The 227,124-nt window shown below is 73.7% G+C and carries 205 protein-coding genes and 1 riboswitch (1 of these 206 cut by a window edge); of the genes, 74 read left to right on the top strand and 131 right to left on the bottom strand.

Annotated elements, in window-relative coordinates:
- Positions 1-120: 120 nt before the first annotated feature.
- From ACGFI1_RS22665 to ACGFI1_RS22695, 7 genes are all read right to left on the bottom strand, one after another.
- Positions 121-1,359 (bottom strand): nitrate/nitrite transporter, encoded by a 1,239-nt coding sequence (locus ACGFI1_RS22665; RefSeq protein ID WP_392787570.1) that lies wholly within the window; start codon positions 1,357-1,359, stop codon positions 121-123.
- A gap of 231 nt (positions 1,360-1,590) precedes the next feature.
- On the bottom strand, positions 1,591-2,139 hold the full coding sequence (locus tag ACGFI1_RS22670) for a hypothetical protein (RefSeq protein WP_392787572.1): 549 nt from the start codon (positions 2,137-2,139) through the stop codon (positions 1,591-1,593).
- Positions 2,136-2,609 (bottom strand): hypothetical protein, encoded by a 474-nt coding sequence (locus tag ACGFI1_RS22675; protein WP_387078310.1) that lies wholly within the window; start codon positions 2,607-2,609, stop codon positions 2,136-2,138. The genes ACGFI1_RS22670 and ACGFI1_RS22675 overlap by 4 nt, the downstream gene beginning before the upstream one ends.
- A 61-nt stretch (positions 2,610-2,670) precedes the next feature.
- The gene (locus tag ACGFI1_RS22680; protein WP_386876271.1) at positions 2,671-3,465 is read right to left on the bottom strand and encodes a hypothetical protein; all 795 of its coding nucleotides are present in this window, start codon (positions 3,463-3,465) and stop codon (positions 2,671-2,673) included.
- 22 nt (positions 3,466-3,487) lie between these two features.
- A complete protein-coding gene (locus tag ACGFI1_RS22685; protein WP_138636184.1) occupies positions 3,488-3,919 on the bottom strand; it encodes a hypothetical protein in 432 nt (143 codons plus the stop codon).
- Between the two features lie 29 nt (positions 3,920-3,948).
- Positions 3,949-5,493 (bottom strand): hypothetical protein, encoded by a 1,545-nt coding sequence (locus ACGFI1_RS22690; RefSeq protein WP_392787575.1) that lies wholly within the window; start codon positions 5,491-5,493, stop codon positions 3,949-3,951.
- Between the two features lie 16 nt (positions 5,494-5,509).
- On the bottom strand, positions 5,510-7,003 hold the full coding sequence (locus tag ACGFI1_RS22695; protein ID WP_392787578.1) for a pyridoxal phosphate-dependent decarboxylase family protein: 1,494 nt from the start codon (positions 7,001-7,003) through the stop codon (positions 5,510-5,512).
- 252 nt (positions 7,004-7,255) lie between these two features.
- Between ACGFI1_RS22695 and ACGFI1_RS22700 the strand changes: the two genes are divergently transcribed.
- Positions 7,256-10,123, top strand: coding sequence for an FAD-binding and (Fe-S)-binding domain-containing protein (locus tag ACGFI1_RS22700; RefSeq protein WP_392787581.1), 2,868 nt, complete (start codon positions 7,256-7,258; stop codon positions 10,121-10,123).
- On the opposite strand, the gene ACGFI1_RS22705 is transcribed toward ACGFI1_RS22700, so the two are convergent.
- Entirely contained in the window at positions 10,097-10,870 is a 774-nt protein-coding gene (locus ACGFI1_RS22705) for an IclR family transcriptional regulator (protein ID WP_386876281.1), read from the bottom strand. The two genes, ACGFI1_RS22700 and ACGFI1_RS22705, sit on opposite strands and share 27 nt — an antisense overlap.
- Before the next feature lie 107 nt (positions 10,871-10,977).
- Between ACGFI1_RS22705 and ACGFI1_RS22710 the strand changes: the two genes are divergently transcribed.
- The 3 genes from ACGFI1_RS22710 to dmpG are packed head-to-tail and all read left to right on the top strand — an operon-like array spanning position 10,978 to position 13,759.
- Positions 10,978-11,772 carry a 2-keto-4-pentenoate hydratase gene (locus ACGFI1_RS22710; protein ID WP_392735873.1) on the top strand — a complete coding sequence of 265 codons (795 nt, stop codon included), beginning with the start codon at positions 10,978-10,980 and terminating at the stop codon, positions 11,770-11,772.
- Between the two features lie 50 nt (positions 11,773-11,822).
- Positions 11,823-12,719, top strand: coding sequence for an acetaldehyde dehydrogenase (acetylating) (locus tag ACGFI1_RS22715; RefSeq protein WP_392787585.1), 897 nt, complete (start codon positions 11,823-11,825; stop codon positions 12,717-12,719).
- Complete coding sequence (dmpG, locus tag ACGFI1_RS22720) at positions 12,716-13,759, top strand: 4-hydroxy-2-oxovalerate aldolase (protein ID WP_392787587.1); 1,044 nt, start codon at positions 12,716-12,718, stop codon at positions 13,757-13,759. Before ACGFI1_RS22715 ends, dmpG begins: the two co-directional genes overlap by 4 nt.
- A gap of 68 nt (positions 13,760-13,827) precedes the next feature.
- Here dmpG and ACGFI1_RS22725 read toward each other — a convergent pair whose 3' ends face one another.
- On the bottom strand, positions 13,828-14,196 hold the full coding sequence (locus ACGFI1_RS22725) for an STAS domain-containing protein (protein ID WP_392787590.1): 369 nt from the start codon (positions 14,194-14,196) through the stop codon (positions 13,828-13,830).
- 132 nt (positions 14,197-14,328) lie between these two features.
- Between ACGFI1_RS22725 and ACGFI1_RS22730 the strand changes: the two genes are divergently transcribed.
- Positions 14,329-14,931 (top strand): TetR/AcrR family transcriptional regulator, encoded by a 603-nt coding sequence (locus tag ACGFI1_RS22730; RefSeq protein WP_392787593.1) that lies wholly within the window; start codon positions 14,329-14,331, stop codon positions 14,929-14,931.
- Positions 14,932-14,943: 12 nt separating this feature from the next.
- Here ACGFI1_RS22730 and ACGFI1_RS22735 read toward each other — a convergent pair whose 3' ends face one another.
- The 6 genes from ACGFI1_RS22735 to ACGFI1_RS22760 form a co-directional block, all read right to left on the bottom strand.
- Positions 14,944-15,849 (bottom strand): universal stress protein, encoded by a 906-nt coding sequence (locus ACGFI1_RS22735; RefSeq protein WP_392787596.1) that lies wholly within the window; start codon positions 15,847-15,849, stop codon positions 14,944-14,946.
- 120 nt (positions 15,850-15,969) lie between these two features.
- A complete protein-coding gene (locus tag ACGFI1_RS22740) occupies positions 15,970-16,527 on the bottom strand; it encodes a GNAT family N-acetyltransferase (protein WP_392735880.1) in 558 nt (185 codons plus the stop codon).
- A gap of 16 nt (positions 16,528-16,543) precedes the next feature.
- Complete coding sequence (locus ACGFI1_RS22745; protein ID WP_392787599.1) at positions 16,544-17,545, bottom strand: phosphotransferase; 1,002 nt, start codon at positions 17,543-17,545, stop codon at positions 16,544-16,546.
- On the bottom strand, positions 17,542-18,627 hold the full coding sequence (locus ACGFI1_RS22750) for a TIGR03857 family LLM class F420-dependent oxidoreductase (protein WP_392787601.1): 1,086 nt from the start codon (positions 18,625-18,627) through the stop codon (positions 17,542-17,544). The genes ACGFI1_RS22745 and ACGFI1_RS22750 overlap by 4 nt, the downstream gene beginning before the upstream one ends.
- 46 nt (positions 18,628-18,673) lie before the next feature.
- Complete coding sequence (locus ACGFI1_RS22755) at positions 18,674-20,149, bottom strand: DEAD/DEAH box helicase (protein WP_387078285.1); 1,476 nt, start codon at positions 20,147-20,149, stop codon at positions 18,674-18,676.
- Positions 20,150-20,363: 214 nt separating this feature from the next.
- Positions 20,364-20,567, bottom strand: a complete 204-nt coding sequence (locus ACGFI1_RS22760; RefSeq protein WP_067460243.1) for a cold-shock protein — start codon at positions 20,565-20,567, stop codon at positions 20,364-20,366.
- A gap of 262 nt (positions 20,568-20,829) precedes the next feature.
- On the opposite strand from ACGFI1_RS22760, the gene ACGFI1_RS22765 reads away from it, so the two are divergent.
- Entirely contained in the window at positions 20,830-21,057 is a 228-nt protein-coding gene (locus ACGFI1_RS22765; RefSeq protein WP_138640314.1) for a hypothetical protein, read from the top strand.
- 205 nt (positions 21,058-21,262) lie between these two features.
- Here ACGFI1_RS22765 and ACGFI1_RS22770 read toward each other — a convergent pair whose 3' ends face one another.
- Positions 21,263-21,979 (bottom strand): TetR/AcrR family transcriptional regulator, encoded by a 717-nt coding sequence (locus ACGFI1_RS22770; protein ID WP_387078283.1) that lies wholly within the window; start codon positions 21,977-21,979, stop codon positions 21,263-21,265.
- Between the two features lie 49 nt (positions 21,980-22,028).
- On the opposite strand from ACGFI1_RS22770, the gene ACGFI1_RS22775 reads away from it, so the two are divergent.
- On the top strand, positions 22,029-22,979 hold the full coding sequence (locus tag ACGFI1_RS22775; protein ID WP_392787605.1) for an NADP-dependent oxidoreductase: 951 nt from the start codon (positions 22,029-22,031) through the stop codon (positions 22,977-22,979).
- A gap of 3 nt (positions 22,980-22,982) precedes the next feature.
- Here the strand turns inward: ACGFI1_RS22775 and ACGFI1_RS22780 are convergent, their stop codons facing one another.
- Positions 22,983-23,450, bottom strand: a complete 468-nt coding sequence (locus ACGFI1_RS22780; protein WP_392787607.1) for a PPOX class F420-dependent oxidoreductase — start codon at positions 23,448-23,450, stop codon at positions 22,983-22,985.
- A gap of 122 nt (positions 23,451-23,572) precedes the next feature.
- Between ACGFI1_RS22780 and ACGFI1_RS22785 the strand changes: the two genes are divergently transcribed.
- The gene (locus ACGFI1_RS22785; protein WP_392787609.1) at positions 23,573-24,100 is read left to right on the top strand and encodes a dihydrofolate reductase family protein; all 528 of its coding nucleotides are present in this window, start codon (positions 23,573-23,575) and stop codon (positions 24,098-24,100) included.
- Between the two features lie 13 nt (positions 24,101-24,113).
- On the opposite strand, the gene ACGFI1_RS22790 is transcribed toward ACGFI1_RS22785, so the two are convergent.
- Positions 24,114-24,674 (bottom strand): TetR/AcrR family transcriptional regulator, encoded by a 561-nt coding sequence (locus ACGFI1_RS22790; RefSeq protein ID WP_392787611.1) that lies wholly within the window; start codon positions 24,672-24,674, stop codon positions 24,114-24,116.
- 86 nt (positions 24,675-24,760) lie between these two features.
- Between ACGFI1_RS22790 and ACGFI1_RS22795 the strand changes: the two genes are divergently transcribed.
- The gene (locus ACGFI1_RS22795; protein ID WP_392787614.1) at positions 24,761-25,573 is read left to right on the top strand and encodes an SDR family NAD(P)-dependent oxidoreductase; all 813 of its coding nucleotides are present in this window, start codon (positions 24,761-24,763) and stop codon (positions 25,571-25,573) included.
- Positions 25,574-25,866: 293 nt separating this feature from the next.
- Entirely contained in the window at positions 25,867-26,133 is a 267-nt protein-coding gene (locus tag ACGFI1_RS22800; RefSeq protein ID WP_392787616.1) for a hypothetical protein, read from the top strand.
- Positions 26,134-26,232: 99 nt separating this feature from the next.
- On the opposite strand, the gene ACGFI1_RS22805 is transcribed toward ACGFI1_RS22800, so the two are convergent.
- The gene (locus ACGFI1_RS22805) at positions 26,233-26,502 is read right to left on the bottom strand and encodes a helix-turn-helix transcriptional regulator (RefSeq protein ID WP_301176202.1); all 270 of its coding nucleotides are present in this window, start codon (positions 26,500-26,502) and stop codon (positions 26,233-26,235) included.
- A gap of 90 nt (positions 26,503-26,592) precedes the next feature.
- On the opposite strand from ACGFI1_RS22805, the gene map reads away from it, so the two are divergent.
- Positions 26,593-27,396, top strand: a complete 804-nt coding sequence (map, locus tag ACGFI1_RS22810; protein ID WP_387078268.1) for a type I methionyl aminopeptidase — start codon at positions 26,593-26,595, stop codon at positions 27,394-27,396.
- Between the two features lie 152 nt (positions 27,397-27,548).
- Here the strand turns inward: map and ACGFI1_RS22815 are convergent, their stop codons facing one another.
- On the bottom strand, positions 27,549-28,400 hold the full coding sequence (locus ACGFI1_RS22815; RefSeq protein WP_392735902.1) for an SAM-dependent methyltransferase: 852 nt from the start codon (positions 28,398-28,400) through the stop codon (positions 27,549-27,551).
- 53 nt (positions 28,401-28,453) lie between these two features.
- A complete protein-coding gene (locus ACGFI1_RS22820; protein WP_392787619.1) occupies positions 28,454-29,044 on the bottom strand; it encodes a LysR substrate-binding domain-containing protein in 591 nt (196 codons plus the stop codon).
- Between the two features lie 54 nt (positions 29,045-29,098).
- Between ACGFI1_RS22820 and ACGFI1_RS22825 the strand changes: the two genes are divergently transcribed.
- From ACGFI1_RS22825 to ACGFI1_RS22840, 4 genes are all read left to right on the top strand, one after another.
- Positions 29,099-29,380, top strand: a complete 282-nt coding sequence (locus tag ACGFI1_RS22825) for a VOC family protein (RefSeq protein WP_392787622.1) — start codon at positions 29,099-29,101, stop codon at positions 29,378-29,380.
- 41 nt (positions 29,381-29,421) lie between these two features.
- A complete protein-coding gene (locus ACGFI1_RS22830) occupies positions 29,422-29,748 on the top strand; it encodes a fumarylacetoacetate hydrolase family protein (protein WP_392787625.1) in 327 nt (108 codons plus the stop codon).
- 260 nt (positions 29,749-30,008) lie between these two features.
- Positions 30,009-31,133, top strand: a complete 1,125-nt coding sequence (locus tag ACGFI1_RS22835) for an NAD(P)/FAD-dependent oxidoreductase (protein ID WP_392787627.1) — start codon at positions 30,009-30,011, stop codon at positions 31,131-31,133.
- 149 nt (positions 31,134-31,282) lie between these two features.
- Positions 31,283-31,693 carry a cold-shock protein gene (locus tag ACGFI1_RS22840; protein ID WP_205719178.1) on the top strand — a complete coding sequence of 137 codons (411 nt, stop codon included), beginning with the start codon at positions 31,283-31,285 and terminating at the stop codon, positions 31,691-31,693.
- Positions 31,694-31,708: 15 nt separating this feature from the next.
- Here ACGFI1_RS22840 and ACGFI1_RS22845 read toward each other — a convergent pair whose 3' ends face one another.
- The 8 genes from ACGFI1_RS22845 to ACGFI1_RS22880 form a co-directional block, all read right to left on the bottom strand.
- On the bottom strand, positions 31,709-32,926 hold the full coding sequence (locus tag ACGFI1_RS22845) for a low temperature requirement protein A (RefSeq protein ID WP_392787630.1): 1,218 nt from the start codon (positions 32,924-32,926) through the stop codon (positions 31,709-31,711).
- On the bottom strand, positions 32,923-34,668 hold the full coding sequence (locus ACGFI1_RS22850) for a ferritin-like domain-containing protein (RefSeq protein ID WP_392787632.1): 1,746 nt from the start codon (positions 34,666-34,668) through the stop codon (positions 32,923-32,925). Before ACGFI1_RS22850 ends, ACGFI1_RS22845 begins: the two co-directional genes overlap by 4 nt.
- Positions 34,665-34,874, bottom strand: a complete 210-nt coding sequence (locus ACGFI1_RS22855; protein WP_386876314.1) for a hypothetical protein — start codon at positions 34,872-34,874, stop codon at positions 34,665-34,667. Before ACGFI1_RS22855 ends, ACGFI1_RS22850 begins: the two co-directional genes overlap by 4 nt.
- The gene (locus ACGFI1_RS22860; protein WP_301176194.1) at positions 34,871-35,656 is read right to left on the bottom strand and encodes a class I SAM-dependent methyltransferase; all 786 of its coding nucleotides are present in this window, start codon (positions 35,654-35,656) and stop codon (positions 34,871-34,873) included. The genes ACGFI1_RS22855 and ACGFI1_RS22860 overlap by 4 nt, the downstream gene beginning before the upstream one ends.
- Before the next feature lie 27 nt (positions 35,657-35,683).
- Positions 35,684-36,439, bottom strand: a complete 756-nt coding sequence (locus ACGFI1_RS22865) for an SDR family oxidoreductase (RefSeq protein ID WP_386876316.1) — start codon at positions 36,437-36,439, stop codon at positions 35,684-35,686.
- 251 nt (positions 36,440-36,690) lie between these two features.
- The gene (locus tag ACGFI1_RS22870) at positions 36,691-37,215 is read right to left on the bottom strand and encodes a DUF488 domain-containing protein (RefSeq protein WP_301176193.1); all 525 of its coding nucleotides are present in this window, start codon (positions 37,213-37,215) and stop codon (positions 36,691-36,693) included.
- 117 nt (positions 37,216-37,332) lie between these two features.
- Complete coding sequence (locus tag ACGFI1_RS22875) at positions 37,333-39,795, bottom strand: M4 family metallopeptidase (protein WP_392787634.1); 2,463 nt, start codon at positions 39,793-39,795, stop codon at positions 37,333-37,335.
- A 166-nt stretch (positions 39,796-39,961) separates the two neighbouring features.
- The gene (locus ACGFI1_RS22880; RefSeq protein WP_392787637.1) at positions 39,962-42,778 is read right to left on the bottom strand and encodes a LuxR C-terminal-related transcriptional regulator; all 2,817 of its coding nucleotides are present in this window, start codon (positions 42,776-42,778) and stop codon (positions 39,962-39,964) included.
- Positions 42,779-42,920: 142 nt separating this feature from the next.
- On the opposite strand from ACGFI1_RS22880, the gene ACGFI1_RS22885 reads away from it, so the two are divergent.
- Both ACGFI1_RS22885 and ACGFI1_RS22890 read left to right on the top strand, forming a co-directional pair.
- Positions 42,921-44,957 carry a SpoIIE family protein phosphatase gene (locus ACGFI1_RS22885; protein WP_392787640.1) on the top strand — a complete coding sequence of 679 codons (2,037 nt, stop codon included), beginning with the start codon at positions 42,921-42,923 and terminating at the stop codon, positions 44,955-44,957.
- Positions 44,958-45,116: 159 nt separating this feature from the next.
- The gene (locus ACGFI1_RS22890; protein WP_392787643.1) at positions 45,117-50,573 is read left to right on the top strand and encodes an ATP-binding protein; all 5,457 of its coding nucleotides are present in this window, start codon (positions 45,117-45,119) and stop codon (positions 50,571-50,573) included.
- 25 nt (positions 50,574-50,598) lie between these two features.
- Here ACGFI1_RS22890 and ACGFI1_RS22895 read toward each other — a convergent pair whose 3' ends face one another.
- Genes ACGFI1_RS22895 through ACGFI1_RS22910 form a run of 4 tightly spaced genes read right to left on the bottom strand, consistent with a single transcriptional unit; the run spans position 50,599 to position 56,403 of the window.
- Positions 50,599-52,548 (bottom strand): aldehyde dehydrogenase family protein, encoded by a 1,950-nt coding sequence (locus tag ACGFI1_RS22895; protein ID WP_392787645.1) that lies wholly within the window; start codon positions 52,546-52,548, stop codon positions 50,599-50,601.
- Positions 52,545-54,452, bottom strand: coding sequence for a DUF6807 family protein (locus tag ACGFI1_RS22900; RefSeq protein ID WP_392787648.1), 1,908 nt, complete (start codon positions 54,450-54,452; stop codon positions 52,545-52,547). The genes ACGFI1_RS22895 and ACGFI1_RS22900 overlap by 4 nt, the downstream gene beginning before the upstream one ends.
- Entirely contained in the window at positions 54,449-55,504 is a 1,056-nt protein-coding gene (locus tag ACGFI1_RS22905; protein ID WP_392787650.1) for a mandelate racemase/muconate lactonizing enzyme family protein, read from the bottom strand. The genes ACGFI1_RS22900 and ACGFI1_RS22905 overlap by 4 nt, the downstream gene beginning before the upstream one ends.
- Positions 55,505-55,515: 11 nt before the next feature.
- Entirely contained in the window at positions 55,516-56,403 is an 888-nt protein-coding gene (locus ACGFI1_RS22910) for an NAD-dependent epimerase/dehydratase family protein (RefSeq protein WP_386876332.1), read from the bottom strand.
- Positions 56,404-56,550: 147 nt separating this feature from the next.
- Here ACGFI1_RS22910 and ACGFI1_RS22915 point away from each other — a divergent pair, with 147 nt between their 5' ends.
- From ACGFI1_RS22915 to ACGFI1_RS22955, 9 genes are all read left to right on the top strand, one after another.
- A complete protein-coding gene (locus tag ACGFI1_RS22915) occupies positions 56,551-57,513 on the top strand; it encodes a LacI family DNA-binding transcriptional regulator (RefSeq protein ID WP_386876334.1) in 963 nt (320 codons plus the stop codon).
- Positions 57,510-58,499 carry an aldose epimerase family protein gene (locus tag ACGFI1_RS22920; protein ID WP_387073236.1) on the top strand — a complete coding sequence of 330 codons (990 nt, stop codon included), beginning with the start codon at positions 57,510-57,512 and terminating at the stop codon, positions 58,497-58,499. Before ACGFI1_RS22915 ends, ACGFI1_RS22920 begins: the two co-directional genes overlap by 4 nt.
- A gap of 204 nt (positions 58,500-58,703) precedes the next feature.
- Entirely contained in the window at positions 58,704-59,702 is a 999-nt protein-coding gene (locus tag ACGFI1_RS22925; protein WP_392787655.1) for a carbohydrate ABC transporter permease, read from the top strand.
- Complete coding sequence (locus tag ACGFI1_RS22930; protein WP_392787657.1) at positions 59,686-60,561, top strand: carbohydrate ABC transporter permease; 876 nt, start codon at positions 59,686-59,688, stop codon at positions 60,559-60,561. Before ACGFI1_RS22925 ends, ACGFI1_RS22930 begins: the two co-directional genes overlap by 17 nt.
- A gap of 38 nt (positions 60,562-60,599) precedes the next feature.
- The gene (locus ACGFI1_RS22935; RefSeq protein WP_392735942.1) at positions 60,600-61,859 is read left to right on the top strand and encodes an ABC transporter substrate-binding protein; all 1,260 of its coding nucleotides are present in this window, start codon (positions 60,600-60,602) and stop codon (positions 61,857-61,859) included.
- 123 nt (positions 61,860-61,982) lie between these two features.
- Positions 61,983-63,266, top strand: coding sequence for a Gfo/Idh/MocA family protein (locus tag ACGFI1_RS22940; RefSeq protein WP_392787660.1), 1,284 nt, complete (start codon positions 61,983-61,985; stop codon positions 63,264-63,266).
- Positions 63,266-64,342, top strand: coding sequence for a hypothetical protein (locus ACGFI1_RS22945; protein WP_392787663.1), 1,077 nt, complete (start codon positions 63,266-63,268; stop codon positions 64,340-64,342). Before ACGFI1_RS22940 ends, ACGFI1_RS22945 begins: the two co-directional genes overlap by 1 nt.
- A gap of 121 nt (positions 64,343-64,463) precedes the next feature.
- Positions 64,464-66,065 carry a carbohydrate-binding protein gene (locus tag ACGFI1_RS22950; protein ID WP_392787665.1) on the top strand — a complete coding sequence of 534 codons (1,602 nt, stop codon included), beginning with the start codon at positions 64,464-64,466 and terminating at the stop codon, positions 66,063-66,065.
- Positions 66,066-66,108: 43 nt separating this feature from the next.
- Entirely contained in the window at positions 66,109-67,656 is a 1,548-nt protein-coding gene (locus tag ACGFI1_RS22955) for a pectate lyase family protein (protein WP_392787666.1), read from the top strand.
- A 79-nt stretch (positions 67,657-67,735) separates the two neighbouring features.
- On the opposite strand, the gene ACGFI1_RS22960 is transcribed toward ACGFI1_RS22955, so the two are convergent.
- From ACGFI1_RS22960 to ACGFI1_RS23005, 10 genes are read right to left on the bottom strand one after another with little or no spacing between them, the layout of a single operon-like run.
- On the bottom strand, positions 67,736-68,107 hold the full coding sequence (locus ACGFI1_RS22960; protein ID WP_386873568.1) for a fluoride efflux transporter FluC: 372 nt from the start codon (positions 68,105-68,107) through the stop codon (positions 67,736-67,738).
- Positions 68,104-68,598, bottom strand: coding sequence for a fluoride efflux transporter FluC (locus tag ACGFI1_RS22965; RefSeq protein WP_386873567.1), 495 nt, complete (start codon positions 68,596-68,598; stop codon positions 68,104-68,106). Before ACGFI1_RS22965 ends, ACGFI1_RS22960 begins: the two co-directional genes overlap by 4 nt.
- On the bottom strand, positions 68,595-69,557 hold the full coding sequence (locus ACGFI1_RS22970) for an urease accessory protein UreD (RefSeq protein WP_392787668.1): 963 nt from the start codon (positions 69,555-69,557) through the stop codon (positions 68,595-68,597). Before ACGFI1_RS22970 ends, ACGFI1_RS22965 begins: the two co-directional genes overlap by 4 nt.
- Entirely contained in the window at positions 69,554-70,186 is a 633-nt protein-coding gene (ureG, locus tag ACGFI1_RS22975; protein WP_138633038.1) for an urease accessory protein UreG, read from the bottom strand. Before ureG ends, ACGFI1_RS22970 begins: the two co-directional genes overlap by 4 nt.
- 20 nt (positions 70,187-70,206) lie before the next feature.
- The gene (locus ACGFI1_RS22980) at positions 70,207-70,929 is read right to left on the bottom strand and encodes an urease accessory protein UreF (RefSeq protein WP_392787671.1); all 723 of its coding nucleotides are present in this window, start codon (positions 70,927-70,929) and stop codon (positions 70,207-70,209) included.
- Positions 70,926-72,653, bottom strand: coding sequence for an urease subunit alpha (gene ureC, locus ACGFI1_RS22985; protein WP_301177006.1), 1,728 nt, complete (start codon positions 72,651-72,653; stop codon positions 70,926-70,928). Before ureC ends, ACGFI1_RS22980 begins: the two co-directional genes overlap by 4 nt.
- Before the next feature lie 2 nt (positions 72,654-72,655).
- Entirely contained in the window at positions 72,656-73,120 is a 465-nt protein-coding gene (gene ureB, locus ACGFI1_RS22990; RefSeq protein ID WP_138633029.1) for an urease subunit beta, read from the bottom strand.
- The gene (locus ACGFI1_RS22995) at positions 73,113-73,874 is read right to left on the bottom strand and encodes a sirohydrochlorin chelatase (protein WP_387073255.1); all 762 of its coding nucleotides are present in this window, start codon (positions 73,872-73,874) and stop codon (positions 73,113-73,115) included. Before ACGFI1_RS22995 ends, ureB begins: the two co-directional genes overlap by 8 nt.
- Complete coding sequence (locus tag ACGFI1_RS23000) at positions 73,871-74,182, bottom strand: urease subunit gamma (protein ID WP_138633023.1); 312 nt, start codon at positions 74,180-74,182, stop codon at positions 73,871-73,873. The genes ACGFI1_RS22995 and ACGFI1_RS23000 overlap by 4 nt, the downstream gene beginning before the upstream one ends.
- A 52-nt stretch (positions 74,183-74,234) precedes the next feature.
- Positions 74,235-75,227, bottom strand: a complete 993-nt coding sequence (locus ACGFI1_RS23005; RefSeq protein WP_392787674.1) for an urea transporter — start codon at positions 75,225-75,227, stop codon at positions 74,235-74,237.
- Positions 75,228-75,498: 271 nt separating this feature from the next.
- Here ACGFI1_RS23005 and ACGFI1_RS23010 point away from each other — a divergent pair, with 271 nt between their 5' ends.
- On the top strand, positions 75,499-76,671 hold the full coding sequence (locus ACGFI1_RS23010) for an ammonium transporter (RefSeq protein ID WP_392787676.1): 1,173 nt from the start codon (positions 75,499-75,501) through the stop codon (positions 76,669-76,671).
- Positions 76,664-78,517 carry an APC family permease gene (locus tag ACGFI1_RS23015; protein WP_392787679.1) on the top strand — a complete coding sequence of 618 codons (1,854 nt, stop codon included), beginning with the start codon at positions 76,664-76,666 and terminating at the stop codon, positions 78,515-78,517. The genes ACGFI1_RS23010 and ACGFI1_RS23015 overlap by 8 nt, the downstream gene beginning before the upstream one ends.
- A gap of 12 nt (positions 78,518-78,529) precedes the next feature.
- Here ACGFI1_RS23015 and ACGFI1_RS23020 read toward each other — a convergent pair whose 3' ends face one another.
- The 11 genes from ACGFI1_RS23020 to ACGFI1_RS23070 are packed head-to-tail and all read right to left on the bottom strand — an operon-like array spanning position 78,530 to position 88,043.
- Positions 78,530-79,351 carry an HpcH/HpaI aldolase/citrate lyase family protein gene (locus ACGFI1_RS23020; protein ID WP_138633011.1) on the bottom strand — a complete coding sequence of 274 codons (822 nt, stop codon included), beginning with the start codon at positions 79,349-79,351 and terminating at the stop codon, positions 78,530-78,532.
- Positions 79,348-80,502 (bottom strand): acyl-CoA dehydrogenase family protein, encoded by a 1,155-nt coding sequence (locus ACGFI1_RS23025; protein ID WP_138633008.1) that lies wholly within the window; start codon positions 80,500-80,502, stop codon positions 79,348-79,350. Before ACGFI1_RS23025 ends, ACGFI1_RS23020 begins: the two co-directional genes overlap by 4 nt.
- Positions 80,502-80,861 carry a Zn-ribbon domain-containing OB-fold protein gene (locus tag ACGFI1_RS23030; protein WP_138633005.1) on the bottom strand — a complete coding sequence of 120 codons (360 nt, stop codon included), beginning with the start codon at positions 80,859-80,861 and terminating at the stop codon, positions 80,502-80,504. Before ACGFI1_RS23030 ends, ACGFI1_RS23025 begins: the two co-directional genes overlap by 1 nt.
- Positions 80,858-82,000, bottom strand: a complete 1,143-nt coding sequence (locus ACGFI1_RS23035; protein ID WP_138633002.1) for an acetyl-CoA acetyltransferase — start codon at positions 81,998-82,000, stop codon at positions 80,858-80,860. The genes ACGFI1_RS23030 and ACGFI1_RS23035 overlap by 4 nt, the downstream gene beginning before the upstream one ends.
- Positions 81,997-82,416, bottom strand: a complete 420-nt coding sequence (locus ACGFI1_RS23040; protein WP_392787683.1) for a MaoC/PaaZ C-terminal domain-containing protein — start codon at positions 82,414-82,416, stop codon at positions 81,997-81,999. The genes ACGFI1_RS23035 and ACGFI1_RS23040 overlap by 4 nt, the downstream gene beginning before the upstream one ends.
- A complete protein-coding gene (locus ACGFI1_RS23045) occupies positions 82,413-82,904 on the bottom strand; it encodes an FAS1-like dehydratase domain-containing protein (protein WP_392787686.1) in 492 nt (163 codons plus the stop codon). The genes ACGFI1_RS23040 and ACGFI1_RS23045 overlap by 4 nt, the downstream gene beginning before the upstream one ends.
- A gap of 52 nt (positions 82,905-82,956) precedes the next feature.
- A complete protein-coding gene (locus ACGFI1_RS23050) occupies positions 82,957-83,991 on the bottom strand; it encodes a RidA family protein (protein WP_392787689.1) in 1,035 nt (344 codons plus the stop codon).
- Positions 83,988-85,319: an MmgE/PrpD family protein gene (locus tag ACGFI1_RS23055; RefSeq protein WP_392787692.1), complete on the bottom strand. Its 1,332-nt coding sequence runs from the start codon at positions 85,317-85,319 to the stop codon at positions 83,988-83,990. The genes ACGFI1_RS23050 and ACGFI1_RS23055 overlap by 4 nt, the downstream gene beginning before the upstream one ends.
- Positions 85,316-86,548 carry a CaiB/BaiF CoA transferase family protein gene (locus tag ACGFI1_RS23060; RefSeq protein ID WP_387073281.1) on the bottom strand — a complete coding sequence of 411 codons (1,233 nt, stop codon included), beginning with the start codon at positions 86,546-86,548 and terminating at the stop codon, positions 85,316-85,318. The genes ACGFI1_RS23055 and ACGFI1_RS23060 overlap by 4 nt, the downstream gene beginning before the upstream one ends.
- Positions 86,545-87,528, bottom strand: a complete 984-nt coding sequence (locus tag ACGFI1_RS23065; RefSeq protein WP_392787695.1) for an LLM class flavin-dependent oxidoreductase — start codon at positions 87,526-87,528, stop codon at positions 86,545-86,547. Before ACGFI1_RS23065 ends, ACGFI1_RS23060 begins: the two co-directional genes overlap by 4 nt.
- On the bottom strand, positions 87,525-88,043 hold the full coding sequence (locus ACGFI1_RS23070; protein ID WP_138632988.1) for a MaoC family dehydratase: 519 nt from the start codon (positions 88,041-88,043) through the stop codon (positions 87,525-87,527). Before ACGFI1_RS23070 ends, ACGFI1_RS23065 begins: the two co-directional genes overlap by 4 nt.
- A 155-nt stretch (positions 88,044-88,198) precedes the next feature.
- Here ACGFI1_RS23070 and ACGFI1_RS23075 point away from each other — a divergent pair, with 155 nt between their 5' ends.
- On the top strand, positions 88,199-89,701 hold the full coding sequence (locus ACGFI1_RS23075) for a nitrilase-related carbon-nitrogen hydrolase (protein ID WP_392787698.1): 1,503 nt from the start codon (positions 88,199-88,201) through the stop codon (positions 89,699-89,701).
- 18 nt (positions 89,702-89,719) lie between these two features.
- On the opposite strand, the gene ACGFI1_RS23080 is transcribed toward ACGFI1_RS23075, so the two are convergent.
- Positions 89,720-90,460 carry a FadR/GntR family transcriptional regulator gene (locus ACGFI1_RS23080; RefSeq protein WP_392787700.1) on the bottom strand — a complete coding sequence of 247 codons (741 nt, stop codon included), beginning with the start codon at positions 90,458-90,460 and terminating at the stop codon, positions 89,720-89,722.
- A gap of 129 nt (positions 90,461-90,589) precedes the next feature.
- Between ACGFI1_RS23080 and ACGFI1_RS23085 the strand changes: the two genes are divergently transcribed.
- Together ACGFI1_RS23085 and ACGFI1_RS23090 are read left to right on the top strand one after the other, a co-directional pair.
- Entirely contained in the window at positions 90,590-92,083 is a 1,494-nt protein-coding gene (locus ACGFI1_RS23085; RefSeq protein ID WP_392787702.1) for a class I adenylate-forming enzyme family protein, read from the top strand.
- 86 nt (positions 92,084-92,169) lie between these two features.
- Positions 92,170-93,414 carry a DUF4437 domain-containing protein gene (locus ACGFI1_RS23090; protein WP_392787705.1) on the top strand — a complete coding sequence of 415 codons (1,245 nt, stop codon included), beginning with the start codon at positions 92,170-92,172 and terminating at the stop codon, positions 93,412-93,414.
- Positions 93,415-93,478: 64 nt separating this feature from the next.
- On the opposite strand, the gene ACGFI1_RS23095 is transcribed toward ACGFI1_RS23090, so the two are convergent.
- The 7 genes from ACGFI1_RS23095 to ACGFI1_RS23125 all read right to left on the bottom strand — a co-directional run bounded on the left by ACGFI1_RS23095 (position 93,479) and on the right by ACGFI1_RS23125 (position 100,128).
- Positions 93,479-94,213, bottom strand: a complete 735-nt coding sequence (locus tag ACGFI1_RS23095) for an ABC transporter ATP-binding protein (RefSeq protein ID WP_392787708.1) — start codon at positions 94,211-94,213, stop codon at positions 93,479-93,481.
- The gene (locus tag ACGFI1_RS23100; protein WP_138632970.1) at positions 94,210-96,012 is read right to left on the bottom strand and encodes a branched-chain amino acid ABC transporter ATP-binding protein/permease; all 1,803 of its coding nucleotides are present in this window, start codon (positions 96,010-96,012) and stop codon (positions 94,210-94,212) included. The genes ACGFI1_RS23095 and ACGFI1_RS23100 overlap by 4 nt, the downstream gene beginning before the upstream one ends.
- Positions 96,012-96,881: a branched-chain amino acid ABC transporter permease gene (locus ACGFI1_RS23105; protein WP_171068805.1), complete on the bottom strand. Its 870-nt coding sequence runs from the start codon at positions 96,879-96,881 to the stop codon at positions 96,012-96,014. Before ACGFI1_RS23105 ends, ACGFI1_RS23100 begins: the two co-directional genes overlap by 1 nt.
- Positions 96,878-98,068, bottom strand: a complete 1,191-nt coding sequence (locus ACGFI1_RS23110) for an ABC transporter substrate-binding protein (RefSeq protein ID WP_386873526.1) — start codon at positions 98,066-98,068, stop codon at positions 96,878-96,880. Before ACGFI1_RS23110 ends, ACGFI1_RS23105 begins: the two co-directional genes overlap by 4 nt.
- 199 nt (positions 98,069-98,267) lie before the next feature.
- Positions 98,268-99,071 carry an IclR family transcriptional regulator gene (locus tag ACGFI1_RS23115; RefSeq protein WP_138632961.1) on the bottom strand — a complete coding sequence of 268 codons (804 nt, stop codon included), beginning with the start codon at positions 99,069-99,071 and terminating at the stop codon, positions 98,268-98,270.
- 14 nt (positions 99,072-99,085) lie between these two features.
- Entirely contained in the window at positions 99,086-99,430 is a 345-nt protein-coding gene (locus tag ACGFI1_RS23120; RefSeq protein WP_205719055.1) for a hypothetical protein, read from the bottom strand.
- 77 nt (positions 99,431-99,507) lie between these two features.
- A complete protein-coding gene (locus tag ACGFI1_RS23125; protein ID WP_392787713.1) occupies positions 99,508-100,128 on the bottom strand; it encodes a hypothetical protein in 621 nt (206 codons plus the stop codon).
- Positions 100,129-100,215: 87 nt separating this feature from the next.
- Between ACGFI1_RS23125 and ACGFI1_RS23130 the strand changes: the two genes are divergently transcribed.
- Positions 100,216-101,082, top strand: coding sequence for a hypothetical protein (locus ACGFI1_RS23130; protein ID WP_392787715.1), 867 nt, complete (start codon positions 100,216-100,218; stop codon positions 101,080-101,082).
- 46 nt (positions 101,083-101,128) lie between these two features.
- Here the strand turns inward: ACGFI1_RS23130 and ACGFI1_RS23135 are convergent, their stop codons facing one another.
- Positions 101,129-102,100, bottom strand: coding sequence for a hypothetical protein (locus ACGFI1_RS23135; RefSeq protein WP_138632949.1), 972 nt, complete (start codon positions 102,098-102,100; stop codon positions 101,129-101,131).
- Between the two features lie 133 nt (positions 102,101-102,233).
- On the opposite strand from ACGFI1_RS23135, the gene ACGFI1_RS23140 reads away from it, so the two are divergent.
- The gene (locus ACGFI1_RS23140; RefSeq protein WP_138632946.1) at positions 102,234-102,680 is read left to right on the top strand and encodes a DUF3598 domain-containing protein; all 447 of its coding nucleotides are present in this window, start codon (positions 102,234-102,236) and stop codon (positions 102,678-102,680) included.
- Between the two features lie 53 nt (positions 102,681-102,733).
- Here the strand turns inward: ACGFI1_RS23140 and ACGFI1_RS23145 are convergent, their stop codons facing one another.
- Positions 102,734-103,183, bottom strand: a complete 450-nt coding sequence (locus ACGFI1_RS23145) for a YybH family protein (RefSeq protein WP_138632943.1) — start codon at positions 103,181-103,183, stop codon at positions 102,734-102,736.
- A gap of 180 nt (positions 103,184-103,363) precedes the next feature.
- Here ACGFI1_RS23145 and ACGFI1_RS23150 point away from each other — a divergent pair, with 180 nt between their 5' ends.
- On the top strand, positions 103,364-104,185 hold the full coding sequence (locus ACGFI1_RS23150) for an IclR family transcriptional regulator (RefSeq protein WP_392787719.1): 822 nt from the start codon (positions 103,364-103,366) through the stop codon (positions 104,183-104,185).
- Between the two features lie 42 nt (positions 104,186-104,227).
- Here ACGFI1_RS23150 and ACGFI1_RS23155 read toward each other — a convergent pair whose 3' ends face one another.
- The gene (locus tag ACGFI1_RS23155) at positions 104,228-104,941 is read right to left on the bottom strand and encodes a hypothetical protein (protein ID WP_392787722.1); all 714 of its coding nucleotides are present in this window, start codon (positions 104,939-104,941) and stop codon (positions 104,228-104,230) included.
- Between the two features lie 102 nt (positions 104,942-105,043).
- Here ACGFI1_RS23155 and ACGFI1_RS23160 point away from each other — a divergent pair, with 102 nt between their 5' ends.
- The gene (locus ACGFI1_RS23160) at positions 105,044-106,465 is read left to right on the top strand and encodes an aldehyde dehydrogenase family protein (protein WP_392787724.1); all 1,422 of its coding nucleotides are present in this window, start codon (positions 105,044-105,046) and stop codon (positions 106,463-106,465) included.
- 92 nt (positions 106,466-106,557) lie between these two features.
- Here the strand turns inward: ACGFI1_RS23160 and ACGFI1_RS23165 are convergent, their stop codons facing one another.
- Complete coding sequence (locus tag ACGFI1_RS23165) at positions 106,558-107,370, bottom strand: VOC family protein (RefSeq protein ID WP_392787726.1); 813 nt, start codon at positions 107,368-107,370, stop codon at positions 106,558-106,560.
- 125 nt (positions 107,371-107,495) lie between these two features.
- Here ACGFI1_RS23165 and ACGFI1_RS23170 point away from each other — a divergent pair, with 125 nt between their 5' ends.
- Complete coding sequence (locus tag ACGFI1_RS23170) at positions 107,496-108,899, top strand: FAD-dependent oxidoreductase (protein ID WP_392787729.1); 1,404 nt, start codon at positions 107,496-107,498, stop codon at positions 108,897-108,899.
- Between the two features lie 33 nt (positions 108,900-108,932).
- Here the strand turns inward: ACGFI1_RS23170 and ACGFI1_RS23175 are convergent, their stop codons facing one another.
- The 6 genes from ACGFI1_RS23175 to ACGFI1_RS23200 all read right to left on the bottom strand — a co-directional run bounded on the left by ACGFI1_RS23175 (position 108,933) and on the right by ACGFI1_RS23200 (position 113,761).
- A complete protein-coding gene (locus tag ACGFI1_RS23175; protein ID WP_392787732.1) occupies positions 108,933-109,505 on the bottom strand; it encodes a TIGR03086 family metal-binding protein in 573 nt (190 codons plus the stop codon).
- Positions 109,492-109,968, bottom strand: a complete 477-nt coding sequence (locus ACGFI1_RS23180) for an SRPBCC family protein (RefSeq protein ID WP_301176482.1) — start codon at positions 109,966-109,968, stop codon at positions 109,492-109,494. Before ACGFI1_RS23180 ends, ACGFI1_RS23175 begins: the two co-directional genes overlap by 14 nt.
- Positions 109,907-110,296, bottom strand: a complete 390-nt coding sequence (locus tag ACGFI1_RS23185; protein WP_138632922.1) for an ArsR/SmtB family transcription factor — start codon at positions 110,294-110,296, stop codon at positions 109,907-109,909. Before ACGFI1_RS23185 ends, ACGFI1_RS23180 begins: the two co-directional genes overlap by 62 nt.
- 112 nt (positions 110,297-110,408) lie before the next feature.
- A complete protein-coding gene (locus ACGFI1_RS23190; protein WP_392787735.1) occupies positions 110,409-111,896 on the bottom strand; it encodes an FAD-binding protein in 1,488 nt (495 codons plus the stop codon).
- A 15-nt stretch (positions 111,897-111,911) separates the two neighbouring features.
- Positions 111,912-112,649, bottom strand: coding sequence for a glucose 1-dehydrogenase (locus ACGFI1_RS23195; RefSeq protein WP_301176480.1), 738 nt, complete (start codon positions 112,647-112,649; stop codon positions 111,912-111,914).
- A 26-nt stretch (positions 112,650-112,675) separates the two neighbouring features.
- Positions 112,676-113,761, bottom strand: a complete 1,086-nt coding sequence (locus ACGFI1_RS23200; RefSeq protein ID WP_392787738.1) for an NAD(P)H-dependent amine dehydrogenase family protein — start codon at positions 113,759-113,761, stop codon at positions 112,676-112,678.
- 158 nt (positions 113,762-113,919) lie between these two features.
- Here ACGFI1_RS23200 and ACGFI1_RS23205 point away from each other — a divergent pair, with 158 nt between their 5' ends.
- Both ACGFI1_RS23205 and ACGFI1_RS23210 read left to right on the top strand, forming a co-directional pair.
- Entirely contained in the window at positions 113,920-114,771 is an 852-nt protein-coding gene (locus ACGFI1_RS23205) for an LLM class F420-dependent oxidoreductase (RefSeq protein WP_392787740.1), read from the top strand.
- 41 nt (positions 114,772-114,812) lie between these two features.
- A complete protein-coding gene (locus ACGFI1_RS23210; protein WP_392787743.1) occupies positions 114,813-116,066 on the top strand; it encodes a hypothetical protein in 1,254 nt (417 codons plus the stop codon).
- Positions 116,067-116,094: 28 nt separating this feature from the next.
- On the opposite strand, the gene ACGFI1_RS23215 is transcribed toward ACGFI1_RS23210, so the two are convergent.
- Positions 116,095-117,585 carry an aldehyde dehydrogenase family protein gene (locus ACGFI1_RS23215; RefSeq protein ID WP_301176476.1) on the bottom strand — a complete coding sequence of 497 codons (1,491 nt, stop codon included), beginning with the start codon at positions 117,583-117,585 and terminating at the stop codon, positions 116,095-116,097.
- A gap of 114 nt (positions 117,586-117,699) precedes the next feature.
- Between ACGFI1_RS23215 and ACGFI1_RS23220 the strand changes: the two genes are divergently transcribed.
- From ACGFI1_RS23220 to ACGFI1_RS23260, 9 genes are all read left to right on the top strand, one after another.
- Positions 117,700-118,548, top strand: a complete 849-nt coding sequence (locus tag ACGFI1_RS23220; protein WP_392787745.1) for an IclR family transcriptional regulator — start codon at positions 117,700-117,702, stop codon at positions 118,546-118,548.
- Between the two features lie 205 nt (positions 118,549-118,753).
- Positions 118,754-120,049: an ABC transporter substrate-binding protein gene (locus tag ACGFI1_RS23225; RefSeq protein ID WP_392787747.1), complete on the top strand. Its 1,296-nt coding sequence runs from the start codon at positions 118,754-118,756 to the stop codon at positions 120,047-120,049.
- A 13-nt stretch (positions 120,050-120,062) separates the two neighbouring features.
- The gene (locus tag ACGFI1_RS23230) at positions 120,063-120,824 is read left to right on the top strand and encodes an ABC transporter ATP-binding protein (protein WP_387073328.1); all 762 of its coding nucleotides are present in this window, start codon (positions 120,063-120,065) and stop codon (positions 120,822-120,824) included.
- Positions 120,821-121,570 carry an ABC transporter ATP-binding protein gene (locus tag ACGFI1_RS23235; protein ID WP_387073330.1) on the top strand — a complete coding sequence of 250 codons (750 nt, stop codon included), beginning with the start codon at positions 120,821-120,823 and terminating at the stop codon, positions 121,568-121,570. The genes ACGFI1_RS23230 and ACGFI1_RS23235 overlap by 4 nt, the downstream gene beginning before the upstream one ends.
- A gap of 1 nt (position 121,571) precedes the next feature.
- Positions 121,572-122,438 carry a branched-chain amino acid ABC transporter permease gene (locus ACGFI1_RS23240; protein ID WP_387073332.1) on the top strand — a complete coding sequence of 289 codons (867 nt, stop codon included), beginning with the start codon at positions 121,572-121,574 and terminating at the stop codon, positions 122,436-122,438.
- Entirely contained in the window at positions 122,435-123,466 is a 1,032-nt protein-coding gene (locus ACGFI1_RS23245; protein ID WP_387073334.1) for a branched-chain amino acid ABC transporter permease, read from the top strand. The genes ACGFI1_RS23240 and ACGFI1_RS23245 overlap by 4 nt, the downstream gene beginning before the upstream one ends.
- Positions 123,467-123,470: 4 nt before the next feature.
- Entirely contained in the window at positions 123,471-124,802 is a 1,332-nt protein-coding gene (locus ACGFI1_RS23250; RefSeq protein WP_392787750.1) for an amidase, read from the top strand.
- Positions 124,799-125,914 carry an NAD(P)-dependent alcohol dehydrogenase gene (locus ACGFI1_RS23255; RefSeq protein WP_392736035.1) on the top strand — a complete coding sequence of 372 codons (1,116 nt, stop codon included), beginning with the start codon at positions 124,799-124,801 and terminating at the stop codon, positions 125,912-125,914. The genes ACGFI1_RS23250 and ACGFI1_RS23255 overlap by 4 nt, the downstream gene beginning before the upstream one ends.
- A gap of 31 nt (positions 125,915-125,945) precedes the next feature.
- Positions 125,946-127,409, top strand: a complete 1,464-nt coding sequence (locus ACGFI1_RS23260) for an aldehyde dehydrogenase family protein (protein ID WP_386873480.1) — start codon at positions 125,946-125,948, stop codon at positions 127,407-127,409.
- Positions 127,410-127,461: 52 nt separating this feature from the next.
- Here ACGFI1_RS23260 and ACGFI1_RS23265 read toward each other — a convergent pair whose 3' ends face one another.
- On the bottom strand, positions 127,462-128,661 hold the full coding sequence (locus ACGFI1_RS23265; protein ID WP_392787752.1) for an FAD-dependent monooxygenase: 1,200 nt from the start codon (positions 128,659-128,661) through the stop codon (positions 127,462-127,464).
- Between the two features lie 65 nt (positions 128,662-128,726).
- Here ACGFI1_RS23265 and ACGFI1_RS23270 point away from each other — a divergent pair, with 65 nt between their 5' ends.
- Positions 128,727-129,209, top strand: coding sequence for a MarR family winged helix-turn-helix transcriptional regulator (locus ACGFI1_RS23270; protein ID WP_392787754.1), 483 nt, complete (start codon positions 128,727-128,729; stop codon positions 129,207-129,209).
- Positions 129,210-129,218: 9 nt separating this feature from the next.
- Here ACGFI1_RS23270 and ACGFI1_RS23275 read toward each other — a convergent pair whose 3' ends face one another.
- From ACGFI1_RS23275 to ACGFI1_RS23285, 3 genes are read right to left on the bottom strand one after another with little or no spacing between them, the layout of a single operon-like run.
- Positions 129,219-129,833 carry a TetR/AcrR family transcriptional regulator gene (locus ACGFI1_RS23275; protein WP_387073342.1) on the bottom strand — a complete coding sequence of 205 codons (615 nt, stop codon included), beginning with the start codon at positions 129,831-129,833 and terminating at the stop codon, positions 129,219-129,221.
- Between the two features lie 4 nt (positions 129,834-129,837).
- On the bottom strand, positions 129,838-130,968 hold the full coding sequence (locus ACGFI1_RS23280) for a hypothetical protein (protein ID WP_392787755.1): 1,131 nt from the start codon (positions 130,966-130,968) through the stop codon (positions 129,838-129,840).
- Between the two features lie 14 nt (positions 130,969-130,982).
- On the bottom strand, positions 130,983-132,515 hold the full coding sequence (locus ACGFI1_RS23285; RefSeq protein ID WP_392787757.1) for an FAD-dependent oxidoreductase: 1,533 nt from the start codon (positions 132,513-132,515) through the stop codon (positions 130,983-130,985).
- A gap of 156 nt (positions 132,516-132,671) precedes the next feature.
- Between ACGFI1_RS23285 and ACGFI1_RS23290 the strand changes: the two genes are divergently transcribed.
- Positions 132,672-133,844, top strand: coding sequence for a PP2C family protein-serine/threonine phosphatase (locus ACGFI1_RS23290; RefSeq protein WP_392787760.1), 1,173 nt, complete (start codon positions 132,672-132,674; stop codon positions 133,842-133,844).
- Here the strand turns inward: ACGFI1_RS23290 and ACGFI1_RS23295 are convergent.
- On the bottom strand, positions 133,804-134,082 hold the full coding sequence (locus ACGFI1_RS23295; protein ID WP_392787762.1) for a hypothetical protein: 279 nt from the start codon (positions 134,080-134,082) through the stop codon (positions 133,804-133,806). The genes ACGFI1_RS23290 and ACGFI1_RS23295 overlap by 41 nt on opposite strands.
- A gap of 304 nt (positions 134,083-134,386) precedes the next feature.
- Between ACGFI1_RS23295 and ACGFI1_RS23300 the strand changes: the two genes are divergently transcribed.
- Positions 134,387-136,714, top strand: coding sequence for an ATP-binding protein (locus tag ACGFI1_RS23300; protein ID WP_392787764.1), 2,328 nt, complete (start codon positions 134,387-134,389; stop codon positions 136,712-136,714).
- On the opposite strand, the gene ACGFI1_RS23305 is transcribed toward ACGFI1_RS23300, so the two are convergent.
- A complete protein-coding gene (locus tag ACGFI1_RS23305) occupies positions 136,693-138,195 on the bottom strand; it encodes a serine hydrolase domain-containing protein (RefSeq protein WP_392787766.1) in 1,503 nt (500 codons plus the stop codon). The two genes, ACGFI1_RS23300 and ACGFI1_RS23305, sit on opposite strands and share 22 nt — an antisense overlap.
- A gap of 73 nt (positions 138,196-138,268) precedes the next feature.
- On the opposite strand from ACGFI1_RS23305, the gene ACGFI1_RS23310 reads away from it, so the two are divergent.
- Positions 138,269-138,913 (top strand): TetR/AcrR family transcriptional regulator, encoded by a 645-nt coding sequence (locus tag ACGFI1_RS23310; protein WP_386873466.1) that lies wholly within the window; start codon positions 138,269-138,271, stop codon positions 138,911-138,913.
- 16 nt (positions 138,914-138,929) lie between these two features.
- Here ACGFI1_RS23310 and ACGFI1_RS23315 read toward each other — a convergent pair whose 3' ends face one another.
- On the bottom strand, positions 138,930-141,719 hold the full coding sequence (locus ACGFI1_RS23315; protein WP_392787767.1) for an ATP-binding protein: 2,790 nt from the start codon (positions 141,717-141,719) through the stop codon (positions 138,930-138,932).
- Positions 141,720-141,842: 123 nt separating this feature from the next.
- Here ACGFI1_RS23315 and ACGFI1_RS23320 point away from each other — a divergent pair, with 123 nt between their 5' ends.
- Positions 141,843-142,199, top strand: a complete 357-nt coding sequence (locus ACGFI1_RS23320; RefSeq protein ID WP_387073359.1) for a VOC family protein — start codon at positions 141,843-141,845, stop codon at positions 142,197-142,199.
- A gap of 50 nt (positions 142,200-142,249) precedes the next feature.
- Positions 142,250-142,873: a glyoxalase gene (locus ACGFI1_RS23325; protein WP_392787770.1), complete on the top strand. Its 624-nt coding sequence runs from the start codon at positions 142,250-142,252 to the stop codon at positions 142,871-142,873.
- A gap of 14 nt (positions 142,874-142,887) precedes the next feature.
- On the opposite strand, the gene ACGFI1_RS23330 is transcribed toward ACGFI1_RS23325, so the two are convergent.
- The 6 genes from ACGFI1_RS23330 to ACGFI1_RS23355 form a co-directional block, all read right to left on the bottom strand.
- Positions 142,888-144,144 carry an NAD(P)/FAD-dependent oxidoreductase gene (locus ACGFI1_RS23330; protein WP_392787772.1) on the bottom strand — a complete coding sequence of 419 codons (1,257 nt, stop codon included), beginning with the start codon at positions 144,142-144,144 and terminating at the stop codon, positions 142,888-142,890.
- The gene (locus ACGFI1_RS23335) at positions 144,141-145,580 is read right to left on the bottom strand and encodes an NAD(P)/FAD-dependent oxidoreductase (RefSeq protein WP_392787773.1); all 1,440 of its coding nucleotides are present in this window, start codon (positions 145,578-145,580) and stop codon (positions 144,141-144,143) included. Before ACGFI1_RS23335 ends, ACGFI1_RS23330 begins: the two co-directional genes overlap by 4 nt.
- A complete protein-coding gene (locus tag ACGFI1_RS23340; protein WP_392787776.1) occupies positions 145,577-147,013 on the bottom strand; it encodes an FGGY family carbohydrate kinase in 1,437 nt (478 codons plus the stop codon). The genes ACGFI1_RS23335 and ACGFI1_RS23340 overlap by 4 nt, the downstream gene beginning before the upstream one ends.
- Positions 147,010-148,566, bottom strand: coding sequence for an amino acid permease (locus tag ACGFI1_RS23345; protein WP_240808018.1), 1,557 nt, complete (start codon positions 148,564-148,566; stop codon positions 147,010-147,012). Before ACGFI1_RS23345 ends, ACGFI1_RS23340 begins: the two co-directional genes overlap by 4 nt.
- Before the next feature lie 79 nt (positions 148,567-148,645).
- Positions 148,646-149,422: a DeoR/GlpR family DNA-binding transcription regulator gene (locus tag ACGFI1_RS23350; protein ID WP_392787779.1), complete on the bottom strand. Its 777-nt coding sequence runs from the start codon at positions 149,420-149,422 to the stop codon at positions 148,646-148,648.
- Between the two features lie 182 nt (positions 149,423-149,604).
- Positions 149,605-150,768 (bottom strand): NADH:flavin oxidoreductase, encoded by a 1,164-nt coding sequence (locus tag ACGFI1_RS23355; RefSeq protein ID WP_392787781.1) that lies wholly within the window; start codon positions 150,766-150,768, stop codon positions 149,605-149,607.
- Between the two features lie 166 nt (positions 150,769-150,934).
- On the opposite strand from ACGFI1_RS23355, the gene ACGFI1_RS23360 reads away from it, so the two are divergent.
- Complete coding sequence (locus tag ACGFI1_RS23360) at positions 150,935-151,528, top strand: TetR/AcrR family transcriptional regulator (RefSeq protein ID WP_392787784.1); 594 nt, start codon at positions 150,935-150,937, stop codon at positions 151,526-151,528.
- A 45-nt stretch (positions 151,529-151,573) separates the two neighbouring features.
- The gene (locus tag ACGFI1_RS23365; RefSeq protein WP_392787787.1) at positions 151,574-153,487 is read left to right on the top strand and encodes a sensor histidine kinase; all 1,914 of its coding nucleotides are present in this window, start codon (positions 151,574-151,576) and stop codon (positions 153,485-153,487) included.
- Here the strand turns inward: ACGFI1_RS23365 and ACGFI1_RS23370 are convergent.
- On the bottom strand, positions 153,377-153,982 hold the full coding sequence (locus ACGFI1_RS23370) for a response regulator transcription factor (protein WP_392787790.1): 606 nt from the start codon (positions 153,980-153,982) through the stop codon (positions 153,377-153,379). The genes ACGFI1_RS23365 and ACGFI1_RS23370 overlap by 111 nt on opposite strands.
- Before the next feature lie 105 nt (positions 153,983-154,087).
- Between ACGFI1_RS23370 and ACGFI1_RS23375 the strand changes: the two genes are divergently transcribed.
- Entirely contained in the window at positions 154,088-154,636 is a 549-nt protein-coding gene (locus tag ACGFI1_RS23375) for a dihydrofolate reductase family protein (RefSeq protein ID WP_392787792.1), read from the top strand.
- A 154-nt stretch (positions 154,637-154,790) separates the two neighbouring features.
- On the opposite strand, the gene ligA is transcribed toward ACGFI1_RS23375, so the two are convergent.
- The 3 genes from ligA to ACGFI1_RS23390 are packed head-to-tail and all read right to left on the bottom strand — an operon-like array spanning position 154,791 to position 159,630.
- Positions 154,791-156,818: an NAD-dependent DNA ligase LigA gene (ligA, locus tag ACGFI1_RS23380; RefSeq protein ID WP_392787795.1), complete on the bottom strand. Its 2,028-nt coding sequence runs from the start codon at positions 156,816-156,818 to the stop codon at positions 154,791-154,793.
- A gap of 41 nt (positions 156,819-156,859) precedes the next feature.
- Positions 156,860-157,507, bottom strand: a complete 648-nt coding sequence (locus ACGFI1_RS23385; RefSeq protein ID WP_205719397.1) for a response regulator transcription factor — start codon at positions 157,505-157,507, stop codon at positions 156,860-156,862.
- Complete coding sequence (locus ACGFI1_RS23390; RefSeq protein WP_392787797.1) at positions 157,504-159,630, bottom strand: sensor histidine kinase; 2,127 nt, start codon at positions 159,628-159,630, stop codon at positions 157,504-157,506. Before ACGFI1_RS23390 ends, ACGFI1_RS23385 begins: the two co-directional genes overlap by 4 nt.
- Before the next feature lie 205 nt (positions 159,631-159,835).
- On the opposite strand from ACGFI1_RS23390, the gene ACGFI1_RS23395 reads away from it, so the two are divergent.
- The gene (locus ACGFI1_RS23395) at positions 159,836-160,465 is read left to right on the top strand and encodes a hypothetical protein (protein WP_392787800.1); all 630 of its coding nucleotides are present in this window, start codon (positions 159,836-159,838) and stop codon (positions 160,463-160,465) included.
- Between the two features lie 184 nt (positions 160,466-160,649).
- Complete coding sequence (lexA, locus tag ACGFI1_RS23400; RefSeq protein WP_392787802.1) at positions 160,650-161,312, top strand: transcriptional repressor LexA; 663 nt, start codon at positions 160,650-160,652, stop codon at positions 161,310-161,312.
- Positions 161,313-161,376: 64 nt separating this feature from the next.
- Here lexA and ACGFI1_RS23405 read toward each other — a convergent pair whose 3' ends face one another.
- From ACGFI1_RS23405 to ACGFI1_RS23425, 5 genes are all read right to left on the bottom strand, one after another.
- Entirely contained in the window at positions 161,377-162,177 is an 801-nt protein-coding gene (locus ACGFI1_RS23405; RefSeq protein ID WP_392787805.1) for an enoyl-CoA hydratase/isomerase family protein, read from the bottom strand.
- Entirely contained in the window at positions 162,174-163,796 is a 1,623-nt protein-coding gene (locus tag ACGFI1_RS23410) for a GMC family oxidoreductase (RefSeq protein WP_392787808.1), read from the bottom strand. The genes ACGFI1_RS23405 and ACGFI1_RS23410 overlap by 4 nt, the downstream gene beginning before the upstream one ends.
- Positions 163,797-163,970: 174 nt before the next feature.
- Positions 163,971-164,414, bottom strand: coding sequence for an SRPBCC family protein (locus tag ACGFI1_RS23415; RefSeq protein ID WP_392787810.1), 444 nt, complete (start codon positions 164,412-164,414; stop codon positions 163,971-163,973).
- A gap of 11 nt (positions 164,415-164,425) precedes the next feature.
- Positions 164,426-164,785 carry an ArsR/SmtB family transcription factor gene (locus ACGFI1_RS23420; protein WP_392787813.1) on the bottom strand — a complete coding sequence of 120 codons (360 nt, stop codon included), beginning with the start codon at positions 164,783-164,785 and terminating at the stop codon, positions 164,426-164,428.
- A complete protein-coding gene (locus tag ACGFI1_RS23425; protein ID WP_392787815.1) occupies positions 164,782-165,243 on the bottom strand; it encodes an SRPBCC domain-containing protein in 462 nt (153 codons plus the stop codon). Before ACGFI1_RS23425 ends, ACGFI1_RS23420 begins: the two co-directional genes overlap by 4 nt.
- Before the next feature lie 223 nt (positions 165,244-165,466).
- On the opposite strand from ACGFI1_RS23425, the gene ACGFI1_RS23430 reads away from it, so the two are divergent.
- Entirely contained in the window at positions 165,467-166,186 is a 720-nt protein-coding gene (locus ACGFI1_RS23430; protein WP_392736083.1) for a DUF4386 domain-containing protein, read from the top strand.
- Positions 166,187-166,213: 27 nt separating this feature from the next.
- Here ACGFI1_RS23430 and ACGFI1_RS23435 read toward each other — a convergent pair whose 3' ends face one another.
- The gene (locus tag ACGFI1_RS23435; protein WP_392787818.1) at positions 166,214-166,993 is read right to left on the bottom strand and encodes a DUF6597 domain-containing transcriptional factor; all 780 of its coding nucleotides are present in this window, start codon (positions 166,991-166,993) and stop codon (positions 166,214-166,216) included.
- A gap of 67 nt (positions 166,994-167,060) precedes the next feature.
- Here ACGFI1_RS23435 and ACGFI1_RS23440 point away from each other — a divergent pair, with 67 nt between their 5' ends.
- Both ACGFI1_RS23440 and ACGFI1_RS23445 read left to right on the top strand, forming a co-directional pair.
- Positions 167,061-167,645 (top strand): TIGR03086 family metal-binding protein, encoded by a 585-nt coding sequence (locus tag ACGFI1_RS23440; RefSeq protein WP_138638339.1) that lies wholly within the window; start codon positions 167,061-167,063, stop codon positions 167,643-167,645.
- A 114-nt stretch (positions 167,646-167,759) separates the two neighbouring features.
- Positions 167,760-169,037 (top strand): glycoside hydrolase family 6 protein, encoded by a 1,278-nt coding sequence (locus tag ACGFI1_RS23445; RefSeq protein ID WP_386873426.1) that lies wholly within the window; start codon positions 167,760-167,762, stop codon positions 169,035-169,037.
- Positions 169,038-169,119: 82 nt separating this feature from the next.
- On the opposite strand, the gene ACGFI1_RS23450 is transcribed toward ACGFI1_RS23445, so the two are convergent.
- Positions 169,120-169,809, bottom strand: coding sequence for a TetR/AcrR family transcriptional regulator (locus ACGFI1_RS23450; protein ID WP_392787821.1), 690 nt, complete (start codon positions 169,807-169,809; stop codon positions 169,120-169,122).
- 114 nt (positions 169,810-169,923) lie between these two features.
- Between ACGFI1_RS23450 and ACGFI1_RS23455 the strand changes: the two genes are divergently transcribed.
- Entirely contained in the window at positions 169,924-170,589 is a 666-nt protein-coding gene (locus tag ACGFI1_RS23455; RefSeq protein WP_392787823.1) for a PaaI family thioesterase, read from the top strand.
- 63 nt (positions 170,590-170,652) lie between these two features.
- Here ACGFI1_RS23455 and ACGFI1_RS23460 read toward each other — a convergent pair whose 3' ends face one another.
- The 5 genes from ACGFI1_RS23460 to ACGFI1_RS23480 all read right to left on the bottom strand — a co-directional run bounded on the left by ACGFI1_RS23460 (position 170,653) and on the right by ACGFI1_RS23480 (position 174,246).
- Positions 170,653-171,450 (bottom strand): ABC transporter permease, encoded by a 798-nt coding sequence (locus ACGFI1_RS23460; protein WP_392787826.1) that lies wholly within the window; start codon positions 171,448-171,450, stop codon positions 170,653-170,655.
- Positions 171,450-172,349, bottom strand: a complete 900-nt coding sequence (locus tag ACGFI1_RS23465) for an ABC transporter ATP-binding protein (protein ID WP_392787829.1) — start codon at positions 172,347-172,349, stop codon at positions 171,450-171,452. The genes ACGFI1_RS23460 and ACGFI1_RS23465 overlap by 1 nt, the downstream gene beginning before the upstream one ends.
- Positions 172,346-172,717, bottom strand: coding sequence for a hypothetical protein (locus ACGFI1_RS23470; RefSeq protein WP_138638343.1), 372 nt, complete (start codon positions 172,715-172,717; stop codon positions 172,346-172,348). The genes ACGFI1_RS23465 and ACGFI1_RS23470 overlap by 4 nt, the downstream gene beginning before the upstream one ends.
- Positions 172,718-172,745: 28 nt before the next feature.
- Complete coding sequence (locus ACGFI1_RS23475; RefSeq protein ID WP_301176620.1) at positions 172,746-173,336, bottom strand: helix-turn-helix domain-containing protein; 591 nt, start codon at positions 173,334-173,336, stop codon at positions 172,746-172,748.
- A gap of 85 nt (positions 173,337-173,421) precedes the next feature.
- Positions 173,422-174,246 carry an MOSC domain-containing protein gene (locus tag ACGFI1_RS23480; protein ID WP_392788295.1) on the bottom strand — a complete coding sequence of 275 codons (825 nt, stop codon included), beginning with the start codon at positions 174,244-174,246 and terminating at the stop codon, positions 173,422-173,424.
- Positions 174,247-174,495: 249 nt separating this feature from the next.
- Between ACGFI1_RS23480 and ACGFI1_RS23485 the strand changes: the two genes are divergently transcribed.
- Both ACGFI1_RS23485 and ACGFI1_RS23490 read left to right on the top strand, forming a co-directional pair.
- Positions 174,496-175,110: a hypothetical protein gene (locus ACGFI1_RS23485; protein ID WP_392787832.1), complete on the top strand. Its 615-nt coding sequence runs from the start codon at positions 174,496-174,498 to the stop codon at positions 175,108-175,110.
- 78 nt (positions 175,111-175,188) lie between these two features.
- Complete coding sequence (locus ACGFI1_RS23490) at positions 175,189-176,160, top strand: helix-turn-helix domain-containing protein (RefSeq protein WP_392787835.1); 972 nt, start codon at positions 175,189-175,191, stop codon at positions 176,158-176,160.
- Between the two features lie 16 nt (positions 176,161-176,176).
- On the opposite strand, the gene ACGFI1_RS23495 is transcribed toward ACGFI1_RS23490, so the two are convergent.
- Positions 176,177-177,199 carry a TIGR03617 family F420-dependent LLM class oxidoreductase gene (locus ACGFI1_RS23495; RefSeq protein WP_386873409.1) on the bottom strand — a complete coding sequence of 341 codons (1,023 nt, stop codon included), beginning with the start codon at positions 177,197-177,199 and terminating at the stop codon, positions 176,177-176,179.
- A 114-nt stretch (positions 177,200-177,313) separates the two neighbouring features.
- Here ACGFI1_RS23495 and ACGFI1_RS23500 point away from each other — a divergent pair, with 114 nt between their 5' ends.
- The 3 genes from ACGFI1_RS23500 (at position 177,314) to ACGFI1_RS23510 (ending at position 180,350) form a co-directional block, all read left to right on the top strand.
- The gene (locus ACGFI1_RS23500; protein WP_392787837.1) at positions 177,314-178,072 is read left to right on the top strand and encodes a MerR family transcriptional regulator; all 759 of its coding nucleotides are present in this window, start codon (positions 177,314-177,316) and stop codon (positions 178,070-178,072) included.
- Positions 178,069-178,632, top strand: coding sequence for a GyrI-like domain-containing protein (locus tag ACGFI1_RS23505; RefSeq protein WP_392787840.1), 564 nt, complete (start codon positions 178,069-178,071; stop codon positions 178,630-178,632). The genes ACGFI1_RS23500 and ACGFI1_RS23505 overlap by 4 nt, the downstream gene beginning before the upstream one ends.
- Before the next feature lie 260 nt (positions 178,633-178,892).
- Entirely contained in the window at positions 178,893-180,350 is a 1,458-nt protein-coding gene (locus tag ACGFI1_RS23510) for a bifunctional aminoglycoside phosphotransferase/ATP-binding protein (protein WP_392787843.1), read from the top strand.
- A gap of 104 nt (positions 180,351-180,454) precedes the next feature.
- Here the strand turns inward: ACGFI1_RS23510 and ACGFI1_RS23515 are convergent, their stop codons facing one another.
- From ACGFI1_RS23515 to ACGFI1_RS23550, 8 genes are all read right to left on the bottom strand, one after another.
- A complete protein-coding gene (locus tag ACGFI1_RS23515) occupies positions 180,455-181,018 on the bottom strand; it encodes a hypothetical protein (RefSeq protein ID WP_392787846.1) in 564 nt (187 codons plus the stop codon).
- A 161-nt stretch (positions 181,019-181,179) separates the two neighbouring features.
- A complete protein-coding gene (locus tag ACGFI1_RS23520) occupies positions 181,180-182,898 on the bottom strand; it encodes a GAF domain-containing sensor histidine kinase (RefSeq protein WP_392787849.1) in 1,719 nt (572 codons plus the stop codon).
- Positions 182,899-182,961: 63 nt separating this feature from the next.
- Positions 182,962-183,972, bottom strand: coding sequence for an Acg family FMN-binding oxidoreductase (locus ACGFI1_RS23525; RefSeq protein WP_392787852.1), 1,011 nt, complete (start codon positions 183,970-183,972; stop codon positions 182,962-182,964).
- A gap of 135 nt (positions 183,973-184,107) precedes the next feature.
- On the bottom strand, positions 184,108-184,440 hold the full coding sequence (locus ACGFI1_RS23530) for a bleomycin resistance protein (RefSeq protein ID WP_392787854.1): 333 nt from the start codon (positions 184,438-184,440) through the stop codon (positions 184,108-184,110).
- Between the two features lie 82 nt (positions 184,441-184,522).
- On the bottom strand, positions 184,523-185,269 hold the full coding sequence (locus ACGFI1_RS23535; RefSeq protein ID WP_301176643.1) for a class I SAM-dependent methyltransferase: 747 nt from the start codon (positions 185,267-185,269) through the stop codon (positions 184,523-184,525).
- A gap of 5 nt (positions 185,270-185,274) precedes the next feature.
- Positions 185,275-186,270 (bottom strand): ABC transporter substrate-binding protein, encoded by a 996-nt coding sequence (locus ACGFI1_RS23540; RefSeq protein ID WP_392787856.1) that lies wholly within the window; start codon positions 186,268-186,270, stop codon positions 185,275-185,277.
- 31 nt (positions 186,271-186,301) lie between these two features.
- The gene (locus tag ACGFI1_RS23545) at positions 186,302-187,093 is read right to left on the bottom strand and encodes an ABC transporter ATP-binding protein (protein WP_392736127.1); all 792 of its coding nucleotides are present in this window, start codon (positions 187,091-187,093) and stop codon (positions 186,302-186,304) included.
- Between the two features lie 7 nt (positions 187,094-187,100).
- Positions 187,101-188,207, bottom strand: coding sequence for a FecCD family ABC transporter permease (locus ACGFI1_RS23550; protein ID WP_392787858.1), 1,107 nt, complete (start codon positions 188,205-188,207; stop codon positions 187,101-187,103).
- Positions 188,208-188,371: 164 nt separating this feature from the next.
- Positions 188,372-188,551: riboswitch (cobalamin riboswitch) on the top strand.
- Between the two features lie 40 nt (positions 188,552-188,591).
- Between ACGFI1_RS23550 and ACGFI1_RS23555 the strand changes: the two genes are divergently transcribed.
- The 4 genes from ACGFI1_RS23555 (at position 188,592) to ACGFI1_RS23570 (ending at position 192,086) form a co-directional block, all read left to right on the top strand.
- Positions 188,592-189,638 (top strand): ABC transporter substrate-binding protein, encoded by a 1,047-nt coding sequence (locus tag ACGFI1_RS23555; protein ID WP_392787861.1) that lies wholly within the window; start codon positions 188,592-188,594, stop codon positions 189,636-189,638.
- Positions 189,635-190,723: a FecCD family ABC transporter permease gene (locus ACGFI1_RS23560; RefSeq protein ID WP_449202373.1), complete on the top strand. Its 1,089-nt coding sequence runs from the start codon at positions 189,635-189,637 to the stop codon at positions 190,721-190,723. Before ACGFI1_RS23555 ends, ACGFI1_RS23560 begins: the two co-directional genes overlap by 4 nt.
- Complete coding sequence (locus tag ACGFI1_RS23565; RefSeq protein ID WP_392787862.1) at positions 190,720-191,568, top strand: ABC transporter ATP-binding protein; 849 nt, start codon at positions 190,720-190,722, stop codon at positions 191,566-191,568. The genes ACGFI1_RS23560 and ACGFI1_RS23565 overlap by 4 nt, the downstream gene beginning before the upstream one ends.
- Positions 191,569-191,786: 218 nt before the next feature.
- Entirely contained in the window at positions 191,787-192,086 is a 300-nt protein-coding gene (locus ACGFI1_RS23570; protein ID WP_392787864.1) for a hypothetical protein, read from the top strand.
- Positions 192,087-192,345: 259 nt separating this feature from the next.
- Here ACGFI1_RS23570 and dnaE read toward each other — a convergent pair whose 3' ends face one another.
- Positions 192,346-195,894: a DNA polymerase III subunit alpha gene (gene dnaE, locus ACGFI1_RS23575; protein ID WP_392787867.1), complete on the bottom strand. Its 3,549-nt coding sequence runs from the start codon at positions 195,892-195,894 to the stop codon at positions 192,346-192,348.
- 100 nt (positions 195,895-195,994) lie between these two features.
- On the opposite strand from dnaE, the gene ACGFI1_RS23580 reads away from it, so the two are divergent.
- Positions 195,995-196,954 (top strand): LysR family transcriptional regulator, encoded by a 960-nt coding sequence (locus ACGFI1_RS23580; protein ID WP_392787869.1) that lies wholly within the window; start codon positions 195,995-195,997, stop codon positions 196,952-196,954.
- Between the two features lie 107 nt (positions 196,955-197,061).
- Positions 197,062-197,934: a 3-methyl-2-oxobutanoate hydroxymethyltransferase gene (gene panB / locus ACGFI1_RS23585; protein WP_392787872.1), complete on the top strand. Its 873-nt coding sequence runs from the start codon at positions 197,062-197,064 to the stop codon at positions 197,932-197,934.
- A 5-nt stretch (positions 197,935-197,939) separates the two neighbouring features.
- Here panB and ACGFI1_RS23590 read toward each other — a convergent pair whose 3' ends face one another.
- From ACGFI1_RS23590 to ACGFI1_RS23655, 14 genes are all read right to left on the bottom strand, one after another.
- Positions 197,940-199,187: a metal-dependent hydrolase family protein gene (locus ACGFI1_RS23590; protein WP_392787875.1), complete on the bottom strand. Its 1,248-nt coding sequence runs from the start codon at positions 199,185-199,187 to the stop codon at positions 197,940-197,942.
- A gap of 234 nt (positions 199,188-199,421) precedes the next feature.
- Positions 199,422-200,120 carry a GntR family transcriptional regulator gene (locus ACGFI1_RS23595; RefSeq protein WP_205719117.1) on the bottom strand — a complete coding sequence of 233 codons (699 nt, stop codon included), beginning with the start codon at positions 200,118-200,120 and terminating at the stop codon, positions 199,422-199,424.
- The gene (locus tag ACGFI1_RS23600) at positions 200,117-200,932 is read right to left on the bottom strand and encodes an ABC transporter permease (protein ID WP_138635083.1); all 816 of its coding nucleotides are present in this window, start codon (positions 200,930-200,932) and stop codon (positions 200,117-200,119) included. The genes ACGFI1_RS23595 and ACGFI1_RS23600 overlap by 4 nt, the downstream gene beginning before the upstream one ends.
- Entirely contained in the window at positions 200,929-201,708 is a 780-nt protein-coding gene (locus tag ACGFI1_RS23605) for an ABC transporter ATP-binding protein (protein WP_392787878.1), read from the bottom strand. Before ACGFI1_RS23605 ends, ACGFI1_RS23600 begins: the two co-directional genes overlap by 4 nt.
- A 9-nt stretch (positions 201,709-201,717) precedes the next feature.
- Positions 201,718-202,722 (bottom strand): ABC transporter substrate-binding protein, encoded by a 1,005-nt coding sequence (locus ACGFI1_RS23610; RefSeq protein WP_386873373.1) that lies wholly within the window; start codon positions 202,720-202,722, stop codon positions 201,718-201,720.
- 77 nt (positions 202,723-202,799) lie between these two features.
- Entirely contained in the window at positions 202,800-203,774 is a 975-nt protein-coding gene (locus ACGFI1_RS23615) for an amidohydrolase family protein (protein ID WP_392787880.1), read from the bottom strand.
- A gap of 54 nt (positions 203,775-203,828) precedes the next feature.
- Positions 203,829-204,713 (bottom strand): fumarylacetoacetate hydrolase family protein, encoded by an 885-nt coding sequence (locus ACGFI1_RS23620; RefSeq protein WP_387073460.1) that lies wholly within the window; start codon positions 204,711-204,713, stop codon positions 203,829-203,831.
- A 1-nt stretch (position 204,714) separates the two neighbouring features.
- The gene (locus ACGFI1_RS23625) at positions 204,715-205,122 is read right to left on the bottom strand and encodes a RidA family protein (protein ID WP_138635098.1); all 408 of its coding nucleotides are present in this window, start codon (positions 205,120-205,122) and stop codon (positions 204,715-204,717) included.
- A 68-nt stretch (positions 205,123-205,190) separates the two neighbouring features.
- Positions 205,191-205,706, bottom strand: a complete 516-nt coding sequence (locus tag ACGFI1_RS23630; RefSeq protein ID WP_387073462.1) for a cupin domain-containing protein — start codon at positions 205,704-205,706, stop codon at positions 205,191-205,193.
- On the bottom strand, positions 205,699-206,052 hold the full coding sequence (locus ACGFI1_RS23635; protein WP_138635101.1) for a hypothetical protein: 354 nt from the start codon (positions 206,050-206,052) through the stop codon (positions 205,699-205,701). The genes ACGFI1_RS23630 and ACGFI1_RS23635 overlap by 8 nt, the downstream gene beginning before the upstream one ends.
- A 3-nt stretch (positions 206,053-206,055) precedes the next feature.
- Complete coding sequence (locus ACGFI1_RS23640; RefSeq protein WP_392736151.1) at positions 206,056-207,672, bottom strand: FAD-dependent monooxygenase; 1,617 nt, start codon at positions 207,670-207,672, stop codon at positions 206,056-206,058.
- A gap of 7 nt (positions 207,673-207,679) precedes the next feature.
- Positions 207,680-208,408, bottom strand: a complete 729-nt coding sequence (locus ACGFI1_RS23645) for an SDR family NAD(P)-dependent oxidoreductase (RefSeq protein WP_387073468.1) — start codon at positions 208,406-208,408, stop codon at positions 207,680-207,682.
- On the bottom strand, positions 208,405-209,538 hold the full coding sequence (locus tag ACGFI1_RS23650; protein ID WP_386873362.1) for an Ldh family oxidoreductase: 1,134 nt from the start codon (positions 209,536-209,538) through the stop codon (positions 208,405-208,407). The genes ACGFI1_RS23645 and ACGFI1_RS23650 overlap by 4 nt, the downstream gene beginning before the upstream one ends.
- A 791-nt stretch (positions 209,539-210,329) precedes the next feature.
- Positions 210,330-210,686 carry a hypothetical protein gene (locus ACGFI1_RS23655; protein WP_138635115.1) on the bottom strand — a complete coding sequence of 119 codons (357 nt, stop codon included), beginning with the start codon at positions 210,684-210,686 and terminating at the stop codon, positions 210,330-210,332.
- Positions 210,687-211,097: 411 nt separating this feature from the next.
- Here ACGFI1_RS23655 and ACGFI1_RS23660 point away from each other — a divergent pair, with 411 nt between their 5' ends.
- Entirely contained in the window at positions 211,098-212,582 is a 1,485-nt protein-coding gene (locus ACGFI1_RS23660; protein ID WP_392787883.1) for an FAD-dependent monooxygenase, read from the top strand.
- A 14-nt stretch (positions 212,583-212,596) separates the two neighbouring features.
- Here ACGFI1_RS23660 and ACGFI1_RS23665 read toward each other — a convergent pair whose 3' ends face one another.
- From ACGFI1_RS23665 to ACGFI1_RS23685, 5 genes are all read right to left on the bottom strand, one after another.
- Entirely contained in the window at positions 212,597-213,358 is a 762-nt protein-coding gene (locus tag ACGFI1_RS23665; RefSeq protein WP_392787886.1) for a thioesterase II family protein, read from the bottom strand.
- Positions 213,312-214,652, bottom strand: a complete 1,341-nt coding sequence (locus tag ACGFI1_RS23670; RefSeq protein WP_392787888.1) for a lysine N(6)-hydroxylase/L-ornithine N(5)-oxygenase family protein — start codon at positions 214,650-214,652, stop codon at positions 213,312-213,314. Before ACGFI1_RS23670 ends, ACGFI1_RS23665 begins: the two co-directional genes overlap by 47 nt.
- A gap of 43 nt (positions 214,653-214,695) precedes the next feature.
- Positions 214,696-217,926 (bottom strand): non-ribosomal peptide synthetase, encoded by a 3,231-nt coding sequence (locus ACGFI1_RS23675; RefSeq protein ID WP_392787891.1) that lies wholly within the window; start codon positions 217,924-217,926, stop codon positions 214,696-214,698.
- Between the two features lie 84 nt (positions 217,927-218,010).
- Complete coding sequence (locus ACGFI1_RS23680) at positions 218,011-221,139, bottom strand: type I polyketide synthase (protein ID WP_392787894.1); 3,129 nt, start codon at positions 221,137-221,139, stop codon at positions 218,011-218,013.
- Between the two features lies 1 nt (position 221,140).
- Positions 221,141-227,124: the 3' portion of an SDR family NAD(P)-dependent oxidoreductase gene (locus tag ACGFI1_RS23685; RefSeq protein WP_392787897.1), read on the bottom strand. The gene runs 493 nt beyond the window's last position; the window shows 5,984 of its 6,477 coding nt (coding positions 494-6,477); its start codon lies off the right edge, out of view; it ends in the stop codon at positions 221,141-221,143.

Below are 227,124 nucleotides of genomic sequence, written 5' to 3' on the forward strand. Positions count from 1 at the left end.
CCGACATTTCGGGCCCGCCGGTCGGTGTAGCAAAACTCGTACCCCCTTCTGCGAATCAACCGGGCAAAACCGCCCTGGGAGTGCGCCGCCCCGCCGGGGCCCCGGCGGGACGGCGCGGTGTCAGCCTTCCGCGCGCGCCGCCACGGCGCGCCGGACGGTCGTGGCGGTGAACAGCCCGGCCGCCCCCGCCACGAGGGCGAGCAGCAGCAGGCCGATCCGGTACTCCCCGAGGCTGCCCCAGAGCGCTCCCATCACCAGCGGGGGGACGAACCCGCCGAGCCCGCCGGCGGCGCCGACCACACCCGTGACCGCGCCGACCTTGTTCGCCGGGGCGAGCCGGGCGACCAGCGCGAACGTCGCGCCGCTTCCGGCGCCGAGCGCGGCGGCCATGGCCAGGAACGCGATGGTCCCGACCGGCATGAGCGCGGGCGCGAACGACTGCGCGACGGCGCCGGCCACGGTCACCGCGAGCGCCGCGGTCATCACGCGCACCGCGCCGATCCGGTCCGACAGCCAGCCGCCGACCGGCCGCATCACCACGGCCAGCAGCACGAAGCCCGCCATCCGGTTCGCGGCGTCCGCCTGCGACAGCCCGTACTCGGCCTTCAGGTAGGTGGGCAGGTACACCGAGAACGCGACGTAGCCGCCGAAGGCGACCGCGTACAGGGCCGACATCTGCCAGGTGACGCTCAGCCGGACGGTCGCCGCCAGCCGCTTCGCCAGCGGCTCGGTGGGGGCGGTGCGGCCGGGGGCCTCCCGCAGCACCAGCCACGCGACGACCGCGTACACCGCGAGCAGGGCCGCCATCACCTCGAACGGGAACTCCATCCCGTACCTGTCGACCTCTTTGACGGTCGTCAGCGCGCTGATGGCGGTGCCGCCCATCCCGGCGCCGAAGATCCCGATCGCCAGCCCGCGCCGCTCCGGCGGGAACCACGCGTTGACGAACGGCACCCCGATCGCGAACGCCGTCCCGCCGATGCCGAGGAAGAAGCCGCCGACCAGCAGCGCCGGCAGCGACGAGTGCCCGGCCAGCCCGAGGTACAGCACGGGCACGATCGTGATCAGCGACACCGCGGGGAACATCACCCGCCCGCCGAACCGGTCGGTCAGCGCCCCCACCGGGATCCGCCCGAGCGACCCCACCACCACCGGCACCGCCACGAGCAGCGACTGCTCGAACGACGTCAGGTCCAGCGAGTCCTTGAACCTCGGGCCGAGCGGGCTGAGCAGGGCCCACGCCCAGAAGTTGACCGCGAACCCCAGTGTGGCCATCGCCAGCATGACCATGGGCCGCCAGGCCCCCGGCGGCCCGGGCTTGCTCTCGTCTCGCTCGGCCACCCCACGCACCGCTTCCATCGCTCCCCGCCAGGTTCCCGTGATCGTTCCCGGACCTCCGGCGGATAACCATGATCGGTACCCGCCGGGTCCGATCTCACCCTCGCGGAGAGCGGCGGCGCGCTGAAGGGACCTTCGTCCCGCCGACGGTCCCGTCAGGCCGATGGTCTCGTCAGGACGCGCCCGGCGACGACGGCGCGCCGACCGGGCCGGTGCGGCGGGCCCGGTCGGCGCGGTGGGCGCGACCCTCGGTCAGACCTCCAGGACCCGCAGCGCCGCGTGGCGCTTGGGGCTCAGGTAGACCTTCTGCTTGGAGCCGTCCTGCTCCAGTTCGAGCACGAACCGGTAGTGGTACAGGCCGGGCCGCGCGGTGCTCTGGACGGCCCCCGCCCAGTAGTAGTAGACGGGCGTGTACGGCGACCGCATGAGGTCGGGCGCCCCGTAGATCTTCAGCTCGGTGGTGATGCGGCGCTCGGCGACGTCCTCCTCGTCGCCCTTCTCGGTGTCCAGGAACACCAGGTTGCTGATCTTCGGCATCGGGGGCCAGGTGCCGTCCGGCCGCTTCTCCATCTCCACCGGCCGGATGATCCAGTTGATGACCTGCCCCTGCTTGCAGATCGTCTCCAGGTGGTCGGTGCCCTGCCCGGTGCCGCCGAGGCTGTTGTCCATCATGAACAGGGCGCCGTCGAGCGAGCCGGTCGAGGTCGCGCGCTCCATGTTCACCAGCGTCACGATGTTGAGCTGGACCGAGTTCAGCTGGCCGCGCTCGTCCGGGCGCTCGGCGCTCCGCGGGGTGCTCATGACCGCTCCTTCACCGCGCCGGGCCGGCCGGCGGCGGGGGCCGGGCCGGCCAGCGCCGGCGTCGACAGGGCGAACGGCTCGGTGAGGGTGCCGAGCCGGAACTTCAGCCGGTAGGCCACCGGCTCGGTGACGGCCTTCTTCACCGTGCCGGTCCAGTAGACGATGTCGGTGCCCGGGAACACCCTGCGCTCGGGCTCGCAGACCTTCGCGTCGATCACGATGTCGTCGAGGGAGGCGTAGGTCTCGCACTCCAGCACGACGACGTTCCAGATGAGCCGGTCGCCGGCCCGCACCGTCGTGCGCAGCCGCTCGGTGCCGAAGCCGGTCGACCCGGCGGACTTGTTGGTGTCGTACAGGTAGACGTTGTGGTCCAGCGAGCCGGACGCGATGATCGCGACCGGGTCCACCACGGCGACGATCGTGACGGGACGCGCGGGCTTGGCGTCGGCGGGTCTTGTCCTCGGGGGCATGGGGCTCCTCCGTTTTCGGGTGCGGTGCGCGGTGCGCGGGCCGGGGGCCGGGGGCCGCGGGCTACGACGGCGGGACGGCCGGCATGGGCAGGTGGCCGAGCCCCGCCCCGGTGAACGCGTTGCGCTTCGGCTCGGCCGTGACCCGGATGGCCGACCGCCAGGTCATGTCGACCGACTCCCAGACGGGCTCCCCGTTGCGGTACACCAGCTCGTGGAGCTGGATGTGCATCGTGTAGGAGTAGGTCCCCGGACGGGCGGTATCGACCGTCGCCGACCAGTACCAGCCGTCGGACACCATGTCCGGGGAGCCGTACTGCGCCGGGTAGATGATCTTCTCGTCCACCGCCTCGCCGGTGAGGTCGGTGATGATCGGCGGGGGGTAGTTGTAGGCGGCGTCCTCGCCGGTGACGGCGTTGCCGGTCACGTCGAGGACCTTGGCGCCGGCCAGGCCGCGGCTGCCGCGCGGCCGGCGGGCGTGCGTGCCGACGCGGCGGCGCAGGTGCTCCAGGTCGGCGGTGGTGTCGACGGACGGGTCCGGGGCCCGGTCGGCGACGGCGCCGATCTCCGCCAGCGCCTCCCGGTCGATGGCCTCCGCCCGGTCGGCGTGGTAGCTGCGCGGCACGGTCGGCGGGATGGAGCCGAGGCTGGCGAGCGCCCAGTTCAGCACCTGCTCGGTGCCCTGCGACCCGTCGCTCCAGTACGTGCCGGGGATCGCGGTGACGAGGTCCTCGGTCCCGTCGCCGGTGGAGCCGAGGAACTTCATGTTGTCGAAGAGGTAGATGTTGCCCTTGAGGTTCCGGTCCTGGAGCGCGCCGGCGATGTCGACCATCACGATGATGGCTTGCTGCTGTGCCATGGGTCCGCCTTCGGGTCGGGGGTCACGCGCACATGAGCGCGGCGGTCTCGAGGCCCAGCACGCTGTTCCGGCCCTCGTGCATCTGGAGTTCGAGCCGGTACCCGTAGCGCGCGCCGGGCACGAGGTGGGCGGGGACGATCCCGGACCAGACCAGGACGTCCGGGGTCTTGGTCTCGGCCTCCCCCGCCTGCCCGCCGCCTCCGGCGGGCGGCGGGCCCGGGGCGCCGAGGAACGAGATGCTCCGGATCTCGACCGGTGTCTGCACGTCCACGGCGACGGCGCTCCACTGGACGACCTGGCCCGGTGCGACGACGGTGCACAGGTCCGTGGTGCCCTGCCCGGCGCTGTCGAACTGCCCGTCGTCGATCAGCGAGAGGTTCCCGTTGTGGAGGGTCCCGTCCGACAGCGCTCCGACGACGTCCACGAGGACGACGATGTTGACGTTCGGTTTCATTTCTCCGCTCCTGTCCTGACCATTGCCCGTCACCCCCGGTCGCGTACGAGGGGGACCTTGCCGACGGCCGTCCGCTCTATCTCGGGGGACGACCGGTGCACGAAGGAGACCCGGAACCCGTATCCGGACCGCTCCACCGCCGCCCGGGTGGCCTCCCGGTCGTTGAACAGCGACAGCGACCGGGGCATCGCACCGGTGAACAGCCGCTGGAGACCGGCGTGGCCGAGCGCCGAGCCGACCTCGCGGCCGAGCCCGTCGGGGTCGTCGACCGCCGCGAGCAGCGTGATCGTCCTGGCCTCGCGGTGGTTGACGAACTGGATCTCGTGCGCGGCCTCGTCCAGGTCGATGCCGGTGGCCGTGCACAGGTCGTCGCGCAGGGCCTCGTAGGCCAGCGCGGCCGAGTACTGGCTGTCGTTGAGGTGCAGCACGTCGCCGGTGCGGCCGGCGAACTCGAACCGGCGGGTCTTCAGCCCGGGGCCGTCCAGGGACGGGCGGCGGATCATCCGGTCGCCGAGCTTGAGCCGCAGCAGCGGCGCCTCGTGGGCGTGCAGCCGGGTGACGACGAGCTCGCCCTCCTCGCCCTCGGCGACCGCGCGGCCCGCCTCGTCCACGATCTCGACCAGGTGCAGGCCGGGCACCGCCGCCAGGCAGGGCGAGTCGTCGCGGAGCTGGAGGCCGATGGTCTCGGCCTGGGTCGCGGCGAAGTAGCTGAGGATCGCGACGTTCGGGTACAGCGCGCGCAGCTCGGCCCGCTTGCGGTGCGGCAGGACGCCGCTGCCGTAGAGGGCGACGCGGAAGTTCTCCCGCGCCTCGCGGCTGAGCCCGGCGCCGAGGTCGGCGAGGACGGCGACGCCCGCGGAGATGCCCATCATCGCCTTCGGCCCCGGATAGGAGAACATGTGCTCCAGGACGGGCCCGGTGACGGGGCCGGCGCCGATGTAGTTGACGCCCGGCACCTGCTGGAGCACGCCGCCGACCATCGTGCCGCTGCTCCACATCTGGTAGTCGGCGAGGTTGGTGAACAGCCATTTCGGGTCGCCGCCGCGCAGGTGGCCGCGGAGCTGGTAGGTGCCCATGAACGCGCCGGCGACCCGGTAGGTGTCGCGCAGCTCCCGCAGCGAGTAGACGATCTCCAGCGGGAGCCCGTCGCCGGTGCCGCCGCTGGCGACGACCTCGAAGCCGCCGCGGCTGAGTGGCACGACCACGCCGGGCCGCGCGCCCATCACCATGTCGCGCTGGACGGCCTTGTCCGACAGCGGGATCTGCTCCCACTCGGCGTAGGTGGGGGGCGGGCCGGTGATCCCGGCGGCGCTGAGCCGCTCCTTCCACAGCGGGTTGAGCAGCACCGTGTTGACCATCTGCTGCAGGCGGCGCAGGACGAGGGCGTCCTGCACCTCGTGGGGCGTCTCGCTGTACGGGACGCCGCACAGCCGCTCGCACGCCCGCATCTTGCCCGCGAACGACGGCAGGTCGGGGACGGTGTCGACCGACCACGGCTGCATCTCCTCGTCGGGGATCAGCCGGGCGGCGAGCTCGGCGGCGTCGGCCGCCCGGTCCAGTCGCACAACGCTCATCGCGCACTCCTGTTCGTCACGGGTTCCCGTCGCGGAGCACCCGCTCGCCGGTGTCCCTGATCTCGGCGAGCAGCATCCGGACGTGCTCGGTGCCGGCCTGGTGGTTCATCATCACGACGCGCAGCGCGGCGGTGCCCCGCACGTCGACCTTGGAGATGAAGAAGCGCCCCGACCGCCGGACCCGGTCGCGGATCTGCAGTTGGAGGCGGTGCACCCGGCCGGCGGCGACGCCCGGCGGGCGGTAGCGGAAGCAGAGGATGTTCGCCTCCGGCAGGTGCAGCGTCTCGAAATCGGGTTCGCTCCGCAGAATGCCGTGCGCGTCCCGGGTGAGCCGGCACAGGTACTCGATCTTCTCGGCGAACAGGGCGCGGCCGTAGACGGCCCACAGCGTCCACAACGGCATGATCATCGGCCGTTTCGTGCATTCGAAGTTCTTGTCGCCGCTGTCGAATTCGCAGAATGGATCGGGTTCCTCGTCGAATACGTAGCTGGCGCGCTGCCGGAAGGCGCCGAGTGCGGCCTGGGCGTTCCGGTAGAAGAGCAGGGTGCAGGGCGCGGGGACGAACATCATCTTGTGCGCGTCCCAGGTCAGCGAGTCGGCCTTCTCGATGCCGCGCAGCCGGTGCCGCAGCCGGTCCGACACCAGCAGGCTGGCGCCGTGCGCGCCGTCGACGTGCAGCCAGATGCCGCGCTCGGCGGCGATGGCGGCGAGCCGGTCGATCGGGTCGAACGCGCCGAGCGCCGTGGTGCCGGCGGAGGCCACCAGGCAGAACACCGCGAGGCCCCGCCGCTCGGCCGCGGCGAGCACGGCCGGCACCCGCTCGGCGATGATCTGCCCGCGCCGGTTCACCGGCAGCCGGACCAGCCGCGCCTCCCCGACGCCGAGCACGCCGGCGGCCCGGGTCACGCTGTAGTGGACGTCCTCGCTGACCGCGACCGCCGGGGCCGGGCCGCCGCCGTGCCGGCCGCGCGCCCAGATGCCGGGGAAGGCGCGGTTGCGGGCGGCCAGCAGCGCGGTGAGGTTGGCCAGCGAACCGCCCGAGGTGGTGACCATCGCGAAGCGGCCCGGCTCCCAGCCGATGAACCGGTTGAGCTCGTCGGCCATGATGCGCTCGGCCGTGAGCGGGAGCTGCCCCGCCTCGTAGAAGGAGGACGGCTGGCCGACGACGGCGCTGACGAAGTCGATCACGCCGGCCAGCGGGACGGCCCCGGAGAACTGGCGGCCCATGTAGCCGGGCGAGTGGACCTGGATGCCGGTCCGGACGTAGAGGTCGATGATGCCGGCCAGGCGCTTCTCGTCGAACGCGGCGACGCCCTCGTGCCCGGTCGCCATCAGCGACCGCGCGGCCCGCGCCAGCACCGCCGGGTCGGTGAGGTCCAGGCCGCGGACCGACAGGTCCGCCAGATAGGTCTCCAGCCGCCGGGCGGCCAGTTCGGAATTCCTGCGGAAAAGATGCGGATCGAATGCGGCGGCCAGCGATTCCCCGGCCGGCTGCCGCGGTCGCGGCACGGGTGGATGACATTTCCCTGGCGAGTCCGCCACTGCGCGTTCCCCCGATTTTCATGACCGTTTATGTATTGGCCCTGACAGCGTTGAGTCTAGGCAGGCCCGCGAGCGGCCAACAAGGGCAGTCATTCCTAACCGAGGCGCCACCGGCGACATTTGTCGATCATTTATTGATCCGCGATGCCGTCCGCCCTGTCGGCATTTATGTGGACGAAAGGCGCATCGCGGCGGGCGGCACGGCGCGGCGCGGGCCTGATGTCCTACCGTGGTGGCGTGACCGAGCATCCTGGGCAGGGCGAACTGGCGGCGGCGCTGCGGGCCGCCGGGGTCGGCGGCGTGGACGACTCCGCGCTCGCGCGGGCCATGTACTCCTCCGACGCCTCGCTCTACCGGGTGCCGCCCGCGGTCGTCGTGACGCCCCGGGAGACCGCGGAGCTGCCCGCGGTGCTGGAGGTGTGCCGCCGGCTCGGGGTGCCGCTGACGATGCGCGGCGCCGGGACGTCCATCGCGGGCAACGCAGTCGGGCCGGGCGTCGTCGTGGACGCGAGCCGCCACCTGAACCGGGTGCTGGAGATCGACCCCGAGGCGGGGACGGCGCTGGTCGAGCCCGGGATCGTGCAGGCGCGGCTGCACGAGCTGGCGGCCGGGCACGGGCTGCGGTTCGGGCCCGATCCGTCCACCCGGACGCGGGCGACGCTGGGCGGCATGATCGGCAACAACGCGTGCGGGTCGCGGGCGCTCGGCTACGGCCGGACGAGCGACAACGTCCTCGGCCTCGACGTGGTGACCGGCTCCGGCGAGCGGCTCCGGCTCGGCGACGTCCCCGGCGGCCCGGCCGAGAGCCCCCTCCTGGAGGGCCTCCGCGGGCTGGTGGGCGAGAACCTGGCGCTGATCCGCACGGAGTTCGGCCGGTTCGGGCGGCAGGTGTCGGGCTACTCGCTGGAGCACCTGCTGCCGGAGCGGGGCTTCGACGTCGCGCGGGCGCTGGTCGGGAGCGAGGGGACGCTCGCGCTGACCCTGGCCGCGCGGCTGCGGATGGTGCGCGAGCCCGCCTGCCGGGTACTGGTCGTGCTCGGCTACGGGTCGATGGCGGAGGCCGCCGACGCCGTCCCGGCGATCCTGCCGCACGGGCCGGTGGCCTGCGAGGGGCTCGACTCGCGGATCACGGGCGTGGTGCGGGAGCGGCGGGGCGCCGCCGCGGTGCCGCCGCTGCCGGACGGGTCCGGATGGCTGCTGGTGGAGCTGGCCGGGGCCGAGATCGGGGCGCTGCGCGGCATCGCCCGCAAGGTCGTCGGCGACTCCGGCTGCCGCGGCTCCATGGTCGTGGAGGACATGGCGCTCGCGGACGCGCTGTGGCGGATCCGCGAGGACGGGTCCGGGCTCGTCGCGCGGACGCCGGACGGCGAGCAGGCCCACGCCGGCTGGGAGGACGCGGCCGTCCCGCCCGAGCGGCTCGGCGCCTACCTGCGGGAGTTCGAGGCGCTGCTGGCGGAGTACCGGCTGTTCGGCGTCCCGTACGGGCACTTCGGCGACGGCTGCGTCCACGTGCGGATCGACTTCCCGTTCGGCCGGGCGAAGGGCGCGCGGGTCTTCCGCGACTTCCTGAACGAGGCGGCCGCGCTGGCGGCGCGGCACGGCGGCACCATGTCGGGCGAGCACGGCGACGGCCGCGCCCGCAGCGAGCTGCTGCCGCACATGTACTCGCCGGAGGCGCTGGCGCTGTGCTCCGCCGTCAAGGACGTGTTCGACCCCGGGGACGTGCTGAACCCGGGGGTGATCGTCCGCCCGGCGCCGGTGGACGACGACCTGCGCGCGGTGCAGCTCGTCCCGCTGAACCGCGGGCTCGGTCTCGCCTACCGGGACGACCGCGGCGACCTGTCGCGCGCCGTGCACCGGTGCACCGGCGTCGGCAAGTGCCGCGCCGACAACACGGCGGCGGGCGGCGTGATGTGCCCGTCCTACCTCGCGACCCGCGAGGAGAAGGACTCCACGCGCGGGCGGGCGCGCGTCCTGCAGGAGGTCGTCAGCGGCAAGCTGGGCCCGGACGGCTGGAAGTCCGACGCGCTGCACGACGTCCTCGACCTGTGCCTGTCCTGCAAGGGCTGCGCGTCCGACTGCCCGACCGGGGTCGACATGGCGTCCTACAAGGCGGAGGCGCTGCACCGGCGGTACCGGAGGAAGGTCCGGCCCCGCTCCCACTACGCGCTCGGCTGGCTCCCGCGCTGGACGCGCCTCGCGGCGAAGGCGCCCGCGTCGGTCAGGGCGGTGAACGCGGTGATGCGGTCGCGCGCGCTGAGGCCGCTGCTCGCGTGGGGCGCGGGGATCGACCGGCGGCGCTCGCTGCCCGAGTTCGCCCCGGTGACGTTCCGGCGCTGGTTCACCTCACACCGCAGCCCCGAGGGGCGGCACGGCGACGTCGTGCTGTTCGTGGACACCTTCACCGACGCGTTCTCCCCCGAGGTCGGCATGGCGACGGTGAAGGTGCTGGAGCACGCCGGCTACCGGGTGATCGTGACCGAGCGCCCGGTGTGCTGCGGCATCACGTGGATCTCCACCGGCCAGCTCGACGGGGCGCGCGCGCAGGCCCGGCAGACCGTCCGCGCGCTGCTCCCCCACGTCCGGCGCGGGGCGAGGGTCGTCGGGGTGGAGCCGTCCTGCACGGGCGTGCTGCGCTCGGACGCGGCGGAGCTGCTGCGCGGCGTGGACGCCGCCGCCGCGCGGGAGGTGGCCGCCGCGACCCGCACCCTCGCCGAGCTGCTCGCCGAGACCCCCGGCTGGACGCCGCCCGACCTGTCCGGCGTGGCGGGCGTCGCGCAGCCGCACTGCCACCACCACGCCGTCATGGGCTGGACGGCCGACGCGGCCCTGCTGGCGGAGGCGGGCGCGGACGTCGGCAGGGTCGGCGGCTGCTGCGGCCTCGCCGGGAACTTCGGCGTCGAGAAGGGCCACCACGACGTCTCGGTGGCGGTCGCCGAGACGTCGCTCCTCCCGGCCGTCCGGAAGGCGGGCGAGGGCGAGGTCGTCCTCGCCGACGGGTTCAGCTGCCGCACCCAGCTCGCCGACCTGGCGGGCCGCGACGGCGAGCACCTGGCCCAGCTACTGGCCCGCCACCTTCCCCGCTGACGTCGCCTTTCCCGCCGATAGGGTGCGGGAGAGGGTGAGCGCGGCGGTGTGGACGGCCGGGGCCACCGCGGCGAGGCGCATCTTCGTCGCCCAGCCCGACACCGACAGCGCGCCGAGCGCCTGGCCGTCGGCGCCGAGGACGGGGCTGGCCGCGCACACGATCCCGGCGCCGGACTCCTCCCGGTCGTAGGCGACGCCCTCGCGGCGGATCCGCGTCAGCTCCTTGGCCAGCAGCCCCGGCGCGGTGACGCTGCGCCCGCTCCGCTTGGCCAGCCCGGCGTCCAGCACGGCCTGCACCGCCTCCGGCGGGGAGAACGCCAGGATCGCCTTGCCGACCCCGGTGACGTGCGCGGGCAGCCGCCCGCCGACCTGGGACGGCAGCCGCGGCCCGCCGGACGAGCCGAGGATCTCGACGTAGACGACCTCGGCCCCCTCCAGCACCGCGAGGTGGACGGTCTGCCGGGTCGCCTCCCGCAGGTCCGACATGTAGGGGGCGGCGGCGTCCCGCAGCACGCGCTGGCGCGGCACCCGCTGCCCGATCTCGAACAGCTTCAGCCCGAGCCGCACCCGCGTGCCGTCGCGCTCCAGCAGGCCCGCCTCGGCGAGGTCGAGCGCGATCCGGTGCGCGGTGGACTTGGGCAGGCCGCTGCGGCGGGCCAGCTCGGCGGCGCCGAGGCCGTCGTCGTCGGCCCGGAACGCGGTCAGCACGGCGACGGCGCGGCGCAGGAACGTGTCGTCGGGCGGCATGCCCGCCACTGTAGAAGATGTGTCCCACCACGCGGGACGCGCGGATTGCCCGCCGCGACCGGGACGGGGGAGGCTCGGCCTCGGCAGACAACGAAAGGACGGCCCCAATGGACCCGGGTTCCGTGGAGAAGGCCGCGGCGGCGCTACTGGACGCGTACGCCACCGGCACTCCCATCTCGCCGCTGACGAAGGACCATCCGGAGATGTCGGTGGCCGACGCCTACGCGGTCCAGCTCGCCCAGGTCGAGGCGTGGACCGCCGCCGGGGCGCGGATCAAGGGGCACAAGGTCGGGCTGACCTCGGCCGCGATGCAGCGCCAGATGGGCGTCGACCAGCCGGACTTCGGCGTCCTGCTGGACACGATGTTCCTGCAGGAGAGCGCCCCGATCGACGCCGGCCGGTTCCTGCAGCCCCGGATCGAGCCGGAGATCGCGTTCGTGCTCGGCCGCCCGCTCGCCGGGCCCGGCGCGACCGCGGCGGACGCCGTCGCCGCCGTCGAGTACGTGCTGCCGGCGCTGGAGGTCATCGACTCCCGCATCGCGGACTGGAAGATCACCCTGCCGGACACGATCGCCGACAACGCCTCCAGCGGCGGCGTGGTGCTCGGCACCCGCCCGGTCCGGCTGGACGACCTGGACCTGTCGCTGATGGGCTGCCTGCTGCGCCGCGACGGCGACCTGATCGACACCGGCGCCGGCGGCGCGGTGCTGGGCTCGCCGATCAACGCGCTGGTGTGGCTGGCGAACGTGCTCGGCGAGCGCGGCGTGTCCCTGGAGGCGGGGCACGTGGTGCTGCCCGGCTCGATCACCGCGGCCGTCCCGGTGGCGCCCGGCGAGACCCTGACGGCGACGTTCGCCGGGATCGGTTCTGTGACCGCCCGGTTCGGGAAGGAGCAGAAATGAGCGAAGCGAGCCGGGGGGCGCGGGGGGTCGCCCCCTCGCAGGGACAAGGCATGAGCAAGCTGACGGCGGCCATCGTCGGGCCGGGCAACATCGGCACCGACCTGCTGGTCAAGCTGATGCGCAGCGAGCTGATCGACGTCCACTCGATGATCGGGGTGGTGCCGGAGTCGGACGGGCTGGAGCGCGCCCGCAAGCTCGGCGTCCCGGCGTCTGCGGAGGGCGTGGACTGGCTGCTGAAGCAGCCGACGCTGCCCGACCTCGTGTTCGAGGCGACGTCGGCGAAGGCGCACCTGGCGAACGCGCCCCGCTACGAGGAGGCGGGGATCACGGCGATCGACCTGACGCCCGCCGCGGCGGGCCCGCTCGTGTGCCCGCCGGTGAACCTGGACACGCTGTCGGACGCCCCGAACCTCAACATGATCACCTGCGGCGGGCAGGCGACGATCCCGATCGTGCACGCGGTGTCGTCGGTCGTCCCGGTGCCGTACGCGGAGATCGTCGCGTCCATCGCGTCGCGGTCGGCCGGGCCCGGCACGCGCGCGAACATCGACGAGTTCACCCAGACCACGGCCCGCGCGATCGAGAAGGTCGGCGGCGCCGGGCGGGGCAAGGCGATCATCATCCTGAACCCGGTGGACCCGCCGATGATCATGCGGGACACGGTGTTCTGCGCGATCCCGTCGGATGCCGACACCAAGGCGATCCAGGACTCGATCGAGAAGATGGTGGCCGAGGTCGCGGTGTACGTGCCCGGCTACACGCTGCGCGCCGAGCCGCAGTTCGACGAGCCCCGCGACATCTGGAACGGGATGGCCCGCGTCGCGGTGTTCCTGGAGGTCCGCGGGAACGGCGACTACCTGCCGCCGTGGGCCGGCAACCTCGACATCATGACCGCGGCCGCGGCCCGGGTGGGCGAGCAGATCGCGCGTAGGAAGGTGGCATCATGAGCGCCGCGCAGGATACCCCGGCGAAGATCCGGATCACCGACTCGACGCTGCGGGACGGCAGCCACGCGATGGCGCACCGCTTCACCGAGGAGCAGGTCCGCGGGGTCGTGCACGCGCTGGACGCGGCCGGCGTGGAGGTCATCGAGGTCACGCACGGCGACGGCCTCGGCGGCTCGTCGTTCAACTACGGCTTCTCGCTGGAGGACGACGTCAAGCTCGTCGCCGCCGCGGTGGACGAGGCGACCCGCGCGAAGATCGCGGTGCTGATGCTGCCGGGCGTCGGCACGGTCGAGGACCTGAAGCTGGCGCACGACGCGGGCGCGTCGGTCGCCCGCATCGCGACGCACTGCACCGAGGCGGACGTCTCGCTGCAGCATTTCGCCGCCGCCCGCGGCCTCGGCATGGAGACCGTCGGGTTCCTGATGATGTCGCACCGGGTGCGGCCGGACGTGCTGGCGCAGCAGGCCCGGATCATGGTGGACGGCGGCGCGCAGTGCGTGTACGTCGTCGACTCGGCGGGCGCGCTCGTGCTCGGCGAGGCGCAGGAGCGCATCAGCGCGGTCGTCAAGGAGATCGGGCACGAGGCGCAGGTCGGCTTCCACGGCCACCAGAACCTGTCGCTGGGCGTCGCGAACTCGGTGCTGGCGCAGCAGAACGGCGCGCTGCAGATCGACGGGGCGCTGTGCGCGCTCGGCGCGGGGGCGGGCAACTCCCCCACCGAGGTGCTGGTGCCGACGTTCGAGCGGCTCGGCGTCCCGACGGGCGTGGACGTGCAGGGCGTGATGGCCGCCGCGGACGACGTGGTGAAGCCGTTCCTGCACCGGCTGCCGTTCGCCGACCGGGGCGCGATCACGCAGGGGTACGCGGGCGTGTACTCCAGCTTCCTGCTGCACGCCGAGCGGGCCGGGAAGCGGTACGAGGTCCCGGTGCACGAGATCCTGCAGAAGGTCGGCGAGGCCGGCTACGTCGGCGGCCAGGAGGACATGATCATCGACGTGGCGCTCCAGCTGCGCGCGGAGCGCGAGCGCGCGGAGTCCTGACCGTACGGGCGCGGGGGCGCGGTGGCCGGTCGCACCGGCCGCCGCGCCCTTCCGCGTCGCGGTGGGGGTCAGCCGTGCCGGTCGCGGAGCTCGTCGATGGCGTCGTGGACGGTGGGGCGCGTCTCCAGGGCGGCGCGGGCGCGGTGGGCCGCGCAGGCGTCGGGGTAGTGCGCGGCGATGAGGAGGCCGCCGGCCCGGCGGATGCGGCCCGCGCCGTCGACGAGCGCGTCGACGCCGACGGAGTCGCAGCCGACGACGCCCTGCAGGTCCATGGCGACGAGGACGCCGTCCTCCAGCCGCCCGATGCGGTCGAGCCAGCGGCTCAGCCGGGGCACGTTGTCGGTGACGAGGTGGCCGCCCAGCCGCAGCACGATGCAGCGGCGCTCGACGGTGATGTCGATGGACAGCGGCCGGACGGGGGCGGTGTATCCGGTCACGTCCTGCCTCCGAGCGACCACGGCGCCTCGTCCTGGGGGGCTCATCCTTGCACAGTGCAAGGAAGCCGGGGAAGGGCGTTCCCGCCGGTGATGATCTTTGCACGGTGCAAGGGTTGGGATAGCTTGGGCGGCATGACCCACGAGGACCCTTCCGGCGCGGGGGAAGCGTCGACTCCTCGCGGGCGGGCGCGCAGGGACCAGCTGGTGGGAATCGGCCTCGACCTGCTCGCCGAGGGCGGCTGGCCGGCGGTGACGGCGCGCGCCGTGACCGACCGCGCGCGGACCCGGCCGGGGCTGCTGCACCACTACTTCAACGGGCTGCCGGGCCTGCACATCGCGGTGGCGCAGCGCGCCAGCGAGATGATCATCGATCCGGTGGTGGACGCGCTGATCGCCGCGCCCGACACCCCGGCGGCGCTGCGCACGCTGCGCGATCTCGTGCCGCGCATGGCGGCCGGCGAGCGCAACCTGCGGCTCGCGGCCGAGCTGCTGGTCAGGGCGCTGCGCGATCCGCGGATGGGCGCCGAGCGGCGGGACTGGTCGCGCACCGTCCGGGCCCGGATCACGGCGCGGCTGGCGCACCTGTGCCCGGACTGGCCGGCCGAGCGGCACGAGGGCACCGCGATGCTGTTCACCGCCATGCTGGACGGCCTGCTGCTCCAGCTGATCCTCGACCCCGACCTGCCGACGGGCCCGGCGCTGCACGCCACCGAGGCCCTGGTCACCGACCCCTGACGGGCGCGCCCGCTAGGCGTGCCGGGCGGGGACGCGGGGGCCGGGGCCGTGCGCGCGCGTTTCGGCCGCCCGCCCGGCCGGGACGATCGCGAGGGTGCGGCTGTCGCGGCGCAGCATGCCGGTGGCGATCGCGCCGAGGCCGGGGCCGGCGCTCCGCTCCCCGAGCACCACGAGGCCGGCGCCGTCCGCGGCCTCCCGCAGGGCGTCGAGGGGGCGCTCCAGCAGCGGCGACGCCTCGACGCGCAGTTCCGGGTAGCGGCGGCGCACCGGCTCCACGACCTCCGCCAGCTCCGCCGCGCGGGTCCTCGCGAGCAGCTCGCGGTCGTGGAACAGGGGGAGTTCGGACTCGGCGACGGCGCCGGGCTCCCAGCAGCCGTAGACGACGTGCAGGTCCCAGCCGCGCAGCGCCGCCTCCTCGGCGGCGAAGCCGAGGGCGGCGCGGCAGCCCGCCGACCCGTCGGTGCCGACGACGACCCGGCGCGGCGGGGGGCCGCCGCCGTCCCGGACCGCGATCACCGGGCGCGGGGAGCGGGCGGGCAGCTCCAGCGCCATCGCGACGCCCACCGGGTCGCCGGCCGCGCCGATCACGACCAGTTCGGCGCCGGCGGCGCCGCGCAGCAGCGCCTCCAGGGCCGGGCCGCGCCGCAGCCGCTTGCGGACGGCGCCGGGCACGCCCAGCTCGTAGGCCCGGCGCACGCCGCTGTCGAGCAGGTTCTCCCCCGCCCGCTTCATGATCGTCTCGATCTCGGGGTCGGTGTGGCCGGCCGGGTAGGGCCAGTGCCAGCAGTGGCACATCAGCAGCCCGATGCCGCGGAGCCGGGCCTCCTCGACCGCCCAGCGCAGGGCCGCGTCGTTCTCCGCCGTCCCGTCGTATCCGAACAGGACGTGCGGCCAGTGTTTCCTCTCCTCGCCGTTCATGCCTGCCTCCCTCCTGCCAGTCTGCGCGCGGCCCGGCGCCAGCAGAAGAGGACGAAGGTCCCCCGGCCCCGATTCTTGGGAGCAGGCGGATATTTTGCCCGGCAATGACCGGTAGGGCCGTTACGCTCCGGCGGGGAGGTCCGCCGCCGTGACGCGGTACAGGACATGGCGCTTCAGCCGGTGCCCGTCCGGCACGAGCGGGTGGTCGAAGTCGCCGGACGCGTCCCTGGTCATGCCGATGCGCTCCATGACCGCCTGGGACCGGACGTTGGCGGTGGCGGTGAACGACACCACCTCGTCCAGCCCCAGGTCGTCGAAGGCGAACCGCAGCGCGCGGCGGGCGGCCTCGGACGCGTAGCCGCGGCCCCAGGCGGATCGGGCGAGCCGCCAGCCGATCTCCACCGCCGGGGTGAAGTGGGCCTCGAAGCGCGGCACCGACAGGCCGGTGAAGCCGACGAACTCGCCCGTCCCGGCGGTCTCCAGCGCCCAGAACCCGAAGCCGCGCTCCTCGATGGCCGCGTCGACGCGGTCGATCATCGCGTCGCTCTCCGCGCGCGTGAGGGGCGCCGGGAAGTGCTCCATGACGGCCGGGTCGGCGTTCAGCTCGGCGAACGGCCCGCGGTCGCTCTCCCTCCAGCGGCGCAGGACGAGGCGGTCCGTGCGGAGTTCGGGGGTCACCGGGCGACCCTACCCGTCACGCGCCGGCCGCGTGGTCCCGGATCGCGGCGCAGGCGCGGGCCGCCATGGCGAGGAACATCGCGTCGCCGCGCTCGGTGGGCGTCCCGTAGGCGCAGCCCAGCACGATGATGAGCGGGGCCTGCGGGAGGGCGAAGCGGTAGTCGTCCCAGCACAGGTCGAGGGGGTAGTCGCGCACGCCGTGGCCGAGGAGCGCCTCGTGGTAGCGGGCGACGAGGTCGCGTTCATGGGCGCGGCGGTCGGCGGCGCCGAGGCTGGTGGCCAGGAAGTAGGACAGGTCGCGTGCGGGCAGCCCGACCGTGAGGGTCTGCCAGTCGACGGTGACGGGCGCGCCCGCGCCGTCCGGCGGGAAGAGCAGGTTGTCCAGCCGGTAGTCGCCGTGGACGAGCCCGAACCGCTCGGGGCGGGCGACCAGCCACGGGCCGATGCCCTCGACCGTGCCGCGCAGCGTGTCCTTGTCCGCGGCGCTGAGCCGGTCGGGGAAGCGGTCGATGAACGTCTCGACGGCCGGGGCGTACACCTCGGCGAGGGCGTCGGCGTCCGCCTCGGTCGGGCGGGCGGGCCCTCCGGCGTCCAGCAGCGACGCGTCGCACCAGCGGGGGCCGTGCAGCCCGGCGAGCCCCGCGACGCATTCGCGCGCGAGCCGCGGCGGGCAGCCGGCGAGCTGGTCGCCCTGCACGGCCGGGTCGAGGTCCTCCAGCAGCAGGACGAACTCGAAGGTGTCCGGGTCGATCTCGGCGTGGTGGCAGTGCGGGGTGCGGATGGCGACGGTGCCGGCGATGTCGCGGTAGAACAGCACCTCGGTGCGGTAGGTGCCGCCGAGCAGGGCGCGGGCCGCCGGGTCCGCCGGCGGCAGCTTCGCCACCAGCCGGGGCGGGACGCCGTCGCCGGCCAGCCGCAGCCGGTGCACCGAGCCGATCTGCCCGGTGCCGATCGCCTCCATCGCGACGTCGTCGACCCGCCCGCCCAGCACCTCGCCGAGCCAGGACGCGGTGATCACCGGCTGCGGCCCGGGTTGCGGGGCAGCCCGTCGAACCCGTCCGGCCGGACGGCGCGGTAGGCGTCCAGCACGGGCGCGAGCTCGGCGGGGGTGGCGCCGTGCAGGATCACGCCGTCGGCGCCCGCGGCGAACTGGTCGAGGACGCGGGCCGCGCACGCCGCGGGCGACCCGGTGGCGGACGCGGCGAGCCACTCGTCCGGGAGGAGCCCGGCGACGTGCCGGAGCTGGTCGGGCGTGCCGATCGCGTCGAACGCGCCGGGGTAGCCGGAGACGAGGTCGTCGGCGCGGAAGCGGGCCAGCGCCGCCGGGTCCCAGCCGTTGACCCGGACCAGCAGGTCGCCGTAGCCCTGCAGGTAGGTGGCGAGGCGGCCGACGAGCTTGCGCAGCCGCGCCTCCTCGTCCAGGTGGTCGCCGACCGTGGCCAGCACCGACCACACGCGGACGGACGCGGGGTCGCGCCCGGCCTGGTCGGCGCCGCGCCGCACCGCCGCGACGGCCTCGGCGAGGGTCTCGTCGGTGAAGAAGGTGTGCAGGACGACGCCGTCGGCGACCCGCCCGGCGAACTCCAGCGTCCGCTCCCCCATCGCGGTGAGGATGACCGGGACGTCCTCGTCGAAGGACGGGTCCTGGCTGAGGTAGGGGAAGGTCCCGGCGGGCCCGTCGTGCCCGGCGACGGCCTCGCCGTGCCAGAGGCGGCGCAGGATGCCGATGACGTCCTCGAGCTGGGCCATGGTGACCCGGGGCAGGCCCATGACGTCGAAGAGCATGTCGAAGCCGCGGCCGAGGCCGAGCGCGAACCGCCCGTCCGACAGCCGGTGCATGGTCGTCGCGAAGGTCGCGGTCAGCAGGGGGTGCCGGGTGTTGTGGTTGGTGGCGGCGGTGGCGATGCCGATCCGCTCGCTCACGGCCGCGGCGGCGCCGGCGAGCGCGGCGGCCTCCTTGGTCGCGAAGCGCTCGGACAGGAACACCGAGCCGAGGCCCAGCCGCTCCCCCTCGGCCACCTCGGCGAGCAGGTCGCGGGGGCTCGCCGAGTGGCCGGCGAGCCCGTAGAAGCCCAGTTCGGGAAGATCGGCGCGCTGCACGCCCCGGAATCTAGTCTGGACAGCTGTCCACAATCAAGGGCGGCGGTCAGGACGCGCGGCGGCGGGGCCTGCGACCCTGGCCGCGTCCCTGGCCCTGACCGTGCTCCTGCCGCTGACCGCGTCCCTGGCCGCGCGCCTGGCTCTGGCCGGTGGCCCGGGCGGTGCCGTTCTGGGCGCGGTCGCGCGGCTTGCGCGCGGGCGCCGCCGCCGGTGCGGGGGCGGGCGCCGGGGTGCGCGCGCCGGTGATCCGGGACAGTTCGGAGTCGCCGGGCCGGACGCTGGTCGTCACCGGGGTGATGCCGGCCTTGGCCATCAGGGCGTCCATCTCGCGCCGCTGGTCGGGCAGGACGAGCGTGACCACCGTGCCGGTGCGCCCGGCGCGGGCGGTGCGTCCGCCCCGGTGCAGGTAGTCCTTGTGGTCGGCGGGCGGGTCGACGTTCACGACGAGGTCGAGGTCGTCGATGTGGATGCCGCGGGCGGCGACGTTGGTGGCCACGAGCACGGTGACGTCCGAGGCGTGGAAGGCGTCCAGCGCCCGGTTGCGCTGCGACTGCGTCTTGCCGCCGTGCAGGGCGGCGGCGCGGACGCCGCGGGTGGTCAGCTTGCGGACGAGCCGGTCGGCGACGTGCTTCTTGCCCACGAACATGATCACGCGTTCGGCGCGGGAGGCGATGTGCGCGGTCGTCTCGTGCTTGTCGGTGTCGGCGACGTGCAGCAGGTGGTGCTCCATCGCGGTGACCGCGGCGGCGGACGGGTCGACCGAGTGGGTCACCGGGTCGGCGAGGAACCGGCGGACGAGCCGGTCCACGTCGCCGTCGAGCGTCGCGGAGAACAGCATCCGCTGGCCGCCGGGCGGGGTCTGCTCCAGCAGCCGCGTGACCTGCGGCAGGAACCCCATGTCGGTCATCTGGTCGGCCTCGTCCAGCACGGTCGCCGCCACCTCGCCGAGCCGGCAGTCGCCGCGCTCGATCAGGTCGGCGAGCCGTCCGGGCGTGGCGATCAGGACGTCCACGCCGGCGGCGAGGGCCTGCGCCTGGCGGGTGATCCCGAGACCTCCCACGACGGTCGCGAGCCGCAGCCCCACGGCGTCGGCGTACGGGGTGAGCGCGGCGGTGACCTGCTGCGCGAGTTCCCGCGTGGGGACCAGGACCAGGGCGAGCGGCGCGCGCGGCCGGGCGCGGTGCCCGGCGGTGCGGGCGAGCACGGCCAGCCCGAACGCGAGGGTCTTGCCGGAGCCGGTGCGGCCCCGGCCGAGGACGTCCCGTCCGGCGAGGGCGTTCGGCAGGCTCGCGGCCTGGATGGGGAACGGCGCCGTCACTCCCTGGCGCGCCAGCTCCGCCAGGAGCGGCGCCGGGAGCGGAAGGTCGGCGAACGACTCGACCGCGGGAAGCGGCGGAGTCGAGGGCTTCGGCGCGGGCGCGGTCTTCGGCGCGGGCGCGGCGTCCTGCCGCTGGGCCGGACGGCGCCGGCCGCCGCCGCGGCGGGGCCGGGAGGCGGAGCGTTCTCGGGGCGCGGGTGACATGGGAGGGCCTTCCTCGAAGACGGTGCGTGTCGAGGAAGTCCTCCGCCGCGCGGAAGCGCGGCCAGGGGCCGGACGAACAGCTCTCAAGACGAACCTGGTGGAACCCGCGGTGCCGCGGGCGGGACCGGAGGGAGCCCCTCCGGGGTGGCGCCCCCGAAGGGGCGCCTCGCGCGGCGGACGGGCCCCGGGAGGCCGTCCGCCGCGCGGCCGGCGGTCAGGCCGGGACGATGTTCTCGGCCTGCAGGCCCTTCTGGCCCTGCGTGACGTCGAAGGACACCTTCTGGCCCTCCTGCAGCTCACGGAAGCCCTGGGCCGCGATGTTGGAGTAGTGGGCGAAGACGTCGGCGCCGCCGCCGTCCTGCTCGATGAAGCCGAAGCCCTTTTCCGCGTTGAACCACTTGACGGTACCGGTGGCCATGTCGATCTCCTCTGCTCGGTCCCGCTCGCGCACCGTGCGCGAGCGGGGCGTCGCGATGGCCCATCCGGAAGATCCAGAACAACAAAAAATGCGCCTGCTGAAGTTGATCCGCAGGCGCATGCACATGTCTTGGGAACCGCAACTACACCGACCGTACCACATGCCCGGAGGGCGTCTCCTGAATCAAGGATTCACTGTGATTTCGATATCAGCTTACGAACAGCCCCCCGTCATCGTCCTGGCGAGCGCATAATTGCAGGTGATGAAACCCACCGAACCAGCCAGACGGCGACACCTGCCCACCAGTCCCTTCAAGCCCCCGCCCGCCGCGCCGCCCGCGAAGGTCTTCGCTCCTGACGACCGGGTGACGCACGACAAGTACGGCCTCGGCACCATCCTGGAAGTCCACGACGGCCGCTCGGTCCTCGTCGACTTCGGGACGCAGAAGGTGAAGATCCTGGCTCCCTTCGCCAAGCTCTTCAAGCTCTGACCCGTCCTCCGGACGGGCCTCACGACAGCCCCGGGTCAGCGCGGCCCCGGAGCCGCTCAAGGCCGTCCCGCACCGCCGGCGTCGCCCGGAACGGAGCCGCAGCCGCCGGTACGACCGGAGGCGCCCCGCGGACGCGGCCGTCGACGGGTCGCACGAGGAGCCGCGCGGGCACCTCGACACGGCGGCGGCCCCGGCACCGCGGACCTCAAGCTTCTCCCGCTCGTGGACGGCGGCCGTGGTCCTCGGTGTGCGCCCCCTGGGTCGTCCGCTGCCGGCGGCCTCCGGCCGCGGCGCCAGAGTGGACCTGAGCTGTGAGGGGGAGGCGGACGGCCGGGGGCAGCGGGGACGAGGCCGGGCTCGCGCGGAAGGAGTCGAGCATCAGGGCGGCGAGGCGGCGGGAGGCCGCCGCCCGCATCTCGGGCGACTCGGCGCGGATGCCGTCGCTCGCCATCAGCGCGAGGGCGATGTCCTCCACCACGATGTCGGGGCGCAGGTCGCCGGACTCCTTCGCGCGCCGGACGAGTTCGAGCAGCAGGCGCAGCGCGCGGTCGCGGTCTGCGGTGAGCGGGGACGTCCGGGGCAGCCGCGCGATGTAGGAGCGGAACTCCCGGTCGCGGGCGTGCGCCTCCAGCAGCCTCTCGATCACCAGGCGGAAGCCGCGCCACGGGTCGGGCGCCGCCAGGCCCTCGGCCACGACCGCCGAGCAGAGTTCCGTCTGCTCGGCGAACGCCGCGGTGAGCAGCGCCTCCTTGGACGGGAAGTGCCGGTAGAGGGTCGCGACGCCCACCTCGGCGCGCCGGGCGATCTCGCGGATCGGCACGTCGGCGCCGCCGGCGGCGAAGGCCGTGCGGGCGGCCAGGACGATGCGCGCGCGGTTGTCTCGGGCGTCCGACCGGCGACTCGTTCCCACTTCGGCCGTCACCGTTCTCACTTTAGCCAGCCGGAACCGGTCGCCCTTTACGGTCCACGGCATGAGAGCTGTTCAATTCACCGAGTACGGGCCGCCGGGCGTCGTCCACGTCACCGAGGCCGACGCGCCGCACGCCGGGCCGGGGGAGATCCGCGTCGCCGTGCGCGCGTCCGGTGTCTCGGCGGGAGAGGTCCTCGTCCGCTCCGGCCGGATGCGCGACATCGTGCCCGCCGCGCTCCCCTACCGGACGGGACTCGAGGCCGCGGGCGTCGTCGACGAGGTCGGCGCCGGGGTCACGGGCGTCAGCGCCGGTGACGAGGTGTTCGGCATGACCACCATGACCGCGCGCGGCGCCAACGCCGACCATGCCGTCCTGGCCGTCTGGGCGCCCAAACCGGCGGCGTGGAGCTGGGAGGAGGCGGGCGGCGCCGGTGGCGCCGCCGAGACGTCCACCCGGGTGCTCGACCGGCTGGGGGCCGGCGCCGGGCACACGGTACTGGTGCAGGGCGCGGCCGGGGCCGTCGGCACGGTCGCGGTGCAGATGGCGGCCGCACGCGGCGCCCGCGTGATCGGGACCGCCGGCGAGCACAACCACGGGTTCCTGCGCTCCCTCGGCGCGGAGCCGACGACGTATGGGACGGGCCTGGTCGAACGCGTCCGCGCGCTTGCGCCGGACGGGGTGGACGCGGTGTTCGACTGCGCCGGAGGAGCCCTGCCCGACCTGATCGCCATTGCCGGGGACGCGGCGCGCGTGGTGACGATCGCCGATTTCGACGCGGCGGCGCACGGGGTGCACATGTCCCACGGCGTACCGGCCGCCGAGACGCACGCGGCGCTGGGCGCCTCGGCGGATCCGATGGCGGTGCACGGCCTGCGGATCGCGGTCGCGCTCGCCGGCGAGGGGCGGCTGCGGATTCCGGTCGCGGCGGCGTTCCCGCTCGCCGAGGCCGCGGCCGCGCATGCGCTGAGCGAGACCCGCCACGCCCGCGGCAAGATCGTCCTGGTGCACTGACGTTCACGGGCGGCGGTCGCCGGGCGTGAACTCCAGGTAGGCGGTCTCGCCGGGACGCACGCCGATGACCCGCCGGTAGAGGCGACGTGCCATGCCGAACCGTCCGGCGAGGATCCGCTCGGCGCGCTCGGCGTCGCCGCCCTCCAGGATCCGCGCGGCCGCCGCCACGGCCGGGCCGACGGGCCTGCCGCGCACGGTCGCCGGTGCCAGGAGGGCGCGGGGGTCGCGGCGGATCCGCTTGACCTTCCCGGAGTCGGGCGCGGTGCTCGCCAGCAGGCGCCCGTCCTCCATGACGCACGACAGCGGGGTGGGCACCGCGGTCCCGTCGCGGCGGAACGTCACGACCAGGACGGTCCCGTGCCCGCGCAGCCCCGCGAAGCGGGACGCCTGCGCCACGTCCACCCGTCGCGCCGAGGAGTGCCGGACGCGGTCGAGTGCCCAGTACACGGGCGTCCAGCGCCGCACCGCCACAGCGGCCCCCGTTCCCGCACCGCCCCTCGCACGGCGCGCCGTCGCGCCGACGGTGTCCTGATCCCGATGATTCCCGGGTTCGGGGAAAGTCTCCTCTCCAGGACGCGACGGAAGGAAGAGCTGTGGCCAAGCTGCTGTACTCGGCGACGATGTCGCTCGACGGCTTCATCGCCGGGCCGGGCGGGGACATGTCCTGGCTGACCGAGCACTTGGGCGAACCGAACCCGACCGCCGAGCGCCTGCTCGAGCAGATCGGCGCCCTTCTCGTCGGCAACCGCACGTTCGGCGGCGACGACCCGAACAAGGGCACCGACAAGGAAGGCGCGTTCGGCGGCCAGTACGAGGGGCCGGTGGTCGTCCTGACGCACCGGCCGCCTGCCCAGCCCGTGCCGGGGGTCACGTTCGCCGGCGACCTCGGGACGGCGGTCGCGGAGGCCAAGGCCGCCGCCGGGGACCGCTACGTCAACGTCCTGGGCGCGGACGTCGCCAGGCAGTGCATCGAGGCGAAGGTGCTGGACGAGGTGCTCGTCTTCGTCGCCCCGGTGCTCCTCGGGGACGGGGTGCCGCTGTTCGACAACCCCGGCGGCGAGCAGGTGCGGCTGGAGCCGCTCGCGGGCGAGTCCGCGCACTGGTACCGCGTCGCGTACTGACGTCCCGGCGCCCCTACCGCGCCGCGAGGCCGCGCAGCGCGAGTTCCACGTGATGCCCGACCGCGTCGGGTTCGGAGTCGGGGATCAGCGGCGCGATGCGGACGAGCCCGAGCAGTTGGTAGGCGATGTCGCGGGCGGTCACGTCGGGGGCGAGGGTGTGATCGGTGCGGGAGCGGTCGACGGCCTCCTGACCGACCCTGGTGAGGTGCTCGATGCACCGCCGGAGCTCCTCGTCCGCCGGCGACCCGGCGGTGAGCAGGTCGAGCATCGCCTGGTTGCCGGTGAGCCGGGCCATCACCGCGGTGAAGAACGCGCGGAGCGCGGCGATCGCGGGCATGCCCGCGGGGAGGGACGCCTCGGCGAGGTCGGCGAGATCGGTGCCCGTCACGGCGTGGACGAGGTGCTCGCGGGTGGGGAAATGCCGGTAGAGGGTGCCGACGCCGACCCCGGCCGCCGCCGCGACGGCGCGCATGTCCACGGCCATGCCGCGCTCCCGGAAGGCGTGCTCCGCCGCCGCCAGGATCCGCTCCCTGTTCTCGACGGCGTCCCGCCGCCGCCTCCGATCCGCTGCCACCCCCACACCCTAGCGATCCGGAACACGTGTTCTGGTTAGTGCTAGCCTATTCCGGAACACGTGTTCCGGAACAGTGGAGGCGGGCAGTGCGGACGATCGTGATCACGGGCGGCACCGACGGCATGGGAGCGGCCCTGGCGCGCCACTACCTGGAGGCGGGCGACCGCGTCGTGGTGGTCGGGCAGAGCCGCGCCAAGTTCGACGCGCTGGTCACCGGCGCGGCGGGCGGCGACCTCGCGGCGCGGGCGGAGTTCGTCGCGGCCGACCTGTCGTCGGTCGCCGAGAGTCGCCGCGTGGTCGAGCACCTGCGGGCCGGTTACGAGCGGATCGACGCGCTGGTCCTCGCGGCCTCGTTCGTCCAGCGCCGGCACACCACGGCCGAGGGGCGCGAGGCGTCGTGGGCGCTGTTCTTCGTGTCCAAGTTCGTGTTCGTGACCGGTCTCGCCGCGCAGCTCGGCGCGGCCGACCGTCCGGTCATCGTGAACACCGCCGTGCCCGGCGCGCGGGCGGACGCCATCGACTTCGACGACCTTGAGATGACGGAGGGGTTCACGTTCGCGCGGTCCAACGCGCAGCAGCGCCGGGCCAACGAACTGCTCGGCATCCTCGCGACCGACGCGAACCCGGACCTGGCCTACGTGACGTGGGGTCCCGCGCGGATCGTCCGGTCCAGCTTCGCGGGCGACGTCGGGACGGCCATGAAGGTCGGCGCCGCGGTCCTCGGGAAGCTGCTCGGCCAGCGCCCCGATGCCGCCGTCCGCCCGATCATCGGCATCATCGACGCCCCGTCCCCGGGAAGGGCCGCCTTCCGCGGTGCGAAGAGGCGCCCGCTCACCATGGGCGACCACGACGACAAGGACGCCGCACACCTGGCGGCGGCGGTCGAGGACGGCCTCTGACCCGACCGTCGAGTGCCGCGTCGGCAAAGCCGTCGCGGCGCGCAGGCCCGACGACTTCACGCTGGTCAATGATCTAGAAAAGCGAGCGAGCCCGTGCGGAGGTCTCACGCACGAAGCCCCCGGCCCGTGACTTCCAGTCGGGCCGAGGGCTCAGGCTCTTTCGGGGCTCAGGGTGCGCCCTCCGAAGACTTCGCCAACGACTGCGGGTACCGGTCGAGCGCGGGCGAGGACCTTGCCCGCACACCAGGCCGGTCCACGCGGCCGAGCAGATCACCCGGATCCTCACCCCGTACGTGGCCGCCGTCCTCGCGGCCAAGACCCACCGGCGTGAGACCACCGGCGAGCAGCGCCCCCTCCCCCTCCCCCGCCCCCACCCGGACCAACCTCCCGCGAAGACCATCGCGGACCTGCAAGACCGCTCCGGCGTCATCTGCTGGTGGGGCTCTCACACGGAGGAGTGGTGGGCGCTCGTCCCCGGCGGGACGCAATGGCAGATCGTCAGCGCCCCTGACCCCGAATCCCTCATCGAGACCATCGCCATCGCCCGCGCCCGTCGCTGACCCCCAAGCCGCCGCGCGGCGGTGGAGGTTCCTCCCGTCCCTCCCCCGCCGCGCGGCTTCCGCATGTTCACGGGCTCGGCGCACGGGGGAATCAGGCGGCTAGGAGACGGCTTCCAGGGGGAGGTCGGTGCCGCGCCAGGTGGCGGCCAGGTCCTGCACCGGGATGTCGAGGGCCTCGCCGAGGCGGACGATCGTGCCGAAGCCGGGGGTGGGCAGGCGGCCGGTCTCGATCTTGCGCAGGGTCTCCGGCGAGATGCCGGCCGCGAGCGCGACGTCGGTGAGGTCGCGTCCGGCCCGCGCCTTGCGCAGCAGGGCGCCGAGGCGCCTGCCTGCTTCGATCTGTTCGGGCGTGAGCGGTTGGCGGACCATGGCCCCAGGATAGGAGTGGTATTTCTATACCGTCAAGCGCTACAGTCGCGCGGTATAGTAATACCGGAACTCCCTGGACGTGAGGTACTCGTGATCGAACTGAAGACGCCCGCGGAGATCGAGCGCATGCACGTGACCGGCCGCTTCGTCGCCGAGGTGCTCTCGGAGGTCAGCCGGCTCGCCGCGGTGGACGTCAACCTGCTGGACCTGGAGCACCACGCGCGCGCCATGATCAAGCAGCGCGGCGCCGAGTCGTGCTACTGGGACTACGCGCCCTCCTTCGGCAACGGCCCGTTCCGCAACGTCATCTGCCTGTCGGTCAACGACGCCGTCCTGCACGGCCTCCCCCATGACTACACGCTGCGCGACGGGGACGTCCTCAGCGCGGACATCGCGGTCAGCATCGACGGCTGGGTGGCCGACTCGGCGTGCACGGTCATCGTCGGGACCCCCGCCGACGAGGACCTGCGCCTCATCCGCGCCACCGAGGAGGCCCTGGAGGCGGCGATCGAGACCGCGCGGCCGGGCAACCGCCTGGGCGACATCTCGGCGGCGATCTCGGCGGTGGCCGGCGCCTACGGCTACCCGGTGAACGACGAGTTCGGCGGCCACGGCCTCGGCCGGACGATGCACGAGGGCCCGCACGTGTCGAACAAGGGCAAGGCCGGTCGCGGCCTCACGCTCCGGCCGGGCCTGACCCTGGCGCTCGAACCGTGGTTCGCCCGCACCACCGACCGGATCGTCTACGACCCCGACGGCTGGACCATCCGGTCGGCCGACGGCTCGCGCACGGCCCACTCCGAGCACACGGTGGCCATCACCGAGGACGGCCCCCTCGTCCTCACCCGGCGCGAGTCGGAGCGCCCCGCGCGCAAAGCAGACCTCCCCGGCTGACGCTTCGACGGCGAGCAGGGCGCTGACCGCCGATCGCGGACGTCGCGCGGGCGGCGAAGATCTCGCCCGCCTACCCGGCCGTGAAAAAGCGGCCTGGTGCACCCTCGCGGTGCACCGGGCCGCTTCCATGCCCGAGGTGAGGACGGGTGCGGTCAGGCGGGTTTGACGGCCACGCCGCCGAAGGCGCCGGCCTGGGCCTGGGTCAGGGCCGCGTCGTGGGGGTTGCCGTCGGGGCGCCAGTCGGTGACGGGGACGACGCCCGGGTCGAGAAGGTCCCAGCCGGTGAAGAACTCGGTGACGCGGTCGCGGGAGCGCGGGGTCAGGTTGACGCCCCCGGCGCGGTAGGTGCGGACCACGGCCGCGGCCTCGTCCGGGTCCTCCACGAGGTCGGTGGTGGAGTGGGAGAAGATCATCACGCTGCCGGGCGGCATTGCGGCCTTGTAGCGCTCCAGGATGTCGCCCGGTCCGTCCTCGTCCGGGATGAAGTGCAGCAGGGCGACGGTGAGCAGGGCCACGGGCTGCGTGAAGTCGATCAGGGCGCGGGTCTCGGCGGCGCCGAGGATCTTCTCGTGGTCGCGGAAGTCGGCGTCCAGGTAGGCGGTGCGGCCCTCGGGGCTGCCGGCGAGCAGGGCGCGCGCGTGGGTCAGGACGATGGGGTCGTTGTCGACGTAGACCACGCGGGAGTCGGGGGCGACGGACTGGGCGACCTCGTGGGTGTTGTCGGACGCCGGGATGCCGGTGCCGATGTCGAGGTACTGGCGGATGCCGAGGTCCGCCGCGAGCCGGACCGCGCGGCCGAGGAAGCGGCGGTTGGCGCGGGCGCCGGTGGCGACGTCGGGGAAGATCTGCAGGACCTTGGCGGCGGCGTCGCGGTCGGCCGCGAAGTTGTCCTTGCCGCCCAGGTAGTAGTCGTACATGCGGGCCGAGTGGGGGACGTCGGTCCGCAGGTCCATGGACGGTGCGCGCTCGCCCGGCCAGTCCGAACGCGGTTCGTTCTCCGCCACCAGAACCCCACCTAATTCACGTGTATCCGACTTAACCGATCTTTGCCGACATGCTAGCCCGCATCACGATCATCCGCCCGGGATACGCCGAGGTCGGCGGCGACGCGGGCGGCGGTCTCCCGGAGCCAGATGTGGGCGGCGTCCTGGGTGTGCACCGGGTGCCACCACAGCGCCTCCTGGACGGGCACCGCCTCGAACGGGCACGGCAGGACGCGGACGTCCGCGACCGGGGCCATCAGTTCGGCGAGGCGGCGCTGGACGAGGGCGACCCGGCGGGTCCCCGCGACGAGGGCGGGCAGGAGGTGGAAGCTCTGGACCGAGACTTCCACTCGGGGTTCCAGGCCGAGCATGGACAGCTGGCGGGCGGCGGGCGCATCGTAGGGGCGCTGGTAGACGGCCCAGGGCAGGCGGGCCAGGTCGTCCATGGTGATGGTCTCGCCGACCTCGGGGTGGCCGTCCGCGATGACGCAGACCCACTCGTCCCGGTACAGCTCGACCGTGGGGAAGCCGCTGATGATGCCGTGCGGCATGAGCAGGCCGTCGACGGCGCTGAGCACGGCCCCGGTGTCGTCGGCGATGCCGGGGCCGACCTGCTCGAAGACCAGGGTGGCGCCGGGCGCCTCGGCGTGCAGGGCGCGGGCCACGCGCGTTCTACGCCGGCGTGTGGGGGGCTCGCCGCGCGGCTCGGGACCGCGGGCGTGCGGATCGTCACCGAGCCCGGCGCCCTCGCCACCCCCGGCGGCGGGTACGGGTTCCGGTTCTTCGACATCGACGGCCGCACGGTCGAGGTGTCGGCCGACGTCGCCGTCCGCCCGCACCGCAGGCTGGAGGAGGGGGAGGCGGTGCCGGTGCGGCTGTCGCACGTCGTGCTCAACTCCCCCGGCCTGGACGCGACCCGGGCCTGGTACGAGCGGCACCTGGGCTTCGCGCTGTCCGACACGCGCGCCGGCGTCCGCATGATCTGGGGGTTGGAGAAGTAGAAGGTCGGTGCGTCGTACCAGGCGGGAAGTAGGAGAAGGTGTTGTCCCCGGCCTTGTGCCGTCCGGGGCCCGTCGGGCGGGACCTGCTGTCCAACATGGGATGGACGTTCGAGGAGCTCGCCGCCTACGCGTCGCGGGGCGCCGAGCTGCGGCCCGGCGACGTCCTCGGCTCCGGGACGTGCGGCAACGGCGGCTGCCTCGCCGAGCTGTGGGGCCGGGCCGGCGCCCAGGACCCGCCGCCGCTCACGCCCGGCGACGTCGTCACCCTCACGGTCGAGGGGATCGGCGCCGTCTCCAACACCGTCGTCCAAGGGCGGCCGCCCGTCCCGCTGCCGCGCGCCCGCAAACGTTCCCGGGAACGTCCGTAAATCGACCGATCAGTAGAAATGCGGACGCGGTCCTCCGGCCGCGCATGCCACACTGCTTACGGAAATGGCGGTTAAGCTTACAAAGCGGTTCAGCGATGTCTTATGCGCCTCCGAAGCAGCAAATGCGTATGGCATGCCGTAGGCGGGACCAATACATCTCCATTGGCGTTTCTGCGGCTTTGTCCCGCCCGCCGGGACACAGGCCGCGGAATGGTCTTCGGGGCCTGGCCGTCCGCGGCGGAGCCTGAGATCCTTGACGCATGCGCATCGTCATCGTCGGCGGCGGGATCATCGGCGCCGCGCTGGCCGACCGGCTGACCCGCGGGGCGGGCGCCGCCGAGGTGACGCTGGTCGAGCGGGACCGGCCCGGCGCGGGCACCTCGGGCGCGAGCTTCGCCTGGCTCAACGCCAACGACCCCGGCGACCCCGCCTACCACTCCCTGCGCGTCGCGGCCCTCGGCGCCTGGCGGCGGCTCGCCGGGGAGTTCGGCGACCCCGACTGGTTCCGCATCGCGGGCAACACCGCCTGGGCCACCGACGACCCCGCCAAGGAGCGGCTGGCCGACCGGGTCGCGCGGCTGGCCGCGCTCGGCTACCCGGCCGCGCCGATCACCGCCGGCCGGCTGCGCGAACTCGAACCGGCCCTGCGCCCGCCCGCCGCCGGCGCGGTCATCGCGCACTACCCCGGCGAGGGCCACGTGCACGGCCCGGACGCGGTGGCGGCCCTCGCCGCCCGCGCCCGCTCCGCCGGCGCGCAGCTGATCACCGGGACGGCCGCCACCCGCCTCAACCTGCGCGGCGACCGGGTCACCGGCGTCCGCCTCGGCACCGGCGACGACCTGGACGCCGATTTCACGGTCTGTGCGGCGGGGCGGCACTCCCCCGCGCTGCTCGCGACCGCCGGCCTCGCCCTCCCCCTGGTCGACGCCGAGGCGCCCGGGTCCGCGGCGCCCGGCCTCACCGCCGTAACCGGCCCCGCCCCCGGCCTGCTCAACGGCGTCGTCCACTCCCCCGGCGTCGACCTGCGCCCCGTCCCCGGCGGCGGGCTGGTGCTGGAGGCCGCCGACCTGGACGACGCCACCGACCTCGGCACCCCCGCGGCCGACCTCGACCGCCGGGCCGCCGAACTCCTCGACCGCGCCCGCGCGCTGATCCCCGCGCTCACCGCCCGCGTGGAGACGGTCCACCGGTGCGTCCGGCCGCTGCCCGCCGACGGGTACCCGCTCGTCGGCCCGCACCTGCCCGGCCTCTACACCGCCGTCACCCACAGCGGCATGACCCTGGGCCCGCACCTCGCCGACCTGATCGCCGCGGACCTGCGCGGCGGCGAACCCGCCCTCGCCCCCTACCGCCCGGACCGCGCCGCCCCGACGGCGGCCCGGTAAGCGCGGGATCGCGCGATTTCGCTTCCGCACGCGGCGGGGGGCGCGTTGGATACCCTGGAGGCGAAGGCCGGGACGACGCGGCGCGATGGAGATCCCTCCGCGCATTTCGGTGGACGATGGTGCAGGTGCGTTCGGTGAAGGATGCTGTCGTGGTGCATGTGGGAAAGATCGCGCGGTTCGATGAGGTTCGCGGCTACGGATTCATCACACCCGACGAGGGCGGTCCCGATGTCTTCGTCCATGTGAATGATCTGAACGACGACAAAACGCTGATCGCCACCGGGACCTCGGTCGAATACGAGCTCATCGACGGCGAGCGGGGGCTGAAGGCGTTCGACGTCAGCGTCATCGGCGACCGCGCGCCCGCGGCCGGCGGCGGCGGGCGGATCGTCCCGTCCGACGACGAGGTCCTCTGCGACGTCCTCACCACGACGGAACTGCGCATCGAGCTGACCGAGCTGATCCTCGACAGCGTGCCCGAGCTGACCGGCGCCCACCTGGTCCGGCTGCGCGAGAGCCTGCTGACCTTCGCCCGCAAGCACGGCTGGAGCGAGGACTGACCCTCCCCTCGCCGGTCAGCGGGACGCGATCGTGACGGCGGTCAGCAGCACGCACAGCACCGCGATCCCGGCGACCACGGCGGCCACGCCGACCTGCGGCGCCGCCAGCGGGAGCAGCAGCACGGCCGCGGCGCACCCCGCCACCGCGCCCGGGTGGGCCAGCGGCGGCGACGCGATCAGCGCGTGCACCAGCCACAGCAGGGCGAGGAACACCCCCACCGGGACGGCGACCGCGTAGCAGATCGCCATCGGCGACGCCGCCACGTGGTGCCCGGTCTGCTCGACCGCGACCTCCAGCCCGGCGCCGAGCGCCGCGAGCGCGGCGAAGATCCCGTAGTGGCCGTAGCCCCACAGGAAGGAGCGGTGCCGCCGGTCGCGCAGCCCCGCGCCCGCCGGGGCGAGGAAGTACAGCCACCACAGGGCGAACAGCACCACCAGGCCGGACACCGCGATCACCAGGAACGGGCTGCTGACCTCCGACTCCGCCAGCGCCCCCGCGACGCCCCGGGTCGCGGCGAGGACGCTCTCCCCCAGCAGGATGATCGTGAAGAGCCCGTAGCGCTCGGCGATGTGGTGCGGATGCCAGGTGGTGGGCGCGGCCCGCTCCGCCCACGCCGGCACGGCCAGCTCCAGCGCGGCCAGCACCAGGAAGACCGGGACGTGCGCGGACGGCGGCAGCGCGCCGGTCTCCGCGGCCGCCTGGCGCACGATCCAGCCCACCTGCAGCGCGATCATGCCGCCCGCGTACCGGAACGCGGTGCGGCGGCCGTCCGGGTCCTCGATCCCGGCCCGCACCCATTGCGTGACGAGCCCGATCCGCATGATGAAGTAGCCGAGCGTGACGCCGCGCCAGTCGTCGTGGTCCGCCGCCGCCGGCACCCCGGCGGCGAGCACCAGCACGCCCGCCATCTGCACCATGGTCAGCAGCCGGTAGGCCACGTCGTCGGTGTCGTAGGACGAGGCGAACCAGGTGAAGTTCATCCACGCCCACCAGATCGCGAAGAAGACCAGGAGGAACGGGACCACCCCGGCGGCGGCGCGCCCCGCCGCGATCTCGTGCGCCAGCTGCGCGGTGACCGCCGCGACCGCGACCACGAACGTCAGGTCGAACAGCAGCTCCAGCGGGCTCGCGGCCCGGTGCGGCTCGTCGATCGGGCGCGCCCGCATCCGCACCCGGATCCGGATCCCGGACTCCGGGTGCGGCGCGGCCGCGTCACGGTGCGGCGGAGTCACGGCGCGTTCTCATCGCGGAAGCCGATCTCCCGGTGGGTGCCGTCGCACAGCGGCTTGTTCTCCGAGTGGCCGCAGCGGCACAGCGTCACCCGGTTGCGGGTCTCCAGCGGCAGGCCGTCCGACCGCATGACCGGCACCCGGCCGGTGACCCACAGCGCGCTCGCCAGGCCGTCCTCCTCGGCGAGGACGGAGACCGCCTGCGGCAGGTCGGCCTCGATCGTCTCGCCGCCGCGCCGCAGGGCGTAGCTGTAGGAGCCGGACGGGCAGTGGTCGATCCGCCCCATGATCTCGGCGCGGACGTCGCTGTCGTCGGTGTCGGCGAGCATCTCGGCGATCGGCCTGGTGCGGCCGATGCAGAACGCCGCGTGGATGCACAGCTCCCCGACCCGCTGCGCCGAGATGCCCACCCCGTCGTGGACGTGCTGCAGCTCCGCGTAGGGGCGGAGGCCGGCGCTCTCGGTCCCGTCGAACCCGGCGAGGGCGTGCGTCCCGTCGCAGAACGGCTTGGACCCCGACCGGCCGCAGCGGCACAGCGCGTACACGTCCTCGGTGGGCAGGTCCTCGCCCGTCTGCCAGGTCAGCGCGGCGCCCTCCGACGAGACGATCTTGCGCTTGCGGCGGAGCGGGATCCCGCCGTACACGACGTACGGGCCGTCGCGGAGCACGACGACGCGCCGCTCCTCCCCTTTGCTCCAGCCACGCGCCTCCTTCGGCACGTACTCGAAGGTGGGGCCGGCGGTGGTGCCGCCCTCGTCCGGCATGCTCATCAGGGCCTCGGCCTGCGCCTTCAGCGCGTACATGGTGCCGACCGCGACCGGCAGCATCCCCGGACTGCCGTCGAAGGCCAGTTCGAGCAGGTGCAGGATGCCGCAGTAGGTGCGGTTGAACTCCTCCTGGGCGGCGCGGATCTCGCTGCCCGGCGGATGGTCGGCCAGGCGCGGATTGCGCCGCATCGGCCGGACGCCGCCGAAGTCCACGGCGACCGGTTCGCCGGTCGGCCCCGACTCGGGGGTGTCGCCGCGCCGGTAGCGCCGGCCCGCCTTCAGCTCCTGGAACCGGTAGTAGTGCGCGACCTCGTCCCGCTCGGGGTGGAAGACGTCCCGGTCGCCGTCCCAGACCTCGCCGCGCGCGGTGCCCTCGCCCTGCTCGACGATCTCCTCCAGCGCGGCCAGCGCCGAGGTCAGGCCGGTGACCGCGAACAGCCGCCCGGCGCTGTTGCGGAAGTGGGCGGACGTCACCTGGCGGGCCGGGTCGCCGGAGAACACCGCGTCCTCGCCGAGTCGGTCGCACAGCCCGCGCAGCCCCTCCTCGACCGCGTCGTAGAACTGCCCGATCGTCTCGTAGGCGTCGTCCTCCGGCGGCGCACCGGGCGGTGCGGGCCTCTCGATCCGCAGGAACGCCTCGATCGCCTCCGGGCCGAACGGCACCAGGGACAGCTGCAGGGAGCGGTCGCCGTGCGGCAGGGGCCGGGGGTGCGGCGGGAGCATCTCCGGGACGTCCAGCCGAGGCCGGCCACCGACCGCGTTGAGCAGGTTCGCCGCGAGCGCCAAGTGGAGCATCTCCTCGGCGAACACGCTCGCCACCACCTGGACGGCCTCGGGGTTGCGCTCCGGGTCGAGCGAGTACAGCGCGCACAGGTACGGCGGCAGCGTCGCGTGCTCCAGCTCGATCGCCCACTGCAGGTGCTCGCGGAGGCTCTCCAGGGTCGCGATCCGCGCCGGGCGGGCGGTCGTCTGGCTCATGAGTCGCCTTCCAACTTCTCCACTGCGCCGAGGAGGTTGCGCAGGCCGACCTCGTCGCGCTCGGCGTCGGCCGGGTCGAACAGCCACTCGCCGACGGGGGCGGCCGCCGCCTCCTCCGGGCGGCTCGACTCGACCAGGGTCAGCTCCTCCTCGATCTCGATCTCCAGTTCGATCTCGAAACTCTTGTCCTCATTCGCTGAGGTCACGTGTCCTCCTTGGGGGGCCGCGCCGCACGGGGCCGGGCGACGGCGTGAACGAGCTGCATGGAGAGCCGCCCGGAGGCGAGCAGGCGGGAGAAGCGCTCGCCCTGGTGGGCGGCCAGCGCGTACGCCCGGTCCTCGCGGTGCCGGGCGGCGACGAGCGCGGCGACCTCCGCGGCGCTGCGCGACCAGGCCAGCGGCGCGTACCCGGGCCGCTCGATCTGCTCGACGAGGTCGAACCCGGCGCCGTCGAGCAGTCCGGCGAGCTCCGGCTGAGTGGGGAAGTGGTTGCCGTCCGGGACCGCGCCGAGCACCGGGCCGCGGGCGACCGTCACCAGCAGCCCCAGCGACGCGCCGGGGGCCAGCACCCGGTGGATCTCGCCGAGCAGCGCGGCCTTGTCCTGGACGGTGCACAGGACGCCCAGGCACCAGGCGGCGTCGGCGGACCCGGTCCGCAGCGGGATCCGCGCCGCGTCGGCGGTCACGACCGGCAGCCCGAACAGCCGGGCCGCCGCCCGGCACGCGGCCGGCATCCGCTCCAGCAGCACCGGCCGGACACCGAACCGCTCGGCCGCCCAGGCCGCCGGGCCGCCCGCGCCGGCGCCGACGTCCAGCAGCGTCGTCCCGGGCGCCAGCTCGCACGCCTCGGCGAGCCAGGCCAGCGCCGCCGGGTTCGCGCTGCCGCGGCAGGCGGCCGGGATCGCGTACCGGTCCCCGAGCAGCTCGACCGCCTCGGCCGTCCATTCCGCCACGTCATCGAACTCGGCGACCATCGCCGCTGCGGTCATGGCACTCCCCCGATCGTCCGGCGGGGCCTACTTCGCCACCGCGTCGCGGCCGGGCCAGTCGGCGTAGCGGATCGAGCCGAGGACGGCGTCGCCGAGCGGGACCAGGCTCCGCTCCTCGACCTCGGCCCCGAAGTAGTGCGCGTGCGGGTCGGCGACGACCTCGCGCGGGTCGTTCCAGTAGGCGAGGGCGTCGCGGATGAACTCGTCCATCCGGAACCGCTCCGGCCCGGCGGTCTCGATCCGGCCGTTCAGCGGGGCGCCCATCGCGACCTCGGCGACGCGCGCGGCGACGTCGTCGCCGGCCATGGGCTGGTACTGCACGGGCGCGATCCGCACGGTGCCGCCGTCGGTGGCGTCGTCGGCGATGCCCCGGGTGAACTCGAAGAACTGCGTGGCGTGCACGATCGAGTACGGGATCGGCGACTTGCGGATCAGGTCCTCCTGGGCCTGCTTCGCGCGGAAGTAGCCGCGGGACGGCTCCCGCTCGGTGCCCACGATCGACAGCCCGACGTGGTGGCCGACGCCCGCGCCCTGCTCGGCGGCCAGCAGGTTGCCGGTCGAGGTCTCGAAGAACTCCAGCACGGCCTTGTCCTCGAACGACGGCGAGTTCGCCACGTCGACCACCACCGACGCCCCGGCCAGCACGTCCGCCAGGCCCTCGCCGGTCAGCGTGTTCACCCCGGTGTTCGGCGCCGCCGCCACCGCCTCGTGCCCCCGCGCGCTCAGCCTCTCCACGACCTTCGACCCGATCAGGCCGGTGCCTCCGATGACCACGATCTTCATGTTGATCCCCTCCAGTTCGCCGGGCGGCGACGGTCGCCGCCCGGCCGCCATCTAGGACAAGGCGGACCCCTCACCCGTGACAGTTCCCGCGAACTTTTTTCCGATGCGGGAGGTCCCGTCCCGTATGACCCGCTGGTCATGCGACCGGCGGGCCGACACCGACAACTGTCATCGCCGCCTCCGGCAGGGGCACCAGGGTGGGACACTGGCCGCCTCACGGGGGTCCCGGGCGCGCGGGGGCCCGGGGCCGGTCATTCCCCGTCGTAGACGAGCCGGCCGTCCTCCCGCAGGCGCGCGCCCGACGTCGGCGGATGCTCGGTGAGGCGGCCGTCGTGGGCCAGGTGCAGGACGGGGCGGCCGCGCGCCAGGACGGCGAAGTCGGCGATGAGCCGGCGGTGGCAGCGCCACCACACCGACTCGCTGCACATGACGGCCGTGCGCGCCTGCCCGGCCTCGCGCAGCAGCTCGTCCATCGCGTCCAGGAACTCGGGGCTGCGGGTGTGCCCGGCGTACCCGCGGAAGGAGTCGTTGCGCCAGAACGTGTCGGGGCTGTCGGGCGCGGCGCGGCGGAAGCCGCCGAGGCGCTTGTCCCAGCGGTAGCCGACGCCCTCGGCGGGCAGCCACTCCGCGAGGGCGTCGCGCTGCACGTCGGGGTTGCGGCGGCTGCCGGGCGCGGTGCGGACGTCCACGACGGACCGCACCCCGGCTCCGCGCAGCAGGGGCGCCAGCTCCGCGCGCCCCGCGGTGCCGTGCCCGAACGTCAGCAGCGGTTCCACGCCATCAGGCTGCCCGATGCGGCCGGCGGGACACCCCCGCCGGCCGCATCGGGGCGTCCGGGCCGCTCTCGATCGCCGCCGGCCCCCTGGTGAGGGCCGGCGGCGGGAACGCGTTCGTCAGCTCGCGTTCACGGCCACGTCGTCGATGACGAAGCTCGTGTACAGGGCGGCGTCCTCCGTGCCGGAGAACGAGAGCGTGACGGTCCGGCCCGCGTAGGCGGACACGTCGATGCTCTTCTGGACGTAGCCCGAGTTGGCGTCGAGGTTGGAGTAGGCGGCGACGGTGGTGCCGCCGACCTTCACCGTGAGGTTGTCATAGGCCGTGACGCCGGTGGTCTCCGCGGTGTCGATGTGCACGTAGTACGTCAGCGTCGCCTTGCACCCGGCCGGGATCGTCACCGACTGCGTCGCCGAGTCGGTGTGGGTGCGGCCGTAGCCGTCGAGCCAGGCGTAGTGCGTGCCGGAGTGGGCGGTCTCACCGTCGCTGTTGGACGACACGACGCCCGAGGTGGTGGTCCAGGGCGACGTCCCGCTCTCGAACCCGCCGTTGGACACCTTGTCGCCCGGCGCGGAGCAGCCTCCGCCGGGCGGGTTGACCGTCCAGGTGAAGGACGCGGTGCCGGTGAGGCCCGAGGTGTTCTTCGCGGTGACCGTGACGGTGCTGGAGCCCGCCGTGGTCGGAGTCCCGGAGATCACGCCGCTGGAGGCGTTGATCGACAGCCCGGCCGGCAGCCCGGTCGCGCTGTAGCTCAGCGTCTCGCCGTTCGGGTCGCTGGCCTGCACGGCGAGGTTGACCGCCGTGCCGACCGTGCCGGTCTGGTTCCCGGGGTTGGTGACCTTCGGGTTGCCGCCCTGGCCGGGGCACTCGCCGGGAACCGGGTCGGAGCCGGTGACGCTGACCGCCGCCCAGGCGGCCATCACGGTGTTGTACTCGGTGCAGTGCGTGCCGTACAGGTCGGCCGCGGCCTTCAGCGAGTCGACGCGGGCGTCGGCGTAGTTCTCGTTGCTGTTGGCGTAGGACGCGAGGGCCTTGAACCAGATCTTGGCGGCCTTGTCGTTGCCGATCCCGGTGACGGTGGAGTTGTTGCACGTCGGGCTGTTGCCGTAGCCGTGGTCGCCGCTGCCCACGGCGGTAAGGAAGAACCAGTGGTTCAGCGGGCCCATGGAGTAGTGCGGGTCGAGCCCGCCGTTGCCGCTGTCCCAGCAGTTCGGCGACTGGCCGTCCAGCGCCGGGTTGTACATGTAGCGCAGCGGGTCGCCGTTGCCGAAGATGTCGATCAGCTCGCCCATGGTGTAGTCGGGCTTGTCCACGGGGTTGTTGGCGTAGAACTCCACCATCGTCCCGAAGATGTCGCTGGTGCCCTCGTTCATCCCGCCGGTCTCGCCGTTCTCGCCCCAGCCGACGATGGCGCCGCTCACGCCGTGGCTCATCTCGTGCCCGGCGACGTCGATCTCGACCAGCGGCCTGGCGTTGCCCTCACCGTCGCCGTAGGTCATCTGGGAGCCGTCCCAGAACGCGTTGACGTAGGCGTTGCCGTAGTGGGTGCGGGACGGGACGCCGCTGCCGTCGCCGAAGATGCCGTTCCGGTCGTGGACGTTCTTGAAGTAGTCGTAGGTCATGGCGGCGCCGTAGTGCGCGTCCACTCCGGCCGACGAGGGGTCGCTGTTGCTGCCGTTGCCGAACTCGCCGGTGGAGTTGCTGAAGACGGTGCCGGTCCCGGACGTGGCGTGGTTCAGGTTGGTGGTGTATCCGTTGCCGTGGGAGGGGTCCCGCATCGTCCAGGTGCTGCCGGACTGTGTCAGGTCGAGGTTGACGGTGCCGACGTAGATGCCGTGGCCCGTGCCCTGGGTCAGGGCTGTGGCGGGGGCGGCGGCCGGGGTGGAGGCGGCCGGGGCGGTCCGCACGCCGGACGGCACGAACGTGGAGACCTCGTCGTCGCTCTGGACGACGCCGCCCTTCTGGGCGTCCACCAGCACGTGCAGCTTGCTGGGCGTGCGGTCGGCGCGGACGCCGGTCACGACGGTCTGCCAGACCAGCGCCGCGGACCGGCCCTCCATCTTGATCGCCAGCTTCGGCTTCGAGACCGCCGAGACCGTGCCCTTGAGCTGCGTGCGGGCGATCCCGGCGGCGGCCGAGGCGCGCACCTTGGGCGTCGTCAGGATCGCGCCGGCGGTGTCGGACGCCGTCTCCAGCGCGCCGTAGGAGCCGTCCGGCCTGAGGTGCACGACGAGGTCCCCGCCGTAGACGGGGAGCCCGCGGTAGGTGCGGTCGAACCGGACGTCGGCCGACCCGTCGCGGTCGACGACGACCGACCGGGCGGTGAACTCGTGCCCGCCGGCGCGGTGCGCGCGGCCGGGGTGCGCCGCGATGGCCTTCCGCGCCCTGGCGATGGCGCGCTTGCGGACGGACGGGGACGGGTTGAGCGTGAAGGGCGCGTCCGCGAACGCGGACGGCCCGGCGGGCTGGTGCGGACGGGGCGGGGCCTGCGGGGTGGCCGCGGCCGGCGAGGCCACGGCGACGCCGGTCAGGGCGACCAGCGCCGCCGCCGACGCGGCGATCGCGATTGTCCGTTGGGACATGGGATGGACGTCCTTTCACCACTGAAGGGAGCCCGTGGTGACGGGGGGTTGACAAGCGCGAGTGTGAGCAGCTTCGTCCGCATTAGTAAGCCTGGCGAAGAATGCATAGGGATATCCCTATGTGCGGGAGCCGGCGGGCCCGCGGCCGGGGATCAGCGGCCGGGGATCAGCGGCCGGAGACGGTGAGCCGCGCGACGTCGACCCGGGAGCGGACGCCGAGCTTGCGGAACGTCCGGGTGAGCGCGGCCTCGACCGTCTTGATGCTGAGGAACAGCCGGGCGGCGATCTCCCGGTTCGTGGCCCCCTCCGCCACCAGGACCGCCACCCTGCGCTCGACGTCGGTGAGCACGCCGAGCGGGTCGTCCCCCGACGCCCGCCGGACCGGCCCGGCGGCGGCGAGCCGCTGCAACTCGGCCTGGGTGCGGGCCAGCCAGGGCCGCGCCTCGGCCTTGGCGAAAACGCCGCGCGCCCGCAGCAGCGCCGCGCGGCCGCGCTCCGGGTCGTCCCGCCGGGTCCGCAGCACGCCCAGCTCCAGCCACGCGCGGCCCTCCTCCAGCCGGTAGGGCAGGGCCTGGAGCAGCTCCGCCGCGTGCTCCAGCCCCTCCTCGGCCGCGCCGAGATCGCCCTGGGCCGCGCGGACGAGCGCCGCGGAACGCTCCAGCACGGCGAGCACGCCGCGCCGTCCCAGCCGGGCGGCCCGCGCCCGCGTCCCGGCGACCAGCTCGGCCGCCTCCCCGGCGCGGCCGGCGGCCACGAGGGCGTCGGCGAGGTCGGCGTGCCAGCGGCGCATCGCGGGGTCGCCGAGCCCCTGCCCGGTCTCCAGCGCGCGGACCTGGTCCAGCACCCGCACCGCCGCGCCCGCGTCGCCGAGCTGCAGCCGGACCAGCCCCTCCGCGTGCAGGGCGCGCGGCAGGAACAGCTGGTCGCCGTCGTCGGCGCTGGGCTGCACCGCCTGCTCCGCCGCCGACAGCGCCCGGCCGAGGTCGCCGCCCGCGGCCTCCGCCAGCGCCAGCGCGTACCAGGACGGCCCCTGGCTCAGCCCGGAGTCCTCGGCGAGGTCCAGGCTCTGCCCGGCTAGGCGGAGCGCCCGGCGGCAGCGCCCCTGGTAGATCTCCACCTGCGTCATGCAGTACAGGCACAGGCACAGGCTCTCCACCACGCCGCGCTGGCGGACGCTGTACATCAGCGCCCGTAACTCCGCGCGAGCCTCGCTGACCCGGTCGTGCATCAGATGGTGGCGGTGCTTGACGTAGACGGGCCCGTTGTGGTGCCACATCACCCGCGGGTCCTGCGGCTCCGCCAGCGCCCTGCGGAGCGTCCGCTCGGCGTCCGGGTGCCCGAGGAACAGCTCGATGCTCGCCTGCTTGGACAGCGCGAACAGCTCCGTCCCGCGGTCCCCCGCCAGGGCGGCCAGCTCGGCCGACCGGCGGGCGTGCACGTGCGCGGCCGTCGCCGAGCCCCGCACCAGCCACGCCCGCCAGCTCAGCCGGTAGTGCAGCGGCGCGAGCAGCAGCGGCTCGCCGCGCGCGTCCTCCATCGCCTTGGGGAAGACCTCCTCCACCTCGGCGAGCGCCTGCCCGGAGGAGTCCAGCACCACGATCCACGCCCGGACCCGCTCGTCCGGCCGGGCCGTCGTCTCCAGGACGCGCCGGGCCAGCCGCCGGGCCAGCGGGTAGTCGCCCGCGGCGACCGCGTCCTCGGCGGCGCCGAGCCGCCGGCCGACCGCGGCGTCCCGCGCCGACTCGGGGGTGCGGTCGGCGGCCAGCTCGCCGAGATGCGCGGCCGTGGACAGCCCGCCGCGGCGGCGCGCCACCGCCGCGGCCTCCGCCAGCGTCGCCGCGATGCGCCGGTTCCGGCCGGACGTGAGCCGGGCCAGGTGCAGGGCGCGCTCCACCGGGTCGTGCACCGCCTGGGACAGCGCCCGGTGCGCCGCCTTCCGCTCGACGGGCTCGGCCTCGGCGTAGATCGCGGCGGACAGCAGCGGATGGGTGAAGCGGATCTGCCCGGCCTCGTCCACCGCCACGATGCCGCGCCGCTCGGCCTCCGCGAGGTCGCCGCGGCCCGTCCGGCGCAGCAGCTCCACCGACGGGCGGCTCGCCGCGCTCGCCACCAGCAGCGCCTCCCGGACGGCCGGGGACAGCGCCGCCAGCCGCTTGCGGATCAGCACCGACAGGCTCTGCGGGATGGGCGGGTCGGCGGCGCTCGGATGCTCCAGCACGCTGCGCGCCAGCTCCACCGCGAAGAACGGGTTGCCGCCGCTCACCTCGTGGATCCGGGCGAGCTGCGCGCGCGGCCAGGACCGGCCGAACCGGCCGCCGAGCAGCACCGCCAGCTCCGCCGCCGACATCGGCGGCACCCGGACCGCCAGCACCGGCGCCGGGCACAGGCCCGCCGCGTCCCGCCACCGGCCGCCCGCCCCCGGCTCGCCGGGCGCGGGCTCCGGCCGGACCGAGGCCGCCATCCGCAGCGGCGGCGCGAGCCGGGCCGCCCGCCGCGCCACGAACGCCAGCAGCTCCCCGGTCGGGCGGTCCAGCCACTGCGCGTCGTCGACCAGCACCAGCCCCGGCCGGTCGGAGCACAGCAGCCGGAAGGCGTGCAGCACCCCGAGCCGCAGGCACAGCAGGTCGCGCTCCCCCGTCGGGACGTCCTGGAGCAGCAGCACCGAGCGCAGGACCCGGCGCTCGGGAGGCGGCAGCCGGTCGATGACCTCGTCCACCACCTGCGCGATCAGGTCGTTCAGGCCGAGGAAGGGCAGCTGGTGCTCGGCCTCGGCCGGGCAGCAGGAGAACACCCGGTGGCCGGCCGCGGCGTGCTCGGCCGCCAGCGTCGCGAACAGGGTGGACTTCCCGATCCCGACCGGGCCCTCCAGCAGGACGCCGCCGCCGGCGGCGAGGTGCGCGCGGACGCCGCCGAGCACGTTCTCCCTGCCGAGCGCCGGAGCGGCGCGGACGCCGGCCCCACCCGTGCTGACCCCATCTGTCATGCGCGCGGCCTCCGGACGCCTGGGCTCGGCGTATGAACCCGCCGCGGACGGTAAACCTCTCCGCAACCGCAGTCAAGATCCCCATATTCGCCCGGTTCCCGGGGTACGGCGATCACGAGGACGGCCGGCCGACGGGGGGACGATGGACGACGCCGGGACGGAACGGCACCGCAAGCTCACGCTGGAGGTCTTCGACCTCGCGCCGGTGGGCGTGGCCGTGACGACCGGTCCCGACCACCGCCTCGTCTACACCAACATCGCCTACCGGGCGAGCTTCGGGGCGCGCCCGATCGGGCGGCCGATCCGCGAGGCGTTCGGCGAGCTCCTCGAACAGGACTACTTCGAACTGTTCGACCGGGTGCTCGCCACCGGGGAGCCCGTCGACGTCGCGGACGCGCCGGTGACCCTGCACTTCGGCTCCGGCCGCGAGCGGCGGTTCTTCTCCTTCAGCCTCTCCCGGTTCGAGGACGGCGAGCCCGGCGTCCTCGCCGTCGCCGCGGACGTCACCGAGCAGGTGACCACGGCCCGGCGCGCGCGGCAGATGGCCGAGACGCGGCGCCGGCTGCTGCACCGGTTCCAGAGCCTGATCCGGGTGAGCGCCGAGATCGTCTGGGTCTCCGGGCCGCACGGCGGGATCATCGAGCCGAGCCCCGGCTGGGAGCGGGTGACGGGGCAGGACTGGGAGGAGTTCCGCGGCGAGGGCTGGCTGCGGGCGCTGCACCCCGACGACCGCCTGCCGACGCTGCGCTCCTGGCACGCGGCGCTGCGCGAGGCGACCCCCTGGCGGCACGTCTACCGGCTGCGGACCGTGGACGGCGAGTACCGGCACTTCGAGGTGCACGCCGCGCCGGTGTACGAGGGCGGCGCCGTCGTGGAGTGGGTGGGCACCTGCGCCGACGTCGAGCAGCGCTGGCAGCGGCAGCGCCGCCAGGAGCTGCTCGGCCGCGCCGCCGTCGCGACCGCCGAGCACGCCGACCTGCACGACATGCTCGGCGCGCTGGCGGACGTCCTCGTCCCGGCGCTCGCCGACGGCTGCGGCGTGCACCTGCTGCCCGAGTTCGCCGAGCGGCCGGCGAGCGCCCCCGTCCTGTCCCGGCGCATCGCCACCGCCGCCCGGGACGGGCTGCCCAGGCGGCTCCCGGCCGGGGAGGAGTGGTTCGCGGCCGACAGCGGGTTCGTCCAGGCGATCCGGCGGCGCCGCCCGGTCCGCCGCAGCTTCCCGCCCGGGGAGCCGCCGGAGGACCTGCTGCCCGCGAGCACCGTGTCGTGGCTCACCGACGCCAAGGCCCACAGCGTGGTGGTGCTGCCGGTGGTCGTGGACGGCGCGGTCGCGGCCGTGGTGACCGCGTCCGCCTGCGGCGACCGCCCCCCGATGGGCGCGGACGACGTCGCGCTGATGGGGCAGATGTTCGACCACGCGCACGACGCGCTGAGCAGCGCCATGCTGTTCCAGCGCACGCAGCGGGTCGCCCTCGCCCTCCAGCACGGCCTCCTCGCGCAGCCGCCCGAGGTCCCCGGCCTGGACATCGTCGCCAGGTACCGGGCGAGCCCCGCCGCCGCCGAGGTGGGCGGCGACTGGTACGACTCGTTCGTGCTCCGCGACGGCGCCACCGCCCTCGTCATCGGCGACGTGGCCGGGCACGACCTCGGCGCCGTCGTCGCGATGAGCCAGCTCCGCAACATGCTGCGGGGGCTCGCGGTCGACCGCGAGGAGCCCCCGGGCGACATCCTGCGCCGGCTGAACATCGCGATGGCCACGCTCGCGCCCGAGGGCACCGCCACCTGCGTGCTGGCCCGGATCGAGGAGTCGCCCGCGGGCGGTCTGCAGCTCAACTACGCGGTCGCCGGCCACCCGCCGCCGCTCCTGGTCACCGCCGGCGGCGACGCCCGGCTGCTGGAGGACGCCGCCAACCCGCTGCTGGGCCTGCTCGTCGACCAGCCCTGCACCAGCGCCGTCGTGCCGCTGCCGCCCCGCTCCACCTTCTTCCTCTACACCGACGGCCTCATCGAGCACCCCGACGAGCACCTCGACCAGGGCCTGGGCCGGCTCCGCCGGCGGGCCGCCGAGCTCTGCGAGGCCCCCCTGCCCGCCTTCTGCGACGGCATCCTCACCGGCCTCCCGACCACCGGCACCGACGACATCGCCGTCATCGCCGCCCGCGTTCCGGACTCTCCGTAAGGCGGCGTCCGGGCCCCGGCTTTGCACGATTCCCACAACTCCAGCCGCTCAGCGTGCGATGTCTGCGACATGGCGCTACGGGCCGGTAGGCGGAAAGGTGGCACCGTCGGGGGCGCCGTCGCGCGGCGTGCGCAGTGGTCTACAGGAGGGCTCGGTCGGGTGTTCAGTCGTGTCGCCATCGTCAACCGCGGAGAGGCCGCCATGCGGCTCATCCACGCCGTCCGGGGCCTCGCCGCCGAGACCGGGGCAAGGATCGAGACGGTCGCCCTGCACACCGACGTCGACCGCGCCGCCACGTTCGTCCGCGAGGCCGACCTCGCCCACGACCTCGGGCCCGCGGCCGCGCGGCCGTACCTGAACCTGGAGGTGCTGGAGCGGGCCCTGGTGGAGACCGGCGCCGACGCCGCGTGGGTCGGCTGGGGCTTCGTCGCGGAGGACCCGGCGTTCGCGGAGCTGTGCGAGCGGATCGGCGTCACCTTCGTCGGCCCGAGCGCCGAGGCGATGCGCCGGCTCGGCGACAAGATCGGCGCGAAGCTGATCGCCGAGGAGGTCGGCGTGCCGGTCGCGCCGTGGAGCCGCGGCGCCGTCGCGACGCTGGACGCGGCGCGCGAGGCCGCGGCCGGGATCGGCTACCCGCTGATGCTGAAGGCGACCGCGGGCGGCGGCGGGCGCGGCATCCGCGTCATCAACGACGAGGCGGAACTGGCCGACGCCTACGAGCGCACCAGCCAGGAGGCCGCGCGCGCGTTCGGCAGCGGAGTGGTGTTCCTGGAGCGGCTGGTCACCGGCGCCCGGCACGTCGAGGTCCAGGTGATCGCCGACGGCGAGACCGCGTGGGCGCTCGGCGTCCGCGACTGCTCGGTGCAGCGCCGCAACCAGAAGGTCATCGAGGAGTCGGCGTCGCCGGTGCTGCGCGCCGAGCAGGCCGCGGAGCTGAAGGCGTCCGCCGAGCGGCTCGCCGTCGCGGTCGGCTACCGGGGCGCGGCGACCGTGGAGTTCCTCTACCACCCCGGCGACGAGCTGTTCGCGTTCCTGGAGGTCAACACCCGGCTGCAGGTCGAGCACCCGATCACCGAGGCCGTCACCGGGTTCGACCTGGTGCGGGCGCAGCTGCACGTCGCCGCCGGGGGCCGGCTGGAGGGCGCGCCGCCGGCGGAGCGCGGGCACGCCGTCGAGGCCCGGCTGAACGCCGAGGACCCCGACCGCGACTTCGCCCCCGCGCCCGGCCGCATCGCGCGGCTCGACCTGCCCGCCGGGCCCGGCGTCCGGGTCGACACCGGCGTCCGGGAGGGCGACACCATCCCCGCCGACTTCGACTCGATGATCGCCAAGATCATCGCCTACGGCCGGGACCGCGACGAGGCGCTCGGCCGGCTGCGCCGGGCGATGGCGCAGACCACCGTGATCATCGAGGGCGGCGCGACGAACAAGAGCTTCGTGCTCGACCTGCTCGACCGGCCCGAGGTCGTCGGCGCGAGCGCCGACACCGGCTGGATCGACCGGGTGCGCGCCGAGGGCGACCTCGTCAGCGGCCGGCACTCCGCGGTCGCGCTCGCCGCCGCCGCCATCGAGGCGTACGAGGAGGACGAGCGCGCCGCGCGCAGCCGGCTGCTGTCCACCGCGTCCGGCGGGCGCCCGCAGGTGCGGCACGAGAGCGGCCGGCCGCTCGACCTCAAGCTGCGCGGCGCCGGCTACCGGGTGCGGGTCGCGCGGGTCGGCGCGGACCGGTTCCGCGTCGCCGTCGAGGCCGGCGACGACGTCCGCACCGCCGACGTCGAACTCGACCGCTTCGACCGGCACACCGCGCAGATCACCGTCAACGGCACCCGGTACCGGCTGCTCACCGGCACGCACGGCCCCGTCCACCTCGTCGAGGTGGACGGCGTGACGCACCGGGTCAGCCGGGACGAGGGCGGCGTCGTCCGCTCCCCCGCGCCCGCGCTGGTCGTCGCGACCCCGCTGGAGCCCGGCGCCGAGGTCGAGGCGGGCGCGCCCGTCCTGGTGCTGGAGAGCATGAAGATGGAGACGGTGCTGCGGGCGCCGTTCAAGGCGCGGCTGAAGGAATGCGTCGTCTCGGTCGGCAGCCAGGTGGAGACCGGCGCGCCGCTGCTGCGGCTGGAGCCGCTCGCCGACGCCGCCGAGGCCGGGGAGGCCGCGGCCACCGCGTCCGCCGAGCTGGACCTGCCCGCCGCGCCCGCCGCGGTGCCGGCCCGCGAGCGCGCCGCCCGCGGCCGGGAGGACCTGCGCAGCCTGCTGCTCGGCTTCGACGTCGACCCGCACGACGAGCGCCGCGCCCTCGCCGACTACCTCGCCGCGCGCCAGGCCGCCGCCGCGGACGGCCACCGGCCGCTGGCCGAGGAGATCGCGCTGCTGGACGTGTTCGCCGACCTCGCCGAGCTGACCCGCGACCGGCCCGCCGGCGGGGACGGCGCGGACGGGCACGTGCACAGCGCCCGCGAGTACTTCCACACCTACCTGCAGAGCCTCGACGTGGAGCGGGCCGGGCTGCCGGCGGCGTTCCAGGAGCGGCTCGCCAAGGCGCTCGGCCACTACGGCGTCACCGACCTGGACCGCACCCCCGACCTCGAGGCGGCGGTGTTCCGGATCTTCCTGTCCCGGCAGCGGGCGTCCGCGGACGCCGCGGTCGTCAGCGCGCTGCTACGCGCCTGGCTGCGCGAGCCGCCGCCGGTGGAGGCGCTGCGCGAGCCCGCCGGTCTCGCGCTGCAGCGGCTGATCACCGCCGCGCAGGTGCGGTTCCCGGTGGTCTACGACCTCGCGTGCGGCGTCGTGTTCGCCTGGTACGCCCAGCCGATGCTGCGCCGCGACCGCGCCCGCGTCTACGCCGACGTCCGCCGGCACCTGCGCCACCTGGACGCCCGCCCGGACGCGCCGGACCGCGCCGACCGCATCGCCGAGATGGTGCGCAGCACCGAGCCGCTGGTGCGGCTGCTCGGCCGCCGGCTCCGCCGCGGCGACCGCGACAACACGGTCATGCTGGAGGTGCTGACCCGGCGCTACTACGGCAACAAGGGCCTGACCGGCGTCCGCACCGCCGAGGCCGGGGGCTGCGCGTTCGTCGTCGCCGAGCGGGCGGGCTCGTGCCTGGTCTCCGCGGCGGTGAGCTTCGACGCCCTCGGCGGCGCGCTGGCCGGCCTCGCCGGTCTCGCGGCCGGCGAGGACGCCGTCGACGCCGACATCTACCTCTCCTGGGAGAACCAGCCGGAGGACTTCGACGCGATGGCGGCCGCGCTGGGCGACGTCCTCGCCGCGCATCCGCTGCCGGACCGCGTCCGCCGCATCACCGCCACCGTCGCGGGCAGCAGCGGCGCGGTCATGCACCACCACTTCACCTTCCGCCCGTCCGGTTCCGGGATGGCCGAGGAGCGGCTGATCCGCGGCCTGCACCCGCACATCGCGCAGCGGATGCGGATGGAGCGGCTGAGCGGGTTCGACCTCACCCGGCTCCCGTCCTCCGACGAGGAGGTCTACCTGTTCCAGTGCGTGGCGCGGGAGAACCCCTCCGACGACCGGCTGGTGGCGTTCGCGCAGGTGCGGGACCTGTCCGGGCTGCGCGACCACGACGGCCGGCTGCTGTCGCTGCCGACCGCCGAGTTCATCATCGCCACCTGCCTCGACTCGATCCGGCGCGCGCAGGAGCGGCGCCCGTCCAAGAAGCGGCTGCCCACCAACCGGATCGTGATCTACGTCTGGCCGCCGAGCGACCTCACCCGCGCCGAGCTGGAGATGCTCGTCGACCGGATGCTGCCGACCGCCGCCGGCGCCGGGCTGGAGGAGATCGAGATCATCGGGCGGCGCCGCGACCCGGAGACCGGCGAGCTGCTCAAGCGGACCGTCCGGATCGCGTTCGACGCCGCCGGCGGCACGACCCTGACCGTGGGCGAGCCGTCCGACGACCCGGTCGTGCCGGTCGACGGCTACCGGCAGAAGGTGCTGCGCGCCCGCAGCCGCAACACCGTGTACCCGTACGAGCTGACCGGGATGCTCGGCGACTTCGCCGAGCACGACCTCGACGACGCGCACGCGCTGGTGCCGGTCGACCGGCCGGCGGGCCGCAACACCGCCGCGATCGTCGCGGGCGTCGTCACCACCCCGACCCCCCGCCACCCGGAGGGCGTCACCCGGGTGGTGCTGCTCGGCGACCCGACGAAGGCGCTCGGCGCCCTGTCGGAGCCGGAGTGCCGCCGCGTGATCGCCGCGCTCGACCTGGCCGAGCGGATGCGGGTGCCGGTGGAGTGGTACGCGCTGTCGGCCGGCGCCCGGATCTCCATGGAGTCGGGCACCGAGAACATGGACTGGGTGGCGGCGGCGCTGAAGCGGATCGTCGAGTTCACCCAGGACGGCGGCGAGATCAACGTCGTCGTCGCGGGCATCAACGTCGGCGCGCAGCCGTACTGGAACGCCGAGGCGACGATGCTCATGCACACCAAGGGCGTCCTCGTGATGACGCCGGAGTCGGCGATGGTGCTGACCGGCAAGCAGGCGCTCGACTTCTCCGGCGGCGTCTCGGCCGAGGACAACTTCGGCATCGGCGGCTACGACCGGGTGATGGGGCCGAACGGGCAGGCGCAGTACTGGGCGCCGAACCTGGTCGCCGCGCGGGACGTGCTGATGGCGCACTACGACCACACCTACGTCGTCCCCGGCGAGGACGCGCCGCGCCGCGCCGCCACCACCGACCCCGCCGACCGCGACGTCTCCGACTTCCCGCACATCGTGGAGGGCAGCGACTTCACCACCGTCGGCGAGATCTTCTCCGCCGCGGCCAACCCGGACCGCAAGAAGCCGTTCGACATCCGGACCGTGATGCGGGCGCTGTCCGACCAGGACCACCCGGTCCTGGAGCGGTGGGCGGGCATGGCCGACGCCGACACCGCCGTCGTGCAGGACGTCCACCTCGGCGGCATCCCGGTGTGCCTGCTCGGCATCGAGTCGCACGCGGTGCCGCGGCGCGGGTTCCCGCCGACCGACGGCCCCGACTCCTACACCGCGGGCACGCTGTTCCCGCAGTCGTCGAAGAAGGCCGCGCGGGCGATCAACGCGGCCAGCGGCAACCGGCCGCTGGTGGTGCTGGCGAACCTGTCGGGCTTCGACGGCTCGCCGGAGTCGCTGCGCAAGCTCCAGCTGGAGTACGGCGCGGAGATCGGCCGCGCGATCGTGAACTTCCGCGGCCCGATCGTGTTCTGCGTGATCTCCCGCTACCACGGGGGCGCGTTCGTGGTGTTCTCCAAGGCGCTGAACCCGAACATGACCGTCCTCGCGCTGGAGGGCTCGTTCGCGTCGGTGCTCGGCGGCGCGCCCGCCGCCGCGGCGGTGTTCTCCCGCGACGTGGACGCCCGCACCGCCGCCGACCCGCGCGTCCGGGAGCTGGAGCCGCGCGTCGCCGCCGCGACCGGCGCCGACCGCGCGGCGCTGATCGCGGAGCTGGACGAGCTGCGCGCGTCGGTCCGGGCGGAGAAGCTCGGCGAGGTCGCCGCGGAGTTCGACCGCGTCCACGACATCCGCCGCGCGGTCGAGGTCGGCTCCGTGGACGCGGTCATCCCGGCCGCCGAGCTGCGTCCGCGCATCATCGAGGCCATCGAGTTCCGGCTGGGCTGACGGCGCGCGCCCTCGTCCTCCCCGCTCAGGTCGCGGGGAGGACGAGGGCGCCGTCGTGGCGGCGGGGCAGGCGCCAGGGGTTGTCGTCGCGGAGCGCCGGCGGGAGCAGGCGCGGCGGGCAGTTCTCGTAGGTGACTGTGCGCAGGAAGCGGCCGAGGGCGGCCGCGTCCGGCGGGGCCGGAGCGGAGTCGAAGGCCAGGTGGCTCGTGCGGTCGCGGGCCAGGGCTGCCAGGCGGGCTGCAAGGTCGGTCTCGTGCGGCTCGCTGTACAGGGTGATCGTGGGCGCGCTCTGGACGGCGGCGAGGGCGTCGGCCAGTTCCTCTTCGCCGGTGTATTCAAGGATGACGGTCAGCGGGCCGTGGTAATCGTCGAGGAGCACGTCGGACGCGCCGAGGAGCGAGGCGGGGCCCGCCATGAGGCGGGCGGTCACGACGGTGTGCAGGCCGTCGATGGCGGCGCGTGCGGCCACGGCCCGGTCGAAAGCCGTGCGGGCGGCGTCGCCGGGGAGGGGCTGCGGGGCGAGGTCCGCGATGTGCGCCGCGATCGCCTCCGGCAGGCCCGCGTCGGCGGGGGCGAGGACCAGGCGCGGTGCTGTGCGGGACCAGACGGCGGCTATCTCGGCGCGCCGGGCCTTCGCGGCGCCGGGCGTCACCACCAGCGGGTCGAGGCCGCCGGGCGGGCTGCCCCGGTCGGCGATCGCCTTCACTCGGCCGTCTCGGCGGAGGGCGGTGCCCGCGTCGGGTCCGTGGACGAGCTGGACGACGTCCTCGGGGAACCCCGCTGCGGCTGCGCCCGCCCCGAGTGCGCCGAAGGTCAGGGCCGCTGTCTCCGGATGGAGTTCGTGGGCCTTGACGACCACGGTGCATCCGGCGGCGAGCGCGTCGGCGGTGTCGCCGGACGCCAGCGGGGCGTCCGGCGGGGTGAACACGGCCGCGACGCCGCGCGGGACGTTCATGCTGCGCACGTCCGCGTGGGCGGCGGAGTCGATGCGGGCGTCGAGGAAGGAGCCCTCGCGGAGCACCTCGGCCAGCAACCGGAACCGCTCGGCCGCGCGGGCCGCCGCTGGCGTCAGCCGCGCCTCGCCCAGAGCCGTCTCGGCGTCGGCCGCGGCGACTAGGGCGGGCGTCCGGGCGGCGAGGGCGTCGGCCATCGCCTCCAGCAGGGCGGCGCGCCCGCGCGGCCCGGCCTCGTCGAGGACGGGCAGCAGGTCGGCGGCGCGGCGGCAGGCCGCGCCCGCCTCCTGCGGGGTGGCCGCGGCGTACTCCGCGCGGAGGCGGCCCGAGCGCGCGTCGATGCTCCGGACCGGCATCGGGGATCTCCAGGTCAGGTCGGCGGGGGTGCGGGCGGCGGGCGGCAGCAGCGGCCCGGCCTCCGCCAGCAGCAGCCGGGCGGCCTCGATCGCCCCGGCGGCCGTGAAGTGGGTGTCGTCGGCGCTGCCGCGCGGGTAGTTGGGGTGCGGGCCGAGCCACAGGAACAGCTCCCTGGTGGCGTCGGCGCCGAGCTCCCGCCAGCGGCGCGCGCTGGCGGCCTGGAGGTCGACCAGCGGGACGCGCTCCCGGGCGGCCAGCGCCTTCATCGCCGCCGGGTACTCGCCGTGGGTGAGCGAGCCGTCGGGGGTGCGGCGCTCGACCGAGGTGACCAGCACCGGGCGGGCGCCCCGGGACCGCGCGCTCTCGATGTAGCGGAGCAGGAAGGCCGTGTACGCGCCGTAAGGGGCGCCGAACCTGCCCTGGTCGTGCCTGCCGTCGTTGTGGCCGAAGCAGATCAGCAGCACGTCGCCCGGCCCGATCTCGGCCATGACGCGGTCGTGCATGCCGAGCCGCTCGACCGAGCTGCGGGCGCTCGCACCGGGGTAGGCGGCGTTGACGACCGGGACGTCCAGCAGTGCCGCGAGCGCCTGCCCCCAGCCCGCCTGCGGCGCCTGCCCCGACGGGTAGTCCGCGGCGGTGGAGTCTCCGGCGATGAACACCCTCACCGGGCCGTCCCCTCGGCGGCGAGGTCGCGGGCCTGGCCGGGGGTGAGCCGTCCGTCGGCGACCACCACGGTGACCGCCCGGTCGAGCCGGTCCGGGACGGTCAGCGGTGCGGCCCAGGCCAGGGCCGGGCCGACGCCGGGGTATTCGGCGACGCGCACGAACCAGGGGTCGAGCCCCGTGGTCTGGACGAACACCAGGCTCCACGCGTCCGAGGTCAGCGCCAGCCAGGGGGTGACGCTGCCGTGCACGGCCTCCTCCCCCGACGCCTCGCCGGTGAAGACGGCGATGCCGGCGGAGTCCTTGGGGGCGCGCCAGAAGAACCCGCCGTAGCCGGCGCCCGTCCGGCCCTTGCAGGCGGAGCTCTGCAGGACGAGCGGCTTCCCCGTCCGGCCGGTCAGCGTGAACGCGACGTCCAGCGCCCACGCGCCCGAGACGCGGCGGGCGGTGAGGGTGCGCTCCTCGGCGGCCAGGACGGTGCCGTCCGGGCCGACCCAGTCGAGGCTCTCCGCGTAGCCGCCGTCGACCGGCCGGAGCGTGCGGCGCCGCTGCCGCCCGTGGTTGGGCAGCATCCGCGGGCCCTCGCCTGGCACGTAGGTGGAGCCGCCCCAGAAGTTGGCCCCGTCGACGTCGGAGACCGCGATGCCCGCCCCGAAGTGGTGGACGTGGTCGTCCGGCCGGGTCTCGGTGACGACCGTCCCGCCGAGGGTGCGGACGGGGTGCAGATGGGGCCGGGGTGCGTCGGTGGCCTGCAGGTCGCCGCGCTGGACGTAGTCGGCGACGTCCTTCCCGCCCGCCCGCAGCCGCGGCCGCGGCCACGGCGCCTCGACCGCGCCGAGGCTGCCGGGGAAGCCCAGCTCGGACAGGGTGGCGAGGTCCTCGGCCGCGCGCACGGCGAGGTCCTCGATGCCGGGCAGGACCAGCCGGGACGGCTCGCGGCGGACGAACCGCGCGTCGACCGGCCGCGGGTCGGGGGCGCGCCGGATCTCGTCGAGCAGCCGGGTGAAGCCGCCGGTGCGCGCGAGCGGGACGAGCAGCTCGGCGCCGTCCCGGATGTGCGCGATGAGGTTGCCGAGCAGGTCCGTGCGGCCGTATCCGGTGCGGGCCCCGCCGGACTCGATCTCGTCGAGGGTGTAGAAGAAGCGCGCCGACCGGTGCTCGCCGTGCAGGTGCAGGTAGGGCTCGGTGCGCCCGCCGGAGCACAGCGAGACGGTGATCGCGATGACGGTGCCGTCGGCGAGCCGCAGCCGGGCGCTGGAGGTGTCGTCGGACTCGATGGCGTTGGCGCGGTGCAGCTCCAGCTCGATCCCGGCGACGGAGCCGAGCGTGTCGGCCCCGGCGACGGCGAGGGCGGACGCGACGGCGTGGGCGAAGGGGTTGGTGAGCGCCCCGTCCATGACGTCGACGCCGTCCAGCCGGCGGCGGCCCGCCCACGGCGACCGGGTGTAGTAGCCGAACGGCCGCGTCCACGCCCCGGCCACCCCGATCGCGCGGACCGGCTCGCCGAGCGCGTCCCGCGCCGCCGGGACCGCCGCCGAGCCGAGCGACTGGAACCCGACCTGGCAGCCGAGCCCCGTCTCGGCCACCGCGGCGGAGATCGCCTCGAACTCGGCGACCGAGGGCGCGGGCGGCTTCTCCAGCAGCACGTGCGCTCCGGCGCGGAGCGCGGCCACCGCCAGCGGGGCGTGGGTGTGGATCGGGGTGGCGATCACCGCCGCCTCCGCCCCGGTCTCCCGGATCAGCGCCGGAAGGTCGGCCGAGACGGGCACGCCGAGGCCGGACGGCGGCCGGACGTCGCACACCCCGGCCAGCTCGGCCCGGCCCGCGGCGGACAGCCGCCGGACGTTCTCCAGGTGGTGGCGGCCGTAGCCGTTGACCCCGGCCACGACGACCCGCACCGGCCTCATCGCGCCGCCTCCGCCGTCCACCGCGTGGGCGCGCCCGTCGCACGCAGCTTGCTGCCGGTGATCTCCACCGGGGGCGGGTCTGCGAGCAGCCCCAGGTCGGTGAGCGTGGCGTCCTCCGGCAGCTCCACCATCGCGGGGTGGTGCAGGGCGAGCGCCAGCTGCCCGGACAGCTCGGTGAGCAGGTGCGGGTAGACCGGCACGTCGAAGACGCGGGCGAGGTCGGCGATGCGCAGGAACGGGGTGATGCCGCCGACCCGGACCGCGTTCGGCTGGACGACGTCGCAGGCGCCGGCGGTCAGCAGGTCGCGGAAGCCGTGCGCGGTGGCGATGTTCTCGCCCACCGCGATCGGCGTGCCCACACTGCGGCGCAGCTCCACATGGGCGGCGAGGTCGTCGGCGGGCAGCGGCTCCTCGACCCAGATCAGGTCGAACCGCTCCAGCGCGCGCAGCGCCGTCCTGGCCCGGTGCAGGTCCCAGCGCTGGTTCGCGTCGATCATCAGCGCGGTGTCCGGGCCGATGACCTCGCGGACGGCGGCGACCCGCGCGACGTCGTCGGCGAGCGCGGGCAGCCCGACCTTGATCTTGACGGCGGGGTGCCCGGCGGCGGCCCACCGGGCGGCCTGCGCGGTCAGCTCGTCCAGCGAATAGTGGCGGTTGATGCCGCTGCCGTACACCGGGACGGTCTCGCGGCGCGGCCCGAGGACGTCCGCGAGGGAGCGGTCCCCGCACTCCAGGTCCCACAGCGCGAGGTCGACCCCGGCGAGGGCGATGGGGACGATCCCCGACCGCCCCGCCTCGCCGAGGCGGGCCGACAGCCGGTCCCACACGAGGCCCGGATGCGGCGGGAGCCCGATCACCGCGTCGCGGACGTCGTGCTCCAGCAGCGCCTTGACCGCGTGCGCCCCGATCTGCGGGGTCCAGGAGATCCCGGTCCCCGAGCGGCCGTCGTCCAGCGTGAGCGTGACGAAGAGGACGTGGTTGCTCGGGACGTCCGCGCCCCACGGCCGGGCCAGCGGCACCGTCCGCAGCTCGACGGCCAGATCCTTGATCATGCCGGTCCCTCTCAGACGAGTTCGGTGCGCCAGCTGCGCTTGGCGGACCAGCCGAGCAGCCGCTCGGCCTTGGCGGCGGAGAAGGCCGGGGACGTGCCGGTGAGCGCGCCCGCGGCCTCCTTGGTCTCCGGGTGGAGGCGGGGCAGCAGCTCGGCGAGCGGTTCGCGGGCGAGCGCGTCGCCGGCGCCCGCGAAGAACACCTCGCCGTTGCGCTCCAGGTGGGGCAGCCGGTCGAGGAGGACGCCGATGAACTCGCCGGCGTCGCGGGCGTCGAGGTAGTTGAACAGCGAGACGCCGCCGATCTCGGGCCGGTCGAGCCGCTCGCGGAGCGTGTGCCCGGACTGGGTCGGCGCGCCCTCCCACTCCTCGGGCGCGATGACGAAGCAGGGGCGGAACGCGGCCATCCGCGTGCCGGTGCCGGAGCGCGCGAACGTCCGCATGGTCTGCTCGGCGACGAGCTTGGACAGGCTGTAGACGTTCCAGGGCCGCGCCGGGTGCTCCTCGTCGAGCGGCAGGTAGTCGGGGGTCCAGCCGCCGGGCGCGCCGTAGCCCATCACGGTCGGGCTGCTCGCGACGGCGAGCCGCGCCACGCCGAGCGCCACCGACGCCGCGCAGACGTTGAACGCGAGCTGGGTGTTGACGCGGAACGTGGTGGCGTCGGTCCGGCCGAAGGGGACGGCGATCGCGGCGAGGTGGACGACCGCGTCCGGCCGGAACCGGGCGATCACCGAGTGGGCCTCGCCGAGGTCGGTGAGGTCGGCCGGTAGTGTCTCGGCGGCGTCCCGGGGCGTGCCGGGGGCGGTGTCGACGCCGATCACCTCGTGGCCGGCCGCCGCCAGCGTGGTGACGACGCTGCGGCCCAGTCGGCCCGCGCTTCCGGTGACGAGCACTCTGCTCACCGCATGGACTCCTTCGGAGGGTCTGCAACCAGTTGCAGTAACGATCGCGCCAACACCGCCGAGCCGTCAAGCGCCCATCGTGCGACCAGCGCAAACGACACTATTGATCATCGCCTCCTTGCAAACGGTTGCGTTAGAGTGGGCGCCATGGCAGTGACTATCCGGGACGTCGCCCGCGCATGCGGCGTACACGTGTCGACGGTGTCGCGGACCTTCTCCGCGCCGCACATGGTGAACGCCGAGACGCGGACGCGCGTCCTCTCGGCGGCGGAGGAGCTGGGCTACCGGCCGAACCGGGCGGCGCGGTCGCTCACCACGGGTCGGACCGGCAACCTCGGGCTGATCGTGGCCGACCTGGCGAACCCGTTCTTCCCCCCGCTCATCAAGGCCGCGCAGGCCGCCGCCCGCGCCCGGGACTACCACCTGTTCGTCGCCGACACCGACGAGGACCCCGCCAAGGAGGAGGAGCTCGTCCTGGCCTTCTCCAAGCAGGTCGACGGCGTCGTGCTGTGCAGCCCCCGCGCGTCGAACAAGGCCCTGGAGAAGCTGGTCGGGACGATCCCGTCCGTGCTGGTCAACCGGAGGCTGCGCGGCGTGACGACCGTCCTCATGGACGTCGCCCGCGGCGCCCGCACCGCCATGGAGCACCTCGCGGAGCTCGGCCACCGGCGCGTCGCCCTGGTCGCGGGGCCGGCCGGCTCGTGGACCAGCGGCGAGATCCGCAAGGCGGTCGCGGACGTGCCCGGCCTCGACACCGTCGTCATCGGCCCCAACGCGCCCACCGAGGAGGGCGGCACCGCCGTCGCCGCCCAGGTCGCGGCGGCGGGGGTGACGGGCGTGCTCGCCTACAACGACCTCGTCGCGATCGGCCTCATCGAGGGGCTCGACGAGCTGGGTGTGAGCGTGCCCGGCGACGTCAGCGTGATCGGCATCGACGACAGCATCACCGGCCGCCTGTACCGGCCCAAGCTCACCACGGTCGCCATGCCCACGGCCGACGCCGGGCGCATGGCCGTCGACCTGCTCATCACCTCGATGAGCGCCGCGACCCTCCTGGAGACCCATCTCGTGGTCCGCGAGACCACCGCTCCCCCGAAAGGAATCTCGTGAGATCCAACGACGCCGCCCCCGCCCCCGCCGCCGCCGCCGAGTGCTTCGGCACGACCCCGGACGGCGAGCGGGTCGACCGGTACGTGCTGGACAACGGGCGGCTGCGCGTCGCGGTCCTCACCTACGGCGCGATCGTGCAGCGGCTCCAGGTGGCGGACGGCACCGACGTCGTGCTCGGCCTCGACACGCTGGAGGACTACCTCCACCGCAGCCGCTACTTCGGCGCGGTCGTCGGCCGGTACGGCAACCGCATCGCCCGCGCGCGGTTCACCCTCGACGGCAGGGAGTACCGGCTCGCGGCCAACAACGGCGCGCACAGCCTGCACGGCGGCGTCCGCGGCTTCGACAAGCGGGTGTGGCGGGCCGAGTCGGCGGGGCCCGCGGAACTGGTGCTCTCCCTGGTGAGCCCCGACGGCGAGGAGGGGTACCCGGGCGAGCTCACGGCCCGCGTCCGGTACGTCCTGGACGGCGACGCGCTGCGCCTGGAGTACCGGGCCACGACCGACGCCCCCACGGTGGTGAACCTGACCAACCACTCCTACTTCAACCTGGCGGGGTCGGGCGACGTGCGGGGGCACGTCGTGGCGATGGAGGCCGACCGGTACCTGCCGGTGGACGAGGGCAAGATCCCGACCGGCGAGCAGGCCCCGGTGGCGGGGACGCCGTTCGACTTCACCGCGCCCACCCGGGTGGACGCGCGGCGCGGCGGCCGCTACGACCACTGCTACGTCCTCCAGGGCCGGATCGCGGTCACCGACCCGGTGAGCGGCCGGTCGATGGAGGTCGCCACGACCGAGCCGGGCGTCCAGTTCTACACCGGCCACATGCTGGACGGCGACGCCACCCCGTACGGCCCGTTCGCGGGCCTGTGCCTGGAGACCCAGCGCTTCCCGGACGCGCCGAACCGGCCGGCGTTCCCCTCCGCCGTGCTGCGGCCCGGCGAGGAGCGCGCGTCGACCACGACCTACCGGTTCCACGCGCCGTGAGACTGCAAACGGTTGTAGCAACAAGCGCAGAACTTCTAGCAGCCGCGCATGTGGCGCGACAGTGGATATGCCTCTGAACTGGGCTTATCTAAAAGCGGTCGCGATCACGCGTGAGGAAGGTCACTGCAAAGGGTTGACGTCATCTCCGGCCACGCGCTAAGAAAGCGCTATCTCAACCACTTCCGACTCACCGAAGGGCCAGTGATGACGCTGAGGCCCGCTGCGGCCGCCAAGGCGCCGGGGACGGCCGAGCCCGCGGTCGCGCCCGCCGCGCCGGCGGGCCCGCGCCGCCCCCGGACCCGCCGCCGCAAGAGCTCCCGCGCCCGCTCGCAGGCATGGGCCGCCTACCTGTTCCTGGCGCCCTGGTTCCTCGGGCTGTTCGCGATCACGCTCGGCCCGATGATCGCCTCGCTGTACCTGTCCTTCACCGACTACAGCCTGCTGAGCCAGGCCCACTGGGTCGGCCTGGACAACTACGACAAGATGTTCACGGCCGACGACCGCTACATCAACTCCCTCAAGGTCACGACCACCTACGTCGTCGTGTCCGTCCCGCTCCAGCTCGCCTTCGCCCTCGGGCTGGCGATGGCGCTGGACAAGGGGCTGCGCGGGCTGTCGTTCTACCGGTCGGTCTTCTACCTGCCGTCGCTGCTCGGCGGCAGCGTGGCGATCTCGATCCTGTGGCGGAAGATCTTCGGCACGGACGGGATCGTCAACACCTTCCTCGGCTGGTTCGGCTACCACGGCCAGGGCTGGGTCACGAGCCCGGACACCGCGCTCTGGACGCTGATCATCCTGCACGTCTGGACGTTCGGCGCCCCGATGGTCATCTTCCTCGCCGGGCTGCGGCAGATCCCGCAGAACCTCTACGAGGCCGCCCGCGTCGACGGCGCCGGCCGGGTCCGGCAGTTCCGCTCGATCACGCTGCCGCTGCTCACGCCGATCATCTTCTTCAACGCCGTGCTCGAAGTGATCAAGTCGTTCCAGTCGTTCACGCAGTCGTTCGTCGTCAGCGGCGGCAACGGCGGGCCGGTCGACTCGACCCTCTTCTACACGCTCTACCTCTACATCAAGGGCTTCAAGAACTACGAGATGGGCTACGCGGCGGCCATGGCCTGGGTGCTGCTGCTCATCATCGGGGCCCTGACCGCCGTCAACTTCCTCATGTCTCGATTCTGGGTCTTCTATGGCGACGACAAGTAAGCGCGCGCCGGGCGCCCGCACGCCGGTGCTGTTCCGGCCCGCCTCTCGGCTGACCAAGCACCTGCTGCTGATCGTGTTCGGGCTGTTCATGCTCTACCCGCTGCTCTGGATGATCTCCAGCTCGGTCAAGCCCGAGGAGCTGATCTTCCGGGAGCCCGGACTGGTCCCCACCGAGGTCACCGGCGAGAACTACGCCGGCGGCTGGGACGCGCTGAAGCACTCCTTCGGCTACTACCTGTGGAACTCGGCGGTCATCACCGGCCTCGCGGTGGTCGGCAACCTGCTCGCCTGCTCGCTGGCGGCCTACGCGTTCGCCCGGCTGGAGTTCCCGCTCAAGAGGCTGTGGTTCGCGATCATGCTGGTCTCGATCATGCTGCCGCACCACGTCACGGTCGTGCCGCAGTACATCGTGTTCAGCAAGATCGACTGGATCAATACGATCTGGCCGATCGTGGTGCCCAAGTTCCTCGCCACCGACGCGTTCTTCATCTTCCTGATGGTGCAGTTCATCCGCACCCTCCCCCGGGAGCTGGACGAGGCGGCGGCGATCGACGGCGCCGGGCACTTCCGCACGTTCCTGCAGGTGGTGATGCCGCTGTGCGTGCCCGCGCTGGCCACCACGGCGATCTTCACCTTCATCTGGACGTGGAACGACTTCTTCACCCAGAACCTCTACCTGACCAACTCCGACAACCTCACGGCCCCGGTGGCGCTGCGCCAGTTCCTGGACTCCAGCGGCGACTCCTCGTGGGGGCCGATGTTCGCGATGTCGATCGTCTCGCTCGGGCCGATCTTCGGCTTCTTCCTGGCCGGCCAGAAGTACCTCGTCCGAGGCATGGCCACCACAGGGCTCAAATAGCCCTCCCTCCCTTCCGTCCCCCCGGAGGTACACGAGAAATGAAACGCATCCTGGCGGCCGCCGCCGTCGCCGCCGTCGCGATATCGGCCACCGCCTGCGGCAGCGGCGATGACGGGTCGAGCGGCAGGACGAAGGTCGTCTTCTCCTACTGGGGAAGCGACTCCCGGCAGAAGCTGACCGAGGCGGCCATCGCCGAGTTCGAGAAGAAGAACCCGGCGATCGACGTCGAGGGCGACTTCTCCGACTGGGACAGCTACTACGAGAAGCTGGCCACCAAGACCGCGGCCGGCGACGCCCCCGACGTGATGTCGATCGAGATCCGCGGCCTGGCGGAGTACGCGGGCCGCGGCATCCTCGCCGACGTGTCCGGGAAGGTCGACACCGCGGGCCTCGACCAGGGCGTCCTCAAGGCCGGGCAGGTCGAGGGCAAGCAGTACGCGATCCCGACGGGCGTCAACGCGTTCCCGATGGTCGTCAACAAGGCGACGCTGAAGAAGTACGGCCAGCAGGCCCCCGACGACAAGACCTGGACCTGGGACGACTACATCTCGCTCTCCCAGCGGGTGACCGAGAAGAGCGGCGGCAAGGTCTGGGGCACCGAGTACAACGAGAACCCGGCGTTCCTGCAGATCTTCGCCGCGCAGCGCGGCGAGCAGTTCTACGCCGGCGGCAAGGTCGCCCTGTCCGAGCAGACCATCAAGGACTGGTGGGCGCTGCTGCAGAAGATCATCGCTGCGAAGGCGGGGCCGGGCGCCGCCGAGATGCTGGAGACCGGCACAAAGGTCGACCAGGCGCTGCTCGCCACCAACGAAAGCGCTTTCGGAAGCTGGTGGAGCAACCAGCTCGACGCGCTGACCAAGGGCTCCGGCCAGGAGCTGGACCTGATGCGCATGCCGAAGTCGCCGGGCGCCACCGCCTCGGGCATGTTCCTGCAGCCGGCGATGTACTACACGATCTCGGCCCGGTCCGAGGAGGCCGCCGCCGCGCAGAAGTTCGTGGACTTCCTGGTCAACGACCCGGCCGCCGGGGCGATCCTGCTCAGCGACCGCGGCCTGCCGACCAACGCCGAGGTCATCGAGGCGATCAAGGCCAAGCTGTCGCCGGCCGACCAGAAGGTGCTGGCCTTCATGGACTCGATCAAGAACGACCTCAGCCCGATCGTCGTCCCGCCCAAGGGCGCGATGGAGATGGAGGACATCCTCAAGCGCGCCACCGACTCGGTGCTGTTCGGCAAGGCCGAGCCGGACGCGGCCGCCAAGACCTTCCTCACCGAGGCCAACACCGCCCTGTCCCAGTAGCGGGCGGGAGTCCGGGAACACCCATGACGCGCCGTGCGGCCCGTGCGAACGGGCCGGGCCTCACGGCGCCGCCCCGCCGCTCGGCGCCCCGGCGGCGCCACCTGATCCGGGAGTCTCCGCACCATGCGATACGCCTTCGTCGGGCTCGGCCACCGCGCGCAGATGTACGTGGACGCGCTGCTCGGCGCGTGGAGCGACACCGGCGAGATCGCCGCGCTCTGCGACCCCAACCGCACCCGCCTGCGCTACCACCTCGACCGCATCGGCCGCGACCTGCCGTGCTTCGCGCCCGAGGAGTTCGGCGCGATGCTCGGGCTCGCCGACGCCGTGGTGGTCGCCACGGTCGACGCCGCCCACGCCCGCTACGTGGTCGCCGCCCTCGACGCCGGCAAGGACGTCGTCGTGGAGAAGCCGCTGTGCACCACCGCCGAGGACTGCGCGGCCATCGCCGACGCGGCCGAGCGGAGCACCGGCCGGCTCATCGTGACCTTCAACTACCGCTACTCGCCGCGCAACAGCGCCGTCCGCCGGCTGATCGCCGACGGCGCGATCGGCGACGTCACCTCCGTCCACTTCGACTGGTCGCTCGACACCATCCACGGCGCCGACTACTTCCGCCGCTGGCACCGGGACAAGGCGAACTCCGGCGGCCTGCTGGTGCACAAGTCCACCCACCACTTCGACCTCGTGAACTGGTGGATCGCCGACGCCCCGGCGTCGGTCTACGCGCAGACCTCGCTGCGCTTCTACGGCGCCGCCAACGCCCGCGCGCGCGGCCTCGCCGACCGTCCCGCGCGGGCGCGCAACGCGCCGCGCCTCGGCACCGACCCCTTCCTGCTCGACCTGTCCGCCGACCCCAGGCTGACGCGCCTGTACCTGGACGCCGAGCACGAGGACGGCTACATCCGCGACCAGGACGTGTTCGGCGAGGGCGTGACGATCGACGACAACATGGCCGTCCTCGTCCGCTACGAGAGCGGGGCGCTGCTCACCTACTCCCTCAACGCGCACGCGCCCGCGGAGGGCTACCGCGCCGTCGTCAACGGCACCGCCGGGCGGCTGGAACTGGACGTCGTCGAGCGGGCGTGGACGCCGCCGCACGCCGCGATCGACCCGACCGCGTCCGGGAAGGAGCACGCCGCCGGGGCGTCCGAGCGGCTCGTCCTGCACCGGCACTGGCGGGAGCCGGAGGAGATCGCGATCGGGGGCGGCGCGGGCGCGCACGGCGGCGGCGACGCCCTGCTCCTCGACGACGTGTTCCGCGGCGCGTCGGACGATCCGCTCGCCCGGCAGGCCGGGTACCGCGCGGGCGTCGCGAGCGTGCTGATCGGGGTGTCCGCCGACCGGTCCGCGGCGACCGGCACGCCCGTCGCCCTCACTGCCGGCGGCACCCGGGTGGCGGACTGATGCCCGGCGGCTTCGCGGGCCTGGCCGGCATCGCCGCCCGCCAGCGCGGCCTTTTCCCGCCGCCCGGCTCCGACCTGCCCGAGCGCCTCCGCGACGCGCTCGGGGTGCTGGCGCTGAGCGCGGCGGACGTCCGCGTCGAGCGCCGCTGGACCGACGGCGACCTGGCCGGTGAAGAGCTGTCGTGGACGGTCGGGTTCGGCCCGCGCACCCGCGCCTACCTGCTGCGCCCGCGCGGCGCCGCGGGCCCGCTGCCGGGCGTCGTCGCGATGCACTGCCACGCGGGCGTGAAGTGGGCGGGCAAGGACAAGATCGCCGACGGCCCGGACCCGCCCGCCGCCGAGATCGTCCGGCTGCGCGCCCGGCTCTACGGCCGCCGCGGCTACGCGGGCGAGTTGGCCCGCCGCGGCTTCGCCGTCCTCGCCCACGACGTGTTCGCCTGGGGCAGCCGCCGCCTCCCGCTGCCCCTCCCGCCGGACCCGGGCGCGAGCGAGGCCGACCGCTACGACCGCGCCGCCCGCGACCACGAGCACGTCCTGGCGAAGGCGTGCACGCTGCTCGGCACCTCGTTCGCGGGCGTCCTCGCCGCCGAGGACCTCGCGGCGGCGGCGTACCTGCGCTCGCGGCCCGACGTCGCGTCCGTCGCCGCGATCGGCCTGTCGGGCGGCGGCGCCCGCGCCGCCCTCCTCGGCGTGCTCGACCCGGAGGTGAGCGCGGTCGTGGTGGCCGCGATGGTCGCCTCGTTCCGCGACTTCCGCGAGGAGCACGTGGCCGCGCACTCCTGGCTGCTGTTCCCGCCGGGGCTGACCCGCCTGGCCGACTGGCCCTGCGTGGTCGCCGCCCGCGCCCCGGCCCCGCTGATGGTCCTCTACCCCACCGCCGACCCGCTCTTCCCCGCCGAGGGCGTGCGGCGCGCGCACCGCCAGATCACCGGCGCCTACCGGGACGCGCCCGGCCGCTACACCGGCGCGTTCTTCGACGCCGGCCACGAGTTCGACCGGACCATGCAGGACGCGGCCTTCGACTGGCTCGCGGGCACGGCCGGCGGCATCGAGAAAGCGCTTTCAGACTCCCGCTGAGAGGCCGGCCCATGCGACCACCCCCCGCTCCCCAGGCCCGATCACCCCCGGAACCGCCGCGCGATCTCCCGAACCCCTTCCCACCCCCGATCCGCCAAGCTCCCCCCTCTGGAGACGAACGATGCAACTCAAACCCGCCATACAGCTCAAACCAGCGATCGCCTGCGGAACGTTACTGGCCGGCGCGCTCGTGACGCTGCCCGGCACCGCGGCGCAGGCCGCCACGACCCGGTACGAGGCCGAGAACTCCCCGGCGGTGTGCACGGGATCCATCGACTCCGACCACGGCGGCTACTCCGGCGGCGGCTTCTGCAACACCGACAACGAGACCGGCGCCTACGCGCAGCTCACCGTGAACGCCCCCGCCGCCGGCACGGCGACGCTGCGCGTCCGCTACGCCAACGGGACGTCCACCGCCCGGCCCGCGAACATCACGGTCAACGGCGCGGCGGCCGCGTCGGCGCAGTTCGCCGGCACCGGCTCGTGGGACGGCTGGACGACCGCCACCCTCACCGTGCCGCTCAACGCGGGCGCGAACACCGTCCGGCTGACCGCCACCACCTCCAACGGCCTGGCCAACATCGACTACATCGAGGTCGAGACGGACGGCGACGACACCCCGCCGCCGTCCGACGCCGACGCGCTGTACGTCGCGCCGAACGGTGCCGACGGCGCGTCCGGGACCGAGTCGGACCCGACGACGCTCACCTCCGCGATCGACCGCATCGCCCCCGGCGGGACGATCTACATGCGCGGCGGCACCTACCGCTACTCGCAGACGGTCACCATCCCGACCGGCGACAACGGCAGCGCCGGCGACCGGACGCTGCTGTCCGCCTACCCGGGCGAGACCCCCGTCCTCAACTTCTCGGCGATGAGCGAGAACTCCGCCAACCGCGGGCTCGCGCTGAACGGGTCGTACTGGCACCTGTACGGCCTCGTCGTCGAGCACGCCGGCGACAACGGGATCTTCGTCGGCGGCAGCGGCAACGTCATCGAGCGCGCGGTGACGCGCTTCAACCGGGACACCGGGCTGCAGATCTCGCGGACGGCGTCCGACACCCCCGAGAGCCAGTGGCCGTCCAACAATCTCGTCATCAGCTCGGAGTCCCACGACAACGCCGACTCCGACGGCGAGGACGCCGACGGGTTCGCCGCCAAGCTCACCTCCGGGCCCGGCAACGTCTTCCGCTACGACGTGTCCCACAACAACATCGACGATGGCTGGGACCTCTACACCAAGAACGAGACGGGCCCGATCGGCGCGGTCACCATCGAGGACTCCCTCGCCTACGGCAACGGCACCCTCAGCAACGGCGGCCAGGCAGGCAACGGCGACCGCAACGGCTTCAAGCTCGGCGGCGACGGCATCGCGGTCAACCACGTGGTGCGCCGCAGCATCGCCTACGGCAACGGCCACCACGGGTTCACCTACAACAGCAACCCCGGCTCGATGACGATCTCCTACAACGTCGCCATCGACAACGCCGAGCGCAACTTCTCCTTCGACAAGGGCAGTTCGGTGTTCCGGAACAACACCTCGTGCCGCTTCGACGGCGACGGCTCCAACGACAAGACGGTGGGCGACGCCGACGGCTCGAACCAGTTCTGGACCGGCTCCAACGGGTCCCGCTGCTCCTCCTACGCCGGCGCCCTCGGCTGGTACTTCGGCTCGGACGGCCATCTCGCCGTCACCTTCGGCGGCAGCCCCGCGACGCCGTGAGCGGCGCACCCGGATCCGGATCGAGAGAAGAGGCGAGGACGAGATGAGACGAGCAGTCGCAGTGCGGATCTCGGCGGCGCTGGCGGCGGCGGCCGTCGCGGCCGCGACCGGCGCGGCCCTGTCGGCGCACGACGTGGCGGCGGCCGCGGGCGGCGCGACCGGCTACGCGACGCAGAACGGCGGCACCACCGGCGGCGCGGGCGGGCAGACCGTGCGCGCCACGACCGGGACCGCGATCCACGCGGCCCTGTGCGACCGGGCGAGCACGAGCACGCCGATCACCATCCAGGTCGAGGGGACGATCGACCACGGCAACACCGGCAAGGTGTCGGGCGGCAGCTGCGACACCGCCGACGACAGGATCGAGCTGAAGGGGATCAGCAACGTCACCATCGTCGGGGTCGGCGGCGGCGCCGTCTTCGACCAGCTGGGCATCCACATCCGCGACTCCAGCAACATCATCATCCAGAACGTGAGCGTCCGGAACGTCAAGAAGTCGGGCTCCCCCACGTCCAACGGCGGCGACGCGATCGGCATGGAGAGCGACGTCCGCAACGTCTGGGTCGACCACGCCACGCTGGAGGCGTCCGGCGGCGAGGACGAGGGCTACGACGCGCTCTTCGACATGAAGGACAACACCCGGTACGTGACCCTGTCCTACAGCGTCCTGCGCAACTCCGGGCGCGGCGGACTGATCGGGTCCAGCGAGAGCGACACCTCGAACGGGTTCGTCACGTTCCACCACAACCTGTACCAGAACATCGACTCCCGCACGCCCCTGCTGCGCGGCGGAACCGCCCACAGCTACGACAACCACTTCGTGGGGCTCGCCAAGTCCGGCATCAACTCACGGGCCGGGGCGCACATCAAGGTCGAGAACAACTACTTCGAGGACTCCAAGGACGTCCTCGGCACCTTCTACACCGACGAACTCGGCTACTGGCAGGTCGCCGGCAACATCTACGACAACGTCACCTGGACGAGCGAGGGCGAGGAGAACCACCCCGCCGGCCCGAACCCCCAGTCCAACACCTCCGTCAGCATCCCCTACTCCTACAGCCTCGACGACGCCGCCTGTGTGCCGGACGTCGTGAGCCAGACGGCGGGCGCGAACAAAGGCCTGCGGGTGTCGGACGGCGACTGCACGCCGCAGTCGCCGACCCCGACGCCGACCGACCCCACCCCCACGCCCACCGACCCCACGCCGACGCCGACGGTGCCGAGCGGGACCAACCTCAGCATCGGGGCGGGCTCCGACGGCTCCAGCAAGGCCGACGGGACGAGCTACGGCGACGTCCGCGACGGCGACATGGGCACCTACTGGTCGCCGGCCGGCACGACCGGGTCCGTCTCGATCAAGTGGGGCTCCGCCACGGCGGTGTCCGCGGTCAACGTCCGGGAGGCGGCGGGCACCGCCGGCACCATCGGCTCCTGGCAGCTCATCGACCATGACACCGGCGCCGTGCTGGCCTCCGGCAGCGGCGCGGGCGCCGTCTCGTTCGCGCGCACCGCACTGCGCAAGATCACCTTCAAGATCGTCAGCGCGTCCGGAACGCCGCGGGTCGCCGAGTTCGAGACCTACGCCGGATAGCGGCCCGGTCCCGCCCCCCGCCCGCCGCCCGGCGGGTCCGGTCCCCCCGGACCCGCCGGGCGGCTTCGGCGCGCCGGCGTCAGGCCAGCTGCGCGAAGGCGGCGTGCAGGGCGATGAACGCGGCGAACCCGAGGATCAGGCTGCCCGCGGCGTTGACGGCCGCCCTGGTGTACGCGCCGTCCTGGATCAGGTGGACGGTGTCGAGTTCGAAGGTGCTGAACGTGGTCAGCGCACCGCACAGGCCGGTGCCCATCAGCGCCTCGACGTAGGTTCCGGTCCCGGCCCCGTGCAGGGCGCCGAGCGCGCCCGCGCCGAGCAGGTTCACCGCGAGCGTCCCCCACGGCATGGACTTGCCGGCGGTGGCCTTGACGTAGCCGTCCAGGACGTAGCGCATCGAGGCGCCCACGGCGCCGCCGGCGAGGACGAGGAGCACCACGACGAACGTCGTCACGGCGCGCTCCCGGGGTCGTGGTGCGGGATCCGGCGGCCGATCGCCAGGCCCACGGCGATCGCGGCCCAGCCGACGGCGACGCTGATCAGCGCGTAGCCGATGGCCAGGGCCGGCTGGCCGCCGTCGCCGAGGGTGTAGACGCCGTCGATCAGGTGCGAGAAGGTCGTGAACCCGCCCAGATAGCCCGTCACGGCGAGCGGCCGCACGTAGGGGTGCGCGCGGCCGCCGAGCAGGTAGCTGGTCAGGACGCCCATGATGAGGCAGCCGAGGATGTTGACGGTGAAGGTGTTCCAGGGGAAGCCGAGCTTCGCCGTCGGGATCGCCTGGGTGAGCCCGTAACGGGCGAGCGCGCCGAGCGCGCCCCCCATCGCGATGTCCGCGATGACCCTCGGTTTCAGCCCCGGCAGGGGCGGCGGCCCCTTGTGCGGGTGCAGGACGCGCGCCTCGGCCCGCTCGCGGTTGTGCAGGCGCCCCCACAGCGGTTCCTTCACGCACCGGCCCCCGGCGGCGTCGCGGGGACGCCGAGCAGCAGCCGGCGTGCGGCGTCCCAGGTGCGGTGGAACCCGGCGTCCACCTCCGGGGAGCGGTCGCCGAGCATCCGCGCCCACGCCCCGCAGCCGCCGGGAAGGACGCTCGCCCCGCCGCGCAGCCCCGTCCCGGCGAGCGCCTCGTGCAGGGCGTCGGCGACCTCCCGCGCGGGCTTCGCCCCGGTGATGACGTAGAGGGACGCCATGAGTCCGAAGCCGTCCATGACCGCGGGGCCGGCGGGTCCGTGCTCGGCCGGGACGAGCCGGAGCGGGTCGGCGAACAGCAGCCGGCCGCCGGGGTCGCGGACCTCCAGGTCGGTGCAGTAGGCGTCGTAGGCGTGCCACTCGCCGCGGGCGAGCCGCCCGGCCATCAGCTTCTCGCCGACGACGACGGTCGCCTCCGGGTCGGCGGTGACGCTCATGCGCTGGTAGAACCGCGACTCCCCGAACGGGATCGTGGTCGCGGGCAGGTACTCGACGTGGCTGCCCGGCCCGGCGGCGAGGTCGACGACCTGGGTGGCGTAGTCGTGCTCCATCCGGTAGATCCGCGTGGCGGTCTGGGTGGTGAAGTGCACGGCCGTCCCCGGCCCGCAGTCGAGGGCGAGACGGTACCGGTCGCCCTGCAGCACCCCGGCGCCGGCCGTCATGAACAGCACGTACGGCATGTCGGGCCGGGCGGAGTCCGGGTACAGCGGACGGGTGGTGTGCAGCGGCGCCTTCTGGAAGCAGCCGGTCAGCTCCGTCCGGCCGCCGGCCGTCGCGAAGCCCAGCTCCAGCACGCCGACCTTGCCCGGCGAGCCGACCGGCAGCGTGTCCGGCGCCGCGGCGTACCGCGCCACCCCCGGGGGCAGCCACGCCGGGGCGCACCGCTCCGGCGCCGCCCGGGCGAGGTCGCCGGAGACGCCGTCCGGCGGAGCCGTCACGCCGGTGAGCACAGCGCCTCCCGGCGCTCCAGGACGAAGTCGGCCACCTCGGCGACCCCGGTCCCGGTGAGGCAGTCGGTCAGCGCGACCGGGCGCGTCCCGCGCACCCTCCGCGCGTCGCCCTCCATCACCGCGAGGTCGGTGCGCACGTACGGGGCGATGTCGATCTTGTTGATGACCAGCAGGTCGGAGTCGGTGGTGCCCGGCCCGCGCTTGCGCGGCATCTTCTCCCCCTCGGCGGTGTCCAGGACGAACACGTACACGTCCGCGAGCGCCGGGCTGAAGGTGAGCGTCAGGTTGTCGCCGCCGCTCTCGAACAGCAGCACGTCGATGTCGGGGAACCGGTCGAGCAGCTCCGACGCCGCCGCGAGGTTCATCGTGGGGTCGTCCCGTACGGCGGTGTGCGGGCACGCCCCCGTCTCGACGCCGACGACGCGCTCGGCGTCGAGCGTGCCCGCCAGCGTGCGGCGGACGTGCTGGGCGTCCTCCTGCGTGTAGATGTCGTTGGTGATCACGCCGGGCCGGTGCCCGCGCTCCACCAGGATCGGCACCAGCGCCTCGATGAGGGCCGTCTTACCCGACCCCACCGGCCCGCCGATGCCGACCTTGTACACCTGGTCCAGTTCCATGGCGTCCGTCCTCCGCTCTCTCAGGTGATGAACAGGCGGGCCTCCGCCCGCTCGTGCAGGGCCGCGACCGCGTCGGCCGCGGGCGTCGAGGCGTGCAGGTCGCGGGGGTCCCGGGCGGCCAGCGCGGTCTCCGCCGCGCGGGCCAGCTCCGGCCGCAGCTCCCGCAGCAGCGCCTGCGCCCGCCGGAAGTCGACCCGGGCGAGCCGGACCGCCGCCGCCGCGCAGCTCGCCGCGAACGCGTACAGGTCGCTCGCCACCGCGTCCCGGACGGGCACGCCGAGCCCCGCGTGGATCGCGCCCACGGCGACCGGGTGGGTGCCGGGCGCGACGCCGTCCGCGACGAGGCCCGCGAGCCGCGCCGCCGGGCCCGAGCCGAACGCGGGCCCGGCGTTCTCCAGCACCTGCCGGCCGGTGCGCACCGACGCCGTCCGCTGCTCGCGGCCGAGCTTCAGCGCGTGCAGCCTGCGGTCGGTCTCCACCAGCAGGTCCCAGTCGCCGCCGGTCACCGCCCGGTGCGCCAGCGCCAGCGCCGCCGCGTCGCCGGTGCCCGCCGCCCGCACCAGGTCCGACACCAGCGCCGGCAGGTCGTCCGCGCCCGCCAGGCCGAGCTGGGCGTGGCCCTCCAGCCCGTGCGACAGCGTGTAGAGCCCGCTGGGGAAGCCGGAGTCGGTGAGCTGCAGCTGCGCGAGCAGCGTCTCCAGCCCGCCGGCCTCCGGCCTCCCCTCCGCCCGGACGTCGGTCATGCGATGTAGTGCAGCCGGTTCAGCGGCAGCGAGCGGGCCGGGTCGATGGTGACGCGCTCCCCGTCCACCGTCACTCGGTACGTCTCCGGGTCCACCCTGACCTCGGCGAGCGTCGAGTTGTACATCATGTGCCGCTTGTCGACGGTGCGGCACTGCTGCACCGGCCGGATGATCCGCTCCAGCCCGAGCTTCTCCGGGACGCCCTCGGAGATCGCCGCGTCCGACATGAACGTCACGCAGGTCTCGCGCAGCGCCCTGCCGTAGGCGCCGAAGGTCGGCCGGAAGTAGACCGGCTGCGGGGTGGGCAGCGAGGCGTTCGGGTCGCCCATCTCCGCCCAGCTGATCAGCCCGCCCTTGATGACCATGGCCGGCTTCGCGCCGAACGAGCGGACCGGCCACAGCACGATGTCGGCGAGCTTGCCGTCCTCCAGCGACCCGATCTCGTTCGCCATGCCGCAGGTGCGGGCCGGGTTGATGGTGACCTTGGACAGGAAGCGCAGCACGCGGGTGTTGTCGTTGCGCGCGGAGTCCTCGGGCAGCGGGCCGCGCTTGTCCTTGCAGTGGTGCGCGACCTGGAAGGCGCGGGTGACCGACTCGCCGACCCGGCCCATCGCCTGCGAGTCCGACCCGATGATGCTGATGATGCCGAGGTCGTGCAGCACCGTCTCCGCCGCGATGGTCTCCGGGCGGACGCGGCTCTCGGCGAACGCCAGGTCCTCCGGGACGTCGTAGCTGAGGTGGTGGCAGACCATCGTCATGTCCAGCAGCTCGTCCGCCGAGTTGACCGTGTAGGGCAGCGTCGGGTTGGTCGAGGCGGGCAGGACGTTCGGCTCGGAGGTGATCTGCAGGATGTCGGGCGCGTGCCCGCCGCCGGCCCCCTCGGAGTGGTAGGTGTGGATCGCGCGGCCGTCGATCGCGCTGATCGTGTCCTCCACGAACCCGGCCTCGTTCAGCGTGTCGGTGTGGATGGAGATCTGCACGTCGTGGTCGTCGGCGACGCGCAGCGCGCAGTCGATGACCGAGGGCGTGGTGCCCCAGTCCTCGTGCACCTTCAGCCCGCAGGCGCCGGCGCGCAGCTGCTCGTCCAGCGGGCCGGGCAGGCTGCCGTTCCCCTTCCCGTAGACGGCGATGTTGATCGGGATGTCCTCGTACGCCTGCAGGATGCGGGAGATGTTCCACGGTCCCGGCGTGCAGGTGGTGCCGCGGCTGCCGTCCGCTGGCCCGGTGCCGCCGCCGAGCAGGGTGGTGATGCCGTTGCTCAGCGCGTGCTGCGCCTGCTGCGGCGCGAGGAAGTGGACGTGGGAGTCGATCGCGCCGGCGGTCGCGATGAGGTTCTCCCCCGAGATCACCTCGGTGCCCACCCCGACGATCAGCCGCCGGTCCACCCCGTTCTGGGTGTGCGGGTTGCCGGACTTGCCGACCCCCGCGATCCGCCCGTTCTTGATGCCGATGTCGCCCTTGACGACGCCGAGCAGCGGATCGATGATCACCGCGTTGGTGATGACCGTGTCCAGGGTGGTCGTCGCGCTCAGCGAGGCCGGGTCGGCGGACATGCCGTCCCGGGCGGTCTTGCCGCCCCCGTACTGGGTCTCGTCGCCGTAGTGGCCCTCGTTGAAGTCCTTCTCCACCTCCACCACCAGGTTGGTGTCGGCGAGGCGGATGCGGTCGCCCACGGTGGGGCCGTACATGCTCGCGTACTTCTCGCGGGAGATCGTGGTCGCCATCGTCAGCCCTTCCTCGACCGGCCCGCGCCGGCCTTCGCGCGGGCGCCCCGCTTGGCGGGGGCCCGGTGCCCGTTGCCCGACCCGTCGCCGCTCGGCACCTCGGTGTCCAGGTAGCCCCACTCGTGCATCCGGGTGAACGCGGCCTCGCGCGCGGACTTGGACCGGACGCTGCCGTTGAGCAGCCCGCCGAACCCGACGATGCGCATTCCGCCGCCGTACTCGACGAGCCGGATCTTCTTGGTGTCGCCCGCCTCGAACCGGACGGCCGTTCCCGCGGGAATGTCGAGCCGCATCCCGAAGGTCTTCTCCCGGTCGAAGCTCAGCGCCCGGTTGACCTCGAAGAAATGGAAATGCGAGCCGATCTGGACGGCCCGGTCCCCGGTATTCTCGACGGTCAGCGTCTCCCGGCGCTGGCCGCTGTTCAGTTCTATTTCTCCGTCGCCGAACATATAGATCTCGTCAGCCATGAGCGGCCATCCCCTCCAGGGTCGTCTCGGTGTTCTCAGAAAAAGCGTGGTAATTCGCGTCGCCGTGGCCGTGGCCATGCCCGTGCCCGTGGCCGTGCCCCGCGGCGATGCCGAGGCCGTCGTCGCGGGCGTGCGCCCAGCGCCGCTCCGCTTCGGCGGCGCGCTCGCGGACCAGGGCCGCGACGGCCGCCGGCGCGAGCAGCGGCCCGGCGGCGACCGCGCCGGGGCACGGCGGGGGCGGGACGAGCGAGGCGGGCACCACCGCGACGCCGCGGGCCCCCAGCAGGCGGCAGCGCTCCACGCCCTCGGCCACGCCGGGCTCGCCGCCGTCGAAGGCGACCTCCACCCGGCGGACCGGCAGGCCGTGCCAGACGAGCCGCGCGACCTTGAACAGCTCCGCATCGGCGTCGGGCCCCGCGGCCGGCGCCACCAGCAGCACGGCGTCCGGCCCGTCCGCCGTCCGCGCGACCCGTGTGGCGACCGCGCGGATCCATCCCACGAGATGCGTCACCGTGCCGAGCGGTTCGGCGAGCAGCAGATCCCCCGGCGCCCGGTCCCGCGCCGCCCAGGCCAGGGTCTGCGCGGCCGCGGGCGCGAGGTCCGGGTCGCGGCCCAGCGTCATCGGGACCGCGACGGCGCGCGGCAGGCCGCGCAGCGCGGTCCGCAGCCCCCGCCCGGGGCCGTGCACCCCGGCCGCGGGGGCGCTCTCGTGTCCGCCGACCGGCAGGACCGCGCGGCCGGGGGCTCCCGTCACTTGCCGCCGCCGACGGGGTCGTGGCAGGAGACGAGCTTGGTGCCGTCGTCGAACGCGGCCTCGACCTGGATCAGCGACAGCATGCCGCGCACGCCCGGCATCACGTCGTCCGGTCCGACGACCTTCTTGCCGAGCTCCATGCAGTCGGAGACGGTCTTGCCGTCCCGCGCGGCCTCCACGATCGCGGAGCTGATCAGCGCGACCGTCTCGCCGTGGTTGAGCTTCAGGCCGCGCTGCCGGCGGTGCTCCGCCATCTGCGCGACGGTGAAGATGAGCGCCTTGTCGATCTCTCGTGGTGACAGGTTCATCGATGCCCCTTTCTGCCCGGACTCCGCCGGGACGCGGACGGCGGCGCACCCCTCATGCGGCCCGCCGGATCCTGGAGAAGATCGGGACGGCGGCCAGGAACACCCAGGTGACCAGCACGAACGGCCAGGTCAGGGTGTGGCCGCCGACCACGTTGAACAGGTTGGTGAGACCGGCGGTCAGGCCCGCCGCGGTCGCCGCCCCGACCACCGCGTAGACCACGCCGGCCGGGCTGAGCACGACGAACGTCCCGGTCAGCGCGATCCCGGTCAGCACCGCGTTGTAGCCGTACAGGCCGGCGCCGAGGTCGGCCGCCTGCGCGCCGAGCCACCAGCCGGTGAGCAGGCCGATCAGGCTGGACACGGCCGCGGCCGCGGCGACCAGCCGGCTCGACACCGCGAGGCCGATCAGGAAGATCAGCCCCACGTACCACTTGTCCTGGAAGAAGACCTGCCCGATCCCGTTGAAGAACCCGTGCCAGAAGTCGGTCCAGGTCATCGCCGTGCCGGGGTCGGCGGCCGACGGCGGGGCGGAGTTGTTGTGCCCGGCCCACACCCGGGCGTAGGACGGCGCGCCGATCGCCATCACCAGGGCCACCACGCAGAACGGCGCGGTGAAGGTGGGCAGTTTGTACGGCGTCAGCACGGAGTTCAGCGCCGCCGTGAGCACGCTGCCCGCGACCGCCCCGCCGACGACCAGCGGGACCGTCGACCAGTCCGTGCCCAGGTAGAGCACCAGCGCGACGCCGATCAGCGTCCCGTTGAAGCCTTCGAGGCCGAGCGAGACGCGGTTCCGGTCGACCCCGAGCAGGTACGCGGTCGCGGTGGCCGTACCGACGCCGAGCAGCGCGAACGCCCCGAACTGCCAGCCGCCGACGAACAGCGCGATGAGAAAGATCAGGCCGGTCCAGACATTGGGCTGGAACTCGACCTGCGCGATGCCCCGCGGGATCGTCAGGAGGGCGTTCCGCGCCCGCTCCGCCGCGGGGGCCGCGTCCTCGCCGTGCTGCTCGCCGGGCGCGTCCTCGGACGGCGGCGATGACGCCATGGATGCTCCTTCGGACGGCCCGGATCCGCGTCGCCCCAACGGCCCGCGTTCAACAACGTGCACGACAACCAGGACGCTTCCCACGTTTCCGCACCGAGAAAAACCGTTGGCGGCAAATCATTGGTCAAGGCATGGAATGTCGAGTTTGCCGGACCGTCCGGACGCGAACCATAAAAGCGGAAGCTCACCCGCCGCGCTCTCGGGTCGAGACGGATCGACGATTGGTTCGCATATGTCGACGGGCCTCAATACGGGGGATTCCGCCTGGCTGATGGTGAGCACCGCGATGGTGCTCCTCATGACTCCCGGCCTCGCCTATTTCTACGGCGGCATGGTCCGCTCGAAGAACATGCTGACGATGCTCTACATGAGCTTCATCTCGATCAGCCTCGTCACGATCCTGTGGTTCCTCTACGGGTACGGGATCGCGTTCGGCGAGGACGCGGGCGGCCTCGGGCTCATCGGCTGGGGCGACTGGCGGCTCGGGCACATCGCCCCCACCGCGCTGCAGGGCGCCATCCCGAAGCAGATCTACGTCTGCTTCCAGCTCACGTTCGCGATCATCACGGTCGCGCTGATCAGCGGCTCGATCGCGGGGCGCGCCCGGTTCGGGCCGTGGGTCCTGTTCGTCATCGTGTGGGTGACCGTGGTCTACCTCCCCATCGCGCACTGGGTCTTCGCCGACTCGGGATGGCTCAGCAAATGGGGCGTCATGGACTTCGCGGGCGGGCTCGTCGTCGAACTGAACTCCGGCATCTCGGGGCTCGCGATGGCGATCGTCCTGGGGCCGGGCATCGCGTTCCGGCGCGGCGAGGGCCCCCGCCCGGGCAACATCCCGTTCGTGCTGCTCGGCCTCGGCCTGCTGTGGTTCGGCTGGTTCGGCTTCAACGCCGGATCGGCGCTGACCGACGGCGCGCTGGCGACCCGGGCCTTCGTCAGCACGATGATCGCGGGCTGCGCCGGGATGCTGGCCTGGCGGACGCTGGAATGGCTCCGCTTCCGGCAGCTGACCAAGCTCGGCTCCACCAGCGGCGCGCTGGCCGGGCTGGTCGCCATCACCCCGTCCTGCGCCTTCGTCAGCGTCGAGGGCGCGTTCGCGGTCGGCGTGCTGGCCGCGCTGGTGTGCAGCTACGCGGTGGAGCTGAAGCTCGTCGCCGGGTACGACGACACCCTCGACGTCGTCGGGATCCACGGCGCCGGCGGGATCGTCGGGGTGGTGGCGCTCGGCTTCCTGTCCACCGGCTGGGAGCGCGGCACGCCGGGGCTGTTCTACGGCGGCCCGGCCTCGGTGCTCGGCAAGCAGGTCGTCGCGGTGCTCGCCGTCGCCGCCTACGCCTTCCTCGCCACCTACCTCATCGGCAAGATCATCGACCGGCTGTTCCGGATGCGGACGACCGAGGAGGAGCAGGCGCGGGGCATGGACGCCGCGTTCGCCGATGACTGACCCCGGCCGGGCGCTCGTCCACGCGCGCGGGCCGTTCTCGGGCCCGCGGCGGCCGAAGCTCCAGCGGCGGCACGGGGAGGGCGACAAGAGCCACCTCACCAGCCCGCAGGGACTGGTCGCGCTGTCGCTGGACGCGCTCAGCTCCGTCGCCTACGGGCCGGAGGCGATCGCGCTGGTGCTGGTCACCGCGGGCCTCACCGAGGTGCGCCGCACCCTTCCGGTGACCCTGGCCATCGTCGCGCTGCTCATCGTGCTGGTGGTGTCGTACCGGCAGGTGATCGCCGTGCACCCCGACGGCGGCGGGTCCTACGCGGTGGCGAAGACGGACATGGGGCCGCGGATGGGCATGCTCGCCGCCGCCGCGCTGATCGTGGACTACGTCCTCACCGTGGCGGTCAGCCTCGCGTCGGGCGCCGCCACCCTCGCCTCGGCGTTCCCGGCGCTGCGCCCGCACACGCTGGCGGTGGCGCTGGCGGTGCTGCTGGTGCTCACGGCGGTGAACCTCTACGGGATCACCGACAGCGCCCGCTTCCTGATGGCGCCGACCCTGCTGTTCATCGCCACCGTCCTCGGCATCATCGTGGTCGGCCTGATCCGGGGGCACCCGGTCGCGTCCGTCGGCGGCGCGGTCCTCCCGCAGCCGCACGAGGCGCTGGGCGCGCTGCTCATCCTCAAGGCGTTCTCGGCCGGATGCGCCGCGCTGACCGGGGTGGAGGCCATCGCCAACGGGGTGCCGATGTTCCGCCGGCCGCGCGTCGCGCGGGCGCAGCGCACCGAGCTGATGCTGGGCGCGCTGCTCGGCGTGATGCTCATCGGGCTGGCGCTGCTGATCCGGCGGGACGTCCTCGCCCCGCGCGCCGGCGTGACGCTGCTCGCCCAGCTCACCGCGGGCGCCTACGGCACCGGCTGGCTCTACCAGGCGGCCGGGCTGATCGTCGCGGTCGCGCTGACGCTCGCCGCCAACACCAGCTTCGGCGGCCTGCCCGTCCTGCTCAGCCTGCTCGCCAAGGACCACAGGCTGCCGCACCTGTTCACGCTGCGCGGCGAGCGGCCGGTGCACCGGTACGGCGTCCTCGCCGTGGCGGCGGCCGCCGCCGTGCTGCTGATCGCCGTGGACGCCCGGACGCACCGGCTGCTCCCGCTGTTCGCGATCGGGGTGTTCACCGGGTTCACCATCAGCCAGGCGGGGCTCGTCCTGCACTGGGCGCGGCTCCGCCCGCCCCAGTGGGCGGGCAAGGCGCTGCTGAACGGCACCGGCGCCGTCCTCACCGCGGTCGCGACCGCGGTCCTGCTCGTCACCAAGTTCGCCGAGGGCGCGTGGGCGGTCGTCGTCGCGGTGCCGCTGCTGATACTGCTGTTCGCGCGGATCCGCCGCTACTACGACCGCGTCGGCGCCGAGCTCCGGCTCGGCCGCGTCCCGGCGCACCGGCCGGACGCGGCCCCCGCCGCGTGGCAGATCATCGTGCCGGTGGACGACATCGGCACGGTGGCGGAACGGGCCCTGAGCACCGCGCTCAGCATCGGCGCCGACGTCGCCGCGGTCGCGGTGCGCACCGGCGAGGAGGACGCCCGCGCCCTCCGGGAGCGGTGGGACCGCTGGGACCCCGGGGTGCGGCTGACCGTCCTCGACAGCCCGCAGGACGCGAGGATCCGCCCCGTCGTCGACCATGTCCGGCGGGTGGCGGCGGACGGCGGCCCGTCCATGGTGCTCATCCCGATCGTCGAGTCGAGCCGGCCCCGGTACCGGTTCCTCTACGACCAGCGGAGCCTGCTCCTCGCGGAGGCGGTGCGCGAGCACGTTCCGGACGTCCCGGTCTGCATGGTCCCGCACCGCGTCACCGGCTGAGCGCCCGCCGGGTCAGGACAGCAGGCGGCGGGCGGCGCGGACGACGGCCTCGTCCACGAGACGGCCGTCGGCGTCGGTGAAGACGGCCGAGCCGGAGGCGAGCGACGCCTCGTAGCCCGCGAGCAGCGCGCGGGCCCGCTCGACCTCCTCCGGCGACGGGGTGAAGACCTCGTCGGCGACCGGCAGCTGGGCGGGATGGATGCAGGCGCGGCCGTGGAAGCCGAGCCGCTTGAGCCGCAGCGTCGTCGCCCGGAAGGCGTCCAGGTCCCGGAACTCGGTGGACACGGGGGCGATGGGCGCGGGCAGGCCGGCGGCGGCGGACGCCGCGACGACCTGGGACCGCGCCCACAGCAGCTCCGACTCGTCCGGCCCCGGCGCGGCGCCGAGATCGGCGGCCAGGTCCGCCTCGCCGAGCTGGAGGCCCGCGACGCGGGGCGCGGACGCGATCTCCCGCGCCGCGAACACCGCCGCCGCCGACTCCAGCAGCGGGACGACCGGCAGCTCGGGCAGGCCCGCGCCGGTGAGGACCGCGTCCAGGGCGCGCAACCCGGCGGCGCTCTCGGTCTTGGCGGCGCACAGGCCGTCCAGCCCCGGCCCGGCGACCGCGCGGGCGTCGGCGAGGCCGTGCTCGCCGGGGTTGATCCGGACGGTCACCGCCGGCCGGTCCGCGGGCAGCGTCCGCAGCCAGGCGGCGACCTCGGCGCGGGTGCGCTCCTTCGCGGCGACCGGCACCGCGTCCTCCAGGTCGACGATCAGCTCGCCCGCGCCGCTGCGCAGGGCCTTCGCGAGACGGTCGGGGCGGTCGCCCGGCACGTACAGCGCGGTGGTCCTCATCCGACGGTCTCCTTGCCCGAGGTCAGGGCCTTGGCGATGACGGTCCGCATGATGTCGTTGGTGCCCTCGCCGATGCTCATCAGCGGCGCGTCCCGGTAAAGGCGCTCGACGGCGAACTCCTTGGAGTAGCCGTACCCGCCGTGGACCTGCATCGAGGCGAGCGCGCACTCCATCGCGGCCTCGCTGGCGAACGTCTTGGCCATCCCCGCCTGCATGTCGACGCGGTCGCCCGCGTCGGCGCGGGACGCGGCCCAGTAGACCAGCAGGCGCGCGGCCTGCACCTTGATCGCCATGTCCGCGAGCTTCAGCTGGACCGCCTGAAAGTCCTGGATGGGCCGGCCGAACGCCTCCCGCTGCGCCGCGTACCGCAGCGCCTCGTCGTAGGCGGCCTGGGCGATGCCGAGCGACCGGGCGGCGACGTTGATGCGGCCGGTCTCCAGCCCGGACAGCACCTGCTGCATGCCGCGCCCCTCGACGCCGCCGAGCAGGTTCGCGGCCGGGACGCGCACGCCGTCGAACACGATCTCGCAGGACTCGGTGCCCTTGTACCCGAGCTTGGGCAGGTCCCGCAGCACCTCGAAGCCGTCCTCCACCAGCAGGACGGACATGCCCCGGTGCGCCGGGGACGCGGCGGGGTCGGTCTTGACCAGGACGGGCAGCGGGCTCGCGTGCCGGGCGTTGGTGATCCACGTCTTGCGCCCGTCGACGACGTAGTGGTCGCCGTCGCGGCGCGCGGTGGTGGCGATGCCCTGCAGGTCGGTGCCGGCGCCCGGCTCGGTGAGGCCGATGCCGGTGCGGCGCCGCCCGGCGGCGAGGTCGGGCAGGAAGCGCTCCCGCTGCTCCGGCGTGCCGTGCCGGGCGATCATCCAGCAGGACAGCGAGTGGCTGCCGAGGATGCCGGCGATGCCCATCCAGCCCTTGGAGATCTCCTCGAAGACCAGGGCGAAGGAGACCATGTCGGCGCCGAGCCCGCCGTACTCCTCCGGGACGGTCAGCCCGAACAGGCCGAGGCCCTTCATCGTCTCGACGATCTCGGCCGGGTACCGGTCGGCCGCCTCCCACTCCTGGACCACGGGGCGGATCTCGCGGTCCACGAAGTCGCGGAGCGTGTCGCGGAAGAGCCGCTGCTCTTCGGTCAGTTCGAAGTCCATCAGGCGTCCTTGGTGAAGATGGGGAGGTTGCGGCCGTCGGGCAGCGGCCGCCAGCCGAGCCGCACCGGCTCGTCGCACGCCCACGGCCCCGGGCCGTCCAAATGGCTGAGGATGATCGGGCCCTCGGCGAGCCGGACCCGCGCGACCGTGTACGGGACCTCGACGTCGGGGGCGGGCGCGCGGTGCACGACGGTGAAGGAGTCGACGGTGCCGCGCCCGGACGCCTCCGCGAACTCCAGCGCCGTGCCGCCGCAGGCCGTGCAGAGTTCGCGCGGGTAGTGCTGGGCGTGCCCGCACGCGCAGCGCTGGACGACCAGGCGCCGCTCGCGGGTCGCGTCCCACCATTCGTCCTCGATCATCGGTCCGCTCCCAGCAGGACGGTGGCGTGGCTGGACAGGATGCCGCCGGTGCCGTGCGCGAGCGCGATCTCGGCGCCGGCGACCTGCCGGTCCCCGCACTCGCCGCGCAGCTGCCGGACGGCCTCGACGAGCAGCAGCAGCCCGTACTGGCCGGGATGGCAGTAGGACAGGCCGCCGCCGTTGGTGTTGAGCGGGAGGCCGCCGCCGGGGCGGATCCGGCCGTCCGCGACGAACCCGGCGGCCTCGCCCGGCGCGCAGAAGCCGAGGCCCTCCAGGGTCAGCAGCACGGTGATGGTGAACGAGTCGTAGACCTCGGCGACGTCGACGTCCGACGGGGTGAGCCCGGCCATCGCGAACGCCCGCCGCCCGGAGTCGAACGAGCCGGGGCGCAGCAGGTCGCCGGCCGAGGTCATGCTGGTGTTGGTCGTCGACTCCCCGTAGCCGAGCACGATCGCCGGGGGCCTGCGCAGGTCGCGGGCCCGCTCCAGGGAGGTGAGCACGACCGCGCCGCCGCCGTCGGTGACCAGGCAGCAGTCGGCGGTGGTCAGCGGCGTGGACACCGGCGGCGCGCCGAGGACGTCCGGCGCGGTCAGCGGGCCCTTGCCGTACCGGAACGCCTGGGGGTTGAGCAGCGCCCATTCGCGGGCGGCGACGGCGACCTCGGCGAGCTGCTCGCGGGTGGCGCCGTAGGCGTGCAGGTACCGCTGCGCCGCCATCGCGTAGTACGAGATTGGGTACAGCGGCGCGTAGGGCGACTCGAACACCGCCTCCGGGGTGTGCGGGTCGAGCACGCCGCCGAGCGACCGGGACCGCGCGGACCGCTGGTTCGACGCGAACGTGATGAGGACCGTGCGGCACTGGCCCGCCTCGATCGCCTGCGCGGCCCGCGCCGCGAACATCTCGAACGCGGACCCGCCGGCGAACGTCGAGTCCGTCCAGGACGGCTCGATCCCCAGGTAGTCGGCGAGCTGGGTGGCGGAGAAGCGGGAGATCCCGGTGGTGGCGATCCCGTCGACGTCGGCGAGCGCGAGGCCCGCGTCGTCCAGCGCCCGGGTGACGGCCTGCGCCTGGAGACCGAGGATCGACTTCCCGGTCACGCCGAGGTCGGACTCGGCCGCGCCCGCGATGGCGACGGTCACGGCGTCCCCCCGCCGAGCCGCGCCCCGCCGAGCCGCACCTGGCAGCCCGCGGGCGCGACCGCGACCCGGCCGTCGTCCACCACCACGACCTGCTGCTCGATGGTCAGCAGGCCGTCCTCCGCGGCGGTGACGGTGCCGGTGCAGCGGACGGTCTCCCCCGCGAACACCAGGTTCTTGAACCGGAAGGACAGCTTCGCCAGCCGGGCGGACGGGCCGAGCCAGTCCTGCACCTGCTCGGCCAGCAGCGCCCCGAACACCTGGCCGTCCACGACGGGCGCGGGCAGCTTGCGCGGCTCAAGGAACGCCGGGTCGTAGTGCATGCGGTGCCAGTCCCAGGTGGCGCCGGCGTAGGCGACCATGCCGGCGAGCTCGATGCGGCGCACCAGCTCCGGCACCGCCTCCCCCGCGGCCGTCATGCGATCTCCACGTAGATCAGGGTCTCCTCGTTGGCGGCGAGCGGCTCGCCGCGCTGGTCGGTGTAGGTCGCGGTGGAGGTGACGATGAGCATCGCCTGCCCGCGCCCGTTGACCCGCTCGGTGATGCCGGTGATCCGCCAGGTGGCCGTGACGACGTCGTCCGGGCGGACGGGCCGGTGGAACTCGTAGGAGTTGCCGCCGCGCACCAGCCGGGTGCCGGGCACGTCCAGGTGCCAGCTGTGCCCGGCGAACCCGTCGTCGTCGCGGCGCAGGCCGGTGTACTGGTTCGTCTCGAAGATGAGCGTCGGCGGGGCGACCACGCCACCGTAGCCGTGCTCGCGGGCGTAGGCGTCGTCGGTGTAGAGCGGGTTGGCGTCGCCGACGGCCTCGGCGAAGTACCGGATCGAGGCGCGTCCCAGCTCCTCGGGCGCGGTGTAGACGACCTCGCGCCCGACGAGCGCCTTCATCTCCTCGGTCAGCAGGCCCATGGTGTGCTCCTTCGAGGCGGGACGACTCCTCGCACGTCCCGGTTCGCTCCGCTCATTTCAGGACCGCCGTGGGCACGACCTCGATGAGGAAGTCGGGGCGCAGCAGCGCCGAGCACACCACCGACGACACCGCGGGTGCGTCCCCGAAGTACTTGCGGCGGATCTCGGCGACCTCGTCGTAGCCGTCCACCGCGGCGGGGGTGATGTACTCGACGAGCCGGACGACGCTCGGGTAGGGAGGACGGTCGCCGAGGCCCGCCTCGCGGAGCGTCGCCGCGATGGACGCGTAGGTGTACTCGGCCTGGGCGAGCAGGTCGCCGTCGAAGATGCCCTTCTGGGTGGCCGGCTCCAGCGCGCCGAAACCCGACATGAACAGCGTGTCGCCGGCCGCGACGCCCGGCTTGTAGGTGAGGGTGTCGTACCTCTTCCAGCCGGGGTTGACGGCGCGCAGCTCCGCCGTGGACGCGATCGCGTCGAGCGACACCATCGCGCCCGGCATGACCGGCTGGTCGACGATGATGCCCGCCGCGCCGGGGAACACCCCGTCGGCGGTGCCGAGCAGCTCCCTGCGCGGGCGGCCGCAGCGCGGGTACTCGGCGCGGGTCGCGGACGCCGTGTAGTCGGTGGTCTGCACGAGCGCGCCGAGCCCGAGCCCGGCGGCCTTCAGCAAATCGGCGGCCTGCTCCAGGCACTGCCGGTACTGGGCGCGGAAGTCGCCGCCGCGCGGGTGGACGCTCGGCAGGTAGACGATGCCGCCCGCGATGCGCAGGGCGCCGCGGTGCAGGCCGTCGTCCGGGGCGGCCTCGACCAGCTCGCCGCCGCCCGGATACGCGGTCAGCTCGACCGACAGGTCCTCGCCGCCGGGCAGGGCCTCCACCGCCACGGTCGCGACCGGGGCGCGGTGCCCGCCGAGCGCGGCGCCGCGGGCGGCCTCCACCTCGGCGTAGGCGCCGAGCGCGGCGGCGGTGGCGTACTCGACGACGTGCACCACGTCGCCCGGCACCGCGCCGGCCTTGCCGAGCTCGGCGAAGGCCCGCTCGTAGGCGCCTTCGATCGTCCCCGCGAAGGCGGGCAGCCGAACAGTCACTCTTCCTCCAGACTGGTGAGCAGCGGCCGGACCGACGGCAGATCGGCCAGGCCGAGGATCAGGTCGGCGCGGTCCGCGGAGCCGAGGTTGGCGACCGCCTTGGCGCGGACGGTCGCGTCGATGCGCGGGTCGTCGGGGCCGCCGCCGCTGCGCGCCACCTCGGCGGTGACGACCTCGCCGCCCGGCGCGACCGCGCGCAGCCGTCCCGGCTGGTCGGCGGCGGCGCCGCCGAACGCGACGACCTCCGTGCGGACGCGGGCGGCGAGCGCGAGCACCTCGGGGCGGTCGATGTCGTCGTAGGTCGCGGCGGTCACCTCGCCGTCCAGCACCATCGCGGCGACGCTCCACGGCAGGCTGAACTTCGCGTCGTAGGGCGTGCGCGGCCGCTCCTTGCCGGGGCCGCAGACGATGGACGCGGCGTCCGGGTGCACCTCGGCGGTGATGCTCTCGACCGCCCTTCCGTGGAGCCGCCGCGCGGCGTCGAGCTGCGCGTGCATGAGCTGGCAGGCGGGATACGGCTTCACGGTGATGCGGGCCAGCTCCCACCGCTCGCCGAGCCCGTCCAGGACGGCGGCGGGCTCGACGCGGCGGCCGAGCAGCGCCCCGTACAGGCCGTACTCGCCCTCCACGACCGAGTCGGGCCCGGTGGCGCCGTGGGAGGCGAGGGTCGCGGCGAGCACTCCCCCGCGCGCGGCGAACCCGGGGTGCAGCTGCTTGGTGGACGCGCCGGTGTTGAGGAACTCCAGCAGCCCGCCCGCCTGGCTGCCCGCGATGCCGAGCGCGTGGACGGCCGTGTCCGGGGGCAGCCCGCGCATCCGGGCCGCGGTGAGCGCCGCCGCGAGCACCCCGCAGGCGGCCGTGGCGTGCAGCCCGCGGGCGTGGAAGCCGTGCGGGGCGGCGGCGCCCAGCCGGCAGACGGCCTCCAGCCCGACGACGGCGCCGAGCAGCAGGTCCGCGCCGGTGCGGCCGAGCGCCTCCGCCTCCGCCAGCGCGACCGGGACGACCGGGGCGCAGGCGTGCACGAGCCCGCCCGCGTGGGTGTCGTCGAAGTCGAGCGCGTGCATCAGGACGCCGTTGGCGAACGCGGCCTCGGCGCGGGTCACCCGGGGCGCGCCGGGCGGCCCGCCGATGACGGTCGCCTCCGCGCGGCCCCCGCCGAGGTCGCGGGCGGTGCGCACGGCGGCGGTCGCGGCCCCGCGCCGGGCGGCGGCGGCCGCGCAGCCGAGACCGTCCAGCACGTGCCGGACGGCGGCGCGGCGCACGGTCTCGGGGACGTCGTCGAGGGTGAGCCCGAGCGCCCAGCCGGCCAGTTCGCGCGCGACCGTCATGCCGGGTCCCGCTCGTCGGCGCCGAACGGGTGGTCGGGGCCGAACGCGCCGGCCTCCGCGAGTTCGGCGACGCGCTCCCCGGTCAGGCCGAGCACCTCGGCGGTGACGTGCGCGAGGTCCTCGCCGCGCTGCGGGGCGCGCCGGTAGGCGGGCGGCTCCGTCCCCGCCCGGACCGGCGAGGCGAGGTTCTGCAGCGTCCCGTAGCGGGGGTGCTCGGTCTCCACCACCAGGCCGCGCGCGGCGGTGTGCTCCTCGGCGAGCGCGGCGGCCACGTCGTTGACCGGCCCGCACGGGATCGCGGCGGCGTACAGCGGCTCCAGCCATTCGGCGACGGTCCGGGCCAGGAACAGCGGTTCGAGGACGCCGAGGAGGTCGGCGGCGTTGCGCTGCCGGTCGGCGAACGTCGCGAAGCGCGGGTCCTCGGCGAGGTCGGGCCGCTCCAGGACGGCGGTGAGGCGCCGCCAGAACTTCTCCTTCGCGCAGCCGACGACGAGCCAGCCGTCCTTGGCGCGGAAGTTCTGGAACGGCACGAGCGACGGGTGCGCCGAGTGCCGGGTGCGGGCCGGGGTGAACCCGGCGTTGAGGTGCCAGACGCCCGGATAGGTGAGCATCGAGATGGCGGTGTCGTAGAGGGAGACGTCGCAGTCCATGCCGACGCCGTCGCGGCGCGCGGCGTGCAGCGCGGCGAGCAGCGACAGCACCGCGACGTAGCCGCCGGAGTAGTCGACGAGGGACAGGCCCGATTTGGCGGGCGGCCCGTCCGGCTCGCCGGTCAGGTCCATCCAGCCGGCGAGGCCCTGCAGGATGTAGTCGTAGCCCGGTTCGTTCGCGCGCGGCCCGGTCATCCCGAACCCGGTGAGCGAGCAGCACACGATGCGCGGGTTGATGTGCTTGAGGTCGTCGTAGGTGATGCGGAGCTTGGCGGGGACGTCGCCGCGCAGGTTGGAGTAGACCGCGTCGGAGACCCGGACCAGCTCCTCGAACACCGTCCGGCCCGCGGCGGTGGACAGGTCCACCGACACCGACCGCTTGTTGCGGTTGAACGCCTCGTGGAACAGCGAGTCCTCGCCCTCCGCGTACGGGGGGACGTAGCGGCCGACGTCGCCGCCGGTCCGGGGGTCCTCGATCTTGATGATCTCGGCGCCGAGGTCGGCGAGGTGCATGGAGCCGAACGGTCCCGCGCCGTACTGCTCCAGCGAGACGATGCGCACGTCCTCCAGCGGCCTCATGTCAGCTCCTTGATCAGGTCGATGATCCGGGCCTGCGCGGTCCGGATCTCCGCGGCGGCGAGCCCGTGGGTGGGCGGCGTCAGCTTGATCGTCGCGGCGTGCCCCGCGTACCCGGCGATGCGCTCGGCGACCTGGTCGGCGGTGCCGGCCAGGGTGAGCGCGTCGACCATCCGGTCCGGCACGGCGGCGGCGAGGTCGTCGGCGCGGGCGCCGGCCCGGAACGCCTCGACCACCGTGTCCTGCTCGGCGGCGAGGTCGTGGAAGGCGAAGAAGTCGGCGTAGGTCCGGACGGAGGCGTAGAACCCGGCGAGCCCGGCGGCGCGGCGCCGCGCCGCCGCCGGGTCGGCGTCGATCGAGCAGGCCGCCGAGACGACCGCGTCCACGCCGGGGCGCAGCAGCGGCAGGGCGCGCTCGCGCAGCCACTCCTGCGAGCACAGCTCGTGCGAGATCCAGCCGTCGGCGACCTCCCCCGCGAGCCGGGTCATCACCGGCCCCATGCCCGCCAGGTAGATCGGGAACGGGACGGCCGGGAACGGGCGCTGGTAGCCGCGCACCCGCAGGCTCTCCAACTCCCCCTCGACGGTCATCGGCTCGCCGGACGCGGCGTGCGCGGCGAAGTGCCGGATGATCCGGACGGTCTCGCGCAGCCGCGCCGCCGGGCGCTCCCAGCGCACCCCGTGCCAGTCCTCGTTGAGCCGCCGCACGCCGCTGCCGAGGCCGAGGACGAACCGCCCGCCGGACAGCTCGGCGAGGTCGAGGGCCTCCAGCGCGGTGGTCATCGGGCTGCGGGTGAAGGCCAGCGCGATCGCGGTGCCGACCTGGGCGCGGGCGGTGCCGGCGGCGACGGCCGCCGCCGACACCGTGGCGCTGCGGTGCAGCTCGGGGACCCACAGGGCCTCGGCCCCGGCCTCCTCGGCGGCGCGCGCGGCGGCGACCATCTCGGCCAGGGTCTCGCCCCACGGCCCGTAGGTGATCCTCATGCCGTGAGCGGGCCGTTCTTGGCCTCGGGGAAGTAGCCCTTGTCGTGCGGGGCGTCGCGCTTGTAGACCATGACGGTCCGCGTCCAGGAGACGACCTCGTCGCCGTCCTGGTTCAGGCCGCGGGTCCGGGCGGTGACGATGCCGGCGTAGGGGCGGGACGCCGACTCGCGCATCTCGGTGATGAGCGACTCGGCGTAGACCGTGTCGCCGACGAACACCGGGTGGGTGAGGCGGATGTCGGTCCAGCCGAGGTTCAGCAGCGCGTTCTGGCTGACGTCGATCACCGACAGGCCGAGGACGAGCGCCACCGTCAGCCCCGAGTTCACGATGATCTTGCCGCTGGGCGAGCGGCCGGCGAAGTCGGCGTTGAAGTGGTTCTGGTTCGTGTTCAGCGTCAGCAGCGTGAACCAGGTGTTGTCGGTCTCGCCGATCGTGCGGCCGAACGGATGACGGAACACGTCGCCGACGGCGAAGTCCTCGTAGTACCGGCCGATCTGGGCCTCATGGACGGTCAACCCGCACCTCCTCGGGGTTTCGCCCCTTCCGGAGGGGCTGACTCCGAACCTAAAGGTCAGACTTTTCTTCCGTCAAGACCCCGACCCCCTTGCATGCCGCTCAATATTCCGCTTAGCGTAACGGCGTTCCGTCAAAAGAGGGAGGTGGGCAGGCCGTGGATCCGACCCCGGAGCCCCCGCGAACCGACTACCGGGCGCTGGCGCTGCAGACCCGGACCGAGGCCGTCAACGGCCTGTCCCCCGGCGAGGCGCGCGACGCCATGGCGGCGTCCATCGCCCGGATCGGCGCCGAGGTCGCCGCCGCCAAGCGCTGGGTCGGCCCCGACCTGCGCCTGGTCGTGCTGCCCGAGTACGTCCTGACCGGCTTCCCGATGGGCGAGCCCGTCGAGCGCTGGCGGGACATGGCCGCGCTCGCCCCGGACGGCCCCGAGTACGCCGCGCTCGCCGCCGTCGCGGCGCGCGAGGGGCTCTTCCTGTCCGGGAACGCCTACGAGAGCGACCCGCACTTCCCCGAGCTGTACTTCCAGGCGTCGTTCGTGATCGACCCGGCCGGCGCCGTGGTGCTGCGCTACCGCCGCCTGCACTCGCTGTACTCGCCGACGCCCTACGACGTGTGGGACCGCTACCTCGACGTCTACGGCATGGACGCGGTGCTCCCCGTGGCCCGGACCGAGATCGGCGCCCTGGCCTGCATCGCCTCGGAGGAGATCCTCTATCCCGAGCTGGCGCGGGCGCTCGCGCTGCGCGGCGCCGAGGTGTTCTGCCACTCGACGTCGGAGGTGACGAGCCCCGCGCTCACCCCGAAGCAGATCGGCCGGCGCGCCCGCGCCGTGGAGAACCTCGCCTACGTGGTCTCGGCCAATAGCGGCGGCCTGCACGGCATCCCGATCCCCGGCGACTCCACGTCCGGCGGCTCCGAGGTCGTCGACTACGAGGGCCGGGTGCTGGCCGAGGCCGGCGGCGGGGAGAGCATCGTCGCCTCCGCCGAGATCGACCTGGCCGCGCTGCGCCGCAACCGCGCCCGCCCCGGCATGGGCAACCTGCCGTCGCGGGTCAAGCCCGCCCTGTGGGCGGACGAGTACGCGCGCCACGACGTCGAGCGCCCGAACGGGCTGGACGGCCGCGCGCCCGACCGGGCCTGGTTCGCCGAGCGGCAGCGGGCCTCGATCGCCCGGCTCGCCGGCCCCCGCAGGAGAGGAAGACCGATGGGAACGATCCGCGAGGAGATGCCGCTGCTGGCCCGGCACGAGGGCAGGTGGCGGGGCACCTACACCTACATCGACGCCGCCGGGACGGTGACCGACCGGCACGAGTCGCTGCTGACGTGCAGCCTCCCCGAGGACGGCGAGTACGACTACCACCAGGTCAACGAGTACACCTGGCCGGACGGACGCACCGAGACCCGGGTCTTCCCGGGCGTCTACCGGGGCGGCGGGCACTGCGCGTTCGACACCGAGCGGCTGCGCGGCGAGTTCTGGGAGCTCGACGAGCGGGTCATCTACCTGAACTGGATCTACAAGGAGGAGGGCGAGGACCTGCGCCTGTTCGAGCTGATCCACCTCAGCGCGGACGGCGGCCACCGCAGCCGCGTGTGGCAGTGGATCAGGGACGGCGCCTGCTACCAGCGGACCCTCATCGACGAGGTCAAGATCGAGTAGGCGGGCCGGGCGCCTCGTTCAGGAGCCGGCGAGGCGGGTGCGGTCGATGGTGGTGTAGGTCTCGCGCAGGTTCTCCAGGTGCGCGTGGCACGCCTCCCGGGCGCCCGCCTCGTCACCGGCCTCGATGCGGTCGAGGATCGCGCGGTGGTCGTGGTCGACCCCGTACCAGAACCGCGTCGGCGCGTTCTCCCGCAGGAACCGCTCGTTGAGCACCCGGAACACCGGCTGGGTGACGACCTCCAGGAACGGGTTGCCCGCCATCTTCAGCAGGACCGCGTGGAAGTGCCGGTTGGGCGCGAAGATCTCCGCCGGGTCGAGCGCGCTCGGGTCGAACAGCGAGCCGCGCAGCTCGGCCCGGCCCTCGTCGGTGCCGCGCACGGCGGCCAGCCCGGCGGCCGGCACCTCCAGCATCTCCCTGATCTCCAGCAGCTGGTCGACCGTGATCTGGGTGTCCAGGGTGAGCAGGTTGAGGCTGGTCGCCAGGTACTCGGTGATCTGGTCGGGCTGCGGGTAGGCCACGAAGCTGCCGCCCGCGACCCCGCGGGTGGTGGTGATCAGGTTCTGGCTGGCCAGCAGCCGGAGCGCCTCGCGGACGGTGCTGCGGCTGACCCCGTGCTCGGCCGACAGCTCCGGCTCGATCGGCAGCCGGTCGCCGGGCCGGAACTCGCCGGCGATGATCCGGTCGCGCAACTGGGCCGCGATCTCGGCGTACGCCGGGACGGGAGCGGGCGGCCGGTCCGATGCTCTCTCGACGGTCACGCGGCCATCGTACGGTAAACGTCAGACTTTCTCGAAGCCAGGCATTGACTCCCCGTGCGCACACCCGGCAAGCTCTCGAAGTACGCCGATCGGAACTGTATTCCGATCTACGGAACACGGAGGTGGGGCATGGCAGTACACCCCGGCGGCGCGGCGCTCACCATGGCCGGGGGCGTGCGGGAGTTCGCCGCCTCGACACCCGACACCGTCGCCGTCGTCGACGGCGACCGGAGCCTCACCTACCGGGCGCTGGACGAGCGCGCGAGCCGGCTCGCCCAGGCGCTGCTGGCGCGCGGGCTGCGGCCCGGCGACCGCGTCGCCGTCCGGCTCGGCAACCGGCTGGAGTACCCCGAGGTCATCGCCGCGGCGGCGAAGGCCGGGCTGGTCCTCGTCCCCATCGGGACGCGGCTCACCGAGGCCGAGACGGCCTACATCCTGGAGCACTCCGGCGCCCGCGCCCACCTCTCCGACGAGGAGCCGCGGGCCCCCGTGGAGGTGGTGCTGCGGATCGGAGGCACGGGGGCGGCCTCGTACGAGAAGGCGCTCGAATCGGCCCGGCCCGACGACCCGCGGGTCCCCGTCGACGAGAACGACCCGTGCTGCCTCTACTACACCTCGGGCACGACCGGGAAGCCCAAGGGCGTCCTCAGCAGCCACCGCGCGCGGACCCTCATGTGCTACCTGTCGGCGATGGAGTGGGGCCTCGGCTCCCGGCGCGTCAGCCTCGCCGTCGCGCCGATGTACCACGGCGCCGGGATGGTCTTCGACTACGCGCCGGTCGTCGCCGGCGGCACCGTGGTGATGCTGCCCAAGTGGGACCCCGAGCACATGCTCGTCCTCGCCGAGCGGCACCGCGCGCAGTCGGCGTTCCTCGTCCCGACGCACGCGCAGACGCTCCGCTCGTCCGGCGCCCTCGGCCGCCACGACGCCTCCAGCCTCGACACCCTGTACTTCAACGCGGCCGCCCTGCCCGCCACCTTGAAGGCGTGGGTCACGGAGGCGTTCCCGCACGCCGGCGTCCACGAGCTGTACGGCTCCACCGAGGCGGGCATCGTCACCAACTGCCGTCCCGCCGACGCCGCGCGCACCGGATCGGTGGGGCTGCCCTGGTACATGACCGAGGTCCGCGTCGTCGACCCGGCGGGCGACCCCGTCGGCCCCGGCGAGCGCGGCGAGCTGTTCAGCCGCTCCCCGTTCCTGATGAACGGGTACCTGCGCGACGACGGCGCCACCGCCGCCTGCACGACCGAGGACGGCTTCCTCACCAGCGGCGACATCGTCGTCCGCGACGAGGACGGCTTCGTCTACATCGTGGACCGCAAGAAGGACATGATCATCTCAGGCGGGGTGAACATCGCGCCCCGCGAGGTCGAGGACGTGCTGGGCGCCTTCCCCGGCGTCGCCGACTGCGCCGTGGTCGGGCACCCCGACGAGCGGTGGGGCGAGCGCGTCGCCGCCTACGTCGTCGTCCTGCCCGGCGCGGCCGTCACCGCCGACGACCTCGTGGCCCACTGCCGCGAGCGGCTGTCCGGGCCGAAGGTGCCCCGCAGCGTCGACTTCCTCCCGGCCCTGCCCCGCAACGGCGCCGGCAAGGTCCTCAAGCGCGAGCTCCGCGCGCGCTGACCGCCGCGCGCCGCGCGCGCCGGCCACCGGGCCGTTCCGTTCCCGGCCCGGACTCACATTTCCCTACATCGAGAGAGGTGGCTCCTTTGCGACCCCACGTGGAACTCATCCAGGAGAACGACTACGTCTGGCACGCCGCCGAACTCGTGGGCGGCGAGGGCCGCGCCAGCGAGCGCCGGCTGTCGGTCGACGAGGAGGACGGGTCCTGCTCGCTCCGCGTCGACTTCCACACGGATTGGGGCCGCGGCCCCGGCATCCACCACGCCGACACCGAGTATCACGTGCTCGAAGGGTCGATGACCTACGGCGGCCGGCGGATCGGCAAGGGCGGCTACGTCTACGCGCCCAAGGGCGTCCCGACCGACGCCATCACCTTCAGCGAGGGCACCCGCATCCTGCACTACCGCGAGTACGGCGACGCCGGGTTCGACCCGGTGCAGAGCATCGAGGCGCCGCGCTGGAAGGACGCGTGCGAGGACGTCATCGTCATCGACTCCGAGGCGATGAAGTGGGACGCCGTCCCCAACCCCGGCCCCATGCCGGGCCTGTTCATCAAGTACCTGCACGTGGACCCGGTGACGGGCTTCTACACGCGGCTCGTCCACGCCCAGGAGGGCTGGACGGACCACCGCCTCGCGCACCACCCGTGCTACGAGGAGGCGTACACCGTCCAGGGGCACATGGAGTACAACTTCGGCACGCTGGACCTCGGCACGTACTTCTTCCGGCCCGCCCGCGTGAAGCACGGCCACTTCACCAGCATGGAGGGCGGCGCGACCTGGCTGCTGCGCTCCGACGGAGAACTGTTCAACTGGTACACCCAGAGCGAGTGGGTCCGCTGGGGCGGCGAGGCGATCAACTGGGGCCCGTCCGACGACGGGCGCATGCGCTGGTCGATGTCGTCGCACGACATGGGCGCCGGCTCCCCCGGCCGCAGCGACCGCGACCTCGCCGACCTCCAGGCGTCGGTGCTGTACCAGCGCGAGCAGGGCCAGATCGACGAGGACTACGTCCAGCACGGCACGGGCGCCGACAAGAGCCTGATCGCCATCGCCAAGGCCATGGACGCCGCCCGCCTCCAGGGCGGCCACGGGCACGACCACGGGCACGACCACGATGGCGAGCACGACCACGGGCACGAGCCGGTCGCCGCCGACTGGGGGGCCGAGCCCGCGTCGCTGGAGCACGCCGACGAGCGCACCGACGACCTCGCCCACGTCTGGGGCGCCGGCCGCGTCTGGAAGGAGGGCGACCCCATCCCCGCCCCCATCCTGTCCAGCCGCCCGGTCCGCAGCCGCAGCGCCGGCCGCTGGAACGGCGACGGCATGTAGCACGGAAACCGTGAAGGAAGCCCCGGGCCGCTCGGCCCGGGGCTTCCTCATATGAGGGACGCGGTCAGGCGGCCGACTCGCCGCCGCCCAGGTACAGGGTCTTGACCATGGGGTCGACCTCCACCTCCGCGGCCGTCCCGGACAGGCCGACGCGGCCCCGCTCCAGGACGTAGGCGCGGTCGGCCAGCCGGAGGGCGATGAGCGCCAGCTGCTCCACCAGCAGCACCGAGATGCCGCGCTCGGAGTGCAGCCGCTTGATGTAGGAGAACAGCTCGGCGGCCTTCAGCGGCGCCAGGCCGAGGGACGGCTCGTCCAGCACGAGCAGCTTCGGCTCGCTCATCAGCGCCCGCGCGACGGCGAGCATCTGGGCCTCCCCGCCGGACAGGGTGCCGCCGGCCTGGTCGCGGCGCTCGGCGAGGCGCGGGAACAGCTCCAGCACCTCGTCCATGAGCCGCTGGGTCCGGGCCCGGCTGCGCCGCAGCGCGAACCCGCCGAGCTGGAGGTTCTCCAGCACCGTGTGGTCGGGGAAGATCCGCCGGCCTTCGGGGACGTGCCCGACGCCGAGGCCGGCGCGGCGCCAGCCGGGGACCCGGGTGATGTCCCGCCCGGCGAACGCCACCGTCCCGGCGGACGGCTTCAGCAGGCCGGACAGCACCTTCAGCGTCGTGCTCTTGCCGGCGCCGTTCGGGCCGAGCAGGACCACGAACTCGCCCTCCCCGACCGTCACGGCGACGTCGTCCAGGACCCGGACGCCGCCGTAGCCCGCCCGGATCCCGGTCATCTCCAGCAGCGCGGTCATGTCAGGTCCTCCACCAGGTCGGAGCGCCCGAGGTACGCGTCCAGCACCGCGGGGTCGGAGCGGACCTCGGCGGGCGCCCCGCAGGCGATCACCTTGCCGCTGTCGATGACGGTGACGCGGTCGCAGACGTCCATCAGGAAGTCCATGTTGTGCTCGATGAGCACCACCGCGAGGCCGTGGTCGCGGAACGCCCGGCACAGCCGCGCGAGCGCCTCGATCTCGGCGGGGACGAGCCCGGTGGCGGGCTCGTCGAGGATGAGCACGCGCGGGCTCGACGCCACCGCCCGGACGACCTCCAGCAGCCGCTTCTGGCCGTGCGACAGGGACCCGGCGAGCTGCGCCGACCGGCCCGACAGCCCGGCGAACGCCAGCAGCTGGGCGGCCTCCGCGCGGGACTCGGCCTCGCGGCGCCGGTAGCCCGGCAGCCGCAGCACCGCCGACGGCAGCCCGTACCGCTCGCGGCGGCGCATCCCGGCGAGGACGTTGTCGAGGACGGTCTGCTGCTCGAACAGGTGCGGGATCTGGAACACCCGCGTGACGCCGCGCTCGGCGACCTCGAAGGGGCGGTCCGGGGCCGGCTCACCGCAGACCAGCACCTCCCCCGCGTCCAGCCGGTGGAAGCGCGTGAGGCAGGCGACGGTGGTCGACTTCCCCGACCCGTTCGGCCCGATGATGCCGTGGACGGTCCCGGCGGCGACGGAGACGTCCACGCCGTCCACCGCCTTGACGCCGCCGAAGTGCTTGACGAGCCCGCGCCCCTCCAGCGCGGGGACGTCCGGGTCGGCGGCGGGCGGCAGCACCGACGCGGGCAGGTTCCCGGACGGCTCGCTGTCCTCGCCCTCGGGCGGGCGGCCGAACCGGCCGCCCCGCCAGGTGCCGACGATGCCGCGCGGGACGAGCATCATCGCGAGCAGCAGGGTGCAGCCGAGGAACAGCGTGGTGTACCGGGCGTAGTCCTTGATCAGCTCGACCACGGCGGCGATGATCGCGACGCCGATCACCGGGCCGGCCAGCGTGCCGATGCCGCCGAGGAACAGGCCGACGAAGAACACCAGGCCGTTGTCCAGGATGCCGACGTCGGGGTTGATGAAGCCGAGCTGCAGCGCGTACAGGCCGCCGGAGAGGCCGGCGATCGCGCCGGCGACGGTGAACACCAGGATCTTGGTGCGGGTCGGGCGGATGCCCATGGCCGCGGCGGTGTCCGGGCTCTCCTTGACCGCCATGACCGCCCGGCCGACGCCGCTGCGCATCAGGTTGCGCTGCAGGACGTAGACCACGACCAGCGCGCCGAGCGTGACGTAGTAGAACGGGACCTTGCCGAGGCCGCCGGGGGCGACCCCGACGATGCCGTTGACGCCGCCGGTGACCGACTCCCACGCCTTCCCGCCCTCCACCGCGATCAGGTTCGCGGCGAGGGTGATCATGCCGAAGTACAGGTAGGTGGCGCGCAGGCTGATGACCAGGACGAGCGCGGAGAAGACCGCGCCGAGCAGCATGGCCAGCGCGACGCCCGCGAGCCACGGCAGCCCCGCCTCGACGGTGGTGTAGGCGACGGCGTACCCGCCGATCAGCTGCATGCCGGTGTGCATCATCGACAGCAGGCCGCCGTACCCCATCGAGAGGTTCAGCGAGATCGTCAGGATCGCGCTGATCGCCGCCGCGGCGACCAGCCCGTTGTAGTACGAGGCGTTGTAGCTGTAGAAGTCGGTGATCGCGGGCCAGGCGAGCAGGACCGCGGCGGCCGCCGCGGTCAGCAGCGCGGGGAGGCCCCGCCGCAGGACGTCGTGTGCACCCTTCATCAGTGCGCCTCCATCGGCTTGCCGAACAGCCCGGACGGGAACGCCACGAGGATCAGCGCCAGCAGCCCGAAGACGACGAAGTCCCCGGTCGTGGCGCCGGCGAGGTTGCGGACCACCGCGTCCAGCAGGCCGACGATCAGGCCGCCGGCCAGCGCGCCGCGCGGCGAGCCGACCCCGCCGATCACCGCGGCGATGAACCCCTTGATGGTGAACATCAGCCCGGAGGCCGGGCCGATGAACAGCAGCGGCGCGGCCAGCACGCCCGCGAAGGCGCAGATCACCGCGGCGATCACGAAGCTGAGCAGGACGACCCGGCGGACCGGGATGCCCATGATCACGGCGGCGTCGGCGTCGTGCGAGGCCGCCCGGATGGCGCGCCCGTAGGCGGTGCGCCGCAGGAACAGGTCGTAGCCGGCCATCACGGCGAGCGCGACGCCGATGGTGAGCAGCTGCTGCCAGGCGAGCCGCTGCCCGAACACCTCCAGGTGGCCGGGGGCCAGGGCGCGCGGGCGCAGCGCGTCCACGTCGAAGTAGCGCAGCGTGAACAGCGCCTGGAAGATCATCGCCGCGGCGAGGGTGGCGATGATCCAGGCGTACCGGGACCCGGACAGCCGCACCGGCAGCATGATCATCCGCTCGCTGAGCAGGCCCATGGCCGCGCCGAGCACGAGCGTGGCCAGCAGCGCCGCGGGCCACCCCCACTGCCACAGCGCGACCACCTGGTAGCTGACGGCCGCGCCGAGCACGACCGGCTCGCCCTGGGCGAAGTTCAGCACCCGGGTGGGCTGGAAGACGATCGCCAGCGCCAGCGCGACCAGCGCGTACACCGACCCGGCGAACAGGCCGTCGAGCCAGACCTGCGCGCTCACGACGGGCTGATCTCCGTCGTGTACCAGCCCTTGCCGTCCTTGTTCCACTGGTACAGGTGCACCTGGTGGTAGAACTCGTGGCTCGGGCCGGGCTTGATGGCGTTGCCGGACGGGGTCTTGTCCGCCGGGACGTCCAGCGCCTCGATCGCGGCGGCGAGCTTGGCGGCGTCGGTGCTCTTGGTGGACTTCACGGCCTGCTCGAAGGCGAACAGGCAGTCGGCGGTGATGGCCGCGCCCTTCGGCGACTGCGCGCCGCTCTTCGGCCCGACGTTCTTGCCGTACTTCTGCTCGATCGCCTCGGTGTGCGTCCGGTATCCGGGCATCCACTCCGACCGGGACTTGCGGGTCGGGTACTCGTACAGCGCGGCGGGGAACACCGCGCCCTTGGCCGCGTCCCCGGCCGCCTCGATGAAGGAGATGTTCTGCATGCCGGACCCGGCGCCCACGATCTTGCCCTTGAAGCCGGCCTGCGCGGCCGCCGCCATCGTCTTGGCGCCGCCGACGCTGCTGGAGATCATGATCGCGCCGGCGTCCCCGAACTTCTCGACGTAGGCGCGGTGGCTCTGGTCGTCGGCCCGGCTGACCTGCCAGCCGAGGTACTTGATGCCCGCCTCGGGCAGCAGCTTCTTCATCAGCGCGTCGGTGTTCTTGCCGGTGTCGTCGCCCTCGTAGACCAGGCCGAGCGAGGTGACGCCCTCCTGCTTCAGCCAGCTCACGACCATCCGGCCGTCGAGGTCGAAGGGGTCCTGCGAGCGGAAGCCGTACTTGAGGTCGGCGAAGCTGCCGGTGGAGACGGCGGGCTGGCAGTTGAGCTTCCCGCTCTTCTCGTAGGTGCCCTTGGCCGCGTCGTAGAACGCGGTCAGCGACGGGCCGATGACGAGCTTGACGGCGTCGTTGCCGGCCATCTCGTTGGCCGCCTGGACGGCCTTGCCCGGGTCGAGGCCCGAGTCGCGGGTGACGAGCTTCAGCTGCGAGCCGTCCAGCCCGCCCGCCTTGTTGATCCGCTCGATCTCGATGGTCAGGGAGTTCTGCTGGGAGATGCCGAGAACCGCGAAGGGACCGCTCATGGGCGAGATCAGCCCGATCTGGATCTCCGGTTTGTCACCCGCGGCCTTGCCCGAGCATCCGGTCGCGGTCACGGCGAGGGCCGCCAGCCCCGCGGCGACCGTGACGACTGATCTGCGCATGTGCACCTCCGCCAGGATGTTCCTGTTATCGGAACGCGGTTCCGTGACGTTGGACGCTATAAAGGCCCGCGCGGCAGTGTCAATAGGTCTGACTTTTTCGCTCATGACGTTTTTGCTACGCGGTGAGCTGCCGGAACACGGCCGGATGCCGCGCCCGCCGGCCGGCGGGCGCGGCACGGTGCGCCGCGCGCCGTCGCGGCTAATCGGAAACGTGCCCCATCAGAGCGGAAAGCCGTCCGGTCGCCGCGAGCAGCGCCCGGGCGCAGGCGTCCGCCTCGCCGCGGAACCGCTCCACGGGCCCGCACACGCTCACCACCGCCGCCGGGAGGCCGTGGTGGTCGAAGACGGGCGCGGCGACGGAGGCCGCGCCCGACTGGCGCTCGGCGAACGAGCGGGCGTGGCCGCGCCGCCGGATCTCCGCCAGCTCCCGGCGGAGCGCGTCCGGGTCGACGACCGTCCGGTCGGTGAGCCGGCTGAGATGGTCGCCGGCGAGGTACTCCTCGATGCGCGCCGCGGGCAGGAAGGCCAGGAACGCCTTCGACGAGGCGCCCGCGTGCAGTGGGAACGGGACGCCGAGCGACACCGACATGATCACCTCCCGGTCGGGGGTCACCTGGTCGACGTACACGCGCTCCGCGCCCGCCCGGGTCGACAGCGTCGCCGTCTCCCGGGTGGCCCGCGACAGCCCGGCCAGCTCGGGCGCCGCCAGCCGGCGCACGTCGATGTGGTCGAGATAGGCCAGGCCGAGCCGCATCGCGGTCAGCCCGAGCGCGTACCGGCGGGTCTGCTCGTCCACCCGGACCAGCCGGCGGCTGCGCAGCGAGGTGAGGATCCGGTGGACGGCGGGCTTGGAGAGCCCGAGCGCGTCGGCGATCTCGGTGACCCCGAGCGTCGGGGCGCCCGCCTCGGCGAACAGCACCAGCACGTCCGCCGCCCGCTCCACCGTCGAGGCCGACTGCCCGGCCCGCTCGGCGGCGGCGCGGACGCCGGTCTCCCGGGACATCAGCGCCGTCCCGCTCAGCCGCGGCGCAGCCCGACGGGCACCGGCGGATCGGTGACGATCCGCGTGTCCAGGAACTCCCACCAGTCGTCCTGGGTGACGCGCTCGCCCTCCCAGTCGGCGTCGGCCTTCAGCCCGCCGAGCGCGGCGCGGTAGGCGCCCCACGCGGCCTCGTCCTCGAACGCCGCCCAGTTCTCCAGCGTGTAGACGTCGCCGATCACGCTGTAGTACCAGCGCACCTCCCTGACCATGGGGAGGTCGCGGTAGAACCAGCGCTCGCGGTCCTCCAGCCACGCCCAGAACTCCTTCTGGTTGCGCCGGGACCGCTCGCTGAGCTTCATCCGGTAGACGAGGTAGATCATGCGATGCCTCCTCATGTTCCGCTGTCCGTAACATCGTCACATAGGTTGTGGTGGGGACATCTTGCAACAGCTTTCCGCTAAATGGAACAGCCCGGCCGGACGAGGATCCGGCCGGGGCGTCCGGCCGGGAGCGGCTCACCGGGCCCGAACGCGGCCCAGCGCGGGCCGTCCGCGCCCGCCGGCCACAGCACGCGGACCGGCGAGCCGAAGCGCGCGGGCGCCCGCTCGTACAGCCGCGCCTCCCGCTCCCCTCCCGTGCGCAGCGGCAGCCCCGCCTCCGGGACGGGCACCGACAGCAGCGGCACCCGGCCGCCGGACGGGTCGGCCGGTGCGGCGCCCTCGCCCTCGGTCCAGGCCGGGACGCCGGAGAACCAGGCCAGCGCCAGCGCGCCTCCGTCGCTCACGGACGCGCGGCGGGTGACACCGGGCGCGATCCAGCCGCGGTCGCCCCGCTCGTAGGCCACGCCGGAGACGGTGAGGGCGCCGTCGAGGACGACGAACTCCTCGCCGCAGGTGTAGTGGCCCGGCCCCGGCCGGAGCCAGCCGGGCGGGAAGCGGACGAGCGAGGTGGACGATCCGTCCGCCGGGTCGACCTCCAGCCGGAGCAGCCCCACGGGCTCGTTCGACCCCGGGATGGTGAACGCCTTCCAGGGGAGCCCGGGGCGGACCGGGTCCACGTCGGCGAGGTGCAGGGGCATGAGCCTCTCCCATCGCTGTTTCTATTCTCGGAACAGTGTTTCAGATAGCATGCGCCGCGTCACCGGTCCCGACCCCAGGGAGTCACCATGCTCACCAGCCCCCGGTACGCCGTGCTCGGATGCCACGACCTCCCCGCCGCCGCGGGCTTCCTGTCCGTCCTCGGCTTCCGGGAGCGGCGCCGCGGCGTCCTCGGCCGGGACGCGGCGGCGGCCCTGTACGGGCTGTCCGGGCCGGCCGAGGAGGTGCTCTACCTCCCCGAGGGCGCCGGTGCCGGGGGCCTCGTGCTCGTCGCCGCCCCCGAGGGCGGCACCGGGATCGCCTCCGGCGGCTACGCCGTCGACGTCTACACGCGCGACATCGAGGCGAGCGTCGCGGAACTCACCGCGGCCGGCGGAGCCCCCTCCCCCATCGCCCGGTGGGAGCTCGGCGGGCGGCCCTTCGCCGAATGCGGCCTCGTCGGCCCCGGCGGCATCCGGGTCGTCCTCGTCGAGGGCAGCTCCCGCCGCGCGAGCCTGCTGGACGCCGACGGCGAGCGGCGGCACTCCGAACTGCAGGCCGCCGTCCACCTCGCCCACGGGTGCGACGCCGGGTTCTGGACGGGCCTCGGCCTGCGGACGCTCTACTCGCAGCGGCTGGTGAACCCGGCCGTGGCCGCGCTGATCGGCATCGACCGGCCGGACGCCGAGATCGTCCTCGACCTGTTCTGGGACGGGCACGGCGCCCGGCTGGAACTGATCAGCTTCCCGGGCCTGGAACTGCCCGCCGGCGACGAGGCGTTCACCTCCGGCATGCGCGCGGGCGTCTTCCCGGTCGCCGACCTGGACGCCGCCCACGCCCTGCTCACCGCGGCCGGCGCGCGCACGGGCGCCATCGTGGACAGCCCGCTGCGCGGCGGCCGCGCGTTCACCGCCACCTCCCCCGACGGCGTCCACCTCGAACTCTGGACGGCCTGACCGCAGCGCCGCGAACGGCCCCGCGCGGCGCGCACCCGCGACCGCGTCAGGCGCGGGGCTCGTACAGCGTCACGCTGACGCCGTTCGGCGTGGTGACCGACGCCGCGGCGGCCTTGCCGTGCAGCGGGTCGTCGGTCTCCACGGGCGCGGCGGACACCACCGCGCCGCCCGTCCGGCGGACGCTCTCCAGCGCGGCGCCGAGGTCGCGCGTGCGGACCGTCCAGCCGCTGTGCCCGAGCGAGCGGCCGGGGCGCTGGGCCGGGCGCCGGTCGACCCGGTGCTCCCCCTCGGCGGAGGTGACCTCGATGCGGGCCGTCCGCTCCCCGGCGAGGAACGCCAGCCGCATGCGGGTGCCCGGCGGCAGGCCCGCGACCGTGTCGAAGCCCGGCGAGGAGAAGACCACGTCGTACCAGACGGACATGCCGAGGCCGTCCGGCCCCCAGAACGCCACCTCAGCGCCGGCGTCGGGGACGTGGCACACCACCGAGGTCAGCTCGGTGTAGGGGCGCCCCGGGTCGGCCTCCCAGGCTGCCGTCCCCCGGATCGCGGCGGGCTGGACGAACACGACCGCGGTGCCGTCGGGCGCGGGGCACACGCCCTGCGTGACCTGGACCTCCCGGTCCCCCACGGCGACGCCGTAGGTGGCGGGCGGCGTCGACCACGCGATGCCGTCCGCGGCGAACCGGGCGTGCGCGGCCGCGATGTCGGCGGCGTACACGTCGATGCCGATCAGGCCGTCGTCGAGGTTGTGCGGGCGCGCGGCGGGCGCGAGCGGCTCCGGCACGCGGACCAGGTGGATCCGGCCGGTGCCGGCGCCCGCCGCGGCGAGCGCCATGGCCTCGACGTCGGCGGGCCCGGTGCCCCACAGGGCGTCCGCGGCCGCCGCGCCGACGGTGCCCCGCGCGGCGACCTCGTAGCCGAGGCGTCCGCCGAAGAACTCCAGGTGCGGGCCGAAGTCGGACACGCCGATGACCGCACCGGTGATGCCCTCGACCAGGGCCGGTCCGTGCTCGCTCATCCGAGATCCCTTCGTGTTCCAAAATGCGGAATGCTGTTCCAATTCGATGGAGGTTGACGCTAGGCTCGCGGGCGGCGGGCTGTCAACGCCCGCCGCACCGCCCCCCGCCCACGCGTCCGACCAGGAGGAGCCCATGCGCGCCGGAGTCCCGGGCATGCCCATCAACCGCCAGCACCTCGGCGAGTGGCGGGGTGAGTACGTCCACCTCGACGCCGGCGGGACGATCGTCGACCGGCACGCCTCGCACCTGAAGTGCTGGGTCCCCGAGGACGGCTCGTACGACATCCGCCAGATCAACACCTACACCTGGCCGGACGGGCGGGTGGAGGCGCTGGAGTTCGGCGGGCGCATGCGGGGCGACGTCTGCCACTTCGACAACGACCGGATCATCGGCGAGATGAGCCAGGTGGACGCCCAGGCCATCGTGCTGACCTGGTCGTACAAGTCCGACCCCGGCAACTACCTCTACGAGCTCATCCAGCTCTCCCGCGACGGGCTGCACAAGTGCCGCACCTGGCACTGGATGGACGGCGACCGCCTGGTCAAGCGGACGATCATCAGCGAGTCCAAGGTCGCCTGACCCGCCCGCCCCGGCGGCCGGGGGCCCGCGCGCCCCGGCCGCCGGACGGCGGCTCAGCCCTCCGCCGCGCCGAGGGGGCGGGCGCCGGCGGGCCACCAGTCGCCCGCGCCGTAGGGGTCGGCGAGCGGCTGCGACCCGTGCTCGTGGACGATGCGCCACCGCCCGCCCTCGTCGCGCAGCAGCCAGGTCATCCGCATCCGGAGCCGGCCGGCGGCGCCGTCCCCGTGCACGTCGTAGTCGATGACGCCGGTGACCTGGCCGAGCGCGGCGGACTCGAACACGTGCGGGCCCTCGATCCACCGGTAGCCGTCGATGCCGACGGGGGCGGCGAAGTAGGCGCGCCAGCCCTGCTCGATCCGGTCGCCGCCGCGCGTCGTCCAGCGGGGGCCCTCGGGGAAGACGTAGGCGTCGGGCGCGCCGGAGAAGGCGTCGAGGACGGCGTCGAGATCGCGGTCGACGACCGCCTGGAGCATGGCCTCGGTCGCTTCGAGCGGGGACTTCATCGCTGGTTCCTTCCTGTTCGGGGACCGTGGGCGTGTTTCATCTCATAATGTGGAACCGGGGTTCCCCGCGGGGCACCGGCGTCGCCACGTAGTGGAACGGCATTACACTGGTCGAAACCGCGTGCACGCTCGCGTCCATCAGCCATGCCGACCCACGGGGACCGGGAAGGAACCACCTCCATGACCAGCACCGCGCAGCCGAGCGAGCTCTCCCCCCGCGCCGAGGAGCGCGCGGGGACGGGCCAGACCATCGCCACGGTGGAGCGCGCGGCCGACGTCCTGATGTACTTCGCGGAGCAGCGGGCGGCGACCCTCGGCGTCACCGAGGTGGCCACCGCGCTCGGCCTGTCCAAGGCCGCGGTGCACCGCATCCTCACGTCGCTGCGCGGCCACGGGCTGATCGAGCTGGACGAGGCGACCCGGCGCTACTCCCTCGGGATCGGCGCGATGAAGCTCGGCATGGCCTACCTGGAGCGGATCGACGTGCGGACCGTCGCCCGGCCCGAGCTGACCGCGCTGTCGGAGCGCACGATGGAGACCGCGACGCTGTCGGTCCGGTCCGGCTGGACGCGCTCCTACATCGACCAGGTGACCCCGCGCCGGGAGCTGATCATGTCGGTGACGCTCGGTGTGCCCTACCCGCTGCACGCCGGGGCGTCCTCGAAGGCGTTCCTGGCCTTCCTGTCCGACGAGGAGATCGAGCACTACCTCGCCCAGCCCGCGCTGGAGCAGTTCACCCCGGCCACCCTCGCCACCCCGCCGCGGCTGCGCCGCGAGATCGAGGAGATCCGCGCCCGCGGCTACGCCTCCTCGATCGCGGAGCGGCAGCCGGGCGCGGCGTCCGTCGCCGCGCCGATCCTCGACCAGAACGACCGGCCGATCGCCGTGATGAGCGTCAGCGGCCCGATCGACCGGTTCCGCGAGGAGACCGAGTTCTGCGCCTCGGCCCTGCTGCAGACGGTGCGGCGGCTGTCCGAGCGCTTCGGCCACCGCCCCGCCTGAGCCCGCCGCCGGTCCGCCGCGCCCCTGGGAGTCGCGCCGCATTCAGTACGCCGTCGATCCGGGCTTGACCACGCCGAGCAGGGCGGCCACCACGACCAGCGTCCAGATCGCGAGGACGTACGGGATGCTGCCCTGGACGGCGCCGCGGATGTCGCGCTCCACCGCCGGGTCGCTGCCCTTGGCGAGCAGCGTCCCCCAGGCGGCGCCGAACGGCTTCAGCTTCACCCGGATCATCAGCCCGGCGGCGATGCACAGCGCGTAGGCGGCGACCTTCCCGGCCAGCCACTTCGGGTTGGACGTCACGCCGAACGGCTCCTCGGCGAGGAAGGTGTAGCCGGCCGCGCCGAGCAGCCCGGCGATCAGCGCGCCGCGCACGACCAGGTCGGTGCGGTGCACCAGGTCGCCGTACCGGCCGGGCCGGCGCCGGTAGTCGGCGACGACCAGCCACAGCCAGACCAGCGCGAGGGCCCAGACGACGGCGAGCCGCCAGCCGCCGAAGACGTCGCGGCCGAGCTCGTCGGCCGCCATCAGCGTGATGCCGCTCGGCAGGAACAGCACCAGGCAGATCCGCGGGGACATGTCGACCACGTGCATGATCTTCACCGCGACGCCGCGCGCCTCGGTGGACAGCTCGGGCTTGAGGATGAACCGGCTGGAGTAGAAGACGCCGAGGTCGCCGCCGAGCCAGTAGGCGAACAGGACGATGTGGAGCAGGATCGCCCAGCTGTGCAGCGTCCATCCGTGGGTGCCGATCACGGGGCCTCCGTCAGGGGGAAAGGTCAGACTATTATCTGTACCATCATTCCGGTTTCAATGGAACGGCGTTACAGTCGTCGGAACAGATTCCGGGAGGTTGGGATGGCTCGACAGATCGGCGTGCGGGACCCGCGCACCGGGCGCACCGACGGGACGCTCCGCTGCGCCGACGCCGCCGAGGTGGCCGCGGCGGCGGGCCGGGCCCGCGCTGCGCAGCCCGGCTGGCTCGCGCTCGGCACCGCCGGGCGGGTGGCGGCGCTGCGCGCGCTGCGGGACGCGATCGCCGAGCGGGATAGCGCGATGACGGCGGCGCTCGTCCGCGACACCGGGCGCCTCCAGGTGTCGCGGCTGGAGACCGACAGCGTCCTCGCCTCCCTGGACCGCTGGTGCGAGCGCGCCCCCGGACTGCTCGACGCCGCCGGCCCGGACCCCGTGCCGACCTCGATGCCGGGCATCGGCCTCCGGCAGGCGCCGCTGCCGTACCCGCTCGTCGGCGCGATCAGCCCGTGGAACTTCCCGCTGCTGCTCGCGATGATCGACGCCGTGCCCGCGCTGCTCGCCGGCTCGGCGGTGCTGCTCAAGCCGAGCGAGATCACCCCGCGGTTCGCCTCCGTCCTGCGCGAGTGCGCCGCCGCGGTGCCCGCGCTGGACGGCGTCCTCACCGTGGTCGACGGCGACGGCGCCACCGGCGCGGCCGTCGTCGACGCCGTCGACCTGGTCTGCTTCACCGGCAGCGTGCGGACCGGCCGCGCCGTGGGCGCCGCCGCGGCGGCCCGGTTCATCCCGGCGTTCCTGGAGCTCGGCGGCAAGGACCCGGCCATCGTCTGCGCGGACGCCGACCTCGACCGCGCCGCCCAGGCGATCCTCTACGGCGGGACGGTCAACACCGGCCACTCGTGCATGTCGATCGAGCGGGTGTACGCGGCCGCGCCCGTGTTCGAGGAGTTCGTCGGCCTGCTGGTGGCGCGGGCCCGCAAGGTCGGCCTGGCCTACCCGGAGGTGACCGACGGGGAGCTCGGGCCGATCATCTCCGCCGACCAGGTGGGGATCATCCGCGAGCATCTCGCGGACGCGGTCGCGCGCGGCGCGTCCGTCCGGTGCGGCGGGGAGATCCGCGTGCTCGGCGGCGGCGCCTACCTGGAGCCCACGGTCCTCACCGGCGTCGACCACACCATGAAGGTCATGCGGGAGGAGACGTTCGGGCCCGTCCTGCCGGTCATGCCGTTCGCGGACGCCGACGAGGCGGTCCGGCTGGCGAACGACAGCGCCTACGGGCTGTCGGCCGCCGTGTTCGCGGGCACCACCGAGGCCGCCCTGGCGGTCGGCGAGCGGCTGGAGGCGGGCGGCGTCAGCGTCAACGACGCGTCGCTGACCGGCTTCGTGCAGGACGGGGAGAAGAACGCCTTCAAGTCCTCGGGGCTCGGCGGCTCGCGGATGGGCCCCGCGTCGATCCGCCGGTTCCAGCGGCAGCGCTCCTTCCTGATCCGCTCCCCCGAGGACCGGGCGCCCTGGTGGTTCGACTGACACGGGTGGTTCGGCTGACACGGGTGGTTCGGCTGACACGGGTGGTTCGGCTGACACGGGCGGTTCGACTGACAGGGGGTTGGACGGCCGAGTCAGCGCACCTCGATCTCGACGCCCGCCGGTCCGCGCACCGCCGCGGCGCCGAGACGCTCGGCGCCGGCGGCCTCCAGGCCCCGCAGCGCCGCCGCGGGGTCCTCGGAGGCGAACACCAGCCGGCGCAGCCCCAGCGGGCCCCCGGACCGGTCCTTCGCGTCCACGCCGGTGAACGACATGATCTCCAGGCGGGCGGGCGCGTGGTCCGGCGGGACGAGGAACGTCAGGCGCAGCGCCGCGCCGGGCGGCATGCCGGTCATCCGGTCGAACGGCTCCCCCGACATCTCGCCCGCGAACAGCACCTCCAGGCCCGCGCCGGTGAAGAACGCGACCGCCGCGTCGTGGTCGTCCGGGACGAGCACCGCCGTGTGCAGCTCGCCGTGCAGCCGGGCCGGGTCGCCCTCCAGCGCCGGGCTCGGCCGGTGGCCGGCGGCGGCGCGCGGGATCGTCCACCAGACGCCGTCGGCGCCGAGCGCCACGAACTCGCTCAGCTCGGCCGCGCCGTACGGGTAGGTCACGCGGTCGCGGGACGCGCCCCCGGCGGCGTCGACCGCGGCGGCGGTCCGTTCCAGGTCGCGGGAGTAGATGCCGAGGAGCCGCGGCCCGATGTCCCAGATCCGCGGGGTGGGCTCCGCCGGGGCGTCCGGCGCGGCGACGAGGCGCAGGCGGCCGGTCGGCGCTCCCTGGACGCCGAGCAGGGCCGAGCCCGCGTCCCGCTCCAGCACGTCCATGCCGAAGGCGCGGGTGTGGAAGCCGATGGACGCCGCGAGGTCGCGGGTGGCCACCACGGCCTCGATGACCGCTCCGAGCATGCCTACCTCCATTGGAACGCCGTTCCCGAAACCGGGGACGGGCCTTGCGCCACCCGTCCCGACACAGCAACATAGACCACAATAATGAAACATCGTTCCTAAACTCGGAACAAGAAGGAGCGGGTGTGCCGTACGACGTCGTCATCATCGGAGCAGGCACCGGCGGCATCCCCTGCGCCGTGGAGGCCGCGCGGCACGGCGCCCGGGTCCTGCTCGTGGAGAAGGACGCCCGGATCGGCGGCACCCTGCACACCAGCGGCGGGCACATGTCGGCCGCCGGGACGCGGCGGCAGCGCGAGCGCGGGATCGCCGACTCGGTCGAGCGGCACCTGGCCGACATCGAGCGGATCAGCGGCGGCACCGCCCGCGCCGACCTCGTCGAACTCGCCGCGCGGCACGCGCCCGAGACCATCGACTGGCTCGACGAGCACGGGTTCGACTTCGCCCCCGAGTCGCCCCGGCTCGTCTACGGCCACGAGCCCTACGGCGTCCCGCGCACCTACTACGGCAAGGACGGCGGCCTGTCCATCCTGGCCGTCCTCAAGCGGCTGCTGGACGAGCAGGTCGCCGCGGGACGCGTCGAGCTGTGGCTGGGCAGCACCGCGATCGCCCTCACCGGCGCGCCCGGCGTCACCGTCCTGCGCAACGGGGTCGACGAGGTCGAGGTGACCGCCCCGGCGGTCGTGCTCGCCACCGGCGGCTTCGCCGCCGACCACGAGCTGTTCCAGGAGATCGAGGGCGTCCCGCTGGTCAGCGCCGCGCACCCGACGTCCACCGGGGACGGGCTCGTCATCGCACGCGAGGCGGGCGCCGCGATCGCCGGGCGCGGGCGGTACCTGCCCACGTTCGGCGGGCTGCCGCACCCCACCACCCCGGGCAAGGCGTACTACGAGGAGCGGCCGCTGCTCGTCGCGACCGAGCGGCTCCCCTGGGAGATCTACGTCGACCGCGCGGGCCGCCGCTTCGTCGCCGAGGACGAGCGGAGCATCGACCGCAAGGAGCGCGCCCTCGCCTCCGCGACCGACGGGACCTTCTGGACGGTCTTCGACGACCGGGCGCGGCTCAACTCCGTCCCCATGGTGATCGGCTGGAGCCCCGACGACGTCCTGGCGAAGGCTGGGACCCGCAAGGGCGTCCACAAGGCCGGCACGATCGCCGGGCTGGCCGCCCTCGCCGGCATCGACCCGGCCGGGCTCACCGGCACCGTGGAACGCTACAACGCGGCCGTGGCCGCCGGGCGCGACACCGAGTTCGGCCGCGCCCACCTGCCCGCGCCCATCGCGGACGGCCCCTTCTTCGCCATGGAGAACCACGGCATCACGCTGATCACCTTCTCCGGCCTGGACGTGGACGAGCGGCTGCGCGTCCGCCGCACCGACGGCACCCCGATGCCCGGCGTGCACGCGCTCGGCGAGCTGATCGGCGCCGCCGCGACCTGCGGCAACAGCTTCTGCGGCGGCATGCTGGTGACCCCGGCCCTGACCTTCGGGCGGCTCCTCGGCCGCCGCCTCGCCACCGGCGGCGGCTGAGGCGGCGCGGCCGTCCGGATCAGGGCGTCCGGGTCAGGGCGCCCGCCAGAACGGGTCGCGGCCGATGAAGCCGAGCAGGCGCGTCTGGACGTCCGCGTCGCCGGGCACCTCGACCCGGGGCCCGTACTGGCCGGACGAGCGGAGCACCTCCTCCATCCCCTCCATGCCGCCGAGGAGCTCCGCGCAGAAGCCGGCGTCGAGCCGGTCGTCCTGGCCGGTGGCCCTGGCCAGGTCCCAGGTGTGCATGAACACGTCGGCGGTGTAGAACCGGTCGATCGCGGGCGCCAGCGGCAGGGTGCCGATGTGCGGGTTGGTGAGCTTGCGGTCCGCCGTCTCCGGGTCGTCCAGCACCGCCTGCACGCCGTCGCAGTGCACCTGCCACGCGGCGACGGGGTCCGCGTCCACCGACGGCCCGGCGGGCAGCCGGAGGCCGGCGCCGGACGCCAGGAACGCGGGGAACCACTCGGTCAGGTGGCGCACCACGTCGCGGGCGGTCCAGCCGGCGACCGGGGACGGCGCGTCCCACGAGCGGGTGCCGCGGACGCGGTCGGTGAACAGCCCGGCGATCTGCCGGTGCCGGTCGGCGGGGAGGTCAGAGAGCGCCATCGGCGATCATCCTCTCCAGCTTGGCGTACCCCTCGTTCACTCCGGTCTCCATGCCGCTGCGCAGCCAGGCGTCGCGGCCCTCGAAGCTGTCGACGAGCGACTGCGCGCGCAGCCGGGTGCGGCCGTCGCCGAGGTCCTCGAACCACAGCGTCTCCAGCGCGACGCCGTCGGGCTCGCCCTCGAAGGTGAAGGTCTGCACGATGCGGCCGGGCCGCACCTCGTGGAAGCAGCCGTGGAACCAGTACTCGTCGCCGCCGCGCGCCGCGGCGTACCGCCAGCTTCCGCCGGTGCGCGCGTCCCACTGGTCGATCCGGGTGTCCATCCCGTCCGGGCCGACCCAGCGGGCGAACAGCTCGGGGTCGGTGTGGGCGCGCAGCAGCTGCTCGGGCGTCGCCGCGAAGTCACGGCTCATCCGTATGATCGGCAGTTTCGGGTCGGCCTCGATGGTCGTCTCGGTGGTCATGCTCGTCCTCCCTCATCCCCTCCAGGACGGCGTCGAGGCGGCGGTAGCGCCGCTCGACGCGGGCCCGGTGGCGCTCGATCCAGGTGTCCATCAGGTCGAGGGCCCCGATCTCCAGGCGTACCCGCCGCGGCTGCGGCCCGGCCGGCCGGCTGACGAGCCCCGCCCCTTCGAGGACCCGCAGGTGCTTGTAGACCGCCTGCAGCGACATCCGGTACGGCTCGGCGAGCTCGCCCACGGTCGCGTCGCCCTCCGAGAGCCGGGCCACGATGTCGCGCCGGGTGGGGTCCGCGAGGGCCGCGAAGACCTGCGACAGCGCGTCCGCGGTCATCGGCCCCTCCGTTTCAACTTGATGGTTTAAAGCCACCGTAGGCCGCGCCCAGGCCAGCCGTCAACCCTTCGGTTGAAAGCCCAGCTCTAACTAGGTGAGAAGGACGCGGGCCCTAGCGGGACGCGGCGGTGGCGCGGAGGGCGGCGGCGCGGCCGGCGCGGCGGCCGAAGAAGGAGCCCTCGCCGAGCTGGGTGCCCGAGCAGTAGCCCGCGCCGTCCTGGGCGATGTTGGACGCGCAGGCTCCGGCCGCGTAGAGCCCGGCGATGACCGACCCGTCGGGCCGCCGCACCTCGCCGTCCACGCTGGTGGCCATGCCGCCGAGCGTGAACCCGGCGTACAGGGCGGTGCCGAGGCTCAGGTCGTAGACGCCCCACGGCCCCCGGGTCTGCGGCGCCAGCCAGTCGGGGTGCTTGTGGAAGTCGGGGTCCTCGCCGCGTGCGGCGTGCTCGTTGTAGCGGGCCATCGTCGCGGCCAGCGAGCCGGACGGCAGCTTCAGCCCGGCCTCCATCTCCTCGATGGTCTCGTAGCCGTCCTTCAGCGGGACGAGCGGCATCCGCTGCTCCTCCATGTGGTCGCTGTCGGCGATCAGGTACGCCGTCGCGTCCGGCTGCCGGAGCACGAAGTAGGAGGTGCGGGCGTGGTAGCTGTCCTCGGCGACGAACCGCTCACCGCGGTTGTTGACGATCAGCCCCTTGACCAGCGACGACGGCGGGTAGAACGGCGCGGTGATGAAGGGCTCGTCCATGTGCTCCAGCGCTGCGCCGACCGACTGGCCGAGCCGGATCCCGAGCCCGTCGTCGTAGCTTCCGCCCAGCGTGAACAGCTTGCCGCCGAGGGCCGGCGTGTAGGCGGCGACCATGTCGGGGTTCATCACGAACCCGCCGGCCGCGATCACCACGGCGGCGGCTCCGACCACGCCGGTCTCGTCGTACCTGCGCCACGCGACACCGGTGACCGCGCCGTCCTCGGCGGCCACCAGGTTGGTCGCGCCCGTCTCGTAGCGGACCTCGACGCCGGCCTCCTCGACCCGGTCCCGCAGCAGGTCCATCACGATCTTGGTGCCCTCGGTGTCGCCCGGCACCGGCACCTTGTGGCCACGCGGCGCCGGCGGGACCTCGTCGCGGAACGGCCACACCTTCTCGTTGCCGGTGAACATCAGGCCCTCGGTGCCGGGCTGGATCACCGCCTTGCCCGGGAAGTAGGACCGCTCGAACCGGAACCCGAGCGCCTCCAGCCAGTCGAAGTGGGCGACCGACCCCTCGCAGTAGACCCGGATCTTCTCCTCGTCGGGGTCCTTGGTGCTCGCCGCCAGGTACCGCGCCATCGCCTCGACGGTGTCCTCGTGGCCGGTGGCCCGCTGGACGGCCGTGCCGCCGCCGAGGTAGAAGTGGCCGCCCGACATGCTGGACGTGCCGCCGTGCACGGCCGCGCGCTCCAGCAGCAGCACGCGGGCGCCCGAGCGCGCGGCCTCCAGCGCGGCGCAGCCGCCGGCGATCCCGAACCCGACGACGACCACGTCGAAGCGCTCGGCGCCGCCGGGCAGGTCCGCCGCCGGCAGCACCTGTGGGACGGCCAGTCCCGGAGAGGGGTGTGCGTCCATCGCTCCTCGCCTCGCTCAGCCCTTGTGCGGGATCTGGTTGACGGTGCCGCCGTCGATGACGAACTCCGCTCCGGTGGCGTAGGACGACTCGTCGCTCGCGAGGAACACCACGAACGAGGCGACGTCCTCCGGCTGCCCGGGACGCCCGAGCGGGATCGGGACCATGTCGTCGGGGATGCCCTCGGTGATCGGCGTGCGGATCAGCCCCGGGTGCAGCGAGTTGACCCGGACGCCGTGCGGCGCGAGCTCGACGGCGACCGACTTGGTCAGGCCGCGCAGGCCCCACTTGGAGGCCACGTAGCCGTGCGCCCAGGAGGTGCCGCGCAGCCCCTCGATGGAGGAGTTGTTGATGATCGAGCCGCCGCCGGCCGCGATCAGCGCGTCGGCGGCGGCGCGGATGCCGAGGAACGGGCCGGTCAGGTTGACGTCGATGATCTTCTGCCACTTCTCCAGCGAGAAGCGGGTGATGGCGGCCCCGTTGGCGATGCCCGCGTTGTTGAACAGCACGTTCAGGCGGCCGAACTCGCCGACGGCCGCGGCGACGGCGGCCGTCCAGTCCTCCGGGCTCGTCACGTCGAGGTGCACGTAGCGGCACGCCTCGCCGAGCTCGGCCGCGACGGCGCGGCCCTCGTCGTCGAGGATGTCGCCGATCACGACCCGCGCGCCCTCGGCGGCGAGCGCCCGCGCGGCGGCCGCCCCGATGCCGCGCGCGCCGCCGCTGACCAGGGCGACCTTCCCGTCCACACGTCCCATCGCCGGTGTCCTCTCCTCGGTGTGCCTCAGCCGGCCAGCGCCGCCGCGAACACGCCGCGGGCGGTGTTGAAGGGCAGGTCGAGCGGTGTCCGCAGGCCCGGCGGCGCCGCGACGACGTCGGGGACGGCGTTGACGATGCGCCCGGCGCCCGCCGCGATCGCCGCGTAGTTGTGGTCGCCGCGCGCGCTGGACGGGCAGACGTCGACGCGGTAGGACGGCTCGCCGGTGATCTCGACCCGGTAGGAGCCGCCGTCCTGCGCGGGCCGGGGCCAGTCGGGGCGCAGGTCGGCGCGCAGCCGGGTGGTGTGGTCGATGACCAGCACCTCCTTGCCGGCGGCGACGCCGGCGATCTGGAACCGCATGGCCGCGACGCCGCCCGCGGGGATGTGCCCGGCGGCCACGTCGAACGCCTCCGGGGCGGGCTCCTGCTCGAACCGCTCGGTGATGTCGTCCAGCTCGAAGCCGAAGCCGCGGGCCAGCATCCGGAGGCTGACGCCCCAGGACGCCGCCAGCATCCCCGGCCTGAACATCTTCGGCAGGTCGCCCACCGGGCGGCCGAAGCCCATGAAGTCGAAGATGACCGGGGCGCCGTCGTAGGTCGCGTAGTCGGCGATCTCCGAGCAGCGCACCCGCTCCACCCGCTGGCAGGTGCTCGCGATCGCGAAGGGCAGCAGGTCGTTGATCCAGCCGGGGTCGACCCCGGTGGCGAACAGGCTCGTCCCGCCGGCGCGGCAGGCGTCCTCGATCGGGGCGATCATGCGGTCCGGCAGCACGCCCCAGGGGTGGATCAGCGGCACCGGCGAGGACGCGACGACGTCGCTGCCCGAGGCGAGGATCCTCCGGAGGTCGTCGAGCGCCTCGAACAGGCGGGTCTCGCCGAGCGCGCAGTAGACGGTGCAGTCCGGACGCAGGGCCAGCGCCGCGTCCAGGTCGGCGGTGGCGGTCACGCCGGTGACCGCGTCCAGGCCCGCGAGGTCCCCGGCGTCCCGCCCGACCTTCTCCGGGTTCGACACGACCAGCCCGGCCAGCTCGAAGCGGGGGTCCTCGATCAGCTGCGACAGGGCGATGCGGCCGACGTTGCCGGTCGCCACATGAAGGACGCGGATGGCCATGGTGCTCCTCGGCGCGGGCTGGTCAGCTGCCTGGACAGGTGTCCACCCTAGAGCCGGGCCGGGCGGCGCCGCAATGGCGCCGGACGGGAGCCGTCTCGGCCGGACAGCTGTCCAGTCACTATTCCAGAATTGGTAGAACGCGTTCTAGTATGGCGTCCATGCGCAACGGAATCGTGCTCTTCACCTCGGACCGCGGCATCACCCCGGCGGCACTGGCCAAGGCCGCCGAAGAGCGCGGCTTCGACACCTTCTACGTGCCCGAGCACACCCATATCCCGGTCCGCCGGGACGCGCTGCACCCCACCGGCGGCGCAGACCTGCCCGACGACCGCTACACCCGCACCCTCGACCCGTGGGTGTCGCTGGCGACCGCCGCCGCGGTGACCTCCCGGATCGGCCTGGCGACCGCGGTCGCGCTGCCGGTGGAGTCCGACCCGATCACCCTCGCCAAGACGCTCGCGACCCTGGACCACCTGTCCGGCGGCCGGGTGACGGTCGGCGCCGGGTTCGGGTGGAACACCGACGAGCTGGCCGACCACCACGTCCCGGCCGCCAAGCGGCGCACCGTGCTCAAGGAGTACCTGGAGGCGATGCGCGCGCTGTGGACGCAGGAGGAGGCGTCCTACGACGGCGAGTTCGTGTCGTTCGGCCCCAGCTGGGCCTACCCGAAGCCCCCGCAGGGCCGCATCCCGGTGATCATCGGCGCGGGCGGCGGGCCCAAGACCATGAAGTGGATCGCCCGCCACGCCGACGGCTGGATGACCACCCCGATCGAGACGGACATCGCCGAACGGGTCGCCCTGCTGCGCGAGGAGTGGGACGAGGCGGGCCGCGCCGGCGAGCCCGACGTGCGGATCCTGGTCGCGAAGAAGCCCACCCCCAACGACCTCGCCGAGTGGGAGGCCGCCGGCGCCGGCGAACTGATCTGGGGCGTGCCCGACGCCGACGAGGCCGCCGTGCTCACGTACCTGGACAAGACCGCCGCCCGGCTCGGCCTGACCCAGAGCTGACGACCGACGGGCCCAGAGCTGACGACCAAGGAGACCGGCAGATGACCCCTGCGCCCCCGCCGAGCCGCTACGCCGCCCTGTCCCGGGAGCTGCTCGCGGCCGCCGTCCCCGAGCTGCTGCTGATCGGGCAGCTCATCGACCGCTCCGGGATGGCGTGGTGCATCTCCGCCTTCGGACGGGAGGAGATGGCGCGGATCGCGATCGAGGAGTGGGCGGCCTCAAGCCCGATCTACACCCGCCGGATGCAGCGGGCGCTCGGCTACGCCCCCGAGGTCCCCGGCAAGGGCGACGTCCCGACCATCTTCAAGGGCCTCCAGCTCGACATCGGCGCTCCCCCGCAGTTCATGGACTTCCGCTACACGGTCCACGACCGGTGGCACGGCGAGTTCCACCTCGACCATTGCGGCGCCCTCATGGACGTCGAGCCCATGGGCGAGGACTACGTCCGCTCCATGTGCCACGACATCGAGGACCCCACCTTCGACGCGACCGCCGTCGCCACCAACCCCAGGGCGCAGGTGCGTCCGATCCACCGGCCGCCGCGCCTGCCCGCCGACCGGCACCCCCACTGCGCGTGGACGGTCACCATCGACGACGCGCACCCGGAGGCGCGGGGCATCCCCCTGCTGGCCGTCAACGAGCGGTCCCGCGCCGCGACCCTCGAACTCGCGCCGATCGACCCCGCCGGGGACGGCCTCGCCGACTACTCCGGCCCGCTGCTGTCCGACCTGGACTTCGCCGCGTTCTCCCACTCCGCGCTTGCCCGGATCGCCGACGAGGTGTGCCTGCAGATGCACCTGCTCGACCGCGCCTTCGCGCTCGCCGTCGCCGAGCGCGCCGACGGCGCCGACGCGCTGCTGCGGATCCGCCGCAAGCAGCTCGTGGGCATCGCCGGCATCGCCGCCGAACGGCTCGCCCGCGCGCTGGACCTGCCGGGCGACGAGCGGGGCGCGGCCCGCGCACTCGCCCTGCACCCGCTCCTCAACCCCGCCGCCTACGTCGACGCCGGCATCGACGGCGCGACGGTCGCCGTCCGGCCGTCCCCCGCCCACGAGGACGGCGCCTGGATCTCGCTGTGCGGCCCCGGCTGGACGGACGCGCTCCAGGCCGTGGTCCGCGCCGTGGACCCGCACCTCGACGTCGAGGTCACCGGGGACGGCCCGGGATGGCGGCTGACCGTCGTCCGCCGCGAGGAGCCGGCCCCCGAGTCCGGCGAGGTCGCCGTCGTCCGGTTCAGCACCGGCGCCGGCTTCGCCTTCGAGCCGCGCCGGCCGCTGCCGATCACACCCGTCTGACCGCGGCGGGGCGTCGGGGGCGGGCGGGTCAGAAGGGGAACTCGCGGTCCTGGTCGCGGACGGTGACCCACTGGAGCTCGCAGAACTCCTCGGCCGCGAACCCCAGCCCGAACCGGCCCCAGCCGGTGTCCTTGACGCCGCCGAACGGCATCTGCGGCTCGTCGTTGACGGGCTGGTCGTTGACGTGGACGATGCCGACGTCGAGCGCCGCGGCCAGCCGCAGCCCGCGCCGCCGGTCGCCGGTGATGACCGAGGCGACGAGCCCGAAGTCGGAGGCGTTGGCGCGGGCGACGGCCTCCTCGGCGGAGTCGACCGCCTCCAGCACCACCACGGGGCCGAACGTCTCGCCCTGCGCGATCTCGGCCTCGTCCGGCACGTCGGCGAGCACGGTGGCCGGGTAGCACGGCGGGCGCGGGTCGCCGCCGGCCAGCACGCGGGCGCCGAGCCCGACCGCCTCCTTGACGCGCCGGTCGATGAGCGCGAGCGCCCACTCGTTGATCACCGGGCCCACGACGGTCGCCGGGTCGGACGGGTCGCCCGTCGGCAGCGCCGCGGCCCGGGCGGCGAACCGCTCGGCGAACTCCTCCATCAGCGGGCGCTCGACGTAGACGCGCCTGGCGCACATGCACACCTGCCCCTGGTGCACGAACGCGCCGTAGACGGCGGCGTCCACGGCGTAGCCGAGGTCGGCGTCGCCCGCGACGATGAGCGGGTTCTGCCCGCTGAGCTGGAGCACCACCCGCTTGAGGTGCCGGCCCGCCTTCTCCGCGAGGCGCCGGCCGGTCGGGGTGGAGCCGGTGAAGTTGATCCGCCGGACGAGCGGGCTGGCGAGCAGCGCGTCGCCGATCCCGCCGGCCTCGCCGGGCGCGTGGGTGACGACGTTGAGCACCCCGGCGGGCAGGCCGGCCTCGTGCAGGATCTCCGCCCAGAGCGCGCCGCCGGTGTACGGGGCGTCCTCCGACGGCTTGAGCACCACGGTGTTGCCGAGCGCGAGCGGCCCGACGATGCCCCGCCCGGCGAGGGTGAGGGAGGCGTTCCACGGCGCGATCGCCGCGACCACGCCCACCGGCCGCCGCACGGCCATCGCGCTGGTGCCCTCGACGTCCGACGGCAGCAGCTCCCCCGCCGGGCGGTACGCCAGCTGCGCGGCCTGGCGGAGCAGCCGGACGGCGAAGCCGAGCTGCACGCCGCCGAAGACGGCGCCGCAGCCGGTCTCGGCGGCCAGCGCGGCGAGCACCTCGGCGCCGCGCCGCTCCAGGACGTCGGCCGCGCGCAGGAAGACCAGCTGCCGCTCGTGCGGCGGCGTCCGCGCCCACCCGTCGAACGCCGCGCGGGCCGCCGCCACGGCCCGGTCGGCGTCCTCGATGTCGCCGGCGGCGACCTCGCTGAGCGTCTCGCCCGACCACGGGGAGCGGTTCAGGTAGGAGCGCCCGGACGCGGACTCCGCCCACTCCCCGCCGATGAAGTGCCCGACGCGCGGCTTGCGCCAGCCGTTCCCGTTCGGCTCCGCTTCGGCCATGGGGGTCGGTTCTCCTCGCTCGCGTCGTCGCACCGGCCCCAGAAGACTGCCATCCCTGCCGTGGTGGTCAAAAACGTTCGGATATATGGAACTTCCGAGCCGTATTCTGACCGCGTGACCGACGACGACTCCCCCCGCAGGCGCGCCCGGCCCGCCGCCGACCCCACGTTCTCCGCGTCGCTGGAGCGCGGGCTGCGCGTTCTGTCCGCCTTCACCGGCAGCCGCTCGGTGCTGGGCATCGCCGACCTCGCCCGGGCCGCGGGGCTGACCAAGAGCACGACGCACCGGTACGTGGCCACGCTGACCAAGCTCGGCTACCTCCAGCAGGACCCGGAGACCAAGAAGTACTCCCTGGGCCCGCGCGCGGTGGACCTCGGGTTCGCGGCGATCGACTCCATGGAGCTGACGAGCCTCGCCGGTCCGCCGCTCCAGGCGCTGGCCGACGAGACCGGCTACACCGCCAGCCTGGAGCTGAGCGACGGCCCCGACGTCGTCTACGTCGACCGGCGGCGCAGCGGCCGGCGCAGCGCGCTCGCCATGGACCTCAACCTGCACGTGGGGTCGCGGCTGCCCGCCTACTGCACGTCGATGGGCAAGGTGCTGCTGGCCTACAAGGACGCGGCGGAGCTGCGGCAGCTCCTCGACCGCACCGACATGGCGCGCCGGGGGCCGAAGACGATCACCAACCGGGAGCAGCTCACCGCCGCGCTCGCCCGGGTGCGGCAGAGCGGCGTGGCGGTCAACGACGAGGAGCTCGCGCCGGGCCTGCGCTCGTTCGCCGCGCCGGTCCGCGACCGCTCGGGCGCGGTCATCGCGGCGGTCAACGTGGCCGTCCACCTGACCGTCGCGCCCGCGTCGGTCGAGGCCCTCGCCGGACGCGTGGAGCCGCCGCTGCGGCGCGCCGCCGCCGAGATCTCCCGGCGGCTCGGCCATCGCCCCATGTCAGAGCCGCGTTCCAAATAGCAAAGTAGCGTTCGAGCCCTCGGAACATGCTGTTGCCCCGCAGGTGGGGGGCCCGTACGGTCACGTCAACTTTCCGCCGCCCGGGCCGCGACCCCTCGGCCGCGCGGCGGCAGAGCCAGGTGTTCCCCCGAGCAACCGCGGCGTTCCCGAGCACGAAGGACCAGCCCGTCCTGCCCCGGAGCGCCGCGGCGACAAGGAGTTGGGCGTGAGCGAGTTCTCGACGCGCGGACTGAACCGCCGTTCCTTCCTCAAGACGGCCGCCGTCCTCGGCGGCACGTCGCTGGCGACCGCGTGCGGCGGGCTGAAGGGCACCGGCAGCACGTCGTCGGACGTCCTCAAGATCGGCTACGTCAGCCCGCAGACCGGACCGCTGGCCGGCTTCGCCACCGCCGACAACTTCGTGGTCGAGCAGGTCAAGAACGCGCTCCGCAACGGCTTCACCTCCGGCGGCAGGAAGCGCCGGATCGAGATCGTCGTCAAGGACACCCAGTCCAACCCCAACCGCGCCACCGAGGTCACCCGCGAGCTGATCAACAGCGACAAGGTGGACCTCATCGTCGGCTCGTCCACCCCGGACACCACCAACCCCGTCGCCGACCAGTGCGAGGCCAACGGCGTCCCGAACGTCACCACGATCGCCCCCTGGGAGGCGTGGTTCCACGGGCGCAACGGCAAGGACGGCGAGGGCTTCAAGTACACGACGCTGTTCTTCTTCGGCATGCAGGAGTTCGGCGACTGCTTCTTCCCCATGTGGGAGCGCATGGACGTCGGCAACAAGAACGTCGCGGCGCTGTGGCCCAACGACACCGACGCCAACGCCTTCCGGCAGGGCCTCGGCCCGATGATGAAGAAGGCCGGCTACACCCCGGTCGACGGCGGCGCCTACCAGAACGGCGCCACCGACTTCACCGCGCAGATCGCCAAGTTCAAGGAGTCCGGCGCCGAGCTGTTCACCTGCACGCCGATCCCGCCGGACTTCCAGACCTTCTGGAAGCAGGCCCGGCAGCAGGGCTTCGCGCCGAAGCTCGCCACCGTCGCCAAGGTCATGCTGTTCCCGTCCGAGGCGGAGGCGCTCGGCCGGCTCACCGACAACATCGCCACCGACTTCTGGTGGAGCCCGGCGCACCCGTACAAGTCCGTCTTGGACGGCCGCAGCGCCCGGCAGCTCGCCGACGACTTCGCCGCGTCCACCGGCAAGCAGTGGACGCAGGCGCTCGGCTCGGTCTACTCGCTGTTCGAGATCGCCGTCCAGGCGTTCAAGGACGCGGGCGACCCGAAGGACCGCGACGAGGTGGCCTCCAAGCTCCGCTCGATGAAGATCGAGTGCATGAGCGGGAAGCTGGACTTCACCACCGGCCCGCAGCCCGGCATCGCGATCCAGCACCCGGTCGGCGGGCAGTGGCGCAAGGGCGCCAAGTTCCCCTGGGACGTCGTCATCGTGGACAACACGGCCAACAAGGAGGTCCCCGTCGGCGGCGACCTCAAGCCCACCAACGCCTGATCGGCCCGCGTCGATGACAGATCCGCTGCTGCATCTCGACGGCGTCACCAAGAGCTTCGGCAAGGTGACCGTCGCCGAGGACCTGACGCTCCGCGTCCGGCCGGGCGAGGCGCTCGGGATCGTGGGGCCGAACGGCGCCGGCAAGTCCAGCCTGTTCGCCATGATCTCCGGCGACCTGCGGCCCGACGCCGGCGCGGTGCGGTTCGCCGGGCGGGACGTCACCGGCGTCCCGCCGCACGCCCGCACCCGGGCCGGCGTCGGCCGCACCTACCAGGTGCCCCGGCCGTTCGAGCACCTCACCGCGTTCGAGAACGTCCTCGTCTGCGCGCACCAGGGCGCGGCGCTCAAGGGCCGCCGGGCGCAGGCCCACGCCATGGAGGTGCTGGAGCGCACCGGCCTGGCCGACCTCGCCAACACCCCCGGCGGGCGGCTCACCCTGCTCCAGCGCAAGCGCCTGGAGGTCGCGCGCGGCCTGGCCACCTCCCCCACGCTGCTGCTGCTGGACGAGGTCGCCGGCGGGCTGACCGAGCCGGAGGTGCTGGAGCTCGTCGCGATCATCAAGGACCTGCACGCCGGCGGCCTCGGCATCGTCTGGATCGAGCACGTCGTCCACGCCCTGGTCAAGACCGTGGACCGGATGGTGTGCCTGGCCGGCGGCGCCCTGGTCGCCGACGGCGCGCCGATGGACGTGCTCGCCGACCGGCGGGTGCGCGAGCTGTACCTGGGCGGCGGCCCGGAGACGGGCCTGCCCGAGGAAGGAGGCGAGGCGCCGTGACGCTGCTGTCGGTCCGCGACCTCACCGTCCACCACGGCCAGCTGCGCGCCGTGGACGCGCTCGGCCTGGACGTCGCGAAGGGCGAGGTCCTGGCGATCATCGGCGCCAACGGCGCGGGCAAGTCGACGCTGCTGCGCGCCCTGGCCGGGCTGAACCCGCCGACCTCCGGCTCCGTCCTCCTGGACGGCCGCGACATCACCCGGCTGCCCGCGCACCGGCGGGTGGCCGAGGGGATCGCGCTGGTGCCGGAGGGCCGGCGCCTGTTCCACTCCCTCACGGTGGAGGAGAACCTGCTGGCGGGCGCGTACCGCAAGCGCCCCGGCCCCTGGACGGTCGCCGCCGTCCACGAGCTGTTCCCGTGGATGGCCGACCGCCGCGGGCAGAACGCCTCCCAGCTGTCCGGCGGCGAGCAGCAGGCCGTGGCCATCGGCCGCGCGCTGCTGTCCAACCCGGATTTGCTGCTCATCGACGAGCTGTCGCTCGGCCTCGCGCCGGTGGTCGTCCGCCGCATCTACGAGCTCCTGCCGGAGATCGTGGGCGCCGGCACCACGGCGCTGATCGTCGAGCAGGACGTCTCGCAGGCCATGCGGGTCGCCGACCACGTGCACTGCCTCCTCGAAGGCCGGTCGGTGCTGTCCGGCCGGCCCGCCGACCTGACCGCCGAGCAGGTCGAGCACGCCTACTTCGGCATCGGCACGGACCCGGGCGCCGCGGCGGCGCCCGCGGGCCGGGAAGGACACGACTGACATGGGCTGGCTCAACGCCGTCATCCAAGGAGTGCTGCTCGGCGGCCTCTACGCGCTGTTCGCGGCGGGCCTGTCGCTGATGTTCGGCGTCATGCGGATCGTCAACCTGGCGCACGGCGACCTGTCGGTCGTCGCGGCGTTCCTGGCGCTGGCCATGGTCAGCGGCACCGGGCTGCCGCTGTGGATCGTGCTGGTGGTGACCGTCCCGCTGTTCGCCCTGCTCGGCTACCTGACCCAGCGGGTGCTGCTGCAGCGCAGCCTCGCGGCCGGGCCGCTCGCCACCCTGCTCGTCACGTTCGGCCTGTCGATCGTGCTGCAGAACGTGCTGCTGGAGACGTTCTCCGCCGACACGCGCACCCTCGACGGCGGCTCCTTCGCCACCGGCTCCTGGCGGATCACCGACTCGATCTCGGTCGGCTACCTGTCGGCGGCGACGTTCCTGCTGGCCTGCGGCGCGCTGATCGGCATCCAGGTGTTCCTGTCGCGCACCGGGCTCGGCCGGATGCTGCGCGCCTCGTCCGACGACCGCGAGACCGCGAGCCTCATGGGCGCCGACAGCAGGCACGTGTACGGCATCGCGACCGCCATCGCGTTCGCGACCGTCGCGCTCGCCGGGCTGATGTTCGCGGTGCGCTCCTCGTTCGACCCCGCCATCGGCCCGTCGCGGCTGATCTTCGCGTTCGAGGCGGTCGTCATCGGCGGGCTCGGCTCCCTGTGGGGGACGCTGCTCGGCGGCATGGTGCTCGGCATCACGCAGTCGCTGGGCGCGCAGGTCGACCCCGCGCTGACGCTGCTCGCCGGCCACCTCGTCTTCCTCGCCGTGCTGGCCTTCCGGCCGCAGGGCCTGCTCACGGGACGGACCGCATGACGATCTCCGAGATGGTGGCGGCCCGCGCGGCCGGCGCCCTGCAGGTGGGCCGCGCGGCCCGGTCCTCGAAGCTGTCGGCCGCCGCCATGGCGGCCGGCGCGGTGCTGCTCGCGGCCCTGCCGTTCCTGGTGTTCAGCTCCGTCACCGACACGCTGGTCAACCTGTTCGTGCTGATCGCGCTCGCGAGCATGTGGAACCTGCTCGCGGGCTTCGGCGGCCTGGTCTCGGTGGGGCAGCAGGCGTACATCGGCATCGGCGCCTACAGCCTGATCGCCCTCGCCGACCTCGGCGTGCAGCCCTACCTCGCGGTCCCGCTGGCGGCGCTCACCTGCGCGGTCTTCGCCCTGCCCACCTCGTGGCTGGCGTTCCGGCTGCGCGGCGACTACTTCGCCGTCGGCACCTGGGTGATCGCCGAGGTGTACCGGCTGCTGGTGGTGCGGATCGACGGCCTCGGCGGCGGCAGCGGCAAGGGGCTGACCGGGCTGTCGGGCATCGACCAGACGCTGCGCGGCGCCCTGACGTACTGGGTCGCGCTGGCGCTGGCGCTGTGCACCATCGGCGGCTGCTACCTGCTGCTGCGCGGGCGGCTCGGCCTGTCGCTGATGGCGGTGCGGGACGAGGAGACCGCGGCGGGCGCGGCAGGCATCGACGTGCGCCGCGCCAAGCTGCTGGTCTACCTCGTCTCGGCGGCGGGGTGCGGCGCGGCCGGGGCGGTGATCACCGTCAGCTCGCTCAGCGTCAACCCGGACTCGATCTTCAGCGTACAGTGGTCCGCCTACATGATCTTCATCGTGGTGATCGGCGGCATCGGGTTCGTCGAGGGACCGCTGCTCGGCGCGCTCGTCTTCTTCGGGCTCCAGCAGCTCCTCGCCGACTACGGCTCCTGGTACCTCGTCCTCCTCGGCGCCGTCGGGATGGCGGTGGCGCTGTGGCTGCCGGGCGGGCTGTGGGGCCTGATCCGCGGGCGGACCGAGCTGAGCCTGTTCCCCGTCGGCTACCACGTGCGGAGGCCCGATGCCGCAGGTTGAGCGCATGTCCGCGACCGAGGCCGCGGCGGCCGTCGCCGCCGGGCGGCTGTCGGCCGCCGACCTGACCGAGCGGACGCTGGCCGCGATCGAGGCCACCGAACCGCACCTGAACGCCTACGCCACCGTCATGGCCGGCCCGGCCCGGGCCGAGGCCGCCGAGCAGGCCCGGCGCGGGCCGCTGCACGGCGTCCCCATCGGCGTCAAGGACCTGATCGACACGGCGGGCGTCCGCACCGCCTACGGGTCGCCCCGGTTCGCCGACCACGTCCCGGAGCGGGACGCGGAGGCCGTGCGCCGGCTGCGCGCGGCGGGCGCGGTGATCGTCGGCAAGCACACCACCCACGAGCTGGCCTGGGGCGGGCGCACCGACAGCCCGTTCTTCGGCCCCACCCGCAACCCGTACCGGCCGGACCGCGTCCCCGGCGGGTCGTCCGGCGGGTCGGCGGCGTCCGTCGCCGCGGGCAGCTGCCTCGGCGCGGTCGGCTCCGACACCGCCGGCAGCGTGCGCATCCCGGCCGCGCTCAGCGGCTGCGTCGGGTTCAAGCCGACCCGCGGCCGCATCCCGCTGGACGGGGTGCTGCCGCTCGCGCCGTCCCTGGACCACCTCGGCGTCCTCGCCGGCACGGTGGACGACGCCGCGCTGCTGATGTCCGCGCTGGCGGGGCCGGACGCGCCCGCGACCGGGCCGGAGCCACGGCGGGTGGGCTGGCTGGGCGGCTGGTTCGACGCGGTGCTGGCCCCCGAGGTGCGCGCGGTCATCACGGCCGCCCGCGCCGCGCTCGAAGCGCACGGGGTCGTCGTCGAGGACGTGGCCGTCCCCGACGAACCGCGCATGCCGGAGGCGGTGCTGGGCAGGATCCTCGCCGAGGCGGGCGCGTTCCACCGGCGCGCCTTCGAGCGGGACCCCGCCCTGTTCGGACCCGACATCGCCGAGCTGATGGGCCTGCCGCCCCGCACCGCCGAGGAGGCCGGGCGGGACGAGGCGGCGATCGCCCGGACGACGGCGTTCCTGGCGGAGGCGCTCGGCGCCTACGACGTGCTGGCGAGCGCGACCGTGCCGGTCACGGCGCCGCCGATCGGCGCGATGACCGTCGCGGTAGGGGGCCGCGAGTGGCCCGTCGAGCTGGTGCTGACGCGGCTCACCTCGCCGTTCAACGCCGCCGGCCTGCCCGCCGCCTCGGTCCCGGTGGGCCTCGCGGACGGCCTGCCCGTCGGGCTCCAGCTCGCCGGGGCCGCGGGGCGCGACGGCACCGTGCTCGGCGCCGCCCGCCTCGTCGAGCGGCTGATCCCGCGGCCGCCCCGGCCGGACGTCAGCAGGAGGAGGGACCCGTCATGAGAGTGACCGCCGCCGTCGTCGACGAACTCGGTGCGCCGTTCCGCGTCGAGGAGCTCGACCTCGACGAGCCGGGGCCGGGCGAGGCCCTGGTCCGGGTCGTCGCCACCGGCATCTGCCACACCGACGAGATCACCCGCCACGGCGACCTGCCGATGCCGTTCCCGTGCGTCCTCGGCCACGAGGGCGCGGGCGTGGTCGAGGCCGTCGGCGACGGGGTGACCGCCGTCCGGCCGGGCGACCACGTCGTCATCGGCTGGCCGTCCTGCGGGACGTGCCGCAACTGCCGCGACGGCGAACCGCGCTACTGCGCCCGGCTGGGCGAGGCGGTGGCCGGCGGCGGCCGGCTGCTCGGCCCCCGCGCCGGGGAAAGCGCGCTGCGCCGGCCCGGGGGCTCGCCCGTGCACAGCCACTTCTTCGGCCAGTCCTCGTTCGCGACGTACGCGCTGACCTGGGCGGACGCCCTGGTCGCCGTCCCGAAGGACGCGCCGCTGGAGCTGCTCGGCCCGCTGGCCTGCGGGATCTCCACCGGTGCCGGAGCGGTGTTCAACACCCTCCAGCCGCGCACCGGGTCGAGCCTCGTGGTGTACGGCGCCGGCGCGGTCGGCCTGGCCGCCGTCATGGCCGCCCGGCTGTCGCCCGCCACGACGATCATCGCCGTGGACCTGCACGCGTCCCGGCTCGCGCTCGCGACGGAGTTCGGCGCCACGCACGTCATCGACCCCGGCGAGACCGACCCGGTCGCGGAGGTGCGCCGCATCTGCGGCGGCCCCGCCGATTACGCGCTGGAGTGCACCGGCGTGATCAGCGTGCTGCGGCAGGCCGCCGAGAGCGTCGGCATGCTCGGCACCTGCGTGCTCATCGGCGGCGCGCCCGCCGGCGCCGAGTTCACCCTCGACCACCTGGACACGCTGTGGGGCAAGCGCGTCGTCGGCACGCTCGGCGGCAGCGGGCGCAGCGGCGTCCTCATCGGCGCCCTGGCCGACCTGCACCGCCAGGGCCGCTTCCCGTTCGACCGGCTCGTCCGGTACTACGACCTGGCCGACATCGACCGCGCCCTCGACGACAGCCGTCGCGGCGAGGTGCTCAAGCCCGTACTCCGCATGAACCACTGAGGCACGAACCACCGAAGAAGGGACGACACCCGTGGGACTGCTCGACAGCGTCGACTGGCAGGGAAAGATCTTCAAGAACGGTGCGTGGACGGCGGCGCACGGCGGCGACTACGCCGTGGTCGAGCCCGCGACCGGCGGCGAGCTCGGCCGGATGGGGCAGGCGTCCCCCGCGGACGTCGCCGAGGCCGCCGCGAGCGCCGCCGCGGCGCAGCGGGAGTGGGCGGCGCTGCCGCACACCGCCCGCGCCGCCGTGCTGCGCCGGGCCGGCGACCTGTGGCAGCGGCACGCCGAGGAGATCAGCGGCTGGAACGTCCGCGAGGTCGGCGCGGTCCCCGGCATGGCCGGGTTCGCGCTGCACGTCGCGGCCGAGGAGTGCTACGAGGCGGCCGGGCTGCCGTCCCGCGCGATCGGCGAGGTGCTGCCGTCGGAGGAGCCGCGGCTGTCCATGGCGCGCCGCATGCCGGCCGGCGTGGTCGCGGTGATCTCGCCGTTCAACGTGCCGATCATCCTCGGCATCCGCTCGGTCGCGCCGGCGCTCGCGCTCGGCAACGCCGTGCTGCTCAAGCCCGACCCGCGCACCGCCGTCACCGGCGGCACCCTGATGGCGCGCGTGTTCGAGGAGGCCGGGCTGCCGCCGGGCGTCCTGCAGATGCTGCCCGGCGGCGCCGACACCGGCGAGGCCCTGATCACCGACCCGAACGTGCGGGTCATCTCCTTCACCGGCTCCACCCCGGTCGGCCGCCGCATCGGCGAGCTGGCCGGCCGCCACCTCAAGCGCGCCCACCTGGAGCTCGGCGGCAACTCCGCGCTGCTCGTGCTGGACGACGCCGACGTCGACGCGGCGGTGAACCTCGCCACCTGGGGCTCGTTCTTCCACCAGGGCCAGATCTGCATGACCACCGGCCGCCACCTGGTCGCCGACCGGCTCTACGACGAGTTCGTGGAGCGGCTCGCCGCCAAGGCCGGCGCGCTCGCGGTCGGCGACCCGGCGGGCGGCGAGGTCGCGCTCGGCCCGGTCATCGACGCCGGCCAGCGCGACAAGATCCACGGCATGGTCACCGCGAGCGTCGAGCAGGGCGCGAAGCTCGCCTCCGGCGGCACCTACGAGGAGCTGTTCTACCGTCCGACGGTGCTGGCCGACATCCCGCTGACCGCGCCCGCGTTCGCCGACGAGGTCTTCGGCCCGATCGCCCCGGTGACCCGCGTGTCGTCGGCGGCCGAGGCGGCGGAGCTGGCCGCCGCGAGCGACTACGGCCTCTCGCTCGGCATCGTGACCCGGGACGTGATGCGCGGCCTGGCCGTCGCCGAGCAGATCCCGACGGGGATCGTCCACATCAACGACCAGACGGTGAACGACGAGGCGAACGCCCCGTTCGGCGGTGTCCGGGCCTCCGGCACCGGCTCCCGCTTCGGCGGCGCCGCGGCGAACATCGAGGCGTTCACCGAGACCCGCTGGATCACCATGCGGGGCGAGCCGCCGCAGTACCCGCTCTGACCGACGGCGTTCGGGCGCGGCCGGGTGGCCGCGCCCGTCCGCCTTCCCGGGGTCAGGCGGCCCGGGCGACCGGCTCGTCCCAGTCGATGTGGTGGCGGTACATCCAGGCGAGCGACTCGGCGCTCGCCGACTTCTTCAGGAAGACCGGCATCATCAGGTCGCGGAAGACCCGGGCGACGGGGCCGGCGGCCTTGCTGCTGCTGATCTTGGCCGAGTAGGCGACGACCCGCTCGGCGCGGGGGCGGCGCAGCGCCTCGAACCGGGCGAACGCCTCCGCGTGGCCGGGCAGGTCGCGCAGGCACTTGGCCAGGACCAGCGCGTCCTCGACGGCCAGCGAGGCGCCCTGCCCGGAGCTCGGCGAGGTGGCGTGGGCGGCGTCCCCGGTCAGCACCGTCCGGCCGCGGTGCCACACCGGGACCGGCGGCAGGTCGTAGACGGGCAGGGCGGGCCCGGCCGGGCTCATCTCGACGATCTCGGCCGACCGGTTGGCGTCGCCCCGCAGCGCCTCGGCCAGGGCCCGCTTCCAGCTCTCGGCGGACGTCGCGGCGAGCGACTCCCGGGTCGGCGCGTCCCGGTGGGGCAGGTTGGCGAACCACCAGGTCCGGCCCTGCTCGTCCACGGTGTGGCCGAAGAAGGCCCGCTTGCCGAACACCATGTGGTACGCGCCGGGGTCGGCCTCGGCGCCGGGGTCGTCGACGATGCCGCCGAAGCTGAGCAGCCCGGTGTAGCGGGCCTCCGGCGCGGCCGGGTCGAGCAGGGCGCGGGTCGTCGAGTGGACGCCGTCGGCCCCGATCAGCAGGTCCCCGGTCACCTCGGTGCCGTCGGCGAACCGGGCGGTCACCGCGCCGCCGGCCTCCTCGATCGCCACCAGCTCCTTGCCGTACTCGATCGGGATGCCGCGCGCCGCGGCCTCGTCGCGGACGATCCGGTACAGGTCGGCGCGCTGGACGGTGTGGCTCTCGGTGCCGTCGGCCAGGCGCAGCCCGTTGGCGACCTCGCCGAGCCGCTTGCCGGTGCCGCTCCACATCACCATCCGGGGCGTGCGGACGCCCGCGGCCATGACGGCTTCGTGGGCGTCCAGGACGCGCAGCGCGTCCAGCCCGTTCGAGGCGATGTTCAGGAACGAGCCGACGTCGTCCGCCGCCTTCGCGTACGCCTCGTAGACGACCGCGTCGATGCCGACGCGCCGCAGCGCCATGGCGATCGCGGGTCCGCCGATGCCGCAGCCGATGATCAGTGCCGTGCGCCCCATGTCCGGGCCTCCCGTCGTGGTATTATTTAGTTCGTCCGAACGAAATATATGGAGAGGCGTACCGGGTGTCAAGATCGGATCGTCGGGAGGAGCTGCTCGCGGCGCTGGGGCAGGCGGGCCGCGAGCAGAGCAACGCCACGGTGATGTACCACTCGGCGCTCAGCGCGCGGATGGGGCTCGGCATGACCGAGGAGAAGGCGCTGGACCTGCTGCAGCGCCTCGGCCCGCTCACCGCGGGCGACCTCGCGCGGCACTCCGGGCTGGCCCCGGCCTCGGTCAGCGGCCTGATCGACCGGCTGCAGGCCAAGGGGTTCGTCCGCCGGGTCCGCGACGAGGCCGACCGGCGGCGGGTGATCGTGGAGATCGACCCGTCCCGCGTCCGGGCGTTCGCCGAGCTGTTCGCCGACTTCGTCCGCGGCCTGGACGAGATGTACGCCGCCTACGGCGACGACGAGCTCGCGCTGATCCTCGACTTCCTGCGCCGCGTCACCGCCGTCCAGCGGGACGCCACGGCGCGGCTCACCGACCAGGACGGCGCGGCCGGGTGACGCCCCCGCTCAGCGCCCGGCGGGCACCGGCCGCCGCAGCGCGGGGGCCAGCCAGCGGCCGAGGAAGGCGCGCAGCTCGGCCTCGTCCCGCGGCGGCCCGCTCGGGTGCTGAAGCAGCGACGTCAGCAGCCGCAGGATGATCTCGGCGAGGCCGTCGAGATCGTCGTCTTCCACGCCGGCGGCCGCCCAGTCCACGGGGTAGCGCCGCAGCATCCGGGCGCCGTAGGCGATGACGTCCGCGGTGATCGCGCCGCGGCCGAGGGCGCCGGAGTCCGCCAGCTGCAGCACCAGGCTCAGCCGCGGCTCCGCCGGGATCGTCCGCACGCAGAAGACCATGCCCTCGACCACGGCCTCGGCCGGGTCCCCGATGTTCTGGACGTGGGCGATCAGCCGGTCGACGAACGCCTCCGCGCCCTGCGCCGCGACCTCGCCGATGATGTCGCCGACCCGGGCGAAGTGGCGGTAGACGGTCTGCCGGGTGACGCCGAGCTCGTTCGCGACGTCGGTCAGGGTCGTCTTCGCGGCGCCGTGCCGGTCGACGCAGCGGGCGGTGGCGTCGACGATGCGCTGACGGGCCTCGGCGTCCGATGCGGGAGGGCTGCCTCCCCAGCCGTGGTGCGCCATCGCATCAGGATCCCACAGGCTCCGCGGCCGGGCGCGCCGCGACGGCGCGCAGCGCGGCGCCGATGAGCCCGGCCGCCGCGACGGCGCACAGCACGACGTACCAGAGGCTGCCGACCGGCGTGCCCTGCTCGGTGACGCCGCCGTCCGACGCGAGGTACGCGGGCATGGCGACCAGCCAGAGGACGGCGAGGACGCCGAGGTAGAGCGCCGGATAGATCCGCACGAACAGCGGCGACGCCACCGGCGGCACCGCTCCCCCGCGCGGCGCGCGCAGGGCGTCCGCGAGCAGCAGCAGCCCGGCGACCCAGACCACGGTCAGCTCGGCGCCGAGGACGGCGCGCTGGATCCCGAGCTGGTCCTCGCCCCTGAAGGCGCCGCTGGGCGCGCTCACGACGATCATCGCCAACGGGGTCACCGCGCCCGCGACGGCCGACCGCCAGCCGACCTGCGCGCCGCCGAGCGCGGAGCGGCCCTCCTTCGGCCCGGTCAGGCGGACCACGAGGTAGGTCATCGCGCCGAAGGAGACCGAGGCGAACAGCAGCATGCTGTTCATCGGCACCGACGCGAGCGCCGGCTGGTTGATCATCTCGTTCCCGGGGTTCCACGCCCACCACTTCAGCTGCGGGCCCAGGTGGTCGAAGACCTCGTAGAAGACCTGGCAGGCGAACGCGACCGCGACCGCGCCGGCCAGCGGGCCGCGCCGCGCGAACACGCCGAGGGCCCGGACCAGCTCGTAGGCCAGCTGCGACAGCGCCGGGTAGAAGGCGATGATGTAGAGCGGCAGCCGGTCGTACATGAACTGCACGGTGAACACGTTGTGGGAGAAGATGAACCCGACGTGCTCCTGGAGGCCGAACCAGCCCGGGAAGTAGAGCGGCGGCTCGATCACGGCCAGGTACACCACCGAGGCGGTCCACAGCGAGAGGTTGACCGGGTCGCCGTCGCGCCGCCACCGCCGCCACGCGTGGACGAGGGCGAACACCGCGCCGCCGACGATGAGCAGCTCCAGGACCGGCATGGTGCCGTTCTCCAGGCCGAACGGGTCGCGGACGGTCATGAACGGGTGGGCGTCGCGGCAGGAGAAGCCCAGCCCGCCGGCGATGCGCTCGGCCACCGCGTCGCAGGTGCTGTCCATCGCTCGTCCTCCGCTCACGCGCCGACGAGGTCGCCGCGGTCGGGGCCCGCCGCCGCGGGCGGGCCGGTGTACCCGGTGAAGTCGGTGCCGGGCGGGTCCTCGCGCTCGTCGAACCCGCCGGGGACGACCGTACGGCCGAGCCGCCGGCGCACCTGGTAGCGGACGATCCCGAACCAGAACCGGGGGTCGGCGGCCATCTGCCGGAGCGACCGGTCGAGGTTGAACACCTGCGCGAACGTCCGCTCGACGTAGGCGTCCTCGCGTCCGGCGGCGGTGATGGCGTTGAACACCGGCCAGCTGAAGCGGGCGGTCAGCCTGCGCCGCCAGGGCGCGGCGACCTCGGTCCCGGTCGCGAAGTCGTAGGCCTGGTCGCGGGCCATCGCGAGCATCCACGGCACGTCGAGGGACTTCTTCTGGAGGCCGAGGAACTCGCGGAAGAAGGCCTGGTCGAGGGTGTCGCGACGGCGCAGCACCGCGCCGAGGATGAGCGCGGAGCGGGCGGCCGAGCTCATGCCCTGGGCGTAGAACGGGTTGAAGGCGCAGATCGAGTCGCCGACGCAGACGAGCCCGGCCGGGGGCGTGCCGAGCAGGTCGAAGCGGCGCCACCGGTTGCCGGTGGAACGGGTCAGGTGCACCTCGGAGACCGGCGTGCACGCGCGGGCCGCCCGCCCGAAGGCCGGGGCGCGCACGCGGTCCACGGCCGCCTCGAACGCGTCCGTCCTGCTCGGCATCTTGATGCCCCACGACCCCATGCACACGATGGCGCGGTCGCCCTCGATCGGGAAGAAGTTGCTGAGGAACTCGTGCTCCTCGGGGTGGCTGCCGGTGTCCTGCGTCGGCGTGATGACCAGGTGCCTCCACCACCACGACTCCGGCCGCCGCCCGGCGGGCGGCAGGTCGTACCACCGCGAGGTGTAGGTGACCTTGGCGTCGAGGGTCCGCTCGGGCGGCGCGGGCCAGCCGGCCTCGCGGAGCCAGTCGACGACCGAGGACCCGCGTCCGAGCGCGTCCACGACCAGGTCGGCGGCGATGTACTCGTCGCCGGCGCCCTCGCCGTCGGCACGGTCGTCGGCGCGGTACTCGACGCCCTCGACGCGCCCGTGCGCGGTGCCGCCGCCGGTCGAGCGGAGCCCGGTGACGGTCGCGCCCTCGCGGATCCGGATGGCCGGCAGCTCGCGGACCTTGTCGCGCAGGACCCTCTCGATGAGCAGCCGGGAGCCGTAGACCATCGTCATCGACCCCGACTTGCGCGGCGCCCAGCCGTCGTTCTCGCAGTACGCGGCGTCCATCGACGGCATCAGCCGCATCCCGCCGGCGGCGATGAGGTCCTCCTCGAACCCGGGGAAGATCTCGCCGATCGCGCGGCGGCCGGAGTTGAGCAGGAAGTGCGGATGCTTGCTCTGCGGGACGCCCCGGCGGTGCTCCGCGTCCGGCGGGATCCGGTCCCGCTCCAGGACGACCACCTCGTCGAAGTGCCGCGCGAGCACCCCCGCGGCGCACAGCCCCGCCACGCTGCCGCCGAGCACCACGGCCGTCCGTCCGCGCATCCCGAGCCTCCATTCATACAGATGATGGATGAATGTATGATTCAGGGCGGACGCGCGTCAATGCCCCGACCCCCCGGCGCGCGGCGCCCCCGCACACCGCCGCCACGGTCCGTGTTCTAATGATCACAGGAATGACGGTTCCGGCGGGAGCGAAGGGTGCGCGTCTCGAACGATCCGGGCGGCCCGGCCGCCGCCCCGAGGCGGAGCGGGCGCGCCGCGCCGCTCAGCTGGCCGGCCGTGGTGCTCTGGCTCGTGGGGATCACGGCGGCCCTCGCGATCACCGGCGTCGTGCTCAGCCGGGAGACCGGCCTCGCCCCCTTCCTGGTCTTCCTGCCGACCCTGATCTCCGGGCGGGGAACGGTCCGGCAGACCGCGGTCGCGTCCGCCTGGGCGACCCTGGTCATCGCCGGCTCCCTCATCCGCAGCCCGCTCGGCACCCCGGCGGCGAACGCGAGCGTCCTCGTCTTCGCCGTCGCGCTGAACGGGCTGAGCGTGGCCCAGGCGGCGCGGCGCGTCCTCCGGGAAGGGGAGATCACCCGGCTGCGCTCCGCCGCGGCGGCCCTGCAGCGCCAGATCCTGCGGCCGTTCCCCCTCACCACCGGCGAGCTCACCGTCCACGGCCTGTACGAACCGGTCGAGGAGGACAGCCTGGTCGGCGGCGACGTCTACGAGGTCGTGGCCACGCCCTACGGCAGCCGCGCGTTCATCGCCGACGTCCAGGGCAAGGGGCTGCCCGCGATCAGCACGGCCTTCTCGGTGCTCAGCTCCTTCCGCGAGGCGGCGCTGGCGGAGCCCACCCTCGGCGGCGTCGTGGCGGCCCTCGAGGAATCGGTGCTGCGGCACAACTCCTTCGCCGTCCAGACGGGCGAGGAGGAGCGCTTCGTCACCGCGTTCGTCCTGGGCGTCGGCGCGGAGACCAAGGTCCAGGCCATCAACTGCGGCCACATCCCGCCCTACCTCATCGACGAGGAGCGCACCGGCCGGGTGCCGCTCGGCGAAGCGTCCGTACCACTCGGACTGGCCTCGCTCAGCGGCGAACCGCGCCCCGTCAAATGGTTCGACTTTCCGTACGGTTCCACACTTCTGCTGTGCACCGACGGCGTCACCGAGGCCCGGAATCCGGCCGGCGCCTTCTACCCGCTGGAAGAGCGAGTGGCCTCGTGGAAGGGCGTCCCCGCCGAGGACATCGCCCCGACCGTCCGCCACGAGTTGCAGGAATACACGCGCGGCAGATTGGCGGACGACACGGCGCTTCTCATCCTCCACAGAAAAGCCGCCGCAAGCGCGCCTACCGAATCGTGGAATCCGGCAGAAGACCCTCAACCGTGACCGCGCCCGAATCGGGATCGCGGACGCCGGTGGCCAGGAGGCCCGCGTAGTCGTACTCGGGGTTCCGCCGCAGCCCGAGGCGGACGGCCCACAGCGCCCCCCGGGCGCCGGGCGGTTCCGCCCGCAGCGCCGCGACCAGGGCCTCCAGCGCGCGGGCCCGGTCGCCGCTGACCCCTCCGGGACCGGCGCGCGTCCCGTCGCCGCTCCGCACGTCCCAGCTGTACAGGTCGACGGTCACGCAGTGCCCCCATCCCCCGTCGCGGGGCCCCCGCCCCGCCCGCCGCCCGCGGGAGGCGGCCGGAGACTCCCCCTCGGATCTCCGGCCGCCGGCCCGGCGCACCCGTCAGGGCGCCCGCGGCCCGCCCCGTCAGGCCGGGACACATCGTGGCGGGACCACCGGCGCCGGCGCATCGGTAGAAGAACCGATTCGCGTACCGATTCGGGAGCCGTTCGCGAATACGGTAGCCGTCCGTGTCCCGTTGACTACACTTCAAGAGTCCCCCTGGTAGCCGGACTGACGGCTTAGCTGACTGGAGGCGGCCTTGTCGCTGACCGCGGCCCTGGAACGGCAGACGGGAAGACTGCCCGCGGAACTCACCAGCTTCATCGGCCGCAAGGCGGAACTGGAGCAGGTACGGCGGCTCGTCGAGACGCACCGGCTCGTCACGCTGACGGGGCCGGGCGGCGTCGGCAAGTCCAGGCTCGCGGTGCGCGCCGCCGGCCTCGCGCAGGACGCCTTCGCCGACGGGGTGGCCTTCGTCGGGCTCTCCGGGCTGACGGAGGCGACCCTGCTGGCGCAGACGATCTGCGACGCGCTCGGCGTGGCCGAGCGGGGCGACTCCGCCATCGCGCGGCTCGCCGACCACCTCGCCGACCTGCGGCTGCTGCTCGTCCTCGACACCTGCGAGCACCTGGTCGACGACTGCGCGATGCTGGCCGAGCTGCTGCTGCGGGCCGCGCCCGGGCTGCGCGTCCTCGCGACCAGCCGCCAGCCGCTCGACGTGATGGGCGAGCACACCTTCCGCGTCGCGCCGCTGGGGCGGCCCCGGTCCGGCCCGGCCGCCGACGGCGAGGAGTGCGACTCGGTGAAGCTGTTCGCCGAGCGCGCCGCCGCGACCGTCCAGGGGTGGACGCTCACCCGCGACGACCGCGACGTCGTCATCCGGCTGTGCGACCGCCTCGACGGCATCCCGCTGGCGATCGAGCTCGCCGCCGTCCAGTTGCGGACGTTCTCGCTGGACCAGATGCTCGGCCGGCTCGGCACCCACCTGTTCCAGGTCCGCGGCCGGCGCACCAGCCTGCAGCGCCACCAGACGCTGCGGGCGGCGGTCGACTGGAGCCACGAGCTCTGCTCGGCCGAGGAGCGGCTGCTGTGGGCGCGGCTGTCGGTGTTCGCCACCGACTTCGACCTGGACGCGGTCGAGCAGGTCTGCGCCGGCGGCGGGCTGCCCGCCGCGCAGATCGTCGAGGTGCTCACGGGCCTGCTGGAGAAGTCGGTCGTGCAGCGCGCCGACCGCGGCGGCCGCGTCCGCTACCGGATGCTCGACACCCTGCGCGAGTACGGCGCCGAGCGCCTCGCCGCGGACGGCGCGGGCGAGGAGGTCCGGCTCCGCGACCGGTGCTTCGACTGGTACGCCGGGCTGCTGCGCCGCGCCCGCCTGGATCTGTCCAGCGCGGCGCAGGTCCGCTGGCTCGACTGGTTCGGCTGCGAGCGCGCCAACATCCGGGCGCTGCTCGGGCAGGTGCTCACGACCGCGGACGAGGAGACGCTCCGGGAGTCCATGGCCGCCCTCGGCCGCTTCTGGGCGCTGAACGGCCTCCTCGGCGAGAGCCGCCACTGGATGGACCGGCTGCTGGAGACCCGCGACACCACCGGGCCCGGCTGGTCGGACTTCCTCACGGTGGCCGCGCTGACGATGACGCTGCAGAACGACCTCGCCGTCTCGGGCGAACTGCTGGAGCGGGCGCTCGCGCAGGCGCGGGCGGAGGGCGACCAGGACGGCGCCGCCGCCGCCCTCGCCGGCCAGGGCGCCGCGGCGCTGTTCGCCGGCGACTTCGACCTGTCGCTGCGGCTGCTCGGCACCGCCGGCGACCTGTACGGCGAGACGGGCTACGACGACCTGTTCGTCCTGCTCACCGAGGTGTTCCGGGCGGTGGCGTACCTGTTCAAGAACGACCTGCCGGCGGCCGTCGCGCACGGTGACCGGGCGGTCCGGCTCGGCGAGGAGCGCGGCGAGCTGTGGGCCCGCTCCTACGGCATGCTCGTGTGCGGGCTCGCGCTGTGGCTCGCCGGCGACCTGGACGAGTCGCTGTGCCGCCTCCGCCGGTCGCTCCGGATCAAGCGCGACCTCAACGACGGGCTGGGCGTCACCCTCGGCCTGGAGGGGATCGCCGGATGCCTGTGCAGCGGCGGCGAGTTCGTCCGCGCGGCGCGGCTCCTCGGCGCGTCCGACCGGATGCGGGAGACCACCCAGACCGCCTGGTTCGGCCCCCACCACGCCGTGCTGCGGGACGTCCACATCGACCAGGCGGTCACGGCCCTCGGGGAGGAGCGGTACCGCGCGGCCTTCGAGGAGGGCCAGCGGATGCCGCTCGCCCAGGCCGTCGACGACGCGCTCGGCGAGCCGGCGGCCGCGCCCGGCGCGCCCGCGGCCCGGCCGACGGGCGGCGCGCACCCGCTGACCGAACGCGAGCTGCAGGTCGCGGTACTGGTGGCCGAGGGGCTGTCCAACCGCGACATCGCGGAGCGGCTCACGATCGCCAAGCGCACCGCCGACTCCCACATCGAGCACATCCTCGCCAAGCTCGGCTACTCCTCCCGCGCCCAGGTCGCCGCCTGGATCACCGCTCAGGACGCCTCGTCCCCCTGAGCGGGCCGGCCGGTGCGGCGCCTTCTCGATCGCAGGGCGAGGACGAGGCGCAGCACTGCGGTGGCGGCGCCGGCGGTGGCGGCGGCGCCGAGGGCGGCCGTCGCGTCCGGGACCCACGTCCAGACCTGGCGCAGGCCCATCCACATGAGCGGGACCGCGGCGATCCACGGCAGCGCGCCCGCCAGAATCCAGGCGGCCGTCGCGGCGGCGGCGCGCGGTCCGGTGGCGGTGGACGCGGGGCGGCGCAGGAGCCATGCCGCGCGTCCGGCGGCGAGGATGAGCGCGGCGGCCAGCGCCGTGGTCGCGCCGACGGCCAGGTAGTACGGCGCGGCGGACGGGGCGGGGCTCGGCCGACCTCCCGCGAGCATCCGGGCGGCGCCGAAGCCGATGTGCATGACCGCCCCGTCTTGGAGAAGCCCGTACATGTTCTGCTGGAGGACCAGGGCGAGGTTCCGCTCCGGCAGCAGGAACATCAGCGCCGAATAGCCGGGGGTGCCGCCGGTGTGCCAGACGGCCCGGTCCAGCGGCGCGTCGAGGCCGCCGACGCGCCAGCCCAGGCCGTAGCCCGTCCCGGCGCCGGTCGGCTGGAGCGTGCCTTCCCGGCGCATGAGCCGCACCGATGCGGGCGACAGGACGCCCGGTGCGCCGCGGAGCTGGAAGGCGGCGAAGGCGGCCAGGTCCCCGAGGTCGCCGCCCAGGTAGCCGTAGCCGGCGCCGGAGTCGTCGATCCCGTCCGCATTCGCGGCGGGTATGCCCCACAGCAGTTGGTGGCCGAGGGCGAGGCGGCGTTCGCGCGCTGAGGCCGCGTCGGCGATGGTGCCGTCCATGCCCGCCGGGGCGAGGACGGCTTCCCTCAGGTAGTCGGCGTAGCGGCGGCCGGTGACCGCCTCGACCACGGCGGTCAGGACCAGGTAGTTGGCGCTGGTGTAGGCGTAGGCGGTGCCGGGCGGGCCGAGGGGCTCGACCCCGTCGAGGGCGCGGAGGCGTCCGGCCGGGCGGGGGCAGCCGGTGTCCATGCAGTCGGCGACCTTGACGGTGGCGGAGGCGGGCAGGCCGGCGGTCTGGTGCAGCAGGTGGCGGATCGTGACCTTCGAGGCGTGCGCCGCGCCGCCGAACCGGAAGCCGGGCAGGTGCTCGGTGACCCGGTCGTCCAGGCCGAGCCGGCCCGACTCGACCAGGGCCATCACGGCGGTGGCGGTGACCGGCTTGGCGACCGAGCCCCACAGGAACGGGGTCTCGGCCGTGACGGGGTCGCCGCGGCCGTCGGTCCCCCACCAGCGCTGGTGGACCGGGCCGCCGGGGCCGACGACGGCGTAGGAGAGCCCGGGGACGCGGGCGGCCTTCATCCGGTCCCGGACGAAGGCGTCGATGTCCCCGTACCGGTCGGTCCGGGCCTCGGCGGGCGCGATCGGGGTGACGGCGAGCAAGCAGAGCAGCAGGGCCGCCAGGCCCGCGGCGGCACGCCGCAGACGGCTGCGCATGGAGTCCTCGCAAGGGGTGAGCGGATAACAATATGGACATACGGTTTTTATCGTACGGTGGTATGGTTATCAAGTGCCGAGGACAGCCGACCATGAGCAGCGCCGCCGGCAGATCGCGGTCGCCGTCTGCGCGCTCATCTCCGAGCACGGCCTGGACGCCGTCACCGTCGCCCGCACGGCCGCCGCCGCCGGGATCTCGGTCGGCCTGGTGCAGCACTACTTCCGCACCAAGGACGACATGCTCCTGCACGCGTTCGACCACGTCAGCGCGCGGATCCGGAGCAGGATCGACGAGCGGGTCCGGGCCGGGACGCAGCACCGGCGGCCCATCTCGCACGTGCTGGCCGAGGCGATGGCGGAACTGCTGCCGCTGAACGAGGAGCGCCGCACCGAGTTCCGCGTCGCCCGGGCCTTCGCCGGCCGCGCCCTGGACGCCCCCGCCCTCGCCGAGGTCGACATCCGCACGGCCCGCGCGCTGCGCGCCGACCTGGCGCGGGCCGTTCACAACGGCAAGGAGTGCGGGGAGGTCGAGCCCGGCTTGGACCCGTGGCCCGCGGCCGTCCGCCTCGCCGCCGTGACCGACGGCCTCGCGGCGCAGGTCTACCGCGATCCCGGCGGTGTGGACGGGACGCCCGCCGAGCGGCTGGCGGGCGCGATCATCGAGGCCGAACTCGCCGAGGTCTTCACCGGCGAGTGCCGCCAGTACCGGGCGCGGTGACCGGGCCCGGCTCCGGCTAGCGGACGGTCATGGGCGCGAGGCCGAGGGCGGCGAGCGCCTTCGCTCCGCGGGCGGTGTGCTCGCCGCCCGCGAGGACGGCGGTCCGGGCCGACTGGTAGCGGCAGCCGGCGGCGTCGAACGCGTCCGCCGTGGCGAGCAGCCGCTTCGTGTCGCCGTCCAGCAGTGCCTCGGCGCGCTCCACGATGGCCCCGGCCACCGGATTGCCCGCCGTGAGCTTCCGGGCGTCGGCCAGGCGCCGGCCGGCGTCGGGTGCGCCGGCGAGCACGGTGGCCTCCGCGCGGAGCGCGACGTACCAGTGGAGCCAGGTCCAGGTGACCCACCTCCAGACCTCGCCGGGCTCGTGGGCCGTCCGCTCCAGCGCTTCCCGCGCCTGTCCGCGGTGGAGGAGCAGCATGGCGTCGAAGACCGCGCCGTAGCCGTGGAGCCGGCTCGGCGACGTGCCGACCCCCTCCAGGGCCTCGTCCCACTCCCGCCGGGCCTCCTGGTCGGCGCGCAGGCCGTGGACCGTGGCGACGGCGGTCACCGCGGGTTCGAGGTCCGCCCGGACGGGGTCGCCGCTGCGCCGCCACGCGTCCAGGAATTGGACGGCGCCGCCGAGCACGCCGTCGACGTCGCCCGCGAGCGCGTCCGCGACCAGCTGCCAGCTCGTCGCGCGGTGCCCCACCTCGGCCAGCGACGGGTGGTCGGCGAGCCGCCGCGCCCAGCGCCGGGCGCCGGGCAGGTCCCCGGCGCCGATCGCGGTCTGGGCCGCCTCGCCGAGGGCCTGGACGAGCTCGTGGGTGACGGCGGGGCCGGGCGGCGCGGACTCCAGGAGGGTGACGCGGCGGCGGGCCGTGGCCGCGGTGGCGAACGGGTCGCCGACCCAGCTCTGCACGGCGGCGAGCGCGTCCAGCGCGGCGGACTCGGCGGGCGGGGACCCGGTGCGGTGGGCGAGGTCGGCCGCGCGCTCGGCGCGCGCGAGGACCTCCGCCACGGCGTCGCCGTGCGGGTCCTGGTCGGCGTCGAGCGCGTCGGCGGCCGACGCCGCCTCGGCCAGCGCGACGGCGGCATCGGCTGCGGGGTCTCCGCCCGCGTGCTCCCGCGCCTCGCCGATCAGCGCGCGCGTCTCCGCCGGGGACGGCGGCCGGACGAACGCGCCCGCGAACCGGTACACGGTGGTCGCGGCGGTCGCCAGGTCGGCGGCGGCGCGGGCGGCGTCCCCCGCGCCGCGGGCGGCGTCGGCGGCGGCGCGGTGCAGGCGGTACATGTCGTCGCCGTGCATGCGGCACCCGGCGACGGCGGCGGCGTGCCGGAGCATCGCCGCCGCGGCGGCCGGGTCGGCGGCGAGCGCCGCGGCCTGCTCGTACCGCTGCTGGGACTCCCCGACCAGGTTCCGGGTGAAGGCGAGCTCCGCCAGCCGCCGCGCGAGGGCGTGCGCGTCCGCGCGGTGCTCCGGCTCGCCGGCCGCCCAGGCGAGGGCGGCGCGGAGGTCGTCGGCGAGGGCGTCGAACCGGGGCCGCCAGTCCGCTCCGGCGGCGGCGAGGCCGGCGGCACCGGCCAGGCACCAGCGCAGGTGCCGGGCGCGGGTCTCGGCCAGGTCGCCGGCCTCGGCGAGCCGCTCGGCCCCGTACTGGCGGATCGTCTCCAGCGCCCGGTACTCGGTCGCGCCCGCGGACGCCCGCACGGCCAGCAGGCTCTGCTCGGCGAGGCGGGCCAGCCCGTCGGCGGCGGCGCCCTCCCCGGCCCCTGCCACCTCGGCGGCCGCGGCGGCGGTGAACGGCGCGGCGAACACCGACACGCGCCGCAGCAGCTCCCGGTCGGCCGGTTCCAGCAGGGCGTGGCTCCAGTCGACCGCCGCCCGCACCGAGCGGTGCCGGTCGTCGGCGCGCGAGCCGCCGGTGAGCATCCGCAGCGGGTGGGACAGCGCGGCGGTGAGGCCGTCCAGCCCGAGCGTGGGGTAGCGGGCCGCGGCCAGTTCGATCGCCAGCGGCATGCCGTCCAGCCGCTCGCAGATGGAGCGGACGTGGTCGTGCAGGGGCGGGTCCAGCGGCCAGCCGATCGCCGTCGCGCGCTCCATGAACAGCGCGACCGCGTCCGGCTCGCCGTCGTCGGACAGCGACAGCGGCGGGACGGGGTACACCCGCTCGAACGGCACCATCAGCCGGGCGCGGCTCGTCGCGAGCACCGTCACCCGGGGGCACGCGGCGAGCAGGTTCTCCAGGAACGGCGCCACGCCGTCCCGCACCTGCTCGCAGTTGTCCAGGACGAGCAGGACGTGCCGGTCGGCCAGCGCGGCGGCCACCGAGGCGGCCATGCCGCGGCCGGGCTGCTCGCCGAGGCCGAGCGCGGCGGCGACCGCGTCCGCGATCATGCCCGGGTCGGTGACCGGCACCAGGTCGACGAACCACACCCCGTCCGCGAACGCGCCGGCCGCGTCCGCCGCCACCGCCAGCGCGAGCCGCGTCTTGCCCACCCCGCCGGGACCGGCCGCGGTCACCTGCCGGTGCCGCCCGACCAGCTCGGCCAGTGCGGCGCGCTCGGCCGCCCGGCCGACGAACGCGGTCAGCGGGGCGGGCAGGGCGGGCACCGCGGCCGCGGCGCCGGCGGCGCGGCGGCCCGCGGCGGCCCGCGCGGCGAGCGCCCGCCGGTCCGGGACGTCCAGCTTCCGCAGCAGCGAGGAGACGTGGCTCTCGGCGGTGCGGACCGAGATGAACAGCCGCGCCGCGATCTCGGCGTTGCTCAGATGCTCCCCGACCAGCTCCAATACCTCGGCTTCTCGGGGTGAGATGTCCACTGTCACGGCCACCGTCCCATTCTGGCGCAGGCCCCACCGTGCATGTTCCGTGCGTGATCCGTGCCGGCGGTCCGTAGGCGGCTCCGTAGTCGGCACGGATGTGGCCGGACCGGGCCTGGAGCGAGGCTATGAGCCATGAGCGACTCTTCCAGTCAGGGAATCAAGACCGTCCTGCATCCAGTGAGCGACCTGGCGAAGGCCAAGGCCGTGTACGCCGCCCTGCTCGGCACGGCCCCGCAGACCGACTCGTCGTACTACGTCGGGTTCGAGGTCGGCGGGCAGCACATCGGGCTGGTCCCGGACGGCGGGCCGCAGGGCATGACCTCGCCGGTGGCCTACTGGCACGTCCCGGACATCGAGGCGAAGATCGCCGCGCTGACCGCCGCCGGCGCGACCGTCAAGGAGGCCCCGCACGACGTCGGCGCCGGGCGGCTGGTCGCCACCGTCACCGACCCGGACGGCAACGTCCTCGGCCTGATCCAGGACCGCTGAGCCCGGCCGCACGCCGCACGACGATGAACCCCTCACCAGAAAGAAGCGTCATGAACTCGTTCGAATCCATCACCCTCGAAGTCGCCGACCCCGCCGCCGCCGCGGACTTCTACGCGGCCCTCGGCCTCTCCTCCCAGGTGGACGTCCGAGCCTCGGACGACCCGAGCACCGGCTTCCGCGGCTTCGCGCTCTCGCTCGTCGCGTCCCAGCCCGGCAACGTCGACGCGCTCATCGCCGCCGCCGTCGGCGCGGGCGCCGCCGTGCTGAAGCCCGCCGCGAAGTCCTTCTGGGGCTACGGCGGCGTCGTCCAGGCCCCGGACGGGACGATCTGCAAGATCGCGTCCTCCAAGAAGAAGGACTCCGCGCCCGCCGCGCCGGAGTTCGAGCAGATCACGCTGCTGCTGGGCGTCGCGGACGTCAAGGCGAGCAAGCGCTACTACACCGGCCGCGGCCTCGCCGTCGCCAAGAGCTTCGGCGGCAAGTACGCCGAGTTCGACGCCTCGGAGTCGTCCGTCACGCTGGCGCTCTACCCGCGCCGCGCCCTCGCCAAGGACATCGGCCTCGCCCTGGAGGGCACCGGCTCCCACCGGCTCGTCCTGGTCGGCGGCGGCGAGACCGCCACCGACCCGGACGGGTTCGTGTGGGAGCCCGCGCCCGCCCGGAGCCGGGCCTGAGCCGTCCCGGCCGGTCAGCGGCGGAGCGAAACGCGGACGTCGCCGCCGTCCGGCCGGACCGCGTCCAGCATCCCGCTCGGGATGCGGAACACCCGGCCGGGCGCCGCGGGCCACGGCAGCCGCCGCTCGGCGAGGGTGCGGCCGTCCTGGACGACCGCGACGCGCGGGAACGGCACGAACTCGTCCACCCAGGCCAGCAGCCGGCCGCGGGCCGGGCCGCGCCCGCCGGGCCGGTACGTCGACGGGGATATCCAGCGCAGCGGCTCCGCCGCGACGATCCGGACGGCCTCGCCCGGGTCCTCCCCGCCGGCCAGGTGGTCGAGGACGCTCCGCGCCACGTGCGCGCCGTCGAGGGCCGCGATGTCCGCGGTGTCCACGGGGTGCAGCAGGTTCCCGGCGGCGAAGACCCCCGGGCGGCTGGTGCGCAGCGCGCCGTCGACGGCCGGGCCGAGCGTGCCGGGGTCCAGGTCGAGGCCGGCGGAGCGGGCCAGCTCGTTGTCGGGGATCCAGTCCCCGGTGAACACGACCGTGTCGCAGGGCACGACGTGCCGCCGGCCGGTGTCGACGTCCTCGATCTGGACGGCCTCGACGCGGCGCTTGCCGATGATCCGGGTGACGCGGGTGCGGGTGCGCAGCGGCACCCGCAGGCCGAGCCGGCCCGCGACGGGGAGCGCCGCGTACGCCTCGCCGTGCGGCCGCTCCGAGGTCATGAGGACGGTGCGGCAGCCCGCCTCGCGCAGGGTCAGCACGGCCGACCAGCTGACCAGCTCGCTGCCGACGACGACCGCGCGCAGCCCCGGGCGGCCGTGCCGCAGGTGCACCAGGTTCTGCAGGTGGCCGGTGGTGAAGACGCCGTCCGGGCGGTCCCCCGGCACGAGCCGCGCCGTCCGCGGCCGCTCCCGGGCGCCCGTCGCCAGCACCACCGCCCCGGCGCGGACCTCGTACAGGCCGTCCGGCGCGGTGACCTCCAGGGCCCCGTCGGCGGACCAGCCGGTCACCATGGCGCCGGTGCGGACGTCGGCGCCCGCGCGCTCGGCGCCGGCCGCCATCCGGCGGGCGTACTCGGGCCCGGTCAGGACCCGGTGGAGGTCGCGGACGCCGAACCCGGTGTGGGCGCAGTGCCGCGGGATGCCGCCGGCGTGCTGCTCGCGTTCGAGGACGAGCGGCCGGCCGGGAACCGCCCCCGCGAGCTCCCGGGCGGCCCGCAGCCCCGCCGGGCCGCCGCCGACGATGGCCACCGCGGGCGTCAGCCGGGTGCGCGTCGTGCTCATCGTTCGCCTTTCTCGTCGGTGTCCCCGCCGGCGGTGCGCAGCGCGTGCTCCAGCATCCCGGTGACGGTCGCGCCGCAGTAGAAGCCCTGGCAGCGCCCGTTCATGGCGCGGGTGCGGCGGCGGAGCCCGTCCAGGTCGCGCGGCGGGATCGTGCTCGCGAACGCGTCGCGGATCTCGCCGCGGCTGACCCGCTCGCAGAAGCAGGTGATCGTGCCGTACTCCGGGTCGTCCGCGATGCGCTCCGCGTCGGCGTACGGGCGCGGGAACGCCTCGCCGATGTTGGGCATGCGCGGCGGCTCCGGCAGGTCGGTGCGCTCCTCCAGGTCCAGGCCCGCCTCGCGGAGGAGGCCCAGCAGGTGTTCGGCGACCGCCATGCTGGAGGTGAGCCCGGTGGAGCGGATGCCGCCCGCGACCGCGTAGCGCTGCTCCGCGTCCACCTCGATCGTGTAGTCGGAGACGTCGCTCGCCGCGCGGAGCCCCGCGTAGGAGGCGGTGACCTCCTCCTCCAGCAGCCGCGGCATGATCCGCTTGCCGCGCTCCAGCAGGAACGCGTAGCCGTCCCCGGTGGTCGAGGTGTCGGCGCGGTCGGTCATGTCCTCGGCGGTCGGGCCGAGCATGACGTTGCCGTAGATCGTCGGGCTGATCAGCACGCCCTTGCCGAGTTTGGACGGCACCGGCAGCACGATGCGGTCCACCAGCGGCCGGGCCTGCTTGTCGTAGACGAGCAGCTGGCCGCGGCGCGGGTGCAGGTGGAACCGGTCGTGGCCGAACCGGGCGTCCAGCACGTCGCCGCCGAGCCCGGCAGCGTTGACGACCCACCGGGCCCGGACGTCGCCGCCGCTCGTGTGCAGAACGGTCTCGTCCTCCCCCGGGGTGATGGACTCGACGCGGTGCCCCCGCAGCAGCCGCACGCCGCGCCGGACCGCGTCGGTGGCCAGCGCGAGCGTGGTCGTCCAGGTGCAGATGATGGACTCGCCCGGCACCGTCAGCCCGCCGAGGGCGCCGGGGCCGAGCGCCGGGACCTGCCGGTACACCTCGTCCGGGCCGACGATCTCGCTCTCGGTGTAGCCGTTGCGCTCCGCCTTCTCCTTCAGGCCGGGCAGCGCGGCGAGTTGCTCATCGTCCCAGGCGACGAGCAGCGCCCCGGTCGGCTCGTAGGGGATGCCGGTGCGGTCGGCGTAGTCCTTGAGCAGCCCGTAACCCCGGGCGACGAGGCGCGCCTCCAGGGTGCCGGGCGCGGCGTCGAAGCCGGTGTGCAGGATCGCCGTGTTCGCCTTGCTGGTGCCGTCGCCGACGTCGTCCCGCGCCTCCAGCAGGACGACGTCGAGCCGGTGCCCGGCCAGGGCGCGGGCGATCGCCGAGCCGACGACGCCCGCGCCGATCACCGCGACGTCGGCGACGCGCCCGGGTTCCGGCGCGGTCTGCGGTGTGCTCACTCCTTCTCCTTCTTCGCGATCGCGGTGCTCTCGACGGCCGCCCGCCACCGGGCCCGGAAGGCGGCCGCCTCGGCGGCGCCGATCCGGGGGGTGTAGGCGGTGTCCGGCGACCAGTCGACGACCGCGTCCGCGAGGGGCAGCGCCGGGTCGAGGGCGCTGCGCGCGAACGCGACGGCGCCGAGCGCCGTGGCGTGCTCGGACGGGTACACGTCGACCTGGGTCTGCAGCAGGTCGGCGACGGCCTGCACCAGGACCCGGCTGCGGGTGAGGCCGCCGTCGACGCGCAGCCGCGGCAGGGCGGCGCCGGTGTCGCGGGCCGTGCAGTCCGCGAGCTCGGCGACCTGGGCGGCGATGCCGTCCAGCACCGCCTTGACCAGGTGCCCGGCGGTGGTGGACAGCGTCATCCCGGTGAACGAGGCGGTCGCGTCCGGCGCCCACCACGGTGCCGACAGTCCGGCCAGCGCCGGCACGCACAGCACCCCGTCGGCGTCCGGCGCGGCGACCGTGTCGAGCTCGGGCGCGCCGCCGACCAGGCCGAGGTCGCGCAGCCACCGCACCGCCGAGGCGGCGGTGGGGACCTGCCCGTCCAGGCAGTAGGACGTCTCGCCGCGCGCCTGCCACGCCACAGACGCGGCCAGCCCCGCCCCGGACCGGACGGGCGTCGTGCCCATGTTGGCCAGCAGGAAGGCCCCGGTGCCGAACGTGCACTTGGCCTCGCCCGGCTCCAGGCAGCGCTGCGCCAGCAGCGCCGCCTGCTGGTCGACGACCAGGCCGCCCACCGGGGCCCGGCCGCCGAACGCCGTCGTCTCGCCGACGATCTCGTCGCAGGCGGCGATGCGCGGCAGCCGCTCGCCGCCGAGCCCGAACACCTCCAGCAGCTCGGGGCTCCACGCGGCCGTGTCGAGGTCGGTGAGCAGCGAGCGGGACGCGGTCGCCGCGTCGGTGACGAACTCGCCGGTGAGCCGGTGCAGCAGCCAGGTGTCGGACGTCGTGACGACGCCGTCGCCGGTGAGCCGGTCCCGGATCCAGCGCATCTTCGGCGCGGAGAAGTACGGGTCGAGCACCAGCCCGGTGCGCTCGGCCACCAGGCCCGCCCACTCCGCGCGCTCGGCGCAGATCCCCGCGGACCTGCGGTCCTGCCACACGATCGCGGGCGTCAGCGGCTCGCCGGTGGCGGGGTCCCAGGCCAGGACGGTCTCGCCCTGGTTGGCCAGGGTCACGCCGTCGATCCGGGCCCCCGCCTCGGCGACGGCGCGCCGGCCGGACTCCAGCACCGAGTCGAGCAGCTCCGCCGGGTCCTGCTCGACCCCGCCGCCGGACAGGTAGCGGGGGTGCACCGGCAGCTCCACCACGCTCAGGACGCGGTCGGAGCCGTCCACGACCATGGCCTTCGTGCCCGAGGTGCCCTGGTCGACGGCCAGCACGGTGGTCATGGACGGCCCCCGGCGGACTCGTTCGGCCGGGGCGCGTCGTCGTCCAGGACCTTGTCGATGTCGTGCATGTCGGGCATGGTGAGCCCCTTGGTGCCGTGCCTGATGAGCAGGTAGGCCAAGTACACCGCGCCGATCGCCGACATGACGGCGACGTAGCGCCACGGCTCGGCGAAGGACGCGTCACGGAAGATCATCAGCTCGTAGGCCAGCCAGCAGACGGCCACCACCAGCACCGGGACCTCCCAGCGGCCGAGCTGGAAGCCCTTGGACGGCGGCAGGCTGCGCCGCTTGGCCAGGTACAGCGCCACCGTCGCCGCGTAGATGATCGCGGGCAGCAGGGTCGCCGCCGAGAACAGCGAGAACAGCGCCTGGGTGGACCGGGCGAACAGCGCGAGCAGGACCTGCGCGACCGCGAACATCAGCACGGCGGCGTTCAGCGGGGTGCCGGTCGAGGGGTTGATGCGGCGCAGCACCTGCCAGCCGGGGAAGCGCTTGTCGCGCGCCATCGCCCACACCAGCCGGGCCCCGCTCAGCAGGATGACCAGGCCGCAGGAGAAGATCGAGATCACGACGAGCACCAGCAGGCCCTTGCCCACGTAGGAGCCGAGCACGCGGGTGATGACGTCCGCGACCGGGGTGTCGGACTTCGCCAGCGCGGACGGGTTCTCCGCCAGCGCGGTGACCGCCACGAGGAACAGCATGCCGAGCACGCCGAGGCCGAGCACGGCCTGCGCCATCGCCTTCGGCACCACGCGCGCGGGGTCCTTGGTCTCCTCGGCGAGGTTCGCCGCCGACTCGAAGCCGACGATGGTGAACGCGCCGAGCAGGAAGCCGAGCGCCCACGGGCCGACCGAGGTCGCTCCGCCGAGCGAGAAGTAGCCGTCGCTCGGGACGTCGCCCTTGCTGAACAGGGTGCCGAAGTCGAGGTCGCCGGTGAAGGCGCCGACGGCGAACAGCAGCACGGTCAGCGAGACCATGCCGATCAGCTGGATGGTGACCGCGACGGTGTTGACCCGCTGCGTGGCCCGGGTGGACAGCGCCACCAGGATCGCCTGGAGGAGCACCACCACGGCGGTGATGACCCAGGCGTTCTGGCTGGTGCCCTCGTACTGGAACAGCACCGGCAGGATCGTCGCGGCGATGGTGTAGTCGACGGCGCACACCACGACCGCGAGGAAGGTGAACGAGATCCAGCCCATGATCCAGCCCAGCACCGGGTTGGCCAGGCGGGACGTCCACTGGTAGGCGTAGCCGCTCACCGGGATCCGGGCCGCGAGGGCGCCGAAGATCAGGGCCACGCACAGCTGGCCGACCACGACGACCGGCCACGTCCAGATGCCCATCGGGCCGGAGCTCTGCAGCACCGAGCCGTAGGCGGTGAAGATGCCGGTCGCGATCGACACGAACCCGAACGCCACCGCGAAGGAGGCGTACCAGCCCAGCTCGCGCTTGACCTCCTGCGCGTAGCCGAACTCCGAGAGGCCGTCGCCGGACCCGCTGCCGGCCGGGGATCCCGGCGCCGCCGCGGGCGGCGGCATGGAAGAATCGGCCATTGATCGTCTCCTTGCACGTGTCATGAGGAATGGGCGATCGGGCCGGGTGACGTGGCAGCGTCGCCCGGCCACCGTGAACTCACCCGGCGGCCACGATGAGGCCGCCGGACTCCTCCAGGGCCTCGCGCAGCGCCGGGGACGGCGTCTTGTCGGTGATCACTTCGTCGAACGCGTCGAGCCCGCACACGCGGTGCGCGGCGACGCGGCCGAGCTTGCGGGAGTCCGCGAGCACGTACGAGCGGACGGTGTTCGCGATCATCACGCGGCGGGTCGCGACCTCGTCCAGGTGGTAGTCGGTCAGGCCGGCCGAGGCGTCCACCCCGCCGGAGCCGAGGAAGGCCACGTCGGCGTTCAGGTCGGCGAAGAACTGGGCGGTGCCGGCGCCGGAGCAGGCGAGGTCGCCGGGCCGCAGCCGGCCGCCCGCCACCAGCACCTCGACCCGCGGCCGGCCGGCCAGTTCGGCGGCCGCCAGCAGCGAGCACGTCGCGACCACGCCGTGGAAGTCCGGCGGCAGCGCGCGGGCCACCTCCAGGGCGGTGGTGCCCACGTCGATGATGACGGTCTGCCCCGGCCGGACCAGCGCCGCGGCGGCGCGGCCGATGGCCGCCTTGGCCTCCCGGTCGGCGCCGGCGCGCTCGGCGAACGGCGCCTCCTCCCCCGACGAGCCGACGGCCACGCTGGTCGCGCCGCCGTGCACCCGCACGAGCTCCCCGCGGCGCTCCAGCACCATCAGGTCGCGGCGGACCGTCTCGGCCGACACCCCGAGCAGGACGGCGAGCTCCTCGGTCCGCACCACGGACCGGTCGCGGAGCGCGTCGCCGATCCGGCGGTGCCGCTCAGGCGCGAGCACGACCACTGCCCGACTTTGTGGAAGATTGACCGAACATATGGAGAATTCTGCATAAGTTTGGACTTTTGTCAAGACAGCCCAGGTCAGCGCCGTGGTAGCGGGCCGGAAGGGGCCGGCGGCGGCGTCGCATGAGAGCGGCCGGGCACCGCGACCGTGGTCGCGGCGCCCGGCCGGGCGTCCCTCTCCGGTCAGGCCAGCACGCAGTGGGCGCCGCTGAAGATCGTCGGCATGCACTTGTTGCAGTGGATGCACAGCGAGCGGGTCTCGGGCTCGTCCCGCATGCGGTTGAGCAGGTCGGGCTCGCGCAGGAGCGCGCGGGCCATGGCGACGAACTGGAAGCCCTCGGCCATCGCCAGGTCCATGGTCTCGCGCCGGGTGACGCCGCCCAGCAGGACCAGCGGCATCTTCAGCGCGGCGCGGAACTGCCGGGCGCTGTCCAGCAGGTACGCCTCCTCATAGGGGTAGCTGCGGATGAACTTCCCGCCCACCATCTGGACGCCCAGCTTCACCGGCTGAGGCATAGCGGCGGCGAACTCCCGCACCGGCGCGTCGCCCCGGAACAGGTACATCGGGTTGAGCAGGGAGCTGCCGGCGGTCAGCTCCAGGGCGTCCAGGCCGCCGTCCTGCTCCAGCCACTGCGCCACCCGCAGGCTCTCGTCCAGCCAGAGGCCGCCGGGGACGCCGTCGTCCATGTTCAGCTTGGCCAGGATCGCGATGCGGTCCCCGACCGCGTCGCGGACGGCGCGGGCGATGCCGCGCACGACCTTGGCGCGGTTGGCCAGCGAGCCGCCGTACTCGTCCGTGCGCTTGTTGATCTTCGGGCTGAGGAACGAGCTGGCCAGGTAGTTGTGGCCGAAGTGGATCTCCACGGCGTCGAACCCGGCCTCGATCGCCAGCAGCGCGGCGCCGGCGTGCGCCTTGGTGACCCGCTCGATGTCGGCCCCGCTCGCCGCGCGGGTCATCCGCAGCGCCTGCGGGTTGAACGAGCGGGACGGGCCCAGCGAGGGCAGCCCGTTGGACTTGCCGTTGGCGACCGGGCCCGCGTGCCCGATCTGCGCGGAGACCGCGGCGCCCTCGGCGTGCACGGCGTCGGTGAGGCGGCGCAGGCCGGGCAGCGCCTCGGGCCGCATCCAGATCTGGTCGCGCTCCGTGCGGCCCTCGGGGGCCACGGCGCAGTAGGCGACCGTGGACATGCCGACGCCGCCGGCGGCGTGACGGCGGTGGAACTCGATGAGCTCGTCGCCGACCAGCGCGCCCTTGGTCATGCCTTCGAAGGTGGCGGCCTTGATGACGCGGTTGCGCAGTTCGAGGGGGCCGAGCTTGGCCGGTGCGAAGACGTCCGGAGTGGTCATGTGCTCTCCAAGGGACAGCGGGTCATGGGCGTGGGCGGAGCCGGGGCGCATGGCCGTGTCGGCGCCATCGTCCACCTCTTCCTCTCGTCTCTCCACGAGGGGGGTTTCAATCACCAGTCAATCACTGATTGAAGGGTGCTTGCGCAAGGTGTGGTGGAATGGCCGGATGCCCGACGAGAACGCGTCGACCCGGGAACGCCTGCTGGCCGCGGCCGAGCGGCTCTTCGCCGGCAAGGACCCCGACCAGGTCTCCCTCCGCCTGATCAACGCCGAGGCCGGCCTGAACCCCGGAGCGGTGCACTACCACTTCGGATCCCGGGAGGGGCTCGTCACGGCCCTGCTGGAGCGCGAGCTCATCCCGCTCTGGGCCGACCGCCTGGCGCCGGTCGTCGAGGCATCGGAGCGGCCCGACGCCGACCTCCCGATCGCCGGGCTCGTCGCCGCGATCGTCGAACCGTTCGAGGACCTGATCCGCACCGAGAAGGGCCGGATGCTCTGCCGCCTGCTGGCCCGCACGGCGCTCCCCAACGGGCGGCTGCCGGTCTCCTCCCCCTGGTTCAGCCCGGCCCCGTTCGAGGTGATGCTCTCCCGCGCCATGCCCGAACTGCCGGTCCGCGAGATCTCCGAACGCTGGCGCCTGGCCTTCACCCTCCTGCTGGAGGTCTACGGCCGCGCCGCCGCCGACGGCCGGTCCCCGGTCCACCCGGAGACGCTCGTCTCCTTCCTCACCGCCGGACTCACCGCCCCCGCCCGCGGCTGACCGATCTTCTATACGATGCGCGGGACCCCTCATCGGGAGGCCCGTATGGATTCCGCGTCCCCGGTGGCCGCCGCCCGCTGGGCTCGCGTGGTCGCGGTCGGGGTGAGCTGCGGTTTCGCGTTCGGCGGGTACGTCGGGATCATCAACGCGGAGCAGAGCGGCAAGCCGGCGGCCGCCGCGCTGCTGACCGCGCTGGTGCTCCTCCACCTGCGCAACTGCATCCGCTGGTCGGACGACGAACGAGCGCGAGGCCGGCAGTGGGCGCTGGGCGTCCAGGCGGTCCTCACGGCCACGGGCATGATCTGGTACGCGTCCACCTGGTACGGCAACTCCGGGTTCCTGGCGGCGGCGCTCCTGCTGCTCGTCCGCCGGCGGTGGGCGGCGTGGGGCGGGTTCGCGCTGGTGATCGCGGCGCAGTTCGCCGCCGCGCTGCCGGTCCGGCCGACGGTCGCGGAGGCGGCCTACCTCGCGGTCGGGCACACGGCGTTCGTCGGGATCGCGCTGTACGGGGTCGCCCGGCTCGCCGACCTCATCAGCGACATGCGGCGGACCAGGGACGCGCTCGCGCTGGCCCAGGTCTCGCGCGAGCGGCTGGTCTTCGCGCAGCAGTTGAACGAACGCGTGGGCGTGAGCCTCGAACGGGTCGTCCGGGACGGGGACGCGGCGGACCCGGCGGCGGTCAGGCGGCGGCTGGACGTGGCACGGGCGGCGCTCAACGAGACGCGGTCGGTGGCGCACGGATACGGGCGCGACCACCTCGCGGGCGCGCCGGTCGCGGACGACCTGACGGCGACGGGGGCGGCGGTCCTCGGGGCCGCGACGCTCTGCCTCATGATCGTGCCCACGGAGCTGAGGCAGTTCCTCCGCGTCGACCTGGGCGCGCTCGAGACGGCGGTGTTCTTCGCGTCGCTCGCCGCGTTCGTGCTGCTGTTCCTGCGCGCCTGCGCCCCGACGCGCCGTCCGCCGTGGACGCTGGTCGTCTTCGTCCCGGCGCTGGGCCCGCTGCTCCTGTTCGACCTGTCGGTGTGGCACGTGGTCCTCTTCCTGCCGGGCCTCGTCCTGGTCGTCGTGCGCGGGTGGGCGCGGTGGGTCCTGGCGGTCCCGCTGATCTGCATGGATCCGCTGCTCGTGATCTGGGACGCGCAGCTCGGCGACCCGACGCCGCTGGGCATGGCCTACGAGATCGTGTGGTCCGGGGAGCGGGCGCTGCTCGTGTGCGGGCTCGTCCGCATGGGCGAGCTGGCCCTGCGGGTCAAGGAGGCGCGGGCGGAGCTGGCCAGGACGGCGGTGGCCCGCGAACGGCTCCGGTTCGCGACCGACCTCCACGACCTGCTCGGCCTGGGGCTGTCGGTGGTGGTGCTCAAAAGCGAGCTGGCGCTGCGGCTGCTGGACAGGGACCCCGGCCGCGCCCGCACCGAGCTGTCCGAGGGCCTGGCGGCGGCCCGCCGCGCCCTGGCCGACATGCGGGACGTCGTGGCCGGGCGCGGTGAGATCGAGCTGGCGGCGGAGGCCGAGTCCACGCGCGCGGCGCTCGCGGCCGCCGGCATCGAGGTGTCCGGGACGGTCCAGCCGGCGCCGCTGCCCGCGGAGACCGACACGCTCCTGGCCACCGTCCTGCGCGAAGGGGTCACCAACGTGCTGCGGCACAGCGACGCCGACCGGTGCGAGCTGACCGTCGAGGTGGTCGCGCGGAGCGTCCGGCTGCGCCTGGTCAACGACGGTGCCCGGGGTCGCGCCGGCGCGCCCGGCGTGGGCTTGGAGAACCTGGCGCGCAGGGTGCGCGAGCTGGGCGGGACGCTGACCGCCGGCAGGGACGGGGACGCCTACCGGCTCGCGGTGGAGGTGCCGCTACAGCCAGCCCTGATCGGTCGCGATGCGGATCGCGTCGATGCGGTTCCTGGCGTTCAGCTTCAGGACGGCCGACGACAGGTAGTTCCGGACGGTGCCCCGGCTCAGTGAGAGCGACCGGGCGATGTCGTCGGCCTCCGCGCCGGTCGCCGACAGCCGGAGCACGTCGGCCTCCCGCGCGGTGAGCGGGCTGTCCGCCCGTTCGAGCTCGGCGAGGGCCAGCTGAGGGTCCACCACCCGCTCCCCCGCGACGGCCTTGCGGATCGCGTCGATGAGGTCGTCGGCCGGCGCGTGCTTGAGCAGGAACGCCGAGATCCCCGCGGACAGGCCCCGGCGCAGATACCCCGGCTTGCCCAGACCCGTCAGGACGACCGTCCGGCAGGCCGGGAGCTTGACGCGGAGTTCGGCGGCGGCGTCCAGACCGTCCATGCCGGGCAGGTCGATGTCGAGCACGGCCACATCGGGGCGAGCCTGGACGGCCGCGTCGACGATCTCGTCCCCGCGCTCGACCGTGGCCACCACCTCGATGTCGTCCTCGAGCCCGAGGACGGTGGTCAGCGTCTCCCGCAGGATCCGGACGTCCTCGGCGACCATCACACGGATCATGTGATTCCTTCACATCGAACTGCTGAACCCGGCCACTACCGGCGAATTCTCCGGATTGCGAGTCTAATCACGCCGACACCGGCGCACTCAGAACCGGAGGAAACCATGCGAAAGCTCATCGCCTCGACGTACGCCACTCTCGACGGCTTCATCGACAACCCCCACGAATGGTCGCTGCAGTACTCCGAGGAGGAGTCCCAGACCTACGCGTTCACCATGACCAAGAACGCCGACGCGCTCCTGCTCGGCCGCGTCACCTACGAGGGAATGGCGCAGGCGTGGCCGAACATGGGCGGCAACCCCTACGCCGACCACGTCAACTCCATGGACAAGTACGTCGTCGCAAGCCAGCCCGTGGACACCTCGTCCTGGAAGCCGACCACGGTCATCGACGGGGCCGACCTCGTCGGCGCGGTGACCGAACTGAAGAAGCGGGACGGCGGCGACATCCTCATCTGGGGCCACGGCCGCCTGACCGACGCCCTCGCCGCCGCCGGGCTGCTCGACGAGCACAAGATCTGGCTCTACCCGGTCATCAAGGGCTCCGGCGAGCCGCTGTTCCGCCCGGAAAGCGCCGGAACCGTCGAACTGGTCGACTCGACCATCTTCCCGAGCGGAGTCGCCGTCCTCACCTACCGTCCGCTCACCGGCTGAACCGACCGGCATCGCCATTCCGGCGAGGAGGCGGAAGGCGTGCGGCCACCAGCGCGGCACGCCTTCCGCACCTCCCGGCGCCGGTGCCGAGTACGACAAGCCGCTCAAAGCCCGCTCTTCCGCCTCCTGCTCGTGACGAGTCGGCGCGCTTCGCTCAGATGACGCCGGCTTCGGCGAGCCAGCGCCACAGCTCGTCCTGCGGGACGATCGTGACACCGAGCTTCTCGGCCTTGCCGGTCTTCGAGGCGCCGACGTTGTCGCCGGCGAGCAGGTAGTCGGTGCCCGCCGAGACCGACGAGACGGCCTTCGCCGCCGCCTGCTCGACCAGGCGGGTGACGTCGGGCCTGCTGATCTTCGCGCCCGAGCGCGGGTCGGTGAACGCCCCGGTGATCACGACGGCCCGGCCCTTGAGCGGCGAGTCGCCCGCGGCCGCCGCGTCGACCGGCCGGTCCTCGGGGAGGACGTCGAGGTTCACGCCGCGCTCCCGCAGCGCCGCGATCTCCGCCAGCACCTCGGGGCGGGCGAAGAAGGCCACAATGCTCTCCGCGACCGCGGGGCCGATGTCGCGGATCGCCACCAGGTCCTCGGCCGTCGCCGCCGCGACGTCCTCGATGCGCTCGTAGCCGGCCAGGCACAGCCGCTTGGCCGTGCCCTCGGACGCCATCGGGATCGCCAGCCCGATCAGCGCCCGCCGCAGCCCGACGCCCTTGGACGCCGCGATGGAGTCGACCATGTTCTTCGCGCTGACCTCGCCCATCCGCTCGTAGCCGAGGAGCTGCTCCACCGTCAGGTCGTAGAAGTCGCTGCGCCGCTTGAGCACGCCCTCCTCGGCGAGCTTCTCGATCCAGGTGTCGCCGACGCCCTCCATGTCGGCCGCCTGCCGCGAGGCCCAGTGCATCAGCCGCCGCATCGCCTGGGCCGGGCACTGCAGGTTCAGGCACCAGCGCTCCTCGCCGGCACCGCGGACCTCCAGCTCGGACCCGCACGACGGGCAGTGCACCGGCGGGACGATCTCGACCTCGCTGCCGTCGCGCCGCTCCGGCAGCGAGCGGCCCGCGAACGGGATCACGTCGCCGCGCCGCACGACCGCGACCGTGTCGCCGATCCGCAGGTCGCGCTCGCGGATCAGGCGCGGGTTGTGCAGGGTGATGTTCTCGACCGTGACGCCGCCGACGAACACCGGCGCGACCTTGGCGCGCGGCGGGACGCGGCCGATCTTGCCGACCGGCCACTCGACCGACAGCAGGGTGGTGAGCTTCTCCTCCGGCGGGTACTTGAACGCGATCGCGCCGCGCGGTTCGGCGCTGTTGAAGCCCGCCGCGTCGAACGCCGCCGGTTCGTGCAGCCGGACGACCGCGCCGTCGATGTCGTAGTCCAGCCCGTCGCGGCGGCCGCCGATCTCGTGGATCGCGTCCATCACCTCGGCGGCGTCCGCGCACACGTACTGGGCGACCGGCTCGAAACCCGCCGGGAGGCCGATCGCGGCGCCGTCGCGGTCGGCTCCGAACGCGTAGAAGCGCAGCAGCCGCTTCGCCTGGACCGCCGCCTCGGGGTCCTTCAGCACCAGCGTCCCGGCGGCGCCCGAGCGGGGGTTGGTCAGCGTCTTGTCGGGGTGGGCCTCGTTGTAGGCGGCCCAGACCGACCGCAGCATCACGGCCTCGCCGCGGACCTCGACGCGCCCGGGCTCCTCGATCTCCATCGGCAGGCCGGGGATCACGTGCCGCACCTTCTCGGTCACCAGCTCGCCGACCGCGCCGGTGCCGCGCGTGGCGACGTAGTCGAGCCTCCCGCCGGTGTAGACGACGCTGAGCGAGAGCCCGTCGAGCTTCTCCGACACACGGAAGACCTGGCCGCCGAAGCGCTCGCAGAACGTGCGGATCTGCTCCTCGCTCGTCGCCTTCGCCAGCGAGAGCATCGGGCGCGCGTGGCGCACCGTCGGCCCGGCGAGCTCCGCCGGCGCGTTGACCTTGCCGAGCGGGCTGTCGGCCGGCTCCAGCTCGGGATGCTCGGCGACGAGCGCCGCCAGCTCGTCCTTCAACGCGTCGTAGTCGGCGTCCGGCAACGGGCTGTCACCGGCGCCGTAGTACAGGTCGTTCAGCCGCTTGACCTCGGCGGCCAGCTCAGCGATGCGCTCCTCGACGTCCACACCCCGATTAAACGCGAAGCCACCGACACTCTTCACCGCCGATCCTCACCCGCCGTCGCCGCTCCCGCGGTCGGACCTCAGCGGCCCAGGCCGGCGTCGCGGGCGCGGGCCATCGCCTCGGCGCGGTCGGCGACCTGGAGTTTGGCGAAGACGTTCGAGACGTTGTTGCGGACGGTCTTGGGCGACAGGCCGAGGCGCTCGGCGATCGCCGGGTTCGGCAGGCCGAGCGCGATCAGTTCCAGGACGTCGCGCTCGCGGGCCGTCAGCTGCGGGAACGGCTCCCCGGCCGGGCGGGCGACCGCGATCCGGGCGAAGTAGTCCGCGACGCGTCCCGCCAGCGCCGGGCCGAAGATCACCTCGCCGCCCGCTACGGCGGCGACCGCGCGCAGGATCTCCTCCTGGTCGGCGCCCTTCACCAGGTAGCCGCGGGCGCCGGCGAGCATGGCGGCGAACACGCTCTCGTCGTCCTCGTGCATGGTCAGCACGAGGACGCCGGTGTCCGGGTGCGCGGCGAGGATCCGGCGGGTCGCCTCCACGCCGCCGAGCCGCGGCATCTGCAGGTCCATCACGACGACGTCCGGGCGCAGCCGCCCCGCCGTTTCCACGGCGACCGCGCCGTCCGGCGCGGTGCCGACGACCTCGACCTCCCCGGTGGACTCCAGCATCAGCCGCAGCCCGTCGCGGTACACCGGGTGGTCGTCGGCCAGCAGCACCCGCGGCGTCACGGCGCGCTCCCCGCGAACGTCAGCGGCTCGGGCGCGTCGCCGCCGGAGCCCCGGCCGAACGGCAGCACGGCGTGCACGCGCGTCCCGCCGCCGGGGCGCGCCGACACCGCGCACCGCCCGCCGAGCTCCTCGGCCCGCTCCCGCATCCCGACCAGCCCGACGCCGACGAGCGCGCCCGGCGGCATGCCCCGGCCGTCGTCCGCGACCTCCACCTCCAGCGCCTCCGCGGTCGCCTCCAGCCGGACGTCGCAGTGCGCCGCCCCGGCATGGCGGGAGACGTTCGCCAGTGCCTCGCTCACGATCCGGTACGCCGCCTCCTCGGCCGCGGCGGGCAGCGGCGACAGCCGGCCCGCGCAGCTCAGCCGCACCCGCAAGGACCGGCCCTGGAATCGCTCGGCGAGCTGCTCCACCGCCCCGACCAGCCCGAACTGGTCCAGCGACGGGGGACGCAGGTCGTGGACCAGGCGACGGACGTCGGCCAGCACGCCCGACAGGTCGCCGCGCACCGAGCTCAGCGTCGCGTCGGCGGCGGCCGCGTCGCGCGGGGCGAGGTTGCGGGCCGCCTCGATCTTCAGCGCCGCGGCGGCCAGCGACGGGCCGAGGCCGTCGTGCAGGTCGCGGCGCAGCCGGCGCCGCTCCTCGGCGATCCCCGTCACCAGCTGCTCCCGGCTGCGCTGCAGCTCCTCGGTGAGCGCCGTCGCCCGCGCCGCGGCGGCGGCCTGCCGGACGACGTCGGCGAGGAGCCGCTGGTCGGCCGCCGGGAGCCGCGCCCCGCTCCGCGGCACCAGCGCCAGCCGGCCGATCGCCGCGCCCCGGTACCCGAACGGCAGGACCAGGACGTCGTCGCGCGGCGTCCCGTGCTCGACGACGACCGTCTTGCCGTCGGCGCGGTCCAGCTCGACGCGCACGTACGGGGAGCGGAACGACTGCGCCACCGCCCGCGCCACCTCCAGCAGCAGCTCGTCCGGGCCCATGGACCGCTCCAGCCGCCGCGCCAGCGCCGACACCACGTCGTAGGGCTCCGCCCGGCCGGTCAGCACCCGGTTCACCCAGCGCTGGAGGCGCAGCCGCAGCGGCGCGTACAGGACGGCGACCACGCCCGCGCCGGTCACCGCGGCGAGCGGCTCGTCGATGACCGTCCCGGCGCCGACGAACACCGCCACGTCGATGCCGATCACCGCGGCCGCCAGCGCCGCGTACAGCAGCGTCCAGCCGAGCAGCAGGTCGACGTCGTAGAGCCGGTACCGGGCGACCGCGACCAGCACCGCGACCGCGACGGCCGCGTGCATGAGGATGAGGGAGATGTCGCCGATCCACCAGTCCACCGACGGCGGCGTCACCTCCGTGAGCACCATGCCCGCCGCGAAGAGGACGACGTTGGCCGCGAGCGCCAGCAGCATCCACCGCAGCTGCGTCCGCCGCACCGGGTCGGACCGGCGGAAGCGCACCGTGAACGCCGCGATGGACACCCCGAACGAGAAGAGGAAGCCGACCCAGAACATCCAGCCGGACACCGGCCAGAGCGCGTCGGGCAGCGGCGGGGTCAGCGGGTCCAGCGGGACGCCCCGCAGGCCCGGCGCGAGCGGCTCGCCGTGGGAGAACACCCGCCACGGCACCATCAGCAGCGCCACGACGCCGACGGCCTGCGCGGTGATCGCGGCCGCCACGGGCCACCGCCAGCGCCGCGACGGCAGCCGCCCGTCCGGGAAGAACATCAGCGTCAACGGCACGATCATGTTGATCACCGGGCCGAAGCGGGCGCCCGCGTACACCGTCGCCGCCGTGAGCGGCAGGCCGCCGCCGTGCTCCACGACCGACAGCGAGGCGTACGCCGCGGTGATCCCGTCCAGGACCGCGATGAACCCGCCGGCCAGCACCAGCCACGTCAGCGGGTGCCGCGGCAGCCGCGTCGCCAGCACGCCGCCCGCGACCGCCAGCGGCAGTCCCGACCCCGCCGACCCCCAGTGCGCCCAGTCCAGCGGATCCGGCGGCCTGCCCGCCCCCGCGAGCAGGACGTCCAGCCAGACCGTCGCGGCGGTCGCCGCGGCGCACAGCACGGCGACCGCGATGGCGGTCCGCCTCAGGAGCCGCTCGGCCCGAGGCGCGGGTCGGGCGCTCCTCACCCCGCCAGCATGGCTCCCGCCGCGTCCCGGCTGCCTGGGATCGGTGTCCCTGGCCGCCGGGGACACCGGTCACCCACCGGAACGGGCCCCGACTCGGGCCGCGTCCGCCGCCCGGGTCCCTGGCCGCCCGGGACATCGGGGACGGAACGTCGGCGGTGAGCGGCGGCGCGACCGGGCGCCGCCGCCTCGTCACGGGGAGAAGCCGATGACCGTCCACATCCGTCCGAGTTCCGTCTATCCGAACGATCCGGCCGATCCGGGGCCCGGCGGGCTGCTGCTGCGCACCCGCCTCACCGGCGCGGCCCTCGCCGCCGGCACCGCCGCCTGGATCACCGGCCTGCTCATCGCCGGGGACCGCGTCCACGACGAGGTCGTCCCCGTGGAGATCTGGGGCAGCATGGCGTTCCTGTTCGGCGTCCTGTCCCTGGTCGCGCTGGTGCTGTCCACGAACGCCACGGGACGCGGTAAGGGCCGCTACCTCGCCATGGTGGAGATGGCGTTGTTCGTCCCGGCGCTGATCTGGTGCCCGCTGGCCATCGCCTACCCCGACGAGACCCCCGCCTGGGTGATCCCGTTCGACCTGTGCTGGCCGCTGTCGATGCTCGGCATGCTCGTCATCGGCATCGCCGTCGCGAAGGTCGGCCGCTACCGGGGGCTGCTGCGCTGGCACTTCCTGCTGTGCGGGCTGTGGCTGGTCGTCGCCGGCGTGGGGCAGGCCGTGCTCGGCGAGGAGGGCGGCACCTACCCGGGGACGGCCTGGCTCGGCCTGACCTACGGCGTCCTCGGCCTGCGCCTCGCCGTGACGCCCCGCATCGTCCTGCCCGCCACGCCCTGACCAGCCGGTCACCAGGGCGGCGGAACACGCCGATGAAGAGGCCGGTGGGTCGCCTCGAAGACGTCCGCGCGGGCGGACCTTCGACGGGAGCGGGGGCCCCGGACCCACCGGCACTCCGCGCCGACGCCGCCGAGGACGCGCGCGCCAGCCGTGCCGCCCGCCCCGGCACCCCTATGATTCCGGGGTGACCGCCTACAGTGACCCTGACGTGTTCGGAGACCTGGACGCCTCCGCCCTTCCGCCGCGCCAGCAGCGGATGCTGGCCATGATCCGCGACTGGGCGGTCAAGTACGGGTACGCGCCGAGCACGCGCCAGATCGGGGACGCGGTGGGCCTGCGGTCGACGTCGTCGGTGTCGCGCCACCTGGCGAGCCTGGAGGACAAGGGGTTCCTGCGGCGCGGCAACGCGGTGTCGCGTCCGATCGACGTGCGCGTGTTCCTCCAGGAGCGTCCGCCGGGAGAGTCCTCCGACGGCCCGGTGACCGTTCCCGTGGTGGGGCACATCGCCGCAGGGACGCCCATCTCCGCCGAGGAGCACGTGGACGGCACGCTGATGCTGCCCCGCGAGATCACGGGGCGCGGCACCGTCTTCGGCCTGCGCGTCCGCGGCGACTCGATGATCGACGCCGCGATCTGCGACGGCGACATCGTCGTGGTGCGGCAGCAGCAGGAGGCCCACTCCGGCCAGATCGTCGCGGCCATGATCGACGGCGAGGCCACCGTGAAGGTGTACCGCCGCCGGAACGGCCACGTCCTCCTCGAACCGCGCAACCCCGCCTACGAGGTCATCGACGGCGACAAGGCCGTCGTGCTCGGCATCGTCGTCTCCGTGGTCCGCAGCCTCTGACGGGAGGGACGGCCTCGTCGCCGCCCCTCCGGCCGGTCGTGCCGAAGACCGAGCGCGCCGGGGTCTACCAGCCCGGCGGCAGGGACGTGAAGTCGGGGTCGCGGCCCTCGGCGAACGCCGCCAGCGCCTCGGCGTTCGCGGGGCCGCCCATGAGCCGCGCGAAGCCGTCGTTCTCCCGCTCCCGCGCCCGCTGGATCTCCTCGCGGAGCGGCGCGGTCATGTCGCGCTTGACCTCCCGCAGGCTGGAGATCGGACGGCTCGCCAGGGTGGCGGCGACCCGCCGCGCCTCCGCCATCAGGCCGGCGGGCTCGCAGACCCGCCAGACCAGTCCCATCTCCTTGGCCTCGGCCGCCGAGATCCATTCCGCGGACAGCAGGATCCACGCGGCGTTCTGGCGGCCGACCAGGCGGGGCAGCAGGTAGCTCGACGCGGCCTCCGGCGCGACGCCCAGGCTGGTGAACGGGGTCTTCAGCCGCGCGTCCTCGGACATCAGGACCAGGTCCGCGAAGCCGATCACGGTCAGCCCGATGCCGAGGCCCAGCCCGTTGATCGCCAGGACCAGCGGCTTGTCGAACTCCGCCAGCACGTCGATGAGGCCGATGAACCCGTGCTTGCCGGGCGTGAAGTCCGGGTTCGTGACGCGCTCGGCCATCTCGATCAGGTCGGTGCCGGAGCTGAACGCACGGCCGCCGCCGGTCAGCAGCACCACGGCCACCGCCGGGTCCTCGGCAGCGTCCTGGAGCGCTTCGGTGAGCGCGTCGTAGAGGGCCTCGTTGAACGCGTTGAGCGCGGCGGGCCGGTTGAGCGTGATCGTCCGGACGCGGTCGGCGTCCTCGACCAGCAGGATCTCGGTGTCCTCGGTCACTTCCGTGCCTCCGTTCCCAGGACCAGGTCCGCGCAGCGCTCGCCGATCATGATCGACGGCGCGTTGGTGTTGCCTCCGGTGACCGACGGCATGACCGACGCGTCGGCCACCCGCAGGCCCTCCACACCGAGCACCCTCAACCGCGGGTCGACGACGGCGCGCTCGTCCGAGCCGATCCGGCAGGTGCCGGCCGGGTGGTAGACCGAGTGGACGATGTTGGGCAGGAACCGGCGCAGTTCGGCGGGGTCGGCGTAGTCGGGCCCGGGCACGATCTCGCCCTGGTTGTCGCCGATGCCGTCCATCACCGCGCGGACCATCGCCATGCCCTCCAGCAGGACCTCGGCGTCCTTGCCGGCGGACAGGTACGCGGGGTCGATCAGCGGCGGGAGCGCCGGATCCGGCCCGGCGATCCGGACCGTGCCCCGGCTCTCGGGGTAGATCAGCGTCGGGAACACGCTGAGGCCGGGCTTGCTGGTGGGCGGGCGCACCGGCTTGTCGCCGTCCTGGTTGGGGAACGGGTAGACCCAGTACAGCGCGTGCAGCTGCAGGTCGGGGATCGCGCCGGCCTGCGAGGTGCGGACGAACCCGGTTGCCTCGAACTGCGAGCCGCTGGCCCAGCCGGAGCGGCGCAGCCGCGCCTGCGCGAGACCGCGCATGAAGTAGGCCGGCGTCGGGCGCCGCAGTGCGGAGTCCATCCGGAACGAGACCGGGACGAACAGGTGGTCGTGCAGGTTGTCGCCCACCGGCAGGTCGGCGACGACCTCGATGCCGTGCCTCCGCAGGTGCGCGGCCGGGCCGATCCCCGACAGCTGCAGCAGCTTGGGCGAGTCGAACACGCCCGCCGAGACGATCACCTCCCGGTCGGCGGCGACGACGTGGCGGTCCCCGTCCGGCCCGACGACCTCGACGCCGGTGGCCCGGCCGCCGGCCAGCACGATCCGGGTGGCCCTGGCGTCGGTGAGGACGAGGAGGTTGTCCAGCGGGTCGGTGCGCAGGTAGGCGCGGGCGGCGGAGTAGCGGACGCCGCCGTCCGCGCTGAGCTGGAAGACGCCGACGCCCTCCTGCTCGGGGCCGTTGTAGTCGTCCAGGAAGGGGACGGCGAGCCGGTCGGTCGCCGCGTCGATGAAGCTGCGGGACGCGTCGGTGAGGTTCTTCTGGCGGCGCACCCGGACGGGGCCGCCGGCCCCGCGCAGCTCGCCGGCGCCGTCCTCCCAGTCTTCGAGCCTCTTGAAGTACGGCAGGACGTCGTCGTACGACCAGCCGGTGGCGCCGTCCGCGGCCCAGTCGTCGAAGTTCTGCCGGTTGCCGCGCACGAACAGCATGCCGTTGACCGAGCTGGAGCCGCCGAGCACCTTGCCGCGGGTCTGCGGGATCACCCGCCCCCACGCGGCCGTCTGCGGCACCGACTTGTACCCCCAGTCGACGAGCTTCTTCAACTGCGGGGTGGAGAGCATCACCGCGACCGCGCCCGGGATCTCCAGCAGGTTCTTCACCCCGCGGGCGGTGTCCCGGCCCCCGGCCTCCAGCACCGCCACGCTCGCGCCGCTCTCGGCGAGGCGGCGCGCCACCGCGCACCCGGCGCTGCCCGCGCCCACGACGACGTAATCGGCCCGAACCACGAGCACCTCCGCGTACACCAGGGGTAGTGGACAGCTGTCCAGTCAGCGTTCCGGGCCCCAGAGTAGAACACGTTCTACCAATGCGCCACGCCGCCCCGCGCGGCCGCGCGAAGAGGCGACCCCTCCCCGCCGAAGCGTGGGGAGGGGTCGTCGGCCGGGCGGCACGACGGCACATCAGTGCCAATCGCTGATCCGCACGTCGTGAGGGTCGGGCGCACCCTTCCCCGTCTCAAGGAACTGCTTGAGGCTCATCAGGAACGTGGCCCACTTGGTGCTGCAGTGGTGCATGAACTCGACCGGCTCCCGCCAGCCCTCGTGCTCGAACAGCACGATCGTGTAGTCGCCGTCCTGGCGCAGATCCCAGCACACGCTCGTGCCGACCCACTCCGGCGGTCCGTCCACCACCTCCCAGCGGACCCGCCGGGCCGGGACGAGCTCGGCCACCTTCATATCGAAGCCGCCCGCCGCGAACCGGAACTCGATCACACCGCCCGTACCGGTCTCCCCCGACGTCTTCTCGGTCCACCACCCCGACAGGCCGTCCAGGGTGGTGAGCGCGTCGTACACCCGCTCCGGCGAGGACCGCTCGACGCCGATGCGGTGCAGAATGTCCACCATCTCCGTGCTCCTCACTGCCGTTCGTTCTCGGTCTCCGCGTCCCTGTCGCGCTGGACCGCCTCGGCGATGCGCCGGATGCGCCGGAGCCGGGCGTCCCAGATCCCGCCGACCTCGGCGAGCTGGGCGGCGGCGCGGGCGAGCTGCTCCCCGTCGACGCGGAACCGCCGCTCACGGCCGGCGGCGGTGCCGTGGACCAGGCCGACCCGGTCGAGGACCGCCAGGTGCTTGGCCACCGCCTGGCGGGTCACCGGCAGGTGCTCGCTCAGGCTCGTCGCCGTCCCGCCGCCCTCACTGAGCAGCAGGTCCAGCATCCGGCGCCGGGTCGGATCGCCGATCGCCGCCCACAGCGCGTCGTCGACGACCGCGCTCATGCGCCCTCGGCGACCGTCGCGGCGTACGCGGGCAGCCGCGGCAGGTACAGGTCCCAGCCGGTGACGTGCGCCTTGTACTCGGCGGCGGCCTTCGCCTCCGCCCAGCCCCGCTCGCGGAAGCCGGTCTCGGTCATCCGCAGCAGCGTCCCGCCGCCGGCGGCCTCGATCTCGAAGACCACCAGCATCGAGTTGCCCGGGGCGGCGGCCTCCCCCTCGGCGTGGGTCCACCGGAAGGAGAACAGCCGCGGCGGCACGGCCTCCACGACCGTGAAGCCCACCCACGCGCGGTCCTGCGGGGACTCACCGAAGCCGATCCGTCCTGTCCCGCCGGGCGCGACCGGGTACTCCGCCTCGTCCGGCCACCACTCGCGCAGGTGCCGGGGACTGCTCACCACCTCGAAGACGACCTCGGGCGAGGCCTCGATGCGGATCTCCCGCTCGATCGTGTCGAGTTCCATGCGCACCCTTTCTGCAACCTTTGCTTGCGCATCACCCTAGCCCGCCCGGACATGTACACGCAACAATTGGTTGCACGAAGAGGCGACGCTCGGACGCAAGACCGCGGCAGCACTCGCACGCGGCTGGAACCGGCCACCGGCAGGCGGGGACAGCGCCCGTCCGGCGTGGTTCCCTACGGCTACCCGGCAAGCGGGCGGGCCGATCCAAGCCTTGGAGAGTCACGTGGAAACGACCAGTTCCCGGATTCCGGAGACCTCGCCGGACGCCGTTCAGCGCACCGCCAGGATCGCCGGCGTCTGGTTCGTCCTGACCTTCGTCTTATCGATCCCGGCGGTGCTGCTGTACGACCCGGTCCTCAATGACGCGGACTACATCCTGGGAGCGGGCGCGGACGGGCGCGTACAGCTCGGAGCGCTTCTCGAAATCCTCACCGCCGTCGCGAACGTCGCCACGGCGGTCGTGCTGTTCCCGGTCCTGAAGCGGCAGAGCGAGGGCATCGCGCTCGGTTACGTCGGCACGCGCATCCTCGAATCGACCGTCATCGTGATGGGCATCGCCTGCGTGCTCGCCGTCGTGGCCCTGCGCCAGGACCTGGCGGGCGAGGGCGGCGCCGACGCCGCGCTGATCGGCCGGTCGTTGGTGGCGTTCAAGGACCAGACGTTCCTGCTCGGTCCCGCCTTCTGCGCGGGGTTCGGCAACGGGATCCTGCTGGGCTACCTGATGTACCGGTCGGGTCTGGTGCCACGCCCCATGGCGCTCATCGGGCTCATCGGAGGCCCCATCGCATGCGCCACCGCGACGGCCGTCCTGTTCGGCGCCTACGAGCAGCAGTCCGCGGTGAACTTCCTATTCACGGCACCGGAAATCGTCTGGGAAGCGTCATTGGGCATCTGGCTCATCACCAAGGGCTTCCGCTCCGTCCCCGCGCCGCCCTCCTCCTGACGCCCAGGAACGAACCCGCCGGACGCGCTATGAGCGTGCGTAGCGGGCCGGGGAGACGCCCACTGCGGCGGTGAAGTCGCGGGTCAGATGGGCCTGGTCGTAGTAGCCCAGGTCGTCGGCCAGCAACGACCAGTCGATGCGGGTGCCCAGGTCGGCGCGCGCGGCGGCCTCGTGCAGGCGGGCACGGCGCAGCACCCACTTCGGGCTCGCCCCCACGTACTCGGCGAAGAGCCGCTGCAAGGTCCGGACGGACACGTGCAGCTTCTCGGCGGCCTGGTCGACGCGGAAGAGACCGGGGTCCGCGGTGATGCGTCCGACCATGGCCGCGGCCTGTTCGGCGACCGGGTCCGGCTCGGGCAGCAGCGGCTCCAGGAACTCCTCCGCCGCGCGGACCATCCCGTCGGTATCGACGCTGCCGAGAACGGCCCGGTTGACCTCGTCGACGACCGGGCCGAGCAGTTCCGCCGCCGGGATCCTGCGGTCGGCCAGGGCGCTGACCGGCCCGTCGATGAACGGGCGGAAGCAGCCCGGCCGGAACTTCACCCCCAGGACCTGGCCGCGCCCTTCGAGGCGGCGCACGAACAGTCCGCGATCGACCCCGTACACCAGCGCGCGGGGCTCCTCGAAGACGAGGTGGACGTTGGGATGGGAGAGCACCTTGGTCTCATACGCCTCCGCCGTGTGCCAGCGGACGCGCCAGTAGAGCTCCACGGACCGGGCAAGGGCGGGGCCCGGCAGGCGGCGGTCCAGGTCGGCGACGGACGCGTTCAGGTGCGGATACAGCACGCCGCGTCCCATCTCCCCCATGCGCACCAGAGTACTTTGGCGCGTTCCTCCAAGATCTGCCCCCGGCGGTCTCCGTAGCGTGGAGACCATGAACGACCTGCACGCGTACATGAAGGAATGCGCCACCGAGGCCGCCCGCGTCGCCCGCGGCGTGGACCGGGAGAGGCTGGCCGGCCCGACCCCTTGCGCCGAGTTCGACCTGCGGGCGCTGGTGAACCACTGGGTGGTCTTCACCTCGCACGGGCTTGAGCGCCGCGCGCTGCGCGAGCAGCTTCCGGAACAGCTCATCGAGCGCGACTTCACCGCCGACCCGGCCTGGGCGGAGGAGTACGCCGCCCAGCTCGACCGGGCGGTGGCGGCCTGGGCCGACCCCGCCGTATGGGAGGGCGAGATCGATCTGGGGTCCGCGGCGTCGCCCGCGTCCGAGGTCGCCTCGCTGCTCATCCTGGAGACGGCCCTGCACGGCTTCGACGTGGCGGCCGCGACCGGGCAGGAGTTCGGCGTCTCGGCCGAAGCCGGGGAGTTCCTGCTGGGCGTCGTCGAGGAGCAGGCCGAGCTGTACCGGCAGTACGACGGGTTCGCCGACCCGGTGCCGGTGGACGCGGACGCTCCGGCGTTCCGGCGGGCGGTCGCGCTCTCCGGCCGCGACCCCGGCTGGACGCCCCCGGCCTGACCTCTCACCGTTCGGCGACGGCCCCGCGTCCACTGCGAAGTGCCCTGACGCGGGGCCGTCGCCGGGCGCGGGGCCGGGGCGTGATGTTGGGTCTTGACGGATCTCCGGAGGGTGATGAGACTCCCAGCATGGGAGCGCTCCCATGCGGTGGGCGCGTCCCCCACCCCCGAGACCCTGGAGTACCGGATGAGACGACGCATCGGGATGCTCGCCGCCGCCACGGCGGGCATCGTCGCGGTCCTCGCGGCACCGGCGCCGGCGCAGGCGTTAGGGCACGACGATCCGCTGAAGCGGAAGGCCACGTTCTACGTCGAGCCGGACGGCAACGCCGCACGGCAGGCCGAGATCTGGGCGGCCGAAGGACGCGATGACGACGCCGCGCACATGCGGGCCCTGTCCAAGGTCTCGCAGGCGGTCTGGTTCACCGGCGGGACCCCCGCCGAGGTGCGGGCGGCCGTGCGGCGGACGATGGCCGGCGCCGCCCGGCAGCACGCCGTTCCGGTGCTCGTGGCGTACTACGTGCCGGGCCGGGACTGCTCGCAGTACTCGGCGGGCGGCGCTGCGAACGAGGCCGCCTACCGCGCCTGGATCGACGCCTTCGCCCGGGGGATCGGCGGCGCCCGCGCCGTGGTGATCGTCGAGCCGGACGGGCTGGCGCTGCTGTCCAGCGAACCGTGGTGCAACGAGGGCGGCGGCGGTACCACCGGCACCCCCGAGGACCCCGCCCGGGTCGACGAGCGCTTCCGCGAGATCAACTACGCGGTCGACACCCTCCAGCGGCTGCCGCGCACCGGCGTCTACGTGGACTCCGGGCACTCCGACTGGCAGCCGCTCGACGACTATGACGCCGGGTACGGCGAACCGCGCGCCCAGCTCGGCATGGCGAGCCGCCTGCTCAAGGGCGGCATCGCCAAGGCCGACGGCTTCGCGCTGAACGTCTCCAACTACCGCGCCACCGACGAGCTGGTCGCGTACGGCACCCGGCTGTCCAAGTGCCTGCGCTTCCGCCAGACGACGGGCGCGGCCGGCTGTTCCGACGCGGACCTCGCCACCGTCCCGGACGACCCGCGCAAGCTCACGCACTTCGTCCTGGACACCAGCCGCAACGGCCAGGGCCCGTGGACGCCTCCGGCGGGCCAGTACTCCGACCCGCAGGTGTGGTGCAACCCGCCGGGACGCGGCCTGGGCTACCGGCCCTCGACCCGCACCGGTGACCCCCTGGTCGACGCCTTCCTCTGGATCAAGCGTCCCGGCGAGTCCGACGGCCAGTGCACCCGCGGCACCGCCGGCCCGGAGGATCCCGAGTACGGCGCGGTCGATCCGGCGGCCGGCGCCTGGTGGGCCGAGTACGCCCTGGGCCTCTCCCAGCGCGCGGTGCCTCCGCTCCGCTGACCGGACGCACCGCATCGGACGTCCGGGCGCCGCCGCCCCTGGTCGCCGCCCCTGGTCGCGGCGCCTGGACGTCCCGCGTTCCTCAGTGCCGGGATTCGAGGTAGCCGGCGACCGATTCGGCCAGCACGGCGCGCGCCTCATCGATGTCGGTCCACGTGCTCAGCCGCTGCTCCATGTAGAGCCCGTGGACGGCGGCCGGCAGGAGGTGGCGCACGCGCTCCAGCCGGTAGGCGTCGACGACGAGCCCGCGGAACGCCCGCGCGTAGGCGCGCCGCCAGCGGCGGTCCCAGCGGTTGAGCTGCTCGGCGGTGCGCGGGTAGGTCTCGGTGAACTCGGCGGTGTCGCGGGGCAGCAGGCCGCGCAGGGTCGCCACCGCCCGTCCGGGAGGCGAGTCGAGCCCCGCCCAGAGCGCGTCGACGATCCGGGTCATCCGCTCGGTGACGGACCCGTCGTCCATCTCCTTCCACGGCAGCATGTCGCCCTGGGCGCCCAGTTCCTCCAGCACCGCCGCCCAGAGCCCGTCGACGTCCCCGAACTGGTGCTGGACCGTGCCCCAGGTGACTCCGGCCCGCTTGGCGACGAGGTTGGCGCTGATCTCGCCGCCGCGGCCGCCGTCGGCGAGCATGCCGACGGCCGTCCTGATCACCCTGGCGCGCGTCTCCAGACCGCGCCGGTTGAGCCGGGCGCCGCGCGCGTTGCGCGGGGCGCCGGTGACGCCGGGGCCCGCCGCGCCCCGCGGCTCCGCGTCCCGGCCGGTCGAGGGCTCGGTCACGGGCCGATTGTAGATCCGGCGGCGCGCCGAGGGCCGTCTCCGGCGCTCGATTTATACATAGAGACATCTATGTGATGATTGGCGGCACCGGGCCTTCCGGTATACGGTCGGCGCATGACGAGCCGTTTCCCCGACGCAGGGGCGGTGGGCGCGGGCGGGTTCGTCCGCGACGACACGCCGACCCCCGAGGTGGACCGCCGGGAGGCGGTGATGGCGTCGCTGGCCGGAACCGTCCGCGAGCTGGTCGACGCCACGATCCGCACGACGGTGGCCGACGACGAGGTGCACCGGGTCCGCGACGAGCTCGCCGCGCTCGTCGACCGGCTGCGCGCCGCCCAGCTGCCCGGCCCCGCCGGCATCAGGTACAACTCCGAGATGCGGGCCTGGAACTGGGGCAACGCGGTGGTCGGCGCGGCGAACGCGATCGCGCCGCCGCTGGACGTCGTCCACGGCCCGTCGGGGTGCCACGCAGACGTCGTCCTCGGCGCGGCGTACGAAGGGCCTCCCGGGCTGGTGCACGGCGGCGTCTCCGCGATGCTCCTCGACCACATCATGGGGGTGACGGCGTCCGCGATGCGCCGGACGACCTTCACGGGGACGCTCACCATGTGCTACCGGCGCGGCACTCCCCTCGGCCCGCTCCGCCTGGAGGCGAGCATCGTCCGCGAGGAGGGCCGCAAGGTGTTCGTGGTCGCGTCGATCTCCGACGCCGGCGGGGTGACCGTCGAGGCCGACGGGGTGTTCATCCAGCCCGCGGGGACGCCGACCGCGGACGGCTGACGGCCCCCGGGCCGAGGGCCCGCGGGGGCTGTGAAGCACATAGAGCCCGCTATGCCCCGCCGGTCAGGTGATGTCGCGGCGCATCGGGCGGACGATCGCGGCGGTCGCGGCCAGCGCGGTGTACGCGAGCAGCAGCAGCGCGCCCCAGGCGGGCGAGAGCAGCCGGACCGGGTCGGCGGACAGCTGGTCGGACATCGCGTCGGTGACGGCAGTGAAATCGGTCAGCGCGGCCGTCGCGCCGCCGGGCAGCCACGGGTAGAGCTCCCGGACGCCCGGGATCATCATCAGCGTCATCTCCCCCGCGTACAGGTAGCCGATCACCACGACGAGCGCGGCGGCCTGGTTGCGGATCAGCGCGCCCATGCCGATGCCGAGCAGCGTGTAGGCCACCATCGCCAGCGCGATGCGGGCGAGGATGCCGAGGATGTCGGCGGCGGGCATCCCCAGCGTCAGGCCGCGCGCGGCGGAGGCGCCGAAGAAGGCCGCGGCGGCCGTGCCCGCGAGGACGAGCCCGTAGGCGGCGCCGCCGGCGCCGTGGGCCAGCAGCTTCGCGGCGAGGACCCGCGAGCGGCGGGGCTCGAACAGGAAGGTGACGTCGGCGGTCCGGTGCCGGTACTCCGACGTCATGGCCAGCGTCCCGATCGCGGCGGGGACGAACGCGGTGTACCCGAGGATGCCGAGAAGGCCCCGCACGCCCTCCTCGGTGTCCAGCCCCGGCATCGGCGGGTCGAAGTTCTCCGGCCCGACGAGGGTCATCATCCCGACGAGCCCGCCGCCGAGGAGGCCGCCCGCCAGCAGGACGAGCAGCCACGCCCGGGTCGCCAGCAGCTTGCGGAACTCCGCCTTGACCAGCCGTGCCATCACGCGCCCCCCGTCAGCTCGAAGAAGAGTCGTTCCAGGTCGGGCTCCTCGGCGGCGAGGCCGTGGACGCGGACCCGGTGCGCGGCGGCCAGGTCGGCGACCCGGGCCGCGCCGAGGCCGTGCACCCGCAGCCGCCCCGGCCCGGCGGGCTCGACGCGCCGCACCGCCCCCTCCCGGGCCAGCACGCCGGCCAGGGCCTCGGCGTCCGGGGATTCGACGAGCACGGCCGGCGCGGTGCCGGCGACGTCCGCCAGCGGGCCGGCCGCCACCAGGCGGCCCCCGCTGATCATCACGACGTCGTCGACCAGCCGCCGGACCTCGCCGAGCACGTGGCTGGAGACCAGGATCGTCCGCCCCTCGCCGGCCAGGCGCCGCAGGAACGACCGCAGCCAGGCCGTCCCCGCCGGGTCCAGGCCGTTGCCGGGCTCGTCCAGCAGCAGCACGCGCGGGTCGCCGAGCAGCGCGGTCGCCAGGTTGAGCCGCTGGCGCATGCCGGTCGAGAAGCCGCCCGTCCTGCGGTGCGCGACACCGGCGAGGTCCACGAGGGCGAGGAGCTCGTCGACGCGGGAGTCGGGATGGCCGCCCATCGCCGCGTACACCCGCAGGTGCGCGCGCGCCGAGTGGCCGGGGTGGGACGAGAGCGCGCCGAAGGCGGCGCCGACCGTCGACGTGGGGCGCGGGATGTCCCGGTAGCGCCGGCCGCCGATGGTCACCGAGCCGGACGTGGGGACGACGTGGTCGACCATCATCCGCATCGTCGTGGTCTTCCCGGCGCCGTTCGGGCCGAGGAACCCGGTGATCCGGCCGGGCTCGACGGCGAAGCCGACCCCGTCCACGGCGGTGACGTCGCCGAACCGCTTGGTCAGGCCGGAGACCTCGATCCGCAGGCCGCCGGTCATGTCCGCGCCCCGATGGCGGCGCGGACGCGGTCGGCGAGCCGGGCCGCGTCCGGGTGGGACAGCACGATGCCGTCGAACTCGTCCCCGCTGATCGCGCGGTTCACGGTCAGGTGCAGGCCGGGGCGTCCGCGGCGCGCGGAGACGAGCAGCCGCGGGCCGCGCAGCAGGCCCCAGACGCCGATCTTGGCGAAGCCCGAGACGGCCAGCCCGCGGCGGGACCCGCGCGCGGCCCGCAGCGGCGCCTCGACGCGGGCGGCCCGGGTGACGGCGGCGAGCGGGACGGTCACCCGCCCGCGCCGCGTCCAGATCCGCTCCCAGGCGTCGAACTCGATGTCGACGCTGTTCTCGGCGATCGTCACTTCTGCCATGGCAGGGCCTTTCGCTACGGCCGGCCTTTCAGGGGCCGGCGTCGTCGTTCGGTGTCGAGGGGGGTGGGGGCTGTGAGGGCTGCGGGTCGAGGGGCATGAGCACGGTCGCGAGCAGCCGCGGCACCCGTCCCTCGCGCGGCTCGTTGCCGAGCAGGGGCTGGAGGAGTTCGCCGAAGCCGCGGGCGAACTCGGCGAACTCGGCGTCGTCCAGGTGCAGGACCACCTGCTGGTAGCCGACCCCGTCGGCGACCAGGTCGACCCGGTCGCGCGCCAGGTAGCGGGCGAACTCGGCGAGCAGGCTGGAGACGAACACGGTGAAGTACCGCTCGTGGTCGGCGGGCGTCGCCGCGGCCAGCGCGTCCCCTTCGAGCGTCGCGCCGCCGGGCGGCAGGGCGAAGACGCGCTCGGCCACGCCGCCGACCTTGCGCTCCTCCACCACGTCCAGCAGGCCGCCCTTGACCAGGGCGGCGAGGTGCCGGTACAGCGTCGCCTGCGGGACGTCCGGCAGCAGGTTCGCGACGTCGCGCGTGGTGCGGCGCCCGCCGGCGACCGACCGCAGGATCCGGATCCGCACCGGATGCAGCGCCAGCTCCGCCCAGCGCTCTTTGGATATGCTCACACCTGCATGTTATCACTATCGATAATGAGAATGTCCGCCCAAGCGGCGCCGGCCGCGGACGACGCTCACAGCGTTCGCCGCGCTCTCACAGAAGGCGGAACGCGTCCCCCGCCCGCACCCGGCCCGGCGTCACGACCTGCGCGTACACGCCGGCGCAGGGGCGCTCCCCGAACCCGGGCAGCGGCTCGACGAGGTTGAGCCGCGCGGGGATCTTCAGCGCGCCGGTGTCGCGCGGCAGCGCGCCGTGCTCCAGTGTCGGCACCGAGCAGCGCGGCGTCGGCGCCATGACGCGCAGGACGGCCTCGCCGACCAGCAGATCGCGGCCGACCCAGGCGTTCTCGCCGAAGCCCGGGCCGTCGGTGCCGAGCACGATGTTGGGCCGGTAGCGCGCGGCCTCCATGACGCCGCGCTCCCCCGCCGCGGCGATCGCGTCCAGCGTCGCCGTGCCGACCAGGTGGACGGGCGCGAAGTCGACGAACGTGCCGGGCGGCGAGCCCTGCCCGAGCACGACCTCCTCGTCCTCCACCTCGGCGGTGACGCCCGCCGCGAGCACCTGGTCGGGGACGGCGCGCGCCAGCGTGGCCCCCTCGGGACGGGTGTCGGTGAGCACGACCTCCCGGCCGAGCTCCTTGGACAGCTCCGCGCCGGCGGCGGCGTCGCCGCTGCGCACCGTCCGGCCGTCCGGCAGGGTGATCCGGACACCGTCGCCGTCGGCCACCGCCGACATCGTCAGCAGGGCGCGCCAGAGCCGGGGGCTCTTGGCGCTCGCGATCCGCCCGGTCTCGGCGTCCAGGAGCGCCCATCGGCGGTCACCGGCGACACCGGTCGCGGCGATCTCCGCCGAGGACAGCTCCTCCCCCAGCATCGACTTGACCGGATACCGCCACAGCGCCGCGGCCGTTCCCGCCATCTCTCCCACGTCCCCTCCTGATCACCAAGCCGACGCATACGCTACGTCACCGCCCCGGACGATCCTCTCCGCGGGTTCGACGCGGCTTCTCCGTTTTCTTGACGCAGGGTCCCCGAATGGCGGCCGGCCCTCGCCTTCAGGTAGACCGTTCGCACGCTCTTCCGGTCTGTGCAAACGGCCCCGGACGGCGGTCCCCAGAAGGGAGTTCCGGGCGGACGGTGAATGCCGAGGTCTCAGTAAGGTCCCGCCATGCGATGGATGAACGTACTCGTACCGGTGGGAACCGCGGCGGTTCTGAGCGCCGGATGCGCCGGATCCGACGCCCCGCAGGCGAAGCCGTCGGCCACCCCGCTGCCCAATGTCGTCCCCTCCCCCACGGGACCGGCCGCCCTCGGCGACGTGAAGCCCTCCCCGTCCCCCGGAAAGAACGCCTCCCTGGCGGAGAACCTGCAGTACGAGCTCCGGATCAAGACGATCAAGATGGCGTACGCGATGGGGCGGACCAGCGCCGAGTGCGACGAGAACGTCCGGCCCGAGCCGGGCACCAAGGCGACCTGCACCGTGACCTACGAAGGTGTACGCGTGCCTTGGAACGTCACGATCGGAGGCCGGGGCTTCTCGCCCGGCCTGATCGAGTACACGGCGGAGCCGGCCATGGGCGTGATCACCCGCGAAGGCGCCATCCGGTTCTACTGGGCGAACAAGGCGTTCGGCCGCCAGGTGCGCTGTTCGGACATGCCCGCCGTCGAACTCGTCCCCCTCGACAAGCCGACGCGCTACCAGTGTGAGACATCGCCCCTGGTCAAGGAGTCCCTCCAGGCGACGGACGCCGGCCCCCGCTTCTACCAGTACAGCCCTAACTGAGCCGGGAGAGCACCGCGCGCAAGGCCGCGGAGGAGGGTCGCCCAAGTATCGTGTCCTCCCGAGAACGTGGAGATCCCCTTGATCGAGACGGTGTACCGGACCGAGGACTACCCGCCGGCGGACCGATTCGACCGCTGGCGGGAATGGATGGGGCGCACGCACTGCCCCGTGGACTTGAGCAGCGAGCACGCCGCCGACTTCCACGGGCACACCCGCACACTGCTGCTGGGCGAGGTGACCGTGTGGCCGTCGACCGTCCAGCCCCTGCTCTCCCGGCGGACGGCCGAACTGGTCAGGCGCTCCGATCCCGAGTCCTACAACCTCACGCTCATCCTCAAGGGGACGGCGGGCGCCGAATGGGGCGCCCACCAGTCCGAGTACCGGCCCTATGACCTGCACAGCCAGAACTCCTCGCAGCCGTGCACGGTCTGGGTGGGGCGCGGCGACCAGGCCGTCACGTCCGTGGGGGTCGAGGTCCCCAAGGACCTCCTGGCGCTGCCGCGCAGGAGCGCCGACCGGGCGATCGGCCGGCCGCTCTCGGGGCACGAGGGCGTGGGGGCGCTGCTCGCCGGCCTGCTCACCCGCCTCTGCGCCGACACCGGCGCCTACCTGCCGACCGACGGCCCCCGGCTCGGCGCCGTCCTGGCCGACCTCGCCTCCGCGCTGTTCGCCCACACCGTCGACGCCGACCGGGAGCTGTCCCCCGAGGCGCACCGGCGGGCGCTCGTCCTGCGCATCCGGGCCTTCATCCGCAGGAACCTGCACGATCCGGAACTGACCCCTCAGGCCGTCGCGGCCGCTCACCACGTCTCGCTCAGCCACCTGTACCGCCTCTTCGAGGACGAGGACGACACCGTCGGGGCCCTGATCCGGCGGCTGCGCCTGGAACGCGCCCGCCGCGACCTGGCGGATCCCGCCCAGCGAGCGGTTCCCGTCCGCGACATCGGGGCCCGCTGGGGCTTCACCCACCACTCGGCCTTCACCCGCGCCTTCCGCACCGCGTACGGCGCACCGCCGAGCGACTACCGCCGGGCGAAGCGGGCGACCTGACCGGCCGGCGGGCGGGTCAGGCGGCGGCTTCGCCCCGCAGTGCGGTCGCGAGGGCGGTGATGGTCTCCGGCGGGTGGGTCGTTCCGGGGAAGTAGGCGCAGACGCGCTCGGCGACGTCGCCGAAGCGGTCCTTGATCTCGGCGGCGCACTCGGCCGGCGTTCCAACGACCGCCAGCGTCCGCGTCATCGTGTCGTCGATCAGGCCGATCATCGTCATGACGTCGCCGGTCTTCGACAGCGCGTTCAGCTCGGGTTGCAAGTCGCCCCAGCCCTCGACGTCCAGGACGGGCTTGTACGCCGGGGTCGAGCCGTAGAACGCCAGCAGCCCCTTCACGCCGAAGGTCGCGGCCTCGATCTCGGCGGGAGTGCCGCCCATCGCGACGATCGCCTGCGGGTACAGGTCGATCCGCTCGCGTCCCGCCAGTTCCAGGCCCTCGGCGACGGCCGGGAGGGTGCGCTCGCGGAAGTGCCGGCGGCTGTGGAACGGCATCACCAGCAGCCCGTCGGCGACCTCGGCCGCGGTCCGGGTCATCAGCGGGCCCAGCGCGCCGAGCAGCACCGGCGGCACGCCGTACGGGTTCGGACCGGGCGCGAACGTCGGGGGCATGAGGGTGTGCCGGGTGAACTCGCCGCGGAAATCGAGCCGGGTGCCGTCCTGCCAGGAGTTCAGGATCGCCTTCACCGCGAGCACGGTCTCGCGCATCCGGGCCGCCGGCCTGCTCCAGGACGCACCGTACCGCTTCTCGATGTGCGGCCTGATCTGCGAGCCGAGCCCGAGCCGGAACCGGCCCCTGCTCAGCAGTTGCAGGTCGTAGGCCGTGTTGGCCAGGTGCATCGGGCTGCGCGGGATCGCGATCGCGACGTTGGTCATCAGGTCGGTCGGCGGGACGTCCGACGAGCCGGCCGCGACGGCCAGCGGCAGGAAGACGTCGTGCGGGCCCTCGAACGTGAACAGTCCGTCCACCCCGGCGGCGATCAGCGTCCGGGCGCGCTGCGCCGCCTCGTCCGGCCTGCCGTCCAGTTGCACATCGAGTTTCACAGGCAGGTCTCCGTTCCGGGGGTGCGGGCGGCGCGCGCGCATACCGTGGTGGAACAGTGTGCCAGTCGCGTCGGCGCTGGACTCTCCCACTGTGGGAGCGTCCATGCTGATCGGGTGAACGACGGATACCTGCCGATCGGGCGGTTCGCCCGGCTGTGCCGGCTCAGCGTCAAGCAGCTGAGGCACTACGACGAGCTGGGGCTGCTGGCGCCGGCGCGCGTGGACGCGGACACCGGCTACCGGTACTACCGGCCGGAGCAGGCCCGCGAGGCCCTGCTGATCGGGCTGTTGCGCTCGCTCGACGTGCCTCTCGCCGAAGTGGGGCGGGTGCTCGCCGGCCAGGACGGGGTGCTCGCCGGGGTACGCGCCCGCATGGAGGCCGACATCGCCCGCCGGAGGCGCACCCTCGCGGCACTGGACAGGGTCCTCGCCGACGGGCTGCCGCAGCCGGACGTGGCGCTCACGCGCGAACCCGCCCGCCGGGTGGTGATGGCCCGGGAGATGGCCGACCAGGCGGACATCGGGGCCGCCACCTCGGCGTGCGCGGCCCGGCTGATCGAGGCGGCCGGGCCGCCGACGACCCCGCTGATCGGGCTGTTCCCGCTCGACCTGGCGCAGCGGGTCGAGGTGGCGGTGGCCGCCGAGGCCGAGGACGGGCCCGACCTCCTGCCCGGCGGCATGTACGCCTCGACGACCCACATCGGGCCCTACGACCACGTCGCGCTCACCGGCCACGCCCTCTTCTCGTGGCTGGGCGACCACGGCCACACACCGCTCGGACCGCTGCGCGAGGTGTACGTCTCCGACCCGGCGTCCACGCCGGCGGAACGGCTGGTCACACGACTGATGATCAAACTGGAGGACGCTGAATGAACTGGTATTCCGCCGCCGGCTCCCCGGAGCTCGCCGAGTTCGGCCCGGTGCGCGGCCTGTCGGTGACCGGGCGGGGCGAACCGGGCGGGCCGGCGCACACCGCGAGCATCCGGGCGCTGTACAGCGTCGCCGGGCCCCTGCTGGGCATCGCCGCCGCGGGCGGCGCGCCCTTCGAGATTCCGCCGCTGGAGGGCCGCTGGTGGGTGGAGGACGAGCGGTCGCCGTTCGACGTGCCGCGCGAACAGTGGTGGTGGCATCTCTTCCTGCGGCTGCCGGACTCGGTGGCCGACGCGTGGTTCGACCGAGCCAGGCAGGCCGCCGACGACCCCGCGGCCGCCCGCGTCCAACTCGTCACCTTCACGGAGGGGCAGTGCGTGCAGGTGCTGCACCGCGGCGCCTACGCGGACGAACCGAAGACGCTGGCCCTGATGGAGGAGTTCATGGAGCGCTCCGGGCTGGTCATGAACGGCCTGCACCATGAGATCTACCTGTCCGACGTCCAGGAGACCGACCCGGCACAGATGCGCACGATCCTCCGCCACCCGGTCCGCCCAGCCTGACTCCTGCCGGGGAGGCGTCCGCCCGTCTGCCGGTGGGCAGGCGAGCGGCGGCCGAGGGCGCGGGGCCGAAGGTCCCGATCCGCCGGGACGGGCGGCCCTAATCGGCAATCGTCCGCCGAGGAAGGGTGGAAGTGCCCCAGGGAGGTCGCCGATGTGGGTCATGCCCGCTGAGCCCCGGCCGCCGTGGATGTCGTCCACAACGCCGGGTACGACCCGACGGCGAGCACCCGAACCGTCCCGTAGCCGAGAGTGTGATGCCCGTGGACAACGCCGCGGTCAGTGAGACCCATATCGGTGTGGTCTTCTTCGCCGGAGACCGCGCCTACAAGGTCAAGAAGCCGGTGAGCCTGGGGTTCCTCGACTTCAGCACCCGCGAGCGGCGCGAGCGGGCCTGCCACGAGGAGGTCCGGCTCAACCGGCGGTTCGCCCCGGACGTCTACCTCGGCGTCGCCGACGTCCACGACCCCGGCGGCGACGTCCGCGAGCATCTGGTCGTGATGCGCCGGATGCCCGCCGAGAGGCGCCTGGCCACGCTGGTCACGGAGGGAGCGCCGGTCCGGGACGCGCTGCGAGACACCGCGCGGATCCTTGCCGCCTGGCACGCCCGCGCCCCGCGCGCCCCGGAGATCTCCGCGCAGGGCACTCGGGATGCCGTCCAAGCCCGCTGGCACGACAGCTTCGACCAGGTCCGCCCTTTTCACGGGGACGTGCTCGACGCCGCGGTGGCCGCCGAGATCGAAGCGCTCACCGACGAGTTCCTCGACGGACGCCGGGCCCTGTTCGACGCGCGGATCGCCGACGGCCGCGTCCTGGACGGCCACGGCGACCTGCTCGCCGGCGACATCTTCTGCCTGGACGACGGCCCCCGCGTCCTGGACTGCCTGGAGTTCGACCAGACCCTGCGCAGCCTGGACGGTCTGGACGACGCCTCGTTCCTGGCCATGGACCTCGAACGCCTCGGCGCTCCAGACCTGGGCGAGTACTTCCTCAACACCTACGCCGCCTTCGCCGCCGACCCGGCACCGTCGTCGCTGCGGCATCACTACATCGCCTACCGGGCCTTCGTCCGCGCCAAGGTCGCCTGCCTGCGCCACGGCCAGGGCGACCCGGACGCCGCCGCCGAAGCACGCGCCTACGCCGACGTCGCGCTGCGCCATCTGCGCGCGGGACGGGTCCGCCTGATCCTGGTGGGCGGCCTGCCCGGCACCGGCAAATCCTCACTGGCCGGGGCGCTGGCCGACCGGCTCGGCTGCTCGGTGCTCAGCAGCGACCGCGCCCGCAAGGAGCTGGCGGGGCTGGCCCCGCTCGACTCCGCCGCCGCGCCCTACGGCACCGGCCTCTACAGCCCGGAATGGAACGACCGCACCTACCGGGAACTCGCCGACCGCGCCGCCGCACTGCTGCGGCTGGGCGAGACGGTCATCCTGGACGCCTCCTGGACGTCCAGCGAGCAGCGGAACCTCCCGGCCCTGGTCGCCGACCGCGAGCACGCGCACCTGTCGTCCCTGCGCTGCGAGGCCCCGCAGGCCCTCACCGTCGAGCGGATCCGCGACCGTGAGCGCGGCGCCTCCGACGCCGACCCGGCCATCGCCGCCGCCATGCACGCGCATGCCGCGCCATGGCCGGAATCGACCCCGGTCGACACCAGCGGCACGCTGGACCACGCCGTCGAGCAAGCGCTGGGCATCGTCCAGCCGCACGGCACCCAACACCGGTAGGACCATCACACATCGGCTGTTTCGCTCAGCTTGGGAGAAGGACGAGCAAATGGCAGGACGCCCGCCGGGTGGGGCGGGCGTCCTTGTGCGGGTGTTGTTGTCGGCTACTTGAGGAAGGGGAAGCGCTTGGCCAGGGCGGTGCCGCTCCACCAGCGGCCCAGGCCCAGGGTGTCGCCGGCGCTGACCAGGGCCAGCCCGATGATCAGGATCGCGTAGATGATGTGGTCGTCCATGAACAGGTTGTTCTCCGGGGGCAGGACCGCCGTCCACATCATGACCAGCAGTGCGGCGCCGCCGGCGGCGGCGATCCGCATCCCGATGCCCAGCATCAGCGCGGCGCCGACCCCGGCGAGGCCGATCATGAACAGCCAGTCCGCCCACGCGGCGCCGGCGAGGTCGTTGTAGAACCCGGCGAACGGGCCCTTGGGGGCGTGCGCCAGGAACCCCTCGGTCGGGCTGCCGCCGTCGAGCCAGCCCTTCCCGGCCGGGGTCGCGTGGCCCAGGCCGAAGACCTTGTCCACGAACGCCCACACGAAGATCCAGCCCAGCGCCAACCGGGCCGCGGCCCAGGCGTAGCGGGCGGCGGGCGTCTCGGTCAGCGGCCTCGGCGCCACAACCTGGATCAGGGTGCTGCGCCCCGCGTGCGTCTTGTGCTCGGAGACTGCCATCGCCGTCTCACCTTCCATCACATCGCCGGTTTCATCACCCCTTACTCAACCCTCATCGCAGGCCGTGCTGTAGGTCCCTTCGGCGCACGATCAACGGGACAAAGGTCCCCGCGTACAGCCGGTTGAAGGGACTGAAGGTCCTTCGCCACCGGGGCTCCGGCCTATCGGTCGTTGAGCGGAATCCGCCAGATCAGGATCGTCCCGCCGTCCGGGCGGGGTTCGGCGGTGAACGAGCCGCCGAGCTTTTCGGCGCGTTCGCTCATGTTGCGCAGGCCGCTGCGGCGGCCTCCTTCGGAGATGCCGACGCCGTCGTCCTCCACCCGCAGGCACAGCACGTCATCGACGTCGATGGCCACGGTGACCTGCGACGCGCGGGCGTGACGCGCCACGTTGGACAGGGCCTCCCGCACGACGGCCTGCAGATGCTCGCCGATCTCGTCATCGACAGCGGTGTCCAGCAACCCGTCCAGCCGCACCGACGGCGCGAACCCCAACTGCTCGGCGGCGGCGTCCACCAGCGCGTGCACCCGGCTGCGCAGCGACGCGACGTCCACCGGCGCCTGCAACGCGAAGATCGTGGAACGGATCTGGCGCATGGTGTCGTCCAGATCGTCCACCGCCCGCTGGATCCGGACCGCCACCTCCCGCTTCTGCGTGATCTTGATCGCCGCCATCAACGTCATCGCCGCCGCGAACAACCGCTGGATCACCGTGTCATGCAGATCCTTGGCGATCCGGTCACGATCCTCCAGCAACGCCAACCGCTCGGTGTCACGACGCCGATCGGCCAACTCCAGCGCCACCGCCGCCTGCCCCGCAAAAGCCTCCAGCAACCGCTGCGTCCCCTCGGAGAAGACCGGGCCGCCCGGCGGGTTGGCGACCGTCAGCACGCCCTGCGCCGAGGAACCGAGCCCCAGCGGAACCGCCAGCAGCGGACCGACCGGCACCTGCGTCGGCACCTTCGCCTCACGCGCCGCCTCACCGCCATCAGCCGACCGCAACGACACACCGCCCGTGAACACCGGACCCACCACCGAGTGATCCAGCGGAACCCGCAGGCCCTCCAGCCGCTCGCCGCCCTCGCCGTCCGCAGCCTCCACCACGAACTCCGCACGGCCCTCCTCCAGCAGCGCCACCGCCGCCAACCCCGCATCGGTGATCTCGCGGGCCCGCTGAGCCACCAGCGCCGTCACCTCATGCGGATCCGTACCCGACAACAGCGCCGTGGAGATCTCCGTCGACGCCTGCAACCACCGCTCCCGCCGCCGCGTCTCCTCGTACAACCGCGCATTCTCGATCGCCACACCCGCCGCCGTGGCCAGCGCCGTCACCACGACCTCGTCCTCGGGATCGAACTCGCCGCCGCCGGCCTTCTCGGTCAGGTACAGGTTGCCGAACACCTCGTCGCGGACGCGGATCGGCACCCCGAGGAACGTCCGCATCGGCGGGTGGTTGGGCGGGAACCCGTAGGAGTCCCGATGCTCGCCGAGGTCGGGCAGCCGGATCGGGTGCGGCTCGCGGATCAGCAGCCCCAGGATGCCGTGCCCGTGCGGCCAGTCCCCGATCGCCTCGATCTCGTCCTCGCCCACCCCGGTCGTGATGAACTGGACGAGCCGCCCGCCCTCCTCGGCGATGACGCCGAGGGCGCCGTACCGCGCGTCCACCAGGGTCGTCGCCGCCTCAGTGATCCGCCGCAGCACCGACTCCAAGTCCAGCTCGCTGCCGATCGAGACCACGGCCTCCAGCAGCGCGTGCACACGATCACGAGTCGCCCGCGCGGCCTCCAACCGCGTCTGCAACTCCGTCAACAGGTCGTCAAGCTGCAGCTGCGGGAGAACGAGCCTGGCCCGATCGTCACCGGCCTGGGATCCGTCGGCCATTACCCCAGTATCTCCGGCAACATCCGTGATGTCAGCCTTCGGCCGAGGGCGCCCGCCGCCCGGTCATGATTCGTCGAGCACCTCCCCGACCGGGCGGCGCACCGTGCCCAGCTCCTCCCCCTCGGTGAAGCCCAGGCGCAGCAGCATCTGCGGGTGGGCGCCGCCGCAGAACCGGGCCCTGATGAACTCCCGCAGCTCGGGCACTTCCAGCGCCTGGGTGTGGAAGGCCGCGGACAGATCACGTTCCATCGCCCTCAGCAGCACGCGCTGCAGCGCCTGCCCCGCCCGGAGCCAATCGGCGGGTGCGTCGCCGCCGGAGACCAGCACCAGCGTCAGTCCGGCCGACGCCGTCTCGCCCTCGTGCGCGTCCTGTGCTCCCCATCCGTGGCCGCGCGCGAAGTCCCGGGCCGGGAAATGCGGCGTGGTCTGCGGAGTCCGCCGCGGGTAGGCGCGTTCCTGGACGCCGTCCGACCGGGCCGTCCGCGGCGAGGGCGCCCACCGGGCGATCTCCGCCGCGTACGCCGCCGACCGCCGCTGGACGTGCTCGGCCGCGTCGGTCAACGCGGCCAGCGCCCCCTTGACGTGCGCGTCGACGGCCTCGACCAGCCGGGCGCCCTCGCGCTCGGCGTCCTGCCGCATCGCCGCCAGGACCCCCGCGGGCACCGGGTCCGGGAGGAACCCGCCCCGGTGGGTGCGGCGACGCCGGATCTGCGCGTGCTCGCGCAGGATCTCCTGCTTGGGGTGCTCCCCCGGCCTCACATCGACGTCCGCCAGCAGGAACGGGCGATCGGGGTCGGGGAGCAACTGCACGTCCGCCGCGTAGCCGAGCGCGCGCAGCGCGCACCTCAGGCTGTACAGCGCGGCGCCGCAGCTGATCAGCATCTCGCGGCCGTCCGGATCGGCGACGTCGAGGCGGCGGTCGATGTCCGCGCTCAGGCTGATCCGGGTCCCGTGCAGGGCGAACCGCCACGGCTGGGTGTTGTGCACCGAGGGAGCCCACACCGCGTCCTCGACGGCCTTGCGGGCATCGGCCGACATCTGCTCGGACGGTCCTGCCGGGTTGCCGTACTGCATGGTCCCTCCCTTCTCAGGTCTCCTGCCTCCCGTTCCTTCCCCGGAAACGGGGTGACCTGCAGGGACGAACGTCCGCCACGGCCGGGACCTTCGCACCGCCGTCCTGAGTCGCGAGGTCCGGCCCCGCGTCTGCCGTCAGGGGATCGGTGAGCCGACGCGGTGCAGTGTCCCCTCGGGGTCGACGTAGGCGAACTCCCGGAGCCCGTAGGGCGTGTCGACCGGCTCGCCGAGGCGGCCGGGGACGCCGGTCCGGGCCCACTGGGCGTGCAGGGCGGCTGCGTCCGAGACGTAGAGGTAGACGGCCGCGCCGGTGCGGGCGGGGTCATGCTCGTCCCACTGGGTGAGGTGGAGCGAGACCGGCCCCCAGTCGACGAAGCCGTAGTGGTGGTCGTCCTCGGATCGCCGCGCCGTGAATCCGAGGGCGCGGTAGCGGTCGAGGGCGGAGGCCAGGTCCCGGACCGGGATCACAGGCGCCACATTCTCGAATCGGACTTCACTGTCCATGGTCTCTCCGGCGGTTGGTGTGCGGTCTGCGTGGCGAGGCTACGGTCTATGCCCCGTCCTGGGAGCGGGGCGCGTCCGTTTCCGGGTTCCGTGCGGTGATCAGGTGCTGCAGGGTGCGGCGGTGGTCGGCCGCGACGCCGTGGACGCCGTCGAGTTCGTAGAGTTCGGTCAGCGGCGTGACCTCGACGTCGGCGAAGCCGGCGGCGGTGATCCGGTCCTGCCAGGCGGTGATGGTCTCCGCCTCGGCCAGCACCAGGGCGCGGCGGGCCTCGTCGTCGTAGGCGCGGGCCCTGGGGTCGGTGTCGGAGTGGCGCATCCCGCCGGCGTGCCAGGGGGCGTCGACGATGGCGAGGCGGCCTCCGGGGCGGAGCAGGCGGCGCCAGTTGCCCAGCGCGATGTCGACGTCGGGCAGCGTCCAGAGGAGGTAGCGGCTGACGAGGGCGTCGAAGGGGGCGCCCCGCACGTCGGGCTCGACCGCGTCGCCCTGGACGAAGGTGATGTCGAGCCCGCGGCGCCGGGCGTTGTCGCGTGCGAAGTCCAGCATGGCGGGTGCGATGTCGACGCCGGTCACGCGGCGGCCGAGGGCGGCGATGGTCAGTGCGGCGTGACCGGTCCCGGTGCCCACGTCGAGGACCGTCTCGGCGTCGCCGGGCAGCGCGTCCCGCCAGACCCGCGTCCAGGCCGCGCTGTAGTCGGGGTGGGCCAGCCGCTGCTCCTGGAACTGCTGGTAGGCGGGGGCGTGCTGGTCCCAGTACCAGGTGATCCGGTCCTGGATCGGCGAGTGCGGGGACATGGCGTTCACTCTCCCTTGAAGTGGGCGGCGAGGCGCTCCAGGCCGTCGAGGACCAGGGGCGTGGGCGGTTCGGTGAAGTTGAACAGCTGCACCATGACGGCGTCGTTCTCGACGGCGCGCAGGTCCTCGGCGCCGGGGATGTCGAGCAGGGCCTGCTCGATCTCCTGGTCGGTGCCGTCGGTGTGCAGCAGGACGATGGTGTCGGGGTCGCGTCCCAGCAGCTCCTCCATGGAGACTTCGAAGACGCGCTTGTCGACGTCGGCGAACACGTTCCGGGCGCCGAGCGTCTCGAGCTGCGGCGTGGCCATGCTCCGGCTGCCGTAGGCGCCGACGGTGCCCTCGCCCCGGTAGGGCCACAGGACGGCCACCTTGCGGCCCTTCTGGCCGGTCAGGCCCGCTTCAACGGTCTTGATGCGCTTCTGGAGGTCCGCTACCGCCTGCTCGGCCTCGGCCCGCCGGTCGAAGACCGTGCCGTACAGCCGCATCTGGCCGTAGATCGTCTCGTAGCCGGGGTCCTCGATCCCGTCCGGGCAGAAGCTGGGTTCGAGGAGGACGGGGATGCCGGCCGCGGCGAGCGATTCCCGCGTGACGCCCTCCGGCAGGCCGAGCAGCAGGTCGGGCTCCTGCGCGATGATCGCCTCGGTGGAGATCCTCAGGTGCCCGTCGGAGCCGAGCCGGTCGGTGAGGGACGGGACCTTGGCGACCGCCGCGAGGGTCTGCTCGGAGTAGTACTCCGGGGGGAACTTCCCGGCCCGCGAGCCCAGCCGGTCCAGGACGCCGAGCGAGGACAGGTACTGCAGCGGGGCACTGTTGACGATCATGGCGCGGGTGGGCGCCCTGTCCACCCTGACGTCCACCCCGCAGTTCTTGACGGTGAGGGGGTAGCTCACGGCCGTGCCGCCCCGGCCGTCCGTCTCCGGGCCGGCCGGGGCGCATCCGGCCAGCGCGGCGGCCAGCAGTCCGGCCCCGGCCCAGGCGAGGAATCGCTTCATCTTGCGCATCGCTCCTTGCGGTGGTCGTCCGGCGTTCTGGTCAACCGGTGGTCGGGGACGGCGCGGCGGCCGCGGCGTCGAGCGGGTGGAAGAGGAACTGGATGCCGCGGGAGGTCTCCAGGCGTTCGACGCCGACGCCGTAGACGCCTTCGAGGAGTTCGGGCGTCAGGACGTCGGCGCACGGGCCGTGCGCGACGACCCGGCCCCGCTGGAGGACCAGGACGTCGTCGCAGTACCGCGCGGCCAGGTTGAGGTCGTGGAGCACGATGACCGTGGTGATGCCGAGCCCGCGGACCATGGCGAGCAGTTCGTGCTGGAACCGGATGTCGAGGTGGTTGGTCGGCTCGTCGAGCACCAGGTGCGCGGGCTGCTGCGCCAGCGCGCGGGCGATCATCACGCGCTGCTTCTCGCCGCCGGACAGCCGGACGAAGATCCGGTCCGCCAGGTGCCGGGCGCCGACCCTGCGCAGCGCGGCCGCCGCGATCCGGTGGTCGTCGGCGCTGTTGCGGGAGAACGTCGACTGGTGCGGGGCCCGGCCGAGCATGACCATGTCGGCCACGGTCATCGGCAGGTCGCCTCCCGGCTCCTGCAGCACGACGGCGACCCGCCGGGCGAGTTCGCGGTGGGGCACGGAGTCCAGGGGGCGCCCGTCGAGCAGCACCTGCCCGCTGCGGGGCGGCACGATCCCGGTGAGCATCCGGACAACGGTGGTCTTGCCGCTGCCGTTGGGGCCGAGCAGCCCGAGGACCCGGCCGGATTCGGCCCGCACGTCGATGTCGCGCACCACGGTCGTCGCGCCGTAGGCGTAGCCGAGCCCGCGTCCTTCGATCATGGCTGTCTCACTCGCTTCCGGCGTGCAGGCGGCGGACCAGGATGAGCAGGAACGGCGCCCCGACCAGCGCGGTGATGATGCCGATCGGCAGTTCCTGCGGGCTGAGGACCATGCGGGCGGCCAGGTCGGCCCACAGCAGGAAGGTCGCACCGATCAGCGCGGCGACCGGAACCGCCCGGCGGTGCGTGGCCCCCACGACGCGCCGCGCCAGGTGCGGGATCACCAGCCCGACGAAGCCGATGCTGCCCGACGAGGCCACCAGCACCCCGACCGCCAGCGACACCAGGACCAGCAGCACCAGGCGGAACCGCGCCGGCGCGACGCCCAGGGTGTGCGCGGTCTCGTCCCCGATCGCCAGCGCGTCCAGGCGGCGCCCCCACAGCGTGAGCAGGGCGGTCACGAGGACGACGGCCGCCACGACCACGAACAGCGGCGCCGACCAGTGCGCGAGCGCCAGCGTGCCCAGCAGCCAGAACAGCACCGACCGCGACCCCTCGGCCGAATCGGACGCGAAGATCAGGAAGCTGGTCAGCGCGTAGAGCGCGTAGCCGACGGCCACCCCGGTCATCAGCAGCCGGGTCGAGGTGATCCGCCCGGCGGTTCGGGCGATCACGAAGACCAGCAGCGCGGCGGCCAGCGCGCCCAGGAACGCCGCGATCTGCAGCGCGTGCTCGCCCCAGCCCGCGCCGAACCCGAACAGGATCGCGGCGGCGGCTCCCGTCGAGCCGCCGGAGTTGACCCCGAGCAGGTACGGGTCGGCGAGCATGTTGCGCACCATCGCCTGCAGCGCCATGCCGGTGACGGCGAGCCCGGCACCGACCGCCGCCCCCAGCAGGACGCGCGGCAGCCGGACCCGCCACACGATCGAGTCGTGCGCCGGCCGCCAGGTGACCTCGGCCGGGGTGCCGATCAGGTGGTGGCCGACGACGTCGAGGACGGTCGCCGGCGGCACCGCCACCGCGCCCATCCCGACCGCCGCGACGGCCGTGGCCAGGAAGACCGCCAGGAGCCCGAGCAGGAGCAGCAGGTACCGGCGCCGGCGGGAGGACGCGCCCAGGTCGTCGAGGTCGGGTTCCACGGCCGCGGCGGACGGTGCCACCGGTGACGAAGTCATGCATCCCCTCAGTTATTGCAAGTCATATGCAGTAACTAAGGACATGCAGCAGTGGTCTGTCAAGGAAGATCATCGTGTGACGAACCGCTCATCGGAGGCCGACCGGCGCAAAGGGCACGGCGAACCGGGCACGCGCCCGGCCGGGGACCGGCCACGCGCGCGGCATGTGTCACGATGTGCGGAGTAGGCGACGGCGGAACGAGGAAGCCGGTGCGAATCCGGCGCGGTCCCGCCACTGTGATCGGCGAGCGGATCCCGAACCATGCCACTGCCCGCGCCCGCGGGTGGGAAGGCCGGGACGAGCGTTGACCCGAGAGCCAGGAGACTCACGCGGTCGCCTCCTCGGAACAACTGGGGCGGATCTCCCCAGGGAGGAGGGGCTGTATGCCCATGGGTTCAGCGTTCCCTGCACGGCTGCGCGAGTCCGCGCCGGTACGGGCGACGCGGGCGCGCGGTAGGCGGGCCCTGGCTTCGCTGATGGCGCTGGTGCTGCTGTCGGCCGGATGCGGCGGCGGCGCGGCGGGCACCGCCGGCGGGCAGGCCGGCGCGGCGCCCCCAGGCTTCCCGGTGACGGACGCCAACTGCGGCGTGACCACCACCTATCAGCGGCCGCCGCAGCGGGCGGTCTCACTCAACCAGCACGCGACCGAGGTGATGCTGGCGCTCGGTCTGGAGAAGTCGATGGTCGGCACCGGCTACCTCGACGACGCGGTCCTGCCGGAGTTCCGGCGGGCCTACGACGGGGTGAAGGTGCTCTCCAAGGAGTACCCCTCCTACGAGACGCTGCTCGCGGCCGAACCCGACCTGGTGTACGGGGGCTGGACGAGCACCTTCGACGAGAAGGAGGGCCGCGGCCGGGCGGCGTTGCGGAAGGCCGGCATCGCCACCCGCCTGAACATCGAGGAATGCCCTGAAGGGCCGGTGACCATGGCCACCGTCGAGCAGGAGATCCGGACCGTCGCGAAGATCTTCGGCGTTCCGGACCGGGCGGAGCGCCGGCTCGCCTCGATGCGCGCCGTCCTGGACGGGGTGAAGCGCAGGCTGGCGGGCGCGGCCCCGGTCAAGGTGGCCGTCTACGACAGCGGCGACAAGACCGTCTTCACCGCGGGCGGCGCCGGGATCGGCAACGAGATGATCCGGCTCGCGGGCGGCGCCAACCTGTTCGCCGACGTGGACAAACCGTACGGGGACGTATCGTTCGAGCAGTTCGCCGAACGGGCGCCGGACGTCGTCCTCATCTACGACTACGGCGAGCAGTCCGCCGAGGACAAGAAGACGTTCCTGCTGCGCACTCCCGCGTTCAAGGACGTCCCCGCCATCAAGAACCGGCGGTTCGCGGTGCTGCCGCTGTCATCCACGGTGACGGGGGTCCGGGTCGCGGACGCGGTGGACTCGCTGGCCCGGCAACTGCATCCGGACCGCTTCGCGTGACCGGCCTGGCCGAGGCCCGCGGCTCCGGCGTCCGGACGGCGCCGGCCGCGCCCGGTCCGCGCCGCCGGCTCCCCTACGCGCTGGTGCTGGTGCTGCTGGCGGCGCTGGTGCTGGCGGCGGCGACGGCCGGGATCGCGGCCGGCTCGGTCCGGCTGCCGCCCGGGCAGGTCTGGGGCATCCTGCTGCACCGCCTGCATCCGGCGCTGGCCGACCCGGCCTGGCCGCCCGTCCGCGAGACGATCGTGCTGGACGTCCGGCTCCCCCGTGTGCTGCTGTGCGGGGTGGTCGGCGCGGGCCTGTCGGTGTGCGGGACGGCGCTGCAGGCGCTGGTGCGCAACCCGCTCGCCGACCCGATGCTGCTCGGGGTGTCGTCCGGCGCGACGGTCGGGGCGGTCCTGGTCGTGGTGCTGCACGTGGCCTGGTTCGGCATGTTCTCGCTGCCGCTGGCCGCGTTCGGCGGCGCCCTGCTCGCGCTGCTCCTGGTGTACTCCCTGGCCCGCTCCGGCGGCCGGATGACGACCGTGCGGCTGGTGCTGGCCGGCGTCGCGACGGCGGAGGTGCTGTCGGCGGTGGCCAGCTACCTGATCATCACGTCCGACGACCCGCGCGGCGCCGAGGCGGCGCTGCGCTGGACGCTCGGCGGACTCGCCGGCACCACCTGGACCGTCCTGTGGATCCCGGCGGCCGCGGTGCTCGCCGGGACCGCGGTGCTGCTCGGGCTGTCCCGGCCGCTCAACCTCCTGCTGGCCGGGGAGGAGGCCGCCGCGTCCCTCGGCCTGGACGTGCACCGCTTCCGCGCGGCCGCGTTCGTCCTGGTCGCCCTGATGATCGGCACGGTCGTCGCGGTCAGCGGCTCGATCGGCTTCGTCGGCCTGATCATGCCGCACGCCGTCCGGCTGCTGGTCGGCGCCGACCACCGCCGCGCGCTGCCCGCCGCGGCGCTGCTCGGCGCGGCCTTCCTCATCGCCGCCGACCTGGCCGCGCGGACCCTGATCAGCCCCGAGGAGATCCCGGTCGGGATCCTCACCGCCCTGGTCGGCGGGCCGTTCTTCCTGTACCTGATGCGCCGGAGGGCGGCCCGATGAACCCGGTGAGCGCCGCGCCCGGAAGCCTGTGCGCCGAGGAGGTCTCGGTCGTCATCGGCGGACGCCCCCTGGTCGACCGGGTCTCCCTGACCGCGGTCCCCGGCGAGGTCGTGGGACTGGTCGGCCCCAACGGCGCCGGGAAATCGACGCTGCTGCGCACCTTCTACCGCGCGCGGCGTCCCACCTCCGGGCGGGTCCTGCTGGACGGCGACGACATCTGGCGGATGCCCGGCAAGCACCTGGCCAGGCGGCTGGCGGCCGTCCTCCAGGAGACTCCCGGCGACTTCGAGCTGACCGTCCGCGACGTCGTCGCGATGGGACGCACCCCGCACAAGCGCGCGTTCCAGGGCGACGACGCCGCGGACCGCGCCGTCATCACCGAAGCGCTGGCCGAGTTGGAGGCCGTGCCCCTCGCCGACGCGCCCTTCGACCGGCTGTCGGGCGGTGAGAAGCAGCGCGTCCTGATCGCCCGCGCGCTCGCCCAGCGGACCGGGACGCTCGTGCTGGACGAGCCCACCAACCACCTCGACCTCCGGCACCAGATCGACGCGCTGCGCCTCGTCCGCCGCCTCGGCGCCACCGCCGTCATCGCGCTGCACGACCTCAACCTCGCCGCCGCGCACTGCGACCGCCTCTGCGTCCTGCACGCCGGACGCCTGGTCGCGTCCGGGACGCCCGCCGAGGTGCTGACCCCCGGCCTGCTCGCCGAGGTCTACCGCGTCGACGCCGACGTCCGCCCCCACCCCCGTACCGGCCTCACCCAGGTCACCGCCCTCCCCGCGGAAGGCGCCCGGCCGCGTGGCTCGACGTCCACTCCGGTAGGCCCGCCGCAGAACATCATGTGACCAGCAGTGATCAAGTTGGAAAGGCTTAATAGCGACTTTCCGGCGTAGTTGATCTAGTCATGGATGGGCGAGGGTGTTACATTGCTAAAACGTTCCCACAGAAGGGACGGCCACGGAAATACGATGACTCAATCGCCACTCGGCGGGTTACTCAATCGACCGCCCCGGCAATTGAGCAACGCCGCCGCCGTCCCTATCCGCCGGCGAAAGGAAGAGCGATGAAGAAGACGACCGCTTCCGTGCTGGTCGCGGGGCTGACCGCGGCCGCCGGTCTCGTGGCCACCTCCCCCGCCCACGCCGACCCGACGTTCCCGTGCGGAGTCTCCTACGCCAGGCAGGGCGACGGCACGCTGTCGCTGCACTACCACAACTGCACGAGCGGGACGCAGAAGCGCAAGCCCTTCAGCGTTCTCTACGGCAGTCTGGGGAGCTGCAAGACCGTCTATGCCGGCAAGGCCGTCGGCTGGATCATCCCGACCGATGACCACCCCGAGACCTGGTCGGTCATCGCCTGCTGAACGGGCGTTCTTTCCGGCGCGGACACAGCCGGGCGTAAAGCACACGCCGTCGCCATAACTGCGGCTTTTCAGCTCCCTGCGTGAGAATTGCCGCACGCGAGCCGAACAAAGAAAAGAGAGTCGACGCGGCTTTTGCGGCGCCTTTCGCGGCCTGCACGGGCCGAGTTCAGACTCTCTGCCGGTTCGAGCGAAGCCGCCTCCGACCGCCTATGGACCGGTCGGAGGCGGGCCGCCGACTCAGCAACTCACTTCGCCTCGGCTAGGTGTGAGACCCGGGGCCGAGCAGAGCCTTGATGTCGCCGTAAAAGGCGGGGCCCGGGGCGACCTGGAAGGGGCGCAGGTCGAACAGGACGCTCTTGGGCCCGTGGCGGTGCAGGAGGAGGTGGACGGGCGTGCGCCCGGGGTGGGCCGTGAGGGCCTGCTTGAGCTCCTGGACGAGCCGGGGGTTCAGGCGGTCCTCGTGGACGTGGATGACGACGGGCGGTTCGGTGGCCGCCTGGGACAGGTCGAGGGTGACGATGTCCTCCCCGTAGACGCTGAGCACCTCGTCGCGGACGTTCGTCCGGCCGCGCACGGAGATCACCCGGTCTTCGGCAAGGGTCTGCCCGTACAGCGTGTAGGTCTTGGGGAAGATGAGGCATTCCACGGCGGCGTCGTGGTCTTCGAGGGTGACGATCGCCCACGGGTTGCCCTGCTTGGTGACCTTGCGCTGCAGGCCGGAGATGATCCCCGCCACCCGCACGGACGCGTCGGCGCGGGCTGAGGCCAGCAGGTCGGCGATCGTGGTGTCGCGGTTGGCCTCAAGGATCGGTTCGGCGCCGTCCAGGGGATGGGACGACACGTACAGCCCGAGCATCTCGCGTTCGAAGGCCAGCAGGGTGCCGCTGTCCCATTCCTCCTCGGGGACCTCGACCGTGAGGGTCTCGGCGGCCTCCGTGGACGCGCCGAAGAGCGAGTCCTGGCCGCGGGCGGCGTTGCGTTTCAGGTCGATGACCGCGTCGACGGCCTGCTCGTGGACCATGACCAGGCCCTTGCGGCGGTGGCCGAGGCCGTCGAAGGCGCCCGCCTTGGCCAGCGACTCGATGACCCGCTTGTTGCAGACGCTCTGCGGGACCCTGGCCAGGAAGTCGTTGAAGCCGCCGTAGGCACCGCCTTCCCGGCGGGTGCCGACGATGGCGTCGACGACGCCCGCGCCGACGTTGCGGATCGCGCCCAGGCCGAAGCGGATGTCGTGCCCGACGGCGGTGAAGTCCAGTTCGCTCTGGTTGACGTCGGGCGGCAGCACCTTGATCCCCAGGCGGCGGCAGTCGGCCAGGTACACCGCCATCTTGTCCTTGTCGTCGCCGACCGAGGTGAGGAGCGCGGCGAGGTATTCGGCGGGGTGGTTGGCCTTGAGGTAGGCCGTCCAGTACGACACGACGCCGTATCCGGCGGTGTGGGACTTGTTGAAGCCGTATCCGGAGAAGGGGACCAGCACGTCCCAGACGGCCTTGACCGCCTCGTCGGAGAAGCCGCGGTCCCGCATGCCGGCGGAGAACCTGCCCCATTCGGCGTCCAGGACCTCCTTCTTCTTCTTGCCCATCGCGCGGCGCAGCATGTCGGCGGCGCCGAGGGAGTACCCGGCGAGCTGCTGGGCGATCGCCATGACCTGCTCCTGGAAGACCACCAAGTGGTAGGTGTCGCCCAGGATCGGCTCCAGCGCGTCCTTGAGCTCGGGGTGGATCGGCTCGACCTTCTGCCTGCCGGTCTTGCGCAGCGCGTAGTTGGTGTGCGCGTTCATCTCCATCGGCCCCGGCCGGTACAGGGCGGAGACCGCCGCGATGTCGGTGAACTCGGTGGGGCGCATCAGCCGCAGCAGGGTGCGCATCCCGCCGCCGTCGAGCTGGAAGACGCCGAGGGTGTCGCCGCGGGCGAGCAGTTCGTAGGTCCGGGCGTCGTCGAGCGGGACCGTGAGGATGTCGATGTCGATCCCCTTGTTGGCCTTCACCCCGGCGATCGCGTCGTTGATGACGGTGAGGTTGCGCAGCCCGAGGAAGTCCATCTTCAGCAGGCCCATCTCCTCGGCCTGGGTGAAGGGGAACCCGGTGATGACCGGGCCGTCCTGCTTGGGTTTGACCAGGGGCAGGACGTCGATCAGCGGCTCGGACGACAGGATCACCCCGGCGGCGTGGACGCCGGTGCCGCGGGTCAGGCCCTCCACCCCCATCGCGGTGTCGATGACACGGCGGACGTCGGGGTCCTCGGTGTACATCTTCCGCAGTTCGGTGGCCTCGCCGTGGCGGGGATGGGCGGGGTCGAGGATGGCCGACAGCGGGATCTCCTTGCCGCCGGCGGCGGCCGGGAACGCCTTGGTGATCCGGTCGCCGAGGGCGTAGGGGTAGCCCAGCACCCGGCCGGCGTCCTTCACCGCGGCCTTCGCCTTGATGGTGCCGAACGTGACGATCTGGCACACCCGGTCGCCGCCGTACTTCGCGGTGACGTAGTCGATCATCTCGTCGCGGCGGCGGTCGTCGAGGTCGAGGTCGACGTCGGGCATCGTGACGCGCTCGGGGTTGAGGAACCGCTCGAAGATCAGCCCGTGCTCGATCGGGTCCAGCTCGGTGATGCCCGTGCAGTACGCCACCATCGACCCGGTCGCCGACCCGCGGCCCGGGCCGAGGCCGATCCCCTCGGCGCGGGCGTGCCGGCAGATGTCGGCGACCACCAGGAAGTACCCCGGGAACCCCATCCCGTCGATCACCGACAGCTCGTAGTCGATGCGGTCGAGGACGTCCCGCGGCGGGTCGCCGCCGTAGCGGCGCCGCGCGCCGGCCAGGGCCTCCTTGCGCAGCCACGACGATTCGCTCTCCCCGTCGGGGACGGGGAACTGGGGCATCAGGTCGCGGTGGGCGAAGACCTCGCCGTAGTCGCCCACGCGTTCGGCGATCAGCAGCGTGTTGTCGCACGCGCCGGGGACCTCGCGGTCCCACAGCTCCCGCATCTGCGCGGCGCTCTTGACGAAGTAGCCCGACCCGGAGAACCGGAACCGGTTCTGGTCGGCGAGCTGCTTCCCCGTGCCGATGCACAGCAGCGCGTCGTGCGCCGCCGCCTGGTCCTCGGTCACGTAGTGCGAGTCGTTGGTGGCCAGGGGCGGCAGCTTCAGCTGCTCGCCCAGCCTCAGCAGGTCGTCGCGGACGCGCCGCTCGATGGCCAGGCCGTGGTCCATCAGCTCCAGGAAGTAGTTGTCCCTGCCGAAGATGTCGCGGTAGCGCGCGGCCGCCTCGAGGGCCCGGTCGTACTGGCCGAGGCGGAGCCGGGTCTGCACCGCGCCGGACGGGCAGCCGGTCGTGGCGATGATGCCCGCGCCGTGCTCGGCGAGCAGTTCGTCGTCCATCCGCGGGTACTTCTGGACGTGCCCTTCCAGCCACGCCCGCGACTGGAGCCGGAACAGGTTCCGCAGCCCGCCGGCGTCCGCCGCCCACATCGTCATGTGCGTGTACAGGCCGCGGCCGGACACGTCGCCGCCCTCGCCGGTCTCGTCGTCGGCCCGGCGCAGCGCGAGGTCGTCGCTCCAGTACACCGCCTGCCTGTGGAACCGCGACGCCGGCGCGACGTACGCCTCGGTCCCGATGATCGGCTTGACGCCGGCGGCGGCCGCCGCGTGGAAGAACTCGTAGGCGCCGTGCACGTTGCCGTGGTCGCTCATCGCCACCGCGGGCATCCGCCGCCGCGCGACCTCGTCCATCAGCGGGCCGATCTTGGCGGCGCCGTCCAGCATGCTGTACTCGGTGTGCACGTGGAGATGCACGAACGACCGCACGGCGACCACGCCCTTCGGTTGTAGGTTCGGCCGGGAACCCGAGCATTCGACCGGAGAGCGAGCAGCAGTGTCCAACAATCAACACGCCGCATCGGCACAACCATCAGTTGTGCGCGCAGGTGCGCTGGACCTGGACCTGGCCGCGGTGCGGGCCTTCGTCGCGGTCACCGAGGACCGGTACTTCAGCGAGGCCGCGGTCAGGCTAGGCATCAGCCAGCAGGCCGTCTCCAAGCGCATCGCCGCCCTCGAGGCCGCCCTCGGCGCGCGGCTGTTCGCCCGCTCACACACCGGCGCCGAGCTCACCGACGACGGCCGGATCCTCCTCCCCCACGCGCGGGCCCTGGTCGGCACCGCCGACCAGGCGGTGGCGGCGCTGCGCGGCCGGCGCCGCGCGCTCCGCGTCGATGTGCTGGACACCCGGACGGCCGCCATCGACCTCGTCCGCGCGTTCTACGACGCCCGCGCGGACGTCGACATCGAGATCATCACCTCGAACGGGCTCCGGTCCGCGCGCGGCGCGCTCACCCGCGGATCGGTGGACGCGGCGTTCTGCCGGGTCACCGGAACCCTGGAGGCCGGACTGGCGTGCCTGCCGGCCTACCTGGAGCCGGCGCAGCTCCTGGTCGGCCGCGACCACCCGCTGGCCGGGCTGCGGCAGGTGGAGACGGCCCGGCTCGCCGGCACCACCGTGTGGATGCCCGGCAACGCAGAAGGGAGCGAGTGGGCCGAGTACCACCGCTTTCTCGGCGCCGCGTTCGACGTCCGGATCGACACCACCGGGCCCGACTTCGGCTACGAGCACTTCGTCGGAGAGGTCGCCGCCGGCGCGCTCGCGAGCATCGTCGGCGAGCGCTCGCGGCTCCAGTGGCATCCGGACACCGTCAGGATCCCGCTGGTCGATCCCACTCCGGTCTACCCCTGGTCGCTGCTCTACCCCAGCGACGGCCGGCACCCGGCCCTGGATCTGCTCACCCGCCATATCCGAGCCGAGTTCGAGCCCTTCGACCCGGACCGCCAATGGCTCCCCGCCCCCGACCAGCACCTCTTCGCAACCCGGCCGAGTTCCTGACCCTGCGGGGTCAATCGCGTGACTGTACAGGCCCCGGGGGCCGTGTCACGATGACCGGGAGTCCGGGGACGCCGCCAGGGCGCCTCGAGATGGTGAACGGAGTCGTCATGACGCGTCTTTGGCCTGCCCTCGAACCGGCGGCGCCGGACGGGACCGGCACCTCGCAGCACTCGGGGACGCCCACCGGCCGGGTGACGGTACGGGACCTCGCCGCCGCCAAGCGGCGGGGCGAGAAGTGGTCCATGCTCACCGCCTACGACGCCATGACCGCGTCGGCCTTCGACCAGGCGGGGATCCCCGTCCTCCTGGTCGGCGACACGATGGGCGACAACCACCTGGGATACGACTCGACCGTCCCGGTCACCCTGGAGGAGGTCCTCTTCCTCGCGGCGGCCGTCGTGCGCGGTACCCGGCGCGCGCTGATCATCGGCGACCTGCCGTTCGGCAGCTACCAGCGCGACGCCGCCCAGGCCCTGCGCAGCGCGACGCGCCTCGTCAAGGAGGCCGGGGTCGGCGCGGTCAAGCTGGAGGGCGGGGAGCGCAGCGCGGCGCAGATCGCGCTGATGGTGGGCGCGGGCATTCCCGTCATGGGGCACGTGGGGCTGACGCCCCAGTCGGTGAACATGCTCGGCCACCGGGTCCAGGGACGCGGCGAGACCGCGGCGCGGCAACTGCTCCGGGACGCCAGGGCGGTGCAGGACGCCGGCGCGTTCGCGGTCGTCCTGGAGGCGGTACCGGGAGCGCTGGCCGCCGAGGTCACCGCGGCTCTGGACATCCCGACGGTCGGCATCGGCGCGGGTCCGGACTGCGACGCCCAAGTGCTGGTGTGGACCGACGCCGCCGGGATGACCGAGGGACGCGCGCCGCGCTTCGTGAAGCGGTACGCCAATGTCCGCCGGAGCCTCGGCGACGTCGCGCGGGCCTACGCCGATGACGTCGCCACCGGCGCCTTCCCCGCCCCGGAGCACACTTACAGGTAACGCGCCTAACCCGGCGCACTGCCGGGGCGCTTGTAGACCTCGCCCGCCTTCATGACGAAGTCGACCTGCCCGGTGGCCTGGATATCGGTGAACGGGTCGCCGGGCATGGCGACGATGTCGGCGATCTTGCCCTCGGCGAGGACGCCGAGGGCGTCGAGTCCGAGGAGGTCGGCGGCGACGCTGGTGGCGGCCTTCAGCGCGCGGGCGGGCGGGATGCCGTTGGACACCATCATCGGGAACTCCCGCCAGTTGTCGCCGTGCGGGAACATGCCGGCGTCGGTCCCGAAGGCGATCTGGATCTCGCTCGCGGCGAGGTTCTCGGCGCTGTCGAGCAGCGCCTGCTGGTACGCCTGGAACTTGCGGGGCTTGAAGGCCGGCGCGCCCCTCCAGTGCCCCTCGTTGAAGGCGTTCCGCGCGTCGGTGATGATCGTGTACTGGGTCGGGACCACGAAGACGCCGGCGTCCTCGATCATCTTCAGCGTCTCCGCCGAGGCCAGGTTGGCGTGCTCGATGCTGCGAACGCCCGCCCGCACCGCCCGCCGCGCGCCCTCGTCGCCGTAGCAGTGCGGCGTGGCCGGGACGCCGAGGTCGGCCGCCGCCGCGACCAGGGCGGTCATCTCCTCCTCGGAGTAGGTCGTCCGCCCCGGATCGTCACCGGGGCTGGAGAACCCGCCGGTCGCGGCGAACTTGACCCAGTCGGCGCCAGCGCGGACCTCCTGCCGCACGCGGGTGCGGATCTCGTCGCAGCCGTCCGCCGACGCCAGCTCCAACGGCGGCGGGGCCCCCTGGAACTGGCCGGCCAGCACCGTGCTGAAGTCGCCGTGCCCGCCGCGTGCCGAGATCAGGTGCGGGGCCACCCGCATGCGCGGCCCGGTGATCCAGCCCGCTTCGACCGCGTCGCGCAGATCGACGATGCCGTAGCCGACATCGGCGCACATCAGATCCCGGACGGTGGTGAACCCGTTCATCAGCAGGGTCCGCAGGACCGAGAGCGACCGCAGCGCCATCGCCGTGGGCGACCCGGTGAACACGGACATGATGTCGGGCGTGATGGTGACGTGGGTGTGGCAGTCCATGAAGCCCGGCGTCAGGGTGTGCCCGCCCAGATCGACCACCTCGGCGCCCGGCGGCGCCTCGATGCCCGCCGCGATCTGCCGGATCCGGTCGTCCTGCACCAGCACGTCCTGCGGGCCCGCCGGCTCGTCGGCGAGGCCGTCCCACACCTTCGCGCCGCTGAGCAGGGTCGACGGCATTCGATACCTCCAACCACGCTTGCGTGGTGCCTGCCCGGAGCCGTCGCCGCAACGCTCCGGCACCGGCAAACAACGCTCAAAATCGCACGCGGCGGGCGGAGTTGCTCGATGCACGGGCGCGTCGGCCCGGCGCTGCCGGTCGTGGCCGGGCCGGCCTGCTCGCCGGGCTCTCGGAGGCCGGCGGGTTCCCGCCCGGCCGGGTCGGCGGGCGGGAACCCATCGGTCGTCGCGCGGTCAGGAGGTCGGGCGGGTCATGCCCGCGAGGATCCTCCGCATGGCCCCTTCCAAATGGTCGCGCAGGGCCGCGGTGGCGCGGTCGGGGTCTCCCGCGATGCACGCGTCGAGGATGGCGCGGTGCTCCGCGTGGCTGAGACGGCGCCGCTCCGCATCCGGTTTGGAGGCGAATCGGTACCGTTCATTGTTCTGCCACACCGGCTCGATGGCCCTGGGAAGCCAGCGCGAACCGGACGCGTGGTAAATGGTGAAGTGGAATTCGGTGTGCGCGCGCCGTGCGCCCTCCACATCGCCATTGGCCAGCAGCGACTCGTGCTCTTCGAGCGCGCGCTCCGCGCGGGCGGCCGCCTCCGCGTCGAAATGCAGGGCCGCCCGTCCCACCGCGAGGGACTCCAGTTCGACGCGGACCTCGTAGGTGTCGCGGAGGTCGGCCTCGCTGAGCTCGCGGACCTTGGCCCCCTTGTGGGGGATGATCTCCACCAGGCCCAGCGCCTCCAGCCGGCGCATCGCGTCGCGCACCGGCATCGGGCTCATGTCGAGCTGCCCGGCGAGATCGGTGAGCCGCAGCGGCGACCCGGCCGGCAGTTCGCCGGCCAGGATCATCCGGTGGAGTTCGGCGGCGGCCGTGTCGGCGAGGGTTCGCCGCGAGCCGGGATTGTCCGGGGAGAGTTCGAATATGCCGCGTCCGCTCGTGCTCACTGGTTCGCCTCAGCCCAGGGGAGAAGGACCTTCTCCAGCGCGACGAGCCCGTAGAAGAGGACGATGCTGATGATGCCGAGCAGCACCATCGCGGCGAAGGCCAGCGGGGTGTCCGCGCTCGAGCCGGATTGCACGATGACGAAGCCGAGCCCGGAGTCGGCGCCGACGAATTCGGCGATGACCGCCCCGATGACCGCCAGCGAGATCGCCGTCTTGAGACCGACCATCACCTGCGGCAGCGCGTAGGGGAACCGGACCTTGAAGAATGCCTGCATGTGACCTGCATCGTATGAGCGGACCAGCTCGGTCAGCTCGGATGGGGTGGATTTCAGCCCGACGGCGGTGGAGATCACGACGGGGAAAAAGCATAGCAGGAAGACCATGACGACCTTCGGGAGCTGCCCGAAGCCCATCCAGACCACCAGGATCGGGGCGATCGCGATTTTCGGCACCGCGTTCACCGCCAGCAGCAAGGGGTAGATCATCTTCTCCAGCAGCCGCGAGCCGGCGATCAGCATCGCGATGGGGATGCCGACGACGACCGCGACCGCGAAGCCCTCGACCGTCTCCAGCAGGGTCACCCAGGTCTGCTCCAGCAGGTACCCGGACTGGGCCGTGAAGGAGTCGAACACGTCCTTCGGCGAGGGCACCAGCAGCTTCTCGATCGAGAAGACGATCGTCGCCAGCCACCAGAGGGCGACCACGGCGACCAGCCCGAGGACGGGCAGGCCCCAGTCGGCCGCGCGCCCGTTGAGCCGGAGGGCGGGACGGGTCCGGCGGACGTGGCGCCGGCCGGTGGACGCGGCGGTCATGAGGCCCCCTCGGCGGCGGCGGCGGGCGTCGGCATCAGCAGCTCGTGCAGTTCCGCGCTGACCTCGGCGACCCGGTCCGCGTGCGCGTTGCGCCCGAGCGTGCGCGGCCGCGGGATGTCCACGTCGACGATCTTGCGGAGCCGTCCGGGCCGGGGGCTGAGCACCACGACCCGGTCGGCGAGCAGCACGGCCTCCTCGATGGAGTGGGTGACGAAGATGATGGTCGTCTCCTGCTCCATCTTGATGCGCTGCAGTTCTATGGACAGCTCTTCGCGGGTCAGCGCGTCGAGCGCGGAGAACGGCTCGTCCATGAGCAGGACCTTCGGGTTCTGGATCAGCGAGCGGCACAGCGAGACGCGCTGCTGCATGCCGCCCGACAGTTCGTGCGGCAGCCGCTTCTCGAAACCGGCGAGCCCGGCCAGGTGCAGCAGTTCGTGCGCGCGCTCGCGCATGGCCCGCTTGTCCAGGCGCAGGATCTCCACCGGCAGCATGATGTTGTCCAGGACGCTGCGCCACGGCAGCAGCGCCGAGCGCTGGAACATGAAGCTGACGTCCTGCCTGGGCCCGGTCACCGGCTCGCCCGCGACCGTCACGGTCCCGGACGTCGGGCGCAGCAGCCCGGCGATCAGCCGCAGCATGGTCGACTTGCCGCAGCCGGAGCGGCCGACCAGGGTCACGAACTCGTTGCGGCGGACCTCGAGATTGATGTCGTCCAGCGCGTGGACCTCGCCTTTGCGTCCGGCGAAGACCTGCGAGACGTGCTTGAGCTCGATCACGTCCCCTCCTCAGCCCTGTGCCGCCGCGCCGAAGTCGACGACCTGGTCGGTGGCCGGCTTCGCGGAGATCGCGCCGGCCTCGCCGAGCAGCCGGATGTTCTCCTCGACCCGGGCCTTGTCGACCGCGCCGACCGTGGCCCCCTGCGGCGCCACGTAGGGCGCCATCGCGCGGACCTCCGCGGCGGCGACGGCCGCGTCCTGGGTCGGCTGGCGCTTCTTGAGGATCTCGCCGGTCTCCTCCGGGTGGGCGATGGAGTACTGCAGGCCCTTGAACAGCGCGGCGGAGAACTTCTTCACCAGCTCGGGCTTCTCCTTGGCGACCTTGCTGGACGCCAGCAGCGCGTTGCCGTACAGGTCGGGCAGGACGTCGCCGTACGGCAGGATGACGGCCTTCTTGCCCTGCGCCGCCTTCTCGACGAGCGGCCGGCCCACGACGAACTGCCCGATCGCGTCGACCTTGCCGGTCGCGAGCAGCTGCGGCAGGGCGGGCGGAGCGGACGGGACGAACTTGACCTTGCCCGCGTCGATCCCGGCCGCCTTGGCATAGACCGGGAACGTCACCTGGTTGGTGGACCCCGGCTGGTCGCCGATGGTCTTGCCCTCCAGGTCTTTCGGCGTCGCGATGCCGCCGCCGTCGAGCGCGACGACCGCGGCCAGCGACTTCTGGTGCACCATGCCGACCGCGGTCACCGGCAGCTTCTGCTTGGCGATGGTGATCAGCGCGGTGGTGAAGTCGCCGGCGCCGAAGTCGGCGCGGCCGCCGGCCAGCAGCTTCATGACGTCGACCGTGCCGCTCCCCGGCTTGATGTCGACGTCGAGGCCCGCCTCCTTGAAGTACCCCTTCTCCTCCGCGACGTAGGCGAAGGCGTCACGGCCGAAGGTGTTGAACGACGTCAGGTAGTGGACGGTGTCGGTGGAGCCGCCGGACTTGCCGTCGCCTCCACCGCCGCACGCGGCGGCCATGAGCACGACGCCGCCGACCGCGACGCTCCTGGCGAACCAGGTGACCTTCATTGCTACTCCTTATCCGTGCTCTCCGGCGCGGCCGAGCCGATGACGCCGGCGAGCACATAGCGCACTCATGACTGCGGTTAGATCTCCGCCGCCGTGTGTCCGGGCTTTCCTAGAAGGGACCTGGCGTTGTCCTCACCGACCTGCCGGACGAAGCCGGCGTCGCGGTGCGACAGCAGCGCGACGGGGTCGTCGCTGCCCATGGGGAAGGGCCAGTCGCTCCCGAGGACCACGCGGTCCGCGCCGAACACGCGCACCGCGAGATCGACGACGTCGGGATCGTGCGTCAGGCAATCCGTATAGAAGTTGCCGCGGAGCACCTGGCGCAGCGGCCGGGCGAGCGCGGGCACGCCCGGCCGGTCGGTGTCCGCGCCCCGCTGCCAGCGTCCGAGCACCGCGGGCACGCAGCCGCCGCCGTGCACCAGGAGGAACCGCAGCCCCGGGTGCCGGTCGACGACCTCGCCGAAGAGCAGCTGCGCGACCGCGAGGGCGGTCTCGGACGGGTTGCCCAGCAGGTTGGCGAGGTAGAACTCGCCCAGCCGGTCGTCGGGGCTGTGCCCCGGATGCAGCATGACCGGCCGGCCGTCGTCCGACAGGCGCCGCCACAGCGGTTCCAGCGACGGGTCGGCCAGGCTGACCGACCGCCCGCCGGCCGAGGCGGCGAACCCGGCCCAGCCGTCCTCGGCCAGGAGGCGGCCGAGTTCCGCCACCGCGACCCGGGGGTGCTCCAGCGGGAGGTAGGCCATCGGCAGCAGGGCCGGCCGCCCCGCCACGGCCCGCCGCATGCCGCCGTTCAGCGCCCGCACCCAGCGCGCGGCCTCGTCGCCGGGCAGGTGCTGGCGGAAGAACGGCGGCGGCGCGGAGACCACCGCGGCGTCCAGGGACCGCTCACCGAGCCACGCCTCCAGGGCGTCCGGCCGGTTGAGCCGCGGCGGGCCGCCGTGCGAGCCGTCCACCGCGAGGCGTCCGCCGGCGAGCGAGACGCCGGGCAGCCCGGCGATCTCGGACTCGCTCAGCACGGGCGCGAGGTGGGTGTGCAGATCGATGCCGCCCATCGGTGAGGCCGGCCTCCTTCGGAGTGGTCGTCGGACTGGGTGGTGCCGGGACGGTCAGGACGTGAGGGACGCGCGGGCCACGCGGTTGCGCAGCTCCCCGAGCCCCTCGACGCGGGTGACCAGCTCGTCGCCCTCGGCGAGGAAGATCTGCGGCTCGCGCGCGTTGCCGATGCCGCTGGGCGTGCCGGTCAGCACGACGTCCCCGGCGCGCAGCGTCATCCCCCAGCTGAGTTCGGCGATGATGCGGGCGAAGGAGAACGCGGTCTGCGCCGTGCTCGCCTGCTGCAGCCGCCTGCCGTTCAGGTCGAAGGTGATCGCCAGGTCATGCGGGTCCGGGACCTCGTCGGCGGTGGTGAGCCACGGCCCGAGCGGCATCGTGCGGTCGATGCTCTTGCCCTTCAGCCACTGGCCGCCGTGCGCCCGCTGCAGGTCGCGCTGCGAGACGTCGTTGGCGACGAGGTAGCCCGCCACGTGGTCGAGCGCCCGCTCCTCCGGGATCGACCTGCCGTCGCGGCCGATGACCAGCGCCACCTCCGCCTCGTAGTCCCACTTCTGGGACAGGTCCGGGTCCCACGCGATGGCGTCGCGCGGGCCGATCACCGTGTCGGGCCCCTTGGTGAAGAAGGTCGGGTGGGACGGGCGCTCCTTGGGGTCCTGCCCCTCCCGCTTCCCCTTGGACTCCTCGAAGTGGTCCCAGTAGTTCCACCCGGTGCAGAGCACGTCGCGGTTGAACCTGCGCAGCGGCGCGAGCAGGTCCAGGCCGTCCAGCGGCGTCCGCGGCGCGACCTGCGCCGCGGCGGAGACGGCCTCGCGGGCCTCGGCGCCGCCGCGCACGACGTCGTCGGGGGTGGGCGCCGTGGCGGGCAGCACCGCGGCGTGGTCGCCCTCCACGACGGCGGTGCGGATCCCGCCCTCGAAGCGGATCGCGGCCAGCCGCATGTCAGCCGTCCCCGTCGGCGACCACGGCGATCGCGTTGATCTCGATGAGGTAGTCCTTGTTGACGAACTTCGCCACCTCGACCAGCGTCGACGCGGGCGACACCCCGGTGAAGTACTGCCGGCGGACCTCGTGGATCGCGGCGAAGTCCTCCATGTTGCGGACGTAGACGTCGACCCGGGCGATGTCGTCGAGGGTGCCTCCGGCGGCCTCGACCGCGGCCTTGAGGTTCTGGCACACCTGGTGCGTCTGGGCGGAGACGTCGCCCACGCCGGTGACGCCGCCGTCCTTGTTGCGGGCGGTCATCCCGGAGATGAAGACCAGGCGGCCGCGGGCCTCGGCCATGGTCGCCTGCGCGAAGTGGCCGTTGGGCGGAGCCAGCTCGGCGGTCCTGATCTCTTGCTTGGGCATGGGCCCTCCTCTGATGTCGGGTGAGCGGCGGGCGGTGCCGCCGCCGGGGGTCGGATCAGCCTCGGACGTCAGCGGGCGTCGGCCGCGCTGTCGTACCAGTCGGGCTGGGTCGGGTAGTGGGGGCCGTCGTAGACCTCGAGCAGGACGGTGTCCTCTTCGGCGAGCGTGGGCCCGTGCAGGCTGCCCTTGGGGTTCCAGTAGAAGGACCCGGACGTGAGGGTCAGCCCGGTCGGCACGTAGGTGTAGCGGCCCTGCAGGCAGAACATGAACTGGTTCGAGGCGTGCGAGTGCCGGGACGGGATGCCCGCGCCCTTCTTGAAGCGGACCAGGGCGATCGACGCCCCCGTCTCGTCGTCGCGCCACAGCATCTTCTGCGACAGGCCGGCGAGGGTCTTGTCGATCCAGTCGAGGTCGCCGGTGTTGAGGAGGATCTCCCTGAACCGGCCCATGGCCTCGCCTCCGGGACCCGCCACGTCCTGCTCGCGCGAGCGGTCCGGAGCCTCACCGCTGTAGGCGGCGGGCTCGGAGAGGTTGTTCTCCCACTCCTCCTCGGGGACGCCCGGAGGGCACGGCTGCTTAGACAAGGTTCTCTCCCAGGCACTTGAGTTCGACGAGACGGCAGCGGTAGCGGCTCTCGCCCCGGTTGGTGAGCATGTGGATCTCGCCGGGCTCGCGGTAGACGACGCCGCCGACCGGCTCGTGCACCAGGCGCGGGTCGCCGCCCTTGATCGAGTCGATGCGGTTGTCGGCCGCCTCCAGCGCGATCACCACGTACGGGTTCTGGTGGTGGTGCCAGGGCTGCGCGTCGCCCGGCTCCAGCTCGATCTCCCAGACCCGGATCTGCTCGTTCTCGAACACGATCTCCTGGCCGACGGGGCCGAGCTCCACGGGGCGCCCGTCGGGTCCGGTCGCGGTCTTGCCATCGGTCATGCCCTACTCCTGTGCGGTGATCGGAGCGCGTCCGCAGATGCGCTGGTAGACGGCCGCCGCCGGGTCCTCGTCCGCGGCGGGGTCGAACGGAAGGATCGCGGCGACATGGGCGTCCGGCCGGATCAGCACGACGGTGTCGCCGTCCACGCCGAACCGGCGGCGCACCCGGTCGCCGGGGTCGAACAGGGCCAGGTCGCGCAGCCCCGAGTCGTGCGGCGCGTCCCAGCGGGACACCGCGAAGCGGCGCAGCGCCGGGCCCGTCTCGGTGGGGATCCGCGGCCGCCGCCTGGTGTCGGTGAAGTACAGCGCCACGAAGGACTCGGCGGCCAGGTCGTGCAGGTGGACGGGGCCCTCCGGGCCGAACAGCGGCAGGTCGGGCGCGCGGTCGCCGGTGCGCACCGGCGGCGGCGCCGAACCCGTCCGCACCATCGACCAGTCGCCGGTGTCGTCGACGTCGAGCCGGACGCCCAGCAGGCCGCGGGTGAACGCGTTGCCCCAGTTCCCGTCGGTCATCGCGTCGACGGCCCGGCCCTGCCGGCTCATGTAGGAGCGGGCGGCCTCGGCCATCTGGCCCGAGCCCTTGACCGCGACCGGCGCCTGCTCTACCTCGTACCCGCCGAGCAGCGAGTCGTCGGCCCAGCCGCGCAGCACCCAGGCGAGCCGCCACGGCAGGTTGGAGGCGTCCAGCACCCCGGTGTTCAGGCCGAGCGCCCACATCGGCGTGATCAGGTGCGCGGCGTCGCCCATCAGGAACACGCGACCGTCGCGCCACTGCTCCGCCACCCGGTGGTGGACCGTGTAGACGTTCGTGCCGAGCACCTCGATGCCCTCGACCTCGCCGATGAACCGCAGCGCCTTGTCGCGCAGCTCCTCATGCGTCGGCTCCCCCGCCCCCTTGGCCAGCGGGTAGAGGAAGCGCCAGCAGTGCGGCTGGCGGACGAGGATCATCCACTCCGACGGGTCGGAGAAGTAGGCGAGGTAGGGGTAGTCGCGCGGGTTGGCGACGTCCAGGTCCGCCTTGAGGTCGACGAGCATGTAGCGCTCGTCGAGCGTGCGCCCCTCCACCGTGATGCCGAGCTGCTCGCGCACCTGCGAGCGTCCGCCGTCGCAGGCCAGCAGGTAGCGGGCCTTGACGTGCCGCTCGCCCTCCGCGGTGTCGAACGTCAGCTCGACGTGGTCGTCGTGCTGCTTGAACGCGGTCAGCCGGTGCCCCATGTGCAGGGAGCCGTGCTCGCGTCCGGTGAAGCTGTCGCGCAGCACCGGTTCGAGGTGGTGCTGCGGGATGTTGATGACGAAGGGGAACCGGGTGTCCTCGGTGAGCTCGCCCGTGCGGACGCTCAGCGTCGGCTCGTTGGTGACCCGGTCGATCTCGCCGATCTCGTCGATCCGCAGCGAGGCGCGCAGCACCTCCGGCAGCGCGCCGTACCGGTGCAGGACCTCCAGGGTCCGGGTGAGGACGGTGCCCGCCTTGGTGTCCAGCGAGAGCCGGTCGTCCTCCTCGAACACGGCCACCGGAACGCCGTAGCGCGTCAGCCCGAGGGCGGTGATCAGGCCGATGGGCCCGGCGCCCACGACCGCGACGGGGAGGATCTCCCCCTCGGGCGTCGTCGTCTCGGTCATGGGGAGGTCACTCCTTCGGGTAGGCGCGGTCGCGGGTGAGCTGCGAGCCGGTCATGGTCGCCGCGTCGGACAGCAGGAAGAGCAGGGGGCCGACGACGTCCTCGGGGGTGCCGATCCCCGTGGTGCGCGCCCAGTGCTCCCGCTCGCCGCCCGCCGGGTTGGCGGCCTGGAACTGCGGGGTGTCGATGACGCCGGGCGCGAGGACGTTCACCCGGATCCGGTGCTCGGCCACCTCGGCGGCCAGCGACTTGGCGAAGGAGACCAGCGCGCCCTTGCTGGCGGCGTAGGCGGACGCCTCGGCCCGTCCCATGTGCGCCAGGCCGGAGCTGAAGACCACGATCGACCCGGACCGGCGCTCGGTCATCGAGGGCAGCACCGCCTGGCAGCACCAGACGACGCCGTCGAGGTTCACGCCGAGGACCCGGCGCCACTCGTCGGCCGCCATGCCGGCCACCGCGGCGCGGGGCTGGACGGCCGCGCCCGCCACGAGGCCGTCGACGCGGCCGTGCCGGGCGAGGGTCTGCTCGACGGCCGCGAAGACCGCGTCGCGGTCGGCCACGTCGACGGCGACCTGCTCGACCCCGGGCGCCGCGTCCAGGTCGGCCGCGTGCGCGATGTCGAAGACCACGGCGGTCCCGCCGGCGGCGCCGACGCCGCGCGCGAGGGCCGCGCCGATCCCGTTGGCGCCTCCGGTGACGATGACGACCTGCCCGGTCGCATCGAAGCTGGCCTTCATGCCGTGGTGCCTCCCGTCGCGCGGGCCGGCACGTCGCCGCCGGCTCCGGCCAGGGCCAGCGAGTCGGGCAGGACGGCGCCGACCTCGTCCGCGGTGCGGCGCAGCGCCTCCAGGACGCTGCCCTCGACCCGGACGCCGCCGGCGAGCGCGGCCCGGTGGTTCTCCGCCTCGATCTGGCCGGGCAGGTACAGCCGCTCCACGCCGGGCGCGGTGGGAGAGCCGGTGACCTCGGCGGCCAGCCGGCTCATCCGCTCCGCGAAGTCCGCCGGATCGCCGAACGCCGCCACGTCCACGGCCAGGAAGAAGTGGGCGCAGTTGTTGGGGACGGTGACGTCGCTGTAGAGCCCCTGCACGGCCTGGCCGAACCCTCCGCCGGACAGCACGCCGGTGAGGACGTCGACGACCAGCGCCAGCGCGAAGCCCTTGTGCCCGGCGGCGGGCAGCAGCATGCCGCCCAGGGCCGCGCGGGGGTCGGTGGTGGGCCGGCCGTCCGCGTCCGAGGCCCAGGTGGACGGGATCTCCCGGCCCTCCGCCGCCGCGATGCGGATCTTGCCGAGCGCCGCCTCGGACAGCGCCATGTCGAGCACGACGGGAGGCCCGTCGGGCATCGGCACGCCGACGGCGAGCGGGTTGTTGCCGACCACGGGAGCCGCCCCGCCGACGGCGGGCATCAGCGGCCGGGTGTTCGCCGCGGCCAGCCCGACGCAGCCTTCCCGCGCCGCCGCCTCGACGTAGCGGAACGCGCCCCCGAAGTGGAAGGCGTTGCGGACCGCCACCACCCCGACGCCGAAGCTCTTCGCCTTGGCGACGGCGATGCCCATCGCCTGGTCCCCCGTGAGCTGGCCGAGCGCGTGCCCCGCGTCCAGGACGGCCATCGCGCCGAGATCCACGACGACCTCGGCCCGCTCCCTGCGGCTGACGGAACCGGCCCGCACGCGGTCGACGTACATCGGGACGAGCATGCTCCCGTGCGAGGCCACGCCGCGCATGTCGGCGTCGACCAGGGCCTCGGCCACCGTCGACGACGCGGCCTCGCTGAACCCGACGGCGCGGAAGACCGCGCCGACCGTGCGCCGCAGCCCGTCGACGGGCACGCGCTCCCCGCGGCCCCGCTGGCTCGAATCACTCATGTATCACTCCACCCCTCACGGACCCGAAGCTTGCCGATATCTCATATCAAATGTCAACTATCAGAACGAAGGTCGTGTGAGCGGGGTGCAGGTCAGGGTGTCCTGGCCCCCGTCGCCCGGCGCCCGGCCTACGGGGTGGGGCTGCCCGGCGTCTTCAAGGCCGCGTTGGGACGCGCATGGTCACCGGAGACTCCGGCGAGGACTCAGCGGGCCCACGCGAGGTGGCCGCGCAGCAGGCGGGCCAGGTTCACCCCCGATGCCGCTCAGAGCGGCCGCACGGGAACCTGCGCATCCACGGAGAGGAACAGCCCTTCAACGCGCAAGCCGGGGCCATGTCGAAGACGGCGAGATCAGTGCCAGGGAATGAGGCGACGACACGCCAAAAGTCCCCCTCGAAGAACACTTCGATTGCGAGGGGGCGGGTGTGGCACTGAAGGCATGCAGCGGGGCTTGCTAGACGCGTAGTCAGCAGAACTCGATAATCAACACAGGAGAGTGACGCCACGGCGAGGCCGGTCCGGCACCGAGCGCCGCACAGTCACCAGTGAGTCCAGCAACCAAATTCGGAAAGCAACTCGCACATCCGACAACTTTGCCCATATTCAATGGGCATCAACTTCGCAGAAGACAAGCGATCCCCCACCGCATCGTCCATGTACAGAAAGCCGAAGTGCCCTTTCGCGCGAAGGGTCAGACGCCATGTCCGCCGGATTCGCGCGAAAGGGTGATCGACTCGCCGGGGGCTGGGAACTGGGGGGCGGGAAGCCCTGCGGATCGCCGGGCGAGCTCCGCTAGTTGTAGTGGGCGAACTCTGTGTAGTCGTTCCAGATCCAGCCCTTGACGCCGGTGCAGCAGTCCGAGTGCCACCACAGGTTGCCGGCGTCGTTCACGCATCGCTTGTCGACGCGGAAAAGCGTCTTGGATTTCCACTTGGCTATCACCGGGGACGACCCCGAATAGCTGGTGTGCACGGCCGCCGAGCCGACGATGACCCGCCGGATGTGCGGTGTCCAGTCCGAGCAGGAGGCCATGGGCCGGACATCCGTCTCGCTCGCCGACGCGCTCGGAATGGCGACCACGACAGGCGCCACAGCCGCCGTGATGACCGCGGCCGCCATGGACATGACTCGATTGCCCACCTTTTGCATTCGGGCTCCCTTCAGGGGATCGGGGGTAAGTTGATCATCACCCTGCCATGATCGTCTGTCAAGGCCCCGTTTTGAGGCCCGTTCCCAGGACCCATCCAACGGCCACCCCAAAGCGGGTTTAAACCTGCAGTGACGAAGTTTTCAAAACCATCAAGTGAGTGGCACCCCTGAGAATTTCTTCTAAGGCGCGACAGCCCCGGCGCGTGGGAATTTCAGCGAAAGCGTCAAAGCCCCAGGGAGCCGGAACGGACCGCGCCGGCCGTAGCCGTGCCCGGACGCGGGCAGGACCACCCGCGGTCTGAGGGCTTGTCTCGCCGGCGGGACAAGGGGTAGGCCGGTGGCGCCCTCCCGGTCGTGCGGCGCCTTGTCGGCGGATCTCTCTTCGGTGAGCGTGAAGGGACTGTGCGGCGAGTGACGGGAGACGACGTGGGACACGCCGGGATGGACGCGGACGTCGTGATCGCGGGTGCGGGGCCGACGGGCTTGATGCTCGCCTGCGAGCTGCGGCTGGCGGGCGCCGACGTGGTGCTGCTCGAACGGCTCGCGGAGCGGACGGGCGAGTCCCGGGCCGGCGGGATGCACTCGCGGACCCTGGAGGTGCTGGACCAGCGCGGGGTCCTGGACTCCTTCCTCGCCCTCGGGGAGATCCAGGGGGTGGGGCACTTCTCCGGGCTCTGGCTCAACTTCGACGAGTTCGAGTCCAGGCATCCGCTGCCGCTGATGATCCTGCAGTCCACCATCGAGATGCTGCTGGAGGACTGGGCCGCGAGGCTCGGTGTCCGGGTGCGGTGGTCGTCCGAGGTGACGGGGGTCGAGCAGGACGCGGAGGGCGTGACGGTCCAGGCCGGGGACGAGACGGTCCGCGGCCGCTACCTCGTCGGCTGCGACGGGGGGCGCAGCGCGGTGCGGAAGCTGGCGGGCTTCGGGTTCCCGGGGACGCCGGCGACGATGAACGCGCTGATCGGGGACGTCGAGCTCCCCGAGCTGACCGAGGACTACATCTGGGGGCGGCGCACGCCGGACGGCGGCTACTCGGTGATCGCCTTCGAGCCCGGGTGGTACCGGCTGATCACGTCCGACTACGCGCGGGTCGCCGATCGCGGGCCGGTGACGTTCGACCAGCTCCGCGAGTCGCTGCTCAGGGTCGCGGGCACGGACTACGGCATGCGCAACCCGCGCTGGATCTCACGGTTCACCGACGCCGCGCGGCAGGCCGACCGGTACCGGCGGGGCCGGGTGCTGCTGGCGGGCGACGCCGCGCACATCCACTTCCCGCTCGGCGGGCAGGGGCTGAACCTCGGCATGCAGGACGCGGTCAACCTGGGCTGGAAGCTCGGCGCCGTGGCGCGGGGACGGGCGCCGGAGAGCCTGCTGGACACCTACCACACCGAGCGCCATCCCGTCGGGGAGGCCGTCCTGCACAACACGCGGGCGCAGTCGGCGCTGGCCCTTCCCGGTCCGCAGACCGACGCGCTGCGCGACGTCTTCGCGTCCCTGATCATGTTCGACGACGTCAACCGGTACCTGTGCGGCATGCTCACCGGGCTGGACATCCGGTACCCGGTCGAGTGCGACCATCCGCTCGCGGGCCGCCGGGTCCCGGACGCCGACCTGAAGACGGCCGACGGCCCGGTCCGGGTGTACGAGCTGCTGCACGACGCCCGTCCGGTGCTGCTCGATCTGCGCGGGAACACCGCCGTGGCGGAGGACTGGGCCGATCGCGTCGACGTCGTGGAGGCGCGGAGCGAGGACGACCACTGGCCCGTGCCGGGCGCCGGTGAGGTCGCCGCTCCGTCCGCGGTCCTCATCCGTCCGGACGGTCATGTCGCCTGGGCAGCCGAGGGGACGCCGGACACCGCGTCCCTCCAGACCGCGCTGGCCACCTGGTTCGGGTGACTCGGCGGCGGCCGTCACGACCTCCCGGCGGCCGCCGTATCGATCACCGAGGTCAGGTCGGCCAGCAGGGCGGACTCCTCGGTCTTCAGGTAGAAGTGGCCGCCGGGCAGCACCCGCAGCCGGAACGCGCCGTGCGTCACGTCCGCCCAGGCGCGCATCTGCTCCGGGGCCACTTCGGGATCGTCGGCACCGGTGTAGGCGTACACCGGGCAGTCGAGCGGGGGCCGGTGGCCGCCGGGGTACGCGTCGACCAGCCGGTAGTCCGCGCGGATGGCGGGGAGCAGCATCTCCCGGAGGTCGGGGTCGGCGAAGACCTCGGCGCTGCTCGCGTCGAAGCGCCCGAGGTCCCTGATGATCTTCTCGTCCGTGCCGGAGAACGTCCGCCGGCCGTCCAGGGCGTGGGGCGGGCGCCTGCCGGACACGCACAGGGCCGCGGGCGGGCGCCCGCGCTTGTGCAGGCGCAGCGCCACCTCGTGCGCGACCGAGGCGCCCATGCTGTGGCCGAAGAGCACCAGCCGGTGCCCGGAGAGCCCGCCGAGGGCGTCGGCGACGTCGTCCGCGAGGGTCTCCAGCGCGGTCGCGAACGGCTCGCGGCAGCGGTCCTCGCGGCCCGGGTACACGACGGCGAGGACGCCGACGTCCGAGGGCAGCCCCCGGGGCCAGGTGCGGTACGCGCTCGCCCAGCCGCCGGCGTGCGGGAGGCAGACGAGCTTCGTCGCGCAGCCGTCGTCATCGCGGAAGGGGCGTACCCACCGCTCTTCTGCCGGACTCCTCATCCTGGAACTCCCCTTCCTCCCGCCGGGCGGCGATCGAGTCGGCGATCTCCCCGCTCCGTACGGCGATGTTCGACAGCAGCGACGAGCTCAGGCCGTGGCTGTGCTCGGTGCCGCCCTGGAGGTAGATGCCGCAGCGCATCCCGGGGTCGGTCGCGATGCGGTAGTCGCGCTCGACCCGGTAGCGGCCGGACTCGTCGCGCAGGCAGTGGCGGTCGAGGTCGCCGAGGAGGTGCGCAGGCTCCATCGCGTCGTAGCCGGTCGCGCAGACGAGCGCGTCGAAGTCGATCTCGCGCACCTCGCCGTCGGAGCCCGTCTGCAGCGAGACGCGGGTCTCGGCGCCGGACCGCTTCACGCCGGTGACCCTGGTGAGGTTGCGGAACTCCAGGCGCCGGGCCCCGCGGACCTCGTCCTCGTACGCCCTGCGGTACAGGTCCCTGATGACGTCGCCGTCGACGACCGAGTAGTTGGTGTTGCGGTGGTAGCGCCAGAACGCTTCGCGCGTCTGCTCGGTGGCGTAGTAGTAGTCGTCGACGGCGCCGGGGTCGAAGACCTGGTTGGCGAACGGGGTGTCGTCCGCGACCGAGTAGCCGTAGGACGGGATGACGGCCCAGACCTGGGCGTGCGGGAGCTCGTCGTACAGGAACCTGGCGATCTCGGCGGCGCTCTGGCCCGCGCCGACCACCGCCACCCGGCGCAGTTGCGCGGGGTCCGCCCGGCGGTACTTCTCCAGGAACTCCGAGCTGTGCCACACCCGCTCGTCGCGGACGGCACCGTCCGGCATGCTCGGGACCAGGCCGGTGGAGATCACGACGTTCCGCGCCTCGACGACGCGGCCGTCCGCGACTTCGAGGCGCAGCCGGTCCGAGGTCTCCGGGACGGCGCCCGGCGGCAGCCCGACCGACGTCACCTCCGCGCCGTAGGCGATGCGGTCGGCGACCCGCGCCTGCGCCCATTCCAGGTACCGGTGGAACTCCTCGCGCGTCGGGAAGAAGTCCTGGTTGTTGACGAACCGCGGGAGCCGCCCCGAGGCGTGCAGGTACGCGATGAAGCTGAAGCTCGACGTCGGGTTGCGGAAGGTGACCAGGTCCTTGAGGAAGGAGATCTGCATGGTCGCCGAGGGCAGCAGCATGCTGCGGTGCCAGCCGAAGGACGGCTGCCGTTCGAGGAAGAGGGCCCTCATCCCGTCCCGCGCGCCGTCCGCCCGGTACTCCTCCATGGCGATGGCGAGCGACAGGTTGGACGGACCGAATCCGATGCCGACCACGTCGTAGAGCTCGTTGTCACGACCGTTCATGGTGAATTCTCCCGCTGCCATGGATCCGCGTTCCTTCCGGCGCTCAGAGGAGTTCGCCGTCCTTCGTCCTCCTGCGCAGGGCCGGCCTGCTGGACCGGGCGAGGTCCTGCCACATGCCGGACAGCCCGGTCACGGTGCGCGCCACGAACAGCGTGCGGATGGACACCTCCTGGTTCAGCTCGTCCCGGATCAGGGCGGCGAGCCTGATCGCGCGCAGCGAGTTGCCGCCGAGGTCGAAGAAGTCGTCGTCGACGCCGACCCGCTCCAGCCCGAGCGCCTCGGCGAAGGCCCTGGCCAGGGCCTCCTCGACGGCGTTGCGCGGTGCGCGGTACTTCCCCTCGCCGGACGCGGGCTCGGGAAGCGACGCCCTGTCCACCCAGCCGCCCGCCGTCGCCGGGAGGCGGTCCACGACCAGGAACGCCGACGGCATGAGGGGCTCCGGCAGCCGTCCCGCGGCGAACCTGCGCAGCTCCTCCTCGGAGAGGCCGGCCTGCGGGGCCAGCGGGACCGCGTACGCCACGAGCCGCCGCTGCCCCGAGCCGTCCTCGCGGACGGCCACCGCCGCCCTCGCCAGGCCGGGGTAGTCGGCCAGGACCGCCTCCACCTCGGCCGGTTCGACGGGGACGCCGCGGATCCGCGCGCGGGCGCCGGCCCGGCCCAGGTGTTCGAGGCGGCCGTCGGCGCCCCACCGCGCCCGGTCCCCGGTCCGGTGCATGACGGCGCCGGGCGGGCCGAACGGGCAGGGCACGAAGCGCTCGGCGGTCGTCCCCGGCCGGCCGTGGAGGCCGCGCGCCACACCGGGCCCGGCCGCGTACAGTTCTCCGGCCACGCCGGCGGGGACGGGCGCAAGGCCCGGCCCCAGGACGTAGAGGGAGGTGTTGTCCATGGGGCGGCCGATCAGCGTCATGCCGAGCGACGGCTCTCCGGCCGGGAGGCGGTGGCACGCGACGAAGCCGCCCGTCTCCCCCGGTCCGTGTCCGTGGACGATCGCCAGCTCTGGGCACGCGTCCCGCACCCGCCGCATCGCGGCGGCGGACACGCGGTCGCCGCACGTCCACGCTTCGCGCATCCCGGCGAGGGCGTCGGGGCGCTCCGCGGCGATCGACGCGAGCAGGTCCGCGGGCGACCACATCACCGAGATCTCGTGCGCGGCCCGCACGGCGGCGAGCGCGTCGAGGTCCAGCTCTCCCGGCGGGGCCACGATCACCCGCCCGCCGTTGAGGAGCGGCGCCCAGACTTCGAGGGCGAACGCGTCGAAGGCGTGCGGCGCGTGCCACAGCACAGTGCGGGCGTCGCCGTCCCGCCACCGGCGGTCCATCGCGAACCGCTCCAGGTTCCGGTGCGTCAGGGCGACCTCCGCCGCGCCGGTCGAACCGTGCGTGACGGCCAGCAGGTTGTCCGGGCGGACGGCCTGCCCGCCGCCGGCGGTGTCCGAGTCGAGGTCGCCGAAGAGGATCGTCGGGACGTCCAGGTCGGCGGGCGGCGCCTCGCTCGTGAGGAGCACCTGCGCCGATCCGCCGAGAACCGACGTGATGTGCTCCGCCGGGGACGCGGGGTCGACGGGCAGGTAGGCCCCGCCCGCCTTCGCCACGCCCAGCAGGGCGATGACCAGGTCCGCCGAGCGGGGCATCGCCACCGCCACGACCGTCTCGGGCCCGACGCCCCGGTGGCGCAGCGCCCCGGCCAGGCGGCTCGACCGCTCGTCCAGCTCGCGGTACGAGAGCGCGCCGTCCCCGGACACCACCGCAGCGGCGTCGGGGGTCCGCGCCGCCTGGCGGGCGAACAGCTCCGGGACGGTCAGGCCGGGCAGCGGGACGTCCGTGTCGTTCGGCGCCGCCGGCACCCTGTCCCGGTCGGCGCCGCTCACCACGTCCAGCGCGCCGACGGGCAGCTTCGGGTCGGCGGCCGCGGCCCGGACGTACGCGACGAGGTCGGCGCCGATGAGGCGGAGCTCGGCCGCGGTGTACAGGCCGGCGGGGGCGTCGAGCCGGAAGTACAGGTCGCTTCCGTCGGTCCCGTCGGTGCAGACGCTGATCGACAGCTCGTCGAAGACCCCGTTCGTGCCGCCGGTGTAGCGCGCCGGGCTGCCGCCGAAACGGAGCTCGCCCGTGAAGTCGACGACGTTCATGACGGCGCCGAAGCCGCCGCGGCCGCTGAGGACGGTCCCGCTCGCGCGCTGGATGTCGGAGTAGTGGCAGGCGGCCCGGCCGAAGACCTCGTACGTCTCGTCGAGCACCGCCTCGGCGATCTCGGCGAAGGTCGCGGTGAGCGGGACCCGCACGCGGATCGGCACCACGTTCACGGCCAGCCCGGGCGTCCTGCCCGCGGCCCCGGTCCGGTTGCCCATCGCCACCGAGAGGAGGAACTCCGGGTGGTCGCAGCGGTGCCGGAGGAACACCGCCGCGCCGGCGGTCAGCAACGACGACGTCCAGACGCCCATGGACTCGGCGGCCTCCCCCCACGCGTCCGCCTCGGCGCGGGGGACGGCCACCGTCCGGCTCACCATGCCGAGGGCGCCGGCCAGCTCCGACCAGCGGTCGGCGGGGCTCACCGGTCCGGGTTCCGCGGACGGGTCCGGCACGGCGACGCGCGGCACCTGTGCGGGCGGGGGCGCGTCCTTCAGGTAGTCGCGCCAGAACTCCATGTCGTCGGTGAACCGCTGGGAGGCGAGGTACTCCGACGCCTCGGCCGCGTACGACTCGGCGTCCCAGGGGTGGGGCGGTTCGCTCACCTCCGCGCCGCGCGCCAGCGCCGTGTACACCTCGGCGAGGCGCCGCGACAGCAGGCCGCCCACGCCGTAGCCGTCCGAGATGAGGTGGTGGTAGGCGAGGACCACCAGGAAGCGGGCCTCCGCGAGCCTGACCACGCCCAGCCGGAACAGCAGGTCCCGCTCCAGGTCGAACGGCTGCGCCAGCATGCCGGACAGCGCCTCGCGCGCCGCCCGGTCGGGATCGTCCTCGCCGCCGACGTCCAGAAAGAACGGCCGCCACTCCCCCAGGCCCCGCGGCACGATGCGCAGGTCGCCGTCGCCGTTGTCGACGAAGTTGACTCGCAGCACTTCCGCTTCGTCCATCACGCGCAGGAATGCGGATTCCATGACGGCGACGTCCAGTTCGCCGTCCACCTCCCACATGGACAGGGCGTGGTTGAGCGTGTCGGGCATCATTTTCTGCGCCAGCCACAATCCTTTATGCGCAGCCGATGCATCGAACGAACGCATGGACATCAACTCCCCAACAATGGGACCGCGAACCGGAGCGACCCACCAATTCATGTCCACTTTCACGGACGTGGATCGGCCGGTCAACACGATGCCGGCGCCGGGCGTGCGGTGTCCCGCCGGCGGGACACCGCGGGGTCAGGCGGGACGGCGGTCGAGCATCACGGCCGCGATGTGCCCGGCGATCAGCCGCGGTGACGGGTGCCGCAGCACCAGCGTCGGCTTCAGCCTGACCCCCGTCGAGGCGGCCAGGCGCCTGCTCAGGTCCATCGCCAGCAGCGAGTCGAAGCCGAGGTCGTTGAACTCCCGGTCGGGGTCGACGCTCTCGCCGGGGGCGTGCCCGAGGACGGTGGCGATCTTCTCCAGGACGTGGTCCAGGACGAGCGCCTCCGCGTCGCCCTCGGGGAGGGCCGCGACCCTCTCAGGCAGCGGGGTGACCTGCTCGTTCTCTTCGGCCGGGGCGTCCGCGGGGATCTCCATCGCCACCGCCGTGTGCGAGGAGTTCAGCCAGTAGCGCCGCCTCTGGAACGCGTAGGTCGGGAGGTCCGTCCGCCTGCGCGTCCCGAACAGGGCGGCCCAGTCCACGGTTCCGCCCCGCACGTACAGCTGGGCCAGCGAGTCGGCCATGGCCTCGACCTCCCCGCGGTCGCGGCGGGACGACGACAGGACGACCGCGCCGTCCACCTCGTCGACCATTTCCTGCACCGGAACGGTCAGGACGGGGTGCGGGCTCATCTCGATGAAGACGCGGTAACCGTCGTCGGCCAGCCTGCGGACGGACGATTCGAAGAGCACCTTTTCACGGAGGTTGGTGTACCAGTAGTCGCCGTCCAGCTCGGCGGTGTCGATGACCTCACCGTACCGGGTCGAATAGAAAGGCAGTTCCGACGTTCGAGGCCGCACATCAGCAAGCGGCCCGATCACCTGTTCGCGAACCCGGGCCACCTCGGGGGAATGGGAGGCGTAATCGACCGATATCCGCCTGGCCCGGACGCCTTCGGCGTTCATCTTCTCAAGGAATTCGTCGAGGGCGTCCAGCGCTCCGGACACCACCACCGAGCGGGGCCCGTTGACGGCGGCGATGCCCAGCCGGCCGCTCCACGGGGCGAGCTGCTCCGCCACGGCGTCCGCGGACTCCACGACCGACGCCATCCCGCCGTGGCCCGCGAGGTCCACCAGCGCCCTGCTGCGGAGCGCGACCACCTTGGCGGCGTCGCGCAGCGACAGCGCGCCGCAGACGTGGGCGGCGGCGATCTCGCCTTGGCTGTGCCCCACCACCGCGGCCGGTTCCACACCCCATGACCGCCACAGAGCGGCCATGGACACCATCACCGAGAACAGCGCGGGCTGGACCACGTCCACCCGTTCCAGGGGCGGCGCCCCGGCCTCGCCCCGGATCACGTCGAGCAGCGACCAGCCGGCCCATTCGTCGAGCGCGGCCGCGCACTCGTCGAGGGCGTGCGCGAAGACGGGGTAGGCGTCGTACAGCCGCCGGCCCATGCCGGCCCACTGCGAGCCCTGGCCCGGGAACATGAAGACGACTCCCCCGAGTTCCCCGGCGACACCGCGCACCACCCCGGCGGGCTCCGCGCCCTCGCTCAGCGAGGCGAGGCCGCTCAGCAGCTCGTCGCGATCGCGGCCCAGCACGACCGCGCGGTGGGCGAACGCCGACCGGCTCGACACCAGCGACCAGCCGATGTCCGCGGCGTCCGCCTGCGCACCGGCTGGAGAGGTGACGAAATCGCGGAGCGCGGCCGCCTGCCGTGCCAGCGCCGCCAGGTTCTTTCCCGACACCGCCCACGGCACCAGCCCGCCGGCGAGGGCAGGGCCCGGGATGGGCTCGGCCGCCGCGCCCGTCCGCGGCGCCTCTTCCAGGATCACGTGCGCGTTGGTGCCGCTGAACCCGAACGACGACACCCCGGCTCTACGCGGACCGTCGCCCCGCTCCCATTCGCGCCCGTCCACCAGCAGTTCCACCGCGCCGCAGGACCAGTCCACGTGCCGCGAGGGCGCGTCCAGGTGCAGGGTCTTCGGTAGGTAGCCGTGGCGCAGAGCCATCACGGCCTTGATGACACCGGCGACCCCGGCGGCGGCCTGGGCGTGGCCAAGGTTCGACTTCAGGGACCCCAGCCAGAGCGGCCTGTCCTCGGCCCGCCCCTGGCCGTACGTCATCAGCAGAGCGTGGGCCTCGATGGGGTCGCCCAGCACGGTCCCGGTGCCGTGGGCCTCGACCAGGTCCACCTCGGACGCCGCGATCCCCGCGTCCGCCAGCGCCTTGCGGATCACTTCCTCCTGGGCACGGCCGCTGGGCGCGGTCAGCCCGTTGCTGGCCCCGTCCTGGTTCACCGCCGAACCGCGCAGGACGGCCAGCACGGGGTGGCCGTTGCGGTGGGCGTCCGACAGCCGCTCCAGCAGCAGCACGCCGACGCCCTCGGACCAGCCGGTCCCGTCGGCGGCGTCCGCGAACGCCTTGCACCGGCCGTCGGGCGCCAGGCCGCGCTGCCGGGAGAACTCCACGAACACGGCGGGGGTGGTCATCACCGCCGCCCCGCCCGCCAGCGCGAGCGAGCACTCCCCGGACCGCAGCGACCGCACCGCCAGATGCAGGGCCACCAGCGACGACGAGCACGCCGTGTCCACGGTCATCGCCGGGCCGGTCAGCCCGAGCTGGTACGCGACCCGGCCGGACGCGACGCTCAGCGCGCTCCCGAGCGACAGGTGGCCCTCCAGTTCGTGCTGGTCCACCTCCAGGAAGCGCAGCCCGTACTCGGGGGAGCTCACCCCGGAGAAGACGCCGGCGTCGGTGCCGCGCACGTCGGCGGGGACGATGCCCGCCCGTTCGAACACCTCCCACGACGCCTCCAGCAGCAGGCGCTGCTGCGGGTCCATCGCCAGCGCCTCCCGCGGGCTGATGCCGAAGAATTCGGCGTCGAAGTCCGCCACGCCGTCGAGGAAGCCCCCGTGCCGGGTGCTGGAGGTGCCGAGCGTGCCGGGGTCCTCGTCGAACACGTCCCGCCAGCCCCGGTCCCGGGGGAACTCCTCCACCAGGTCCCGGCCGCCGCGGACCGCCTCCCACAGCCCCTCCGGCGTCGACACGCCGCCGGGGAAGCGGCACGCCATCGCCACCACGGCGATCGGCTCGCCGCGCCCGGCCTTCAGGTCGTCGTTCTCCCGCCGGAGGCGGTCCCGCTCCTCCAGCAGGGCGCGGAGCGCCCGCTCGACCCGGTCCGCGCCGTCCGCCGGCGCCCGGTCCGCGGCATCGTCCATGTCACTTCCCCTTCTCGTCCAGCGCCAGGTCGAGGAGCCCTTCCAGGTCCAGGTCCGCGAGTCCGCCCGCGCGCGCGTCCGGGTCCGGTGCCCGCTCGCCGGCCTCCGCGCCCCCGGACGGTCCCGCGCCGGGCGCGGCGGAGGCGGGGCGCAGCAGGCCGAGGATGTGCCGGCCCAGCTCGCGGGGCGTCGGGTAGCTGAACACGAGGGTGGACGGGAGGCGCAGCCCGGTCGAGGACGCGACGCGGTTGCACAGCTCGACGGAGGTCAGCGAGTCGAATCCGAGGTGGGTGAACGCCCGGTCCGCGTCGACGCTCGTGCCGGAGGTGTGGCCGAGCACGATGGCGGTCTGCTCGCGGACCCAGTCGAGGAGGGCCGCCTCCGCCTCGCCGTCCGCCAGTGCGGCCAACCGGGCGGTCAGGCCGCGCGGGCCCTCGCCGGTCCGGCCCGTCCGGCCGCGGGACGGGCGGCCGCCGTGGACCAGGTCGCGCAGGACGGGGGGCAGTTCGCCGCGGGCCGCGCCGCGCAGCGCGCCGAGGTCCACCCGGGCCGGGATGAGGAGGGGCCCGCCGTGGTCGCACGCCGCGTCGAACAGGGCCAGCGCCTCGGACGCGGGCATCTCGACGGCGCCCAGCCGCCGCAGGCGTGCGAGGCGGGCCTCGTCCAGGCCGGCGGTCATGCCGCCGCGCCGCTCCCACCAGCCCCAGCTCAGCGAGGTGCAGGCCAGGCCGGACGCCCTGCGCCGCGCCGCCAGGCCGTCCAGGAAGGTGTTGGCCGCGGCGTAGTTCGCCTGGCCGCCCGCTCCGAGCGCGCCCGCGAGGGCGGAGAACAGGATGAACGCCGACAGAGCGTGGCCCTTGGTCAGCTCGTGCAGGTTGATCGCGCCGCCGACCTTGGCGCGCAGCGCGTGGTCGAGGTCCTCGGCGGTCAGCGACTCGACCGTGCCGTCCGCGACCGCGCCCGCCGCGTGCACGACCGCCGTGAGCGGATACCGCGCCGGCATGTCCGCGATCAGGTCGGCGACGGCGGCCCGGTCCGCGACGTCGCAGGCCACGACCGTGACGGCCGCGCCCGCCGCCTCCAGGTCCGTGACGAGCTCGCGGACGCCGCCGGCCGCCGTCCCCCGGCGGCTCGCGAGCACCAGGCTCCGCACGCCGTGCTCGGCGGCGAGGTGCCGGGCGACGAGCGAGCCCACTCCCCCGGTCCCGCCCGTGACCAGCACGGTCCCGCCGCCGAAGCCGCCGCCCACGTCGAGGACCAGCTTGCCGACGTGGCGGCCCTGGCTCATCTCGCGGAACGCCTTGCGCGCGTCGCGGACGTCCCGGACCGAAACGGGGTTGAGGCGCAGGCTCCCGGCGGCGAACAGGTCCATGACCGCGCGGGTCATCTCCTGGAGCAGCTCGGGGCCCGCCGATCCGTAGACGTCGAAGGCGCGGTAGTCGACGCCGGGGTGGTCGGCCGCCACGCGCCGGGGATCGCGGATGTCGGTCTTGCCCATTTCGAGGAAGTGCCCGCCCTCGGGGAGCAGCCGGAGGGAGGCGTCGACGAACGCGTGGGCGAGGGAGTTGAGGACGACGTCCACCCCGCGCCCGCCCGTGGCCTCCAGGAACTCGTCCGCGAACGCCAGGTCCCGCGACGACGCCAGGTGCTCGTCGTCCAGTCCCAGGGCGCGCAGGACGGGCCACTTGGCCGGGCTCGCGGTCGCGTAGACCTCGGCTCCGGCGTGCTGCGCCAGTTGGACGGCGGCCATCCCGACGCCGCTCGCCGCGGCGTGGATGAGGATCCGCCGCCCCTTCTGGAGCTTGATCAGGTGGAAGAGCGCGTAGTAGGCGGTCAGGAAGGCGGTCGGCACGGACGCCGCCTCGGCGTGGCTCCAGTTGTCGGGGAAGGGCGTGAGCAGGCGGTGGTCCGCCACCGCCACCCGGCCGAAGGCGCCGTGGAGCGCGCCCGTCACGCGGTCGCCGGGTGCCAGCCCGGTGACGTCGTCCGCGACGTCCAGGACCACCCCGGCGCCCTCGCTCCCTATCTCGGCGTCGAAGGCGGTTCTGTCCACCAGCCCGAGGGCGATCGTGACGTCCCGGAAGTTGAGCCCCGCGGCGTGCACGGCGACGCGGACCTGGCCGCTCGCCAGGGGCGCCTCCACCTCCGGGCAGGGGATCCAGGTCAGGTTCTCCAGCGTCCCCCTGTCCGGGATGCCCAGCCGGTGCGCGCCGGCCGCCGGAGCCGCGAGCCGGTGGTCCGGGAGCGAGGCCGGCGCCATGCGCGGCACGAGGTGCGCGCCGCCGCGCAGCGCCAGCTGGTCCTCACCGATGGCCGGGATGCCCGGGAGAAGCGCGAAGGACGCCTCCTCGTCGTCGACGTCCACCAGCCGGAACCTGCCGGGGTGCTCGGCCTGGGCGGACCGGACCAGGCCCCAAACGGACGCGCCGGGGAGGCTTTCGACGCGTTCCCCGCTCCCGGTGCCGACGGCGAGGCGGGTGAGGAACACCAGCGTGGATCCGGCGAACCGCTCCTCGGCGAGGAACCGCCGGATCCAGCCCAGCACGCGCGTGTCCGCGTCGGCGACCTCGGCGGGCACGTCCGGTCCGGCGGTGAGGAGGTCGTCCAGGCAGAGGACGAGGTGCCGGACGGGCTCGGCCGCGAGGGCGTCGTCCATGGACTCGTGGAGCGGGACGTTCTCCTCGCTCGCCCCGACGAGGCGGGCGGCCAGGCCGTCCTTCGCTCCGAGAACCCCCCACCGCCCGTGCCGGGTGGCCCGCTCGTCGCGCTGGAGCGGCCGCCATCGGAGTTCGTACAGCGATCGTTCGTGGGCGGCCCGTGCCGAGCGCAGCTGCTCGGCGCCCGCCGGCCGGAACGTCAGGGCGGCGACGCGCGCGGCCTCCCTGCCCTGCTCGTCGGCGATCACCACGGACACGGCGCCCTCGCCCGCCGGGGTGATCCTGACCCGCGCGCTGGAGCCGCACTCCCGGATCGGTTCCACCCCGGCCCACGAGAACGGCATCCAGCCCCGGCCGCCGTCCGGGTCGATGGCGCCGCTGACCGCCACCGCGTGCAGCGCCGCGTCGATCAGCGCCGGGTGCAGCGCGTATCCGCTGCTCGGCGGGCCGCCGTCCGCCGGTTCGGGCAGCGTCGCCAGGACGTGGAGATCGTCGCCGTGCCGCCACACTTCGCGCAGCCCGCGGAACGCGGGGCCGTAGTCGAACCCCGTGTCCGCGAGGTTCTCGTAGAGACCGTCGACGTCGACGCGCGCCGCCCCGGCGGGCGGCCACGCGGCGGGTGACGGGGCGTCGTCCGGCCGCGCGGCGGTCGTCGGTGCCAGGCGGCCCGTGGCGTGCCGGGTCCAGCCGCCCATGGTCGGGCCGTCCCCAGTGGGGCGGGAGTACACCTCCAAGGTGCGGTGCTGCGTCTCGTCCGCCGCCCCGGCCACGACCCGTACCTGCACGTCGCCCTCGTCGGGGACGATCAGGGGGACCTCCAGGAAGAGTTCCTCGATCGCGGGACATCCGACGGCGTCCCCCACCGACAACGCCAGGTCCAGGTAGGCCGTGGCCGGTACGACGACCGCGCCGAACACGGCGTGGTCGGCCAGCCAGTCGTGGGCCTCCAGGGACCACCTGCCGGTGAACACCACCTCGCCGGTGCCGGGATGGTCCACCATCGCGCCGAGCAGCGGGTGCCCCGGGGCCGCGAGACCGGCGGACGCCGTGTCCGCCGGGCCGGTGCCCGCCGAGGCGTCCAGCCAGTACCGCTCCCTCTCGAACGCGTACGTCGGGAGGTCCACCCGGCGGCGCGCGCCGAACAGCGCGTCCCAGTCCACGGCGCCGCCCCCGGCGTGCAGCCGGGCCAGCGCGGCGACCAGCGCCTCCACCGCCCCCCGGTCCCGCCGCGACGCCGACAGGACGAGCGCGTCGTCCACGCCCGCCGTGTCGAAGGACTCCGTGGTGATGCTCGCGAGCGTCGATCCCGGGCCCAGTTCGAGGAAGACGCGCGCGCCGGCCGCGCGGGCGTGCTCCACCGCGTCGTGGAAGCGCACGGGTTCGCGGACGTGCCGCACCCAGTGCCCGGCGGACGCCAGCTCCCGGGGTTCGGCCGCGCGGCCCAGCCGGGTCGAGACGACCGGGATCGCCATCTCGCCCGCGGGCAGGTCGCCGATCGCCCCCGCGAACTCGTCCAGGATCGGGTCCATGAGCGGCGAGTGGAACGCGTGGTCGACGTCGAGCGGCTTCACCGCCGTGCCCCCGGCGGCAAGCCGCTCCTTGAGGTCGCGCACTTCGTCGCGGAGGCCCGAGACGACGACCGACTCCGGACCGTTGACGGCGGCGAGGCCGACGCGCTCGTACTCGCCGAGCACGGAGAGGACGTCGGTCTCCGAGGCGCGGACGGCCAGCATGGCGCCGCGCTCGCCGACCGTCTGCATGACCCGGCCGCGAGCGGCCACGAGCCTCGTCGCGGAGTCCAGGTCGAGGACTCCGGACACGTGCGCGGCCGCGATCTCGCCCACGGAGTGCCCGATCAGATAATCCGGGCGCGGCACATACCGCGTCAGGAGCCGGTAGAGGGCGACCTGCAGCGCGAACAGCGCGGGCTGCGCGACATCGGTCCGCTCGCGGTCCGCGGGATCCTCGGCGAGGAGCAGGGGCCGCAGGGCGAAGGGCAGGTGCGCGTCGAAGTGCCCGCAGGTCTCGTCGAGGCTCTGCGCGAAGGCGGGGAACGCGTCGTACAGCCGTCCCGCCGCACCCGCCCACCGCGCCCCCTGCCCCGGGAACATGAACGCGGAGTCACCGGGCTTTCCTGCGATGCCGCGCAGCACCGCTGCGGACTCGCCGCCTTCGCTCAACGCCGCCAGCCCGCTGAGCAGTTCGTCCCGGTCGCGTCCCAGCACCACCGCGCGATGTTCGAGCCGCGCCCTGCCCGAGACCAGCGACCAGCCGGTGTCCGCGAGGTCCAGGCCCGGGTCGGCGGCGGCGAAATCGCGGAGCCTCTCCGCCTGCGCCCGCAGCGCCTTCTCCGAGCGCGCCGACACGGCCCACGGCACCAGCCCGCCCGGAAGGGGACCGGCGGCGGGCTCGGCCTCCGCCGCCTCCTCCTCGGGCGCCTGCTCGATGATCACGTGCGCGTTGGTGCCGCTCACACCGAACGACGACACCCCGGCCCGGCGCGGCCGGTCGCCGGTCTCCGGCCACGGCCGCGCCTCCGCGAGCGGCTCCACCGCGCCCGCCGACCAGTCCACGTGCCGGGTCGGCTCGTCCATGTGCAGCGTCTTGGGCAGGACGCCGTGCCGCATGGCCATGACCATCTTGATGACACCGGCCGCGCCCGCCGCGCACTGCGGGTGGCCGAGGTTGGACTTCACCGCCCCCACCCACAGCGGCCGGTCCCGGGGCCGGTCCCCGCCGTAGACGGCGATCAGCGCCTGCGCCTCGATCGGGTCGCCCAGCGCGGTGCCCGTGCCGTGCGCCTCGACGGCGTCCACCTGGTCGCCCGCCAGCATCGCGTCCGCCAGGGCCTGCCGGATGACGCGCTGCTGGGAGGGGCCGTTCGGCGCGGTCAGGCCGTTGGACGCGCCGTCCTGGTTGACCGCCGAGCCGCGGACGACCGCCAGCACCCGGTGGCCGTTCTTCCGCGCGTCGGAGAGGCGTTCCAGGAGCAGCAGGCCCGCGCCCTCACCCCAGGCCGTGCCGTCGGCGGCGGACGCGAACGGTTTGCAGCGGCCGTCCGGGGCCAGCCCGCGCTGCCGGCTGAACTCGATGAACGCGCCCGGCTTCGCCATGACCGTCACGCCGCCCGCCAGCGCCAGCGAGCATTCGCCGCCGCGCAGTGCCCGGACCGCCAGGTGCAGGGTCACCAGCGACGACGAGCACGCCGTGTCGACCGTGACGGCCGGCCCTTCGAACCCCCACACGTAGGAGATGCGCCCGGAGGCGACCGCGGTCGAAGTGCCCGTCCCCAGGTAGCCTTCGAGCGCTTCCGGCGCCTCGTGGATCG

It is taken from the genome of Actinomadura geliboluensis, assembly GCF_043197915.1.
Classification (GTDB): Bacteria; Actinomycetota; Actinomycetes; order Streptosporangiales; family Streptosporangiaceae; genus Spirillospora; species Spirillospora geliboluensis.

Excerpts from the sequence above, each read along its gene's own strand:
- ACGFI1_RS22665 (WP_392787570.1), bottom strand. The coding sequence starts at position 1,359 with ATGGAAGCGGTGCGTGGGGTGGCCGAGCGAGACGAGAGCAAGCCCGGG.
- ACGFI1_RS22670 (WP_392787572.1), bottom strand. The coding sequence starts at position 2,139 with ATGAGCACCCCGCGGAGCGCCGAGCGCCCGGACGAGCGCGGCCAGCTG.
- ACGFI1_RS22675 (WP_387078310.1), bottom strand. The coding sequence starts at position 2,609 with ATGCCCCCGAGGACAAGACCCGCCGACGCCAAGCCCGCGCGTCCCGTC.
- ACGFI1_RS22680 (WP_386876271.1), bottom strand. The coding sequence starts at position 3,465 with ATGGCACAGCAGCAAGCCATCATCGTGATGGTCGACATCGCCGGCGCG.
- ACGFI1_RS22685 (WP_138636184.1), bottom strand. The coding sequence starts at position 3,919 with ATGAAACCGAACGTCAACATCGTCGTCCTCGTGGACGTCGTCGGAGCG.
- ACGFI1_RS22690 (WP_392787575.1), bottom strand. The coding sequence starts at position 5,493 with ATGAGCGTTGTGCGACTGGACCGGGCGGCCGACGCCGCCGAGCTCGCC.
- ACGFI1_RS22700 (WP_392787581.1), top strand. The coding sequence starts at position 7,256 with ATGTCCTACCGTGGTGGCGTGACCGAGCATCCTGGGCAGGGCGAACTG.
- ACGFI1_RS22705 (WP_386876281.1), bottom strand. The coding sequence starts at position 10,870 with ATGCCGCCCGACGACACGTTCCTGCGCCGCGCCGTCGCCGTGCTGACC.
- ACGFI1_RS22710 (WP_392735873.1), top strand. The coding sequence starts at position 10,978 with ATGGACCCGGGTTCCGTGGAGAAGGCCGCGGCGGCGCTACTGGACGCG.
- ACGFI1_RS22715 (WP_392787585.1), top strand. The coding sequence starts at position 11,823 with ATGAGCAAGCTGACGGCGGCCATCGTCGGGCCGGGCAACATCGGCACC.
- dmpG (WP_392787587.1), top strand. The coding sequence starts at position 12,716 with ATGAGCGCCGCGCAGGATACCCCGGCGAAGATCCGGATCACCGACTCG.
- ACGFI1_RS22730 (WP_392787593.1), top strand. The coding sequence starts at position 14,329 with ATGACCCACGAGGACCCTTCCGGCGCGGGGGAAGCGTCGACTCCTCGC.
- ACGFI1_RS22735 (WP_392787596.1), bottom strand. The coding sequence starts at position 15,849 with ATGAACGGCGAGGAGAGGAAACACTGGCCGCACGTCCTGTTCGGATAC.
- ACGFI1_RS22755 (WP_387078285.1), bottom strand. The coding sequence starts at position 20,149 with ATGTCACCCGCGCCCCGAGAACGCTCCGCCTCCCGGCCCCGCCGCGGC.
- ACGFI1_RS22760 (WP_067460243.1), bottom strand. The coding sequence starts at position 20,567 with ATGGCCACCGGTACCGTCAAGTGGTTCAACGCGGAAAAGGGCTTCGGC.
- ACGFI1_RS22765 (WP_138640314.1), top strand. The coding sequence starts at position 20,830 with ATGAAACCCACCGAACCAGCCAGACGGCGACACCTGCCCACCAGTCCC.
- ACGFI1_RS22775 (WP_392787605.1), top strand. The coding sequence starts at position 22,029 with ATGAGAGCTGTTCAATTCACCGAGTACGGGCCGCCGGGCGTCGTCCAC.
- ACGFI1_RS22805 (WP_301176202.1), bottom strand. The coding sequence starts at position 26,502 with ATGGTCCGCCAACCGCTCACGCCCGAACAGATCGAAGCAGGCAGGCGC.
- ACGFI1_RS22835 (WP_392787627.1), top strand. The coding sequence starts at position 30,009 with ATGCGCATCGTCATCGTCGGCGGCGGGATCATCGGCGCCGCGCTGGCC.
- ACGFI1_RS22850 (WP_392787632.1), bottom strand. The coding sequence starts at position 34,668 with ATGAGCCAGACGACCGCCCGCCCGGCGCGGATCGCGACCCTGGAGAGC.
- ACGFI1_RS22860 (WP_301176194.1), bottom strand. The coding sequence starts at position 35,656 with ATGACCGCAGCGGCGATGGTCGCCGAGTTCGATGACGTGGCGGAATGG.
- ACGFI1_RS22865 (WP_386876316.1), bottom strand. The coding sequence starts at position 36,439 with ATGAAGATCGTGGTCATCGGAGGCACCGGCCTGATCGGGTCGAAGGTC.
- ACGFI1_RS22875 (WP_392787634.1), bottom strand. The coding sequence starts at position 39,795 with ATGTCCCAACGGACAATCGCGATCGCCGCGTCGGCGGCGGCGCTGGTC.
- ACGFI1_RS22880 (WP_392787637.1), bottom strand. The coding sequence starts at position 42,778 with ATGACAGATGGGGTCAGCACGGGTGGGGCCGGCGTCCGCGCCGCTCCG.
- ACGFI1_RS22885 (WP_392787640.1), top strand. The coding sequence starts at position 42,921 with ATGGACGACGCCGGGACGGAACGGCACCGCAAGCTCACGCTGGAGGTC.
- ACGFI1_RS22900 (WP_392787648.1), bottom strand. The coding sequence starts at position 54,452 with ATGAGGCCGGTGCGGGTCGTCGTGGCCGGGGTCAACGGCTACGGCCGC.
- ACGFI1_RS22905 (WP_392787650.1), bottom strand. The coding sequence starts at position 55,504 with ATGATCAAGGATCTGGCCGTCGAGCTGCGGACGGTGCCGCTGGCCCGG.
- ACGFI1_RS22915 (WP_386876334.1), top strand. The coding sequence starts at position 56,551 with ATGGCAGTGACTATCCGGGACGTCGCCCGCGCATGCGGCGTACACGTG.
- ACGFI1_RS22925 (WP_392787655.1), top strand. The coding sequence starts at position 58,704 with ATGACGCTGAGGCCCGCTGCGGCCGCCAAGGCGCCGGGGACGGCCGAG.
- ACGFI1_RS22930 (WP_392787657.1), top strand. The coding sequence starts at position 59,686 with ATGGCGACGACAAGTAAGCGCGCGCCGGGCGCCCGCACGCCGGTGCTG.
- ACGFI1_RS22935 (WP_392735942.1), top strand. The coding sequence starts at position 60,600 with ATGAAACGCATCCTGGCGGCCGCCGCCGTCGCCGCCGTCGCGATATCG.
- ACGFI1_RS22940 (WP_392787660.1), top strand. The coding sequence starts at position 61,983 with ATGCGATACGCCTTCGTCGGGCTCGGCCACCGCGCGCAGATGTACGTG.
- ACGFI1_RS22945 (WP_392787663.1), top strand. The coding sequence starts at position 63,266 with ATGCCCGGCGGCTTCGCGGGCCTGGCCGGCATCGCCGCCCGCCAGCGC.
- ACGFI1_RS22950 (WP_392787665.1), top strand. The coding sequence starts at position 64,464 with ATGCAACTCAAACCCGCCATACAGCTCAAACCAGCGATCGCCTGCGGA.
- ACGFI1_RS22955 (WP_392787666.1), top strand. The coding sequence starts at position 66,109 with ATGAGACGAGCAGTCGCAGTGCGGATCTCGGCGGCGCTGGCGGCGGCG.
- ureG (WP_138633038.1), bottom strand. The coding sequence starts at position 70,186 with ATGGAACTGGACCAGGTGTACAAGGTCGGCATCGGCGGGCCGGTGGGG.
- ACGFI1_RS22980 (WP_392787671.1), bottom strand. The coding sequence starts at position 70,929 with ATGACCGACGTCCGGGCGGAGGGGAGGCCGGAGGCCGGCGGGCTGGAG.
- ureC (WP_301177006.1), bottom strand. The coding sequence starts at position 72,653 with ATGGCGACCACGATCTCCCGCGAGAAGTACGCGAGCATGTACGGCCCC.
- ureB (WP_138633029.1), bottom strand. The coding sequence starts at position 73,120 with ATGGCTGACGAGATCTATATGTTCGGCGACGGAGAAATAGAACTGAAC.
- ACGFI1_RS23000 (WP_138633023.1), bottom strand. The coding sequence starts at position 74,182 with ATGAACCTGTCACCACGAGAGATCGACAAGGCGCTCATCTTCACCGTC.
- ACGFI1_RS23005 (WP_392787674.1), bottom strand. The coding sequence starts at position 75,227 with ATGGCGTCATCGCCGCCGTCCGAGGACGCGCCCGGCGAGCAGCACGGC.
- ACGFI1_RS23010 (WP_392787676.1), top strand. The coding sequence starts at position 75,499 with ATGGTGAGCACCGCGATGGTGCTCCTCATGACTCCCGGCCTCGCCTAT.
- ACGFI1_RS23015 (WP_392787679.1), top strand. The coding sequence starts at position 76,664 with ATGACTGACCCCGGCCGGGCGCTCGTCCACGCGCGCGGGCCGTTCTCG.
- ACGFI1_RS23020 (WP_138633011.1), bottom strand. The coding sequence starts at position 79,351 with ATGAGGACCACCGCGCTGTACGTGCCGGGCGACCGCCCCGACCGTCTC.
- ACGFI1_RS23025 (WP_138633008.1), bottom strand. The coding sequence starts at position 80,502 with ATGGACTTCGAACTGACCGAAGAGCAGCGGCTCTTCCGCGACACGCTC.
- ACGFI1_RS23030 (WP_138633005.1), bottom strand. The coding sequence starts at position 80,861 with ATGATCGAGGACGAATGGTGGGACGCGACCCGCGAGCGGCGCCTGGTC.
- ACGFI1_RS23040 (WP_392787683.1), bottom strand. The coding sequence starts at position 82,416 with ATGACGGCCGCGGGGGAGGCGGTGCCGGAGCTGGTGCGCCGCATCGAG.
- ACGFI1_RS23045 (WP_392787686.1), bottom strand. The coding sequence starts at position 82,904 with ATGGGCCTGCTGACCGAGGAGATGAAGGCGCTCGTCGGGCGCGAGGTC.
- ACGFI1_RS23055 (WP_392787692.1), bottom strand. The coding sequence starts at position 85,319 with ATGACGGTCGCGCGCGAACTGGCCGGCTGGGCGCTCGGGCTCACCCTC.
- ACGFI1_RS23060 (WP_387073281.1), bottom strand. The coding sequence starts at position 86,548 with ATGAGGCCGCTGGAGGACGTGCGCATCGTCTCGCTGGAGCAGTACGGC.
- ACGFI1_RS23065 (WP_392787695.1), bottom strand. The coding sequence starts at position 87,528 with ATGAGGATCACCTACGGGCCGTGGGGCGAGACCCTGGCCGAGATGGTC.
- ACGFI1_RS23085 (WP_392787702.1), top strand. The coding sequence starts at position 90,590 with ATGGCAGTACACCCCGGCGGCGCGGCGCTCACCATGGCCGGGGGCGTG.
- ACGFI1_RS23095 (WP_392787708.1), bottom strand. The coding sequence starts at position 94,213 with ATGACCGCGCTGCTGGAGATGACCGGGATCCGGGCGGGCTACGGCGGC.
- ACGFI1_RS23100 (WP_138632970.1), bottom strand. The coding sequence starts at position 96,012 with ATGAAGGGTGCACACGACGTCCTGCGGCGGGGCCTCCCCGCGCTGCTG.
- ACGFI1_RS23110 (WP_386873526.1), bottom strand. The coding sequence starts at position 98,068 with ATGCGCAGATCAGTCGTCACGGTCGCCGCGGGGCTGGCGGCCCTCGCC.
- ACGFI1_RS23115 (WP_138632961.1), bottom strand. The coding sequence starts at position 99,071 with ATGTCCCGGGAGACCGGCGTCCGCGCCGCCGCCGAGCGGGCCGGGCAG.
- ACGFI1_RS23120 (WP_205719055.1), bottom strand. The coding sequence starts at position 99,430 with ATGATCTACCTCGTCTACCGGATGAAGCTCAGCGAGCGGTCCCGGCGC.
- ACGFI1_RS23125 (WP_392787713.1), bottom strand. The coding sequence starts at position 100,128 with ATGCCCCTGCACCTCGCCGACGTGGACCCGGTCCGCCCCGGGCTCCCC.
- ACGFI1_RS23130 (WP_392787715.1), top strand. The coding sequence starts at position 100,216 with ATGCTCACCAGCCCCCGGTACGCCGTGCTCGGATGCCACGACCTCCCC.
- ACGFI1_RS23135 (WP_138632949.1), bottom strand. The coding sequence starts at position 102,100 with ATGAGCGAGCACGGACCGGCCCTGGTCGAGGGCATCACCGGTGCGGTC.
- ACGFI1_RS23140 (WP_138632946.1), top strand. The coding sequence starts at position 102,234 with ATGCGCGCCGGAGTCCCGGGCATGCCCATCAACCGCCAGCACCTCGGC.
- ACGFI1_RS23145 (WP_138632943.1), bottom strand. The coding sequence starts at position 103,183 with ATGAAGTCCCCGCTCGAAGCGACCGAGGCCATGCTCCAGGCGGTCGTC.
- ACGFI1_RS23150 (WP_392787719.1), top strand. The coding sequence starts at position 103,364 with ATGACCAGCACCGCGCAGCCGAGCGAGCTCTCCCCCCGCGCCGAGGAG.
- ACGFI1_RS23160 (WP_392787724.1), top strand. The coding sequence starts at position 105,044 with ATGGCTCGACAGATCGGCGTGCGGGACCCGCGCACCGGGCGCACCGAC.
- ACGFI1_RS23165 (WP_392787726.1), bottom strand. The coding sequence starts at position 107,370 with ATGCTCGGAGCGGTCATCGAGGCCGTGGTGGCCACCCGCGACCTCGCG.
- ACGFI1_RS23175 (WP_392787732.1), bottom strand. The coding sequence starts at position 109,505 with ATGGCGCTCTCTGACCTCCCCGCCGACCGGCACCGGCAGATCGCCGGG.
- ACGFI1_RS23180 (WP_301176482.1), bottom strand. The coding sequence starts at position 109,968 with ATGACCACCGAGACGACCATCGAGGCCGACCCGAAACTGCCGATCATA.
- ACGFI1_RS23185 (WP_138632922.1), bottom strand. The coding sequence starts at position 110,296 with ATGACCGCGGACGCGCTGTCGCAGGTCTTCGCGGCCCTCGCGGACCCC.
- ACGFI1_RS23190 (WP_392787735.1), bottom strand. The coding sequence starts at position 111,896 with ATGGACGCACACCCCTCTCCGGGACTGGCCGTCCCACAGGTGCTGCCG.
- ACGFI1_RS23195 (WP_301176480.1), bottom strand. The coding sequence starts at position 112,649 with ATGGGACGTGTGGACGGGAAGGTCGCCCTGGTCAGCGGCGGCGCGCGC.
- ACGFI1_RS23200 (WP_392787738.1), bottom strand. The coding sequence starts at position 113,761 with ATGGCCATCCGCGTCCTTCATGTGGCGACCGGCAACGTCGGCCGCATC.
- ACGFI1_RS23205 (WP_392787740.1), top strand. The coding sequence starts at position 113,920 with ATGCGCAACGGAATCGTGCTCTTCACCTCGGACCGCGGCATCACCCCG.
- ACGFI1_RS23210 (WP_392787743.1), top strand. The coding sequence starts at position 114,813 with ATGACCCCTGCGCCCCCGCCGAGCCGCTACGCCGCCCTGTCCCGGGAG.
- ACGFI1_RS23215 (WP_301176476.1), bottom strand. The coding sequence starts at position 117,585 with ATGGCCGAAGCGGAGCCGAACGGGAACGGCTGGCGCAAGCCGCGCGTC.
- ACGFI1_RS23230 (WP_387073328.1), top strand. The coding sequence starts at position 120,063 with ATGACAGATCCGCTGCTGCATCTCGACGGCGTCACCAAGAGCTTCGGC.
- ACGFI1_RS23240 (WP_387073332.1), top strand. The coding sequence starts at position 121,572 with ATGGGCTGGCTCAACGCCGTCATCCAAGGAGTGCTGCTCGGCGGCCTC.
- ACGFI1_RS23245 (WP_387073334.1), top strand. The coding sequence starts at position 122,435 with ATGACGATCTCCGAGATGGTGGCGGCCCGCGCGGCCGGCGCCCTGCAG.
- ACGFI1_RS23250 (WP_392787750.1), top strand. The coding sequence starts at position 123,471 with ATGTCCGCGACCGAGGCCGCGGCGGCCGTCGCCGCCGGGCGGCTGTCG.
- ACGFI1_RS23255 (WP_392736035.1), top strand. The coding sequence starts at position 124,799 with ATGAGAGTGACCGCCGCCGTCGTCGACGAACTCGGTGCGCCGTTCCGC.
- ACGFI1_RS23265 (WP_392787752.1), bottom strand. The coding sequence starts at position 128,661 with ATGGGGCGCACGGCACTGATCATCGGCTGCGGCATCGGCGGACCCGCG.
- ACGFI1_RS23275 (WP_387073342.1), bottom strand. The coding sequence starts at position 129,833 with ATGGCGCACCACGGCTGGGGAGGCAGCCCTCCCGCATCGGACGCCGAG.
- ACGFI1_RS23280 (WP_392787755.1), bottom strand. The coding sequence starts at position 130,968 with ATGGACAGCACCTGCGACGCGGTGGCCGAGCGCATCGCCGGCGGGCTG.
- ACGFI1_RS23285 (WP_392787757.1), bottom strand. The coding sequence starts at position 132,515 with ATGCGCGGACGGACGGCCGTGGTGCTCGGCGGCAGCGTGGCGGGGCTG.
- ACGFI1_RS23305 (WP_392787766.1), bottom strand. The coding sequence starts at position 138,195 with ATGCGCAGCCGTCTGCGGCGTGCCGCCGCGGGCCTGGCGGCCCTGCTG.
- ACGFI1_RS23320 (WP_387073359.1), top strand. The coding sequence starts at position 141,843 with ATGAGCGACTCTTCCAGTCAGGGAATCAAGACCGTCCTGCATCCAGTG.
- ACGFI1_RS23325 (WP_392787770.1), top strand. The coding sequence starts at position 142,250 with ATGAACTCGTTCGAATCCATCACCCTCGAAGTCGCCGACCCCGCCGCC.
- ACGFI1_RS23330 (WP_392787772.1), bottom strand. The coding sequence starts at position 144,144 with ATGAGCACGACGCGCACCCGGCTGACGCCCGCGGTGGCCATCGTCGGC.
- ACGFI1_RS23340 (WP_392787776.1), bottom strand. The coding sequence starts at position 147,013 with ATGACCACCGTGCTGGCCGTCGACCAGGGCACCTCGGGCACGAAGGCC.
- ACGFI1_RS23345 (WP_240808018.1), bottom strand. The coding sequence starts at position 148,566 with ATGGCCGATTCTTCCATGCCGCCGCCCGCGGCGGCGCCGGGATCCCCG.
- ACGFI1_RS23355 (WP_392787781.1), bottom strand. The coding sequence starts at position 150,768 with ATGACCACTCCGGACGTCTTCGCACCGGCCAAGCTCGGCCCCCTCGAA.
- ACGFI1_RS23360 (WP_392787784.1), top strand. The coding sequence starts at position 150,935 with ATGCCCGACGAGAACGCGTCGACCCGGGAACGCCTGCTGGCCGCGGCC.
- ACGFI1_RS23365 (WP_392787787.1), top strand. The coding sequence starts at position 151,574 with ATGGATTCCGCGTCCCCGGTGGCCGCCGCCCGCTGGGCTCGCGTGGTC.
- ACGFI1_RS23370 (WP_392787790.1), bottom strand. The coding sequence starts at position 153,982 with ATGATCCGTGTGATGGTCGCCGAGGACGTCCGGATCCTGCGGGAGACG.
- ACGFI1_RS23375 (WP_392787792.1), top strand. The coding sequence starts at position 154,088 with ATGCGAAAGCTCATCGCCTCGACGTACGCCACTCTCGACGGCTTCATC.
- ACGFI1_RS23395 (WP_392787800.1), top strand. The coding sequence starts at position 159,836 with ATGACCGTCCACATCCGTCCGAGTTCCGTCTATCCGAACGATCCGGCC.
- ACGFI1_RS23415 (WP_392787810.1), bottom strand. The coding sequence starts at position 164,414 with ATGGTGGACATTCTGCACCGCATCGGCGTCGAGCGGTCCTCGCCGGAG.
- ACGFI1_RS23420 (WP_392787813.1), bottom strand. The coding sequence starts at position 164,785 with ATGAGCGCGGTCGTCGACGACGCGCTGTGGGCGGCGATCGGCGATCCG.
- ACGFI1_RS23425 (WP_392787815.1), bottom strand. The coding sequence starts at position 165,243 with ATGGAACTCGACACGATCGAGCGGGAGATCCGCATCGAGGCCTCGCCC.
- ACGFI1_RS23435 (WP_392787818.1), bottom strand. The coding sequence starts at position 166,993 with ATGGGGGAGATGGGACGCGGCGTGCTGTATCCGCACCTGAACGCGTCC.
- ACGFI1_RS23440 (WP_138638339.1), top strand. The coding sequence starts at position 167,061 with ATGAACGACCTGCACGCGTACATGAAGGAATGCGCCACCGAGGCCGCC.
- ACGFI1_RS23445 (WP_386873426.1), top strand. The coding sequence starts at position 167,760 with ATGAGACTCCCAGCATGGGAGCGCTCCCATGCGGTGGGCGCGTCCCCC.
- ACGFI1_RS23455 (WP_392787823.1), top strand. The coding sequence starts at position 169,924 with ATGACGAGCCGTTTCCCCGACGCAGGGGCGGTGGGCGCGGGCGGGTTC.
- ACGFI1_RS23460 (WP_392787826.1), bottom strand. The coding sequence starts at position 171,450 with ATGGCACGGCTGGTCAAGGCGGAGTTCCGCAAGCTGCTGGCGACCCGG.
- ACGFI1_RS23465 (WP_392787829.1), bottom strand. The coding sequence starts at position 172,349 with ATGACCGGCGGCCTGCGGATCGAGGTCTCCGGCCTGACCAAGCGGTTC.
- ACGFI1_RS23470 (WP_138638343.1), bottom strand. The coding sequence starts at position 172,717 with ATGGCAGAAGTGACGATCGCCGAGAACAGCGTCGACATCGAGTTCGAC.
- ACGFI1_RS23480 (WP_392788295.1), bottom strand. The coding sequence starts at position 174,246 with ATGGCGGGAACGGCCGCGGCGCTGTGGCGGTATCCGGTCAAGTCGATG.
- ACGFI1_RS23485 (WP_392787832.1), top strand. The coding sequence starts at position 174,496 with ATGCGATGGATGAACGTACTCGTACCGGTGGGAACCGCGGCGGTTCTG.
- ACGFI1_RS23505 (WP_392787840.1), top strand. The coding sequence starts at position 178,069 with ATGAACTGGTATTCCGCCGCCGGCTCCCCGGAGCTCGCCGAGTTCGGC.
- ACGFI1_RS23515 (WP_392787846.1), bottom strand. The coding sequence starts at position 181,018 with ATGGCAGTCTCCGAGCACAAGACGCACGCGGGGCGCAGCACCCTGATC.
- ACGFI1_RS23520 (WP_392787849.1), bottom strand. The coding sequence starts at position 182,898 with ATGGCCGACGGATCCCAGGCCGGTGACGATCGGGCCAGGCTCGTTCTC.
- ACGFI1_RS23525 (WP_392787852.1), bottom strand. The coding sequence starts at position 183,972 with ATGCAGTACGGCAACCCGGCAGGACCGTCCGAGCAGATGTCGGCCGAT.
- ACGFI1_RS23535 (WP_301176643.1), bottom strand. The coding sequence starts at position 185,269 with ATGTCCCCGCACTCGCCGATCCAGGACCGGATCACCTGGTACTGGGAC.
- ACGFI1_RS23540 (WP_392787856.1), bottom strand. The coding sequence starts at position 186,270 with ATGCGCAAGATGAAGCGATTCCTCGCCTGGGCCGGGGCCGGACTGCTG.
- ACGFI1_RS23545 (WP_392736127.1), bottom strand. The coding sequence starts at position 187,093 with ATGATCGAAGGACGCGGGCTCGGCTACGCCTACGGCGCGACGACCGTG.
- ACGFI1_RS23550 (WP_392787858.1), bottom strand. The coding sequence starts at position 188,207 with ATGACTTCGTCACCGGTGGCACCGTCCGCCGCGGCCGTGGAACCCGAC.
- ACGFI1_RS23555 (WP_392787861.1), top strand. The coding sequence starts at position 188,592 with ATGCCCATGGGTTCAGCGTTCCCTGCACGGCTGCGCGAGTCCGCGCCG.
- ACGFI1_RS23565 (WP_392787862.1), top strand. The coding sequence starts at position 190,720 with ATGAACCCGGTGAGCGCCGCGCCCGGAAGCCTGTGCGCCGAGGAGGTC.
- ACGFI1_RS23570 (WP_392787864.1), top strand. The coding sequence starts at position 191,787 with ATGAAGAAGACGACCGCTTCCGTGCTGGTCGCGGGGCTGACCGCGGCC.
- panB (WP_392787872.1), top strand. The coding sequence starts at position 197,062 with ATGACGCGTCTTTGGCCTGCCCTCGAACCGGCGGCGCCGGACGGGACC.
- ACGFI1_RS23590 (WP_392787875.1), bottom strand. The coding sequence starts at position 199,187 with ATGCCGTCGACCCTGCTCAGCGGCGCGAAGGTGTGGGACGGCCTCGCC.
- ACGFI1_RS23600 (WP_138635083.1), bottom strand. The coding sequence starts at position 200,932 with ATGACCGCCGCGTCCACCGGCCGGCGCCACGTCCGCCGGACCCGTCCC.
- ACGFI1_RS23610 (WP_386873373.1), bottom strand. The coding sequence starts at position 202,722 with ATGAAGGTCACCTGGTTCGCCAGGAGCGTCGCGGTCGGCGGCGTCGTG.
- ACGFI1_RS23615 (WP_392787880.1), bottom strand. The coding sequence starts at position 203,774 with ATGGGCGGCATCGATCTGCACACCCACCTCGCGCCCGTGCTGAGCGAG.
- ACGFI1_RS23620 (WP_387073460.1), bottom strand. The coding sequence starts at position 204,713 with ATGCGGCTGGCCGCGATCCGCTTCGAGGGCGGGATCCGCACCGCCGTC.
- ACGFI1_RS23625 (WP_138635098.1), bottom strand. The coding sequence starts at position 205,122 with ATGCCCAAGCAAGAGATCAGGACCGCCGAGCTGGCTCCGCCCAACGGC.
- ACGFI1_RS23635 (WP_138635101.1), bottom strand. The coding sequence starts at position 206,052 with ATGACCGATGGCAAGACCGCGACCGGACCCGACGGGCGCCCCGTGGAG.
- ACGFI1_RS23640 (WP_392736151.1), bottom strand. The coding sequence starts at position 207,672 with ATGACCGAGACGACGACGCCCGAGGGGGAGATCCTCCCCGTCGCGGTC.
- ACGFI1_RS23645 (WP_387073468.1), bottom strand. The coding sequence starts at position 208,408 with ATGAAGGCCAGCTTCGATGCGACCGGGCAGGTCGTCATCGTCACCGGA.
- ACGFI1_RS23650 (WP_386873362.1), bottom strand. The coding sequence starts at position 209,538 with ATGAGTGATTCGAGCCAGCGGGGCCGCGGGGAGCGCGTGCCCGTCGAC.
- ACGFI1_RS23655 (WP_138635115.1), bottom strand. The coding sequence starts at position 210,686 with ATGCAAAAGGTGGGCAATCGAGTCATGTCCATGGCGGCCGCGGTCATC.
- ACGFI1_RS23665 (WP_392787886.1), bottom strand. The coding sequence starts at position 213,358 with ATGAGGAGTCCGGCAGAAGAGCGGTGGGTACGCCCCTTCCGCGATGAC.
- ACGFI1_RS23670 (WP_392787888.1), bottom strand. The coding sequence starts at position 214,652 with ATGAACGGTCGTGACAACGAGCTCTACGACGTGGTCGGCATCGGATTC.
- ACGFI1_RS23675 (WP_392787891.1), bottom strand. The coding sequence starts at position 217,926 with ATGAATTGGTGGGTCGCTCCGGTTCGCGGTCCCATTGTTGGGGAGTTG.
- ACGFI1_RS23680 (WP_392787894.1), bottom strand. The coding sequence starts at position 221,139 with ATGGACGATGCCGCGGACCGGGCGCCGGCGGACGGCGCGGACCGGGTC.